Origin of the sequence: Devosia sp. CN2-171, from assembly GCF_049354815.1 — a bacterium.
Classification (GTDB): Bacteria; Pseudomonadota; Alphaproteobacteria; order Rhizobiales; family Devosiaceae; genus Devosia_A.
Genome location: NZ_CP186479.1, coordinates 2,696,243 through 2,922,733, shown reverse-complemented (window position 1 = coordinate 2,922,733; position 226,491 = coordinate 2,696,243). Strand labels below are relative to the sequence as shown.

Below are 226,491 nucleotides of genomic sequence, written 5' to 3'. Positions count from 1 at the left end.
GGGCTTCGTCGCCGAGGTTGAGTCGGACGGCGAGGACGTCTGGCACCGCGGCGACACCGAGGAATTCGACGCTATCATCCTCGACCTCGGCCTCCCGACGCTCGACGGCCTCACCATCCTGAAGCGCTGGCGCAAGGCCGGCCGCACCGGCCCGGTGCTGATCCTCACCGCGCGCGGCCATTGGGAAGAGCGGGTCGAGGGTATCGAGGCCGGGGCCGACGACTACGTCGTAAAACCCTTCCGCGTCGAGGAGGTGGTGGCCCGCATCCGCGCCATCGTCCGCCGTTCGAGCGGCTTTGCTTCCTCACGCATCGATGTCGACGACCTGGTGCTCGATACCCGTGCCATGCAGGTGAGCCGCGACGGCGTGCCGATCACCCTGAGCCCCACCGAATACAAGCTCTTCGCTTACCTCGCGCATCAGCGCGGCCGGGTGGTGTCGCAGATCGAGATCACCGAGCATCTCTACGCCCAGGATTTCGAGCGCGAATCCAATTCGATCGAGGTGCTGGTCGGCCGGGTGCGGAAGCGCCTGGGCAACGACATCATCAAGACCCGCCGCGGCTTCGGCTATTACATGGGCACACTCGAGGAATGAACCGCCGCTCACTGCGCCTTCGGCTGCTCGGCGGCGCGGCGCTGTGGATCGTACTTGCGCTAGTGGTCGCCGGCCTCGCCATCGGCTGGATGTTCACCGCCAATGTCGAGCGCTCGATGCGCGCCGGGCTGACGGCGAGCCTCAACCGGCTGGTGGCCCAGATCGACCCGGTTGCCGCCGCCCCGGTCCGGACTGATCCACTGCCTGACCCGCGCTACGAGACGCCGATGTCCGGCGCCTATTGGCAGATCGAGGCGCTGGCCGACGGCAGCAACTGGCGCTCGCGGTCGCTGTTCGACCATGTGCTCGAGACCGCCAGCGCCACGGCGCCGGGAGGGGTCGAGCGTTTCTCCACCTTGCCCGGACCGGCCGACCAGGCGCTCTCGGCCATGGTGCGCGAGGTGACCTTCAATTCCGATGACACGCAGAGACGGTTTCGCGTGACGCTGGCCGAGGATCGCGGGCTGCTCGACGAATCGATCCGGCAGTTCGGCGGCGAACTCGTGCTGGCGCTGGCTTTTCTCGGCCTGGCGCTGATCCTCGCCGCCTGGCTGCAGGTGCAGATGGGGCTGCGGCCGCTCGGCACGCTGCGGCAGGGCATCGGCGCCGTGCGGCGCGGCGAGGCGCAGATGCTGCCGACGACCTACCCGACAGAAGTGCTGCCGCTGGTCGGCGAGGTCAACGAGCTGCTAACCCAGCAGCAGAAATCGATGGAGTTCGCCCGCGCCCGCGCCGCCGACCTGGCGCATGGGCTGAAGACGCCGCTGTCTGTGCTGCGCAACCTCGCTGCCGACATGAAGGAAACCCGCGACGCCAATGCCGGTGCCGAGATCGACGAGATCGTCGGCGAGATGGACGATCGGGTTGAATACCAGCTCCGCCTGTCGCGACTGCGCATGCGCACCCCGACCCACCAGCTCTCGGCCTCGCTCAACGACACGGTGAACCGCACCATCGCGGTGCTTCGCCGCACCCAGGAGGGCGAAGAGCTCGACTGGCAAGCCAAGCTCGCGCCGGGGTTGAAGGTCGACATCGACCCGCACGACCTGATGGAGCTTGTCGGCGTGGTGCTGGAGAATGCGGCCAAGTGGGGCAAATCGCGCGTGACCATCACCGGGCGCGCCAATGACGCGACGGCCGAGTTGCGCGTCGCCGACGATGGACCGGGGCTCACCGAAGATCAGATCGGCCGGCTCGGGGTGCGCGGGCAACGCCACGACGAGAGCCGGCGTGGCTCGGGGCTGGGACTGGCGATCGCGCTGGAGGTCGTGGCGCTCAACGCGGGCACCATGCATTTTGCGCGGGCCGAAGAAGGCGGGCTCGAAGTGATCGTGCGGTTGCCGCTGGCCTAGAGGGCCGGCGCCGTCGGGAACACACCCGACATGGTCATGAACCCAGGGATCCGTTTCACCCGGTCGAGCCATCGGCGCACCGCCGGGTAGTCCTGCCGCGAGATGCCGCCTTCTTCGCAGAGCGCGATATCGGGGAAGCAGGCGATGTCGGCGATGGTTGGGTGGCTGGCCGCCAGCCAGTTGCGGTTTTCGCGTTCCCCGAACCACAGATGCTCGTCGATGCGGCGAAGCTCGGCATGGGCGGCGTGCTGCAGCGCGGCGAGATCGTGGTCGTAGCCGAAATTGACGGCGAGGCGGGCGTTGCCGGCGCTAGCGCCAAGCCGCTTGGCTGTCGCCAGCCAGCTGTCGAGCTCGGGTGCCTCGAGCCAAGTCCGCTCGCCGAACGTCGCCGCGAGGTGCGCCAGCGTCACCTCCGGATCGGTGTAGCGCGTACCGTCGATGTCGAGCACCGGCACAGTGCCGTTGGGGCTGAGCGCGCGGAACGCCGCGCCTTCGTGTTCGCGCCCCGGGAACACATCCACCGCGACGACGTCGTAGCGGTGACCGAGGATGGATAGCATCAAGCGCAGCTTGTAGCAGTCGGCGCTGAGTTCGAAATCGTAGAGCTGCATCAGATGTCGAGCACCAGCCGGCCGGACTTGGCGCGCGACACGCAGGTGAGCATGGCGGCGTTCGAGTGACGCTCGGTGTCGTTGAGATAGACGTCCTGGTGATCGGGCACGCCTTCGAGGACGCGGGTCAAACAGGTGCCGCAGGCGCCCTGTTCGCACGAGGACGGTGCTTCGATGCCATTTTCGCGCATCACCTCGAGGATCGACTTGCCGGCGGGCACGGTGAGGCTCAGGGCCGAGCGCGCCAGCTCGACCGTGAACGAGGTGCTCTTGTCGATCTCGTGCGCGTTCTTGAAATACTCGAAATGCACCGCTTCGTCGGGCCAGCCGAGCGCGGTAGCGAGCGAGCGGACAGTTTCGAGCATCGGGCCGGGGCCGCAGACGTAGAGATGCTGCGCCCGCGCCGGTGCGCCGAGCAGCCGTGTGACATCGGCTGTAGTTTCCGCCGGGCCGCGGCCGAGATGGATGGTGACGTTCTCGCCCAGCGCCTTCAACTCATCGGGGAGCGGCACATGCTCGCGCGAACGGGCGAAGACGTGGAACTCGAAGTTGAGGTTCGAGCGCTTCAGCGTTCGCGCCATCGAGAGCAGCGGCGTCACGCCGATGCCGCCGGCGATCAGTACGGTGCGGGTCGCGTCGCGGCGCAGCGGGAAATTGTTGCGCGGCTCGGAGACGGCCAGCACATCCCCGACCCGCAGCGTGTCGGTGATGGCGAGCGAGCCGCCGCGCGAATCCGGCTCGCGCTTCACCGCGATAGTGTAGCTCAGGAGTTCGCCCGGGCCGTTGGTGATCGAGTACTGGCGCACGAGGCCGTTGGGTAGATGCAGGTCGATATGGGCGCCCGGCTGGAAGGTCGGCAGGTGACCCGAGAGCGCCGCGAGTTCGAGGCCGGTGACATCGGTGCCCGCCTGCCATTTGCGCGCGACCCGCACCCTCTGCGTCGCTTGCCGGCCGATGGTGATATCGGGCATGGTCGCGAGCTCGACCGAGACCGGCGTGTAGACCGGGACGATCGGCTCGGGCAGCTCCGCCGGGATCACATTGGCTTCGATGCTTGTGCGGAGGTCGGAGAGCAGGGCGTTGAAGTGGCGGACCCGGTCGAGATCGGCGGCGCCGCGGATCAGGCCGCGAATGACGGCGCGGGCCGAGTCGAGCGGCTGGAAAAGGAAGGCGGCCGGCTCGCCGGCGCCGACCAGTTCGAGCACCGCCCCGAGCGGTGGCAGCGCCTTTACCGGGCTACCGGACACGCGCGCGGCGGTGACGGCGCTGAGCACCATTCCCGGCGTCGCATTGACCGGGATCGGGCGCAGCGGCGACCACTCGCCGTCCGGCATCACGCCGTCGAATTCCGTCGCATCGCCGAGCGCGGTCCAGACGAGGCCGTGGCGCTCGATCATCGGATAGGTGCGATTGGTGATGCGGCGGGCCGGGGCATCGGCCGGGTGGGCGGGAATATAGGTGCAGCCGGCCGAGCGGTTGGCGTAGCGCCAGCCGTGATACTGGCACTTGAGCTCGGCGCCCTCGTTGATGCCGATGGAAAGCCGGACGCCGCGGTGGAGACAACGGTTCTCCCAGACATTGACGTTGCCGTCGTCGGCCCGCCAGACGGCGAGTTCGCGCCCGAGCAGCTGGCCGTGGAAGACGTGGCGGAACGGCAGGTCGTCGCTCGCCGCGATCGGGTGCCAGTGGCCGGCGAAGAGGGTTTCGATGCTCATGCGGTAGCAGGGATCACGCCGTAATCGACGCCTTTGTTGGAGAGCCAGCGGCGATAGGCGATGGCGGATTTGTCGGCCCGGATCGGGGTTTCGGCTCGGGGATCCAGCGGCAGCTTCTTGGGATATTGGTTCTCGAGGATCGGCTTGTCCTGCCCGAAGATGGTCTGCTGAAAGCGGCGCATGCCGGCGAGGGTATTCACCTCGTCGATCATCGACAGCAGCAGGTGGGCGCGGATCGTTTCCTCGCTGGTCGGCTGGCAGAAGATGGCGATCACGTCCATGCGGGTCGCGTCGGTGGGGCAGGATTTGTACAGCACCGAGCAATAGGGGTGCGGGACGCGATAGACATATTCGACCTCCATGCCGCCTCCGGCGCTGAGCGCCGCCATCGGCTGGAAGAAGCGGCAGCGCGTGGCGAGGATTTCGTCGCGCGCGTCGGAGACTTCGACGTCGTACTCCTTCACTTCGGTATGCGGTTCATCGCCGAGGATGCCGGTGTGGACATAGGGGAAGTGCCCCATGTCGAGGAAATTCTCGATGGCGCGCGGGGCGGAGACGTTCACCCCGATCGAGCCGGCGCAGATGTTGAACCGGTCGGCCTCGGCATATTCGGGGATGGCGAAGAGATCGTCCGGCGGCGTGCCGAGGCTGGTCCAGACGAAACCGTAGCGCTCGAGTACCGGCAGCGGCGCCTGCGGCTTACCGCGGCGCCAGACGCGGATACCGTCGTCGGCGCGGGTGTATTCGAGCGGTTCCTCGAACAGGCGGGTGGCGCGGACGGTGCCGGTCGCAATGTCCTCGCCGGCAGAAATGACGTGCCAGTTATTGGCGATGACCTCTGATGGTCGCTTGGGCAAATGAGAGTTCCCGGCGGCCGGATTTGCCGCCCGTGCAACGTGCAATTGTCAGGCGGGTGAGGGCAAGTCCCGTCTGCGGCATGGCAGCTCTGACACCGGGGCGCAGTCTCATTATGCCGAGACCTTCGTTGCCCGCGCCGCCATTGATGCGGCGATGTGCTTGAGCATGGCGTCGTCGACCGTAACACCCTGGTGGCGCAGGGCCAGGACCGCGGCGCCGACCGAGGGATCGCCGGTGAGGCGGATGTCCGGCTCGTGGCCGGCCGCACTCAGGACCTCGGCGATTGCGGTGGGCAGGCCGGTGAGATGGGCAGCGACACTGCCGCCGAGCACGACTGGGCCACGCATGGCCGGATCGAAGATCAGGCGGAAGTCATCGAGCAGATAACGCTCCGATTGCGCCAGCAGCGCAGCCGCGATCGGGTCTTCGCGGTTGGCGATTACCAGTGGCGCGAACTTCGCCAGCTCGATCGGCCGCATCTTGTAGATGGCGTCGATGAACAGCCGCAGCGGCGCCGGCCGGCCATCGAAGGCGCGATCATCGGTGATCGGGATGCCCAGCGTATCGAGCACTGCCCTGGTCAGCGCGGTCTTGGGTCCGCGACCCTCGAGCGCCGCCGTGACGGCGATCGCAGCATGGTGGCCGAGCCAGTAGCCCGAGCCGAGATCGCCCACGAGATAGCCCGCGGCATCGGCGACGGCTTCGATCTCGCCAATGCGGACCCGCACCGCCCCCGAGCCTGTGCCGGCAAAGATGCAATAGCCATCGAGCGCCGCCGTGACCGAGGGCAGCATCGCATTGGTGTCGCCATCGAAGACCAGCGGTCCGCTCAGCCCCATCGCGCGGAAAGCCTCGTCAAGCCGCCGCTGCATTTCGGCGTTGCGCGGGCCCGCGATGGCGAGCAGCGCCACCTTGATGTCGAGCGGCCCACCGGCCGCCGCCGCGGCAGCCTGGGCCGCGGCGATAATCGCCGCTGCTGCCTCAGCGGGTGGATTGGAGCCAGGGTTGCCGCCGCGGTTCCTGCCCTGGCCGAGGCAATTGCCCGCCATGTCGACCAGCGTCGCGCGCGAGGTCGAACCACCCACGTCGATGGCCAGCAAAGCTGTGATCATTCCGTCATACACCCGCTTGCCAGCACCAGACTTGCTCGATAAGAATTGTTTTCACAACACGACGGACTTCTTGAGAGACATTTTCAGGACCGGCCCCTAGCACAGATGACAGCCCTCGCAAAGACGTTCAGCGTTCAGGATCGGATCGGGACTTTCAAGTCCCAGATGCCGCCCACGATGGCCAAACTCGCTGCAGTGTTGATGGACGATCCGCGGGCGCCGCTCAATCTTTCGATCACCGAACTGGCCGAGCGCGCTGGAACGTCGGCCGCCAGCGTCACCCGCTTCTGCCGCATGCTCGGCTATGCCGGCTATTCGCAGCTGCGCGTCGGCATCGCCGAGGATGTGGGTCGTGGTGGCGGGCAGGCCGCCTGGATCGCCGATATCGGCCGCTCGTTCGGCCCGCACGATCCGCCCGAAGAGATCAAGAATACGCTGCTCAACACGCACATCACGTCGCTGCAGACCACGGCGGGCCTGCTCGACATGCCGACCGCCCTGCGGGTCGCCGGGGCCATCGTCCAGTCGCGCCACCTCGATGTCTATGGCGTCGGCGGCAGCGCGCTGACCGCGCTCGAGACCGAGGCGCGGCTCTATCGCATCGGCATCAACGTTCACACCTGGGCCGAGGTGCATAACGGCCTCACCAGCGCGGCCATCCTGGACAAATCCTGCGTGGCGATCGGCATTTCTAATACCGGCCGCACCGAAGAGACGATCCAGATGCTGACGGTAGCCAAGGCCTCGGGCGCGTACACCGTCGCCATCACCGGCAACCCGGATTCACCGCTGGCCAAGCTCGCCGACGACGTGCTGATCGCCGCCTCGCCCAATGCCTACCTGCAGCCGGCGGACCTCTCGGCCCGGCACTGCCAGCTGTTCGTGGTCGACCTGCTCTACCTCCTCATCGCGCAGTCGAATTTCGACCGCACGACGCGGCTCCTCGCCGCTTCCGGCGCCGCCGTGGCGCCCCGCCGCCGTCCGTTGCGTGGCGCCACGCTCACCCAGCCGGCGCGTCGCGCGTCGGCCACCTTGTCCACCTGACCGAGTTGATTATGACCGACCTGACCGCCCAGTTTCTCTCCGAAGTCACGACGCGCATCCAGCGCCTCGGCACCGAAAAAGGGCCGATCGAGGCCGCGATCACTGCCGTGACCGATGCTGTCGCAGCGGGCGGCGTGGTGCAGGCTTTCGGTACGGGCCACTCGGAGGCCTTCGCCATGGAGATCGCCGGGCGTGCGGGCGGCCTGATCGCCGCCAACCGCATTCCGCTGCGCGCCCTCGTGCTACGCGGTGGCAAGACCATCTCGGACCTCGGCGGCGCGGCGCTCGAACGCGACCCCGACGTCGCCGAGAACCTGCTGTCGCTCTACGACATCCAGCCCAACGACATTTTCATGATCGCCTCGAACTCGGGCGTCAACGGCTCGATCGTCGGCCTGGCGCTCGCCGCCAAGGCCCGCGGCCACAAGGTGATCGCGGTAACGAGTTTCGATCACACGCTGAAGGTCACCCCCAAGCACCCGAGCGGCAAGCGGCTCATGGAGGTGGCAGACATCGCCATCGACAACCTGGCGCCCTTCGGCGACAGTACCCTCAAACTGGAAGGCGGTTTCGGTGTGGGCGCTGTGTCCTCGATCACCGCGGCGTTCATCGCCCAGCGCATCACCATCGGTGTAGCTGAAGAACTTCTACGCCGCGGCAAGACGCCGCCGCTCTACATCTCTGCAAACATTCCCGGGGGCGACGAGCACAACCGCGCCCTCGAAGATCTTTACGGCGAGCGGATCCGCGGGGAATCCTGATCGGATGCGGCTCTGCCCGACGTGAGGCCTAACGACTAGAACTTGGACAAGGGAAGGGAATAAAATGGGTTTCAAATCCATGGATCGCCGCACATTCCTGCGCGGCACCACGGCTCTCGTAGCGGCTTCGCCGTTCGCGGGCCTGCTTGGCTCGACCAGCGCTCTCGCGCAGGACGCTGCCAATCCGTTCAGCCTCGCCGACGGCTCGACCGTTGACGCGGTGATCTTCAACGGTGGTTACGGCATCGACTATGTCGAATTCGCCGCCAACCTCCTGCAGAAGAACCACCCGACCGTCACCGTAAAGGTGTCGCCGTCGACCCAGATCGCCCAGGAACTGCAGCCGCGCTTCCTCGGCGGCAACCCGCCGGACCTGATCGACAACTCGGGCGCGCAGGCGATCGGCTTCTCGGCCATCATCGACCAGCTCGAAGACATGAACTCGGTGCTCGACGCCCCGAGCCTCGAAGGCGTCAAGATTCGCGACACTCTCGTGGGTGGCGTCGAAAAGCCCGGCACGTTCGGCGACAAGTTCATCGCGCTAAACTACGTGATGACCGTCTACGGCATCTGGTACTCGGCTCAGCTGTTCGAAGACAATGGCTGGACTCCGCCGACCACCTGGGCCGAAGCCATCGAGCTCGGCAAGGTCGCCAAGGAAAAGGGCCTCTACCTCTTCGGTTGGGGCAAGGAAGCCGCCACCTACTACCGCACCACCGCAGTCGCCTCGGCGATCAAGGCGGGCGGCGACGAGGTGCGTCTCGCTGTCGACAACTTCACCCCGGGCTTCTGGTCGCATCCGTCGTTCCAGGCCGTCTTCACCGCCCTCTATGAGATCATCCAGGGCGGCATGATGAAGCCGGGTGGTGCCGGTACCCAGTTCACCGCTGCCCAGGCGCAGTGGTCGAACGACCAGTCGTTCCTGCTCTACCCCTCGGGCTCGTGGATCGAGAACGAAATGAAGCCGGCCACCAAGGAAGGCTTCCGCATGACCGGTATGGCGGAACTGTCGATCGACGCGAACGACAAGCTCCCCAAGACCGCCCTGCACGCCACTGCCGGCGAGCCGTTCATCATCCCGCTCGGCGCGCTTAACCTCGCCGGCGGCAAGGAACTGCTCCGCACGATGCTGTCGAAGGAAGCGGCGACCAACTTCGCCAAGACCAAGCTTGCTCCGACCATCGTCAAGGACACTGTTCCCGCCGACGGTTTCGGCTCGACCGCACTTGTCTCGCAGAGCAAGCTCTTGGCCGAAGCCGGCGCCGACGTGTTCACCTGGAACTCGTTCGACCTCTACGGCACGAACCAGGACGAACTCGTCGTCTGGAACAGCTTCCTTGACGGCAAGCTCGATGTGGCGGCCTTCACCGCTGCGCTCGAGGCGATCACCAGCGCCGTCTACAACGATCCCTCGGTCACGAAAGTCGAAGTAAAGTAATGGACAGCACGATGGCGAGGGCACCGGCCACGACGACGACCCGCCGGTGGAAATTGCCGAGCTTCGACAACGCCAGCTTCGCGCTGGTGTTCCTCGGGCTCCCTCTGGCGATCTACGTGATCTTCGTGATCTCGCCATTCGTGCAGGCCTTCTATTACTCCATGACGGATTGGTCAGGCTTCTCGAAGACGATGAACTTCGTGGGCCTGGCCAATTACGTGACCTTGCTCACTGACCCGGTCTTCACCAAGGCCGTGTACAATTCGATCGTGCTGGTGGTGGTCCTGCCACCGCTAGTCATTATCCTCTCGGTGACACTGGCGACGCTGGTGACCATCGGCGGGGCGACCCAGGGAGAAATCCAGGGTCTCAAGCATTCCGGCATCTACCGGGTTATCTCCTTCTTCCCCTACACCGTACCGGCCATCGTCATCGGCATCCTCTGGGCGCAGATGTACGACCCGTCGAGCGGCTTGCTGAACGGCATCCTGACGGCGCTGGGATTCGATTTCTTCAAGTCATTCGCCTGGCTCGGCGACGAGCGCACCGCCATGGGCGCGTCGATCTTCGTCATCGCCTGGTCGATGGTTGGCTTCTACATGGTGCTGTTCATCGCCGCGATCAAAGGCATTCCGGCCGAAACATACGAGGCGGCGCGCGTCGATGGGGCGGGGCGTTTCCGCACCGCCATCTCGATCACCGTGCCGATGATCCGCGACAACATCCGCACGGCGTATGTCTATCTCGGCATCCTCGCCCTCGACGCCTTCGTCTACATGCAGGCGCTGAACCCGTCGGGCGGACCGGCCAACTCCACCGTCGTGATCAGCCAGCACCTGCTGAACACCGCCTTCAAGAAGGGCAAGTTCGGCTACGCGACCTCGATGGGTGCAACGCTGGCGATCATCACGCTTGTTTTTGCCGCGCTGGTGTTCTTCATCTTCTGGTGGACCGGTCGTCCCGCCAAATCGGGACCGGTAACCACCGCGCCGGCGCCATTGGTTCGTGCGGCTCCTGTCCCCAAGCCCGTGGCCAAGCCCGTCACCCAGTACGAGCATCCGGCGCCCAGGAAGACCATCTGGACTGACAAGACCGTCGCGACGATCTCGCACGTTGCGCTGATCGGCTGGGTGGTCGTCATCTGCGCGCCGCTGTTGTGGGTGCTGATGAGCTCGTTCAAGACGACCCAGCAGATCTTCGGCTCGCCGTTCACGCTGCCCACCAGCTTCAACTTCGACAACTACGTGTCAGCCTGGACCACGGCGTCGATCGGCAGTTATTTCTTCAACACCGTGATCGTCGTCGGCTTCTCGCTCGTCATCGTCATGCTGCTCGGCTCTATGTGCGCCTACTACCTGGCGCGCTACGAGTTCAAGGGCAGCCGGATCATCTACTACCTGATGCTCGCTGGCCTGACCTTCCCGGTCTTCCTCGCCGTTGTGCCACTGTTCCAGACGCTGCGCGGCTTCGGGCTCCTCAACACGTTCCCCGGCCTGATCATCACCTACGTGGCGTTCGCGCTGCCGTTCACGGTGTTCTTCCTCTACTCGTTCTTCCGGACGCTGCCGCAGGAGGTGGCCGAAGCGGCGATGATCGATGGCGCCGGCCCGTGGCGCATCTTCTTCACCATCATGCTGCCCATGGCGACGCCGGGCATGGCATCGGTCGCGATCTTCAACTTCCTCGGCCTCTGGAACCAGTTCCTGCTGCCGATCGCGCTCAACACCAACACCGCCAACTATGTGCTCAGCCAGGGCATGGCGTCCTTCGCCTCGCAGGCCGGCTATGCGGTGAATTTCGGTGCGCTGTTCGCCGCCGTGGTGATCACCGTGCTGCCGGTGCTCGTCACCTACATCATCTTCCAGCGGCAATTGCAGGGCTCGGTCTCGCAGGGCCTGCTGAAGTAGGCCGGACCAACTGGAACGAAACTATGGGGCGTCCCGAGAGGGGCGCCCTATTTGTTGTTGGCCGGGGATCTGAACGCACGTTATGCAGTCGTTAACCATGCCGGAATTAGGAAATCATATCGTTAAACTGGGGATCCTAATGAATAGGCTTTATATTGCAGTAACACTTGTTGCCGTTTCGACAGTCAGCACGCACGCCGCAGACCTTGTCCTGGACGAACCGGCCATCGAGGCCGCGGTCCACGATTGGAGCGGATTTTATCTGGGCGCCCAGACCGGCCTCGTCTCGGGCACCTTCGAGGACAGCTTCCCGCCAGCTCCTCTCGCTTCAGTGGGCGCCAACGACCTCGGTGGGGGCAGCCTCGGGATCTATGGCGGCTGGAACGGCCAGTTCGATGGTTTCGTTCTCGGCCTCGATGCGGACGTCTCGTACGTACTGGTGTCCGGAAGCGGCGAGAACACTGCAGACGAGGTAATGGAAACTCAACTGGATTGGACCGCCGCAGTACGTGGCAGGGCAGGTGTCGCCAGCGAAGACTGGCTGTTCTATGTCGCCGGCGGCGTTGCGGCGACGCATGCCCAGGTCACCATCAGTTCACTCAGTGGAGTGGCCGAGGATACGCTCTTGGGCTGGACCCTGGGTGCCGGCATCGAGCATGCATTCGACGAAAACTGGATCGGCCGAGCCGAGTATCGCTATACGGACTACGGCGCACTCGGCTACGTCGTCGGTCTTGCCGACGAAGGAGAGGTTGCTTTCACAACCCACACTCTAACCTTAGGCATCGCATACAGGTTCTAGGCGGGTCGGCCTGGCCAGTCGCCAGCTGACCGACCCGGTCTCGCAGGCCCGCTCGAATAGGGCCGACGACCGGAACGAAATTATGGGGCGTCCCGAGAGAGGCGCCCTATTTGTTTGGCAGCGCTTTGCGCAAGTGCCCGCCGGCCCTGGCGAGGGCAGCGCGCGCATCTTCCACACGCTGGCCGGTGAGGAGGATGAGGATCGCCAGCTTCATATCGTTGCCGGCCTCGATGAGCGCCGCTTCGGCGGCCTCGGCGCTGCAGTCGGTTGCCTGCATGACGACGCGTACGGCCCGGGCCACCAGCTTCTTGTTGGTCGCCTGCATGTCGACCATCAGGTTCTGATATGTCTTGCCGATGCGGACCATGCTCGCCGTCGACAGCATGTTGAGCACGAGCTTCTGCGCCGTCCCCGACTTCATCCGCGTCGAGCCGGTCACGACTTCTGGGCCGACCACCGGGGCGATGGAGATTTCCGCCATGCGGGCGATCGGTGAATCCGGGTTGCAGGTGAGCGCCACCGTTGCGGCGCCGACCCTGGCGGCATGCTCGAGCGCGCCGATCACATAGGGCGTGCGCCCGCTGACCGCGATGCCGACGACGACGTCATTGGCGCCGACCGCGATCTTCGCGAGATCTGCGGCGCCCTGCGCCACGTCATCCTCGGCGCCTTCGACGGCATTGAGCAGCGCGCCGGGTCCGCCGGCGATGATGCCGACCACCATGGTCGGCGGCACGCCATAGGTCGGTGGGCATTCCGACGCATCGAGCACGCCCAGCCGCCCGCTGGTGCCGGCTCCGATATAGATGAGCCGGCCGCCGGCCTCGAATGCCGTCACGATCTTTTCGACTGCCGCCGCCACCTGCGGCAGCACCTTGCCAACTGCCTCGGGCACCGCCCGGTCCTCGGCATTAATCAGCGCGACGATCTCGGCCGCCGGCTTGAGATCGATATCCATGCTGGCCGGATTGCGGCCTTCGGAGATCAACTGCTGCAGGTCGGACAGGATGAGGTGCTGGTCGGCGCTAGCCATGCGCAAGTCTCCGGACTATCCGGCCCCGGAAACTGACGCTCCGTGATCGGCGAGATGCCGGGGATGTGCCACAAAGAGCGACGTCGAGGCTACCACAAAGTCCAACGTAATCGCCGATGCGGCGACGACTAGATGGAGCTCATGGTGTAGCTGGCAGCGGCACTGGCGTGCCACGCGATACGGCGACGGCCGGGCACGCCGCTTGTCGCTGGGCGTGTGGCAACCGGGCCGGATGGACCTGCTACGGTGATAGCACCATCCGGCAACTCGACGACCAGCTCGCCTTCTCGCCCTGCTACGATCGTGGCAGAGGCGAGGGCTCCGTCGCGCCAGGTGAGAGTGGCCCGGTGGCCGCCGCGGCAGCGGATATTCGCGATGCGGCCACTGGCCCAGCTGGCGGGAAGAGTTTTCAGCAGGCTGATCGCGCCCTCGTGACTCTGGACGACCAGCTCGGTCAGCCCGGCCACGGCGCCGAAATTGCCGTCGATCTGGAAGACATTGCCACCCGGCCAGCCGCTATGTGGGTGCAGCACCAGCAGCGCACGCGAGGTCAGGTGGTCGAGAAGGCCGCCGATCGAGCGCTCGGCCAGGGCGCTGTCGCGCAGGCGTGCAGCGAGGCAGAGGACCCAGGCCTGGCTCCAGCCGGTATAGCCGGTGCCGTTGTCGAGGCGGAGATAGAGGGCGCGGCGGACCGCCTCGAAGGTCTCCGGCGTGCCGGCTTCGGTGATGCGGATGCCCGGATAGAGGCCGTAGAGGTGGGAGAGGTGCCGATGTCCCAGCTCGGCCGGGGTCTTGTCGTCATCCCATTCGAGCAGGTTGCCGGTCGGGCCCATGACCGGGAGACGCAGCCGCGCCAGCGCATCACGCGCCCGGCCAGCGAGCGGATCGGAGGGGTCGGCGAGCCCGACGAAGCTTGCAAGGGTTTCGCGGATCAGCTCCTGATCCATTGCTGTGCCGGCGGTGATGGCGACATCGACGCCATCGACCACGAAGCTGTGCTCAGGCGAGGTTGAGGGGCTTGCGACCAGGCTGCCGGCGCCGTCGTCGACCAGCATGTCGAGAGCGAACTCGGTCGCGGCACGGAAGACCGGGAGGGCCGTCTCCGTCTTGAGCTCTTCGGCCCCACCGCCATGGTCGATATGGTGTTGCAGGTGCGCCGCCATCCAGTAGAGGCCCGCCGGCCAGTTCGACCACTGCGGGATGCCGGGAACCGGTGCGGTGAAGCGCCAGAGGTCCGCATTGTGGTGGGCCGTTGCGCCGGCCGCGCCATAATAGCGGCGGGCGGTGACGGCGCCTGCCTCGGCCAGCTCGCGGGTGAGCTTGAACATTGGCTCGTGCAGGTCGGCGAGCCCCGTCGCCTCGGCCGGCCAGTAGTTCATCTGGGTGTTGATATTGATCGTGTAGTTGCTCGACCAGGCAGGGCGCACATCGACGTTCCAGATGCCCTGGAGGTTGCTCGCTTCCGTGGCCGGCCGGGAGCTCGCGATCATCAGGTAGCGGCCGAAATGGAACAGCAGCTCAGCCCGTTCCGCCGCCGGACCGGACGCGCTCAGGTCCAGGTCGACGCGGTCGAAGAAGCCCTTGTAGTCGGTGCGGTGCCGCAGCCGGAGTTGGTTCGTGCCGACCTCCAGCGCCGCCGCGACTCTGGCCTGGGCCTCCTGAACGAGGGCGGTGAAATCGGTAGTGGGGCGCTGATCGTGGCCGCGATAACCCGAGGCCGCCGAGCAGATGAGTTGGAGGCCGCCGGTTTCGGCGTCACGCTGCAGAGCGACGACAACGGCATAACCCATGCCGGCGGAGACGGTGCCATCAGCCGCAGGCGCGGCCGCGTCGTAGCGAATCGGATTCTCTTCCTCGACGTAGTTGGGAAGCACATGCACAGGGACCCGGGCAGTGGCCACCAGCCACCTGATGCCATGCTCTTCGGACAGCGAAATGTGCGTATCGGGGTGCGGCGAAGCGAACGTGAGGCCCACGCTGTCGAGCGTGAGCACTCCATCCCCCGTGGCGGTCGCCACCAGCACACCATCCGGATTGGAGACGAAGCTGTCGAGCCGAACAGTGCCATAGCTGCTGCTGGCCACGGCCTCGGCAAGATCGAGGCGGCGGGTGTAGCCGGTGGTATCGCCCCCATCGGCATAGGTGAGTTCGATGGCGCCCAGCGGCTGGTAGGACTGCGTCCAGGTCTTGCCCTGCAGCGCCCGCCCCAGCTCGTCGGCCCTGAGGTAGTCGCGCCGGCGGATCGCCTCACGCAGCTCAGGGATCAGGCGAGATGGGCCCTCGTCGACTTCGGGCTGCAGCGGCCCGCCGGACCACACCGTATCGAGATTGAGGTCGAAGCGCTCGGTACCGATGCCTCCCGCGATCGTCGCGCCGAGCCAGCCATTGCCGATGAGGAAGCTGTCGATGAAGCCGCCGGCCGGCGTATCGAGGTCAAGGCAGTAACGAGGCATGAGAACCGTTCCGGAAGTAAGTGCCTCAGTGCGAGGCGAGGGTGCTGGGGGTCAGGAGGCGCCGGGTCGAACCGCGCAGGATTATGTTGCAGTTGAGCGTGATCGTATGGGGTTCGTGGCTGACACCCCGCTCGGACAGGCGTAAGGCGACAATACTGGCAATGGTTTCGGCGATCTCCTCGACCGGCTGAGCGATCGCCGTGATGCCACTCAGCTGGAACAGGGGGACATCGTCGAAGCTGATCAGCGAGATGTCGTCCGGGACCCTCAGGCCGCGTTCACGCAGCAGCCGCAGCGCGCCGATCCCCATGTTGTAGTTGCAGCAGAAGAGGGCGGTCGGCGGCTCGGCGAGAGACAAGAGTTTCAGGACGCCAGAATGCGCCTGGGCCTCGTTCCAGTGGGTATCGAGGATGTAGTCGGGGTTGAGGTCGATCCCTCGACCGAGCATGGCCTGTCGGTAACCCTCGAACCGCTCGCGGCCGTTCCAATCCTCGATGTTGCCAGTCAGCACGGCGATACGGGTATGACCGATATCCAACAGGTGGGTGACCGCACGGAAGCTCGAGGCGCGGTTTTCGACGATCACGCGGTCCACCGGCAGCCCGGGCCAGCCGTTGTCGTAGAATACGACCGGAGTGCCGCTCGAGATCAGTTCGTTGATACGATCGTCCACGTCCCGGCGGCCATCCATGACAAGGCAATCGACACGGTGGGCGGCAAAGAAGTCGAGCGCCTCGGATACCGACCGGGGCTCGGCGGCGTGACTGTAGGTGATGAGCGCCCTGCCGGCTCGCCGCATCTCGTGGCTGAGTTTGTCGAGCACGGCCGCGTGGAATTCGCTGATCGAGGGGACGAGGAAACCCACCGTGTTGGTCAGGTCACCCTTCATCGCGGCCGCAATGGCATTGCGCCTATAGCCGAGCTCGCCGATGGCCTGTTCGATCTGATCGCGGTTGCTGCGTCGGACAGGGTGGCCGTTGAGGTAGCGCGAGACGGTGCCGATGGCGACGCCGGCGCGGTCGGCAACCTCCACTATCGTGGGTTGCCGCCGGCGCCCGGCGCCATCATCGCTGTCGTCGCTGTCGCTCAAACCGTTCCCTCGAAGACCAGCGCGGAGTGGATGCGAAGGCTCGGGAGCCGCACCTCAACGCGGTCGCCACCATTGGTGAACGGCACGTCTTCCCCCGTCAGCGCGTCATAGACGCGGCTTGGCGTTCGCGGCAAGCGCACGCTGGCGGTGAGCGGTCCGAGCGTCGGGATATCCTCAATCATTTCCATGACCCGCACGCCGTTGCCGGCCGGCACTGCCTTGCCGCGGATCTGCGGCGCGCCATAGAGCAGGTGGAGAATGTGCCGCTTCTGCGCGGCCTGCTGGGTCAGCGTCGCACGCGCCGATGACGGCAGATCGGTGACGATCGCCCGGCTCGGCAGCAGCCGGTCGATGAGGCCGCGGACCACGTACTTGTATAGCGGCTGGCCCATGTCGTGGTACATCGCGAAGATCGGATAGGCCACATAGCCGACCCCACCCTTGACCGTCACCGCCGCGCCGAGCCCAGCCGCGTTCGGATCGTCGGGGGCATGCTGGTGCGAGCTGAAATGCTTGTAGCTGCGGTTGAAATAGGATGGTCCAATTTCTGCCAGCACCTCGGCTCCTTGCGCCACGATCGCCTGCCCCACGCCATACATGACGAACGGTGACTCCGTGACATCCGCGTCGAGATCGCGCCGCGCCCGTGCGTAGGACGGGTTGAACGCCACGGGGCCGTTGGACCGGATGCCGGCATCGACCGCAAAGCTGCCATCGGCATTGAGCCCCGACGTGCCGCTGAGCAACAGCTTGCCGCCCTGTGCGGTGAAGGCCTTGAGGCGTGCCGCAAGGCCTCCATCGACCGGGATCTCATCGGGTAGGATCAGGAGCTTGTAGTTCTCGAACACCGCGCTCGGGTCGATGACGTCGAACGGCAACTTCAGTTCCTGCAGCATCTGCGCGGCGCCATCGTCGCCGCCATTGTTGCGGTCGCCGGCATGGTGGAAATACTCCGCCGTCAGGATGGCGACATCGGACACCTGCCGCGCCCCTTCGAGGAACGGCTCGAGCTTTTCGATCCGCGCGTAGGCCGGAGCGATCGACGCATAGGTATCGGGGTTGATCGCCCCATCGGGGTGCAACTGGTCACCCACCAGGCACTTGGACCCCAGCGCCACCATCTGCGCCGCTTCGAACTCCAGCGCATCGGGATGCTTGAAGCCGCCGAACTCGCCCCAGCTGGTGTGGAACTTGCCCGTATGGGCGACGAAGTCGAAGCCCAGAGTCGCCGCATACCGGGCGCTCGAGGGGAAGTGGTCATAGCCCCAGCCGCCGGTCGGCAGGCTCTCGAGTTCGAGGTGGGTATAGGGCGTGAAACGCTGCGGCCCCTGCTTATGGATGTGCCCACAATTGTAGAAGATTCGCAGCCCCGGGAATTCCGCCCGCAGCGCCGCGCTCATCTCGGAGCGGAACCGCTCGTTGACCCACTCGTCGTTCTTCAGCCGGTCGGCCGGCTTTTCGGGGTCGAGCCCATGCTCTTCCATCGTGGCGAGGCATTCGGCGCACACGCAGTCGGTGGCGAGCACGATGTCGAAGAACAGCCCCTGCGTCTCGTAGGTGCGGGCCACCTCGCGGGCATGCTCGAGCAGCTCGTCGCGATAGGCTTTGTGGTTGAGGCAGAGCGTATGCCACCCCGCCTGCAGCTGATCGGGGTCGAAGCGGCTCTTGACCGCGGCGCGCACCCGCCACTCCGGATGCAGCCGGGCGTTGCGCTCGTCCCACTGTACCGAGATGTAGATCGGGCAGTCGATATCGGCCGCACTCAGCGCCGTCACCATGTCACCCAAGAGGTCCGGCCGGGCGAGCTGCGGATGCGGCGCGCCGACCTTGGTGGGGTAATACGACCAGCCGTGATGGCATTTGGCGAAGATGGTCACCGAGTTGACATGCGCCTTCTTGAACGTCGCCACGAAATCGTCGGGGTCGAACGCCGCGCCGATCCCCGGGATGTGCTCGGAAGTGTGGAAGTCGAGATGGATCTGGCGATAGCGCATGGGCTTGTTGGTCGCGGGCATGACTAATCCTTGGCGCCGGTCCGGGTTTCAGCCCCGGCGGCGAATTGACGTTGGAAGATGAGGAAGACAACCAACGGGACCACGGTGGTGACGATGGCCGCCACCGATTGGAGGTCCCAGTTGAGTTCGTAGGTGCCATTGACGCGGGCCAGGATGACCGGCAGCGGCACGTTGGTCCTGAGATAGAGCAGGGGCAGGAGCAGCGCGTTCCAGGTCCACAAGAACTGCAGGATGCCGGTCGCAAAGACCGAGCTCAGGCTGTTGGGCAGGACGATGTACCAGAAGGTCTGCAGCGGTCCGGCGCCATCGATGCGCGAGGCTTCTACGACTTCGGTCGGGAAATCCTCAAGGAAGTTCTTCACGAGGAAGATCGACCAGGCAAAGCTCAGACCTACATAGGGGATGAGCACGGCGAGGAAGTTGTCGATCAGCCCCAGCTCCCGCCACAGCTGGAACAACGGGATGATCACCACCTGCTGGGGCAGCACGAACGCGTTGATGATGATGATGAGCAGCAGGCGGCGGAACGGGAACTTGAGGAAGTGGAAGGCATAGGCTGCGGCGGGGGTCAGCAGCATCGTCCCCACAGTCGCGAGTACCGCGAGGATTGCCGTGGTGACAAAGGCCGGGGCCAGCGGATAGGCTTCCCACACGCGCTGCCAGGCGCTGAGGGTGAGGGTGAAGCTGTCGATGCGCCACCAGCCGCGCGAGGTTTCCGCCAGCGGACGGATGGAGGTCATCACGATGCCGATAATCGGGATGATCCAGACGAAGCCGAAGACGGCGAGGACGATAGTGGGCCAGCGGGGAGCACGTCCGATCATCTTGCACCTGCCGTTCTCTGGATGATGGCGGGAATGGAGACGACCAGCACGGCGACCAGCAGCACCACGGTCGCGGCGGCGCCGTAGCCGAGTTTGAACTGGGTCATCGACTCCCGGTACATGAAGTAGCCCACCGTTTCGGTGCTGCGTACCGGACCTCCGCCGGTCAGGATGTAGATGATGTCGAAGGCCCTGAGCGCGCCGAGCAGGTTGATGAAGATGGCAACCCGCACCCCTGGCAGCGACAGCGGCATCATGATGTTGCGCATCACCTGCCCGTGGCTGGCGCCATCGATATAGGCGGCCTCGAACAGCGTCTTGGGAATCGACTGCACCGAGGCAAAGCACAGCATCAGCGGCAGGCCGACCCCGCCCCAGGACGCCGCGACGATCAGTACCCACAGCGCGGTGCGCGGGTCGCCCAGCCAGGGCTGCGCAAAACCGGGCTGGAACAGGCCGATCGCGGCGTTGAGCAGGCCGCCGGCATCCGGACGCAGGATGCCGATCCACATGTAGCCGGCCACCGCCTCGGAGATCCCGAATGCGGCGAAGATCATCACCCGGAAGGGCAGCGTCTGGCGCGGCGCGAAGGCGCTCACCATGGCCAGCAGCCAACCAAGGCCGACCGAGATGACGGTGGTGAAGATGGTGAAGGTCAGGGTGGTCACCAGCGTGTTGCGGAACGCCGGGTCAGTGAACAGCTTCACATAGTTGCCCAAACCAATGAACTTCGGCTTGGCCAGACCCTTGATGTCGAAGAAACTGAGCCGGATCGTGTCGATCAGCGGAAATACCACCGCGATGCCGAACAGGATCAGCACCGGGGCGATCAGCAGCCAGGCCGCTGGCCAGTCGCCGATCTTCCGCCTGGTGGCGAGCAGATTGCTCTGCTCACCACCAAGCCGGGAGGAAACGCCGGGACGCGAGCCCGCCGTCGTGGGGGCTGCGGAGTCCTGCATGTCAATAGAGTTCCAGCGCCTTGGCCTCGATCGCGGCGGTCACCGTGTCGATCGTGGCGTCGGAAGGATCCTGCAGGAACTTCTGCAGCTGGACGCGGTATTCATCGACGAGGTCGCCGGGGAGCAGGTCGCCAAGGACGAACTGCACCTTGGACTGCGCCACGGCCGCCGTCGCCACCTGCTGTACAGGACCGAGCAACGAAGGGTCGGCGTTCTTGCTCGGCGAGGCATAGCCGTAGGAGGCGAGGATGTCGGCGGCGTCCTTGCTGACCATGTAGACCGCGAAGGCATCGGCCGCCGCCGGATTGGCGCCATTGGTGGTGACGGACACTTCCTTGGCATCGACGCTCGAGGTGTCGTCATGTCCGAGGCCCAGCGACGGGAACTGGAAGATCGAGTAGTCGACGCCTTCGGTGAGCTTGTAGTCGTTGCGGGCGCGCGCGTTCATCCACATGCCGATCATCAGGTAGTTCGACGCATCGGCAGTGAAGATCTGGTCGGCTGAGTAATCCCAGTCGCCTGCGAACATCTGCTCCGGTGTGCCGCAGCAGCCGGCCTTGAGCAGTTCGGCGTACTTCTTGAGCGTCGTCTTGACGATATCGTCGGTCCAGGGGATCTCGTGGGCAGCAAGCTTGGCAGCAGCCTCGACGCCCCCGGTGCGCAGCAGCAGCGTCTCGAACCACTCGCCATGTGCCCAGTACTTGGCCGGCATGGCGATCGGCGCGGCGAAGCCGGCGGCCTTGAGCTTGTCGATCGAGGCAAGGAACTCCTCCCAGGTCTTGGGGGGCTCGACGCCGGCCTTTTCGAGATGGGCCTTTTTGTACCAGATGGCCGAGCGGTCGCCATAAGTGTAGTTCACCCCGTAGGTGACGCCATCGGTGGAACCCAGGTCCTTCCAGGACTGGTCGAGCACGGCGTCGAGACCGGCGGACGCCCACAGATCGTCGATCGGACGCAGAATGCCCGCGTCGACCAGTTCGGCGCGGAAGGCCGGCCAAGTGTTGATGATGATATCGACCTTCTCGCCGCCCAGCAGCGCAGTACGCATCGGACCGCGCATGTCCCCCTGACCGGTCACCACCAGTTCACGGACTGCGACGCCCGGATTCTTGGCGGTGAAGTCGGCTTCGAGCTTTTGCCACATCTCGGCATCGGTACCGCCTTGCCATTGCAGGATGACGAGCTCGCCGCTCAGGTCCTGCGCCAGCACCGGCGCTGCCGCCAGCAGAACTGTCAGACTTGCACCAGCCAGTACCGCGCGACGACGGATTCCGGACGTCTTTGTACGCATGTTCATTGGTTCCTCCTCCTTGATCCGGCCGTTGGGGCCATTCTCCATCAAGTAAGTTGAAACGTTATCATCTAAGTTGAATGTCACAAGTCGGTCAGGGCGATGGCAGCTGAAAAATCCTTCTAACATGTCAGCTGGAGCGGCAGGGTTTTCAGTAGGCATAACAAGGCGCTCGGCGACCTTGCGGTACGCCGAGGCAGTTCGTGGTCGACGCGCCGGCCCCGCGTCTAAGCGGCGATCTCGATCACCGCTTTGACGAGCCCACGCTTCTGGGTTGCCCAGACAGGGATGTCGCGCGCCGCGCCGGCAAGCGTGGTGCGATGGGTGATGAGCTTGTCGATGGGAACGTTGCCTGCGGCGATCGCGGCAATTACGCGCTGGAAATCCTCCGATGTGGCGTTGCGGCTGCCGAGCAGAGACATCTCCCGGCGGTGAAAATCAGGATCCTCGAACGTGATCGGCCCCTTGACGACGCTGACCAGCACGTAGGTGCCTCCGTGCGCGACATAGTCGAAGCCCTTCTGCATCGACGCCGCGTTCCCCGTCGCATCGAAAACAAAGTCGAAGCCCTCGCCATCGGTTAAGGCCGCCACCATCGGCGCCGCTTCATCGGCTGGGATGGGAGTGGCGCCCGCAATGGCCCGGGCCGTTTCAAGCCTCGCCGCATCGAGATCGAGCACCGAGACTTCGAGCCCCGAGATGGCGCCAAACAAGGCCACGCCGAGCCCAATCGGACCAGCCCCGATCACCAGTCCGCGCTTGCCGGCGCCGGTGCCGGCACGCCTGACCGCATGCGCGCCGATCGCCAGGAACTCGACTGTCGCGCAGGCATCTATGCTCAGGCCCACGGCCTTGACCAGGTTGGCGACCGGCAGGCTGAGCAGCAAGGCCATGCCGCCGTCGCGATGGACGCCGAGCACGGCGATGCGCACGCAGCAGTTCGGCTTGCCGGCGCGGCAGGCGATGCAGCGGCCACAGGAGACATAAGGGTTGACCACGCAGATTTCGCCGGGTGCAAAACCCGACCCGGCCGGCGCCTCGAGCACCTCGACAGCGAGTTCATGTCCCATCACGCGCGGATATTCGAGGAACGGATGCTTGCCCTCGTAGATGTGGTAGTCGGTGCCGCAGATCCCCACCCTGAGCGGGCGCACCAGCGCCTCGCCCTCGCCGCGGTGCGGGGCTGGCCGGGTCTCGATCTCGAGCACGCCGGGCTGGCGGCAGACAAGCGCATGCATTTTCAACTGCTTTCGACGGGACGTGGTGGAAGAATGCGAGAGCCGGATGCCGGGGAGACCGAGGACCCGGCCCTCGCGATGGGTCACTGGAACTGGGACATGGTATCCTTGGTCACCAGTGCAGCGCCCGAGTCGATGAGGGATGGGACCTCATCGCCGCGGATGGCCTTGACAAGGGCATCGACGCCGAGCTCGGCCATCTTGGCCGGGAACTGCGCGACAGTCGCGTCTTCGATGCCTGCCGTCAGGGCCTCCGCTTCGCCGCAGCAGAAATCGAAGCCAACCAGGACGATCGCGTCGTTTGCGATGCCGGCGTTCTTGATTGCCTGTGCGGCCCCTGCGGCTGGAGGACCGCAAGCAGCATAGATCGCCTTGAGATCGGGGTTCGCGGTCAGCAGGTCCTGCGCGACGTTGATCCCCAGCTCTTCAGTACAGTTGGTGCCGGCCCGCCCGACCACCTTGACCTCTACCCCCTTGAGGCCCTCGAGCATGCCGTTGACGCGATCATCCAGCGCCGGAACGCCGGGGACGCCTTCGAGGATGCCGAGCGTGTCGCCGTCCTTGAGCACCGACTTCAGATACTGGCCGGCGATGACGCCCGCCGCATAGTTGTCGGTGGTGGCAAGCGAGGTCCGCCCCTCCCAGTCGGGAATGTTGTTGTCCATGAGGACAATCTTCACCCCCTGGGCGATGGCCTTGTCGAGCGCCGGCGCCACGGTGGGGTCGACCGGTGTGAGGGCTATGCCCTGCACGCCCTGCGTGACCATCGACTCGATCTGGGCGATCTGGCCCTCGATGTCGGTGGCGGACGTGCCCTGGCCGTAGATGATCTCCACCCCGGGATTGGCCTCGGCATAGGCCTTGGCGGCATTCTCCATCGTGGCAAAGAACGGCACCGGGAACTTGGTAATGAACCCGAGCTTTATGTTGTCCTGCGCTAGGGCCGGTCCGGCGATCGCAGCAGCGAGCGCCAGCCCTCCCAGCAGTAGTTTGAGCTTCATGGTCTTCCTCCCATTCGGACCGCTCCGATTGAAGCGCTCCATCACTCGATCCCCCTCGGATCGATCCCCTGGGTCTCCGCCCCGACGATGAGCGAGACCAGTTCGTGCTGATTTGCCCTGCTTGGTTTGAGTTCGCCGACCTTGCGCCCCTGCCGGAGCACCACGGCGCGGTCGGCCAGTTCGATGACGTGTTCCATGTTGTGGGTGATGAGGATCACCGCGTTGCCCTCGTCGCGGAGCTGAGCGATCAGGTCGAGCACCTTGCGCGCCTCGCGCAGCCCAAGGGCGGCGGTGGGCTCGTCGAGCATCACCAGCTTGCGGGCGAACACCGTTGCCCGCGCCACCGCGATGGCCTGGCGTTGCCCGCCCGACATCAGCGCCACCGGCGCATCGAACTTGGGCAGCCTGACCTTCAACCGCTCGATCACGGCGGCCGCCTTCTGGTCCATTGCCCGCCGGTTGAGCAGCCGCATCCCCCGCGGCAGCCAGCTCGGGAAGGCGATTTCCCGACCGCAGTAGAAGTTCTGCGCCGGGGTTAGGTTGTCGAACAGCGCCAGGTCCTGGTAGACCGTCTCGATGCCGGCGCTTCGAGCCGCCGCCGGGTTGTGGATGACGGTCGGCTGGCCGTCGAGCAGGATTTGCCCGCCATCCAGCCCGTGTACGCCGCTGATACATTTCACCAGGGTCGATTTGCCGGCGCCGTTATCACCCAGCAAGGCCAGCACCTCGCCACGATAGGCGTCGAGGCTGACGCTCTTGAGCGCCTGCACGGCGCCGAAGCGCTTGATCGCATTGGAGACGGAAAGGACCGGCGAGGCGGACGCGGCGACGGTCATGACGCCCTCCCCGACTGCATGACGCGCACCCGCGCTTCCAGATGGTTGCGCAGCACGTCCGCCTCGACGGCCACCACGATGATCAGCCCGATGGCGATCATCTGGAAGAAAACATCGACATTGAGCAGGTTCAGGGCGTTGCGGATCACCCCGATCATCACCGCCCCAACCAGCGCATGGCCGATATGCCCGCGCCCGCCCAGGAAGCTCGCGCCCCCGATGATCACCGCCGCGATGGTGTCGAGCTCGAGCAGGTTGCCATAAAGCGGTGACGCTGCCTCGGTGCGGCCGGCCAGCACGATGGCGCCGACGCCCGCGCACAGGCCTGAGATGACGTAGACCGAGACCAGCACCCATTTGACCGGGATGCCCATCTGCACCGCTGCCTCGGGCTTGCCGCCCACGGCATATATCCACCGCCCCCACACCATGGCGCGGGTCATGAGCAAGACCAACGCGGCGACACCGAACACGACGAAGAACGAATTGGGGATGCCCAGCGTCGAACCGCCGCCGATGAGTGCGATCTCCATGGGCATGCCGCGCATCGTCGTGTGCCCGATGGCGAGCTCGAGCGCGAGACCTCGCGCTATGCTGAGTGTCGCGAGTGTGATGATGAAGGGGTGGGGAAGCCGGCCGAAGACGTAGACGATGCCGTTGACTGCGCCCACAGCTCCACCGGCGACCAGCATCGCTGCCATCACCAGCGCTCCGGAATCGGCGACGCGGAAGACCAGTCCGCCGACCACCGTCGCCAGCGCCAGATTGGCGCCGACCGACAGGTCGATGCCGCGCGTCAGGATGACTAGGTGCTGCCCGATTGCGACAATCGCAATCACGGCGGTCTGGGCCAGGATGTTCCCGATATTGACCGGCTTGAGGAAGTTGGGCGTAGCGAGGCTGATGCCGACCACGAGAATAATGAGGATCAGCATCGGCCCGATGCTCAGCAGCCGCAGCGCGATGCCAAGCATCGAGCCCCCCTGCTGCGACCGGGCACGTACCTCAGCTTCACCCACGAGTGGTTGTTCGTCCACCAGCACAGCCCCTCTCCGTGCGTCCCTTATGTACAAAAAACCTCATTCACGCGGATCGTCAAATTGTTTTTTATAGGTTACAGAACAAGTGCGGCGACGGGAGAAGACGGGTGAAGACGGATACTTTGTTCAAGCGGGCCTACAACGATGCGCTGCTGCTGACCGCGCAGTTACGGGAAGGTGAGGCGATGCCCTCAGAAACCGTGCTCGCCGCACGGCTTGCGGTGAGCCGGACGACGGTGCGGAAAATCCTGTCTACGCTGGCCGAACAGGGCGTCGTGGGCGGCGCCGGGCGCCAGCGCTTCATCCGGGTCTCGGCCGGGCATGCCGCGCCGTTTCCGGAGGCCGAGACGGTTCCCACCTCGGTTCAGGTCGAAAAGCAATTCATGGAATGGATGCTGCGCGGCGACGCCAAGGCAGGCTCGCTGATCAACGAGCTCGACCTCGCCCGTCAGTTCGGCGTCGCCACTACCGTCATCCGCGAGTTCCTTAACAGCTTCCAGCGCTTCGGACTGATCGAACGGCGGCCAAGCGGCGGCTGGGTGCTGCAGGGGTTCACCGGCAGCTTCGCATTCGAACTGATCGAGATTCGCGAAATGTTCGAACTGCGATCAGCCAAAGCCTTCGCGGGCCTGCCGGAGACGTCGCCGCTGTGGCAGGAACTGAGGCAGCTGCGAACGGCGCATGTCGAACTGCTGGGCGAGATCGATGCGCGGTTCCAGGATTTCTCGGACCTCGACAGCCGCTTCCATCGCCTGGTCAACGCCGCCGCCCCCAACCGCTTCATCGACGGCTTCTATGACATCATCACCCTGATCTTCCACTACCACTACCAGTGGAACAAGAAGGACGAGCGGGAGCGCAACGAGGTCGCCATCGAGGAGCACCTCGCCTACATCGACGCGCTGCTGAGCCGATCGCGGACCTCGGTCGTCACGGCTTGCCGCAAGCACCTGGCCTCGGCCAGGCAGACCCTCGTACGATCCACCACCAACGACGCCGCCGTGGGCTAGCGCCGCCACCCACGATGGGCTGGCCCGATGTGACCAAAGGCACCGCTCCAGCCGGAGCGGTGCCTTTTCGGCTAGCGATAGCGGACCTGGTTCCAGCGGTGGCCGAGCAGGGACAGGATGATGATCAGCCCGTAGAAGAACTGGACATAAAAGCCGGAGAGGCCTGCTCCCACGACGCCTGACTGGATGAACGACACCGTGAAACTGCCGATGGCGCTGCCCACGATCGTGCCAATGCCGCCCCAAGGCGCTGTGCCGCCCACAAACACCGAGGCCAGGGCAGGCAGCAGATATCCGTCACCGGACGTTGGCCACCAGGTGTAGTTGATCATCACGGCGGCGACGCCCGCCAGCGCCGCGCCAAGGCCGACAAAGGCGAAGGTCTTCAGCCGCACCAGTTTGACGTTGATGCCCATCTGCTGCGCCGCGTCAGGGTTGTCGCCAACCATGTGCACGTGCACGCCGAAGCGGTGCCTGTTGTAGATCAACGAGCAGATCGCCACGAACAGCAGGGCCCAGAGCACTTGCACAGGAATGCCGAAGAACTGGCCGCCGAAGATCTGGAAGGTAAGGGTCTTGGGCAGGCCAACGAGCGCGATCGACTTGCCCTCGGTGTTGATCTGGATCAGCCCGCGCAGCATGAAATTCATGCCCAGCGTGGCGATGAGCGACGAGAGGTTGCAATAGACGACGAGCCAACCCACGCAGAGCCCGAGAACAAGGCCCGTCAGCACGGCCGCGATGATGCCCAGAAACGGATCGTACCCCGCCTGCACCACCAGCGCGAAAACCCACCCGGCCATGCCGATCGTCGCCGGAAAGGAGAGGTCGATTTCGCCCACCGTCACCACATAGACCAGTGGCACGACGACGAAGAGGACGACGGGAAGGCCGATGAGGACGGCGCGGTACATGTTCCACTGCGAGAACACTTCCGGGTTGCCCACGAAGAAGCAGGCTAGCATGACCACCAGCACGACGAACGAACCGATGGCTGGCCGGTGGTCGATCAGGAAACGGCGAAGCTTGGATCGGTCGGCGTGCTTGCCCTCGGCAACGCGCCGGACCTTGTCCGCATCGAGTGTCTTGGCGGCCAGTGCCTGACCGTCACGGTTGGCTGTATCGGTCATACTGTACCTCCTGTGGACTCAACGCCGGCGCCGCCTGGATGGGCAAGCTCCTCCATGAAACGGACAAGGGCTTCCGCCGAGCCGAGTTCGGTCTTGGTGGCCTGCAGCGCCACGCGTCCGCGATCGAGCACGACGAAGCGATCGGAAATATCGAACACGTGGTGGATGTTGTGGCCGATGAACAGGATCGAGCGGCCCGCCGCCCGGGCCTGCCGGACGAAATGGAAAACCTTGGCCGTCTCGGTGAGCGAGAGCGCCGTCGTCGGCTCATCGAGGATGATCAGGTCGCTCTGGTTGTACATCGCCCGCGCGATGGCCACGCCCTGCCGCTCGCCGCCGGACAACTGGCCGACAATGGAACTCGGGCCGAAGACCTTCGAGGTGAAGCCGATCTCGCGCATCAGGCGCTCGGCCTCTTCGCGCTGCTTGCGGACCTTGAGAAAGCCGAGCGGACCGACCAGTTCGCGGCCCATGAAGATGTTCCAGATGATGGTCTGCTGCACGGCCAGCGCGCGGTCCTGGAACACCGTCTCGATGCCCGCCTCGCGCGAACGTGCCGCGTTCCAGTTCGAAACCGGCTCGCCGCGCACGAGGATCTCGCCCGTCGTTGGTCGAACCGCGCCGGCAAGAATCTTGATGAGTGTGGACTTACCGGCGCCGTTGTCCCCAACGAGGCCGACGACCTCGCCCTGGTCCACGTGAAGGTCAACTCCGCCCAGGGCGTAGACCTGCCCATAGGACTTCTTGATGTCCTTGAGCTCGATAATGCGATTTTGCATGCTGCCTCGCTGCAAATGATGGGCCGGGGCCCGGCCGGAACCGGACCCCTGCCGCCGGGAGCGCTTAGCGAAGGCCTTCCTTGGCCAGGTCCGCCACAGCTCCGTAGTTATCGGGCGTGACGAAGCCGGCACCGGTATCCACGTTGATCGAGCCAAGGCCGTAGACGACCTGCTGGCATAGCGACAGGATCGGCATGTACCCCTGCAGGAACGGCTGCTGGTCGGAGGTCAGCTGCACCCAGCCATCCTTGAACGCCTCGACGATCTGCGGGCTGGTGTCGAAACCGATATTGATGACGTCGCCGGCGTTCTTGCCTGCCGCCTGCATGTAGGTGGCGGCGTTACCGAGAGGCTGGCCACCCGGATAGGCGATGATCTTCACATCGGGATTGGCCGTGACAGCCGCCGTGATAACCGGAATGCCCACGTTTGGATCTGTGCCCAGGCCTTCCGGACTTTGCAGCTTCACGACCTTCAACCCAGCGGCCTCGAATGCCTCGAGTGTTCCGAGTTCGCGTTCTGCGCGCTCCAGCTGCGACCAGTCGCTCATGACGATGGCGACATCGCCGGCCTTGAGGCCGAAGCGGCGGATGGCCTCCTCGCCCAGAGCCTTGCCTTGCGGCTTCTGCTGGGCCCCGACATAGCCGCCACCGAACTTCGCGGTGACCTCGTCGACCGGCACGTTCTGGTACATCATCTTGATGCCGGCGGCAGAGGCTTCCTCGGCCAGCGGCATGATCGCGGCATTGCCCGGGTGGCCCATCATGGCGATGCCGTTCGGGGCAGCGCCGATGGCCTCGCGGAGCTGCTGGATCATCTTCTCCGAGCTCCAGCCCGAGAACACGTAGTCGACCTGCGCGCCAGTGTCCTTGGCCGCCTGGACGGCACCGTTATAGACGATCGACGCAAAGGCATCGCCCTCGGCCCCACCTGCAAAGAACCGGATCTTGACGTCGCTGCACCAGTTGTCGCGCAGCGTTTCCGCCATGGCGGCGCTGGTCAGGCTGGCGATGGTGACAGTCGCAAGAGCTGCGGCGGTAAGAGTCTTCAGATCAATCATAGTCACGTCCTCCCTTTCGTGCTGTGCACGGTTTTGCGTGCCGGCTCCCCCGCCGGCACCACTCATCAGCTGGCGCGTCGTAGCGAGGGATCCCCTCCCTCGTAGTTGGCGGCCAGATTCACGAAGTCGCCACCTCGAGCGTGCTTGAGGTAGTTCAGCGCCCGGATTTGTCCGGTCATTTCGAGATCGCCGCGATAGACCGGATCGTGCCAGCCCTCGATGTCGATCGAGCCTGCCCAGCCGGCGAGCCGCAGTTCGGAGATGATGTCGGTCCAGTTGCTGTCGCCGAAGCCCGGCGTGCGCATGAACACGAACTTCTCCTTGCCGAAGATGCCGTGCTCCTTGATCACGTCCCAGCGGACGGTGGCGTCCTTGCCGTGCACGTGGAAGATCTTGCTCGCCCATTTGCGAATCTGCGGCAGCGGGTCGATCAGGTAGACCAGCTGGTGGCAGGGCTCCCACTCGAGCCCGAGATTGTCGTCCGGCGTCTCGTTGAACATCAGCTCCCAGGCATCGGGGTTGTGGGCGATGTTCCAGTCGCCGGTCTGCCAGTTGCCGTCCATGGCGCAGTTCTCGAAGGCGATCTTGATGCCCTTGTCGGCGGCGCGCTTGGCGAGCTCGGACCACACCTGCTTGTACCTGGGCAGGCTGTCGGTCAGCGGCTTGCCGCGGACCCGGCCGGTGAAGCCGGCGACGCAGGTGGCGCCGAAATGGTGGGCGTTGTCGATGCAGTCCTTCCAGCCTTGGAGGGTCTGGCGGTCCATCTCCTGGTCTTCGAGCGGATTGCCGAACATGCCGAGGGTAGAGATGGTGATGTCGCGATTGCCGATCGCATCGAGGCTGCGCTTGCCGAGCTCGGCGAGGTCCTGGCCGTTCGTTGTCTGCCAGAAGAACGGCTCGAAGCTCTCGAAGCCGAGGTCGCGCAGTTCAACGAGACGTTCGGCGGTCGTGCCGCCGGTGGCATTGACCATCGTGCCGATGCGGATGGATTTGGTCGTGGCGCTCATTGGCGGTCCTCGGGTGCAATGGGTTGACGGGTCCGGGTGCGCGCGCTCTCGATGGCGGCAAACACCATGGCGAGACTCTTGATGTTGTCGCTGCCGGCGGTCTCGGGCCGCCTTCCGGTCTCGATGGCACCGATGAACTCGGCGAGAACGCTGGCATGGCCGTGGGTCTGCGCCGGATCGGCCGGCGGTGGCACTTCGATGGCGGCTAGCGGACGGTGGAACCCGTCATCGCCGTCGACCACATGCGCCTCGAAGCGCTCCGCGCCATCCCACAGCAAAGTGCCACGCGTTCCGATGATGCGCCAGGCGCTCTCCCAACTCGTCTGAGCCCCCTCGGCAGCCCACGACCCGCGATAGGTGAAGGTGATGTCGTCCGCGAGCTCGAAGATGGCGTTGGCTGCAGCGCCGTGCGCATACCAGGAGCCGCGCGGATTGGTTTCATGGCAGTAGACCGCGAGAGCATCCCGGCCGGCCATGAAGCGGGCGGCGTCGAATGTGTGGATCGCCATATCGAGCAGCAGCACATTCTGCATGACATCGCGGAAACCGCCAAAATGCGCGCCGATGAAGAAGTCAGCATGGAGCGCGGTAAGCTCGCCCAGGGCGCCGCTGTCGATCAGCCGACGGATGCGCCGCACGCCGGCAATGTAGCGGCGGTTCTGGACGACGGCATGCGTCCTGCCGGCCCGTGCCGCGAGCGCGACGAGGCGGCGTGCGTCGTCAAGGCTGGCCGCCATCGGCTTCTCGGACAGAACGTGACAGCCATGCTCGAGTGCGGTCGCCACTACGTCGTGCCTGGCGCCGGGAACCACGACATCGAACAGCAGGTCGGGCTTAGTGCCGGTGAGCAGGGCTTTGAGGTCGCTCTCGACCGCCGCCTTGCCCAGACCGAACTCCGCCGCGAGGCGATGCGCAGCATCGGGGTTGATGTCGTTGAGGCCGACAATGGTGATGCGGTCTCGGAGCGCCGGCGTTTCGGCAATGGCCTTGAGCCAGCCCTTGGACATAGCTCCGCACCCGGCCAGAACGGCACGAAATGACACTTGATTGCCCCTCCCCAGGGAAACCATCGGCGCGCCTCCTCCGGCTGCGCGACGGTTTTCGTAAACGTTTACGACGCTATATTCGACGGCAATTCTGTGTCAAGAGAATTGCGTAAACGTTTTCGGAAGCTTCCGGCGCGCTGGGAAAAGCGAGTATTATGAAGGGCATACGGCGCCTTGCCGAACATCTGAACATCTCGATCGGCACGGTCTCCCGGGCCTTGAACGGTCGTCCCGACGTCAATGAAGCAACACGCCGTCGGGTGCTCGATGCGGCTGCCGAGTTCGGCTACGTACCCGACCAGGCCGGACGAACCCTGCGGCAGGGCACGACCAATGCCATCGGCTTCATGATGGAGTCGGGCGCCGACACATCAGGCAACCCCGACAACTTCTTCTTTGGCGTCTTCGACGGCGTACAGACGGTGTTGAGCAGGCATCACCTCGATCTGGTGGTGCTCCCCTGCGCGACTGACGAAGACCCCACCCAGTATCTGCGCCGCATGATCGCGCGGCGGCTGGTCGACGCGTTGATCATATCGGCGACCCACAGAAAGGATCCGCGCGTCGAGCTTCTGAACAAAGCGCACGTGCCGTTCATCGCGCTCGGCCGGACGGGCACCCCAAGTGACCATCCCTGGATCGACCTCGACTTCGAAGGCGTAGCAAACCGCGCCGTGGACCGGCTGGTCGCCAAGGGTCACAGCAGCATCGCCGTTGCCGTGCCGAGCAGCGATATCAACCTCGGCGTCATCTTCCTCCAGGCCTACAAGGATGCGCTGGCCCGGCACGCCATCGCCTTCGATCCGAGCCTGGTGATCTATACCTCGTCCTCCGAACAGGGCGGATACCAGGCGGCGCATCAGCTGATCAGCATGGCCCCGCGGCCGACTGCCATCTTGCTGGTCTACGAGCTGATGGCGATCGGCTTTTACCGGGGCATCAGGGACGCGGGGCTGAACCCGGGGCAGGACGTGGCCGTCATCGCCTTCCGGGAATCGCCGCTGTCCCGGTTTCTGTCGCCGGCGCTCACCTGTTTCAGGGTGTCCCTGCGCGATGTAGGGATCGCGCTGGGGGAATCGCTGCTGGCCTCGATGCCGGCCTATGCCGACATCTATCCGCAGGGCATCGTGCGTCGGGTGTGGCCGATGGAGCTGGTTGAAGGCGACAGCGACAACGCGCGCAACGGTTGAGCGCGCGGGCTGCAACAGCCCGACCGAACGTGCTGCCGCTCAGCCCTTCACCGCCCCTTGCAACAGCGCCGCCACGAACTGCCGCTGGAAGATCAGGAAGACCGCGATGGTCGGCGCGAGGATCAGGAGCGCGCCGGCACAGAGTAATGGGATATCGGTCCCCCACTGGCCCTGGAACGCCCCCAGCGCCCCCGCCATCGTGCGCTGCACCGGATCCTGCACCAGCACCACGGGCAGCAGGAACTGGTTCCAGGTCCACAGCAACTGGAGGATAGCGAGCGACATGATTGCCGGCCGCGCCAGTGGCACGTGCACGAGCCAGAACTGCTTCCACTCGCTCGCCCCGTCGATCTGGGCCGCCTCGGACAGTTCCTTGGGCGTGTTCACGAAATGGGTGCGCATCCAGTAGACGCCGAACGGCATGTAGAGGCCGATGAGCGGCAGGATGATCGCGAAGCGGGTGTTGAGCAGGCCGAGTGCTTTGATCTCGTAGTAGAGCGGCGTGATCACCGCCTCGAACGGCAGCGTCAGCCCCAAGACGAACACCAGGTAGAACCAGCGCCCGCGCCCCTTGTCGAACTTGGCGAGGCCATAGCCCGCCATGGCCGAAAACAGCACGCTGAGCGGCACCGTGCCGATCACGATCAGCAGGCTCGAGAGCAGCAGCTGATCCATCTTGGCCACTTCGAACGCCTTTGCGAAGTTGGCCCATTGCGGATCCGCCGGCCAGGCGAGCCCGGGTGGATAGCTGCCCGATGGCGCCAGCGCCGCGCTGAACATCGAGAGGAACGGCAACAGCGTCAGTGCCATCAGCACGACGATGAGCAGGCGCGCCAGCGCGGCATCGAGGGTGAGGTTCTTCATCGCCGCACCCGCGTCAGCCACTGGATCGGCAGCACGCAGACCAGCACCAGCACCATGAGGAAGATGGCAAGCGCCGAGGCGAGGCCGACCTGCCGATGCGCGAAGGCCAGCCGGTAGATCTCCAGCCCCGGCACCGTGGTCTGGATGCCCGGCCCGCCGCCAGTGGCGATGTAGACGATGTCGAAGCTGGCGAGCGCCGCGATCACGGTAACCGTGACGCAGACGCCGAGCTCCTGCCTGAGCCCAGGCAGGGTGATGTAGACGAACTCGTCCCATGCCCCGGCGCCGTCAAGTCGCGCCGCCTCATAGAGGCTGGGATCGATCTTGGTGATGCCGGTCACCAGCAGCATGGTGCAGAGGCCGAGCAGCACCCAGGCGCCGATAATGCCCACCGCCGGCAGGGCGAAGGTGAAATCGCCGAGCCAGCCGCGCGCCCAGGCCTCGAGTCCGATGCCGCGCAACGCTTGGTTGACGAGGCCCGTATTGGCGAACATCCAGCTCCAGGCGATGCCGGCGGCGACCAGCGGGATGACCTGGGGCAGGAACAGGATGGTGCGCGTCGCGGTGCCGAACGGCCCGCCCAGATGCTCGCGGATCGCCGCGGCGACGGCGAGCCCCAGCACCACCGGGATCAGCGTGAACCACGCGGCGAGGAGGAAAGCGTTGCCGATCACCTGCAGCAAGTCGGCGTCGGTCAGGACGATTAGGTAGTTGTTGAGCCCCACGAACCGCATCTTGCCGATGCCGTCCCAGCGCTGCAGCGAGTAGAACACCGACATTGCCAGCGGCACGAGCACGAAGGCCACGTACATGACGAAAGCGGGCGCCGCGAAGAGCAGCGCCGCAACGGTCGCGCGACGGCCGATGCCGGCGCTCCCCCGCGACTTGGCCGGGGCAGCTGGCGCTGCCCCGGCGACCTGGTTGGTCCTGCTGGTCAAGGTCAGCGCGACAGTTCTTTTTCGTATTCGGCCTGCACGGCTTCGATCAGCCCCTTGCCGGTCTGCACGCCGCCGACCAGCTTCTGCAGTTCGGGCGTCCAGCCCGCGGCGAAGATGGCGCCGGTGGCGTTGGCGATGAAGTCCATCGCGCCGTTCTCGGTGGCCACCACGTTGCCGGCGGCGAGCGTCGCCTCCGTCACCGAACCGGGCGTGACGGCCGGAATGGGCAGATCGGCCGGGCCGCCGGGGTTGGAGCCGCCGACTTCGACATTGATCTTGCGGGCCTGCTCGTTGGTCGCGACCCAGTTGAGGAAGAACGCCGCGCAATCCTTGTGCGCAGCCTTGGCGCCGATGCCGAAGGTGAGCGGCGCCGACATGGCGGCGTGGCGGCCACCCTCCTCGGCCGGTGGCATCAGGAAGAAGCCGAACTTGCCGGCGAAGTTCTTGTCGAGGTTACCCGACTCCCAGTCGCCGTTGAACATGAACAGGCCTTCGCCGCCAGTGAACCGGCTCATCATCTGGAAGTACTCGATGGCGTTGGTGTCGGCGGCGAAATAGCCGGACTTCACCCAGTTCTCGAGGTGCTCGGCCGCCTTGAGGTTGGCCTCGGTGTTGATGCTGGCGCCGTCCTTCTGGAAGATCCAGTCGTTGATCGGCTCGGGCGGACCGTATGAACCCATCAGATCCTGCAGCGGGAAGGCGAGGCCGCCGGTTCCCTTGTTGAACTGCATGATCGGCACGACGCCGGCATCCTTGGCCTTCTGCATCAGCGCGTCGAGCTCGGCCAGCGTCTTGGGCGGCTCGGTCATGCCGATCTTGGTGGCGAGCTCCTTGTTGTAGAACACGCCGGTCATCGAATAGTTGAGACCCATGGCCCAGAGCGAGCCGGCGCCGCGCGGGCGGCCACCCTCCTCGACACGCAGCTGGATCAGCTGGCTCGGCGGAAATTTGTCCCAGCCGAACTCGGTGAAATAGCCGTCGAGATTGGCCAGCAATTCGTTGGCGACGAGGTCGCTCATCGAGGGCAGGCGGATCAGGTCGGGCGCATTGTCCTCGCTGAGGATGCGCGGCGAGTTCTCCATCATGTTGGCGAACTGATCTTCCTTGATATCGAAGGTCACGTTCGGGAACTGCTTGGTGAACTCCTCGGCCAGCTTGCTGGGTAGCGGGAAGCCGGTCTCGAAATAGGCATTCATCACCACCGGATCGGCGCCGCAGCTCGGCGCGGCCATGGCGGTGCCGGTGAGCGCGGCGGCGGTCAGCGCCGCAAGGCCGACAGCATTGAGGGATCTCAGCTTCATGTTCATTCCTCCTCCAAGGATGCCAGCCGTCATTCTGCTCAGCTGGCGTTCTGCTTTGCTAAATGGATTTAGCACGAGGTTCACGCCTCTCGTCAAGAGGCTCCGAGCAGCTCGCGCAGCGCGTCGACCAGCGCAGTGCCCCTGACGTCACCGGGCCCGCGCATCCAGTTGGTGATGAAGGCAAATCCGACGCGATGCCGGGGGTCCGCGAAGGACACCTGGCCGCCGGCGCCGTCGTGCCCGAAGCTTTCGTCGGTGAGAAAACGCCGCGCTGCGGAGTCAAGCTGGAAGCCCATGCCCCAGCGCGGATAGGGCGGCTCCGCCGCAAACACCGGCGCACCCTCAGTCACCGTCGCTGTCGCGCGCTTCAACACGTCTGCCGAGGCCAGCCGCACACCGCGTGTCTCGGCCACGGCTGCCGACCAGATGCTCGCGAGGCCTTCGGCGGTGGCGATGCCGCCGGCGCCGGGAATCTCGGCCTGCTGCACCCGGCGGTCGTTGAAGCCGCCATCGCTGGTGACCAGCGCGGCCGGCAGCGCCCGACCAAGCGTCATGGCGCGGAATGGCCAGTTGACCTCGCCGGCAGCGGCCTTGTTCGCATCGGTCTCCCACAGCGCCGCAAGCTCGGGCGCCACCTGCAGATGCGCGACATTGCCGCGCGCCGGCGGCAGGCCGATCCATGCTTCGGCGCCAAGCGGCGCCACCGTTTCGCGGAAGTATGTTCCGGGCGATTGTCCTGTCACGCGCCGAACCAGTTCGCCAGCCAGCCAACCATGCGTCAGCGCGTGGTAGGCATAGCCCTCGCCTGGCGGCCACAGCGGTGCCTGCGCCCCCAGCTTTGACGTGGCGGCATCCCAATCGAGAATGTCCGCAAGCTCGAAATCCTCGCGCGGGGCCGACAGCCCGGCCTGATGGCTCAGCGCCTGTGCCACCGTCACGGCGCTTTTCCCACCAGCCGCGAACTCCGGCCAGTAGCGGGCGACTGGAGCGTGATAGTCAAGCCGTCCCTGCTCCACCAGCCGTGCCACCAGCAGTGACATCAGGCCCTTGGTGCACGAGAAGATCACCGAGGCGGTGTCCTGTTCCCACCGCCGGCCATCGCGTTCGTCGGCGAGACCGCCCCAGAGGCTAGCGATCAGTTCCCCGTCGACGAGGATGGCGAGCGCTGCCCCCATGTTCGGCGCGCCATCAAACGCGGCTTCGAACACTGTGCGCATCGGCTCGTAGCCCGCGGCCACCGTCCCATGGATCGAAAGGCTCATCATCTGGCCTCCAGTTCGAGCCGGGGGAGGCCGTCGGCGTGCCGGCCTATCTTCACCGGCAGCGGGTCGGAGATCGAGCCGGCAAAGTCGCCCCCCGACTGCACGTTGTTGAACGCCAGCAGCACGGCGCGGCCGCTACGATCGGTAGCGATCCGGCCGGCATAGAGCTCCTCGGGCACCAGCAACGTCGCTCGCTCGATCGGATAGGGCCCAAGCTCCGACGGAATGGCGACCGACCACACGCCACCCTTCTGACCGGTGAGCCGGCCCGAAAGCCTCGGGCTGTCGCAGCAGAACAGCAAGTGTAACGTGCCGTCGACTGCAACGATCTGCGGTACCTCGAGGTGGGAGAATCCGCCGTTGATGGCGCTGAGCGCGGGCTGGACCTGCCAGGACTGCATGTCGTTCGAGACGGCGTGGCCGATCACGCCGCGCTCCATCAGGGCACCGTGATTGGCTCGCGCCGTGACCAGCATGTGCCACTGGCCTGCCGCATCGGCGAATACCCAAGGGTCGCGCCAGGCCTCTTCGGGCCAGTCCGAGTTGCCGAGCGTTTCGTAAAGCTGCGGGTCGGCGATACACACCGGACCAGGTAGCTTCCGCCAGCTATAGAGGTCGTCGGAAACGGCCATGCCCACCGTCTCGACATTGGCATTGCTTGATGGGGAGAGAAAGCGCGAGCCGGTATAGTAGAGCCGCCATTGCCCGTCGGGACCACGCACCACGCTGCCTGTCCAGCTAGCGGTATCGTCGAAGCTGCCGGCTGCGCCGGTGTCGAGAATCTGCCCGTGGTTCTGCCAGTTGACGAGGTCGATGGAGGTGGCATGGCCGATACGGGCGTTGCGATGCCTCAGATCAGGGTTTCCCAATGCGCGCGGCGCATGCAGGTAGAACAGATGATAGGTCGCGCCGTCGTCGGCCAGCCAGAAGTCCCAGACCCAGTGGTCGGGCAGTGAAAAAGCCATCGCTTTCAACCCCTCAGATTTGCTAAATGGATTTAGCAGGGAGTGTGAGCGTCGCCAAGTTGGCAATTCGCGGGCGCCCCTTCTATGAAGAAGCGTCCGAGCGAAGCTGGAGTGATGGCGGGATTGTCGAAGAAGCGCGTAACCCTCGCCGATGTCGCCAGGCTCGCCGGCCTATCCTCTGCCGCCGCTTCGATGATTCTGACCGGTCGCCCCGACACCCGGCTCTCCGCCGAGGCGCATCGCCGCGTGCATGAGGCGGCTGCGCAACTGGGCTACCGGCCCAACCTCGCGGCGCAGGCGCTGCGCACCGACAAGACCCGCACCATCGCTTTCATCTCCGACTACGTCGCCACGACGCGCTACGCCAATGGCCTGATCCGCGGCGCGCTCGCTGCGGCGCAGGAAGCCGGTCACGTGCTGCTGCTGCTCGAAACCGGCGGCGAACCCGATCGCGAGGTGCAGGCGATCGAGGCTGCCCTCGACCGGCAGGTCGACGGCATCATCTTCGCCGCCATGCGGGCGCGCGAAATCTTCGTGCCGACGCTGCCGGCCGCGACGCCGGTGGTGATGCTGAACGGCACGAGCAGCCGGTTTCCGTTGTCAGTATTGCCCGACGAACGGACGGGAGGACGCAGCTCGGTGGAACTGCTGGTGGCGGCCGGCCATCGCGATGGCATAGCCCTCGTCGGGCATAACCAGGTCGCCGAGCAGGGTCTGTTCCGTTCAGAAACCGTGGCGCGGCGCATCGCCGGCATCCATGCGGCGATGACCGAGCACGGCCTCCGCTTCGCCGTGGAGGAGAGCTGCTGGGAATGGGAGCCGCATCACGGCTTCGAACTGACGCGCAAGATTCTCGCGCAGCGGCCGGATGTGACGGCCCTGCTCTGCCTCAACGACCGGCTCGCGTTCGGCGCCTATCAGGCGCTCGCCGAGGCCGGGCGCTCCGTACCGGGCGACATCTCCATCGTGGCCTTCGACAATGACGAGATCGCGGGCTACCTGCGCCCCGGGCTGACCACCATCGCGCTGCCGCATGAAGAGATGGGCCGAGCCTCGGTCCGGCTGCTGCTGTCGCCGGACACCAACGGCGAACACCTGGTTTCCATGCCGGTGGTGGTCCGCGCCTCGATCTGAACATAGTGGCTGGCTGGGGCGCTAGGATTCGAACCTAGGAATGGCGGTACCAAAAACCGCTGCCTTACCACTTGGCGACGCCCCAACGCGCGCGTTCCTACACGCTTCACCATAGCGACGCAACCAATCGGAAATCGGCGCAGCAGGATCGCTTTCAGGAAAGGATGCAGACTTTTCTGGTTCGAAAGCGCGACCACTCAAAGACTTGCTCTAGGCGCTTGAGTTGGCTCGGCACCGAGTCTATAACGCGCCTCGCAGCGGCTGGCCGCCTACCGGAGCATTCCCGACGTTCCGGCCCAACAAGGCCCAGAAGCATCCTAACGGAGTATAGCGCAGCCTGGTAGCGCACCTGCTTCGGGAGCAGGGGGTCGAGTGTTCGAATCACTCTACTCCGACCAATCAAACCCCGGTGCCTCACGGCGCCGGGGTTTTTGTTCTAACCACCGTTCAAGGGAACCAGCGAGTCGTCCGACGGCGCCGGTGTTCTGCGTCCGAGCATGGCGATCGCAACGAAAGTCAGCGTCGCGATCAACCCCAGGACCGCCATCACCCAAAGCGCGCCGGCGATCCCGAACGCCGCAATCATCAGCGCTAGGCAGAACGGCGATACGGCCGAAGCAACCTGCCTCGCTGAGGACAGCCAGCCCAGACGGGCGCCGTATCTCTCGCGGCCGAGCAGCTGCAGCGGCAGCGCACCGGCAACGATACTCGTGAGGCCCGAACCCAATCCAAACAGGATTGCGAACAGGATGGAGCCGACGAGAGAGGGCGCAGTCAAGGCAACGACCGCGACGGCTAAAGGTGGCAGCGCTGCGGCGATGATGGCCAGCCGAGTGGACGGCAGATTCTTGCCCAGGACCATGTTGGTCAGCCGGCTGAGCACCTGCGCGGGTCCGAACAGGCTGGTGATCAACAGCATGTTGCTCTCCATGCCGAGGCCCGTCAGCACGGGAATGATCTGCATGAGGACGGCCGACAGGATGAAGCCTTCGATGGCGAAGCCGAGCAGCATCAGGCCGAAACCGATGTTGCGATCCTGCCCATGCAGGGTTCTGAAAGTGGCGGCCGGTGCAACGATCGCTCCAGTTGGCGCGGCCGCGCTCGCTTCCTTGGGTAACTTGCCCAGCCACAGATGCAGGGGAGCGCAGATCAGGAGGTTGAGGGCGGCGAAGACAAGATAGGCTCCGCGCCAGTCGGTGACCTCCAGTAGCAGGCTGGTTATGGGCCAGAAGATCGTCGAGGCAAAACCGGCAATCAGCGTGAGGTGGGTGATGCTGCGCTGGGCGCTCTGCCCGGCCACCTGCACCAGCGCGGCGAACGCGGTCGAATAGAGCACAAAGCTCGAGGCCATCTCCATCGCGACCAGTGACGCGCCATAGGCAAATCCGTTCGGCGACAAGGCGGCGGCCACCAACGTCAGGGCGGCGGCCACCGATCCGATGGTCATGACGCGCGCAGCGCCGAACCTGTCGGCGAGATGTCCCGCGAAAGGCGCCAAGAACCCACCGGCCAGCAACGCCACGGTCAGCGCGGCATAGACCCACTCCGAGGGCCAGATGAATTCCCGCCCTATTTCCGGCGCCAGCACACTGAAGGAGTAGTAGACGGTGCCATAGCCGATGATCTGGGTCACACCCAGGGCCCAGATGGCTCGGGCCGGAACTCTCGTCGTCATGAGATCACGCGGGCTCGGTCGTGTTGGTGGCTTTGAGGATTGCCGCTGTGCCGGTGCCGCACCCACAGCCTGCGTCACCTTCCGCCTTGGCCACCTCGTCGGCCACGCAGCAGGATGAAGTGGTGCTCGCGGGGCCGCCGCAGCAGGACGAAGCCGCCGCAGGCGTATCACCGTCACGGAAGTCGACGCTGCAAACGCCGGTCTCGGGCAATACCAGATGGACCTCGCGAGCAGCGACGTGGTCGCCGGCCAATTCGGCTACGACCGAACGGGCCTGCTCGAAACCGGTCGCCATCAGGAAGGTCGGAGCGCGACCGTAGCTCTTGGATCCGATGATGAAGAGGTTCGGCTCCGGCTGCGCCAGTTCCACTACGCCATGCGGCGGGACGGTGCCGCAGCTGTGGAAGTTGGGGTCGATGAGCGGCGACAGGGCCGGTGGCGCCTCGGTGGCAGGATCGACGGAAATGCGCAACTCCGACAGGATGTCGAGGTCCGGACGGAACCCGGTAGCGACCACGATCCGGTCCACCATCAGCGTCATCTGCGTTTGGTTCAGGTTGCCGACGACCGCGATCTTGCCGTCTGCCTGCACCAGGCGATTGGCGGCGAAGGGTGCGAGGACCTGGAGCCGGCCAGTGTCGATCGCCCTTTTGGCCGCCAGTCCCAGGGCGCCTCGTTCCGGCAATTGATCATTCAGGCCGCCGCCGAGTAGCCGCTCGATTCTGTTGCGACGCAGCGCCCAGATCACCCGGGTGCCCGGCTCCTCGTCCTGAAGGCTGAGCAGGGCCAGGGCAACGTTGATGGCGGAGTGCCCGCTACCCACCACCAGCACCGTCCGGTTGGCGAACTTCCCTCTCTCGGCGCCCAGTACATCAGGAATGCCGTAGTCGATGTAGCTCGCGGCCGACCGCTCACCGAGAACCGGCAAGCCATCGACACCCATGGGGTTCGGTCGTGTCCAGGTGCCCGAGGCATCGATCACCGCCCGAACGACACTTGCCTGCTCGTTGCCATCCGCGTCGGTCCAGCGCACCTCGAACGGGGCTTGTTCGCGGTCCTTGTTGGAGACCTTGTCGAGGCCCGTCCGGGTGATCGCCGTAACCTGGGCCGAGAGCTTTAAGCCAGGCGCGATGGTCGGCAGCCCGGCAAGCGGCTCCAGGTACTGTTTCACGATCTGCCGACCGGTGGGCAGGTCGGTCGGCTCCGGCGCATCCCAGCCTGCCGCTTCGAGCAGCGCCTTCGCGGCGCTATCGATGTTGTATTCCCAGGGGGAAAAGACCCGCACGTGCCCCCACTCCAGCAGCGAGGCTCCGACTGAGGCGCCCCGCTCGAAAACGATCGGTGTCAGTCCCCGGCTGACCAGATGGGCGGCGGCGGCGAGACCCACCGGACCAGCGCCGACGACGGCTACGGGGAGATTGGTTTCTAACTTCATCGCACACCTTCCTAGTTTCTAGAAATATCGAATTTATGACGCCGGAAAGAGACTCACGCCGCCTCGGTGGCATCCTCCGAGGTCGAAGCGCAGCCACCCTCATCCACGCAGCACTCGTCCGCGAGATAGCCGATGAGCCCATTCATGCTGGCATAGTTCGCCCGGCAGATAAGGGTAGTCGCCTGCCGCTCCTGGCCGACGAGATTCACGTCGATCAGCTTCTTGAGGTGATGCGACAGCGTCGATGACGGGATGTCGAGCTTGAACTGAAGCTTGCCGACCGGCAGGCCGTTGTCGCCGGCACGAACCAGCGTCCGGTAGATGGTCAACCGAGTTGGATTCCCGAGGGCTTCGAGCTGCGAGGCGGCTGTTTCGATGTTCATGGAAATAGCATGCCAGTGGAATTGCGAGCGGTCAAGGCTATTTCTACGTTTCTCGAATTAGCTCCTCTCGGTGCTATCGGTGCGTTTCCCGGCAGCATCAATTACCACCTCGCCGTCCTCCTTAACGAACGGACCGATGTGGGGGTTCTCGAGGATATCCAGCACCAGCTCCGAGGGGCGGCAAAGGCGAACGCCCTTGGCTGTCACGACGAAGGGCCGATTGATCAGGATCGGGTGCGCCATCATCGCGTCGAGCAATGCAGCGTCGGACAGGGAGGGGTCCGACAGGCCCAGCGCGTCATAGGGCGTGTCCTTCTGACGAATGGCCTGCCGGACGGTGAGGCCGGCCTCTTTGATGAGCCATGCGAGGCATTCCCTGGTCGGCGGGTGCGTCAGGTATTCGATGACCTCCGGCTCTTCGCCGCTCTGGCGGATCATGGCCAGTGTGTTGCGCGACGTGCCGCAATCCGGGTTGTGGTAAATCGTCGTCATTCGGTGACCCCAGTTGGTTTGAACAGCCAGCCAGCCAAGGCCAGGGCCAGCAGCGCTCCCACAAGCTGGGCGAGGATGAAGGCCAGTGCATCGACGGGACGGATCCCAGAGAACGTGTCGGTCAGCGAACGCGCAATGGTCACCGCCGGGTTCGCGAACGACGTCGAGGCAGTGAACCAGTAGGCCGCCGTGATGTAGAGTCCAACCAGGGCGGGGATCGCCTGCGCCTTGGCTCGCAGTCCGCCGAGGATCACCGCGACGAGGCCGAAGGCGGCGATCGCTTCGGAAAGCCATTGCGAGGCGCCGGTGCGAGCGTGAGTGGCCAACTGCAGCGCTGGCAGCTCGAACATCAGGTGAGCAGCGACGGCACCGATGATGCCCCCTAGGACCTGCGCCACGACGTAACCGGCGGCCGACGACCAATCGAGCTCCTTGCGGAGTGCGAATACCGCGGTCACGGCGGGATTGAAGTGCGCCCCCGAGATCGGCCCGAGGATGGTGATCAAAACGAAGAGAATGGCGCCGGTGGGGATCGTGTTCCCCATCAACGCCATCGCTGTGTCGTTCGTCAGCCTATCGGCCATGATGCCGGAACCGACGACTGTTGCGACAAGTAGAGCTGTGCCGAGACCTTCGGCAGCGACGCGCCGGCTGAGCGTCATGCGGCGCCAGACGCCTTGGAGGTCGAGCCGTCCATCGCACCTATGCCACGGAGCCTGGAACCCAATGCGAGCTTGTCGATGCTTTGGTGGGGCAGGTTGATGAAGGCGGCGATGCGGTTGCGCATGAAGCGCAGGGCATCCTCAAAGGCCTGGCGCTGCCGAAACTCAGGTCCCTCGACCTTGGCGGGATCTTCGATGCCCCAGTGGGCCGTCATGGGGTGGCCTGGCCAGATCGGGCAGGTCTCGCCGGCCGCGTCGTCACAGACGGTGAAAACGAAATCCATCACCGGTGCATCCGGTCCGGCGAACTCTTCCCAGGATTTCGAGCGAAGACCCTCTGTCGGAACCCCGGCTTCCTTGAGAATCTGGAGTGTCATCGGGTGGATGGCGCCCTTGGGCGCACTGCCGGCTGAGAAGGCGCGAAACTGCCCCCGTCCGACGTGGTTGAGCACAGCCTCTCCCAACACCGAACGAGCCGAATTGCCGGTGCAGAGGAACAGGACGTTGTAGACACGGTCAGCAGCAGGCATCGGTTGCCTCCTTCGGGCTGCAGCAGGGGGTGAATTCGGCGACGAGAGGCTCGCACAGCTCGGGGCGGCCACCACAACAGTCATTGACCAGGAAGCTCGCTATCTCGCGCACCTTGTCGATCTCGGCCCGATAAATGATCGACCGGCTATAGCGCTCCGCAGTGATCAAGCCCGATCGCGTCAGTACGGCAAGATGCGTCGACATGGTATTTTGCGGGACGCCAAGGCGTCTCGCCACCTCTCCCGCGGGTAGCCCTTCCGGCTCGTGCCTCATGATCAGTCTGAAGGCGTCGAGCCTGGTTGGCTGTCCAAGGGCAACGAGAACGTCGATGGCGCTGGTTGATTCCATGCATCGAGGATTATCGATGCAATAGCAGCGGGTCCAATGAAGGTTTTATGACACCGAGGGGCCAGCACTGCGCCGCGCCGACAGCGAGGCGACCCTGCCACGGCGGTGCCTCGCGGTGCCGGATCTTGTCTGGCTCAGCCGGCCTTGCCGACCGGGATCAGGTACGGAACCTTGAGGTTATCCGGCATTTTGCCGAGCCGGGTGATCATGTCGATATTTGGGTGCATCGAGCGTCGGAGATGCGCTTCGAGGGCGGCGCAGGCGCCATCGAGATCGCCCGCGAGCAGGCGATCATAGATGCCGCGGTGCTCGGCCAGCATGGTCGAGAGTTCCTCGCTGGTGCGATGGCGCCGGAAGGTCTCGTGCGTCGCGATCAGCAGTAGCTGGCTGCGCTGCACCGCCTGCAGGAGCTGCGAATTGTTGCAGCGCGCGACGGTATCGACATGCAGGTCCTGCTCGATCCGCTCGAGTTCGCCGATGCTGCGCCCGCCGGCTTCGGCCCGCAGCACGCGTTCACGCCGCTCAGCGAGTTCGCCCTCACTGAACTTGGGGAAGGCCTGGCGCAGCGCCACCGGTTCCAGCACCCAGCGCATCTCGTAGTGCTCGCCGATTGCCTCGGCGGTGAGCGGGCCCGCATACCAGCGCTGGTTGGCTTCCTGCACGATAATGCCGGTGCGGGCGAGCCGGGTCAGTACCTCGTGGGCAATGGTGCGGCTCACGCCGTAATGGTCGGCCAGCGCCGATTCGTTGAGGATGAACCGGCCATAGGCGAGGCTGGCGGCGACGGTGTGCTCGACCTGCGGATAGAGCTTGGCGCCGATGTTGCGCGGCGCCGAGTCGGCGTCGAGTTCGGCCGGCAGCACGAGGCCGGCCTCGCTCAGTTCCAGCCTCAGGCGCGGTGACGCCGGGTCGTCGGGTTGGGCGACATATCCGCGGCCGCCGAAATCGGCGATCAGGCCCTCGTCGCGCAGCCGCCGCAGCGCCGCCGCCGCCGGGATGCGGCTGGCCCTGAAGGCGCGGGCGACATTGGCTTCGCCCAGCACCAGACCGGGCGCCAGCAGCCCGTCGGCGAGGTGCTGGCGCAGCACGCCGTAGATCGTTTCATAGAGCGGGGTCGGTTTGGCAGGCATCCCTGAGCACTAGCATCGCGGCTGAAAACCGTCAGCCTCAGATTATCGTCTATTGCCCGCAATATGCATTATTCGTACAACTCCGCCAACAGGTCGTCAGGATCGGGGGGAACGATGGGCGTCGATCGAAGCGGCGTGTTGGTCGAACTGCGGGCCATGCTCGAAGCCGATGACCTGAAGCCGGCACCCGCACCCGAGGCCCTGACCGTTGCCGGCCGCCGGGCCGAAGCCGATCTCCGCCTGCCCGGACTATGGGGCAAGCCCGATGCCGTCGAGCATATCGAAGACCTGTCCATCGAGTCGCCAGGCGGACAATTGCGGGCGCGGTTGTACAGACCCGCCGAGGCACGTGGCACCGTGCTGTTCTTTCACGGCGGCGGCTGGGTAGTCGGCAGCATCGAGACCCATGACGCAGCTACGCGCGCCTTCGCCAATGCAGCGCGGGCCAATGTGCTGTCGCTCGGTTACCGCAGGGCGCCCGAGCATCCGTTTCCCGCTGCGGTCCAGGATGCCGATGCGGCGCTCGACTGGCTGCTGGCGAGCGGCGGCGCAGCAGGACTTGCGATCGACCGGGTCGTCGTCGCCGGCGAGAGCGCCGGGGCAACCCTCGCCGCCGTATTGGCGCGGCACGCAAGGGACCGCGGTATCCCTCTTGCCGGGCAGGTACTGATCTATCCGGTGACCGATACGGAAATGGCGAGCGATAGCTACCGCACCTTTGCCGACGGCTTCTATCTCACCGCCGAGAACATGGGCTGGTTCTTCGACCAGTATCTCGGCGGACAGAACCTCAATGACCCCGATGCTGCACCCCTTCGCACGCCGGACCTGAGCCGTCTCGCTCCGGCCTTCCTGATGACGGCGGGCCACGATCCGCTGCGCGATCAGGGTCGTGCCTATGCGGCTCGGCTGGTTGAGGCGGGCAACTCGGTGACCTACCGCGAGGTCGGCGGCGGTATTCACGGCATGTGGATGATGGATCGGCTGACCACCGCGACCCGCGAACTGATCAGCGAAACCGCGGCCTGGATACGCTCTCGTTTGGCGTAGTGCATCCTGCATGCATTATGCATTAACTCTCAATGGGGCTTGTTGCAACAGTGCAGCCGTCGCCTGAGGGGGCGACGAGGGAGGGCCGCAAGGCCGGATTTTCGCGTCCGCCTAAGGACGCTGGAGGATTTCATGAGACGTACAGCTTTTGCGCTGGCCGCGGCCGGCATCGCTACTCTTTTGTCCGGCGCCGGTTTCGCGCAGGAAACCGTCATTGGCGGCATGGTCTTCCAGCAGGACCAGTTCTTCCGGGGCATCCAGCTCGGCTTCGAGGTGAGCGCCAAGGAAAGCGGGGCGACGCTCCTGCAGGGCAATTCCGACAACAAGCTCGAAAAGGAAGCCGAGCTGATCGACACCTTCATCGCCCGCGGCGCCAAGGCCGTGGTGCTGGCGCCGCTCAATTCCGATGCCTCGATCCCGGCGCTGGAGCGGGCGCGCGATGCCGGCGTAAAGGTCGTCCTCTATGGCACCTCGATCAATTCGGACTTCCAGGTTGCCGATGTCGGCACCAGCCAGCTCGACATCGGTCGCTTCACCGGCGAGGCAGCGGCCCGCTACATCAAGGAAAACCTCGGCGGCAAGGCGAAGATCGCTTTGCTCGGCTTCCGTTCGCAGCTGCAGCAGATGAGCGATGACCGCACCAACGGCTTCCTCGAAAAGGCCAAGGACGGCGTCGAGCTCGACGTGGTCGCGACGCAGGACGCCTGGCTCGCCGAGAACGCTGTGACCGTCGCCACCGACATTCTCACTGCCAATCCAGACATCCAGGTGATCTACGCCGCTAATGAAGGCGGCACGGTCGGTGCGGTGCAGGCGGTGCGCGCCGCCGGCAAGCAGGGCAAGGTCTTCGTCTTCGGCACCGATGGCTCCGAGCAGCTCGCCGGGTTTCTGCTCGATGAGGACAACGTGCTGATCGCCACCACGGCTCAGCAGCCGGTCGAGATCGGCAAGAAGGCGGCCGACGTCGCCGCTGCCGCGATCAAGGGCGAGGCGACCGAGAAATACTACGACATTCCGCCGCTGGCGCTGTCGCGCTACGACCTCGACGGGGTCAAGGCCTACGCCGAGAGCGTGAAGCAGTAGTTTCGAACTGCCGCTGGACCCACGGGGTCCAGCGGTTCTCGCTTTGCCCGGAGGCCAGCATGCGCGGCGCGATCGAATTCCGCGACGTCACCAAGACCTATGACGGCACCGTCGCCTTGCAGCAGTTTTCGCACGCCTTCTCGCCGGGGCGTGTGCATGCATTGATGGGACGGAACGGCTCGGGCAAGTCCACCGCTATCAAGATCCTCGCGGGAGCGGTGCAGCCGACGCTGGGCACGCTCAGCGTCAATGGCGCCGAGGTGCAGTTCGCGACGCCGTCCGAGGCCTTCGCAGCCGGTATCGTCACCGTGCACCAGGAACTGTCGCTAGTGCCGTCGCTCTCGGTGGGCGAGAATATCTATCTCGGCCGGCTGCCCAAGCGTGGTCGCTTCGTCGACTGGCAGAGGCTGCATCGCGATGCGGCGACGATGCTCCACGAGATGGAGCTCGATATCGATCCGCGCGGGCTGGTCTCGGCGCTAAGCCTTGGCCAGCAGCAGATGGTCGAGATCGTCAAGGCGATGAGTTTCTCGCCTGGCGTCCTGATCCTCGACGAGCCGACTTCGGCGCTGGCGGCGCGCGAGGTGGCGCACCTGTTCGCGCTGGTACGGCGGCTCCGGGCGCGCGGCGTGACAATCATCTACATCACCCACCGCATGAACGAGCTGTTCGAGATCGCCGACACCTGCACGGTGCTGCGCGACGGGCGCTATGTCGGCTCGATCGAGATGGCCGACGCGACCCCCGAAAGCATCGTCGGGATGATGTTCGGCGACATCGCAAAGTCGGCGCGGCCGGCGCGGCGAACCATCTCGCGGACGGATCCGGTTCTCCGGGTGGAGGGGCTGACCCGCGCCGCGGCTTTCGCCGACGTCTCGTTCGAACTCTATCGCGGTGAGGTGCTGGGCATGGCCGGACTGCTCGGCGCTGGGCGGACTGAAGTGCTGCGCGCCATCTTCGGCGCCGATCCGCTGGATTCCGGGACCATTCATTTCGCCGGCCAGACGGTCACTCATCCTGACCCGCGCCAGATGAAGCGGCTGGGGCTCGGCTACACGCCGGAGAACCGCAAGGAGGTCGGGCTCGTCCAGATCGCCTCGATCCACGACAACCTGATCCTCGCCAGCCTCGACCGCATCGCCAATCGCGGCTTCACCTCGCGGCGACGGGAATATCCCTTCATCTCTCGCCAGATTGGCAATCTCGGCATCAAGGTGGCTGACCCCGACCTGCCGGTGTCGACGCTTTCGGGCGGCAACCAGCAGAAGGTGGTGATCGGCAACTGGCTGAACACCGCCCCCAAAGTGATGTTCTTCGACGAGCCCAGTCGCGGCGTCGATATCCAGGCCAAGCAGCAGATCTTCGAGATCATGTGGCGGCAGGCCGAAGCGGGCCTCTCGGCGATCTTCGTCTCCTCCGAGCTCGAGGAACTGCTCGACGTCTGCGACCGCATCCTCGTCCTCCGGCACGGGCGCCTCGTCGCCGAGGTGATGCCCGCCGAAACCAATCTCGCCCAACTTTATCGCCTCTGTATGGAAGGACCGACCCGATGACATCAGAGGCCCAGACTGCGACGCGCCCGGCAGTTAGCGGCGTCGACCGTCTGCGTTCCTACATCCTCGAGCTCTTCCTCGTCGGCATGGTGCTTGTGCTGGTGCTGGCGGCGCCCGGCTTTGCCAGCGTCAACAACCTGCTCAACGTGCTGCGCGCCGTCTCCATGCTCGGCATCATCGCCTTCGGCATGACGGCGGTGATCATCGCCGGCGAGATCGATCTCTCGGTTGGCGCCGGGGTGGCGCTGGCCGGCTGTATCATCGGCTGGGTCTGTGGCGCGCTGACGCCGGGACTCGGGCCGTGGCCGGCGGTGGCGGTCGGGGCGGTCGTCGCCATCATCGTCGGCGCATTGGTCGGCACGTTCACCGGCAAGATGCGGCAGTGGTTCAACGTGCCGAGCTTCATCACCACCCTGGCCCTGCTGACGGCGCTGCGCGGCATCGCCAACCTGATCAGTGGTGGTTTCCCCATCGCCACCTTTCCCAAAGGCTTCAATTTCCTCGGCGCCGGCAATCTCTGGGGCATCCCGACGCCGGTGTTCTTCTTTCTCGCCGTCTTCGCCGGCATGTCGGTGCTGATGAAATACACGAGCTTCGGCCGCGCCATCTACGCCGTCGGCGGCAATCCCGAGGCCTCGCGTCTGTCGGGTATCGACGTCTATGGCACGAAGACCTTGGCGCTGGCGATCACCGGGGCGCTGACGGCTTTGAGCGGCATCCTCGTCGCCAGCCAGATCGGCTCAGGCAACGGCACCGCGGCGACCGGCATGGAGCTCAACGTCATCGCCGCGGTGATCATCGGGGGCACCAGCCTGTTCGGCGGCAAGGGCCGCATTTGGGGCACGCTGCTCGGCGTCTTGTTCCTCGGCTGCATCAACAACGGCATGGTGCTGATGAACGTCTCGGAATACTGGCGGCTGGTCGTCTCCGGCGGCATTATCCTCGCCGCCGTGCTGCTCAACCAGGTGCTTGAGCGGGGCGTGAAGCGCTAACGGGCGGGTGCCAGCCGATAAAGCCCGGCACCATGGCTGGGCAGCAGCGCGGAGAAGCTGCCGTCGTACCGGCCGAGGTTCGCGTCCGACCAGAGGTCAGCAACTTCGGCCTCGGCGATCCCCAGCGTCGCAAAACGGAAGCCGACCTCGCGGTCGGCTTTGCCGGTGTTGAACAGCGCCAGATAGGTGTCGCCGTTCTCGGCCTTCGCGGTCCAGACACGCGTCCCGTCCATGACGAAATGCGGTTGATTGTCGGTGCTCGACTGGTTCACCGCCAGCACCTCGCGATTGGTGAGCAGCGAGAGCGTCGCCTTGTCGAGGTGGCGGAGATCACCGCCCATGATCAGCGGCGAGCGGGCGATGGCCCAGAGCGTCATCACCGTCTTCTGCTCGGCGGGGGTGAAGCGCGTGTCGCGGTCGCCGAGGGCCAGCCGCCCGAGCGGCAGCATATCGGCATCGGGCCAGGCGCCGGGCTTCCGCCATGGGTTCCAGTTCTCGAGCCGGACGAACTGCTCTTCCAGCAGTTTCCAGTCGTCCCAGAAATCGTCGCTGATGCGCCAGAGCTGTGCGAAGCGACTGACATGCTCGCCGCGCAGTACCGGCGTCTCGCCCGGCGACAGCGACAGCGCCATTGGCCGGCCGGACGCCACGATGCCCAGATGCGCCGCCTCGATCTCGGCCGCACGTGCATCGTAGGGGCGGCTCATGTCGTCCATCTTGATGAAGTCGACACCCCATGAGGCATAGAGCGCAAATATGCTGTCATAATAGGCCTGCGCGTCGGGCTTGGTCATATCCACCCCGTACATGTCCGGGTTCCAGCTGCAGATGCTGGTGGTGTCGGCGATATCGCGCGCTCGCACCTCGGTCCCGAGCACCGGCAGGTTCTGCTCGACCGCCAGCCGCGGAATGCCGCGCATGATGTGGATGCCGAACTTCAGCCCCAGCCCATGCACCTTGCGCGCGATCTCGGCGAAGCCGACGCTATTGGCCGCCGAGGGGAAGCGGTTGAGCGCCGGGGTGACCCGGCCATAGCCGTCCATCGTCGGCACCGGCTTCGAGTTATAGGTGTAGCTCTTGGCCTCGGGCTCGTACCATTGGATGTCGATGGTGAAGACGTCGTAGCCGAAGGGCAGGAGCTTTTCGGCCATGATGGCAGCCGTCTCGAGCGCCTGCGCCTCGGTAATCGTCGTGGCAAAGCTGTTCCAGCTGTTCCAGCCCATCGGCGGGGTGGGGGCAAGAATGGTCATGAGGCGGGCTCCCTTCTTGGGGAGACGCCAACCGTCTCGCCGCTGCGTCGTCAAGCGCCGTGGTAGCCAAACGAGGAAAGCCGAAAAGCTTCGCCCGAAATCAGGAATCTCAGCCGCTCGCCAGCAGCGCCTCGATCTCCGCCCGGGTCGGCATCGACGGTGCCGTACCCGGCCGCTGCACCGAAATGCCGGCAGTGGCGCAGCCGAACCGGATGGCTTCGACTGGTGACTTGCCTTCAGCCAGCGCTACGGCAAAGCCGCCGTTGAAGGCATCGCCGGCGCCGGTGGTCTCGACCACTCTCGGCACCTTGAACGCCGGCACCATATGCGTGCCCGCCTCGCCATGTAGCAGCGCGCCCTTCCCGCCGAGTGTGATCAGCGCATTCTTCGCGCCGCGCCGGACGAACTCCTTTGCCGCGGCAAGCGCGTCGTCCTCGGTGACGACAGGCAGGCCGGTGAGCGCCGACGCTTCGGTTTCGTTGGGTGTGACATAGTCACAGAGCCCATAGATCGCGTCGGTGACTTCGACCGCCGGGGCGGGGTTAAGGATGGTGATAACCCCGTGCTTGCGCGCCATTGTCAGCCCTGCCAGCGCCGTCACCGTTGGCTGCTCGAACTGGGTGATCAGCACCCTAGACGACGCGATCACCGCTTCCGCCGCCGCGACATCATCGGGTGAAAGGTGTGCCGCTGCACCGCTCTCGACGATGATGGCGTTGTTGCCGGTCTCGGTGGAAACGAAGATGAAGGCGGCGCCGGTTGGCGCGGTTTCGTCGATCACCACGGCGGAAGTATCTATCCCGTCGGCGGCCCAGGCCTTCTGCGCCATCTCGCCGAAAGTGTCGCGGCCGATTCGGGTGATCATGCGCGCATCGCCGCCGGCCCGGGCCGCGGCGATCGCCTGGTTCGAACCCTTGCCGCCCGGCCCGTCCTTGAACCCCTGGCCGAGAATGGTCTCGCCCATCAATGGCAGACGCGGCGCCCGGAACGCGAGGTCCGCGACGAATATGCCGAGTACGGCGACCGGTGCGCGCGCCATGAAGTCTCCTCCCTCTTGCAGCGCCGCCTTCGGCGCTCCCACTGTGCCCGGGCGCTGTGCCGCTCCCTGGGCAATCAACGGGGCAAGTCAGATGCCCCGCACTCGGGCAATACCTTGCTGGCATCGCTCATGAAGTAAAGATTATTGGCGCGACACCCAGGCCGCGATGTTGTTCCACAGCGGCGCGTAACCGGCCCAGTCGACGAAGGGCGGCGGGGCCCAGTGCGGCCCGCAATCGGAGGTGAAGACGGCGGAGCGGCCCTTGCCGTATTCGCCCACCGCGATCAGCGGATCGCCGCCGACGCGCACCAGCACCTCGGCGTCCGGCTTGGCGACCACTTCATTGTAGCCGAGGAGAGCCGGCCACTCGCCGGTGATGCCCTTGGTGATCTGGTGTCCGGAATCGCCGACATGGGCGACGACGCCCTGCGGGTTCTCCCGGCGGTCGTCATGGCGATAGAGCGTCACCGGCAGTACGGCCTCGACCGGCGAGCCGGCATACTGGCCCTTCGCGTCGATGCCCTGGAAGGTGAGATATCCACCGATCATCACGAGGCCGCCCCCATTGAGGACGTAGTCCTTGATCGAACTGAGCCGGTTGGGCAACGGCACCGAGCGCACGAACGTGTCCGGGTGCAGCAGCAGCGTATTGGCGCCGATATCGGAGAGCATCACCACGTCATAGGCGGCGAGCGCCTCGGCCGTCTGCGGAAAATCGCGCGAGGCGAGGTGGTTGGGGAGGAACGTGACTTCCCAGCCGCCCGATTCCAACGCTGCCTTCAGCCAGCGTACGCCTTCGTTGTACTCGGTGGTGGCAAAGCTGTCGAAGCCCTTGGTGTGGATCGAGTGGGTGACCCAGGACTCGCCTGCAATGAGAACCTTCTTGCTCACGTTCTGAAATCCTTCGATGTGGGCGCCCCGACGGACTGGCGCCGGATGAGTTCGACCGGCAGGCGGGTCAGCAGCGGCGGCTGTTCGCCGTTGATCTGGGCGAGGAGGGCCTGGAAACCCTGGCGACCCAGTTGCTCGACCGGCTGTCGAATGGCAGTGAGGGGCGGCGTCAGCAACGTGCCGTAGGCCATGTCGTCGAAGCCGATCAGCGACACTTCGTTAGGCACACTGATATTGGCGTCGCGGAGGCCCATGACGGCGCCGATGGCGAGATAGTCGGACGAGGCGAAGATCGCGGTCGGTGGAAGCGGCAGATCGAGGAACTTTATGGTCGCCGCACGCGCCAGTTCGGGCGCGAAACTGCCCATCGTCACATACTCTGATCGGACCGGAATGCCGGCCTCGTTCATGGCCATGAGGAAGCCCTCGCGTCGCTCGGTCACCGTGAGCAGTCCGTGTGGGCCGCCAAGATAGGCGATGCGGCGGTGGCCGGCCTCGATCAGGTGCTTTGTCGCTTGGTAGGCGCCCTCGGTGTTCTCGACGAAGATGCGTGGCACGCTAACGCCGGGGATGTCCTCGTCGACGATGACGACATTCTTGCGCTTGCCGATCAGCGCCGCGAGCGTGCCGTCGTCGGGCGTATTGGTCATCATCAAGAGGCCATCGACATGGCCGTCCTGCATCCGCTCGAGCGAAGCGATTTCGCGGTCCCGGTCCGAGCGGGTCGAACTCATGAACACGGTATAGCCGTGGCGGTCCGCCTCGTCCTCGAAAGCCGAGGCAAGTTCGGCAAAGAACGGCTCGCGGATTTCCGGTGTCACCAGACCCACGGCCTCGGTCTTGCCGGTCGAGAGGCGCTTGGCCATCAGGTTTGGCCGGTAGTCGAGCTTCTTGATCGAGGCATCGATGCGCGCCGACGTCGTCGGCGGCAGTTCGATCCGGTGGTTCAGGTAGCGTGACACGGTGGTCGGCGAGACCCCGGCGTCCTGCGCTACATCATGGATAGTGGCCATTGTTTCCCCGCACGCCAGCCAAGGCTAGGACAATGAAAGCGCTTTAGTAAAGCGGTTTCAAAGACTACCACACCACCGCATGCGTCTCGCCCGTTGCGACATTGACGAAACCCTCGGGCGCCAGGGGCGAGGGCGCGACCAGCACCCATTGCCACGGTGCACAGGTGAGCGTCGCGAACATCAGCCGCTCCGGAAAGCCCGGATGCCAGCGCGGATGCCAGGTCGGCTCGTACATCCAGTCGACCTTGGCCGCGGCTTCTCGCAGCGCCAGCATGTCGGCGTTCAGCGCATCGGCGGAGCGCTGCGACATCAGCCCGCCGACCTCGAAGCGCACCGTGGCGACGACCTCGCCGCGATGCACCAGCACCCAGCCGCCCTGTTGCTCGCGCAAGCGGTTTACGGCCAGCGCCATCGCCGCGTCGGACGAACCGCAGGTCCAGATATTGTGCTTATCGTGCGCCACCGAGCAGGCGAGCGCCGTGTCGGGATCGCGCGGACCGGTGCCGCGCCAGAACATCTTTGACACCTTCCCCTCGCCCGAGAACCGGTCGACGATGGCGAACTTGGTGATGTTCTCCGAGTGGAGCCGCTGCACCTCGCCGCCTGCGACCGGCATCTCCTGCGTGAGGAATTCGGGGTGCCAATGGAAGGGCCGAAGTACCGCTGCCTGCATGGCGTCGCGGCCCGGCGCAGCCGCGATGGCGAAATCATCCGCGGTAAGCTCGCGCTGGATGTTGACCGTATGCGTCGCCCAGTCGGGCCAGCGGATCTGAGGCACCGACCCGGTAAACCGGTTGCCCTGCGATACCGGCTCGCCATCCGCCCAGACCTTGGCGATCTTCAGCGCCGGCACGTCACTGAGCAGCACGATGTCGGCATAGCGCCCCGGCGCGATCGAACCGACATGCGGGGTGAGCCGCATGTGGCGGGCCGGGTTGATGGTGACGCACTGGATGGCGATCTCGGGCTGAAGACCTGCGGCGATCGCGGTGCGCACATTGTGATCGGTGGCCCCGATCTCGAGCGTCAGCGGCGCGCTGCGATCGTCAGTGGCGAACGCGACCTGGCTCCAGTCGGTGAGGCCCTTCTCGAGCAGCCCTTTGATAATCTCCGGCATCGTGTGGATGCGGATCTCGATGAACAGACCGTGCCGCAGCTTGTCCCAGGCTTCGTCGGCCGTCGCCATCTCGTGGTCTGAGGCGAGGCCCGCAGCCGCGAAGGCATTGATCTCGGGCAGCGAGCGCAGCCCCGCCGCATGGCCCTCGACCACGCCGCGCGCCGCGAAGGTGGCCTCGATCATGCCCCAGAGGCGCTGGTGCGAGGGGTTGTCGGGGTTCCAGACCGCCGGCCAGTCCATCACTTCGTCGAGCCCGGTGACCATCGGGCTCTGCATGAAGCTTTGCTGCTCGTCATGGCCGAAATAGCCGCCGCCCCACTCATAGGCAGTGGGCGGCACGGCCGAGCCGGGCTGGGGAAAGATCTTCAGCCGGGAGCCGGAGCGGCGAGCCGTCAGCCAGAACTCGAGATTGTTGGGCCCGTCGACGTTGGAGAATTCGTGGCTCGCTTCGCAGGTCCAGGTATTGCCGCGCGGCAGCACCAGCGCGGCTTCCCACTCGGGCGTCAGGTGCGAAGACTCGATATGCTTGTGTACTTCGCCGAAGCCGGGGACGGCGCTGAGATCGGGCTCGTGTACCCGCTCTATCGCCTCGCCCTTGAACTCACCTGATGGACCGACCCAGGCGATGCGGCGGCCCTTGATGACGATCTCCTGGTCCGCAAGCCAGGTGCGCGAATGCACATCGAGCAGGCGGCCGACGCGGAGGATGCGGTCGGCGGGGCGCTTGCCCAGTGCAACGAGCAGCAGGTCCTGCCGGATGCGGACTTCGTCACGCGCATTGAGGATCAGGTCGTCGGGGAGGTCAGTCATAGTCCGTGCTTCGTCTTCCATAGTCCGATCAACCGCACCGACTCTGCCGCAATACCGGCGATCATCGCCTCGCCCTTCTCGGCCGTCGCCGGGCGCGGGTCGCCGAACACGCCGGAGGTGTTGAAGGCACTGAGCTTCATCGGCTCGGAGCCGAACAGCTCGGGAAACTCCGGATATTCGGGCTTGGCACGGTCCATCCGGACCGTGTCGGGCGCCAGTGCCAGCATGATCGAGGTCTCGACCTCGTCGGCATGGTAGAAGCCCGGCCCGGCGGGCTCGGACTCCATCAGCTCGGCGGCGAGCGCTTCGAGGCGCGGATAGTCGAGATGCAGCACCGGGAAACCGGCCTCGCTCAGCGCCCGCGCCGCGAGGTTGATCGGCTCGCGATTGCCGAAGTGGCCGTTGACGGTAACGAGGCCCTTAACGCCCATCCGCTTTAGCCCGCGGCCGATATCGAGTACTGAAGCGCGCAGCGTCTCGGGGGACAGTGACAGAGTGCCGGCCCAGCCTTCGGTGGTCCAGGCGTCGCCATAGGCAATGGCCGGCAGCAGCAGTCCATCGCAGCCCTCGGCGATGCGGCGGGCGACGCCCGTGGCCATCACCGTGTCCGTCAGCAGCGGCAGGTGGGCGCCGTGCTGCTCCACTGCGCCGACCGGCAGCAATGCGATGGTGCCGCGCTGGATGGCGGCGGAAACGTCTTCCCAACTGGCGCTGGCGGCATCGAGCATCAGGCCCATCCTACGATCGAAAGTGGCGCCGACGGTGCGAGCTTGCCGAGAAGCTCCGTGACGCTGAGAGAATAGTCGACATTGCCGCCGATCCGCGTGGTCAGCGCCGCCTCGGCAATATCCGAAGCCGCGTAGCCATGCGCTATGAGGTCGATCATCGCAGCCTGCAACGGCCCCATGGTCGGGTTGAACGCCACGCTCTCGATGGAGAAGCCGGAAACAGTGTTGCCGTCGTTCAGCGCCAGCACCACCGCGCCGGGGCATTTGCTGTAGGGCGCGTGGGCGCGCTGCCCGGCGGCGAGTAGCCGCTCCGCGATGATCTGCGGCAGCACATTCTCGCCCAGCGCCAGGTCCGGATGCATCGCGCCCGGCACGTACCCCGCCTCGCCGAGATAGTCCGGATCGAACGGCCACGGATAGAGCTCGGCCATGGTCAGCCGGTGCCCGAGCGGGTCGATCAGCACGAGGTCGCGGGTTGCCTGGAATTCGCTCAGATACTGCCGGCAGTGGGCGCAGGGATGCGCCTCGCCGATGGCGATCGCGGTGATCGTCATGCCCCGCGAGGCGGCGCGGGTGAAGACGAACCCCTCGCCATGAATGGTGAAGCCCAGATGCGTGCCGGGGAACTCGACATTTCCACCCAGGATGAGGTTGCCGGTCTCCGTTTCGAGCCCGACGGCGCCGACGAAGAAATCGGAAATCGGTGGCCGGGCGATCGTGCGGGCCGTGTCGAGCGCCAGCAACATCAGGTCTTCCACACCCGTCAGCTCGTAGCGCGCGATCAACGCGTCTGCCTGTTGCTTGGGCAGGACACAGCCTTCATTGCGGCCGAGAGCCGCCTTCCCGCCCGAGAGCAGCGCGGCAATTTCCACCCCGATCGCCGTGCCCACCGAAGCGGCAAGACGCTCCTGCCGTAGGCGGATCGTCCGGTCGGCAACAAAGGGATTTCGGCTCACCGGCGGCGCCTCGAATGCATTTGACAAGCTCGTGAATTCTGTCGTTAGCTTGTCATGTAAACCGGTTTACCGGACGGGGGTCAAATGGGTTCGACGCTTATCCACGGAGCGACAGTTCTGTCCGTGGACGCTGAAAATACGGTGTTCGAGGGTGGCTATGTCGTCATCCGCGATGGCCGCATCAGCGACATTGGACCCGGTGACAGTACTCCCAACCCGTCTGGCTTCGACGAGGTGTTCCACCTGACCGGACACCTCGTCATGCCGGGCCTCGTCAATGCCCACACCCATTCGGTGATGGTGCTGTTCCGCGGCCGCTCGGAGGGCCAGAGCCTCCTTACCATGGAGGGCTGGTACAACTCCATTCGCGAGCCCGAGCTGTCGCTGATCGCCTCCGACATCGGCCCCGCCGTGGCACTGAGCTGCGCCGAGATGGCGCTCTCGGGCACCACTACTTTCTGCGACCAGTATTTCTTCGCTGAGGAGATCGCCGAGGCGGTGAAGGAGGCCGGTCTCCGTTCGGTCATCGCCTATGGCATCGTGCAGCTCGGCGACAAGCAGCGGGGCGAGGAAGAGCTGAGGAAGGCCACCGCTTTCCTCGAGAAACAGCGCTCCGCCGATGGCCGCGTGATCCCGTGGTTCGGTCCGCACGCACCTTATGTCGACAATACCGAGGACCTGCTGCTGGCCGAGGTCGAGGTCGCCAACAAGTACGGCGTCGGCCTCCATCTCCACATGGCCTGCGGTCCAGAGGACAACGAGGAAACCGAGCGCCGCTATGGCACCACGGCCGCCGTGGCACTCGAAAAGATTGGCTTCTTCAAGGGCCGCATCCACGCCGCCCACTGCCTCGATCTGAGCCCCGAGGATATCGCGGTGTTCGCCCGCGCACCCCATGCCTCGGTCTCCTACAATGCTACGGCAGGGCTGCGTTCGGGCCGCAAGGGCATCTGCCCGGTGGTCGACCTGAAGGCCGCCGGTGTCACCGTGGCGATCGGCACTGATAACGTTGCCGCCAACAATTCTTACGACCTCGTCTCCGAGATGCGCGTTGCCGGCCTCGTTGCCTCCCATCGCGAAGGCGTGGCGCAGCCGCTGAGCTCGCGCGAGCTCGTGCGCATGGCCACCATCGAAGGCGCCAGGGCGCTCGGCCTCGACCATGAGATCGGCAGCCTCGAAATCGGCAAGGCCGCCGATATCGCGGCCTTCGACCTGCGTGGTGCGGGCTATTCGGAAACACCCGACCCCGAGACGCTGCTGGTCTATTCCGGCTCGGGCCGTGACCTGCGGCACCTGTGGGTCGCCGGCGAGCAGCTGGTCAACGACCGCACGCTGACGCGGCGTCCCTATGCTGATATTCGTTCGAGCTACTCGGCCACCTATGCCGAGTTCTGGGACCGCGTCCAGGAAGCGAAAGCGGACGCCAAGAAGAAGAAAGAAGTAGCCTGACCTTGACCAAGCGTAAGTTCATTTTCGACAGCGACGGCGGTGTGGACGACGCCCAGGCGCTGATCCTGCTCGTTGCCAACGGCAAGACGCCGGACCTCATCACCACCGTGTTCGGCAATGTCGGCCTCGACCAGGCAACGACAAACCTGCTCGCCGTGCAGGCCATGCTCGGCACCGACATTCCAGTGCACAAAGGCGCCGACCGGCCCCTGACCCAGCCGATCATCGACGCCAAGTATGTGCATGGCGACGATGGCCTCGGCGGTGCGCGCCGCCCCGACAAGCAGGCGCTGCCAGCCTCCGACGATGGTATCGGGATTCTCCGTCGCACCTTCGGTGATGCCGCAGCCAAGGGCGAGAAGGTCGACATCCTGATGATCGGGCCGCTCACCAATCTGGCGCTGGCCTTGCGGCTCGAGCCCTCGATCATCGATGGCATCGGCACGCTCACCATCATGGGCGGCAATGTCTATGGCCGCGGCAACACCACGCCGGCCGCCGAGTTCAACATCTACGCCGACCCGGAGGCCGCGCATGTGGTGCTGACCGCCGGCGTCGAGACGGTGGTCGTGCCGTGGGAGCCCTGCACCACGCACTACATGGACGGGCAGCGCGTCGACGCGCTGTTCGAGTCCATTGCGTCGGGCCCGATGCGCGACTTTTCGCGAGCGCTGGCTGCGCATGCGCGTCACAACAGCGTCAGCCGCGGCAATCCCGACCACTTCCTCTATGTCGATCCTCTGGCTGCCGCGGTCGTCCTCGATCCCTCGATGGTGACCAAGTCTGTGGTGGCGTCGTCCTCGGTCGAGCTCGCGCCAGGGCTCACCCGCGGCATGACGCTGGTCGATCCCTCGGGCCGTCTCGGCACGCCGAAAATTACGTTCGTCGAGGAGGTCGATATCGGAAAGGTCGACGCCCTCTACGCCGTATCCGCCGCCTATTCCCCTTGAACCAGAACAAACGCAAACAGGAGTGCGCATGTCTCTGATCTCGACTCTCGCAAAGGCCGCAGCCAGCACGCTGCTCGCCGCCTCGATGATGGCCTCGACGGCAATCCCCGCCGCCGCCCAGGAATACACCAAGGACAACCCGCTCAAGGTCGCACTCGTGCTGCACGGCACGCTCGGCGACAAGAGCTTCTTCGACAGCGCCAAGGCAGGCATGGACAAGGCTACCGCCGAGCTACCGGTGGAGATCAAGATCATCGAAGCCGGCTACGACCGCTCCAAGTGGCAGCCGGCTCTCGCCGATGCCACGGACTCGGGCTACAACGTCATCATCGCTGGCACCTTCGACATGACCGGCTACATCGCCGAGCTCGCTCCGCAATATCCGGACGTGAAGTTCATCGACTTCGACGATGCTCCGGACTTTGCTGCCTGTGACTGCAAGAACGTTCTCGGCGTCATGTACGGCACTTCGACCGCCGGCTACCTCGCCGGCTACGCTGCCGCCAAGCTTTCGAAGACCGGCAAGCTCGGCACCATCCTCGGCATGGAATTCCCCACCGTCACCGACTTCAAGACCGGTTTCGATCAGGGCGCCAAGGAAGCCAACCCGAATATCGAGATACTGAACGCCGTTGCCGGCACCTTCTCGGACCCGGCCAAGGGTAAGGAAATCGGCCTCGCCCAGCTCAACCAGGGCGCGGACATCATCTTCCCGATCGCCGGTGGCACCGGTCTTGGCGCCCTGCAGGCGGTGAAGGAAGCCGGTGGCGGCAAGCTCGCCGTCGGCGTCGACAGCGACCAGGCGACGATCTTCGCGGCCAACGGCGACCAGGCCCAGGCCGACGTGATCTTCACCTCGGTGGAAAAGAAGGTCGGCGAGTCGCTGTTCCTCGCGCTCAAGGGCACGATCGACGGCACCCAGGAATACGGCAAGCGCATCGTGCTTGGCCTCAAGGACGGTGCCGTGGGCATTTCCAGGAACGCCCAGTACGAGGCTATCGTGCCGGCGGACCTCCGCGCCGAAATCGACGCCAAGGAAGCCGCGATCATCGCCGGCGAGATCGTCGTCAACGCCGACGTGAAGTAAGCATCAGCGGGCGTCGCCTCCGGGCGGCGCCCTTCTGTCTACTGAGGCAGCCGGGGGCAGCATGGCGCTTCTTGAAGCAATCGGGATCGGCAAGGTCTATCCCGGCGGAGTGGTGGCCAATGACGGGGTAAACCTCGTCATCGAGCCGGGCGAAGTTCACGCCGTCGTCGGCGAGAATGGCGCGGGCAAGTCCACGCTCATGAAAATCCTGTTCGGCATTGAACAAGCGAACGCCGGCACGCTCCTGCTCGACGGCAAGCCGGTGCAGTTCGCCAATCCGCGCGAAGCCATCGATGCCGGTATCGGCATGGTGTTCCAGCATTTCTCGCTGGTGCCGAGCTTCGCGGTCTATGAAAACGTCGTGCTCGGCTCCGAGCCGAGGCTCGGCATCAAGCTTGATCGCCAGAAAGCGATCGCCGAGGTGCAGGCGCTCTCCGACAAGTTTCGCCTGAAGGTCGATCCGCTCCCGCCCGTGGGCACGCTCCCCGTCGGCCAGCAGCAGCGCGTCGAGATTTTGAAGGCGCTCTACCGCAACGCCCGGATCCTCATCCTCGACGAGCCGACAGCCGTGCTGGCGCCGCAGGAAGTACAGGAGCTGTTCGTCGCCATCCGATCGCTGGTGGCGCAGGGCAAGACCGTCATCTTCATCGCCCACAAGCTGCCCGAAGTGCTCGAGATTTCGAACTCGATCACGGTGATGCGGCAGGGCAAGACCGTCGGCCAGGTGAGGACCAGCGAAGTCACCGAGAAGAGCCTTGCTGCCCTGATGGTGGGGCGTGAGGTGAGCCTGCGCGTCGATCGCAAGCCCACCAACCAGACCGAGCGCGTCGCCTCCGTCTCCGGCCTCCGTGTCGTCAATGCGCGCGGCACCGAAGTGGTGGCCGGGCTCGATCTCAACGTCCATTCGGGCGAGATCGTCGGCCTCGTCGGCGTCGAGGGCAACGGACAGGCCGAAACGCTCGAGGCCATCGCCGGCCTGCGCTCGATTGCCGAAGGCACGATCACCATCGCCAACGAGAACGCCAGCGGCAAGACCGTGCTCGAGCGGCGCGGGCTGGGCCTCGCTTCAATCCCCGAAGACCGGATCGCCGAAGGCCTCGCCCCCGGCTCGACCGTGGCCGAAAACCTCGTGGCGACGCGGCTCAACGACAAGCGCTATGTCCGCAACGGTCTGCTCGACCTCAAGGCGATCAAGGCCAATGCGCTGAAGTTGATCGAGCAGTTCTCCATCCGCGTCGGCGGTCCGAGCTATGCCGTCGGCACGCTCTCTGGCGGCAATATGCAGAAAGTGGTGGTCGCGCGTGAACTGAGCGAGCAGCCAAAGCTCCTCCTCGTCAACCAGCCGACCCGCGGCGTCGATCTCGGCGCTACCCAGTTCATCTGGCGCACCATTACCGACGCGCGCGACAACGGCGCCGCGGTGCTACTGAGTTCGGCTGACCTGAGCGAACTGCTGGCGCTCAGCGACCGGCTGATTGTCCTATATCGCGGCAAGATCGTTGCCGCCTTCCTCAACACGCCGGACCTCACGCCGGAAACGCTCGGCACTTACATGCTCGGGCTTTCGACGCAGACCGCAGACGAAATGCAGGCGGCCCTCAAATGAGCAACATTCCCGCCATCGACCGCTCGTCGCGCTGGAAGACCATCCGCCGCGAAACCGGCCGCGCCATCGGCGCGCTGGTCATCGCGCTGGTCGTCACCTTCATCATTGTGCTTGTGACCTCGAAGGCGCCGTTCGAGGCCATCACCCAGCTTCTCACTGCGCCGATCTCGCGTCCACGCACCATCGGGCTCTGGATTGACGATGTGGCCAAGCTCACCATCACCGGCCTCGCCTTCAGCCTCGTCTTCCAGGCCCGGCAGTTCGCCATGGGCGTCCAGGGCCAAGTCTATATCGGGGCGCTCTGTGCCAGCTATGTCGCGCTCTCGCCGCTTGGCGCCACCTGGGCCGGCATTCCGCTCGGCATCACCGCGGCCATGCTCGGCGGCGCGATCTACGGCTTCATCCCCGGCATCGCCAAGGCTAAGCTCGGCGCCAACGAGATCGTCTCGTCGTTGATGCTCAACTACATCGCGATCGAGGTCTGCAACTTCCTCGTCCGCACCAACCTGCCCAAGCCGCAGGCCGGCGTGCTGACCACCAACGATTTCCCCGATAGCTCGGTGTTCCCGGCGCTGGTCGCCAATACCCGCGTCGACTTCGGACTGATCTTCGCCATTGTCGCCGTGCTGGTCGTCTGGTTCGCGCTCTATCGCACCAGCTGGGGCCTGAAGCTCCGCCTCGTCGGTCACAATGCCCGCTTTGCCGAATATTCCGGCATCAAGGCGACCTTCATCATGGTCTCGGCCATGACGGCTTCGGGCGCGCTCGGCGGCCTCCTCGGCTCGATGTTCGTGCAGGGCCAGACCTACGGCAAGCTGACGGTGCTGTTCGAAGGTGGCCTCGCCTTCGAGGGTATCCTCGTCGCTATTGTGGCGCGCAGCCGGCCGCTCGCCGTGCCGATCGTGGCGCTGTTCTACGGCTATCTGCGCCAGGGCGCGCAACTGATGAACATCCGCACCGACGTTCCGGCCGAGGTGATCGGCGTCGTCACCGCGATTATCATCCTTCTCGTCTCGTCGAGCTTCTCATTGAGCTTCATCACCAGGTGGTTCAAGCGCGAGCCGACCGCCGCAACTCAGGCCGCCGCTGCCGGGGGTGCCGCCAAATGATGGAACTGTTCATCACCGTCTTCTCGGCGGCCTTCTTCGTCACCGTCATTCGCACCACGACGCCGCTGCTGCTGGCGACGCTCGGCGGCCTCATCGCCGACCTGTCGGGCGCACTGAACGTCGCGCTCGAAGGCATGATGCTGATCGGCTGCCTCACTGCAGTGATCGTCTCGGTCTATGCGCCCTGGTACGTCGCGGTGGCGGCGGGCCTGGGTGCCGGCGCGCTGCTCGGTCTGATCATGGCCTTCTTCGCCTACCGGTTGAAGGCGGACATCATCCTCGTCGGCTTCGCCATCAACATCTTCGCTGCCGGCGGCACCGTGTTCGCCCTCGCCATCGCCACCGGCGGCGACAAGGGCACCTCGATCAACCTGCCATCGAAGGCCATTCCGGCGGTCGACCTGAGCTTCCTCAAGGGCATTCCGGTCATCGGGGAGGCGCTGACGGCCTTCCTCTCCGGCCATTCGGTTTTGAGCTGGCTGGCCGCCTTCCTCGTCTTCGCCGTCTGGTACTTCCTCTACCGCACGCCCTGGGGCCTGTGGCTGCGCGGCGTCGGCGAGTATCCGGCGGCGCCGGAAGCGGCCGGCATCCCGGTCAACAAGATCCGCACTTGGAGCCTTATCGTCTCGGGCGCGCTGGCCGGCCTCGGCGGTGCACAGCTGGCGATGTTCAACTATGTCGGGTTTACTCGCGACATGACGGCGGGCCGCGGCTTCATCGCCCTCGGCGCCGTGCTGCTCGGCGCCCGCCATCCGATCGGCGCACTCATCGCTGCCCTGCTGTTCGGTGCCTTTGAAGCGCTGGCGGTAGTGATGCCGGGCCTCTTCAACGACATCCCGGCCGAACTCATCCGCATGATCCCCTTCGTCGTCACCATCGCCGCCCTGATCCTGTTCTCGATCCGGGCCCAACGGGCGCTGGCACTGCGCGGGGTGAAGTAGGGCTAGTACCCGAGCTCCGTAAAACTCGCCGCCCGGCCATCGTACAGCAGCAGCCGCCCGACCAGCGGCTCGCCAACGCGCGTGATCAGCTTGATCGCCTCCATGGCCATCAGTGTGCCGATCACCCCGGTGACGGCGCCGAGCACACCCACCACTTCACAGGCCGGCAGGTCCGCCTCGTCAGGGGTATCCGGATAGAGATTGCGGAACGTCTTGCCGCCGGGCATGAACACCGTCACCTGCCCATCGAACATCGATACGGCGCCCGAGACCAGCGGCACTCCCGCCGCCTGCGCCGCTTCGGCGACCACGGCGCGGGTACCGAAATTGTCGGTGCCGTCGATGACGAGCGCGTAGTCGGCCATGATCCGCGTCACGTTCTCCGCCGTGACCCGCTCGATATGCGGCACGAACTGGACGTGATCGTTGAGCCCGGCGACGAACGCTCCGGCGCTCTCCGCCTTGGTGGCGCCGATGCCGGCCTTCTGGTGGATCACCTGGCGTTGCAGGTTCGAGAGCGACACCGTGTCGTGGTCGACGACGCCGAGTGTGCCGATACCCGCCGCGGCGAGATAGGCGATCACCGGGCTGCCGAGCCCTCCGGCGCCCACCACCAGTACGCGCGCTGATTTCAGCCGCTGCTGGCCATCGCCCCCGACGCCGCGCAACACGATGTGGCGCGCGTAGCGCTTGATTTCTTCGGGGCTCAGATTGCTCATGGCGCGACCGGTACCGTGACAAAGCGGCGGTTCGGTCCCTCGAAGCCGAGGCTGTAGACCGAGATGACGGCAACCAGTGGTGATGCGCTGTAGCCGAATGGGAACGGACTCATCACCGCGTGGATGCGGTAGTCGGAGACACAGCCACGCGAGGCGGGAACGGCGGTATCGCGGTAGATCTCGGCCTCGTTGCCGGCACTGTCGACGAGAGTTAGGGCAAAGCCTTGCACAGGATCCTCCATGCCGTAGCTGGCACAGGGCTCAGTGGTCGTAGAGGCGAAGGTTTCGAGCTCGAGCGTGAACGGATCGCTCGGCGCGTCGAGCCCGTTGCCGAACATGCCGAAGCTGGCTTCCATGCCGCTTGCACCGGACTCGCCGTCGGCATTCATGAGCAGCGGTTGCGCAGGAACAGTGAGGGCGAGCTTGTCGAGCATCGGCTGGGCCTCAGCCAGGGCTTTCCGGCGCGCCGCATCCAGGCTGGCGGACTCGTCGTCGAGGCGAACGCGAACGGGGGAGCCGACCCACTTGTCCTCGATCAGGTCGACGACGAAGATCGAGTCATAGGGAAAACCCGAGCCATCCTGAACGCCGTACTCCTCGTAGGCGAAGTAGCGGCCGTCCCCCGAAAAGCCGATCGGGTCGATCGCGGCCCCATCTCCGGCGAGGGCCGGCGATGCCAAGAGGGCAAAACCGAGGCTAGCGGCCAGTCGAGCCAAAGCCGCCGGCACCACGTTGCGTTTCATCGAGCGCCTCCTTCAGTTCGAACTGAACTGTCGTCACCGGAGCGATGACCATCTGCGCGATCCGGTCGCCGCGCCTGATTTCGAAAGCAGTATCGCCCTGGTTGATCAGGATCACCTTGATCTCGCCGCGATAGTCCGCGTCGATCGTTCCCGGTGTATTGAGCACGGTGACGCCGAACTTCGCGGCAAGGCCCGAGCGCGGCCGCACCTGCGCTTCATAGCCGGGGGGCAGCGCGATTGCCATGCCGGTCGGAACGAGAGCCCGCTTGCCCGGATCGATGGTGAGGGTCTCAGAAATGCCGAGCGCGGCGAGGAGATCGACCCCTGCCGCGCCGGATGTCTGCTGGCGCGGGGCTTCGAGGCCCCGGCCATGTTCGAGCCAGATGAACTGGACGGAAACGCTCGCCGTCATCAGCGCGTGTCGACCACTGCGAACAGCTCATCCGGCAGGTCTGCCTTGCCATCGAGCAGGTCCGTGAACGGAATGACCGTCTCGGCGGTATTGTCGCCGATCTTGGTCATGTTGGTCTCGATGATCTTCTTGCCCTTGATGCGGATGGTGGCGTTGTGGCCCTCGAAATAGGCCTTCATCATCGCCGCGGTCTGCGCATCCTCTTCACCCTGGGTGACCTGGTTCTTCATCTCGCCGGTCTTGAACGCCACGCGGACAACGCCCGGGCTCACGACGGTGAAGGTGGTGTCTTCGTTCGGGCCATCATCGTCGGAGGTGATCGCCGTCAGGTCGCCTTCCTTGACCGAGGTGCAGGTGGCGCTGCCATCCGCATTTTCGGTCAGCACGTCGCCCTCGTCCTTGCAGAACGCGTCAGCGGAGGCTGCTGCGGCTTCTTCGCCGCCGGCTTCCGCCATTTGCTTGATCATCGGGTAGAACTCGGCGCCCATCGTCATGATGGTGGTCGCCTTGCCGGTGGTTTCGGATGTCACGTCGATCTCGGCGGTGACGTCCATGCAGCCGGCGAGGCCAGCGCTCAGCATCAGCACGCCGGCCAGCCGGGCAATCGTCTTCAGGGTCATGGAATTCTCCTCAACAGTGGCCCGCCGCCTCCCCGTCACGTTATGGCCGGGGCCCAAGAGCTGCAAGCGCGTCCCGCCTCGGTATGGTCCCAATGCTGAACGGCTGATGAACCCGCGTTCAGAAACCCAGCAGCCGCCAGAGCGTCACCAGCAGCACGACCAGTCCGAGCCAGAAGCCGGTCAGGATCATGAAGCGATTGAAGCGCCGGTCGGGCGCATTCTTGTCGCGTTCGTAATCTTCGAGCGCCGCTTCGGCTTTGCTCATGATGGCGGGGAACCGGCCGAGCGTCGCTACCGCGACGTCGAAGTGATCCTTGAGCTGCTCCAGCCGGCCGATTGGACCTGCCTCGCGCCGCACCCAGTCGCCGACGATGGGCTCGGAGATGGTCCAGATGTCGAGTTCGGGATCGAGCGCCCGCGCCACGCCCTCGACCAGCACCATGGATTTCTGGAGGAGGATCAGTTCGGGCCGCGTCTGCATCTCGAACAATTCGGTTGTCGCGAAGAGCTGGCCCAGGACTTTGGCCATCGAGATATCGGAAACCCGCCGTCCATGCTGCGGCTCGCCTATGGCGCGCAGCGCCTGGGCGAAATCGTCGATCGATTGCGTGCGCGGCACGTAGCCGATCTCGAAATGGCGCTCGGCGATGAGGCGATAATTGCGCGTGATGAAGCCGTAGAGAATCTCGGCGAGGAAGCGCCGCTCGCGCCGGGTGATCCGGCCCATGATGCCGAAATCGACGGCGATGACGTTGCCGTTCGCGGGGTCGGCGAAGAGGTTTCCCGGATGGAGGTCGGCATGGAAGAAGCCGTCGCGGACGGTATGGCGTAGGAAGGCCTGCAGCAAGTTCTTGGCGAGGGCCTTGCGATCGACGCCGGCCGCATCGAGCGCGGCGTTGTCGCGGATGGGGATGCCGTCGACCCAGCTCGTCGTCAGCACGCTGTCGGACGTGTAGTCCCACATGACGCGGGGAATGACGAAGCCGGTGTCGTCCTTGATATTGTCGGAGAATTCCGAGATCGACGCCGCCTCCATGCGCAGGTCGAGCTCGATCCGGGCCGAGCGATCGAGCGTTGCAACGACATCGACCGGCCGCAGGCGCCGCAGCTTGGGCACGAAGGTCTCGGCCATCCGTGCGCCGGCATACTGGCTCTCGATATCGGCGGCGAAGCGGTTGCGGATGCCCGGCCGCAGGATTTTCACGGCCACCTTGGTACCGTCGTGCAGTTTGGCGTGATGCACTTGCGCGATCGAGGCCGCGGCGATGGGTGGCGAGATCTCGGTGAGCTCGGTGGCACGGGCGCCCAGCGCCTCCTGCAGCAGTCCGGGCACCAGCGCCGGATCGAACGGCTCCATCGCGTCCTGCAGCACCGCGAGGTCGGCCGCGACCTCGGGGCCGACGATATCGGGGCGGGTGGCGAGGGTCTGCCCCAGCTTCACATAGGTAGGGCCGAGTTTGTGCAGGGCGCGGGTCAGCCGCTCGACCTTGCCGGTGCGCTTGACCTCGCCACGCTCGAACAGGCGCCCGAAACGGATGCCGGCCTTCATCACCGGCGGCAGGGCGTCATTGTCGGCGATCGACAGCGCCCCCTCGCGCGCAAGGACGAAGCCGGCCCGTGCCAGGCGGAAGTAAGCCCCAAGCCCCATGCGTCAGAGTTTCCAGGCTGCGTGCAGCGCCGCGATATTGCCGGTGAAGGCGGTGTGGGTGACGCGCTTGAAGCCGGCTGCGCCGATCATCTGCGTAAAATGCTCGGCGGTCGGGAACTTGCGGATCGACTCGACGAGATACTGGTAGGGCTGCGCATCGCCAGTCACCGCACGGCCGATCGGCGGAATGATGCGGTCGGAAAAGACCTTGTAGACCTCGTCGAGCACCGGCGCATCGACCTGGCTGAACTCGAGGCAGAGGAACCGCCCGCCGCGCTTCAGCACGCGAAACGCCTCGCCCAGCGCCAGCGGGATGCGTGGCACATTCCGGATGCCGAAGGCGATGGTATAGGCATCAAAGCTCTCATCCTCGAACGGCAGCGCTTCGGCATTGGCCTCGACGAACTTCGCCTGTGCGGGGAAGCGCCATTTCTTCGCACGCTCCTCGCCGACCCGCAGCATGTCGGTGTTGATGTCACTGACCGTGACCTCGGCATAGCCGACCGAGGCGTTGACGATGCGCTCGGCGATGTCGCCGGTTCCGCCCGCCATGTCGAGCACGCGATAGGGGACCGAGCCCCCCTTGGGCGGCGCCAGCCGCGCGACCATGGCGTCCTTCCACAGCCGGTGCACGCCGCCGCTCATCAGGTCGTTCATCAGGTCATAGCGATCGGCGACGCGGTGGAAGACGTCGTTGACCAGCCCCTGCTTTTCCTCGAGGGCGACCGTACGTTCGCCGAAATGCGTGGTCTCAGCCATGTGCGCGTCTCCGAAAACTGGCGGCGTTATAACTAAAGCCGCCCAGGCTTACCATGACGCAAACCGGCGCATGGTTGAGGTGTAGTGGCCGTACCAAACACTGACATCATCAGGCGCTTGCATGGTGTAGGTTCGCCCGCCACATATTGCCCGCCCAACAAGGAGCCCCCATGCCCGAGCTGCCAGAGGTCGAAACGGTCCGCCGCGGGCTAGAGCCCTATGTCACCGGCGCGGTGATCGACACGGTGACGCTGAAGCGCAAGGACCTGCGCTTCCCCTTTCCCGAGGGCTTCAAAGAGGCTCTCGAGGGCGCGACCATCGAGCGGACGGCACGGCGGGCAAAATACCTGCTGTTCCGGCTCTCGACCGGCAAGACCTGGCTGAGCCACCTCGGGATGACCGGCACCTACCGCTTCGAGGACTTCAAGTTCAAGGAGCCGAGCCGCTACTACGAGCCGACCGAGGACCGGAAGCACGACCATCTCATTCTCGAGCTCACCCATCCTCAGCACGGCCAGATGAAGCTTATCTACAATGACGCACGGCGCTTCGGCTTCGTCGATCTGTTCGAGGACGAGGCGCAGAGCCCTTTGCTCGCCGAACTGGGGCCCGAGCCGCTCTCCAATGCCTTCAACGCTGCCGAGATGGCTGAGCGCTTCGCCGGCAAGAAGGCGCCGATGAAGGCGGCACTGCTCGACCAGAGCGTCGTCGCCGGCCTTGGGAACATCTATGTCAGCGAGGCGCTGCATCGGGCCCATATTCGCCCCGATATTGCCGCCGGCACGCTGGTGCTGAAATCGGGCAAACCCTCCAAGCGCCTCGACGACCTGGCCGACAGCGTGCGGACCGTGCTGATCGAGGCCATCGACGCCGGCGGCTCGACCCTGCGCGATTTCCGCGCTGCAGACGGCAATTCGGGTTACTTCCAGCACCGTTTCGCCGTATATGACCGCGAGAATGAGCCATGTCCGACCCCCGGCTGTCGCGGCGTGATCAAGCGGATCGTGCAGTCGGGCCGTTCGACCTTCTTCTGCCCGGTGTGCCAGCACTAGGCAGAGTCGCCCGAGCCCCTGAATCCGGTTGACGCCACCGCCCTCCGCGACTATACACCCCCCAACTTGGCGGCTCGGTGCCGCCGATTTCATTTCATCGCCCATGGGTGAGCGGCTCGAAAGGCTGCACCATCGGGTTGAAGCGCCAAGAGGATTTCATGGCCAATACCGCCTCCGCCAAGAAGGCCACCCGCAAGATCGCGGCCCGTAGCGAAGTGAACAAGTCGCGTCGTTCGCGCATGCGCACTTACGTTCGCAAGGTCGAGGAAGCCATCACTGCCGGCGACCACAAGGTCGCGGTCGAGGCCCTCAAGGCGGCCGAGCCGGAGATCGTGCGCGCTGCCCAGAAGGGTATCGTCCACGCCAACGTCGCGGCCCGCAAGGTGAGCCGTCTGAACTCCCGGGTGAAGGCGCTGCAGGCTTAACAACCAAGCGCCTCGCTGTATCAAATTGGCACAGGGCTCCCATCGGGAGCCCTTCGCATTTCCGGCCGTCGTGCTAGACTGGCCGTCGCACCATCGGACCGGGGGTGTGGCGGGATTGCGACAGTTTTACTGCAGAGTTATCCCCTCACGAAACCCCAGCATTTCCGGGACTTTGCGCATCGCTGTCATCGTAATTTCATCTTCGATTTTGAAATGAAATGTCTTGGTCGGGGGCTCGTTGCCACAATTTGAATCGAGACCGGTTTCAGTCGGAATCGGGGATTCAGCGTGGAGTCACAGCGCCTTAAAAACGCGGGTCCAGCGGAGGCGGCGGAAAGGTTTTTGCAAGAGTTGCGAGTCAACCCCCTCTAGTCAAAAAACCCCCGTTGATTGGAAAATCCCCCCCCTCTAAGATGCCTCCATTGGCTCAGGACAAGCGGCGGCAGAACCGCGTTCCAGGCCAGTGTTGCGTACAAGAGTGCTGAGTAAAGACGAGACTGTTTGCGGTTCGGGGCATGGCCGGCAGTCTTGGGGAACGTTGTTCGTGGTCTGGATTGACTAGTAATTAGTGTTTGTCTTGCGCCCCGCGTAGGACGTTGCAGTAGCCGGGCGCGATCAGCGGCCCGGTTCAAGTGAAATAGATGCGTAGTCTGAACCGTGGCGAAGTCCGCGGACGGAAGAGGCTTGCCCGAGAAACGGCAGGCAAGGTTGGCGGCGTCGTGCCCAAAAGGGGCGGCGGATAGAAACAGGATTGGGGCTGAAATCACGATGGCGACACATGCGGCGGCAAGTCGTGCTGACTGGATATCGAATGCAAACAAGGGAAAGGGGCAGGGCGACGTAGAGGGGGGAGTGATCATGACGACGGGCAAGGATGGCCAGCCAATCGGCACGAACGAGCTTTTCCAACGCGTGCGCGCCCGCCTCAAGGCCGCCGTGGGCGAAGACGTCTTCAACTCCTGGTTTGCCCGGCTCGAGCTCGAAGAGATCGTCGATGACCTCGCCCATCTGAGCGTGCCGACCCGCTTCCTCTGCTCCTGGGTCCAGTCCAACTACGCCGAGAAGATCCTCGATGCGTTCCGCGCCGAGTCCGCCGGCCTCGGTCGACTGCACTTCACCGTGCGCGTCAACGGCCAGGCCCGGCCGCGCCTGCAGCATCCCGAGCCGGCGCCCGAGCCCAGCGAGCCGCAGTCCGCGGCAACGACGCCGGCTGCGCCGCGTCCTATGCGCGAGACGCCCGCTGCGATCGGCGCTGCGCCGCGTGGCGACGCCCTGTCGGGCTCGGCGATCGATCCCAAGATGACGTTCGACAATTTCGTCGTCGGCTCGTCCAACGAAATGGCGCTGCAGGTGGCGAAACAAGTCGCCCACGCCGTCCAGAACAACACGGTCAGCTTCAACCCGGTCTATATCCATTCGAGCGTGGGCTTGGGCAAGTCGCATCTGCTCAACGCCATCGCCTGGGCAGCCGGGGCGAACGATCCGAATAAGAACATCGTCTATCTGACCGCCGACCACTTCATGTACCACTTCATCACCGCCGTGCAGCGCCAGTCGGCGCTCGGCTTCAAGGAGTGGCTGCGCCGGGTCGACCTCTTGCTGATCGACGACATGCAGTTCCTGCAGGGCAAGTCCGCCACCGAATTCGGCCACACGCTCGGCACGCTTTTGACTGGCGCCAAGCAGGTCGTCGTGGCCGGCGATGCGCCGCCGCGCGACCTCGAAATGCTCGATGAGCGCGTCCGCTCGCGCCTCTCGGGCGGCCTCGTCGTGCCGATCAACTCCTTCGACCTCGACCTCCGCCGCGCCATCGTGACGCGCCGCGCCGAGCAGGCTGTGGCCCGCTTCTCGGATGCCCATTTCGCGCCCGCCGTGCTGGATTACGTCGCCCGCGTCGTCGTCAGCCATGGCCGCGACCTCGATGGCGCGGTGAACCGGCTGCTGGCCGCCAACCAGCTGACCAAGGAGCCGATCACTGTTGCGCTCGCCGAGCGCACGCTGGCCGATCTGGTCCGCCAGCGCGATGCGCGCCGGGTGCGGATCGAGGATATCCTCCGGATCGTCTCGCGCCACTACAAGGTGCCGCGCAACGACCTGCTCTCGTCGCGCCGCTCGCGCGACGTGGTCCGCCCGCGCCAGATCGCCATGTATCTGGCCAAGTCGCTGACCTCGCGCTCGCTGCCCGAAATCGGCCGGCGCTTCGGCGGCCGCGACCACACCACGGTGCTTCACTCGGTCCGCAAGGTCGAGCAGATGATCAAGGACGATGCCGAACTCGGCCAGGAGATCGAGCTCCTGAAGCGCATGCTCGAGGAATAAGCGGCGGATTTGAGTTTGGCCCTCTCCCACGGGGGAGGGCTGCCGGCCCGGATGGCCGGCGCTAGGTGAGTTCGGCCCAGTAGGGCGCTGTGTGTGAGTAGTAGCGTTGACTGTTTCGCGTGCTAAGGCGCCGCGGCTGTTGCTGCGGATCAGACGGGGTTTCAGGCGTCTCGGAACCGGGGCGCGCGTCGAGCAGCAGGCCGTGCCGCCCGATCGGGCCTGGCACGAAATGCTGGCCCGGCTTGATGCCGAGGAAACCGAGCGGCGGCTCGATGCGGTGGAAGCGGCGTTGAACGGTGACCGGCGGCACTGATCGGCAGGCGCTTTTCCCCGATGGAATTGAGGGCCTCGGACCCGTCGCCCTTGCCTTTTTCGCACTCACTTGCAAATGTCGCTGCCCGGCAATACCGGGTGTTTCGGCACATGCCGCAGGGGTTTTGAGTTTATGAAGGTCACTCTCGAGCGCAATCATCTGCTCAAGTCGCTTGGGCACGTCCACCGCGTGGTGGAGCGCCGCAACACCTACCCCATTCTGGCCAACGTGCTGCTCAAGGCGGCCGACGGCAAACTCGACCTGCGCGCCACCGACCTCGATATCGAAGTGACCGAGAGCGTGCCGGCCATGGTCGGCCAAGCAGGCACCACGACGGTGCCGGCGCACACCCTCTACGAGATCGTACGCAAGCTCGCCGACGGGGCCGAGGTGCGGCTCGAGAACAGTGGCGGCGAGCAACTGACCGTCAGTTCGGGCCGCTCGCGCTTCAACCTCGCGTGCCTCTCGCCCGACAGTTTCCCCGATCTCAAGTCCGGGACCTTCACCCACACCTACTCGATGCCGGCCGCAGCGCTGCGCGAACTGATCGAGCGCACCCAGTTTGCCATCTCCAACGAGGAGACGCGCTACTATCTCAACGGCATCTACGTCCACGTGCTCGATGTGAACGGCACCCCGACGCTGCGCGCCGTCGCCACCGACGGCCACCGCATGGCGCGCGCCGAGACCGATGCTCCGGCCGGCTCCAAGGGCATGCCCGGCATCATCGTGCCGAAAAAGACCGTCTCGGAAGTGCAGAAGCTGCTCGATGGCGCCGAAGGCGATGTCGAAGTCGAGTTGTCCGACACCAAGATCCGCTTCACGCTGGGCAGCGTCGTGCTGCTTAGTAAGCTGATCGAGGGCACGTTCCCCGATTACGACCGGGTGACGCCCAAGAACAACGACAAGCAGATGAATGTCGACAAGGCGAGCTTCGCCACCGCCGTCGACCGCGTCTCGACCATTGCGTCCGATCGCGGCGGCAAGGCGGTGAAGCTGGCGATGAAGGAAGGCCAGCTCGAGCTGTCGGTCACCAATCCGGACCACGGCACGGCAAGCGAGGAACTGGCGGTCGAATTCGAACCCGAGAGCTTCGAGATCGGCTTCAACGCTCGCTACCTCCTCGACATCATCAGCCAGATCCGCTCGGAAAACGCAGTGTTCCTGTTCAACGACGCCGGCTCGCCGACGCTGGTGAAGGAAGACGGCGAGGCCAAGGCGCTTTATGTGCTGATGCCGATGCGGGTGTAGGCCCGCCTATTTGCCAGTTACTCGGCTTGGTCCCGGCCTGCGCCGGGATGACATCGTGGTAGGCTGAGCAGACAATGCATCCCTCCCGCTACATCTCCCGGCTCCGGCTCAGCCAGTTCCGCAACTACGCCTCGGCCGCCCTCGACCTCGACGAGCGGCATCTGGTGCTGGTTGGACCGAACGGGGCGGGCAAGACCAATCTGCTCGAAGCCATCTCGCTGCTGGCGCCCGGCCGCGGCCTGCGCGGCGTCGCCTTCGAGGATGTCGCGGCCCAGGGGTCGGACGGCCAGTGGGCCGTGGCCTCGACCATCGAGGCGCCCGAGGGGCCGGTCGACATCGGCACTGGAGCGGGTGCGGATGGTGGCCGGCGCGTGCGCATCAACGGCGCCAATGCCAGGACCATCGAGGAGATGAGCGCCTATCTGCGCGTCCTATGGCTCACCCCGGCGATGGATGGGCTCTTCACCGGCCCGGCAAGCGATCGCCGCCGCTTCCTTGACCGGCTGGTGACAACGCTGATCCCCGGCCATTCGGCCGCCGTGTCGGACTACGAAAAGACCATGCGCCAGCGCAACCGGCTGGTCGAAGAGAACGCCGATCCGCTCTGGATCGATGCGGTGGAAGCGCAGATGGCAGCCTCGGCGGCGGCGGTGCATTTCTCGCGTGCCGACAGTCTCGACGACCTGCAGGCGATGATCCTGAGCGGCGTCGACGAGGCCAATTTCCCCGCCGCCCGGCTGGCGCTGACCCCGCTGTTCGAGGATCGGCACGTGCCGCAATCCTCAGCCGCGCTCGAGGCGGAACTGCGCGATCTCTGGCAGCGCGAGCGCCCCCGCGATCGCGCTGCGGGGCGTACCCTCACCGGCCCGCACCGCATCGATCTCGAAGTGCGCCATGCGCAAAAGGACATGCCGGCGGCGCTCGGCTCGACCGGCGAGCAGAAGGCGCTGCTGATCGGGCTGATCCTCGCCCAGGCGCGCCTCGTCAAGCGCTCGACCGGCATCGCCCCATTCCTGCTGCTCGACGAGGTCGCCGCGCATCTCGATCCCAACCGTCGCGCCGCCCTGTTCGAGGCCCTCGATGCCCTCAGCACGCAGTGCTTCATGACCGGCACCGACCCGATGCTGTTCGAGGCGCTCGGCGAGGGCGCACAGCAGGTCCTGGTGAAGGATGGCCGGCTCGGCCCGGCGGCTGGCAATCCACGCGTCCCTTGAGGGAGCGTCAGTCCATGACCTGCTTCAGGGCCGCGAGCACGCGGCCCGTGCTTCCGGCGTCGACCCTCGCATCATCCGCATGGCCGGCGGCGGCCGTCCACGGCTCGCCGTGGTCGGAATCGCTATGCTCATCTGCCCGATCTCGGCCTCTGCGTTGGCAATGGATGCCGAGGCTCACCGGGAGCTACCGATTCGGGGCGCAAAACCTTGTAAACCGGGCTCAAAATAGCCATTTGTCTTCTTTATCCGAACACCATCCGCTAGACCAAATCGAGCGGACCTGCAGCCTTTGATTCGGGATTTCCTTGAGCACCGACACTCCTTCCGATCCGAACGAATATGGCGCCGATTCCATCAAGGTCCTGAAGGGCCTCGATGCGGTGCGCAAACGCCCTGGCATGTATATCGGCGATACCGATGACGGCTCGGGCCTGCATCACATGGTCTACGAGGTGGTGGACAACGCCATCGACGAGGCACTGGCCGGCCACGCCGATCTGGTGACGGTGCAGCTCAATGCCGACGGTTCGGTTTCCGTCAACGATAATGGCCGCGGCATCCCGACCGGTATCCACCAGGAAGAGGGCGTTTCGGCGGCCGAGGTCATCATGACCCAGCTACATGCCGGCGGTAAGTTCGACCAGAACTCCTACAAGGTCTCGGGCGGCCTGCATGGCGTGGGCGTCTCGGTGGTCAACGCGCTGTCCGTGTCGCTGAAGCTGAACATCCGCCGCGATGGTGAAATCCACGAGATGAGTTTCACCCATGGCAACGCCGACGGGCCGCTGAAGCAGGTCGGCAGCTACACGCCCAATCATCAGCCCGGCACCTACGAGGGCCGGTCGGGCACGCTGGTGACGTTCCTGCCCTCGTCCGAGACCTTCACCATGGTGGAGTTCGACTTCAAGACGCTGGAGCACCGGCTGCGCGAGCTTGCGTTTCTGAACTCGGGCGTCCGCATCATCCTGCAGGACTTGCGCCATCCGGAGCCGGTCGAGGTCGAGCTGCACTACGAGGGGGGGCTCGAAGCCTTCGTGCGCTATCTCGACCAGGCCAAGACGCCGCTGATCTCGTCGCCGATCATGCTCTTTTCGGAGCGCGACGGTATCACCGTCGAAGTCGCGATGTGGTGGAACGACAGCTACCACGAGAACGTCTTGTGCTTCACCAACAACATCCCACAGCGCGACGGCGGCACGCATCTGGCGGGTCTGCGCGCCGCGCTCACCCGGCAGGTGACCAAGTACGCCGAGGAGAGCGGCATCCTCAAGCGCGAGAAGGTGGAGGTCACGGGTGACGACATCCGCGAAGGCCTGACCTGCGTACTGTCGGTTAAAGTGCCGGATCCGAAATTTTCCAGCCAGACCAAGGACAAGCTGGTTTCGTCCGAAGTCCGTCCCGTGGTCGAGAACGGTGTCAACGACAAGCTGCAGCAGTGGCTCGAAGAGCACCCGGCCGAGGCGAGGTCGGTCGTCGGCAAGGTGGCCGAGGCCGCCGCGGCGCGTGAGGCCGCCCGCAAAGCGCGCGAGCTGACCCGGCGCAAGTCGGCACTCGACATCAACTTCCTCGCCGGCAAGCTCAAGGATTGCTCGGAGAAGGATCCGACGCTCTCGGAAATCTTTATCGTCGAGGGCGACTCGGCCGGTGGCTCCGCTACCCAGGGCCGTGACCGCCGCAATCAGGCCGTGCTGCCGTTGCGCGGCAAGATCCTCAACGTCGAGCGCGCTCGCTTCGACCGCATGCTGAGCTCGGAGACGATCGGCAACCTGGTGATGGCGCTTGGCACCTCGATCGGGCGCGAAGAGTTCAACATCGACAAGCTGCGCTACCACAAGATCATCATCATGACGGACGCCGACGTCGACGGCGCCCATATCCGCACCCTGCTGCTGACCTTCTTCTACCGGCAGATGCGCGAACTGATCGAGCGCGGCCACATCTACATCGCCCAGCCGCCGCTCTACAAAATCAAGCGCGGCTCGTCCGAGCAGTACCTGAAGAACGAGCGCAGCCTCGAGGATTACCTCATCGACACCGGCACCGACGAAGCGGTGCTGACCAGCCGTGATGGCGTCGCGCATTCGGGCGAAGACCTGCTGCAGATCGTCCGGCAGGCGCGCGACATCGTGCATGCCATCGAGGGCCTCAACACCAAGTACAACCGTTCCATCATCGAGCAGGCCGCGATCGTCGGCGGTCTCGCCGATGCGGCCGGGGACGACGAGCGGGCGCGCACCGTGATCGAACGCGTGGTTCGCCGGCTCGACCGGCTGGCCGATGAGTTCGAGCGTGGCTGGCAGGGCGAACTCGACGGACAGGGCGGCTATGTCTTCACCCGCACCATTCGCGGCGTTACCGAACGGCACGCCCTAGACGCGCAGCTCTTGGCTTCAGCCGATGCACGCCGCATCCGCGCCACCGTCGACAAGCTCGGCGATCTCTATGGTGGCGTGGCGAAACTGGTCCGCAAGGACCAGAATTTCGACATCTACGGGCCGTTCTCGCTGTTCGAGGCCATCGGCTCGATCGGCCGCAAGGGCATTTCGCTGCAGCGCTACAAGGGCCTGGGCGAAATGAATCCGGGACAGCTGTGGGAGACGACGCTTGACCCCAACGCCCGCACCCTATTGAAGGTCGAGCAAAAGGAAGATGACAGCGAAGTCGGCATGCTGTTCTCCGAACTGATGGGCGACGTGGTCGAGCCGCGCCGCATCTTCATCCAGGACAATGCGTTGAACGTCGCCAACCTCGACGTCTAGGGGCACCGTTACTACCGCAAGCGAAAGGGCCCGTACAAAGCGGGCCCTTTTCATATTCCCGGGGCTCAGAGCCCCAGCGTGATGCTTGCGACTACCAGCACGGCGGCGACGAGGCTTGCGCCGGCCGCCACTGCGAAGAGCCTAGCCATTCATGCTGCGCCGCCCGCGGCGACGCTCCTGCGGCTGAGGGTTCTCGAGCCGCTTCAACAGCTTGCTCACACTCGCGAGGACGGCCGCCGGCTGGATACGCCGGGCAACGCTGGAAAGGTCTATCGTCATTTGGGGTCCTCGCTTTCTGTCGCGAGGCTTCGGCGCCGTCGCGATGGCACCGATATAGGCCGCGACCGGCTTTCGCCGGTAGACCGATGGTCCAGGAAGATTGCACAATCCTACAAAGTGACATGAAAAGTTGTGACTCGCGAGCAGCCGGTGCTATGTAAGAGGCACACAATTCATGGGGCTTTGAGCCATGAGTCGCATCGATGAACTGAAAACCGCGATTGCACAGTTTGCAACAGAGGACGGGATTCAGGCAACCGCCATCAACGGTCTCAGCATCGTGCGCCTGTCGCAGCCGTCCGGCACCGTGCCCGGTGTGGCGACCGCTGCCCTCTGCATCGTCGCGCAGGGGCGGAAGCGCGTCATCGCCGGCGACCGGGTGCTCAACTACGACGCCGAGAACTTCCTCGTCATCACCGTCGACACTCCCACGATCGGGCAGGTGGTCGAGGCTTCGGCCGAGGCGCCCTATCTCTGCATCAAGATGGACCTCGACCCGGCCGAGATCGCGGCACTGCTGATCGATGTCGGCGGCCTTGGCGCCGGGGCCGGCGATGCCGAGCCGAGCCTCGCGGTCAGCCGGGTCACCGACGACCTGCTCGACCCCGCGATCCGGTTGGTGAAGCTCCTTGCCCGGCCCGACGACATTGCGGTGCTGGCCCCGATGATCAAGCGCGAGATCCTCTATCGCCTGCTGCGCTCGGACCAGGCGACCAAGCTCCAGCAGATCGCCGTGGCCGAAAGCCGGCTGCAGCAGGTCAACCGCGCCATCGGCTGGATCAAGCGCAACTTCACCGAGCAGTTCGCCATCGAGACGCTGGCGGCCGAGGCGCGGATGAGCAGTTCGGCCCTGCACCTGCATTTCAAGGCGGTGACGGCGATGAGCCCGCTGCAGTATCAAAAGCAGATCCGCCTGCAGGAAGCGCGCCGGCTGATGCTGGCCGAGGCCGTGGATGCAGCGACCGCCGGCCATCGTGTCGGCTACGACAGCCCCAGCCAGTTCAGCCGCGAGTATGCCCGTCTGTTCGGTGCCCCGCCGCGCAGCGACGTGGCGCGGCTCAAGGCCGGCGACCTGCAGTCGGCCGGCTGACGGCTTGCCGCTCACGCCAGACAATTATCCTGAACGCATCGCTCAAGTTTGCTTGACGAAGTTTAGAACTGTTATAAACTGTGCTGGCTTACCGGACGCGAATCCGGCCGATTTTCTAGCCATCGGCCCACGTGCGGTGAGGTTGGGCGGAGCAGCATTCCGCCCTTACCGGAGCCACAGATGCGACTGACACGTCAATCCAACTACGCCATCCGCACCCTCATCTATTGTGCGGTCAACGATCCAGGCCTGAGCCGCGTGGCCGACATCGCCAAGGCCCATGCGATTTCGGAACTCTTCCTGTTCAAGCTGATCAAGCCGCTGGTCGAGAACGGCCTGATCGAGACGGTGCGCGGTCGCCGCGGCGGCATCAAGCTCGGCCGCCCGGCCGAGGAGATCACGCTGCTCGATACGGTGCGCCTGACTGAAGAGAGCTTCTCCATGGCCGAGTGCTTCGAGGACGGCGATATCAGCTGCCCGCTGGCGGACAATTGCGACGTCAACGCAGCGCTGCGCGAGGCGCTCGGTGCCTTTTTCAACGTGCTCGAGAGCCACACCATTGCCGACCTGGCGTCGAAGCGCCGTTCGCTGCGCCAGCGGCTCGGCCTGACGTTTGAGGAAATGGAGCCGGTGCTGATCGCCCAAGCGGCGCACTAACTGGGCGCAGTGACCTGACCGAAATGGCGGATGCCGGACCGACTCCAAAGATCCGGCATCCGCCCTCCCTCCGCACACGCCCCGACCCGGAGGGACGCTTTCAACCGGTGCGGCGGATTCTCCCTCTCGACAAGCGCGAGAAATCTAGGATACCGGACGGGCCGAGAGCCTGCGGGGGGCGGGTGAGACCCTCGGCCACGTACCGGCGATGTGAACCTTGCGGTTCACGAGACCGCCATCTTTTGCTCCCCCTTCGTTGAACGCCCACTGACGCCGCCTTTCAGCGCCGGTTCATTTGCGCTTTCGCTCATCGGCGAGTCGGTCGCGTTGATCTCCGCGCCTCGTCATGCTCTATGCGGCCAACCCCAGACCGGACTGATTATTCATGGCCGCAGCGCCCATTCTTTCATTGCAGGACATCCGCCTTCGCCTCGGCTCGACCGAGCTGCTCGAGGGTGCCGAACTGTCGCTGCTGCCAGGCGAAAAGCTGGCTCTGGTCGGCCGCAACGGCTCGGGCAAGTCGACGCTGCTGAAGATCGTTGCCGGCGAAATCGAGCCCGATTCCGGCCGCCGCTTCCTGCAGCCCGGCGCGACCATCCGCTACCTGCCGCAGGAGCCGGACCTTTCCGGCTACCCCAACGTGCTGAGCTATGTCGAAGCGGGGCTTGAAGCCGGCGACGACCACTATCGCGCGACGTACCTGCTCAACCATCTCGGCCTGACCGGCACCGAAGAGCCGCACCGCCTCTCGGGCGGCGAGGCCCGTCGCGCCGCTTTGGCCCGCGTGCTGGCGCCCGAGCCCGATATCATCCTCCTCGACGAGCCGACCAACCATCTCGACCTGCCGGCCATCGAATGGCTGGAAGACGAGCTCAAATCGATCCGCTCGGCGCTGATTATCATCAGCCACGACCGGCGGTTCCTCGCCGATCTCACCCGTTCGACGCTTTGGCTCGACCGCGGCACCACCCGCCGCCTCGATCGCGGCTTCGGCAGTTTCGAGGAATGGCGCGACCAGGTGCTGGAGGAAGAGGAGACAGCGCGCCACAAGCTCGACCGCCAGATCGTCCGCGAAGAGCACTGGCTGACCTATGGCGTCACCGCCCGGAGGAAGCGCAACGTCCGCCGCCTCGGGGCCCTGTTCGACCTTCGCCAGCAGCGCCGTGACCTGAAACGCTCGGTCGGCGACGTCAAGATCTCGGTGGCCGAGGGCGAGACCTCCGGCAAGATGGTGATCGACGCCAAGGGCATCTCGAAAGCCTTCGGCGACCGCGTCATCGTCTCCGATTTCACTACTCGCATCATCCGCGGCGACCGCGTCGGCATCATCGGCCCGAACGGTGCCGGCAAGACCACGCTGATCAAGCTCCTCACCGGTGAACTGGCGCCGGACAGCGGCACGGTGCGGCTCGGCGCCAATATCGAGCTCGCGAGCCTCGACCAGCGCCGGGCCACGCTGACCAGCGACATGACGCTGAAGGAAGCGGTGACCGGCGGCGGTTCGGACACGCTGGTGATCAATGGCCAGCCCAAGCACTTCATGGGCTACCTCAAGGACTTCCTCTTCGGTCCCGAACAGGCCGGCACGGCTGTGAGCAAGCTTTCGGGCGGCGAGCGCGGCCGGCTGGTGCTGGCGCGCGTGCTGGCCTTGCCCTCCAACGTGCTGGTCCTCGACGAACCGACCAACGATCTCGATCTCGAGACGCTCGACCTCCTGCAGGAGATGCTGAGCGACTATCCCGGCACCGTGATCGTCGTCAGCCACGATCGCGATTTCCTCGACCGGGTCGCCACCTCGGTGATCGTTGCCGACGGCGATGGCGTCTGGACCGAGTATCCCGGCGGCTACTCCGACATGGTCACCCAGCGCGGCTATGGCGTCACCAAGCCCGAAGCCGTGGTCAAGCCCAAGGGCGGCAAGGGCATGACCCCCATCGCCACGCTGGCATCGAAGCAGAAGCTCAGCTTCAAGCAGAAGCATGCACTCGAGACCCTGCCCAAAGAGATGGCAAAACACGAAGCCGAGATCGTCAGGCTGAACAAGATCCTCGCCGACGGCAGCCTCTATGCCCGCGATCCCAATAAGTTCAACGAGACCAGCAAGGCGCTGGAAAAGGCGCAGAAGGCTCTGAGCAAAGCTGAGGACGAGTGGCTGGAGCTCGAGGCGCTGCGAGAAGAGATCGAGGGGTAGAGTTCGGCGCCGACCGAGGTCCGAACACCCACCCAACGTCCTACTCGACCGTGACATCCCTTCCGACTATGTACTCCGCTTGAAGCGATTCAATCGGAGGATATCATGCAGTATCGCAAGCTCGGAAATAGCGGCGCCATCGTTTCAAGCCAGACCCTCGGCACGATGACCTTCGGCGCCGAGGCGGACGAGGCGACATCCTTTGCCCTGATGGATGACTACGTCGCTGCCGGTGGCAACTTCATCGACACCGCCGATGTCTATTCCGCCGGCAAGTCCGAGGAAATCGTCGGTCGCTGGCTGAAGGCCCGCCCCGAGGCGGCGCGCCAGGTACTGGTCACCACCAAGGGCCGCTTCCCCATGGGCGCCGGCCCGAACGACCTGGGCCTCTCCCGCCGCCACCTCGGCGAGGCGCTCGACGCATCGCTGCGCCGGCTCGGGGTCGAGCACATCGACCTCTACCAGCTGCACGCCTTCGATGCGCTGACCCCGCTGGAGGAGACGCTGCGCTTCCTCGACGACTCGATCCGCAACGGCAAGATCGCCTATTACGGCTTCTCCAATTTCATCGGCTGGCAACTCACCAAGGCGGTGTTCCTCGCGAGGATGGGCAATCTCGCCCCGCCGATCACGCTGCAGCCGCACTACAACCTTCTCGTTCGCGACATCGAGCACGAAATTGTGCCCGCCGCGCTTGACGCCAGTATCGGCCTCCTGCCCTGGTCGCCGCTCGGGGGCGGCTGGCTCACCGGCAAGTACAAGCGCGACCAGTTGCCCACCGGCGCCACCCGGCTCGGCGAGAACCCCAATCGCGGCCAGGAATCCTACGGCCCGCGCAACGAGCAGGAGCGCACCTGGCACATCATCGGCGTCTTGGAAGAGGCGGCGAAATCGCTTGGCAAGTCGATGGCCCAGGTGGCCCTCGCCTGGGTCGCCGATCGTCCGGCCGTCAGCTCGGTCATCCTTGGTGCCCGGACCCGGGAGCAACTGGCCGACAATCTTGGTGCTGCCGATCTCAGGCTCCCGGCAGAAATCGCCGATAAGCTCACCGCGGCCAGCGCTCCGGAGCAGGCAGATTATCCCTACGGCAAAGGCGGCGTGAACCAGCGTTTCCGCAAGATCGAGGGTGGTCGGTAGGCGGCTCTAGCGCCCAGGGAAGCTAGAACCACAGCTCGGGCTCATGCAGGATCTGCAAATCCTCCGCCGCTGCGCCTTGGATGCGGCGGAGCAGTAGTTCGCCCATCTGCTGGCCGGCGAGCGCCGTGTCCTCGAAGATCGCATCGACCTTGGGCCGGATCAGGCTGAAGATGCCCGAGGTCTGCTTGGCCACCACCTGCACGTCCTCGCCGATGTGGCGGCCGGCATCGGTCAGCCCGGCCATCACCGATAAGGCTGCGGCATCGCCCGTACACACGAACCCGTCCGGTGCATCCGGCTCGCCCATGCGCCGGATCACCGCGAGCCGGATCTCGTCGGCGGAATTGTCAAGGCTGGCTCCCGCGAGGATCTCCCACCGTAGTCCCGCCTCGGCGACCGCCTTAATGAACCCGTCGCGGAGATGGTGCCCAAAACTGTAGCGCATCGGCGGCAGGATGATCGTCACCTTGCGGCAGCCCTTGGCCTTCAAGCGCATCACCGCGTGGTGGGCGAAGGCATAGTTGTCGTAGTCGACATAGGGGTGCGGCGAAGGGAACGCCGTGCGTCCATGCGTGACGAAGGGGAAGTTCTCCTCCATCAACAGCTTCACCCGGTCGTCGTCGGGTTCGGTGCGCGAAAAGATCACCCCGTCTGCTGCCTTGTTGCGCAGCACGTAAAGGATCGGGTCGATCGGCTTGGCGTTGCGAACCGTTGGCGTGATCACGAGGTGATAGGACGTGCCGGTCAGCGCTGCGGTCAGGCCCGAAACCATCGATTGGCCGAAGCCGAGGATTTCGTCATGCGGATCGAGCATCAGCGCGATGACATTGGTGCGCCCTGTCTTCAGCCGCAGCGCGGTGCGGTCCGGCACATAACCGATCTCGGCGGCGATCTTCTGCACTCGGACGCGCGTCTCGTCGCTGAGTTCGGGCGCGTTGTTAAGGGCGCGCGAAATCGTCGTGATGGCGAGCCCGGTCATTTCCGCAATGGTGCGGAGCGTCGGCTTGCCACCAGGCTTTCGTCCGGGCGCGCGCTGCGACGCAGGCGCCTTGCCGCGCTTGTCGTCGCGCGTTTCGCTCTCGGCCAATACTATTCCTCCCCGAGCGCTATCAGGAAAAGTTCGAGACCCTTCCGGTTCGATAGCGCGCCTAGAACCGGGGTTGAGGACCCTCTCCCGAGGTCCGCCAACGCCGTAGGTGTCGCCTGTGGATCCGCCCAACTTTCAGCACAACAGATTATGCAATCGATTTCAAGGCGGGAAGTCCGGGGTTTCATGCGGGCCATAGACTTTGGTCGGACGCGCCGCGCGCAACCGCATTGTCCGGGCGCAACCGCGTTGTCGCCGCGCCGCAGCTGCGGCAGTATCCCGCCCATGCTGTTCAGGAAGCCCGATCTCGAAGCGATCTTTGCCGGCGAGCGCAGGCTTGCCTTCCGGCGCTGGAAGAAGCCGACCGTCCGCGTCGGCGGCACCGTGCGCACAGCCATGGGGCTCGTTGGCATCGATGCGATCGAGCCGATCGAGCCCGAGAGCGTGACCGACGACGATGCACGGGCCGCAGGCTATCGCGATAGAGCCGACGTCCTCGCCATGTTCGAGGCGCAGGAGGGCACCTGCTACCGCATCCTGCTCCACCCGGAAGGGGACGATCCGCGCGAAGCCTTGCGCGAGGCGCTGCCCGATCCGGCCGAACTCGCAAAGCTGGTCACCAAGCTCGGCAAGCTCGACGCGGGCGCCGGCCGGCCATGGACGAAAGCAGCGCTGCAGCTCATCGCCGACCGGCCCGGCGTCGTCTCAATGCGACTCGCAGAAGCGGCGGGCTTCGAGCGCATGGAGTTCAAGGACAATGTCCGCAAGCTCAAGGCCCTGGGACTTACCCTCAGCCTCGAGGTCGGATATCGCCTGTCGCCACGCGGCGAAGCCGTCCTCTCTGCTATCTGACATTTCGCGCCCTGCGCCCGCGCGGGCAGGAAATTCCGCTTTGATCCGAGTAATTTGGAACGCGGCGGTCTGGCGCGAACGCTTCACAGCGCTTATCTTGCCCCTGTTACTCAACTTAGGCACCGACGAAAGCGGGATGGACCTCCATCCGGGCGTGCCCTAGAAGAGTCGAGCGGCAGACTCATCTCTGCCACGAAAAAGCTTCGGGGGCGGAGCCATACTCCCCCTCATTGGAATCACCTAGGCCGTGTGGCCGCCGGAAGGAGACGAAAATGCACATCGCTATTCGCACCACTCTCCAGACCGGGCTCATCGGCAAATGGGTAGATCGCTCCAACGGGTGTTACCGACCCAAACGAATGTGACCTCTGTCACCCATTCGTCTCACACTTCAGGTAACACCCCGGCCGTCCCCAGAGACGTGCCGAATGGAGGTATTCCATGCAGCATGCCCATTTCGAAAAGCCACATAGTTTGAAGCCCATAGCGGTCGATATCGACGGCGAGCCCAAGGGCGTCCTCGTCGCGCACGAGAGCGGTTTCCGCTTCCTCGCGGTCAAGCTTGATGTCTTCGGCGTCGACGGCCAAGTCTTCGATACCATCGAAGCGGCGGAAGCCGCCGTGCGGGTTGCGCTCCGTCCCGAACTCTGATTCCCCTGGGCGGCCCGCGGGCCGCTTCAGGGGCAGGTCGTCACGCCCCGACCGCCCTCCGCCAGCGCTCGGCATAGGCCGCAGCGGCCGGGTCGCCTTCGACCACCGCCGCGTCATGCGCCACATGCCGTTCCATGCGTGCCAGCAGCGCCGCTCCGATCGAGGTTCCCGTCGCACTCCGCTTGATTGGTTCCACCGGCCGTCCCGTCGCCGCCGCGAGCATGCGCAGGTAAAGCGCGTTGCCGGCAAAGGGGCCCTCCACCACGGTGTGGTTCGAGGCCCCGGTGAGCATCAGGCACTCCGCCGTCATCATCGCTAGGTAGAACGAGACGACGACATAGACCGCGTCGTCATCAAGCTGTTCGCGCGGCACCGTCCACTGCGCCTGGCGTCCGGCGAAGGGGCCAGAACCCTGCACCACCGAGGGCGTCAGCATTATGCCTTCGCTCAGCACGCGCGCGATCGTCGCCTCACCCGGCTGCCGCGGCGAGGTCAGCATCTCGAACTCGCGCCCGCCCATGAACCGTGCCGAGGGGACCGGGCGGCCGAACGCATCGATATTGGCGAGGCAGTCGCGGCTCGGATCGAGATCGTCTATGTCGCCACCCGGCGAGGCCACCACCACCCAGGTACCGGTCGAGACCAGCCCGAACGGCGGATCGCGCTCGAGGAGGTGCGGCAGCAGCGAGGCATTGGAATCGTGGATGCCCGAATAGACCGGCAGCGGGCGCTTCAGCCCGAGTGCCGCGGTGACCGCCGGCAGCGTCACGCCGAGCACATCCGAGGCCGGCCGCACCTCTGGCAGCTTTTCGAGCCAGCCTTCCTTCATAACCAGTGATGAATAGAGGTCTGTGGTGAAGTTCCACAGGTCCGTGTGGCAGCCCCACGAGGTGATTTCGGCAGCCGCGACCCCCGTCAGGCGGAACGACCAGTATTGTGGATAGGGCAGGATCCATCGGGTCGCGGCGAAGGCGTCGGGAAAGCACCGCGCCTGCCAGAACAGCTGTGCCCCGACATTCAGCCCGCCCGGTAGCCGCGGCGTGAAGCTTTCGGAGAAATCCGGACGGACGGTGTCATACTCGGCCCAGAGCTGGTCGGGGCCGGCGAACTCGTAGTCGAGCACCGGCAGGGCGAGGTTTCCGTTCGTATCGACCAGCGCCGCGCTCGCGCCATGCGTCGTGACGCTCAGCGCATCGAGCTCGATCTCCTGGTTGAGCTCGCGCAGGGCTTCGAGCGCGAAGGTCCAGAGCGCATCGATGTCGTAGTGCGGGTACTTGCCGCCCTTGATCACCGTGTTTGGGCGCTTCCGCACCGCGAGTTCCGTGCGCGTCTCGAAATCGACCACCGCCACCTTGGCGTTGGATTTGCCGATGTCGATGACGCCGACGCGATTGATGCTCACTTCCGAACCATCCGGTAGACGATGGGCAGGGCGATGACGAGGATCAGCAACAGGCCGATGAAGATCGACATCACGATGCCCGGCACGTTGAGGAGGCCCATGCCGAATGTCACGAGCCCCATGATGAAGGCGGCGATGACTACGCCGGTGATCGAGCCGGCGCCACCGAGGATGGAAACGCCGCCGAGCACAACCATGGTGACGACTTCCAGTTCCCAGCCCTGCGCGATCGAGGGCCGGGTCGAACCGAGCCGGCTGGTCAGCAGCACCGAGGCGATGCCAGCCATGAGTCCCGTGAGGCAGAAGAGGATAAACTTGATCCGCTCGACCCGTACGCCGGAAAATTGCGCTGCGGTGGCATTGTTGCCGATGACGAAGATGCGGCGCCCGAAACTGGTGCGGTGCAGCACGACGTAGAAGATCACGGCGAGGACGAGGAAGAGCACGAACTCGAAGCTCACCACCCACCAGACGTAGCCCTGCCCAAAGAAGGCGAAGCTCTCCGGGTAGCCCTTATAGGCCTGGTCACCGAGCATGATGTAACTGATGCCGCGGAAGAGGCTCATCGTGCCGATGGTGACGACGATCGAAGGCAGCTCGAGTCGGGTCACCAGTGCACCGTTGAACACGCCGCACAGCAACCCCGTGCCGATGCCGATGGCCACCAGCACGGGCGTATCGGCGCCGTATTGCAGCGCCAGCCCCATCATCGTGGAGGCTAGCGCGATGATTGCCGCGACGGAGAGGTCGATCTCGCCCGAGATGATCAGCAGCGCCATGGCCAGCGCGATAATCGCCTTCTCGGTGAAGTTGAAGGTCGCGTCGGAAAGCGACCACGGCGACAGGAAATACGGCGAGGCGAAGGAGTTGGCGATGAAGATCACCACCGCCACGACCAGCAGCAGCGTCTGCCAGCTGAACAGCGTCGAACGCAGCGGATTGTCCAGCCGATCCGGAATGTGCCGGGTGGCCCGGGTCTGTTCGTTCATGCCCGTGCCCCTTCGGCCTGCTTGAGGATGATCCGGCCACCCTTTCTCTCCCCGCGCGCATTGAGCACGACGGCGAGGATGATGGCGGCGCCGGATATGGCCATCTGCCAGAACGGCGATACGCCGATTACCGGCAAGGCCGAGTTGATGACGCCGAGGAACAGCGCGCCGAGCAGGGCCGAACTGACCGTGCCGACGCCGCCCGCAATGGACACCCCGCCGATCACGCAGGCCGCGATCACCTGCAGCTCATACCCCGCTGCTGTCTCCGACGAGGCGATGACATAGCGCGACACCCAGAGATAGCCGCAGAGCCCGGCGACGAGGCCGGAGATGCAGAACGCGATGAACTTGGTCCGCCCCACATTGATGCCGGCATAGACCGAGGCCGTCGGGTTGACGCCGATCGCGTAGATCGAGCGGCCGATCGGCGTGCGCGTCATCAGCACGTAGAAGGCAATGGCGATGACGATGGCTGCCCAGCTGAGCAGCGGCAGGCCGAGCAGCTCGATGCGCGTGCCAGCAATAAACTCCGGCGTCATCTCGTCCGCGTTCACCCAGGTGCCGCCGGCGATGAGGAACGTCGTGCCGCGATAGATGGTCAGCGTGCCGAGCGTCACGACGATGGCTGGGATATCGAGCTTCCACACGAGAAAGCCGTTGATCGCACCGAAGGCAAGCCCGAGGAGCGGCGCGGCCAGGATCAGCACCGGCACCGGGATCCCCGGCATCGCCTGGTTGACCAGCGCCACGACCATGCCGGAAAGGGCGACGTTCGAGGCAATGGAGAGATCGATCGAACGGGTGAGGATCACCACCATCTGCCCGAGCGCCAGGATCATCAGGATGGCGGTGTTGTTGAACACATCGGCCAGGTTGCCCGGCGTCGCAAAGCTCGGGGCGCGCCAGATCGCGATGGCGGCGATCATCGTGGCAATGCCGAGCGCCAGCCAGAACTCGCGCGTTCTCAGGATGCGGTTCATGCCGCCACCTCATGGGCGCCGATGGCGCGCTTGACCAGCGCGTCGGCCGTCAGGTCCTTGTTGTCCAGAATGGCGTCGATCCGGCCCGAGCGCATGACGACGATCCGGTCCGACATGCCCATCACTTCGGGTAGCTCCGACGACACCATGATCACCGCCAGCCCTTCAGCCACCAGCTCGGCCATGAAGGCGTGCACCGCGGCTTTCGAACCGATGTCGATGCCCTTGGTGGGTTCATCGAGAATGATCACCTTGGGTTGCGTCGCCAGCCATTTGGCGATCACCACCTTCTGCTGGTTGCCGCCGGACAGCGTGCCGGCGTTCTGGCTGAGCGATGCGGCGCGGAGGTCGAGGCGCTCGGTGTATTTTCGCGTTAGCGCGAACTCCTCCGCCATCTGCAGGAACCCCTGGCGTGAGGTCTTCCTGAGGGAGGGCAAGGTGACGTTCTGGACAATCGGTAGATCGACCACCACGCCCTGCTTGCCGCGCTCCTCCGGCACATAGACGATGCCGGCCTCGATCGCGTCGGCGGGCGAGTGCGGGTGGAAGGGCGCGCCGTCGAGCGTCATCGAACCGCGCGAGGTTCTGGTCAGCCCGAAGATCGCCTGCATCACCTCGGAGCGCCCAGCGCCGACGAGCCCGTAAAAACCGAGGATCTCGCCGCGCCTGAGCTCGAACCCGATATCGTCGAACTCGGTCGGATGGCTCAGCCCGTCGAGCTTCAGCACCGGCGCGCCGATCGCCGGCGTGCGCTCCGGGAAGATGTGGTCCACCGAGCGCCCGACCATCATCCGGATAATCTCGTTCTGCGGCGTCTCCTTGATCAGGCCCTTGCCCACCATCTCGCCGTCGCGGAACACGGTGTAGCGGTCGGCGATGCGGTAGATCTCGTCGAACTTGTGGCTGATGAACAGCACGGCCTTGCCGTCTTCCTTGAGGAGGTCGACTAAGACGAACAGGTCCTCGATCTCCTTGTGGCTGAGCGCGGCGGTCGGCTCGTCCATGATCACCACTTCGGCGTCGATCGACATCGCCCGCGCCACGGCGACGAGATGCTTGTTGGCGATCGACAGGTCACGCAGCCGCGCCTCCGGGTCGATGTGCCCGGCACCCATGTCGTTGAGCACCTGCCGCGCGTTCTTGCGCATGGTGCCCCAGTCGATGGTGCCGAGCCGGCTCTTCGGCGCATGGCCGAGATAGATGTTTTCCGCGACGCTCAGGTCGTCGAACAGCACGGTTTCCTGGTGGATTGCGGTGATGCCGAGCTCGAACGCCTTGTGGGCGGAGCTCAAATGCACCGGCTTGCCGTCGATGGCGATCTCGCCCACGTCAGGCTGGTAGATGCCGGTCAGCACCTTCACCAGCGTCGACTTTCCGGCCCCGTTCTCGCCGATCAGCGCGGTCACCTGACCGGGGTAAAGCTCGAGGCTCACCTCATGCAGCGCCCGCACGCCGGGAAAGGTCTTGGTGATGCCGGTGAGGGTGAGCTTGGGTTGGGACATACTTGTCATTCTATGCTGGGCCTCGCCCTTGCCTCACACTCGGTGTCATCCCAGCGAAAGCTGGGACCCAGCTCTCGGCTGGCACGAGCGGCGCCATGGGTCCCAGCTTGCGCTGGGATGACAGCCATTGGGTTGGCGAAGGCCGGGCCTTCCACCACAAACAAATAGCCCGGCAGCATTCACCGCCGGGCCGAAAACCCTCGGATCAATAGATCTTCGAGAACTCTTCGATGTTGGTCTTGTCGAACTGGAACGGCGCAGCCATGGCGGCGCTGTTGGTGTCGTCGAGCGTGATCGAGCCGACGCGGCCGATCGAGATCGTGGCACCCGGCTCGGCCTTCGCCGTGCCCTTGGCCAACTGGTAGGCGATCTGCACGGCCGAGTAGCCGAGGTCGATCGGGTTCCACAGCGCCACGGCCTGCGACGCGCCGTTGTCGATGAACTTCTTGAACTCCGACGGGAGCGCCAGGCCGGTGACGTTGATCTTGCCGATCAGGTTGTCGTCAGTGACAACCTGCGCTGCCGCCACGACGCCGACCGTGGTCGGGGCAATGATCGCCTTGAGGTTCGGGTAGGTCGAGATCAGGCCCTTGGCCTCATTGGTCGATTTCACCGAGTCGTCATCGCCATAGACGGTGGCGACGATGTTGAGCTTGGGGAACTTCTCGGGCTGCGCGGCCTTCGCCGCTTCGATCCAGGCGTTCTGGTTGGTCGCTGTGGACGAAGCCGAGAGGATCGCCACGTCGCCGCCATCGGGCAGGTAGTCGGCCGCGAGCTTCAGGATGGTCTCGCCGATGAGGTTGGTGTCGGACGGATTGAGATGTACCGAGCGGCCTTCTGGAGCCACGCCCGAGTCCCAGCTGATCACGGTAATGCCGCGTTCCATCGCCTTCTTCAGCGCCGGAACGAGTGCGTCCGGATCGTTAGCCGAGATCGCGATGGCGTTGACGTTCTGGGCGATCAGCGAGTTGATGATCTCGATCTGGCCTTCGGCGGTCGCCGTGGTCGGGCCGGTATAGATCACCTCGACATCGCCGAGCTCCTTGGCTGCTTCCTGCGCGCCCTTGTTGGCGGCATCGAAGAAGCCGTTGCCCAGTGACTTCACGACGAGGGCGATCTTGGTCTGGGCCATGGCCGGGGCCGCGAACATGACGGCAGTCAGGGCCGTCGCGACGGCCAGTTTCTTGAGTAAGCTCATTGGTTCCTCCCTGAGCGGTTTGGTAGTCGTCGTTATTGCCAGCCGGTCAGGCGACCGACTGGGATTTCTGCTCCGCGGCATCCACCACGGTCAGCTCAATGCCCGCCTTCTCCAGCATGGTGCGATCTTCGTCGCGGATACCGCTGTCGGTGATGACGGAATGGATGCGATCGAGCCCGCAGAGAATAAGGCTTGAGCGCGCGTCGAATTTCGAGGAATCGGCGAGGACGATCAGTTCCTCGGCCTGGTTGATCAGCGCCAGCTCGGACTGCACAACCATCGGGTCCGCTTCCATCAGCCCGTGCTGGCCAAGGCCCTGGCAGCCGATGAACATGCGCTTGGCGTAGAAATGCGAGGCGACCACGCCGCCGAAGGGCGACAGGATGACGTTCTGCTCGCGATAGATCGTGCCGCCGGGGATAACGACGCTGTTGCGAGAATTGTGGATCAGGAACTCGGCGATGCCGAAGCTGTTGGTGAACACCGAGAGCCGGCGGCCCGTCAGGTAGTGCACCATCTGGTAGGTGGTAGTGCCGCCATTGATGATGATCGGCTCGCCGTCCTTGCAGAGTTCGGCCGCGGCGCGCGCGATTGCGCGTTTGGCGGCGATATTGATCGTTTCGTTGACCGAGAACGGCCGTCCGATCAGGCCGCCTTGTTCCGGCGGATTGATCGCCTCGGCCCCGCCGCGTACTCGGCGCAGCCGGTTCTGCACGTGCAAGGCCGCGATATCGCGCCGGATCGTCGCCTCCGACGTGCCGGTGATTTCCACCAGCTCGGCGACGGTCGCCAGCGGCCGTGCCTGCACGGCGGCCAGAATGACCCTATGGCGTTCGGTTTCGTGCATCTCGTCTCCCTGTGGTGAGTCATTTTCACCAAAAACAGTCAGTGTCAATCACGTTGCGGCAGATGCATACGACTTTTGACGCTTTCTGATGGTTTCTGATTGACAGTGGCCCGCGCCCAGCGCTAGTCCCGTCCTAAACAAGCGGCAAATATGTCTACCGGGAGGAGCCTATGTCCAGCACAGCGCCCGCGCGCCTTCAGAACCTTTGGGATGATGCCAAGGCGGCCGGGATGACGGAGCCCGAGCGGCTGGTCTATCGCTCCAATATCCTCGGCTCCGACAAGCGCGTCACCAACTATGGCGGCGGCAATACTTCGTCGAAAATCTGGCAGAAGGACCCGCTCACCGGCGCAGAGGTCGAGGTCCTGTGGGTGAAGGGCTCCGGCGGCGACTCCGCCTCGATCAAGCTCGACGGCTTCTCGACACTCTATATGGACAAGCTCCGCGAGCTGAAGAACCTCTATCGCGGCGTCGAGTTTGAAGACGAGATGGTCGGCTACCTGCCGCACGCCACCTTCAACCTCAATCCACGCGCCGCTTCGATCGACACCCCGCTCCATGCCTATGTGAACCACCCCTACGTGGACCACATGCACCCGGACGCGATCATCGCCATCGCCGCGTCGAAGAACTCGAAGGAACTGACCCAGCAGATTTTCGGCGACACCATCGGCTGGCTGCCGTGGAAGAAGCCGGGCTTCGAGCTCGGCCTGTGGCTGGGCAAGTTCTGTGAGGAGAACCCCAACGCCAAGGGACTGATCCTCGAGTCGCACGGCCTCTTCACCTGGGGCGACACGCCCAAGGAGTGCTACGAGACTACCATCGGGATCATCAACCAGGCCATCGAGTGGTTCGAGAAAGAGACCGCCGGCAAGACCATCTTCGGTGGCGCCGCGGTCCAGTCGCTCGATGCCGCCGCACGCCGCGCCGTGGCCGCCAAGCTCATGCCGAAGATCCGCGGCCTCATCTCCGAGGACAGCCACAAGCTCGGCTATTTTGACGACAGTCCAGCCGTGCTGGAATTCGTCAACTCGAAGAATCTGCGTCCGCTGGCTGCCCTCGGCACCTCGTGCCCGGACCATTTCCTGCGCACGAAAATCCGGCCGCTGGTGATCGAGTTCGATCCAGCCAATCCGGATGTGGATGCGGTGATCGCCAGGCTCGCCGAAGATGTCGCCGCCTATCGTGTCGACTACCAGGCCTACTACGACCGCTGCAAACACGAAAACTCGCCCGCCGTGCGCGACCCCAATGCCGTGGTCTACCTGATGCCCGGCGTCGGCATGTTCACCTTCGCCAAGGACAAGACGACGGCCCGCATCTCAGGCGAGTTCTACGTCAACGCCATCAACGTAATGCGCGGCGCCTCGACCGTCTCGACCTATGTCGGCCTGCCTGAGCAGGAGGCCTTCGACATCGAGTACTGGCTGCTCGAAGAGGCCAAGCTGGCCCGCCTGCCCAAGCCGAAATCGCTGGCCGGCCAGATCGCGCTGGTCACCGGCGGCGCCGGCGGCATCGGTAAGGCCACGGCCGCGCGGCTCTTGCGCGAGGGCGCCTGCGTGGTGCTGGCCGATATCGACGAGACCGCGCTGGCCGAGGCAACTGCCGAGCTCGGTAAGGTGTTCGGCGCCGACTTTGTCCGCCCCGTAAAGCTCAACGTCACGCAGGAAGCCGTGGTCATCGCCGGCTTTGCCGAAACGGTGGTCGAGTTCGGCGGCCTCGATATCCTCGTCTCCAACGCCGGCATCGCCTCGTCCGCGCCGATCGAGGAAACCTCGCTCGAGCTCTGGAACAAGAACATGGACATCCTGTCTACCGGCTACTTCCTCGTCTCGCGTGAAGCCTTCCGGCTGTTCCGCCAGCAGAAGATCGGCGGCAACGTGGTGTTCGTGGCTTCGAAGAACGGGCTCGCAGCCTCGCCCAACGCCTCAGCCTATTGCACCGCCAAGGCCGCCGAAATCCACCTCGCCCGCTGCCTCGCGCTCGAAGGCGCGGAGGCGCAGATCCGCGTCAACGTGGTGAACCCTGACGCAGTGCTGCGTGGCTCGAAGATCTGGGCCGGCGAATGGCTCGAGCAGCGCGCCTCGACCTACAAGACCGACAAAGAGGGCCTCGAGGACATGTATCGCCAGCGCTCGCTGCTGAAGCGCTCGGTCTTCCCCGAGGACATTGCCGAGGCCATCTACTTCTTCGCCTCCGACATGTCGGCCAAGTCCACCGGCAACATCATCAACGTCGACGCCGGCAACGCACAGAGCTTTACGCGGTAACGAAGAGCCCCCTCACCCGCCCTTCGGGCACCTTCTCCCACGAGGGGAGAAGGCCCGACTGAGAAGCTGCGGGTGGCCTTCTCCCTTGATGGGAAAAGGTGGCCGACAGGCCGGATGAGGGTGGAGCCACACGTACAAGAGGGGAGAGAACATGACCGATCAACTCATCGACCAGTCAGTGGTCGACCAGACCAACGACAAGGCCCGCGACGCGCTCGATGCGGACTACGTGCATCTCGGCGAGCAGCTGGCCCGCCGCGGCATCGACATCGATGCGGTGTTGGAAAAGGTCTCGGCCTACACCGTCGCCGTCCCCTCCTGGGGTGTCGGCACCGGCGGCACGCGCTTTGCGAAATTCCCCGGCCAGGGCGAGCCGCGCGACATCTTCGACAAGCTCGAGGATTGCGCCGTCATCAACCAGTTGACCCGCGCCACCCCCAGCGTCTCGCTTCACATTCCGTGGGACAAGGCCGATCCGAACCGCCTGAAGCAGGCCGCCTCGCGCTTCGGCCTCGGCTTCGACGCGATGAACTCCAACACCTTCTCCGACGCCGTCGGCCAGAAGCACTCCTACAAATACGGCTCGCTGGCGAACTATGCGAAAGAGACGCGCCAGCAGGCCATCGAGCACAATCTCGAATGCATCGAGATCGGCCAGACCATCGGCTCGAAGGCCCTCACCGTGTGGATCGGCGACGGCTCGAACTTCCCCGGCCAGGTCAATTTCACGAAGGTGTTCGAGTACTATCTCGACGCCATGAAGGACATCTACGCCGACCTGCCTGATGACTGGAAGCTCTTCACCGAGCACAAGATGTACGAGCCGGCCTTCTACTCCACGGTCGTGCAGGATTGGGGCACCAACTACCTGATCGCCACCGAGCTGGGCGAGAAAGCCCAGTGCCTCGTCGACCTCGGCCACCACGCGCCCAACGTCAACATCGAGATGATCGTCGCCCGCCTGATCCAGTTCGGCAAACTCGGCGGCTTCCATTTCAATGATTCGAAGTACGGCGACGACGACCTCGACACCGGCTCGATCGACCCCTACCGGCTATTCCTTGTTTTCAACGAGCTGGTCGACGCTGAACTGCGTAAGGCCAAGAGGTTTGCTCCCGCCCACATGCTCGACCAGAGCCACAACGTCACCGACCCGATCGAGTCACTGATCCGCTCGGCCAACGAGGTCCGGCGTGCCTATGCGCTGGCGCTGCTCGTCGACCGGCAGAAGTTGGCGGACTATCAGCAGTCCAACGATGCACTTATGGCCTCCGAAAGCCTCAAAGGAGCGTTTCGTACAGACGTCGAACCGATCCTTGCCAAGGCCCGCTTGAATGCCAACGGCGCCATCGATCCCATCGCCGCCTACCGCGCTGCCGGCTACCGGCAAAAGGTTGCGGCCATCCGCCCGGCCGTCGCCGCCGGCGGCGGCGGCATCGTCTGACGCGAAACCGTTCCCTCCCCCTTTTGAGGGGAGGGGAACGGAGCCCAGGGCGTCAAGCCGCCTCCCTCGCCAGCAGCCCCTCGATCTCGTCCATCGCAGCCTTCGACAGCGCCCCCTTCTCGATCGCCCCCAGATTGTCCCGCACCTGCGCCTCGGTCTTGAAGCCGGGGATCGGTACGGTCAGGGGCGAGCGGGCAAGGACCCAGCCCAGCGCCCCCTGCGCTATCGTCCGTCCGCCGCTCGTCAGCACGTCCCTGATGGCATCTAGCCTGCGCAGCGCCTCTGGCATCGGCCGGCCATCCCTGAAGTCGCGCACCCAACTGTGCCCGGCCCCACGCACATCGTCGGCAGGCAGCTGCGACGTCGCAGTGAACTTGCCGGTGAGGAACCCCATAGCCAGCGGCGACCGGATGAGGTTGGGGAGCCGATGCGCCTCACTGACGGCGATCATATCCGGCCCGTCGCGGAAAACGTCGAGACCCTGCTGCACCGCCTTGAAGTGTGGGAAATGCAGCACTTTGCGTACTGCCGCCGCATCGTCCGTGCTCCAGCCCCAGGCCGCGATGTCGCCCGCTTCGGTGCGCCGCTCGAGTGCGGGGCCAAGGAGCTCCATCGCCGCCGCGGAAGCGTCGCCTACATGTAGCTGGTAAAGGTCGATCCGGTCCCGTTTCAGCCGCTTTAGCGAGCCAGCCAACGCCTGCTCCATGTAGGCTGGCGTTACATCTGTGCCGGTCAGCGCCCGTTTGGCACGGTCATGGGTGAAGCCGAACTTGGTGGCGATCACCACGTCCTGCCGATTGCCGAAGGCCTCGCCCAGCACCTCTTCGCTGTGACCAGTGCCATAGGCGTCCGCCGTGTCGAACACGCGGGCACCGAGATCGTGGGCAAGCGCCAGCGCCCGCTGCGATTGCGCATCGTCGACCTCGCCCCAGCCGTCCTGCCGCCCATCCATGGTGAACGGACCGCCGATCGCCCAGCAACCGACGCCGACCCGTGGCACTTCGGCTCCACTCCAAAGCTTCAAAGTCGTTCTCATTGGCTGCCTCCGGCGTTCATGAATTCGCGACTCTCCACCTTGGCGGACACCGCGATCCCGCGCCGACGCGGGATGTGTGGATGCGGGCTCGACATCACGGCCTGCCCGCGGACCGGCAGCCAGGCCGGCTCCGCCGTTGTCAGCTCGCCGCGAACGAAAGCCGGGATCTGCCCGCGGGCGATGCCGATATCGGCAAGGATGTGATCGTCCTGCTGCCGCAGCCGTTCGATATCGTCATGCAGCCACAGCCATTGGCTGAACCGGCGGAAAAGCTCTTCAAGCATTTGCGTCTCCTTCATCGGCGCAAAACGAGTTCGGTGTTGGTTGCGCCGCGGCGCGTCCTCTTCCGGTCATTCGCCTTGCTGCTTGCCCGGAAACCGCTGTTCCCATGAGGCTTCCAGATGCTCCATACTTGCGCATCAAGTTGTTGAACCGATACAAGGAAGATCGCAACGGGCTTTGCAGGAATGAAAAATGGCCGACGACGCCTTTGCCTGGGATGATCTCCGCCTGTTCCTCGATGTCGCTCGTCTCGGCGGCCTGTCACCGGCAACGGCGACCACCGGCCTCAGCGCCGCGACGCTCGGCCGCCGTGTCACCGCGCTCGAACATCACATCGGCGAGCCGCTCTTCGTGCGTCGCCAGACCGGCTACGAGTTGACCCGTGCCGGCGAGGAGCTGTTGAAGCACGCCGAGGAAGTCGAGCAGGCCATGCTGGCGGTAAGCCGCTGGCGCGATGGCAATATCGGCGAAAAGATCATCCGCATCTCGGCCGGCACCTGGACCTCGGCCTTCATCTCCCGCCATATCGGCGCGATCTGGCACGTCGACGACGGCATCCGCATCGAGCTCGTTACCGCCAATGAGAAGGTCGATATTGGCCGCCGCGCCGCCGATATCGGGCTACGTGCCGCCCGGCCGACCGAGCCCTTCCTCGCCGGTCGCCAGATTGGCAAGGTGGCGCACGCGCTCTATGCCGGCCGCCACCTGATCAATGGCGTCGAGGCCGGCATGTTCGTCGGCGTCGTCGGCGACGCGGCCAAGCTCGCCTCGGCCCGTTGGCTGATGGCGCACCACGGCGACCGCGTCGGCGTGCGCGGCAACAATCCGCAGACCGTGGCCGAACTGGTCGCGGCGGGCGCCGGGCTCAGCATCTTTCCCTGCTTTGCCGCCGACAGCGATCCACGCCTGGTGCGCGTTGCCCCGCCGATCACCGAGCTGATGCAGGAGCAATGGCTCGTCACCCACCACGATGACCGCCACCGCCCGGAAGTCCGTCGCGTCGCCGACCGCATCACCGCGCTGATGCAGGAACATGCGCCGCTGTTTCGCGGCGAACGCCGCCAACCTTAACCGGTCGGCAATCCGGCTCGTCGACTATGTTGAGGGGAATGCAGTCGAAGGAATATGCGATGCGCGCCAGCGCTTTCGTCGTGGGTCCGCCCGATGGGCCGGGAGCCGCTTTGGCCGATCTCGCCCGCGGGCTCGGCTTTGCCAGCGTCCACGCCTATACGAGCCTCGCCGCTGCCGAGGCGCAGGCCCAGCAGCTGCCGCTGATGTTCTTTCTCTTCGCTGCCGTCGACGATGTCCGCGACCTTAAATCGGCTGCCGACGCGATCCGCTTCTCTCCCGGCCGCCGCATCCGCTTTTGCCCGATGGTCTATTTCTCCGAGAGCCCCTCGCTCGAGGCCATTCGCACCTGCGTCGAGATGGGTTTCGACGACGTCATCACCCTGCCGTTCACTTCGGAACGCGTGTCGCGGCGGCTCGATCGGCTGGTCGATCACACCCAGGTCTATTTCGAAACCGCCGACTATCTCGGCCCCGACCGCGGCGCCCGCCGCACCCATAGCCGGCAGGGCAGCCAGTACCGGCGCCTCGAAATCATCCGCACCGCCATGGGCGGCGTCAGCGTGATGCGCGACGAGATGCAGGTCGCGGTGTAGCTTGCCTGCATCGCTGCCTACCAATTGATCATATTGTCCAAGGTCCGCTTGCCCGATTGAACCGATTTTATTACGGTCCGCGCCTTCCTTTGCGAGTTCCTTAGCTTATGAGATTCGGTATCGATCTGCCGCCGCAGCAGCGCGTCTATGGCGGCTTCTTCATTTACTCGTTCTGCATGGGCAGCCTGCCGCCGCGCCTGCCCGACATCCAGCGTGCCATGGGCGTCGAGGAGGGTGGTCTCGGCTTCGGCCTGATCGGCGCCGCTGCCGGCACGCTGATCTCGCTGAGCCTCGCCGGCCCCTGGCTCGAAAAGTTCGGCTATCGGCGTTCGATCCTGACGCTCATTCCGCTGCTGGCGCTGTTCTACGCCATTGCCAGCTTTGCCGGCGGCCCGCTCGCCTTTTTCCTCCTGCTGCTGCCAGTCGGCCTCGTCATTGGCGGCATCGAGATCATCCTCAACCTCGAGGCCGATCGCACCGAGCACCAGCTCGGCTACCGCATCATGAACCGGGCGCACGCCTTCTGGAGCTTCGGCTTCTTCTCGGCCGGCATCATCTCCGCCGGCGTCGCCCAGACCGGGCTCGAGGTGCACACGCACCTGCTGCTGATGATTCCGGTCGTCATCCTCGGCGTCGCGCTGCTGCTCGGCCGCTTCGAGCCGGCGCCGCACCGCACCGGCGGCTCGAGCGACGAGACCAAGGGTTTTGCGACCCCCACCCTCGCCATCATGATCCTCGTCGTCGTCACCCTCTCGGCCATGATCATGGAGGGCGCCGGCATCGACTGGTCGGCCATCTACATGCGCGACGAGTTCCAGGTGACCCCGTTCCTCGCCGGCTTCGCCGTGGCGCTCGGCGCCTTCACCCAGGCGGTGACGCGCTACTTCATCGATCCCTTCGTCGAGCGTCATAGCCCGACGGTGGTCTCCCGCGTGCTGCTCTCGATCCTCCTCGTCGGCACGCTGTTGATCTTTTTCGCCACCGCCGACTGGATGGCGCTGCTCGGCTTCGGCCTTGCCGGCGTAGGCACTTCGGCGATCTTCCCGCTTGCCATGTCGGCCGCCGCACAGCGCACCGATCGGCCGGCTGCCACCAATGTCGCCTCGTTGGCGCAGACCTCGTTCGTCGCCTTCCTCCTCGGGCCGCCACTTCTGGGCTATATTGCCGAGCACTTCGGCATCCGCTGGTCCTTCGGCATCGGGATCCCGCTCGTCATCCTGAGCCTGATCTTTGCCGATGCCCTGGGCAAGAAGCCGCTCCGCCATGAAGTCGACTGAGACATGACCATTCCCGCCCATATCCGCATCTACTCGGTCTTCTTCCTCTTCGCGCTGGCGCTCGGCGGCTTGCTGTCCCGCATGGCTGACCTCCAGCACCAGCTCGGCGTCACCGAGTCCGAACTCGGCCTCACCCTCATCGGCATGGCCATCGGCTCGCTGATATCGCTGACCATTGCCAGCCCGCTGATCCTGAAGTTCGGAGCTCGCTGGACCGCCTTCCTCACGGTCTTCGGCACGGCGGCGATCTACGCGCTCGTCCCGTGGCTGCCCAACGCGCAGTTCGTGTTTGGTGCTCTCTTCGTTGCCGGCTTTCTCGCCGGGGCGCTCGAGATCAACGTCAACCTCGAGACCGATAAGCTCGAGGCTCTGCTTGGCCGCCGCATCATGAACCGGGCCCATGGCATGTGGAGCCTCGGCTTCTTCGTCACCGCGCTGATCGGCGCCGGCATGCGCCAGCTCGACGTCTCCATCCAGGTCCACACCGGCATCATGCTGGCCATCGTACTGGCTGTCGGCCTCCTCACCATCTCCGGCATGACCACGGCGGCGGAACGGCCCGACGCACATGAAGGCGAGCACCCGAAATTCGCCGTCCCGACCTGGGGCCTGCTTCCGCTCTGCATGATCGGCATCGCCGCCTTCCTCGTCGAAGGCGCGGGCGTCGACTGGTCGACCATCTATATGCGCGACGTGTGGAGCGCCCGGGGTTTCATCGGCGGGTTGGGGCTGACGTTGTTCACCGCCTTCATGGCCATGACGCGCCTGTTCATCGATCCCTTCGTCGACCAGCACGGCCCGCGCCGCGTCGCCGGCACGCTGCTCGTCATCTCGGCCATCGGCATCTTGCTCGTCGGCTTCGCACCGGCCGACTGGGTCGCGCTGGCGGGCTTTGCCCTCCTCGGCATGGGCTGCAGCGCCGTCTATCCGCTCGCCGTCTCCGCTGCCGCACAGCGCACCGATCGGCCGGCAGCGGTCAATGTCGCAGCGATCGGGCAGGTGACGTTCATAGTCTTCTTCCTCGCCCCGCCACTGCTCGGCTTCGTCGCGCAGTATCTTGGCATCCGCAATTCCTACCTGATCTGCCTACCGGTGATCGCGCTCGGCCTCCTCGCCATCCCCGCGCTGCAGGGCAAATCGAAGGATCACGGCATGCCAAGTGTCCCCGAGCCGCTGAGCCCAAATGGCTGAGCTGCCGCAGATCGTCGATCTGCGCCAGTCGCCAACGGCGCTGCGTGTCCAGCGCGGCGTCATGCGCTTCCTGCGCAACGCGCACGATTTCTGCTGCTATGCCGAAGTGCCGCTCGCCAATGGCCGCCGCGCCGACGTGCTGGCCGTCGGGCCCAAGGGCGAGGTCTGGATCGTCGAGATCAAGTCTTCGCTCGTCGACTTCCAGGTCGATCGCAAATGGCCCAACTACAAGGAATTCTGCGACCGCTTCTTCTTTGCCAAGCCGCCGGAGCTGGACCCGGATATCTTCCCGGCCGACGAGGGCCTGATGGTCGGCGACGGCCACGATGCCGCGATCCTCAGAATGGGCGAAGAGACACCACTGCCGCCGGCGCGACGCAAGGCGATGCTACTCAAGCTCGCCCGGCTCGGTGCGGATCGGGTGCATACGCTGATGGACCCCGATGGCGGGAACTTCCCGTGAGGCTGTCCCACACCGCGGTGGGGTGGGTACCCGAGGATTACTCCCCGCTTGGCTCCCCATGCAGCACTTTCACCTCGCCCGCCTGCGTCTTCATCGGCAATGGCGGTGTCACCGGCCCCGTGCCCGACAGTGTCGCCTTCAGCGCATCCATCACCGCGATTCGGGCTTTGTCGTTCGGCGCCGATTGCAGCTGGTGGCTCAAATCGATGATAAAGCTGGCATAGGCATTGTGCCAGTCGGAGGTGACCTGCGTGAGGTCGACACGGCGCTCGGCCGGCCGCTCCACCCCGGCGATGCCCTCGGCGCGGAGCTCGAACGCATCGTCGAGCAGCGGCGTGATCACCTGGTCGGAGGCAAGCCCGTCGTCATGCATCAGCGCCGCCTTTAGCGCGGCCCGCTCCTCGTCCTCGCCATGGGTCAGGAAAATCGCGCCATGCGCCGGCAGGCGCTTGGTCACCCAGGCGACCAGCTCGGAATGGTCGGCATGTGCCGAGTAGTTGCCGAGGCTGCGCACCTGGGCCCGCACCGGCACGAGCTCAGAATGGATGCGCACTTCCTTGGCGCCCGACTGGATGATCTGGCCCAGCGTGCCCGGCGCCTGGTAGCCGACGAACAGCACCGTCGCATTGGCGCGCGGCAGATTGTTGCGCAGGTGATGCTTGATCCGGCCGGCGTCAGCCATGCCCGAGGCCGACATGATGATCGCGCCGCCGCGGATCGAGTTGATCGCCTTGCTCTCCTCGACGCTCTCGACGATGCGGAAGCGCGAGTCATTGAAGAGCTCGTTGGCGCTGAGGTCGACATCGTCGAACATCGACGCATACTTGCGGTAGACGCCGGTCACCTTGCTCGCCAGCGGGCTGTCGAGGAAGACGAGGCGCGGATCGATCTCGCCGGTCTTGATCAGGTAGCCGATGTCATGCAGCAGCTCCTGGCTGCGCTCGACCGCAAAGGTCGGGATCACGAGGTTGCCACCGCGCCCAAGGGCGGTGTTGATCTCGGTCTTCAGCGATTCCTGGCGCTGCCTTAGCGTGTAGTCCTCGCGCTCGCGTCCGCCATAGGTGGACTCCGAGAGGATGTAGTCGTAGCCGGCCGGCGCATCCGGTGCCTCCCAGAACACCTTGATGTCGGGGCCGAGATCGCCCGAGAACAGGATCCGGATCGGCTTGCCGTTGCCGTCCTGCACTTCGACCTCGATCGAAGCCGAACCGAGGATGTGCCCGGCATTCCAGTAGCGCGCCCGCACACCCGGGCCGGGTTCGATCCACTGCTCGTAGTTGACACCCTGCCGAAGTTTCAGGACCTCTTCGGCGTCTTCCATCGTGTAGAGCGGTTGGAACGGCTCCTCTGCCCGCCGCGCGCGCTTCTTCGTCTCGCGCTCGGCCTCGCTCTCCTGGATGCCCGCGGCATCGGGCAGGAGATATTCGAGGAGGCTATTGGTCGGCTCGGTGGCCCAGATGGGCTTGCGATACCCCAGCCGCGTCAGCTTGGGCAGCAGGCCGGCGTGGTCGATATGGGCGTGCGTCAGCAGCAGGAAGTCGATCCGCTTCGGGTCGAACGGCAGCGGCTTGTAGTTGAGGTCGCGGACCGTCTTGTTGCCCTGGAACATGCCGCAGTCGATGAGAAACTGCCCGCCCGGATGCACCACCCGGTAGCACGAGCCGGTCACGGTCCCCGCCGCCCCGTGGAAATAAAGCGTGACGGTCATGCTGGTCTCCCGGGGCGTAGGTTATGTGCCCATTATGTCAGGGCTATTTGGGCGCGCGTTTGGCAAGGATGCGCTGCAGCGTGCGCCGGTGCATGTTGAGCCGGCGCGCCGTCTCCGACACGTTCCGGTCGCAGAGCTCGTATACGCGCTGGATATGCTCCCAGCGCACCCGGTCGGCCGACATTGGGTTTTCCGGCGGCTCCGGCGGCCTGTCGCCATTGGCGAGCAGCGCGTTGATCACGTCCTCTGCATCGGCGGGTTTCGATAGATAGTCCACCGCGCCGAGCTTCACCGCGGTCACCGCCGTGGCGATATTGCCGTAGCCGGTGAGGACCACCGCGCGGGCATCTTCGCGCTTCTGGTGCAGGGCCGCGACCACGTCGAGCCCGTTCCCGTCCTCGAGCCTGAGGTCCACCACTGCATAGGCCGGCGCTGCCTCGGAGACGGCCGCGAGGCCGCCGGCCACGGTGTCCGCGATCCGGACATCGAAGCCACGCTTCTGCATCGCCCGTTCGAGCCGGGTGAGGAAGGTCTTGTCATCATCGACCAGCAGCAGGCTGCGGTCGCCGGCGAGGAGTTCATCGACTGTGCTCATCGGCGCCTCATGTAGGGTCTTTTGGGCAAAAGGTCAAAATGTGTGCAGCGCACGATCACGGCATTTGCGGCCGTACGATCTCCGGCGTGCCGATCCTCACTCGATCGCCGCGCGCGGCCAGACCAGCCGCACCCGGGCGTGCCCGTCGCCCGCTTCGTTCTCGAAGCGAATCTTGGCGCCGGTGCGTTCGAGCAGGGTCTTCGAGATGAAGATGCCGAGCCCCAGCCCGCCCGGCTCGGCGCTTTCGGGGTCACGCGGGCGCGTGGTGAGATAGGGCTCGCCCAGTCGCGCGATCAGTTCGCTCGGGAACCCCGGGCCATCGTCGGTGATCGTCACCGTCAGCGCCCACTTGTCCCAGCTCGCATCGATCAGCACCGATTGCCGTGCGAACTGGGCGGCATTCTCGATCAGGTTACCCAGCCCGTAGAGCAGCCCGGCGTTGCGCTTGATCACCGGGTCCGGCCCCGCTGCCTTGTCGGTGCGGATCGAGATGGACTTGCCATTGCCCTCGAGCGGCTTGATCACCTCGGCCAGCAATTCGCTGATCGGCACAGCAGCGAAGGGGTCGCCCGGCGTATCGCGGAGGCTGCGGAGCTTGCCGAGGATCGTGCGGCAGCGCGCCGCCTGCGACATGATCAGTTCGGCATCGTCGCGCACATCGCCGGCCGGAAGCTCGTCCCGCATCTCGCGCGCTACGAGCGCAATCGTGGACAGCGGCGTCCCCAGCTCATGCGCCGCCGCTGCCGCGAGTCCATCGAGCGCGCTCAGTTGCTCGTGCCGTGACAACGCCAGTTCGGTCGCCGCCAGCGCGTCGGCAAGCTGCCGTGCTTCGTGCGCCACGCGGTTCGTATAGGCGGCAATGAAGATGACGCCGCAGAGGATCGAGACCCAGATGCCGATGACATAGACCCGGTCGAACACCAGCGTCTCGTCCGGCGCCCAGGGCAGGTCGAGGTGGAACACCGATAGCAGCGAAGCGAGGACGATGGCGAGCGCCGCAAGGATCGTCGTGGCGCGCTGGGGCAGGGTGGTTGCCGACACCGAAACCGGCGCCAGCAGCAGCAGCGAGAACGGGTTCTGCAGGCCGCCCGTGAGCGCCAGGAGCGCCGCGAGTTGGCAGAGATCCCAGCCGAGGTGCACTGTCGCGACAGTAGCGGTGGGACGATAGCCCTCGCCCAGCCGGAAGAGCAGCCACAGGTTGAGCAGCACCGAGAGCCCGATCAGCATCAGGCACTGGGTCAGCGGCAGCGGGAAGCCGAGCCCGAAGGCGACGAACAGCACCCCGATGGTCTGGCCGGCGATGGCGAGCCAGCGCAGCCCGACCAGCGTGCCCAGCCGCAGTGGCCGCCAGGTCCCCGGCATGATCGCCGCCGAGAAGTCTCCCAATGCCATGAAGATGTCCTTTCCGGGCATGTCGTTGCTGCCCGCTTGGGAAGTCTAGCACGGCATTTCAAGGGCAAAAATGCGTGAGCCTCCGCTTGACCCCCGGTCCGGAGGGACCACATCCGACTCGTTCGTGACTAGGGAGAAGCCCAATGAATACTGCGATTATCAAGCCGCAATGGGGCCCGCTCACCATCGCCTTGATGGTGCTGGGCTTTGTCGTGTGGTGGCCGCTCGGCCTCGCCGTCCTCGCCTACATCCTGTGGGGCGAGATGTTTGGCGGCTCGGCCGAGAAAGCCCAGGGGTTCGTACATCGATCCCGCGCCTGGGCCGATCGGAACTGCGGCCCGCGTGGCCACAGCTTCCGCGGCGGTTTCCACCACTCGAGCGGCAATGCCGCCTTCGACGACTACCGCGCCGAGCAGCTCCGCCGGCTCGAAGAGGAGCGCAAGCGCCTCGACGAGGAAATCAACGCCTTCCACGAGTACATGCGGAACCTCCGCATGGCCAAGGATCGCGAGGAGTTCGACCGCTTCATGCGCGAAAAGAACGGCAACCGCCCGAACTACGGCGGCCCGGACAATAACGGGCAGAACGTCTAGTCCTGTTCGTACGTCCCCTCCTGACGACTGGGCGCTCCTTCGGGGGCGCTTTTTTTGTCACCGGGATCTCCATCGAATCGGCGATGATCAGGCCATGAATTTCCTCTTCCCGACCCGTACCCCCAAGGTTCCGGCATTGACGACGCTGACCCTCGACGGCAAGCCGGTCGAGATCACGGTCAAAGTCAGCCAGCGCGCCCGCAGCTATCGCCTCACCGTGCCGCATCACGGCAATCCGGTGCTGACGCTCCCCAGGAATGGCCGCTGGCCCGAGGCCGAAAGCTTCCTCGAGCGCCATCGTGGCTGGCTCGCCGCCCGCATCAAGCGCGGTGCGCCGAGCACCGCCTTTGCCGACGGCGAGATGGTGCCGCTGCGCGGCGTGCCGCACCGCATCCACGCTACCGGGCGCCTGCGCGGCCGGGTCGAGGCGGCCGAAATCGACGGCGAACTCTCGCTGCTGGTACCGGGTGAGGCGGCGCACATTCCTCGCCGGCTGACCGAGTGGCTGAAGTCCGAGGCGCAGCGCGATCTCGCCGAACGCTCCAACCTCCATGCCGCAACGCTTGGCGTCGAAGTCAAATCCGTCGCCATGCGGAGCCAGTCGACCCGCTGGGGCTCGTGCTCGTCGAGTGGCAAGCTCAACTACAACTGGCGCCTGATCCTCGCCCCGCCCTTCGTGCTCGACTATGTCGCCGCCCACGAAGTCGCCCATTTGGTCCACATGAACCACTCGCCAAGCTTCTGGCGCAGCGTGTCACAGGCCCTGCCGGACATGGAAAAGGGCAAGGCCTGGCTCAAGGCTCACGGCAAGGTGCTGATGGGATACGGGTTGGCGGAGTAGGGACCTACTCTCCCCGCACGATCCCTTCGGTCCACCGCGCGACGACGACACAGCCCGCCGCCTTGCAATAGCCCAGCGCATCGCGATCCGCCTCGGCCTGGCTCTGCCCCATCGCCGCGCCCCAGCCACCATCGCCGATGGCCAGCGCATAGTTCCCCGTCGGCTCGCTCTGGAACCCGACGACGCAGGTCTGGGGATCAGTCGCGCTCTGCCGGCAGTAGCGCATGGCACAATCGGCGGCCTCGCCGAGCGATTGCATATTGTTGCAGTAGCCATAGGCGCGGCTGTCGGAAATGGCGACGGCCGTGTAGGCCATCGCGCCAGGCGCGCAAGCGAGCGTCAGCACGATCGCGAGAGGGAAGCCCAAGCCGCCGTGCCGCATGCGCCCTCCCACGCGAGATCAGTTCCCGCCGAAGATGTCCCCAAGCAGATCGACCAGCGTACGTTGCGGCCGCTCGGCAGCCGGCTGTTCCATCGGCTGCAACTGCGCCTGGTCCAACCCAGGCTCGCTGGTCGCCCCCGGCAGGTCGGCGACCGGGATGCCCTCATGCGCCTTGGTCATGAACTGGCTCCAGATATCGACCGGCACGTTACCGCCCGAGAGTTTCGTGCCCACGTCGTCGTCATTGCCGAGCCATACGCCCGCGACCATGCGCGAGGTGTAGCCGACGAACAGCGCATCGCGGGCCTTTTGTGACGTACCCGTCTTGCCGGCCATCGGCCAGCCGTTGAGCTGGGCCCGCTTGCCGGTGCCGATCTCGACCGCCGCATGCAGCATGTCGTTCATTTCGGCGACGATATTGGGCTCGATCACCCGGCCCGGCCCGGCCGCGACGGCGTCGTAGAGCACCTTGCCGTCGGCCGTCTCGATACGGGTGATGACATTGGCGATGACGCCGATGCCGCCATTGGCGAAGGGCGCATAGGCGGCGGTGAGTTCGAGCAGCGACACTTCCTGCGTGCCGAGCGCGATCGAGGGAACTGCCTGTAGAGGCGAGGAAATGCCCATCCGCATGGCGGCTTCCACCACCTTGTCCGGCCCCACATCGTTGGCGAGCAAGGCGGAGACGGTGTTGCGCGACAGCGCCAGCGCCGTACGCAGCGTCATCTCGCCACCATACTTGCCGTCGGAATTCTGCGGCTGCCAGCCATTGATGTCGATCGGCCCGTCATTGGCGACGGTGTCGGGTGTGTAGCCCTTTTCCATGCCGGCGAGATAGACGAACGGCTTGAAGGTCGAACCCGGCTGCCGGCGCGCCGTGACGGCGCGGTTGAACTGGCTCTTCTGGTAGTCGACGCCACCCACGAGGGCACGCACCGAACCGTCGACATCCATGGCGACCATGGCGCCCTGCGAAAAACCCTTCTCGGCGCCGTATTTGGCCACGGCTTCCTTAATGACGAACTCGGCTTCCTTCTGCAGGTCCCAGTTGATGGTCGTGTGGACGATCACGTCCTCTTTCACGTCGCCGAGATAGGCCGTCATCAGGCTCTCGACCCAGTCGGCGACATAGGATTCGCCGCCCACCACCTTGGTGCGGATGGTCTGGTTCGGATCGATAGCGGCGGCCTTCGACTCATTGCCGCTGATATAGCCTTCCTTGGCCATGGCGTTCAGCACCAGCGTCTGGCGCGCCTTGATCAGGTCGGGCTTGCCCTGCGGGTTGAGTCGCGACGGCGCCTGCAGCGAGCCTGCGAGGATCGCTGCTTCGCTCAGCGACAGGTTGCGCGCCGATTTGCCGAAATAGAACTGTGCCGCCGCCTCGATGCCGTATCGCTCGTGGCCGAAATACATGCGGTTGAGGTAGAGCTCGAGGATATCGTCTTTGGAATAATTCTGCTCGAGCCAAATGGCGAGCAGCGCTTCCTGCACCTTGCGGCCGAGCGTCTGGTCGGGGGTGAGGAAGAGGTTCTTCGCCACCTGCTGGGTAATGGTCGAGGCGCCACGGGTGACTTCGCCCGCCTGGATCGACTCGAGCGCCACCGAGGCAAGGCCGACCACGTCGACGCCGAAGTGGTCGTAGAAGCGCCGGTCTTCGATCGCGACGAACGCGGCCGGCACGTAATAGGGGAGTTCGCGCAGCGACACCGCCTCGCCGCCGGATTTGCCGCGGTTCGAGATCAGCTGATTATTGGCGGCGACGATGCGGATGTTGGCGGCCCGGTCCGGCACCTTCCAGGTCTCGGACGAGGGTAGCTGCACGGCGTAATAGATGATGACGCCCGCCGCCGCGACGCCGGCCCAGACGCCGAGGATGAACAGCCAGGAGATCAGCTTCCAGATGACGCCGAAGAAGGTCAGCGGCTTCCGCTCGCGCCGGCCACGACCGCGCTTCGCCTTCGGGGCCCTGCCGCGGGGCTGTTTGCCCTTAGGCGTACGGCTCGTGCGCTCGTCGTCGACATAGACCGCGCTGTCGTCGAAACCGGGTTCCACGCGGGCTCCGCGGGCCACCTTGGCGGGCGCACTGCGCGGCGAGCGCGAGCCCTTCTTCGGCGTGGCTCCGACACGGTCGTCCGGCGAAATCTGAAAGTCCATAAACAGGGCCCCGGCATTCTTCTTGCGCATGGCGTGTCCGGCCGTTGTCCCTTCGGGGGCAGCTCGGACGCCATAGGGCGTTCCGACCGTCTCGCCATCCCAAGCCAACCCGGAAAAATCCGGGTCCCCGGCCAGCGCGGTCCCCATCGGCTATCGAGGGTAAATGTGGCCGGTTTATGTGGCCTTAAGCGGGGTAGCGACGGAGTGTTGCGGGCCAGAGACAGACAAGGCGCGGTCGGGGCGACCGCGCCTCCTGCGCGTTAGTCCATGTACGGCTTGTGCAACACCAGGTCGGCGGCACCGAGGCGGTCCTGGGCGGTAAAGCTCTGGTGCCAGTAGGGGTAGATCAGGTTCGGCTGGCTCACCTTGTCGAGCCGTGCCACCTGGTCGGCACTGAGCTTCAAATTGGCCGCCTTGAGGTTGTCCTCGAACTGCTCTGTGGTGCGGCCACCGATGATCACCGAGGCCACGGCCGGCCGCTGTAGCAGCCAGGCGAGCGACACCTGGGCTCCAGACACGCCGTGTTCGGCGGCCACCTCGTTGATGACATCGACGATGTCCCAGAGCTTCTCCCAGTCGTAGATCGGCGGCTCGCGGAAGCCGGTGACCTGCCGGCCGCTGTCGGGCTTGCTGTTGCGCGTGTACTTGCCCGACAGCCAGCCGCCGCCGAGCGGCGACCAGATGAGCAGCGATACGCCCTGGTCGATGGCGAGCGGGATCAGTTCGTATTCGGCCTCGCGGGCCTGCAGGGTGTAATGGATCTGCTGGGCGACGAAGCGCTGCTGGTGCGCCGCATCGGCAATGGCGAGCGCCTTCATCAGGTGCCAGGCGGAGTAGTTAGAGCAGGCGGCGTAACGCACCTTGCCCTGTTTGATCAGCGTGTCCAGCGCCTCCATTGTCTCCTCGAGCGGCGTCAGCCCATCCCACTCGTGCACATGGTAGATGTCGATGACATCGGTCTTCATGCGCCTGAGCGAGGCCTCGCACTGGCGAATGATGTGCCAGCGGCTGAGGCCGCGGTCGTTCGGGCCATCGCCCGTGGAGAAGCGCACCTTGGAGGAGACAAGCAGCCGATCGCGGCGGCCATCGACCAGTGCGGCTCCGAGAATTTCCTCGGACTTGCCGGCGTTGTAGACGTTGGCGGTGTCGATCAGGTTCACGCCGTGGTCGAGACAGAGGTCGATCTGGCGCTGGGCGTCCCTTAGTTCCGTTGCGCCCCACAACCCGTCATTGCCAAAGGTGACGGTGCCGATCGACAGCGACGACACTTTCAGACCCGAACGGCCGAGCAAACGATAATCCATGATTTCCCTCCGCATGGTTTTTCGGCGCGGACCCTAGACCCTCAGGATGTCTCGCGAAAGTCAGCCGCCGTTGCGCGCCGCAAGGAATTTGCCGGTCAGCGAGTCCCCGGCCTTCGCCAGCACCGCTGGCGTTCCCTCGAACACCACCGTCCCGCCGTCGTGCCCGGCTCCCGGGCCGAGATCGATTACCCAGTCGGCGCGCGAGATCACATCGAGATTGTGCTCGATGACAATGACGGTCGAACCCGCATCGACCAGCCGGTCGAACAGCCCGATCAGCGTATCGACGTCGTTCATATGAAGGCCGGTGGTCGGCTCGTCGAGCACATAGATATTGCCGGATTTGCCCAGTTCCGCCGCGAGCTTCAGCCGCTGCCGCTCGCCGCCTGAGAGCGTCGACAGCGGCTGCCCGAGCGTCAGGTAACCCAACCCGACATCGACCAGCCCGCGAAGAATCTTGGCGATCGCCGGTTCAGTGAAGAACGCCGCTGCGTCATCGACCGGCATCTCGTAGACGTCCGAGATCGAGCGCCCGCGCAGCTTGTGCTGCAGCACCTCGTCGGTGAACCGCTTGCCGTTGCAGGTCTCGCACACCGTCACCATCGGATCGAGATGGGCGAGGTCGGTATAAATCACTCCCAGCCCGTTGCAGTCGGGACAGGCGCCCTTGGAGTTAGCCGAGAACAGCGCGGCTTCCTCGCCCGTCGCCTTGGCAAAAGCCTTGCGCACCGCATCGAGGATGCCGGTATAGGTCGCCGTGTTCGACCGGCGCGAGCCGCGCGCAAGATTCTGGTCGATGATGACCGTGTCCGGGTAGAGCTCCGGCAGGCTGCCCTGGATCAGTGAGCTCTTGCCCGAGCCGGCGACGCCGCTCACCGCCGTCAACACGCCGCGCGGGATCGAGACCGACACGTTCTTGAGGTTGTTGAGCTTGGCGCCCTTGATCTCGAGCTTGCCATTCGCCTTGCGCGGCGTGGTCTTGATCGCCTGGTGGCGGGTGATGTGTTCGCCGGTCAGCGTCTTCGAATTGAGCAACCCCGGATAGTCGCCCTCGTACACCACCTCGCCGCCCTTCGATCCGGCGAACGGCCCCATGTCGACGATGTGGTCGCCGATGGCGATCATGTCCGGCTTGTGCTCGACGATCAGCACCGTGTTGCCCTTGTCGCGCAGCTGCGTCATCAGCCCGGCGAGCCGCCCGACATCGTGCGGGTGGAGCCCGACGCTCGGCTCGTCGAACACATAGGTGATGTCGGTCAAAGACGAGCCGAGGTGCCGCACCATCTTCACCCGCTGGCTCTCACCACCCGAAAGGGTCGAGCTCTCGCGGTCGAGGCTGAGATAGCCGAGCCCGATGGTCACGAGGTTTTCGAGCCGGGCCGCCAGCGCTTCGAGCATCGGCCTGATCTCGTGCGCATCGATCGCCCGGATCACCGGCACGAGGTCGGACACCTGCATGGCCGAAAGCTCGGCGATGTTGTGTCCCTGCACCTTGCTCGCCAGCGCGGCCGCATTGAGCCGTGCGCCGTGGCAGGCCGGGCACTGCTTGCGGGTGAAGATCTTCTCGTATTCAAGCCGGACGTGCGGCTGCAGCGTCTCGGGATCCTTCGAGCCCAGCCCCTTCTTCAGCTTCGCAACCACGCCCTCATAGGTCAGCCCGATCTTGCCGACCTTGATCTTCCGCCCGTCGTCGAGGTGCAGGAGGTTTTCCCGCTCCTCCGCCGAGTACTTGGCGATCGGTTTGTCGAGATCGAACAGCCCGGAATTGGCGTAGATTTCCCACCACCAGCTGTCGACGGCAAAGTCCTTGGGCAGCAGCGCGCCCCCCTTCAGCGACTTCGACTCATCGATCACCGCGCTCATGTCCATCGCCGCGACCTGCCCGATGCCCTCGCACTCCGGGCACATGCCGCGCGGATCGTTATAGGAATAGAGCCCCGGCGAGCCGAGTTTTGGTTCGGCGACCCGCGAAAAGATCACCCGCAGCATCTGCGCCGCATCGGTGACGGTTGCGACCGTCGAGCGCGAATTGCCACCCAGCCGCTGCTGGTCGACGATGATGGCGGCCGAGATATTCTCGAGCAGGTCCGCGTCGGGCTGGCCGTAATGCGGCATGAACTGCTGGACGAACGCCGGGTAGGTCTCGTTGATCAGCCGCTGGCTCTCCGCCGCGATGGTGCCGAACACCAGCGATGACTTGCCCGACCCGGAAACGCCCGTGAACACCGTGATCTTGCGCTTCGGAATATCGAGCGAGACGTTCTTGAGGTTGTTCTCCCGCGCGCCGCGGATCTGGATCGAACCATACAAGCTCATCGATGCGTCCTCTCTTCTTCCCGATGCGGGAGACCTAACCTGCCCCACTGACATGTCGTGTCAGCAACGTGGATTTCGACGCCTCAGCTGACCACCGTGATGCGTTCGGATGCGCGCGTGACGGCGGTATAAAGCCACCGCGCCCGGTCCTCGCGAAACACAAAGCTCTCGTCGAACAGGTAGACATTGTCCCACTGGCTGCCCTGCGCCTTGTGGACCGTCAGGCAGTAGCCGAAGGTGAACTCGTCGTACTGGCGGCGCTCGGGCCAGCTCAGCGAGTCTTCCTCGCCGGAGAAGAACGCGGCATGGGTCACGACCTTGGCCTGTGTCGCCTTGGCCCCCGTCACCTCGTCCGGGTCCAGCGTCATCGAGTAACGCGCATTGGAGCGCTTCTTCACCTCGGCCGCCGTCCAGATCTGCCCGTTGAGCAGCTTCTTGATCGGATTGTTCCTGAGACACACCAGCCGGTCGCCCGCTACCGGTTCGTGGCTCGGCAGGTTCTTCAATTCGCGGATGCGGTCATTGTAGGCGACGCGCGTCTTGTTGCGACCGGCCAGCACCTGGTCGGCCAGCATTACCTCGTCCCGGTTCACGTCGGAGCGGGGGATCACGAGGCTTTCGCCATAGCGCCCATGCTCGAGATAGCCGCCCTCGCGGATATCCATCGACATGCGGATGATCGGGTTGTCCGAGGCCTGCCGGTGGATTTCGGTCAGCATGTAGTCGGGTTCGTCGGCGGTGAAAAAGCCCGTGCCCTGCACCGGCGGCAGCTGGAACGGATCGCCCAGCACCAGCACCTTGGTGCCGAAGCTGAGGAGGTCACGGCCGAGCGCCTCGTCGACCATCGACACTTCGTCGATGACGATCAGGTCCGCCGTGATCGCCTCGCTCTCAGGATCGAGCGCAAAGCGCGGCTCGCCCTCCTTGTCGCTGACCAGCGTGTAGATGAGGCTGTGGATGGTCGAGGCGCCGCGTGCGCCGTATTTGCGCATCACCATCGCCGCCTTGCCGGTAAAGGCGGCGTATTTCACCGACTTCACGCCTTGCGCGAGGTGCCGGGCGAGCGTCGATTTGCCGGTGCCGGCCCAGCCGAACAGCCGGAACACCTGCTTGCCCGACTTGTCCTTGAGCCAGGCCGAGACCGCTTGCAGCGCTTCATCCTGTTGCGGCGACCACTCCATCAGGCGATGCGGGCTTCCACCGTGCCGATGCCGGCAATCGCGCCCTCGAGCCTGTCGCCCTTGACCACTGCGCCGACGCCCGCAGGTGTGCCGGTCATGATCAGGTCGCCGGGGTAGAGCTCGAAGTACTTGCTGAGTTCGGCAATCACATGCGGCAGGTCCCAGATCATATCGGAGATATCGGCCGATTGCCGCGTCTCGCCGTTGACCCGCAGTTCGATCGCGCCGCTAAGCGGGGTCGCAACCGTTTCGGCCCTAACCATCGTCCCGATCGGGGCGGAGTGGTCAAAACCCTTCGCCACTTCCCACGGCTTGGCCGCCTTCTTGGCCCAGGCCTGCAGGTCGCGGCGCGTCAGGTCGATGCCGACCGCGTAGCCCCAGACGTGGTTGAAAGCATCGGCCACGGCAATGTCCTTGCCGCCGATGCCGATCGCCGCCACCAGCTCGATCTCGTGATGGAAGTTCTCGGTTTTGGTCGGATAGGGCACATCGGCCCCGTCGACTACGACCGCATCGGCCGGCTTGCCGAAGAAGAACGGCGGCTCGGCATCGGGGTCATGCCCCATCTCGCGCGCATGCTCGGCATAGTTGCGGCCGACGCAATAGATGCGGCGCACCGGGAACAGCCCGCCTCCAGCGACGGGAATGGCAGCCTGCAGCGGCGGGGCAATGACATAATCGGCCATGATGAAATCCAAGCTAGAATGCCGCGGAGCTTACGCGAAATCGTATAAGTACAAAACAGGAACTTCGGTGTCCCGTCGCTACATGAACTCACGCGGGCCGTTATGCCACGATGTCATTCCCGCGAAAGCGGGAATCTCTGTTTCCTCGCACCCAATCGTGGGCTAACCCTGGCGCGAGAGGTGACGAGATATGCGCTGGCAACGAACTGTGACCATGGTCGAGGCCCATGCCGAGGGCGAGGTTGGCCGGGTGGTGACCGGCGGCGTTATCGACGTTCCAGGCAAGACCATCGCCGACAAGCTGCGCCACATCAACGAGGTCGACGACAGCCTCCGCCGCTTCCTCGTCTTCGAGCCGCGTGGCGCCGCGGCGATGAGCACGCTGCTCGTCTTCCCGCCCACGCGTCCGGACGCCGATATCGGCTTCCTGATCCTGCAAGGCGATAAGGCGCACGCGATGAGCGGGTCGAACTCGATCTGCCTGACGACGGTCCTGCTTGAAACCGGCATGCTGCCGATGACCGAGCCCGAAACCATCGTCCGCATCGACACCGCCTCCGGCCTCGTCACCGCCCGCGCAAAATGCCGCGACGGCAAATGCGAGCGCGTCACGCTCACCATGAACCCGTCCTTCGCCCATGAGCTGGATGTCGTCGTCGACGTCGAGGGGCTGGGCAAGGTGAAGGTCGACATCGCCTATGGCGGCATCTTCTATGCGCTGATCGATGCGACCCAGCTCGGGCTCGAGATCCGGCCCGATATGGCCAAGCGCCTCGTTGAGGCCGGCACGGCTGTGCATCGCGCCATCAATGCCAAACTCGATATCCGCCATCCTGAGCTCGAGGCGATCCGTGGCATTTCCTACACCATGTTCACCGGCCGCAACGCCGCCGGCGAGCTGAAGGGCGCCACCATCCTGCCGCCCGGCCGCATCGATCGCTCGCCCTGCGGCACCGGCAATTCCGCCCGGCTCGCAGTTGCCGCAGCGCGCGGCGAAGCCAGGCTCGGCGAAAGCTTCACGGCCCGCTCGATCATCGATTCCACCTTCGAGGTCACCTATGCTGCCGACACCACCGTGGCCGGCCGCCCCGCCATTGTCCCCACCATTGCCGGTCGCGGCTGGATTCACGGCATCCACCAGGTCGGCTGGGACCCCAGCGACCCCTATCCGCACGGATATTCGGTCGCCGACACTTGGGGCGATGCGTTCGATTTGCTCAACTAAGGGCGAAGCCTTAACGTCCGGAAACCCATTGTATACAACGAACCAATTGCAGCCTATTTGTTAGGCAATCTGCCAATCTATGGCTGCGGCGTGTGCAGAGTCGCCGGCGTGACTGAATTCGATCCGGCCCGCATTCGTTATCGACAGTCGTTTTGAATCAACAACTTACGCAACGACAATCGTCGTCGCGGCGATTGGCACATGGTTTGCACTGACTCATTGCGAGTGGCGCGTCCGGGGTTGCGGACGGGAACGCGCCCGGCACGTGAAAACAGGGAAACCACGTCATGACACTCCACACTCTTTCGCGGCGCTCGCTGCTCAAGGTCGGCGCCGCCGGGCTTGCCGCAACGGCACTGCCCTTCGGCATGGCCAAGGCGCAGACCAATGTGATCCTCGGCATCGTCTATGTCGGGCCCAAGGACGATTTCGGCTGGAACCAGGCGCACGCCGTCTCGGTCGCCGCACTGAAGGAAGTATCCGGCATCACCGTGGTCGAAGAAGAGAACGTGCCCGAGACCGATGCGGTCTCGAAGTCGATGGAGTCGATGATCAACATCGACGGCGCCAACCTGATCCTCGCCACCTCGTTCGGCTACTACAACCCGTTCGTCGTCGAACTGGCGAAGAAATACCCCGACGTCACCTTCCGGCACGCCGCGCCGCTGTGGAACAAGGATACCGATCCGCCGAACGCCGGCTCCTACTTCCCTTACCTCAACCAGGCCCACTACGTGGACGGCGTTGCCGCCGGCCTCTCCTCGGGCGGCAAGATCGGCTTCGTTGCCGCAAAGCCAATCCCGTCGGTGCTCTCCAACATCAACTCGGTGCTGCTCGGCGCCCGCTCGGTGAACCCCAGCGCCACCGTGCAGGTGATCTTCACCGGTGAGTGGAGCCTGCCGGTCCGCGAAGCCGAGGCGACCAACGCGCTGGTCGATGCTGGCTGCGAAGTCATCACCTGCCACGTGGATTCGCCGAAAGTCGTGATCGAGACGGCCGAAGGCCGAGGCGTCAAGACCGCCGGCCACAACGCCTCCCAGGCCCCGCTGGCCCCCAAAGGCTTCATCACCGGCGCCGAGTACAAGTGGGAGACGATCTACAAGCAGTATGCCGACGCAATCGCCGCCGGCCAGACCCCGCCGAACTTCCTCGTCGGCGGCTACAACAACGACATGCTGCGCAACACGCCCTACGGCGCCGGCGCGACGCCCGAGGCCATCAAGGCAGCCGATGCCGCGATCGAAGCGCTGAAGGCCGGCGCCCCAATCTACAAGGGTACGCTCAAGGACAACCAGGGCAACGTCGTCGTCGACAAGGACTACGACAACTACGACCCCTACCTCGACGGGATGAACTGGCTGCTCGAAGGCGTCCAGGGCTCGATCACCTGACAATCGCCTGCATCGAGTGTGTAGCCCCACCCTCATCTGGCTTCGCCACCTTCTCCCATCAAGGGAGAAGGCCGGCAGCCGAAACGTCTCAGTCGGGCCTTCTCCCCTCGCGGGAGAAGGTGCCCGAAGGGCGGATGAGGGGGGATTGGGCAGAGACGGAGCAGTAGCGCAATGACCGTTCAAACCGCCGACACCGCCGCGATCCCCAAAGCCGGATCGAACCTGCAGTTCCTGCGCTTTGCCGAGTCGATCGCCATTCCTGCCGGTGCCGTCGTCGTTTCGGCCCTGCTCTTCGCACTGTTCCTGATCGTCATCGGCAAGGATCCGATCCAGTTCTACCAGCTGGTCTGGACCGGCGGCTTCGGCTCGTCCTTCTCCATCCAGAATTCGCTGCAACGGGCTGCGCCGCTCATACTCACCGGTCTCGCCTTTGCCATTCCGGCCCGCATCGGCCTCACCATGATCGGGGGCGAGGGCGCGCTCGTCCTCGGCGGCTTCGCCTCGGCCGCCATCGCCATTCCGCTGGTCACTGGCGGCGTCCCGCCAATCGTCACCCTCCCGGTCATGGCGCTCACAGGCATGCTGACCGGCGGTCTCTGGGTCGGCTTCACCGGCTGGCTGAAATACGCACGCGGCGTCAACGAGACCATCGCCTCGCTGCTGATGAGCTACATTGCCATCGCCATCATGAACTTCTTCGTCGAAGGCGCGCTGCGCGATCCATCCTCGGCAAACAAGCCTTCGACCATGCCGATCGGCGATGCCTACCGCGTCGGCCCGATCCCCGGCATGGACGTCCACTGGGGCCTCGCCTGGGGCATCATCCTCGCCATCGTCCTCTGGGTGCTGATGAGCCGCACCACTTTCGGCTTTGCCGCCCGCATGACCGGCGGCAACCTGCGCGCGGCGAGAGCCCAGGGCCTGCCGGTCGGCTGGCTGATGGTGATCTGCTGCGTGATCGCCGGGGCCTGCGCCGGCTTTGCCGGCTTCTTCGAAGTCGCCGCCATCCACGGCCAGGCCAACGCCTCGCTGGTCGCCGGCTATGGTTTCACGGGAATCCTCGTCGCCTTCCTCGCCCGGCAGAACCCGCTTGCCATCGTGCCCGTCGCCATCCTCTTCGGCGCCCTCGCCGCTGCTGGCGGCGTCATCCAACGCCGCATGGACATGCCGGATGCCACCATCCTCGTGCTGCAAGGCATCCTCTTCGTGGTGCTCTTGGTCAGCGAGACCTTCTACGGCCGCTTCAAGCTCTTCCAGGTCAAGTCGACGGGGGACCGCACCTAAATGGACAACGCCGTCGCCACCGTACTGATCGCCATGCTGGGCGGCGCCATCCGCGTCTCGACCCCGTTCATGTTCGTCGCCTTGGGCGAAACGCTCACCGAGAAATCGGGCCGCATCAACCTCGGGCTCGAGGGCAACCTGGTCCTCGGCGCCATGGTCGCCTATGCCACCTCCTACCTCACCGGCAGCCCCTGGCTCGGCGTCCTCGCAGCCGGTACTTCCGGCCTCTTCCTCGGGGCGCTGCATGGCTATATCTGCAAGCTGCCCAAGGTGAACGACATCGCCGTCGGCATCGCCATGATGAGTTTTGGCACCGGCCTCGCCTTCTTCTTCGGCAAGCCCTTCATCCAGCCGCAGGCGCCCAAGCTCGATTCCATTCCGCTCGGTGACTGGACCGGCAATCCGGCGCTGGCGCAGGCGCTGCAGGTCAACCCGCTGTTCTTTGTCGGCATCATCCTCGCCATCGCCATGGCCTGGGCCTTCAAGAACACCAAGTGGGGCCTCATCGTCCGTATGACCGGCGACAGTGCCGCCTCGGCCAAGGCCATGGGCGTCTCGGTCGATCTCGTCCGCTTCCTCGCCACCGCGGCGGGCGGTTTCCTTGCCGGCATCGGTGGCGCCTTCCTCTCGCTCTACTATCCCGGCATCTGGAACCAGGGCCTCTCGTCCGGGCAGGGCCTGATGGCCGTGGCGCTGGTGATCTTTGCCCGCTGGGACCCGATCCGCGCCATCTTCGCCGCCCTGTTCTTCGGCGCCGCCGGCGCCATCGGCCCCTCGCTCCAGGCCGTCGGCATCACCCAGGGCTACTACTTCTTCAACGCCGCCCCCTACATCCTGACGCTGATCATTATGATCATCTCCGCCGGCTCCAAATCGTCGGCGCGCGATGTGCCGGGCGAACTCTCGATCACCAAGTAGGAGTTGCGCATGAACGGTCTGGGCGGCCTCAACAAATCCAACAACGGCGTGGTCATCGGGCTGGTGCAGCTGCAACTGCCGGTCGTCGCGACCCCGGCCGATCTCGCGGCGCAGACCGCCCGCATCGTCGAGATGGTCGGCAAGGCCCGCCGCAACCTCGGCACGATGGACCTCGTCGTCTTCCCCGAATACTCGCTGCACGGCCTGTCCATGGACACCAACCCGGCCATCATGTGCGATCTCGACGGGCCGGAAGTCAGTGCATTCAAGGCGGCCTGCAAGGCGAACGCAATCTGGGGCTGCTTCTCGATCATGGAGCGCAACCCGGGCGGCAACCCCTACAATTCCGGTATCATCATCGACGATACGGGCGAGCTGAAGCTCTACTACCGCAAGCTCCATCCCTGGGTGCCGGTGGAACCGTGGGAGCCCGGCGATCTGGGCATTCCGGTGATCGAGGGGCCAAAGGGCTGCAAGCTGGGCCTCATCATCTGTCATGACGGCATGTTCCCCGAGATGGCGCGGGAGGCCGCCTACAAGGGTGCGGAGATCATGCTGCGGACCGCCGGCTACACGGCGCCGATTCGGCAGGCCTGGCGTTTCACCAACCAGGCAAACAGCTTCCACAACCTGATGGTCACCGCCAATGTCTGCATGTGCGGGTCGGACGGCACGTTCGACTCGATGGGCGAAGGCATGATCGTCAACTTCGACGGCACGATCCTTGCCGAAGGCACAACTGGCCGCGCGGACGAGATCATCACAGCCGAGGTGCGGCCGGACCTGGTGCGCGAGGCGCGCGCAAACTGGGGCGTTGAGAACAATATCTACCAACTCGGTCATCGTGGCTTCACCGCCGTCGACGGCGGCGCGCAGGATTGCCCCTACACATTCATGCAGGACCTCGTGGCCGGAAGGTACAGGCTCCCCTGGGAAGACAGCGTCAAGGTCAAGGACGGCACCCCCTCCGGATTCGCGAGGCCCGCCCGCCGCTATGGCGAGAAGTTCGCGGAGGCCGCCGAATGAGCCTTGGCGACGAGCGCATTATGGAGGCCATGGTACCCGGGGGGATAACCCTGGCTTCCGAGCCCTATCCCTGGCCGTTCGACGGCAATTTCGGCCCGCACAACACCGTGCTGGTCATCATCGACATGCAGATCGATTTCTGCGCGCCCGGTGGCTATGTCGACTCGATGGGCTACGACATTTCGCTGACTCGGGCGCCGATCGGGCCGATCCAGAAAGTGCTCAAGGCCTTTCGCGACAAGGGTTTTCCGGTCATCCACACGCGCGAGGGCCACAAGCCCGACCTCTCCGATCTCCCGGCCAACAAGCGCTGGCGTTCGCAGCGCATCGGCGCCGGCATCGGCGACCAGGGCCCGCAGGGCCGCATCCTCGTCCGCGGCGAGCCGGGCTGGGAAATCATCCCCGAACTGCAGCCGATCGCCGGTGAGGCGATAATCGACAAGCCCGGCAAGGGCAGCTTTCTCGCCACCGATTTCGAGTTGGTCCTCCGCACCCGCGGCATCCGCAACATCGTCCTCACCGGCGTGACGACCGATGTCTGCGTCCACACCACGATGCGCGACGCCAACGACCGCGGTTACGAGTGCCTCGTGCTGAGCGATTGCACCGCGGCGACGAAAGTCGAGAACCACCTCGCCGCGCTCGACATGGTGAAGATGCAGGGCGGCGTGTTCGGAGCAGTGGCCAGCAGTGCTGACCTATTGGCCGTGCTGAAATGAACGGGTGATTAACGCAAGATGAACGACATCCCAACACCCAACAAAGGCCGCGCGCCATCCCTCGAAGCCATTGGCATGACGAAGATTTTCGGCGCGCTGCGGGCGCTCGACGATGTCTCGATCAAGGTGGAGGCCGGTTCGTTCCACGCGCTGCTCGGCGAGAACGGCGCCGGCAAGTCGACGCTGGTCAAGTGTATCATGGGGTTCTACAGCGCGGATAAGGGCACCGTGCTGCTCGATGGGCAGGAAGTGTCGATCAAGACCCCGCGCGATGCCCGCGCCAACGGCATCGGCATGGTCTATCAGCACTTCACCCTGGTCCCGAGCCTCACCGCCGCCGAGAACCTCGTCATTTCCCGCGCCGACGCGCCGTCTGTTATCGACTGGGGCCGCGAGCGCAAGGCGCTGGCCACCTTCATGGACGAGATGCCTTTCCGTGTGCCCCTCGACACTCAGGTGAGCCAGCTCTCGGCCGGCGAAAAGCAGAAGCTCGAAATCCTCAAGCTCCTCTATCTCGACCAGCGCTTCATGATCCTCGACGAACCGACCTCGGTGCTGACGCCGGGCGAGGCCGACGAGATGCTCGGTCTCCTCGGCGGCATGGCCGACCGAAAGGAGATCACCGTCCTGATGATCTCGCACAAGTTCCGCGAGGTGAAAGCTTTCTGCGACCACTTCACCGTGCTGCGCCGCGGCCGCTACACCGGCTCGGGCGATGCCCAGGCGGTGAGCGTGCCCGACATGAGCGCCATGATGATCGGCGACACCACTATCCGCGAACGCGCCAGCCGCAAGAAGCACAATGAGGGCGCCGACCGGCTCGAACTCGCCGCCGTCTTCGCCGAGGACAGCGAGGGTGCGGATGTCGTCAAGTCGGTGAACCTGAAGGTCAAGGCCGGCGAGATCGTCGGCATTGCCGGCGTCTCCGGCAATGGACAGTCGCAGCTGGTCGAAGTCCTCTCCGGCCAGCGCCCGCTCTCAGACGGCGCCATCTTCATCAATGGCGAGCAGTTCGAGCCCAAGCGCGGTTCGTTCGACAAGTACAAGGTCTTCGGCCTGCCTGAGGAGCCACTCAAGAACGCCACCGTTCCCAAGATGAGCGTCGCGGAAAACATCGCCTTCCGCAGCTTCGACAAGCCGCCGGTGGCAAAACTCGGCTGGTGGATGTCGCCCGGCCCGATGAAGGCCAAGGCACGGGAGCTGATCGCCAAGTATCGCGTCAAGACGCAGGGGCCGGACGCCCCGATCGAGACGCTCAGCGGAGGCAACGTCCAGCGTGCCGTGCTCGCCCGCGAGCTCTCGGGGGACGTCGACGTGCTGATCGTCGCCAACCCCTGCTTCGGCCTCGACTTCGCCTCGGTCTCCGAAATCCGCAGCCAGATCATGGAACAGCGCAACAAGGGCGCCGCCGTGCTGCTGGTGAGCGAAGACCTCGACGAAATCCTCGAACTCGCGGACCGGGTCGCGGTGATGAGCGGCGGCACGATCAACTACATCTCCCGCATCGAGGACACGGATCGGAACACGATCGGCCAGCATATGGCGGGGCATTGAGCATGACGACGATGACGCTCGATGTCGGCGGCTATCCTCCCCTGCGCAGCGGGGGAGGGGGACCAGCGGAGCTGGTGGAGGGGGCGGCCACACACACCAGCGCTTCCCGTCGCCCCCTCCCCCGCCTTCGGCGGTCCCCCTCCCCCGTAAACGGGGGAGGATCACAAATCGTCCGGTGGTTCACATTGATCACATCAGTTGCTGCGCGAGCGTCGGCTTGGGGGCTCGACCCGCGCGCAGCCCGGGGTGAGGGGAGCGCGCGCGTTGGTCGCAGCGCGCATCAGGGTCCCCTCACCCTAACCCTTTCGCCCCCCGGCGAGGCGACTCGCACAGCGCGCATGGACCAGCTCGACTTCGTCGCCATCCACATCCCAGTCCGCGGCTCCTTCATCCAGGTAGCGCCCCGATGATCTCCGTCGCAGCCCAGCCCTACCCCTATCCGCTCGATCCGATCCGCACCGCGCTCGTCGTCATCGACATGCAGCGCGACTTCATCGAGGCAGGTGGCTTCGGCGACAGCCTCGGCAATGATGTGGCGCGGCTCGAGGCCATCATTCCCGCCACCGCCGCCTTGATCCAGCTCTTCCGCGACAAGGGCTGGCTGGTGATCCACACCCGTGAGGCCCACAAGCCCGACCTCAGCGATTGCCCGCCATCGAAAATCCGCCGCGGCAACCCGACGCTTCACATCGGCGAAGTCGGCGCCATGGGGCGCCTGCTAGTCGCCGGCGAACCGGGTAACCAGATCGTCGATGCACTGGCTCCGATCGAAGGCGAGATTGTCATCGACAAGCCCGGCAAAGGCATGTTCTGGGCCACCGGCATCCACGAGCGCCTGCAAGGCCTCGGCATCACCCATCTGGTGTTTGCCGGTGTCACCACCGAAGTCTGCGTCCAGACCTCGATGCGCGAGGCGAACGATCGCGGCTACGAGAGCCTGTTGATCGAGGACGCGACGGAAAGTTACTTCCCGGAATTCAAGACCATGACGATCAAGATGATTGCCGCGCAGGGCGGTATCGTGGGATGGGTTACGTCGCTATCCGAGCTCGAAAAGGCCGTGGGAGCGGCTGCATGACGGGGGAGGACAACAGCGGAGCGTCACCCGTTATGGCCTACAAACCTTTCGATGCCGATGCGCTGATCGACGCCACGGCACCCCTGTTGCAGCTGCGGATTACCCCCGAGCATCGCGCTGGCATCAAGCTGAACTTGAAGACCGCCAGCAAGATGGCCGCTCTCGTCGAGCAGATCAAACTCGACGACGACGCCGAACCCGCCCCGGTCTATCGCCCATGAAGGCGACGTCGACCGCTGCCGAAATCGCCGAGAGCGTGAAGTCCGGTGAGGTGAAGGCCCGCGCCGTGTTGGAAGCCGCGCTTGCCCGCATCGACAAGCACAATCCGATGCTCGGCGCCTTCACCGATGTCACCGCCGAGCGTGCGCTGACCGCTGCCGATGCGGTCGATGCGAAAGTCGCCGAGGGCAAGGATCCCGGCCCGCTCGCCGGCGTGCCATTTGCCGCCAAGAACCTCTTCGACATCAAGGGCGTCGTCACCCGCGCCGGCTCGAAGATCAACCGTGACAACCCGCCGGCCGAGCACGACGCGACCCTGATCACCCGGCTCGAAGCAGCGGGCGGCATCCTTGTCGGCGGGCTCAACATGGGCGAATACGCCTATGACTTCACCGGCGAGAATGCCCATGATGGCGCCTCGCGCAATCCGCATGCGCTCGACCGCATGTCGGGCGGCTCGTCGGGAGGTTCGGCCAGCGCCGTCGCCGGTGGCCTCGTGCCGCTGAGCCTCGGCTCCGACACCAATGGCTCGATCCGTGTGCCGTCCTCGCTCTGCGGCCTGTTCGGCCTGAAGCCGACTTATGGCCGCTTGAGCCGGGCCCACAGCTTCCCGTTCGTCACGAGCCTCGATCACCTCGGCCCTTTTGCCCGCTCGGTGAAAGACCTGGCGCTCGCCTACGACGCCATGCAGGGTTTTGACGAGGCCGATCCGGCCCAGGCCAAGCGCGCCAACGAGCCGACCGTCGCACGCATCAAGCATCCGGTTCCGGGCCTCCGTATTGCCGTGGCCGGCGACTACTTCCTCGGCTCGGCCGAAGCCCAGGCCCATGTGCAGAAAGTGGCCAGGGCGCTCGACGCCACCAAGGTGGTGACTATCCCCGACGCCCAGGCCGCCCGCGCCGCCGCCTTCCTCATCACCATGGCCGAAGGCGCGGCGCTGCATCTCGACCGCCTCCGCACCCGCCCCGACGATTTCGACCCCGATACCCGCGACCGCCTGCTCGCCGGCGCCATGCTGCCGGCGGTCTGGGTGGAACGTGCCCAGAAGGTGCGCCGTGCCTTCCGCGAAAGCGTGCTGAAACTGTTCGACAGCGTCGACGCCATCCTCGCCCCGTCAACGCCGATGAAGGCGCCGCTGATCGGCCAGAAGACGGCTTTGTTCGGCGGCATCGAGATGCCTGTCAGACCCAACATGGGCATCTTCACCCAGCCGATCTCCTTCATCGGCTTGCCGGTCGCAGCGGTGCCCGTGTGGCTCGAGGGCGAAGCCCTGCCGCTCGGCGTGCAGGTAATCGCCGCACCCTGGCGCGAAGACATCTGCCTCCGCGTCGCCCACCAGCTCGAGGCAGCAGGGGCCTCCGTCGCACCCGTCGCCAAGGGATTTGCCGATGACTGAAGAGGGGCGCTGGGCCGGGCGCAATCCGGACAAGGACGTGATCCGCAACGAGGTCTGGTCCGGCCTCGAGCGCGACGGCGTTGCGGTCGGGCCGGCCTGGAGCAGGATCCCGAATTTCGTCGGCGCCGACGTCGCCGCTTGGCACCTGGCGCAGACGCCGGCATGGAAGGCGGCCAAGACAGTCAAGACCAATCCCGACGCCCCACAGATCCCGATCCGCATCCGCGCCCTCTACGAGGGCAAGGTCGTCTTTGCCCCGGTACCCTACCTGACCCACGACTTCCCCTATCTCCGGCTCGATCCGGAAAAGCTGCAAGCCAGGGGCGTGTCGTTCGAACTCGCGGCCACGGCGCAGGGGTTCATGGAGCACGGTGAGCGCATTGGTTTCGAGGATGTGGCGCCGCTCGATTTCGCCGTTGTCGGCTCGGTCGCGGTGACGCGTATCGGCGGACGCACCGGCAAGGGCGCCGGTTTCGCCGACCTCGAAACCGCGATCTTCCGAGAGCTCGGCATCATCTCGGATAGAACGCCGATTGCCACCACCGTCCACTCGAGCCAGCTCGTCGACGCCACCCGCGTCGTGCTCGAAAGCCACGACTCGCCGCTCGACTATGTGGCGACCGAGCTCGAACTGATCTCGACCAACAACCGTGACCGCCGCCCCGGCGGCGTCGAGTGGGATCGCGTCCGTCCCGACCAGTTCGAGAACATCCCGTTCCTCGCCGAACTGCGCGATCGCATGCTGAAGCGCCGGGCCGGCTGATGGAGATCAACCATCCCGAAACCCTGACCGAGGTCGAAGCCGTGTTCGCCCGCTACGAAGCGGCGCTGATTGGCAACGACGTCGCCGTGCTGGACGAGCTGTTCTTTGCGGCGCCCACCACCATCCGCTATGGCGGCGCCGAGAATCTCTACGGCATCGACGAGATCCGCGCCTTCCGCCTGGCGCGGCCCGGCGGCGGGCTGCAACGCAAGCTCGAGCGTACCGTCATAACCACTTATGGCCGCGACATGGCCGTTGCCTCGACCCTGTTCCGACGCGAGGCCGCGCCGGGCAAGATCGGGCGGCAAATGCAGACGTGGATGCGGATGCCAGCAGGCTGGCGCGTGGTGGCCGCCCATGTCAGCGTCATCGACGACCCGGCGTAAAGACCGGCGGAGGAAGTAGATGCTGAAGCGCACATCGGCGGAGGCGATCCGCGGGGGCCTGGCGGAACGCATCATCGCGGGGCAATTGGCGCCGGGCACTGCGCTCGACGAGAGCCAGATCGCCGCCGATTTCGCCGTCAGCCGCACGCCGGTGCGCGAAGCCTTGCGCCTCCTCGCCGCCAGCGGCCTCGTCGAGCAGCGCCCGCATGCCAAGGCTTTGGTGGCCAAGCCCGACGACGCCGAACTCGCCGGCATGTTCGAGGTGATGGCCTATCTGGAGGCGCTCTGCGCCGGCCTCGCGGCGCTCGCCATGACGCGTGAGGAGCGGGCCGAACTCGATGCGCTCCACACCGAGATGGCGGCCATCGTCCGCGATGGCGCCGAGCGACGCTATGCCGAAGCCAACGACATCTTCCACACCCGCATCTATGACGGCGCCCACAACGCCTACCTGAGCAAGATCACCCGCTCCACCCGCCAGCGCCTGCAACCCTTCCGGCGCGCCCAGTTCGGGACGCTGGGCCGGCTCAGCAAATCACACGCCGAACACGAGCTGATCGTCGAGGCGATCCTGCGAGCCGACCGCGACGCGGCGGAAGCGGCCATGCGCAAGCACATCGCCATCGTCGGCGGTGAAGTGCAGCGGCTGGGGCATCGGGGTTAGGGGTAGATCGCGATCGGCTTGGTCTTGGTGCGCGCGCACTCGGCTCCCAGGACCTTGCGGTGCTTGAACTCCTTGTCGGCACGCAGCGCCTGCATGATGCGGGAGAGATGGGATTTGAACGTCGCCTTGCACATCACCATCTGCCCCAGTTCGCCGCTGAGAGCGAAGAAGTAGCGCTTGGTCGAGCCATCCGCCTCCTGCATCTGGAGCGCGATTGCGGTGTCGACCTGATGGTCCTGCTTGCTGAACGCGATGGTCTCGGCGGCTAGCGCCGGTGACAGTACGGTCGCGCAGACGAGCATCGCACTAGTAAGCGAAAGGAGGCGGGGGCGGTGCATCGGTTGTTCGGACTCCGAAGATATCGCAACACGGTAGTGCTGCGGAGCACCGTCAACAATCGACTTCGGCAGTCATCGTAAACCGGCGCCGCGCCGGTGCGGACCATCATCGCGCCAGATAAGCCCGCCACCCACCATAACGCGATATATCCTCGGTCCCAGCCACAGCCGCCGCCTCGGCGAGGAACCCCTTCGGCGTTGACCCATCCGCTAGCGTCACCGTCCCGATCGACAGCGGCGCCGGGATCCCATTTACGAACCGCCCAAACCCTTCGGCATCGAGCGACCACACTTCGACGGCGATCCTGCTGCCGCCCGAAGTCACCCGCACTAGCCCCGGCTTCGCCGGGGTCGTCGGCAGCGCATGGAGGCTGTACTCCGCCGCCGTCTCGCCCGAACGCACGAGCGTGCCCCCCAAGCTGGTCAGCTCATGGTTCAGCGGCAATCCGCTGAGATGTGCGCCGACCACCGCCACCTCGATCCGCCCCGGCGCCGCCTTCTGCGCCAGCTCCGCGGCACCCTCGATGGCACGTGCGATGCTCGCGAGATAGCCATCGGCCCCGGCTCTGCCGACCAGCGTCAGGCTCGATGGCAACCCGTCGCCACGCAAACCCGCCGGCACGCTGATGGCGCTCATGTCGAGCAGGTTCACGAAATTAGTGTAGCTGCCGAGATTGGAGTTGAGGACGATCGGATCGGTCTCGAGCTCGGCCACCGTGTACATGCGCGGCACGGTGGCCACCGCGAGGCAATCGACATTGTCGAAGATCGGCGCCGTCTGGCGCTTGAGGTCGGCGAGCCGGTACATCGCCTCGAAGGCGCCGACTGCGGTCAGTCCCTCGGCCCCGCCGATGATCTTCAGTGTCACCGGATGGAAGGCGCCGGGGTTCTCCTCGATCAGGGGCTTGGTCGCGGCGTAGCGCTCCGCCACCCACGGGCCTTCATAGAGCAACCGCGCCACCGCATGCAGCGGCTCGAAGTCGATCTCGACCAGCTCGGCGCCGAGCGATTTCAGCTTCTCGAGATCCGCGGCATAGGCGGCTTCGGCATGCGCGTCGCCGAAGAACTTGCGCTGCCAGGGCGGCGAAATACCGACCCGGAATTTTGGCGGCTTGCCGCCCGCGATCGGCGCGGGAAGCTTCCGCGAATAGGCGTCGGCAGCGTCATAGGCGGCTGCCACGGTCGCGACTTCCGTCGCGAGATCGACCGTCTTGGCAAAGATCGAGATCGTATCCAGCGTCCGGCAAGCCGGCACCATGCCGGTCGACGAGAAGAGCCCCAGCGTCGGCTTCAGCCCCACAATGCCGTTCATCCCCGCCGGGATGCGGCCCGAGCCCGCCGTATCGGTACCGAGCGAGAAATCGACGACGCCTGCCGCAACGGACGTGGCAGAGCCCGAGCTAGAACCGCCCGGGATCAGTTCCGGGTTGAGCGCGTTGCGCGGCACGCCATAGGGCGAGCGCACGCCGACGAGCCCGGTGGCGAACTGGTCGAGATTGGCCTTGCCGATGACGATGGCACCCGCCGCTTCGAGCCGCGCCACGACGAAGGCGGATTTCTCCGGATCGTACTTGAAAGCAGGGCAGGCCGCAGTGGTCGGCAATCCCTCGACGTCGATATTGTCCTTGACCGCAAACACCAGCCCGGCGAGTGGCCCCGGCTCGGCCTTGGCTTCGATGACAGCTGCAGCCGCCAGCGCCTCCGCTTCATCCCGCACATGGATGAACATCGCGGGATCGTTCCACGCGCGCAGGCGCTCGTAGGCGCGGATGACGGCGGCGGTGGGGCCAAGGCGTTCAGACATGAAAAACTCGCTTCTAATGCAGAAGCGAGTTGTGCCTATTCGGTGGGCGATGACAAGCCCGCTGCATACAAGACGGCTATGCCGTCCAGCCGCCATCGATGATGTGGACCTGGCCCGTCGTATAGGTCGCGCCGGCGAGGTAGACGGCGAGGTCGGCGACTTCCTCGGGCTTGGCGATACGGCCGATCGGCTGCCGCGCGATGAAGGCTTTCTTGGCCGCCTCGAAATCGCCGGTCGCGTGCCAGCGCTCATGCAGCGAGGGCGAATCCACCGTACCCGGGGCGATCGCATTCACGCGAATCCCCTTGGTGGTGTAGTCGGCCGCGATCGACTTGGTGAGGCCGATCACGGCGGCCTTAGAGATCGAGTAGGCGGCGCGGTTCGGCACGCCCTTCACCGAGGAGGCGACCGTCGCCATGTTGACGATGGCGCCATCGCCGCGTTCCAGCATCTGCGGCAGCACCGCCTTGATGGTGCGCACCTGGGCCCAGACATTTAGGTCGAAGGCGAATTCGAGGTCCTTGTCGGGCATCTCGAGCACGGTGCCGTTGTGGACGACGCCGGCGCAGTTGAACAGCACGTCGATCCGGCCGATCTCCTTCACCGCCTGGTTGACCGCATCGGCATCGAGCACGCTGAGAACGCGCGTCGTCACGTTCGGCGTGCCGTCGAGCTCTCTGAGCTTGGCCTCATTGATGTCGGTGGCGATCACCTTGGCGCCGGCCGCGACGAAAGCGTGCACCGAGGCAAGGCCAATGCCCTGCGCCGCGGCGGTGATGAGGACGATCTTGCCGCTCAGGTCGGCCATTGGAATTCTCCCTAGAGATGTATCGAGTGCGAGCCTTCGACCGTCATCCTCTCGATGGCGTCGAAGTCCCAGGCGATGCCGAGGCCCGGCTTGTTCGAGGGCACGGCTTTACCATCGCGGATGGTCATTCCCTCAGTCGTCAATTCGTCTAGCTGCGGGATGTACTCGATCCAGCGGCCATTGGGGATGGCAGCGCAGAGCCCGACATGCAGTTCCATCAGGAAATGCGGGCAGACCGCGATGTTGAACGCCTCCGCCATATGCGCGACCTTGAGCCATGGCGTGATGCCGCCGATACGGCCGACATCCACCTGGATGATCGAGCAGGCGTGCCGTTCGAGATACTCGCGGAAGTGCATCGCCGAATAGAGGCTCTCGCCCACGGCGATCGGGATCGAGGTGTGCGCGACGAGGCGGGTGTGCCCCGAAATGTCCTCCGCCGTCAGCGGCTCCTCGAACCAGCCGATATCGAGCGGTTCGTAGGCCCGGGCGCGGCGGATGGCTTCGTCGACATTGAAGCGCTGGTTGGCGTCGGTGAAGATCTCGAAGCCCGGCCCCACCGCTTCACGCACCGCCGAAATGCGTCGCACATCCTCGTGGATCGGCCGCCCGACCTTGAGCTTGCAGCCGCCAAAGCCGTCGGCCTTGGCGCGCAGCGCATCCTCGATCAACGCCTGCTCCTCGAGATGCAGCCAGCCGCCCTCGGTGGTGTAGAGCGGGATCGCGTCCTGCGCCCCGCCGGCGAGGAGGTGCAGCGGCAGCCCGAGTTTACGCGCCTTCAAGTCCCACAGCGCCGTATCGATGGCGGCCAGTGCGATGGAGGTGATGGCGCCGGTGGTCGTCGCGTGGGTGAGAAACAGCAGGTCGCGCCAGATGCGCTCGATCTCCAGCGCCTCGCGCCCGATGATCGCCGGCACCAGCGTGCGTTTCAAGAGCTCGATCACCGAGTGCCCGCCGGTGCCGATCGTGTAGCTGTAGCCGGTGCCCGTCACTCCGTCGGCATCGGTGATGCGGACGATCGGCGTCTCCTGGCTCACGAAGGACTGGATAGCGTCGACCCGCGTCACCTTGGGCCTGAGGTCGACCATCAGCACTTCGACCTTGGCGATCCGGGCCATGTGCGCGCCTCCCTGTTCCGGTTCAAGCCGGCTTGTTGTGCATATGTGAAAAGACTATTCGTGAGTAAGCACGAGGGGTGCGGGGCGTCAATCGCGCCTATGGGGGGAGCATGTCGCAGCTTGAGGACGCCGACAAATACCGTGCCCCGGCGCTCGACAAGGGCCTCGATATCCTGGAACTGCTCGCCGGCACCGAGGAGGGGCTCAGCCAGGCCGAGATCGCCAAGGCGCTCGATCGTTCGCCCAACGAGATCTATCGCATGCTCGATCGGCTGGTGCGTCGCGGCTATGTCCGCCGTACCGCCGCCGATCGCTACGAGGTGACACTGAAACTGTTCGAGCTGGCGCATGGCCGGCCACCTCTGCAGCGGCTGCTGAGCCAAGCCCTGCCGGTGATGCGGCGCTTCGCCCGCGATGCGGAGCAGGCCTGCCATCTCGCCAACTACGATCGGGGTGCGCTGATCGTCTCGGCCCAGGTCGATGGGCCGGGCTACTGGAACGTCTCGATCCGCGTTGGCTCGCGCATCAGCCTCGTCGATACCGGGTCGGGTCACGTCACCCTCGCCTTCGCCAGCCCCGAGGAGCGCCGGCTGATGCTCGAGGAGCAGGAGCCGGCCGAGAAGCTGACCCCGGGCCTCGAGGAGCGGCTCAAGGATGTCCGGCGCCAGGGCTTCGAGAACATGCCGAGCCGCCAGATCGCCGGGGTCACCAACCTGTCGGTGCCGATCCTTGGGCCGATGGGGCGCGTGCTCGCGGTGCTGACCTGCCCCTACTCGGAGCGGCTGGACGTCAGGACCGCCCCGGGGCGCGACAGGGTCATGCAGATGCTGATCGGCTGCGGCCAGGAGATTTCGCAGGTGCGGCAGGCATAGTCTGCCGCGGAGGAGAACGAAATGAAGCGTTATGCAGCGGTGCTGGGGCTGAAGCCCGAGGCGGTGGCCGACTATGTGCGGGTGCATGCGGCAGTGTGGCCGGACGTGCTGGCCCAGATCCGGCGCAGCAATATCCGCAACTACTCGATCTACCTGAAGCGCCCGGAGAACCTGCTGTTCTCCTACTTCGAGTATCATGGCACCGACTACGAAGCCGACATGGCGGCGATGGCTGCCGATCCCGTCACGCAGGAATGGTGGGAGGTCTGTATGCCGATGCAGTCCCCGCTCGAGACCCGCAAGGAGGGCGAGTGGTGGGCCTCGATCGACGAGGTCTTCCATACCGACTGAGGCTGCCGGCCCGCGCCGCCGTTGACGCGGGCGCGCCGAGCGCATAACTCGGGAAAATGAAACGCGAAACCCATAAGCCCACCGGCCCGACCCAGCGCATGCTGCGCGTCGGCGAGCTGGTGCGCCATGCGCTGGCGCAGGTCTTCTCGCGCGGCGAGATCGACGATCCGATGCTTGAAGGCAAGGTCATCACCGTGCCCGAAGTGCGGATGTCGACGGACCTGAAGCTGGCCAACGCCTACATCATGCCGCTCGGCGGAGAGGGCGCCGACGAGATCGTCGCCGCGCTCAACCGCCACCACAAATTCATCCGCGGGCGCGTCGCGCCCGAGCTGAACCTCAAGTTCGCGCCCGACCTCAAGTTCTTCGTCGACAACACGTTCGACGAATTCGGCAAGATCGACGCGCTCCTGCGCTCAGATCGCGTGCAGCGCGACCTGCACGGCGACGAGGACGAACAGTAGTAGCTGCGGTGGGCACGACCCGGCACACCCACTAGCTGTCATTCCTGCGAAAGCAGGGATCCACTATCCGCCCGCGCCAGCCGCCCCATGGATCCCCGCTTTCGCAGGGATGACAGCGGGGGTTTTGGCGAGGTAGTGCCAAGAAGGCTCCAATGTCCCAATCCAAATCAAACAAGCGCGAAGTGTCCGGTTGGGTTGTCCTGAACAAGCCATACGACATGACCTCGACCCAGGCCGTGGGCAAAGTCCGCTGGCTGTTCGGCGCGAAGAAAGCCGGCCATGCCGGGACTCTCGATCCGCTGGCGACCGGCATCCTCCCCATCGCGCTGGGCGAGGCGACCAAGACCGTCCCCGCCGTGCAGGATGGCGAGAAGGTCTATCGCTTCACCATCAAGTGGGGCGAGGAGACGACCACCGACGATACCGAGGGCGAGGTCATCGCGCGCTCCGACGTCAGGCCTGATGCCGCGACGATCGTCGCGGCCCTGCCGCGCTTCACTGGCACCATCCTCCAGACCCCGCCGGCCTTCTCGGCCATCAAGGTCGATGGCGAGCGCGCCTACGACCTCGCGCGGGCCGGCGAGGCGGTCGAGCTCGCCCCGCGCGAGGTGCATATCGGGGCGCTGTCGCTCGTCTCGCACGACGGCGCCTCGAGCGCGCTCGAGATGCGCTGCGAAAAGGGCACCTACGTGCGCGCGCTGGCGCGTGACCTCGCGCGCCATCTCGGCTCTTTCGGACACGTGACGAAGCTTCATCGCGCCTTGGTCGGCCCGTTCGACGAGGCCCGCGCCGTTACCATCGAGCAACTGGAAGCCGCCGCCGACCGTGACGCGCTGCTCCTGCCGGTGAGCGCCGGCCTCGCCCTTTTGCCCGAAATTCGCCTGACCCCGGATCAGGCCCAGACCATCCGCCACGGCAATCCGGTGCTTTTGACGGGCGCCCGTGCGCCGATCGAGCTCGAAACCGCCTGGGCCAGTTGCGCCGGGGCGGCGGTGGCGCTGGGCCGGGTCGAGATGGGCCAGTTCAAGCCGCAGCGGGTAATCGTCGCCTGACGGGCTGGAACCAACCCGGTTTCCCGGGCATTAATCGGCGCATGGTGTTTCCAGGGGCCGGGCCGATGTCCGCCGATTTTGTTGATGGCTGACGGCCCCGCCCCGATCGAAGCGGGTAGCCGGCGTGCAAGGCCGCGCGTCGCGCGCCCGATCGCGGTGTACCTGTTCGTGCTCGCGCTGGTGGCGCTGGTGCCGGCCTTCATCTTCTCGGCCGTGCTGCTGCAGCGCAACAACGAGGCGCAGGAGCGCATCGTCGAGACCTTGATCACCGGCAATTCCCGCGCCATCGTCCAAGCCGTCGACCGCGAGATCAACGCCAATATCACGACGCTGCGCGTGCTGGCTACGACGCCGCCGCTGACCGAGGCCGACTACCCATCCTTCCATTCACGGGTCAGCCAGGCCCTCGCCGATACCGGCTCGTTCGTCTACCTTATCCACCCCGACATGACTTCGGACCTCTCGACCCGGGTCGGCCTGGGCGAGCAGCAAACCGTGCCGATCGGCGATGTCGAGACGGCACAGCGCGCTTTCGACACGCGCGATGTTGCGGTGTCCGACGCCGTGTTCGGGCGCGTTTCGCAGCAATGGGTCGTGAACATCCTGCAGCCCATCTTCCCCGCCGGCCGGCAGCCGCTGGCGCTGGGCTTCAGCCGCACCGCCAGCCAGCTCTCCATGACCCTCCTCGCGAGCCGCATGCCCGATGGCTGGCATGTGGCTCTGGTCGACCGCAAGGGCGTCATCATCGCCTCCTCCGGCGATGGCGGGCAGACCGGCGATGCCTTCAACCTCATTCCGTATGATCAGCTCGGATCGACCCCAGGCTGGCGCGACATTCGCCATGACGGCATCGACTATCTTGCCGTGACGCAGCAGTCGCTGCTCACCGGCTGGAGTCTCGTCGCCTGGGCCGAGCGCGATGTGGTTTCGCAGCCGCTGGCCGATGCCTTCTGGTCGCTGCTCGCCGGCGGCGTATTGCTCGCGGCGCTGGTGGTGCTGGTGGTCTATGGCGTGAGCCTCCAGATCGGGCGCTCGGTGCATGGGCTCGAAGCCGATGCCAAGCGCCTCGGTGCCGGCCAGCCGGTCGAGGCCCGCGATTTCCCAATCGAGGAAATCGCCACCGTCTCCATGGCGCTCGGTGATGCCTCGCGGCGCCGGCAGGCGGCCGAGACCGAAGTGCGCTTCCTGATGCGCGAGCTCGCGCATCGGTCGAAGAACCAGATGACCGTCATTGCCGCCATGGCCAAGCAGACCGCGCGCGGCGCCGAGACTGTGCCCGAGTTCGTCACCAATTTCGAACGCCGCATCTTCGGGCTCGCCCGCTCCACCGACCTGCTCCTCGCCCACGGTGTCGCCGGTGTCGATCTCAGGGAATTGCTGGTCAGCCAGATTGATCCGTTCTGCCCGGTGGATGGGGAAAAGGTCGTCGTCGACGGGCCTTCGCTGCGGCTGAACGCCCAGGCAGCGCAGATCCTCGGCATGGCCGCGCACGAACTCGCCACCAATGCGGTCAAATACGGTGCCTTCGCGCGCGACGGCGGGCGGCTCGAGCTCAGCTGGGCGCGGGTTGGCGACAACATCGCGTTCGTCTGGCACGAGACCGGCAGCGTGGCACCCAAGGCCGCCCCGCGCCGGGGCTTCGGCACCACCGTGCTCGAGAACATGGTCGGCCGCTCGCTCAACGGCGAGGTCGAGCGCGAGGTCCACGAGCGCGGCATCACCTGGCGCTTCTCGATCCCCTTGGCCTCGCTCGATCCGAACGAAACCCTCAATGGCCGGGCCGAGGCCGAGGACCGCGACCCCGGCGACAAATAACTGGCTTTTGCCGGGGCTTTCCCCTATAGAGCCCGCCAAGTTCCGGCCTGCCGGCACTGCTCATGGCTCCACCTGGACGACATCCCGGGTGGCAGCGTCCCGTTGATCCTCAATTTGAAAGGACCATTCCGATGTCGATTACCGCTGAGCGGAAGACCACGCTTATCAAGGACTTCGCCACCAAGAAGGACGATACCGGCTCGCCGGAAGTCCAGGTCGCGATCCTCTCCGAGCGTATCGCCAACCTCACCGAACACTTCAAGACCCACAACAAGGATAACCATTCCCGTCGTGGTCTCCTGAAGATGGTTTCGACGCGCCGGCGTCTGCTTGACTACGTCAAGAAGAACGACGAAGCGCGCTACAAGGCGCTGATCGAGCGCCTCGGCCTGCGCCGCTAAGGCCAGCCGAATACGAACTGATCGCGAGGTACGCCTCGCGATCTTTTCCGGCCACGAGCTGGATGTATGCGTAGGCTGATGAACTACGCGGAGCATGGCGAGATCATCGGCCGCTCATGGTGCCAGAGGGCACTCTCCCCCAAGAGAACTGAGCGGCTCATCGTCTTGTCCATGTTCCGCCCCGAGTGACATCGGGAGTCAGCGAACAAACCGTGCCGATTTTGGGCTGGCTGAGCACATGGGGTGCTTCGTCTGCTGGCACACCGGATGAGTTCGCGGGGTGGCTACGCCCCCGCGTTCCCGCTCATTCCGGCAGAAAGGAAAGACAAGAACATGCCCATCAACTTCGACCACCACAAAGTCGAACTCAACTGGGGCGGCCAGCCGCTCACCCTCGAGACCGGCAAGATCGCCCGCCAGGCTGACGGCGCCGTGCTCGCTACGCTCGGTGAGACCGTCCTCCTCGCGACCGTTGTTTCGGCCAAGAAGGCCAAGCCCGGCCAGGACTTCTTCCCGCTGACCGTCAACTACCAGGAAAAGTACTTCGCCGCCGGCAAGATCCCGGGTGGCTACTTCAAGCGCGAAGGCCGCCCGACCGAGAACGAGACGCTGGTCTCGCGCCTGATCGACCGTCCGATCCGCCCGCTCTTCCCCGATGGCTACAAGAACGAGACCCAGGTGGTCGTCACCGTTCTCCAGCACGACATGGAGAACAACCCGGACGTGCTGGCCATGGTCGCCACCTCCGCCGCGCTGACAATCTCGGGCGTCCCCTTCATGGGCCCGATCGGCGCTGCCCGCGTCGGCTACGTTGATGGCGAATACGTCCTCAACCTCGCCGTCGACAAGCGCGCTGATAGTAAGCTCGACCTCGTCATGGCCGGCACCCACGATGCCGTGCTGATGGTCGAATCGGAAGCTCAGGAGCTGTCCGAAGAAGTCATGCTCGGCGCCGTGATGTTCGGTCACGCTGCGTCGCAGAAGGTCATCGAAGCGATCATCAAGCTCGCCGAACTGGCCGCCAAGGAGCCGCGTGATTTCACCGCTCCGGACTTCTCGGCGCTGGAAAAGGACGTCCTCGCCGTTGCCGAGGCTGACCTCCGCGCTGCCTACAAGATCACCGACAAGGCCCAGCGCTACGCCGCCGTCGATGCCGCCAATGCCAAGGTCAAGGAGCACTTCGCGGCCCAGATCGAAGCCGGCACCGTTTCGGCCGAGGATCTGGGCGAAGTCGTCCACAACCTCCAGGCCAAGATCGTCCGCTGGAACATCCTCGACACCAAGACCCGTATCGATGGCCGTGATCTCACGACCGTCCGTCCGATCGTCGCGGAAGTCGGCGTGCTGCCGCGTACCCACGGCTCGGCCCTGTTCACTCGCGGCGAGACGCAGGCCCTCGTGGTCGCGACCCTCGGCACCGGCGACGATGAGCAGTTCGTCGACAGCCTCGAAGGCACCAACAAGGTGAACTTCATGCTGCACTACAACTTCCCGCCCTACTCGGTCGGTGAAGCTGGCCGCATGGGCTCGCCCGGCCGTCGCGAAATCGGTCACGGCAAGCTCGCCTGGCGCGCCATCAACCCGATCCGCCCCAAGGCCGAAGAGTTCCCCTACACCATCCGCGTCGTCTCCGAGATCACCGAGAGCAACGGCTCGTCCTCGATGGCAACTGTCTGCGGTACCTCGCTGGCGCTGATGGATGCAGGCGTGCCGATGAAGAAGCCAGTGGCCGGTATCGCCATGGGCCTGATCCTCGAAGGCGACCGCTTCGCCGTCCTGTCGGATATCCTGGGTGACGAAGATCACCTCGGCGACATGGACTTCAAGGTTGCGGGCACCGCCGACGGCGTTACCTCGCTGCAGATGGACATCAAGATCGCCGGCATCACCGAGGAGATCATGAAGGTCGCGCTCGGTCAGGCCAAGGGCGGCCGCGAGCACATCCTGGGCGAGATGGCCAAGGCTCTCGACACGTCGCGTTCGAGCGTGGGCGAGTTCGCTCCGCGCATCGAGACCATCCAGATCCCGACCGACAAGATCCGCGAAGTGATCGGCACCGGCGGCAAGGTGATCCGCGAGATCGTCGAAAAGACCGGCGCCAAGATCAACATCGAGGACGACGGCTCGGTGAAGGTCTCGTCCTCGGACGGCGCCTCGATCGACGCGGCCATCAAGTGGATCAAGTCGATCACCGATGAAGCCGAAGTCGGCGCCATCTACCAGGGCACTGTGGTCAAGACTGCCGATTTCGGCGCGTTCGTGAACTTCTTTGGCGCCAAGGACGGCCTCGTCCACATCAGCCAGCTCGCCGACCAGCGCGTCGCCAAGACCACCGATGTGGTCAAGGAAGGCGACAAGGTCTGGGTCAAGCTCCTCGGCTTCGACGATCGCGGCAAGGTCAAGCTGTCGATGAAGGTCGTCGACCAGGAGACCGGCAAGGAACGCGCCCGCGAAGACTCGGCCGCCGAGTAAGCGCTTCCGCTGCACAGAGTCACGAAGGCCCGGGAGCGATCCCGGGCCTTTTTGCTTACGCTGTTGCTGGCCTGAGCCCGCGGAACATGGCGATCGTCGTGATGGCAGCGATGAGGACGATCCCGGCACCCAGCAGCGAGGTCACCAGCATGGCGTCGGCATAGGCTACGCGCGCGGCCTCGAGCAGCTCTACCCCGCCTTCCGGCAGCGTCTCTGCAGCCGTGTAGGCGCCGCCAATGCCGCGCAACGCCATCGCCACCGCTTCGCCTGACAGGCCCTCCGGCAGGGTGCCGCCGAGCCCGCTGCGATAGAGCACGGTCAAGACGCTGCCGAGCAAAGCGATGCCCAGCGCGCCGCCGAATTCCGAGCTGGTCTCGTTGAGGCCAGAGGCGGCACCAGCCCGCTCCGGCGGGGCCGAGCTCATCACCAGGTCCGCAGCAATCGTCGCCACCGGCGCCATGCCGAGCGAGAGTGCCGTGTTGGCTGTGATCAACACCAGCAGGTCGCGGGAGGATGCGATCAGCCCCATCACGATCAACGCGGCCGCGGCGAGGCCCAACCCCAGCGCCAGTACATAGGCCGGACGCATCCGGCTTAACAGAATGGGTGTCAGCAACGAGCCCACGACGAAGCCGAGGCCCGCCGGCAAGCTCCACAGCCCCGCCTCGAATGGCGTCAGCCCCAGCACCAGCTGCATGTACTGGGCTACGACGAGGAACATGCCGAAGATGGCGAAGAAGCCGAAGACGTTGATGCCGAGCGCCGCGGTGAACGAGGGGCGCGAGAATAGGGTGAGATCCAGCAGCGGATGGCTCAGCCGCAGCTGCCGCAAGACGAAGGCGGCGCCGATGGCCAACCCGAAGGCGATCGTGCCGGTGCTGACGGCTAGCTCCCCACCCTCGGCCAGTGTCTTGATGCCGTAGATGATCGACAGCACCGCGAGCATCGACAACGCAGCACTCACCGGGTCCAGCCGCCCGGCCTGCGGGTCTTTGTACTCGGGCAGCAGCCGGGGTGCCAGGATCAGCAGCAACACCATGATCGGCACCGCGACGAGGAACACCGAGCCCCACCACAAGTAGTTGAGCAGCACCCCGCCCACCACCGGACCAATCGCCCCGCCGGTCGAAAAGCTGGCGACCCAAATGCTGATGGCGATGGTCCGCTCCCGGTCGTCGCGGAACATGTTGGTGATCAGCGACAGCGTGGATGGTGCCAGCGTCGCGCCAGCGATGCCGAGGAGCGCTCGTGCGAGGATCAGCGTTTCGGCCGTTGGGGCAAAGGCGGCGAGGATGGAGGTCGCGCCAAATGCGGCCGCACCGATCATCAAGAGCTTTCGGCGCCCGATCCGGTCGCCCAGCGTCCCCATGGTGAGGAGCGAGCCGGCAACGAAGAAGCCGTAGATGTCGACGATCCACAACAGTTGCGCGGCAGTAGGGTTGAGCGACGCCGTCAGCGACGGCACCGCCAGGTTGAGAACCGTCAGGTCCATGGCATAGAGGATGCAGGGCAGCGCGATGACCGCCAGCCCGATCCATTCGCGTCGTGTGGCGCGCGCCGGTGTTGTGCCTGACATGCGGCTTCCTTCCTAGGTCAATCATCATAGCTGGTAGCTGGGGATGATAGCCCTCAAAACCTGCCAAGGCGCGTCAGCGTTTATCGCCGCGTGCCCGATGAGCCGGAACCTGCGTCAGGAGCGGGTCGTCGGGTCGCGGAGCAGGCCTTCGACCAGTTGGCGATAGGCCGCCGTGGCGCGGATTGAGGTGCCGACCGGATCGTCGGCATTGGCGATCCACTGAGCCAGATAGCACGAGGCGCCGGTGAGCATGCGCGCCGTTGCCTCGGTATCGATCTCGCGGATCGTGCCGCTCCGGATCAGCGCCTCGAGGCTGCGTCGCATCGTGGTGATGCAGCCATTGGCGCTGGGCCAGGAGGCCGGATCGCCGAGCACCGCCGGGCCGTCGCGCAGCATGATGCGCCGGATCTCCGGCTCGAGCGCCATCTCGATATAGCCGATCCCCTCCTCGAGAAAGCCCTCCCACGGCGTCGGCGCCGCCGCGGCACGCGTCTTCAACCGCTCCGTCATCTCGCAGTCGATCTCGGTGACAACCGCCTCGAACAGCCCGCGCTTGTCGCCGAAATGGTGGTAGAGCGCGCCGCGTGTCAGCCCCGCTTCGGAAGTGAAATCGTCCATCGACGCATCGGCATACCCGACGGCGGCAAAGGCCTTGCGGCCCGCCGCCATCAGCTTGGCGCGGGTCTCGACGATCATCTCGCTGCGGGTTCTGGGCGGCATCCAAAAATACTTTCACATACGCGTTGTATGTGAATTGACATACGCGATGTATGTCATTAGGTCATTCGCATACGCCGTGTATGTAAATATTCGGACGGCGCACCGTCAACCCCGGAGCGCTTTCAGGTTCGAAAGCGCGACAAAACAAGGACTTGGAGCACTTCGCCGTTTCGACGAAACGCTGAAATGCGCAAGCGAGTGTCTGCCATGCCGAACCCATACGCAGAGATTTTCCGGGCCCGTGGGGCCAAGGGCTTTGCCGCCGCTGGCTTTATCGCCCGCATGCCGATGGCGATGGCGCCGATCGGTATCGTCGCTATGCTGTCGCAGACCCACGGCGAGTTCTGGCTCGCCGGCGCCGTGTCGGCCACTTACGCGCTGGCCAACGCGCTGTTCGCGCCCCAGGTCTCGCGGATCGTCGACCGGCTCGGCCAGTCCCGCGTGCTGATCCCGACGACGCTGCTTGCCGTCGCTGCCTTCCTCGTCCTGCTGGTCGCGACCAACCAGAATTGGCCGGTCTGGACGCTGTTCGCGTCCGCCCTCGTCGCGGCGGTGATGCCGAGCTTTCCGGCCATGATCCGCGCCCGCTGGAGCGAATTGTTCCGCGACCGGCCCGAGCTCAACACCGCCTTCGCCTTCGAGTCGTCGGCCGATGAGCTGGTCTATATCGCCGGCGCGTCGCTGTCGGTGGGCCTAAGCGTCGCGCTCTTCCCCGAGGCGGGAATGTTGGCCAGCACATTGTTCCTCGCCCTGGGCGCGCTGGCCTTCATCGCGCAGCGTTCCACCGAGCCCAAGCCGAGCGGCGCCACCGGACGACCAGGGCAGTCGGCCATCCGGCAGCGACCGGTGCAGGTCGTGACGCTGGCACTGATCTTCGTCGGCGCGATCTTTGCCACCGCCGAGGTGAGCGCCGTGGCCATCACCGAGGAACTCGGGCAGGCGGGCGCGGCGAGCCTCGTCATCGGCGTCTACGCCCTGGGCTCGTTCGTCGTCGGCCTGATCGTCGGCGCGCTGAACCTGAAACTGGCGCTCGAGAGGCAGCTGACCATCGCGCTTGCCATCCTCGCCCTCACCGCTTGGCCGCTGCTGTTCGTCGACAATGTGCCGATGCTGGCGCTGGCCGTGTTCGTCAGCGGCGTCGCCATCTCGCCGACCTTCATCACCGCATTCGGCCTGATCGAGCGGCGCGTGCCGGCCGCCATGCTGACCGAAGGCATCACCTGGGTAATGACCGGGATCGGCATCGGCATGGCGCTCGGCTCGTTCGTTTCGGGCTGGGTGGTCGACACCTACGGCCCGGGCAACGGCTTCTGGGTCTCGGTCGTCGCCGGGGCACTGGCGCTGCTGACCGTGATGGTCGGGCAAAGGACTCTGTCCGGTGGTAGTGGGCACGAGAACCGGCAAGCCCAACCGCAGCCGGCGGAATAGAAAAGACCTGGACCATTCTCATCCTCCCCTGCGAAGCGGGGGAGGGGGACCAGCGAAGCTGGTGGAGGGGGCGGCCCCCAACACCGGCGCTTCCCGCCGCCCCTCCACTGCCTTCGGCGGGTCCCCCTCCCCCGTTCTTCGAACAGGGGGACGAAGTGCCCTATTGCAGCGTCACCGGGTAGGCGTAGAACGCGCCCGGATCCTCAGTACCACCCATCTTGGAGAACTTGGCTTCCACCACCCACAGGGTCTGCCCGACCTTGGTCAGTGCCACCGGCATGTCCCAGCCGCCCTTTTCGATCACCTTCACATTGGCAGTGTCGCCGTCGAAGGTGATGGCGCTGACTTGGCCGGCCGCATTCTCAGCCAGATACAGCACGCCATCGTCGCCAAAGCGCATGCCGTCGGGGCCGGAGATCGGCTGCGACAGCGTGAGCTCGGTAAGCGCGCCGGCGCCGCCATCGGCATTGACCGCGAGGCGGAACAGCTTGTTGGTCTGCACGCCATTGAGATAGAGCGAGCCGTCCGGGCCGAAGCTGAGGCCATCGACGCTGGCCAGCGCATCGTCCTTGATCAGCACCTCGGCGGTGCTCGCCCCCGGCGCCACCTTGAACACCTGGCTGCCGGCGGTGTCGGCCACAAAGGCGGCACCGTCGGCAGTGGTGGCGATGTCGTTGCAGAACGTTCCGTCACCGAGCGGCACGGTGGTCTTCAGCGTGCCCGTCGCGAGATCGTAGGTGCGGAGGATCGCGCCCTGGCCCTCACCGCTGAACAGCGCGAGATCGGAATAGCAGGCCCAGAGCGTGCCGTTCTTTTCGTCGGCGAACACACCGAGCACCGAAGTCGGCCCGTCGGTGACCGGCGCGATCCAGTCCTCGGTGGCGGTGGCCCCGGCCGCAGCCTTGTAGATCTTGCCGGTGCCGACGCTGCCCACGATCAGCGTGCCGTCGGCGGTCGAGGTCAGGCTTTCGGGGAACACGCCCTTGTCGCCGACCTGCACCTTGTCGGCCGCCATCGCGGCCCCTCCCAGAGCGGCCAGCAACAGGCCCGAGGCGAGAACGATCCGCATTCAACTCTCCCATTTTGATTGTGCGGCGAGACTGCCATCGACCGGCGTCGATGCCGGTAATGCTCGGTATTGGCTGAGCCTTTGTCGCGCATTGCCGGGCGAGGGCTTCCGCTTCCGCCACCCCCCGCATAGACATGGCGACGGCTGAGGAGGATCGACGGCGTGACGGTGCGGGGGCGGATCGTGGGACTGGGGCTGGCGAGCCTCGTTTCGCTTGCCGCCATGATCGGGGTGATGGCCTACGGCCTGTCGCTCGCCGATCACTATGTGAAGCGCGTCGACGCCATGCATCGGCGCTTCGAGGTCATGGCCGAGCTCGACGGCCGCACCAATGCCTATGGCAGGCAGATTGCCTCCGTCCTGCTGCTCGGCCGCGCTACCATGCCCGGCGTGCAGGCCGCCCGCATCGACATGGAGCGCACCTTCGCCCGCCTCACCCGCGCCACCCGCGACGAGCTGGCCGCCCTCGGCGGCACCCCGGCGCTCGAAGCCGAGATGGTCGAACTCGAGGATGTGCGCCGCATGATCGGGCTCTACCACGCCATCGATGCCTCGGCGGCACGGGCGCTGGCAGCGGCGCGCGACGGCGATGTGGCGCAAGCCACCGAACTCTACGGCCGCGACGTCGCCTTCCGCCTCGCCAACGAGCTGCAGCCGCTCATCGACAGCGCCCTGACCGACGAGCGCAACGAGGTGGCGGCCGAGCTCGCCAATGTCGAGCGCGAGCAGTCGGTGGTGGTGACAATTGCCGCCGTGCTGGCAGTCGTGGCGCTCGCCGTGCTGAGCCTCCTCGGCCTCCTGCTCTACCGCGCCGTCCGTCGCTCCGACGCCCGGCTCGAGGCCGAGATCGGGGTGCGCACGGCCGAGCTGACCGAGGCCAATGCCCGCCTCCGCGCCATCGACGTCAAACGCACCCAGTTCCTCGCCGATGTCAGCCACGAGCTGCGCACCCCGCTCACCGTGCTACGTGGCGAGGCCGATGTGGCGGTGCGCGGCACGGCCACGACCGCCGACCTCAGTGCCTCGCTCGAGCGGATTCGCGGCCAATCGGCCGAACTCTCGCACCTGCTCGACGATCTCATCGCCTTCGCCCGCACCGATGCTGAAAGCCAGCAGCACTTGCCGGCCGATGTGAAGCTCGAGGATGTCGTGGCAGCCGCGGCTACCGAAGCAGAGGTGCTGGCCGAACCGCGTGAGGTTTCGATCAGCACCGAATTCGGCGACGATAGTGCGGTCATCGACGCCGATTTCCGCCGCCTGCGCCAGGCGCTGATGATCGGGCTCGACAACGCCGTGAAGCACGCCCCACCTGGCAGCCGCATCACCATCTCGACCACCCGCAGCGGCGACAGGGTTAGCGTCGCCATCGCCGACCAGGGGGATGGCATCGCCGACGAGGACCGGACGAACGTGTTCGAGCGCTTCTATCGCGGCAAGGGGGAGGGCGCGCTGATGAACCAGGGCCTCGGCATCGGCCTCGCCATCGCCCGCGACATCGTCGAGCGGCACGGCGGGACCATCGGGCTCGACAATCGTTCCGACGGTCCAGGTGCCGTGCTCACCATCTCGCTGCCTCTCGCGGAAGGCCGCCGATGAAAGTGCTCGTCGTCGAAGACGATCGCCGCATCGCCTCCTTCCTCGAACGCGGCCTCGCCGCCGAGGGCTACCAGGTCAGCGTCGAAAATGACGGCCGCGACGGACTCGAACGCGCCCGGCAGGACGATTTCGACATCGTCATCCTCGACCGCAAGCTACCCTACATTGACGGGCTCGAGATCGCCAAACTGCTGCGCGAAGAGCGGCGCGGCGCCATGATCCTGATGCTCACCGCCAAGGACAGCCTCGCCGACAAGATCGAGGGGCTAAAGGGCGGAGCCGACGATTACCTCACAAAACCCTTCGCCTTCGACGAACTCCTTGCCCGCCTCATCGCGCTCGGCCGCCGCCGTGGCGAAGCGGGGCAGGAGACGACGCTGAAACTCGGCCCGCTCGTCCTCGACCCGCAATCGCGCGGCGTCACCCGCGACGGCGTGCCGATCACCCTCACGGTGCTGGAGTTCGACCTCCTCCGCTACCTCATGGCCAATGCCGGCAAGGTGGTGAGCCGCGAGCGCCTGCTTAACAGCGTCTGGGAATACGGCTACGACCCTGGCACCAAGATCGTCGACGTCTATGTCCGCTACGTCCGCGCCAAGATCGACATCGAGGACCAGCCCTCGCTCATCCAGACGGTGCGCGGCGTGGGGTACATGATGGGCCCCTGACTTCCTCTCCAAATTCTAACCAAACGCTCAATCGCATCTAACGTCAGCGGCCTAGCCTAACGCTCATACGAAGCCGACGAGGTTAGTCCGATGTCCGATGAAATCTGGCCCGCCATCAAGGTCGAGCGCTTCTACGACGAGCTGCCCAAGCACTATGAGGCTCGTCGCGCCGAGATTGTCACCATCATCAACGGCTTCCGCCACGGCCGCTACGACGGCGCGATCGCCGAGCGCATGGAACTGCGCCTCATCGCTCTCCAGGACGGCCTCGAACTCGCCGCCGCCGAGCGCGAGCCCTTGCTCGTCGCCTAGCGCGCTTCCATTTCCGCCAAACGTCTGGCTCACTGTCGGCCCAAAGAGGAGACCGCCGCCAGATGCGCTATATGATCATGGTCAAGATGACCGAACCGTCCCCGCCCCCGTCCTCCGAAATGCTGGCGGCGATGGGCAAGCTCAATGAAGAGATGATCGCTGCCGGGGTCCTGCTCGGTGGCGAGGGCCTGCAGCCCTCCAAGAGCGGCGCCAAGGTCAAGATGCAGAACGGCAAGCTCGAGGTCCGCGACGGCCCGTTCACCGAGGCCAAGGAACTGCTCGGCGGCTTCTGGATCATCCGGGCCGATTCGCTCGACGAGGCGATCGGCTGGGTGAAGAAGATCCCGATGTGGAACGAGGGCGACGAAGTCGAGGTCCGTCGCGTCTCAGAGGTCGAGGATTTCACCTATGACGAGGTCTCGGCCGAAGCGCTGGACCGGGAAAAGGCCCAACGCGAAGACGGCAGCTGGCCGCAATAGGGCCGGTCCGAAGTCTCAGTCGTCGAACTCTTCGCCCTTGTAGACGCCCCAGAGCTCGTCCTGGTGCAGCCAGCCGTCAAAACTCTGTGGGTTGCCGCTCACGGCGTGCGAGGTGGCGACCACCTTGCACCAGTTGCCGGTGCATTCCTTGATGTCGACGCGGAAGCTCGGCGTCAGCCAGGCGCGGACGCCCGAATCGTCATTGGCCGATTGCAGCAGCGCGATCTGGTCGCCGGCTGGCTTCCACGGCGCCACCAGCCCGGCGCGCTTGCCGACGAGCAGGTTCTGGTGCAGCCAGCCTTCCGAGCCGTCGGCGTCGCGGATTTTCCGCCAGGTGTCGAATTCCTGGATGATCTCGACCGGAGTCCCGGCCTTCACATAGACCCAGGCCACATCGTATTTCGTGCCCGGCCCGACCCGCACGTTGATCGGCGTCGAGCGCGTCGTGACGAATCGCGGCAGCGGCAAGCCGCTCGGACCTTCGGCGGCGACCGTGAGGGGAGTGGGGAGGGCAAAAAGACCGACGAGCAGGGCGCTGAGAATCGCGCCGATTTTCCGCCCTTTGGCGCGCCTTTGAGGGAGCATGGAGCTGACCGAGCCGAACATGGACTTTGCAGTGGGGTGGTTTTTTCCTATCACTAGGCAAAAGACCTTAATGGTCGCTGAAAGGCACCCCGTTTGACCCTCGGTCGACCCAGGATTTTCGTCACCCGCCGCCTGCCGGAGCAGATCGAGGCGCGGATGGCGACGCTGTTCGAGATGAGCTGCAAGCCCGTTGATGGCGTGCTCAGCCCCGATGCCATCATCGAGGGCGCCCAGGGTCAGGACGTGCTGGTCACCTCGATCACCGATCCGATCGACGCCGCGCTCATCGCCCGCCTGCCGCCGACCGTGAAGCTGATCGCCCAGTTCGGCAACGGCTACGACAATATCGACATCGACGCGGCCTACGCCGCCGGCCTCACCGTCACCAACACCCCATCGGTTCTCACCGAGGACACCGCCGACATGGCGGTGATGCTGATGCTGTCGCTGCCGCGCCGGCTGGTCGAGGGCGCCGAGGTGCTGCCCGCGACCGGCGAATGGCCAGGCTGGTCGCCGACCTGGATGCTCGGCCGGCGCCTGCGCGGCAAGGCGCTCGGCATCGTCGGCATGGGCCGGATCGGCACTGCCGTCGCCACGCGCGCGAAAAACTTCGGCCTCGCCATCCACTATTTCTCCCGCCACCGCCGACCCCCGCAGGTCGAGGAGGCGCTGGGCGCGACCTTCTGGGATTCGCTCGACGACATGGTCGGCGCGGTGGATATCGTCTCGCTGCACACGCCGCTGACGCGTACCACCCACCACATCCTCAACGCCGAGCGCCTCGCCCGCATGCGCCGGGACGCCTGGGTGGTGAACGTCTCGCGCTCCGAGCTGGTCGATGAGGCGGCGCTGATCGCCGGCATCGAATCGGGGCATCTCTCGGGCGCCGCGCTCGATGTGTTCGAAAACCGCGCCGGCGTCGACCCGCGCCTGTTGCAGCTGGCCCGCGACCACAAGGTCGTGCTGACCGCCCACATGGCCTCGGCGACGCTCGAGGCGCGCCTCGAAATGGGCGAGACGGTGATCGTCAACATCCGCGCCTTCGTCGACGGCGCCCATCCCCCGCACCGGGTCCTGCCGGAAAGCCGCAGCAAGCTGGCGCGGGGGTAGGATCAACCGAAGCCGTCTCTATCAGTCAGCTATTTCCCGCAACCGCCCCTCGATAAACCGCCGCTCCGCTGCCTGCTGTGTCAGCTCCAGCGCTGCCACGTACGCCGCCCGCGCCTGATCCCGCCGCCCCAGCCGCCGCAGCAGGTCGGCCCGTGCCGCATGGGCGTAGCGGAACTGCCCCAGCACCCCAGTGGCCAGCAAGCCATCTATTTCGACCAGCCCCGCCTCCGGCCCATCCCGCATCGCCAACGCCACCGCGCGGTTGAGCGCGATCACCGGCGAGGCGTCGGCCTGTCGCAGCAGGTCGTAGAGCCGCACGATCTCGGCCCAGTCGGTGGCCTCGGCATCTGGCGCCGTGGCGTGCACCGCCGCGATCGCCGCCTCGATGCCGTAGGCGGTGAGCGGCCGCATCGCCATCACCGTTCTGACCAGCCCCACGCCCTCGGCGATCTCGGCTCCGTCCCACAGGTCCCGGTCCTGCGCCGCGATCAGGACGATATCGCCGGCGCCATCGGTGCGAGCCGCGCGGCGCGCATGCTGCAGCAGCATCAGCGCCAGCAGGCCCTCGACCTCGGGCTCGGGCTCGCGCAACAGCTCGCGCAGCAGCCGGGTCAGCCGGATCGCCTCGGCGCAGAGGTCGGCGCGGAGCGCACTGTCGCCACGGCTCGCCGAATAGCCCTCGTTGAAGATCAGGTAGATCGTCCGCAGCACCGCATCGAGCCGCTCCAGCAGCTCGTCCGCGCCGGGCACCTCGTAGGGCAGGGTGAGCTCGCGGATGCGCGCCTTGGCCCGCACGATGCGCTGCGCAATGGTCGCGGGCTTGGTCAGATAGGCGGCCGCGATCTCCTCGGTCATCAGCCCGCAGGTCTCGCGCAGCGTCAGCGCCACCTGCGCATCGGGCGGTAGTTCCGGGTGGCAGCAGGTGAAGATCAGCCGCAGCTGGTCGTCGGCGATCGGTTCGGCATCGGGAGCCATCTCGTCTTCCTCGAGCACAGCGAGTTGCTTGGTGATCTCGGCGAACTTCGCGCGCCGGCGCAGCCGGTCGATCGCCTTGAAGCGGCCCGCCGACACCAGCCAGGCGCGCGGATTGGCCGGCACACCGGTCGATGGCCACTGCTCCGCCGCGGCGAGGAAAGCATCGTTCAGCGCCTCCTCGGCCCGGTCGAAATCGCCGAGCAGCCGGATCAGCGTCGCCAGCACCCGCCGCGACTCCTGCCGCCAGATCGTCTCGATCAGTCCTCGGTCCATCAATCGTGCCGCGGGATTTCGTACATGGCGCGGACCTCGATCGCGCCGACTTTCGCCATCGGGATCCCGGCGGCAAGGCGGATCGCGTCGTTAAGGTCGCGCGCCTCGATCAGGATGAACCCGGCCAGCTGTTCCTTGGTCTCGATGAACGGACCATCCGTCGAACTCATCTCGCCGTTGCGCACCCGGATGATCACCGCATTCTCCGGCGGCTGCAGGGCGTCCGACGTCACGTAGTTGCCGTTTGCTTCGAGTTCCTGGTCGTAGGCGAGCGAGTCGCGGTCGAGTTGGTGCTGCTCTGCCTCGCTCAAACCGGCGAAGGCCTCGGGGGCAGCGTGGACAAGGCAGATATATCTCATGGCGGTCTCCTCTGCGGGGCTTGTTCTAGGACTTGCACATGAGCTGGTCGAACGGCAGGCGGGCCATTCGACAGCGGCGACCGACTGAGCCAGATTTTCGCGGTCCTGTCGAACCACCGGCATTTTAGTCTTTTCGTAACCGCGGGCTTCACCAGCCCGCTTCACCATGCGCTAAGCGCTTTCCCGGATGGGAGCGCGTACCAGCGCCGATCTCAGGCATCATGCAAGAATCCGAGGACGCCGTGGGGGCTCCGAGTCGTGTTTGCCAGTCTCGACCGTATGATCGACCGCAAAGAGGCGCTGCCGCCGAAGCGGGGCTCGCGCCTGCTTTCGGCTGCGACCGTCGCGCTCGTCTTCGCCCTCGTTGCCACCGCCGTCGTCAGCTTCGTCCACGTCAGTACGCAGCAGCGGGCGCTAGCTGATCTGAGAGGGCAGAGCCAGCAGTTGCGCATGATGTATCAGGCGCTCACCGAAGCCGACGCCAACGCCATGCACTACCTGAGCGGTGAGGCCGAGGCGCTGCAGGCCCACCTCTCCCAGATCTCCAAGCTTACCAGTTCCGGCGCGAACATCCTCAATGCGCTCGCTCCGGTGGATACGTTCGCAGGCCGGGCCCGGCCGACCAGCGATGTCGTCAGCGACCTGATCGATACCTGGAGCGAAGCCATTGCTCTCGCCAGTGCCGGTCAACCCGAAGCCGGCCGCGCCCTCCTTGCTGAACGGCGCACCGGCAGCACGATCGTCGCCGTCGGGTCCGAGGTGGAGCGCGTCCTGCGCGATACCGACAACCGCGTGGCCGCGCATGACGAACGCATCCAGTTCGGCATCCTGCTCGTGCTGCTGCTCCAGGTCGGCGCGGGCTTCCTCGCCATTCTCGGCCTCGTCTATGCCTTCCGCTCGAGCGTGTGGGAGGCCGACCGGCGTGCTGCCGCCGTCGCCTCGGCCGATCGCTCGCGTGAGCAGGTTGCCCGCCTGTTCGAGATGGCCGACGTGCTGCAGTCCGCTTCCGACCACTCCGACGCCAACTCCGTACTCAAGGCCACGGCCGGGGACCTCGTCCCGGGCTTCTCCGGCGCCCTCTACGTCTTCAACAATTCGCGCGACCGGCTGGTCCTGTCGACCACCTGGGGCCGCGCCGAGAACGATGCGCTGCCCGAGACCATCAGCCCGAATACCTGCTGGGGCCTGAAACGCGGTAAGCCGCACATGAATCGCGGCGATGGTTCGAAGCTTTGCTGTGCCCACCATGTCGGCACTGAAACGACGCTCGAAATCCCGATGATCGCGCGCGGCGAGATCGTGGGGCTGCTGCAGCTCTTTGCCTCCGGCGTCAGCGCCGCCGAAAGGCTCGAGCAGGTCACCGGGCTCGGCTCGGCCCTCGCCGACGGCATGAGCCTCGCCCTCGCCAACATGGCGCTGCGCGAGAAGCTCCGCAACCAGGCGCTCCGCGATCCGCTTACCGGCCTCTACAACCGCCGCTACATGGAAGATTGCCTGCAGCGCTTCGTGCGCCTCGCCGAGCGCGAGAACCGCGAAGTGTCACTGCTGATGGTCGATCTCGATCACTTCAAGCGCCTCAACGACGAGCACGGCCACGCCTTCGGCGACCAGGTGCTGCGCGATTGCGCCCTGGCCCTCACCGGCTCCCTGCGCGAGACCGACGTCGTCTGCCGGTTCGGCGGCGAGGAACTGGTGATCATCCTGCCCGATTGCCCGCTGGAGCGCGCGGCCGACAAGGCCGAGGTTTTGCGGGTCCGCATCGAGGAGTTGAGCAACACCCATGGCGCCGAAATCACCGCCTCCTTCGGCGTCGCCTCGCTGCCGCATTCCGGCCAGACCGTCGCCGACCTCCTCTCGGCCGCCGACGGCGCCCTTTACAAGGCCAAGCAGAGCGGCCGCAACCAGGTCGCCAAGGCCCCGCTCCGGCCCTACCGGCTCGACCGCATGTCCGAGCCCACCACCGAACCGCTCGAAGACTTCCCGCGCGCTGCCGCGGAGTAATACGCTGTCGCGGCACTGTCGACACGGGACAACCTCAGCGGTTTCCCTGGTCTGCCCAAGCCATCTCCGCTGTCATCCCTGCGAAAGCAGGGATGCTTTCGCAGGGATGACAGCCGGCGCGAGAGGTCTGCCATCTGTCCTTGCCCCATTCACGACGTTCCCCCGGCGCAGGCCGGGCCCCCCATGAGATCCCTCCGGGCCCCCGCATTGCGCCTCGTATCAGGCCGCCGGCTTGAGGGCGGCGGCGAGGACGTCGCGCAGGTCTTTCGGCGGTCGGCCGCCGAGTTTCTCGATATCGCCGGTGACGATGTCCAGAGCCCCATCCGCGAAATTGCTCTGGATGCTGATCACGGCGTTGGCGACGAAATCGGGAAGGCCCGCCTGGATCATTCCCGCCCGAAGAGCCTCGGCCGGGACTGTAATGTATCCGAGGGGTTTGCCCGTTATCTCGGAAATGAGGGCGGCCCGCTCGGCGCCGGTGTAGGTCCGCGAACCAGTAGCATTATAGATGGCGCCGACGTGACCATCCCCGATCAGGAGACCGGCCGCCGCCGCCGCGATGTCGTCGCGAGATACGAATGCGACGCGATTTTCGGCGATGCCCGCAAGGGCGCCTTGCGCCGCCGACATCTGCACTTCGTCGATGAGGCTTTCGGCATAGTAGTTCATCCGCAGCACCGTCCACTTTGGCGCCGTCCTGATCAGCTCCTGCTCACCGCGCCAGTAGGACGCCCCGATCGCCGGCTCCTCCTGCTGGCGGGTACCGGCGGCAGAGATCAGCACGACGTGCTTCACCCCCGCTGCGACCGCCCCTCGGATACCGGCGATATTCTGATCGCCCCGCACCCCGGGACGCATGTCACTGGTGGGAATGAGCAACAGGCGGTCGAGACCTGCATAGGCCTCGGCCAGCGTTTCCGGCTTGTCATAGTCCCCGAGCCGACCCTCAACGCCGGCCGGCGCTGTTTCGGGCGTGCGGGAAATGGCGATGACTTTGTGACCCCCAGCGCGCGCCTGCAGCTCGCGAAGGACGGCCTGGCCGAGATTGCCGCTCGCGCCACCAACACCGATAATCATGCTTGAACCTCTCGATACGAACTTTTCGTGCGTAACGATATGATCGAGCGTAACATGGCCCGCAAGAACGGTTCGAAATGATCGTCACGATCACCGATGATCGTAATGGGGAAGCCGATGGCCGTGCCGGAACTGAAGCTTGTTGAAATCGACTATGCCCATGAGGGCGCCGAGAACTGCAGGGCGCTCGGACAGATTTTCGACCGCATCGGCGACAAGTGGACGATCATGGTCGTCGGTGTCCTGTCGCACGGTCCGCTGCGCTTCAATGCATTGCAGCGCGCCATCCCGGGCATCTCCCACCGCATGCTGACGATTACGCTAAGGGGGCTCGAGCGCGACGGGATGGTCAAACGCACATCGTTCGCGACCATCCCTCCCCGCGTCGACTACGAGCTGACGGAACGCGGGCAGTCGCTGCAGCAGCCGTTGCAGACGCTTGCCTCATGGGTGAGATCGCAACAGCCGGGCATCAAGGAGTCGCAGCGCATCTACGACGAGAAGAGCGGGGGCGAGGACTGAGCTGCACTGGCGGACGACCGTCGCGGCGCGTCGATGGCCTCAAAGCTTCGGCAAGAGGTAGTTCGGCGTCCCGAAGGTTTGCAGCTGCTGCAGCTGGAATTTCTGCTGCAGCATGTCGCGCTGCAGCTGCTGGAGCTGCAGGTCTATCAGCGCCTTGTTGGCCTGGGCATTTGCCGATTGGACCAGTTCACGTTGCAGGCACAGCGTGCGGTTCAGGTTGTTCAGCGAATACGCCGTCTCGGCCGTGTCCGGCACCGGCGGGCAATAGGCCTCGGCGCCCGTCGCGAGCGCAAGAACAGCGGCAATGGCGATCAGTGTGCGCATGGCGCTGAATCTGGTGCGCCAGCGCCGGTTATGCAAGTCACTATCCGGCGCGCGCCGCGCTCTGGCGCACCACCAGTTCCAGCGGCAGCACTTCGCGATGCACCGCGCCGTCACCCTCGAGGATGGCCTTCACCGCCCGTCGCCCGATCTCGGCGATCGGCTGCGCAATGGTGGTGAGCGGCGGCGCGAAGGTCGCGGCCTCCGGCACGCCGTCGAAGCCGACGATCGAGATGTCGCCCGGTACGCTCAGCCCGCGCCGCGCCAGCTCCTCGATGGCGAACATGGCGACACGGTCCGACATGCAGAGGATTGCCGTGGGCGTCGACTGGCCGAGGATATGATCGAGGCCGCGGCTGACGCTCTCGGCGCTGCTGCGCGTCTCGTAGATCGGGATGCTTTGACGCGTGACGCCATAGAGCGCCAGTTCCTCGAAATAGCCGTTGGCGCGGTCGCGTGAGGTCGAATAGGTGGCCCCGGCGATGCGCGCATCGTCCACCGGCCCCTCGGTGAGGTCGTCGAACTCGAGCGCCAGGATGCCGAAGCGGCGATGCCCGAGCTCGCCGAGATGCCGCGCCGCCATCTGCGCCCCGGCGTAATCGTCGACGCCGATCGCCGAGATGCTCTCGTCGGGCTTGCCCAGCGCCAGCGCGACGAACGGCAGCTGTCGCTCGCGCGTCAGTTCCACCAGCTTCTCGCCGTTCTCGATGCAGAGCAGCACGAAGCCGTCGACCAGCGCGCTCTGGATGTTCCAGGCCAGTCGCTCGTCATTGCGCGCCGAAACCAGCGCCAGCCCGGCCGCCCGCTCGTCGCAGGCCTCGGAAATGCCGCGCATCAGCTCGCGCGCAAAGGGATCGTCGAAGAAATAAGAGAGCGGTTCGGCCGTAGCGACGCCGATGGCGTTGGATTTGCCGGCCCGCAGCAGCCGGCCGCGCGGATCGGGCCCGGCATAGCCGAGCTTTCGCGCCGTCTCACGCACCCGCTCGCGCACTTCCTCGCGCACGAGGTCAGGTCGGCTGAACACGTTCGACGCCGTGCCCTGCGACACGCCCGCCGCCTTCGCCACATCGCTCAAGCGCACCAGATCCCGCGCCATGCCCTGCCTTTCGTTTCCTTCGGCCGCAATCGCGGCAGTGGCCCCCTATAGCATCTCGATTGTATCGGTTCAATTTCTGCTTGACACTCATCTGTGATGGAGTATGAATTGAACCGATTCAAGCGGTCATCCGTTGACTGATTGAATCGGTTCAAGTCGAAAGGAGACTTGTCATGATCCCCGCCAGTTATCTCTACAAGGATGTTCTGCGCCACCGCTGGGGCCGCGACATCGCCACCGCGCCCACTACCGGCCCGGAATGGCCCACCCCCTCCCGCCTCCGCACCGCCCGCGATCTGTTCGACCTGGCGTTCGGCCCACGGCGCGGGCGTTAGGGCGGGGCGCACCTCGCCTATTAGTGCGCATGCCACCCATCGGTGTGGAGCGGCGCTGGAATGATGCGTTGCGCGCCGGGTGGCGATAACTCGCGCAGCCCGGAGCCTCAGCTCCGGCTCTTCTTCACTCGCACCACCACGTCGACATGGGTGATATCCATGCCCATCGGCGGCTCGGGCAGGTTCTGGATCACGATCGCCGAGGAGGGGATGTCGATCACCCGCTGCTCGTCCTCGAGATAGAAATGGTGGTGATCCGACGTGTCCGTGTCGAAATACGACCGCGACGCATCCACAGCCACTTCGCGCAAGAGCCCCGCCTCGCGGAACTGGTGCAGGCTGTTGTAGATCGTCGCCAGCGACACATTTACGTGTGCCATGTTCGCCTCGGCGTGCAGCTGCTCGGCACTCACATGCCGATGCGCGCCCCCGAACAGCAGTTCGGCCAGCGCCACGCGTTGACGGGTCGGTCGCAGTCCGGCCATGCGCAACACCGCCGTCAGGCAGGGTCGGCGCGACGGAACGGGACGGCTCATAAGGCTGCGGTCGGTCATCTCTACCTTTGGTGACAGGCCCTGTCAGACTTCGAGCTTATAACTTTGAGCACCGCCCTGCACAAGCGGCGGTCGGTCGCGGGGTTAAGTCGCGGTCCCCACCCCCAAGCGCTGCTTGACCCCCCGACCCGCCCTCTCTAGTAACGAACCCACTTATGCGAGCGGAGATGCCCCGGCCAATGACGGATCGGAAGAACGCCTACGGCTATGACGACCTGATCTTGAGCGGCAAGGGCGAGCTGTTCGGCCCCGGCTATGCGCAGCTGCCGGCTCCGCCCATGCTGATGTTCAATCGCATCACCCAGGTGAGCCGCGAAGGGGGTGCCTATGGCAAGGGCCTGGTGCGGGCCGAACTCGATGTGAACCCCGACCTGTGGTTCTTCCAATGCCATTTCATCGGCGACCCGGTGATGCCGGGCTGCCTGGGTGTCGACGCCGTCTGGCAGATGCTCGGCTTCTACCTCTGCTGGGACGGTTCGCCCGGCAAGGGCCGCGCCCTCGGCTGCGGCGAAGTGAAATTTTCCGGCCAGATCACCAATGATGTCAAACTCGTCGAGTATGGCATCGACCTGAAGCGGGTGATGAAATCCAAGCTCGTGCTCGGCATCGCCGATGGCTGGGTGAAGGCCGACGGCCAGATCATCTATGAAATGTCCGGCCTTCGGGTCGGCCTCTTCAGCTGACCGCGGGCGGGAGGATACTGCGATGAGACGTGTCGTCATCACCGGAATGGGGATTGTTTCCTCCATCGGCAACAATCTCGATGAAGTGGTGGTGAGCCTCCGGGAGGCCAAGTCCGGCATCGTCTTCGCCGAGGACTACGCCAAGTACAATTTCCGCTGCCAGGTGCATGGCGCGCCCAAACTCGATCCGTTCGAGGTGCTCGACCGCCGCACCACCCGCTTCATGGGTAAAGGTGCCGCCTGGAACTACATCGCCATGCAGGAGGCGATCGCCAATTCCGGGCTCGAAGAGAAAGACATCAAGAACCCGCGCACCGGCATCATCATGGGCTCGGGTGGTCCGTCCACCCCGACCCTGATCGAAGCCGCCGACATCACGCGCGAGCGCGGCCCCAAGCGCATCGGGCCGCTCGCCGTGCCCAAGGCGATGAGCTCGACCGCTTCGGCGACGCTCGCCACGCCCTTCGGCATCCAGGGGGTCAACTATTCGATCACCTCGGCCTGTGCGACGAGTAAGCACTGCATCGGCGCCGGCTACGAGCAGATCCAGTGGGGTAAGCAGGACATCGTCTTCGCCGGCGGCCACGAGGATCTCGACTGGTCGCTGTCGAACCTCTTCGACGCCATGGGTGCTATGTCCACCGACTTCAACGCCACCCCCGAAGTGGCCTCGCGCGCCTATGATTCAAAGCGCGACGGCTTCGTCATCGCCGGCGGCGCCGGCGTCGTCGTGCTCGAGGAATACGAGCACGCCAAGGCCCGCGGCGCCAACATCCTCGCCGAACTCGTCGGCTACGGCGCCACCTCGGACGGCTACGACATGGTCGCTCCATCGGGCGAAGGCGCCATCCGCTGCATGCAGCAGGCGCTCGCGACGGTGAAGGGCGAAGTCGATTACATCAACCCGCATGCCACCTCGACCCCGGTCGGGGATTTGAAGGAAATGGAAGCGATCCGCGCCGTCTTTGGTTCGGGCGAAGACTGCCCGCCGATCTCGGCCACCAAGTCGCTCACCGGCCACTCACTCGGCGCCACCGGCGTCCAGGAATCGATCTATTGCATCCTGATGATGCAGAACCGGTTCCTGTGCGAAAGCGCCAACATCGAGGAACTCGACCCGGCCTTCGCCGACATGCCGATCCTCAGAAAGCGCCGCGACAACGCAGACGTCGGAATCGCGCTGAGCAACAGCTTCGGCTTCGGCGGCACCAACGCGACGTTGGTGTTCCAGCACCCGGACGCAGCCTGAGGCTGCCGCCTCCTTATCCTCCCCCGCGGGGCGGGGGAGGTGTCAGGCGTAGCCAGACGGAGGGGGCGCAATCTCCCCGGCGACCCACAGAAGCTACGACTACCCTCGCCACCCCATCACCGACATCCCCGTGCTCGACCTGCGGACCAATCGAGGTCCGCGCTCGCGTCGAATCTTGCCCATCCACCGGGTGTCATCCCTGCAAAAGCAGGGACCCAACCATCCGCCTGCGCCACCTGAGAGTTGGATCCCTGCCTGCGCAGGGATGACAGCCAGTGTGTGGCGCTCAGATGCAACCACTCGCTCCCTAAACCCGCATCTTCGCCCTTGCGTAGGCATTGGGCGCATCGTCCATCACCGTCCGCCCGCCATATTCCGGTGAGCGGCGCCGCTCCTCGGCGATGAACTCGTGGAACCCCGGCCCGCCAGCCCCCTCCATCGCCCGGGCCTGCACGTCGAGCCGCCTGATCGCCGCCAGTTCCTCATCCGCACCCAGCCGGGCCTTGCCCACGGCTGATTTCAGCACCCGGATGGTCTCGTCGTAGACCTTGAGCGGCACCGGGAAGGGATGTCCGTCCTTGCCGCCATGTGCCATGGCGAAGCGCCCGGGATCGGCGAAGCGGTGCGGCGCGCCATGCACCACCTCTGCCACTTGCGCCAGCGCGCGCACCGTGCGGGCCCCGACGCCCGGCACCAGCAGCAACTCGGTGAAATCCGCTGGCGCCCGGTCGGCGGCCGCGGCGAGGCTGCCGTGCAGCCGGCGCAGCATCACGTCCTTGGGCCGGATGTCGTGGTGCTCGGGCATGATGAGGTGCGGCAGCATCGGCTCGTCGCTTTCGACCGGCGCCGGCTCGACGATCCCCTCGATCTGCGCGACCTCGCGCACGATCGCGTCCGGTCCCATCGCACCAAGCAGCACCGCCTGCGCATTGCGCGAGCGGGCGGCACGGGCGTCTGTCAGGTTGACGATCGTCCCCTGCGACGCGCCCTCGATGGCGGCATGCGGTGTCTCGACGAAGCTCGCGAGCCCAGCCGATTGCCAGTGGTAGCGCCGGGCGGTCTTGGCATCGCCCTTCATTCCCTGCTGCACCACCACCCACTTGCCGTCATCGGCGACGATGAAGCCGTGGAGATAGAGCTCGAACCCGTCCTGCACCGCCGCGCTGTCGACCTTGGCCACCAGCCGGCTGGCGCGCGCGAGCGCCGCGCCATCGAAGCCGACCCGGTGGCCGATCGCCACCAGCTCGTCCGGTGTCTTGCGCGAATGGCGCCCGCGCCCGCCGCAGACATGCAGCCCCAATTCACGCTCCAGCGGCCGCAGCCCGCCCTTCAGAGCTCCGATGACACTGGTGGTGATGCCGCTCGAATGCCAGTCCATGCCCATCACGGCGCCGAACGACTGGAACCAGAACGGGTTGGCCAGCCGGCTCAGCAGTTCATCGCGACCATATTCATGTGCGATCGCCTGGCAGATCACCGCACCGAGGCGCGCCATCCGCTCGCTCAGCCACTTCGGCACCCGCCCGCCGTGCAGCGGCAAATCAGCGCTTCCAGCCCGGTTGGCCATGGGAGAAATCCTCGTTCCCGACGAGGATAGCATGGGAACAAACAGGAAACAAACATGGCGCAGGTGCATGGTGCGGTTTGCCCGCATTTCGCCCAACCCCCAGCTGTCATCCCTGCGAAAGCAGGGATCCAACTCTCAGCTGGCGCGGGTGGTAGCATGGATCCCTGCCTTCGCAGGGATGACATCGTGGGCGTGGCGCTGCTGGTCGGCAACCTCAACCGTCGCCGCAAGCAACTCACCCCATCTCCCGCATCCACCCCAGCTCCGCGCCCGCCCCGCTGCTCGGCTTATACTCGCACCCCACCCAGCCGTCGTAGCCAAGCCGATCCAGTTCCTGCAGCACGAAGCGGTAGTTGATCTCGCCGCTGCCCGGCTCGTTGCGGCCCGGGTGGTCGGCGATCTGGATATGGGCGATGCAGTGCCTGAGCCGCGCGTAGGTCGGCACGAGGGCGCCCTGCATCACCTGCGCATGGTAGATGTCGTACTGGATGAAGAGGTTGTCCTCCGCCACCGTGTCGAGGATGCGCTCGGCCATGGCGACCGTCGGCAGGAAATAGCCCGGTATGTCGCGCGTATTGATGGGTTCGATGAGCAACTGTACCCCGGCCGCGGCGAGGCGCGGTGCCGCATGGCGGAGATTGGCGACGAAGGTGGCTTCGAGCTCCGCCGGGTCGGCATCACCAGGCGCGAGCCCGGCCATGCAGTGGACGCGACTGCAGCCGAGCGCCGTGGCGTAGCGGATCGCCGTCTCGACGCTGGCTTCGAACTCTGCAACCCGGTCGGGCAGGCAGGCAATGCCCCGCTCACCCGCCCCCCAGTCGCCCGTCGGCAGGTTAAACAGCACCTGCTCAAGCCCGTTTTCCCGCAACAGGCCAGCCACCGTCTCCGGCGGCAGGTCGTAAGGCGACACGTACTCGACAGCTGCAAAGCCATCGCGCCGGGCCGCGGCGAAGCGCTCGGAGAACGGCAACTCGGGATAGAGGAAGCTCAGGTTGGCAGAGTATCTTGGCATGGCCCAGCCAGAGCATGCCGGCCGCGGGGCGTAAAGCGCGACCTAGCTTGGCCGCGAGCGTGCCGGTGATCCTCCCCCGTAAACGGGGGAGGACATAGTCAGATCAGATCTTCACGCGGATCATCTGGTACGAGTGCGGCGGCAGCTTCACGCTGAGCACCTTGCCGTCGACCTTGGCGCCGCTGCCCTTCGCCGGCACGACGTTGTTCGGGTCGGCGCCGGTGTTGACCGCGCGCAGGTCGCGATGCGTCATCACCTGGTGGTCGATCACCGAGCCCTGGCCGAAGCCTTCGAGGCTGAGCTCGACATCGATCGTCTCGCCCGGATTGCGGTTCACGGCGAAGAAGCTGACCGTGCCCTCCTCCTCGTTGTGGACGCCCGAGACGTCGACATAGCCGACATTGTCGCCATGGATGGCGTCGTAGCCCGGCGACTTCACGTCGAGCTGCAGCGCCGTACCGCGGCCGAACACCGAGGCGAAGTAGTAGGGGTAGTAGATCGTCTGCCGCCAGGCCTGGCCCTTGGGATCGGTCATAATGGGGGCGATCACGTTCACCAGCTGGGCGATGCAGGCGAGCTTCACCACATCTGAGCGGCGGATGAAGGTGTTGAGGATCAAGCCGACCTGCAGCACGTCCTCGAAATTGTAGATGTCCTCGAGCAGGCGCGGGGCATGTGGCCACCCGTCATTGCCGTCGAGGATTTTGCGATCCTGCTTGTTCGAGTGGTACCAGACGTTCCACTCGTCGAAGCTGATATAGACCTTGTGCTTCGAACGCTTCTTCGACTTCACGAAGTCGATGGTCGAGGCGACCGTCGCGATATAGCTGTCGAGCTTCTCGTTGAGCGCCAGGTAGTTGGCTGTATTCCGTGCCAGCACATCGGGACCGGCGCCCTCGATGAGCGCCTGCTCGTTTTCGCGGTTGGCGAAATACATGTGCAGGCTGATGTGGTCGACATTCTCGTAGGTGTGCTCGAGCACCTCGCGCTCCCAGTCGGGATAGGTCGGCATGTTCGAGTGCGACGAGCCGCAGACGATCAGTTCGAGCTTCTTGTCGAAGGCGCGCATGGTCTTGGCCACTTCGTTGGCCAGCCGCCCGTACTCGTAGGCCGTCTTGTGCCCAACCTGCCAGGGGCCGTCCATCTCGTTGCCGAGGCACCAGAGCTTGACGTTGAACGGGTCGGCGCGGCCGTTCTTCTTGCGCAGGTCGCCCCAGTACGAGCCGGTTGGGCCGTTGACGTATTCGAGGAAGTTGCGCGCGTCGTCGAGCCCGCGCGAGCCGAGGTTGATGGCGAGCATCATCTCGGTATCGACCTTGGCGCACCAGTCGGCGAATTCGTGGACGCCGACGGCATTGCTGTCGGACGTGTGCCAGGCGAGGTCGAGCCGGGTCGGGCGCTCTTCGCGCGGGCCGACGCCGTCTTCCCAGTTATAGGCCGAAACGAAGTTGCCGCCCGGGTAGCGCACCATCGGGACCTTGAGCTCTTTCACGAGCTCGGCCACGTCGCCGCGCATGCCGTTCTCGTCGGCGGTCGGATGGCCGGGCTCGTAAATGCCCGTGTAGATCGCCCGGCCGAGGTGCTCGAGGAACGCCCCGTAGACCCGGTCGTCGATCTTGGAAATAGTGTAGTCCTTGTGCGCCGTAACCGTCGCCCGCATCGGCTCCTCCATAGACCCGTTTTTTGGATTTATATCGCGTAGCTTGATATGGAACCGACCGGAGCCCGTCAAGGGGGCCCGGCGGACTGGCAGAAGTTCATGGCCTGTACGTAGCCAAAGTGCCGACTTTCGCCGTCCGGGAGGTCACTGTTCCACTTCGATCCGGAGCACGATGTCCTGGTCGTAGTTGCCGAAGCCGTGCCCGAAGATGTTGATACCGCCGGGGTGCTTGGCATCCTCCTTCACCCCGATCCGCAGCCGGATCGAGTGGTGCGTGTCGAGGTCGAGATCCTTCAGCGACACCGGGGATATCTTCACCCCATCGACGAACGTGCCGGTGCCGTTGACCCGGAAACCCTTGAGCTTGCCGTACTGGCTGCCCTTCAGTTTCCACCAGTCGGGCGTATAGACGCCGCGCTTGTCGCCGAAATCGCCAGGCGACGTCCAGGTGCCGATATCCTGGCCATTGACCGAGATCGTGATGTCGCTCGGCCAGTCCGCGCTTGTACCTGGCACCTCGGACGAAAGCTCGAGCGAGAACTCCATCGAGGTGATCCGCTGCTGCGCCAGCCGGGCGTTATTGGGGAACTGATATTCGAGGTAACCCCTTGTAAACCAGATCAAACCCGCCCGCATCCGGTCCGGATCGAGGAAGGTATCGGGCACGTCGAGGAGGCCGATGATCCCCTCGGTAGAGCACAGCCCGCACGGCGCCGACACCTCGCAGCTGGTATAGAGCCCGAGCGGCATGGCGACCTCGATCGCGTTCGATTTGAGCGGCCGGATGTCCTCCTTGAACATCACCAGCACCTCGTCGAACAGGCTGTGGCAGATCTTCTGGTTGCCCTTGCGCGCCTTCTGTGTCTCGGTGCGGACGAGCCCCGCATCGACCAGCGTCTGCATGTTCGATGAGATCGTCGATTGCGGCTGTTTCAGCTTGGCGGCGATGTCGTTGACATTCATCGGCCCCTCGACGTGGAGCAGCTTCAGGATCGCCACCCGGACTTCCGAGGCAAGCGCCTTCAGCACCTCCGGCCTCTCCTCCGGATCGACAAGCAGGAAATTCCGGCTCATGAATCGACGTCCCCAATGGTCATCGGGATTTGTATCAGCAGTTTCGGTATAGTCAAAGCCGGGAAAGGGATTCCCGCAGCTTCGCACGCAACGCCAATGGCTTAGCGATATCCGGAAGCCTGCAGCTCGAACAGCTCGGCATAGCGCCCGCCGTTGACCATGAGTTCGGCATGGGTGCCGGCCTCCTCGATCCTGCCATCGGCGAGCACGACGATGCGATCGGCCATGCGCACGGTCGAGAACCGGTGCGAAATGAGGACGGCCGTGGTGCCTTCTGCGAGGTTCTTGAAGCGCGTGAATACCTCTGCTTCGGCGCGCGCATCGAGCGCTGCGGTGGGCTCGTCGAGGATGATGATCTCGGCGTCGCGCATGTAGGCGCGGGCGATGGCGAGCTTCTGCCACTCGCCGCCGGAAAGGTCGTGACCCTTGGCGAAGGTGCGGCCCAGCATCTGGTCGTAGCCGCCGGGCAGGCGCTGGATCACCGGGTCCGCCAGGCTCTGCCGGGCGGCCGAGACGATGCGCTCCCGGTCGGACGCAGCCTCGATGCGGCCGACGCCGATATTGTCGGCGGCCGAGAAGCTGTAGCGCAGGAAATCCTGGAAGATGGCGCCGATATGGGTCCGGAGGTCGGCGAGTGCGAAGTCACGGATGTCGATGCCGTCAACGGTGATGCGGCCCTCGTCCGGGTCGTAGAGCCGGGTCATCAGCTTGACGATGGTGGTCTTGCCCGCTCCGTTCTCGCCCACGAGCGCGAGAGTTTCGCCGGCGGCCACAGTGAAGCTCAGGTTGCGCACGGCCCAGCGGTCCGAGCCGGGATAGCGGAAGCCGACATCCTCGAACACGATGCCCTGCCGGAGCGGCACCGGGAAGGGCTTGGGGTCGGCCGGGTCGGTGATGGTCGGCTTGATCTCGAAGAAGCCGAACAGGTCGTCGAGATAGAGCGACTGGCCCGCGATCTGGGTGAAGCCGATCAGGATCTGCTGCAGGTACCCGTTGAGCTGGCTGAAGCTGCCGGACAGGAACACCAGCGTGCCGATCGAAAACTCGCCGTGCAGCGTCCGCCACACGATGTAGGCGTAGGCGGCGTAGTAGGTGAGGGTGGAGAGCGAGGCGAGGAGCCCCGTCTGCAGCGCCCGCTTGATCGAGAGGTTGCGGTTCTCGATGAGGATCTGGTCGCTCAGCGTCTTGAATCGACCGGAGAGGAACCCGCCCAGCCCGAACAGCTTGATCTCCTTGGCGCTGTCGGCGCTGGCCCCGATCTGGCGCAGGTACTCGAGCTGCCGCCGCTCGGGCGAGCGGTTGTGGGAGATCCAATAGGCGAGGCGGTTGAACTTGAACTCGCCCCACACGGCTGGGATCAGCGCCACTACGAGCAGCCCGATCAGCAGCGGAGCATAGACGAACAGTCCCGCCGCCAGCGCGATGGCAGTGATCATCGCCTGGGCTTGGCCGAAGAGTTGGGAGATCACGGTGGAGCGCGATCCCGCCTGCCGACGCGCCCGCTCGAGGCTGTCCTGGTATTCGGACTGCTCGAAATGCTTGAGGTCGAGTTCGGCCGCATGCTGCATCAGCTCGAGACTGACAGCATTGGAGTGGCTCTCTCCCAGGATGCCGTCGACCACGTTGATCGCGCGGTTGAAAGCATCGCGGGCGAAGACGAGGGCGAACTCGGCGCCGAGCAGCAGAGCCAGGTAGGTGAGCCGGCCGCTTTCGACCCAGTCGGTGACTTCGGGCCCGGCACTGCCGAGACCGGTCTGCTGGACCACTTCGTCGATGATCAGCTTGGTGAACAGCAGCACCAGCGGCGGCTGGACGGCGACGACGAGACGCAGCGCGATCGACAGCGACATCAGCCATGGGCTGGTGCGCCACATCTGTGCGAACAGGCGGCCGAGATGGCGGAAGGTTTTCAGGCGCTCGCCCTTGTCGAAGGGCAGTGCGTCGGGGATGTCGGGGCCGTTGAGACCACGTCCCCCGCCGCTTCTGCCGCCGACTCCACGCATCAAATCACCTCAGAATCGAAAACAATCCTAAGGTGCGGCCGCTGGTTGTGAAACCGGCCAAACGGGGAGGCGGCCGAGGAACGATTGCGGTCCAGCCACTTCGGCTATGGCACGGTCCGCGGCGTGTAGTCGATCAGTCCCGGGGAACGGTTATGGGACGGGTTGGGTCGGTGAGGGGAGTGCGGGCGCCGGGACGATGGCGGTCGGTTGGCTTAGTGTTACGTTGATCGGAACCGGCGCGGCCGTAGGCGCCGGCAGCAACCTCACCGCGAACTGCGCCAAAACACCCAGTATGAGAACGACTCCGCCAACACCGGCTATCCAAAGGCGGACCTTATCGAGTTTCAGCCGGGCTTCCTTGATCTCGTCGCTGGCTGCTGCCAGTCGAGTAGTTAGGTCACGCACATCGCTCTTAAGCTCCGCAATTGCGTCAAGCTTCTCGCCTTGTTTTTCTATCGCTTTGGTCAGCGTCTCGAGGTTGGCGGCAATTCCCCCTTGCGAGCCCTTTAGTTCCATTATGGCCTGAAGGGCAAAGCTGTACCCAGACCTATCGCCAGGCGGATCGCTGGTCTCAAAGTCAATATCCGAAGACACCGTCTCCGTTACTCTAGAACGAGTCGGTGCTCTGCCGGTCAATTCTCGCCTCGCCGGACCATGTGCAGCTTGAGCCACTCCCAAACGTCAGTTGGGAATCGACCAGAGTAGTTCGATATTGGAAATGCGATGGCGCTAACATCGTTGTTCGTGCGAATCTTTATGGCCTCGGCGAAAGCCTGAGTTGTCGCCTCGTAGTCCACGAGCCACGAGTTGTCGCTTAGGGCGTAAACAGAATCCTTTGGGAGAGCAGCAATTTGCTCTGCCACCTGCACCTTGCCCTTCTTAACAACAACCACGTAGACAGGCATAAATCTAGGATCCTACGTCAAGAGGGTCAGGTCAATTGGCGCTGGCGGCGGAAGTTACAACACCGACCCTAGCGTAAGGCAGAGGCACTACGAATAGCTCGTAAGCCTCTACCAACACGTTACAGCGTGCGCGTCACCTGCTCCACGCGGAAGCATTCGATGACGTCGCCGGCGCGGATGTCTTCGTAGTTCTCGAAGGCCATGCCGCATTCCTGGCCGACCGGCACTTCCTTGACTTCGTCCTTGAAGCGCTTGAGCGTCTTGAGCTTGCCTTCGTGGATAACGACGTTGTCGCGCAACAAGCGCACACCGGCGCCGCGTTCGACGATACCCTCGGTGACACGGCAGCCGGCGACCTTGCCGACCTTGGTGATGTTGAACACTTCGAGGATCTCGGCGTAGCCGATGAAGGTCTCGCGACGCTCCGGCTTGAGCAGGCCAGACATCGCCGCCTTCACGTCATCCACGAGGTCGTAGATGATGTTGTAGTAGCGGATCTCGATGCCCTCGCGGGTGGCGAGATCGGAGGCCTGCTTGTTGGCGCGGACGTTGAAGCCGATGATGATGGCGTTCGAGGCCGAAGCCAGCGTCACGTCGGATTCGGTGATCGCGCCCACGCCGCTCATCAGGATCTGCGCCGACACTTCGTCGGTCGAGAGCTTGTTGAGCGAGGCGTTGATCGCTTCGACCGAGCCCTGCACATCGCCCTTGATGATCAGTGGGAACTTGCTGACGCCCGAGGCCTTGAGCTGATTCATCATCTGCTCGAGGCTGGTGGCGCCACCGCCCGCGGTCTTCTCGCGGATCGCACGCTGGCGATACTCGGTCACTTCACGGGCACGCGCCTCGGTCTCGACCACGCTGAAGCGGTCGCCGGCCGACGGCACGCCGGTAAAGCCCAGCACTTCCACCGGAATGGACGGGCCGGCTTCCTTGACCTGCTCGCCCTTGTCGTTGATCAGCGCACGGACGCGAGCGAACTCGGTGCCGGCAACGACGATGTCGCCGATCGCGAGCGTGCCGCGCTGCACCAGCACGGTAGCCACTGCGCCACGGCCCTTGTCGAGCTTGGCTTCGATGACCAGACCCTCGGCGCGCCCATCGCGGGCCACCTTGAGTTCGAGCACTTCGGCCTGCAGCAGGATGGTCTCGAGCAGCTTGTCGAGGCCGGCCTTGGTGACCGCCGAGACTTCGACGTCCAGCACATCGCCGCCCATCGATTCGACGAACACTTCGTGCTGCAGCAGTTCGGTACGGACGCGCTGCGGATTGGCCGACGGCTTGTCCATCTTGTTGATGGCCACGATGATCGGAACCCCGGCCGCCTTGGCGTGCTTGATGGATTCGATCGTCTGCGGCATCACGCCGTCATCGGCCGCCACCACCAGCACCGCGATATCCGTCGCCTGGGCGCCGCGGGCACGCATGGCGGTGAACGCCTCGTGGCCTGGGGTATCGAGGAAGGTGATCTTCTGGCCGTTCTTTTCGACCTGATAGGCGCCGATATGCTGGGTGATGCCACCGGCTTCGCCCGAAACGACGTTGGTCTCGCGGATCGCATCGAGCAGCGAGGTCTTGCCGTGGTCGACGTGGCCCATGATGGTCACGACCGGCGCGCGGTTGGTCAGGTCCTCGGCCTTGTCGTCGGCCGGGATGTCGTAGAGGCCCTCTTCGACGTCCGCATCGGACACGCGCTTGACCGTGTGGCCGAGTTCGGTGGCGATCAGTTCGGCAGTGTCGGCATCGAGGATATCGGTGATCTTCACCATCTGGCCCTGGGCCATCAGGATCTTGATGATGTCCACGGCACGTTCGGCCATGCGGTTGCCGAGTTCCTGGACGGTGATCGCCTCGGGAATCGTCACTTCACGGCTGAGCTTGGGCGCGGCCTGCTGGTTGCGGCCCATCTTCTTGTCGCGACGGCGGCGCATGGCCGCAAGGGACGGACCCTTGTCGCGATCGGACTCGGAGCCCGCATTGGTCACCGTCAGGCGGCTGCGGGCGAACGCCTCTTCGCCGGCGCGACGGGTCGGACGTTCCGGTGTTGCCGGAACGCGAGCCGCACCACCGCGACGGGCGTTCTCCAGTTCATTGGCGCTGACCAGCGGACGCGCTGCCGGAGCAGTACGAGTCTTGCGGCCATCGGCCTCCGACGGCGGGGCCGGCGGAATATTGGCGCCGGGCGGGGTCGGCGTGGGGCGGCGCTGCGGTGCGGTTTCGGCGGCACGACGGGCCGGCGACACGCGCGGCTCACGCGATACGGTCGAAATCTCGGCGACTTCCTCGAGTGCCTTCTCGGCCTCGGCGGCACGGACCTTGGCGTCTTCGGCGCGCTGTGCCTCTTCGCGGAGGGCGCGGCGGCGTGCATCTTCCTCGGCGCGACGGGCATCCTCGGCGCGGGCGCGGGCTTCGTCCTCGGCCTGGCGGCCGGCAGCCTCACGCAGGGCGCGGACGCGGGCGTCGGCTTCCGTGGCGCTCAGGCCACCACCCGGACGCGGGCCACTTCCGGAACGGAGCGGCGGCCGCGACTGGTTGGAGCGGTTGTCGTAATTCGGACGGCCACCCTGCGGCGCACCGGACGAAGCCGGGCGTCCGCCAGCCGGAGCCGACGATCCGCCGCCCGTCTGCTGCGGGCGCGGCGCACCGGTAGAGCCGTGCGGCACATGCGGGGCATGCGAGCTCGGAGTGCCCGCCGGGACGAACCGGGTACGCTTCTCGACGACCACGGTGCGCGAGGAGCGCGCCATGTTCGGGCGGTTCCCCAGGTTGGGAGCCCCCTTCAAGGTCAGCGTCTTCTTGCCTGCACCAGAGTCTTGCTTGTCGTCGTTATCAGCCATGTATCTCGCGTCTTCCTTCACGAAACGTGCCCGTGGAAGTGCGTCACCGCGCTTCCGTTCACGTCCGATTGTCGGGCTCAGGGGGCGGCGTAGCGCTTACCGCGCCGCTCGAATAACCCATCTAGTTGGCGTTGTAACGGGTGAGTCTTTCACCCCGTTGCACCGCCGCCTGGGCCGCGCCCCCTTTAATGAGCGCAGCATGTATCACATTTTCGATCCCGAGTGCCAAACCCATTTGGCCCGAATCGAGTAATTCGAAATGCGGGGTTTCCGGCGGGTTTAAGCCCGCTTCTTCCGCCGCCATCGTGTAGCCCTTGAGCGAGCCCAGGAGCTTCTTCTTGCCGTCCTCGGCCGCGTCGGTCGCGGTGATGAGGCCGATGACTTCGCCGGCTTCGATCGCCGACTTCACCTTGCTCGACCCGGTGATCAGCTGCCCCGCCTTCCGGGCGAGACTGAGGGCGGAGAGATACCGCTCTTCGAGTCGCCGGCGCGTCAGCCCGCTCAGATCATCGGGCACCTTCACTTCGGCCTTGAGGCTTTTGGCGAAGGCCTTCTTCTTTTGCGCCTCGGCGACCTTGCTGGCGCCGAGGGTAACCCAGACGCCGCGGCCTTCGGCCTTGGCGTCCGTATCGGGAACCAGCTCGCCGTCGGGTGAGACGACGAACCGGATGAGCTCGGATGCGGGCTTCACCTCACGGGTCAGCGCGCACATGCGCTCAGTGTCTTCACGACCAGCCACCGGGGCTCAAAAGCACCCGATTACGCGGGCGCTCCCTCTTCCTCGATCGCCTCTTCGGCGACGGCGAGGTCTTCCTCGGTGATCCAGCCGGCCTTGAGACGGGCCTGCAGGATCATCTCCTCGGCTTCCTCGCGGGAAACCGGGAAGTCCTTGAAGGTGCCGTCGAAGCGCTTGGTCTCGCCGTCCTTGCGTTCGGTCCAGCCCACGAGGTCATCGGCGGCGCAGCCGGCGAAATCCTCGATGGACTTGATGTCTTCCTTGCCCAGCGCGACCAGCATGGCCGCATTGAGGCCCGGGATCTCGTAGAGCTCGTCCAGCACGCCGAGCTTGATGCGCTCGTCGTCATTGGCCTTCTCGATGGCGTTGAGATAGTCCACCGCGCGCTGCTGGATCTCGCCAGCAGTCTCTTCGTCGAAGCCCTGGATCGAGGCGATTTCGGAGAGGTCGATATAGGCGAGCTCTTCGACCGACGAGAAGCCTTCGGAAGCCAGTAGTTGGGCAACCATCTCGTCAACATCAAGGGCCTGCATGAACAATGCCGAGCGCTCGGTGAATTCTTTCTGGCGGCGCTCGCTCTCTTCCTGCTCGGTGAGGATGTCGATATCCCAGCCGATCAGCTGCGAAGCGAGGCGCACGTTCTGGCCGCGGCGGCCGATCGCGAGCGACAGCTGCTCGTCCGGCACCACGACCTCGATGCGCTCGACCTGCTCATCGAGCACGACCTTGGCGACATCGGCCGGCTGCAGCGCCGAGACGACGAGGTCGGCGATCGACTCGGTCCACGGGATGATGTCGATCTTCTCGCCCTGGAGTTCGGCAACCACCGCCTGGACGCGCGAACCGCGCATACCGACGCAGGCGCCGACCGGGTCGATCGAGCTATCCGACGAAGTCACGGCGATCTTGGCGCGGCTGCCCGGATCGCGGGCGATCGAGCGGATGGCGATGATGCCGTCGTAGATTTCCGGCACCTCCTGCATGAACAGCTTGGCCATGAACTGCGGATGCGTGCGCGACAGGAAAATCTGCGGCCCGCGCTGCTCGCGGCGGACGTCGTAGATATAGGCGCGGACGCGATCGCCGTAGCGGTAGAGCTCGCGCGGGATCAGCTCGTCGCGGCGGATGATGGCTTCGCCACGGCCGAGATCGACGATCACATTGCCGTATTCGACGCGCTTGACCGTGCCGTTGACGATCTCGCCGACGCGGTTGATGTACTCTTCGTACATGCGGTCGCGCTCGGCATCGCGCACCTTCTGCACGATCACCTGCTTGGCCGACTGGGCGGCAATGCGGCCGAACTCGATCGGCGGCAGCGGCTCGGTCAGGAAGTCGCCGATCTTGGCGTCCGCGGCCTTCTGCTTGGCATATTTCAGTTCGATCTGGCGGCCCGGCTCCTCGACGGCCTCGACGACTTCGAGCAGGCGCCACAGGCGCAGCTCGCCGGTCTTGGGGTTGATCTCGGCGCGCACATTGGTCTCGGCGCCGTAGCGGGTCTTGGCCGCCTTCTCGATGGCGTCCTGCATCGACTCGATGACGATGATGCGGTCGATCGACTTCTCGCGGGCAACGGCATCGGCGATCTGGAGCAGTTCCAGACGGTTCGCGCTAACGGCCATTTAGTTGGTCTCCTGTTCAGAGTCGGCAGTTTCTTCAGGCAACTCGACGGTCTCGATTTCTTCATCGTCGTCGATGGGGAATTCTTCCTGGTCGACCTGCGCCATGTTCATGAGCTTGTCGGTCATCACCAGCTTGGCCTCGGCCAAGAGCATCAGCGGCAGCTTGTGGTCGGGGTCGGTGTCCTTGGGCGCATCGGGCAGGGTGACGGTCACCGTGTCGGCGTCGACGGCCTTGATGATGCCGCGGAAGCGCTTGCGGCCATCGAGCAGGTCGGAGAGCTCGATCTTGGCTTCATGGCCGATGTAAGTGGCGAAATCGCGGGCGCGGACCAGGGGACGGTCGATGCCCGGCGACGACACCTCGAGGTGATATTCGCGGTCGATCGGGTCCTCGACGTCCAGCACGGGCGAGACGTCCTTGCTCAGCCGCTCGCAGTCGGTGATCGTGAAGCGCCCCGTCGCGTCCTCGGCCATGATCTGCAGCGTCAGGCCGTTCTCCTGCGTCATCTTGATCCGCACGAGGCTATAGCCGAGGTCATTGGCCACCGGTTCGACAATGCGGGCGATCCGCGCTTCGAGCCCGGTTTCCTTGATGTAGCGTTTTTCGTTGAGATCGAAGCTCATGAGCCCCTTGAAAACAAAAAGAGCGGGGGCCGGTCAGGCACCCACTCCGCTTTACAGCCAGAGATGTTGTTGGCGCTGATATAGCGCTGCTGGGCTGAAAGCGCAAGCTCAGCCGAGGCCGAGCCGCCGGCTCAGAGCCTCCGCGCTCATCGAGCCCGGAACCGCTCCTTCCCCCACCAGTTCGCGGCCGATCTCGCACAATGCCGCATTCACCGGCGTCGGCACGCCATGGAGTCGCCCCAAGAGCACGATCTCGCCGTTGAGGAAGTCCGTCTCGATGCTGCCGGCGCCGCGCTTGAGGCTTTGCGTCGACGAGCCGCCGACGCGCGCATAGCCCTCGACCGGGCCCATCTCCATAACGCCCTTGCGGCGCGCCGAGCCCCAGCCGACATCGAGCCGCTCGATGCCGGCTGCGCTATAGACCGCTTCGGCTTCGGAGCGCGCCGCTGCCATGATCCCGGGCGATGTGTTGCCGCGTGCGAGCGTCTCGAGCGGGGCGCTGCGCTGTCCGAGCGCCGCCTCAACCACATTGCCGAGGTTCTCGACGAGCTTGCCGTACTTGGACCGCATCACCTCTTCCATCGGCGTGATGGCGAGGTTGGCGCGCGTCAGCGCCGCGGCGATAGCAGTGACATTGTCGTCGAGACCGCGCGGATAGCGTCCGATATCGAGTATGGCATGCCGGGGCGTGCCGAAGCAGGTGACCTCGCCGGGAATGGTATAGTCGGCCGGCGTCATCACCGTCGCGCCGTAGACATTGGCGAAATAGCGCAGCGCCAGCCGCTCGTTGTTGACCCCGTTCTGCGCGCAGACCACCGGCCGGTCGCCGAAGCCGGCATCGCGCAGGGCGACCAGCGCCGCCGCGGTATCCTGCGACTTCATCGTCAGCACGGCGATATCGCCATTCTCAAAGTCGATCTCGGCCGGGGCGGCAAACACCGGGAACCGTACGCGCTCGGCGCCATCAGGTGTGCGGAACAACAGGCCATCGGCCTTGATGGCCTCCAGCATCTTGCCGCGTGCGATCCCCACGACCGCCTGCCCCGATTGCGTCAGCGCCGCGGCGATCGTGCCGCCAACCGCCCCGAGGCCATAGATGATGAACCGCATCGCAATCTCCCTTTGCGCGCCAGTCTGGCGCCCGGGGCGATGGGTGACAACCGGGATGAAAGGCGAACCGGCGGCGGCAATGCGTACCCAGCGCAAGGACACCGCCGCCGGCTCAGCCGACCGGGCAGCAGCCGGACGGCCCCAAGCACCGCCATAGAGGCAGTCACTTAGGTGAGCGCTTTACTAACGCCCGAAGACGCTTAAGTCAACGCCTTAGTGATTGTCACGCGACCGCAATTGTCTCCATCGGTATCCGCCGATAGAGTGCCGCTCCCTCCTTCGACTCCAATTCACGGACATCGACATCATGGAATACCGCCGCTTGGGCAAGTCTGGCCTCAAGGTCAGCGAATTTTCGTTTGGCGCATGGGTGACCTTCGGCAAGCAGGTCGGCGAAGACGCCGCCGCATCGCTGATGGGTTACGCCTATGACAACGGCGTCAACTTCTTCGACAATGCCGAGGGCTACGAGCGCGGTAATGCCGAGATCGTCATGGGCGAGGCGCTGAAGGCGCTGAACTGGAGCCGCGACACCTATGCCGTCTCCTCGAAGGTGTTCTGGGGCGGCGACAAGCCGACGCAGAAGGGCCTCAGCGCCAAGCACGTCACCGACGCCGCCCACGCCGCGCTGAAGCGCCTGCAGGTCGAATACCTCGATCTCTATTTCTGCCACCGCCCGGATCTCGATACCCCGATCGAGGAAACCGTGCGCGCCATGCACAACCTCGTCCAGCAGGGCAAGATCATCTACTGGGGCACGTCCGAGTGGACGGCGCAGCAGCTCACCGAGGCCTACGCCATCGCGCGCCAGGAGCACCTGACGCCGCCGACCATGGAGCAGCCCGAATACAACCTGTTCCGTCGCGAGAAGGTCGAGCTCGAGTTCCTGCCGCTCTACAACCTGTTCGGGCTCGGCACGACCATCTGGTCGCCGCTCGCCTCGGGCATCCTGACCGGCAAGTATAATGACGGCGTGCCGGTCGATTCGCGCATGAACCTGCCCGGCTACGAGTGGCTGAAGGAGCGGCTCGAGAGCGACAAGGGCAAGGACGAGCTGGCCAAGGTGAAAAAGCTCGCCAAGCTCGCGGATGATGTAGGCCTGCCGATCCACCACCTGGCGCTGCTCTGGTGCAACGCCAACCCGAACGTCTCGACCGTAATCCTCGGCGCGTCCAAGCTCAGCCAGCTCAAGGACAACCTCGAGGCGCTGCAGCATAAGTCGAAGATCACCCCCGAAGTGCTGGCCGAGATCGAAACGATCGTCGGCAACAAGCCGCCGGCCCCGCAGCGCTTCGCGGCCTGACGCACGTTTCCCCGTTGACCTGGCCCTTGGGGCTGCCCCGATTAAGGAGCGGTCCCAGACCAGCGAGGTGATTCGTGAGCTCTACCGCACAATTCCTGACTGCCACCGAGGCCGCCACGCGCCTCGGTGTTTCCGCCAAGGCCCTGCGCCTCTACGAGCAGCGTGGCCTGATCCATCCGGTCCGTACCGCAGCGGGCTGGCGCACCTACGGGCCCGCAGAGATGGCCCGCGCCCGCGACATCGTCGCCCTCCGTACGCTTGGCCTCAGCCTCGCGCAGGTCGCTCGCGTCCTCGACGGCGAACCGGCCGCACTGGCTGCGGCACTGGACGCGCATCAGCAGGCCCTCGAGGCCAACGTCCGGACGATGTCTTCTACTCTCGCGCGCGTGCGCGAGATGCGCAATGAACTGGCCGCCGGGCGCGCGCCGAACGTCGCGACACTGACGCAACTGATCACTGCCCCGCCAGCCGCCGCCTTCGATTTGCCCTGGCCCTGGGGCGGCGAGCACTTCGAACTCAGTGCCCTCGACCCCGTCACCTACCTCACCGGGCCGCTCGGCAGCGGCAAGACCAAGCTGGCACTGAAGCTCGCGGAGGTTCTGCCGGGGGCGACATTCCTCGGCCTCGAACGGCACGCGGAGGCCGAGGCCGGCGGACGGGGGCGCGAAGCGCTCGACTGGCTGGTCGGCGAGGGCGCGACCGAGACCGAAGCCCTGACCGCGCTGCTCGCCGGAATTGACGGTGCAGAGGAGGGAGCCATTGTGGTCGATCTCGTCGAACAGGGGCTCGACGCGGCAACGCAGGAAGCACTGGCGGCCTGGCTCAGGCGTCGCAGCCCTGCCCTGCCGCCGCTGATCGTGTTGACCCGTTCCTCCGCCATCCTCGATCTCGACGCGCCCGCTGGCGAAACCGTCATCTACTGCCCCGCCAACCACGCGCCGCCGCTGGTCATCCGCGCGTGGCCTGGCGCGCCGGGGCTCGATCTTGTCACCAGCTGCCTCGCGGCACCGGAGGTGCGGGCCCGTACCGAGGGCACGATCGCCTGGCGTCCGACGGCGGCCTAAGCGCTTTCAGGAAAAAGTTGCAGACTATTCCGGTTCGAAAGCGCGACGACTCAACAACCCTTATTTCTCCCAGGTGAGGGCTTCGGTGCTGGCGCCGAGGCCCTCCAGCGTCTCGCGCAGCTCTTTCACCATGGGGTCAGGCCCGCAGAGGTAGAAGTTCTGCGAGATGTCGCGGATATGCCTCTTGATGAAGGCCTCGTTGATCCGCTCATGCAGCAGGCCCGAGGCAGTCGGATCGTCCGTCACTGTCCAGGTGACCTCGAGCCCATCATCCGCCATGGCCTCGAACTCTTCGCGGAGGATTATGTCGTCGGCCTTGCGGTTGGAGACGACGAGGCGGTGACCGGCGAGCTTCCCATCCGCCTGCAGCTGGCGGAGGATCGCGATGAACGGTGTCACTCCCGCCCCGCCGGCGATGAAGACGCCCGGCCCGCGATAGGTAATCGTTCCCCACGGGTCGCGCAGGATCAGCCGGTCGCCCGGCGATAGCTCCCACAGCGCCTTGGTCACCCCGTCATGGTAGAAGTACGACTTGATGGTGAACTCAAGATGGTCCCAGTCATTGAGGGCGGTGAAGGTGAAGGGGTTCTTCTTTTCTCGGTAGCCGTCACGGTCGATGGAGAGTTCGGTGGCCTGCCCGGACTCGAAAACGTAGCCTTTTGGCTTCTCCAGGACGTAGCGGCGCACGTTATGCGTAACTTTCTGAATATTTAGGATCTTAACACTCTGCTGCACGGTGCACCTCCTGGGCCGTCGAAAAGACGCCCGAAACCACGTTCGGTTGCACGCTCAATCCGTCGAAAACGGGCGAAAAACCCAGCTTCGGCCTTTGGTTTCCTTTTGGCAACCAACCCCCCCAAAGGCATGTGGGTTTCTCGCGCGACAGTGGCACTCCCACCTGTAAGCCTCTGCATTAACTGAGGAATTTCAACCCCCGTCGATGCAGATTCTTGCCCTTGTGAGGGGCCGGGCAAAGTCCGATCTCCCTGTTGTCCAGAAAACGAAAGGGACATGAAAATGAAGACTTCTGCTCTTGGCCTTGCGGCCCTTCTCATCGCCGGCGGCCTGTCGGTTCCCGCTTTTGCTGCTGACTCGTCGTTCGACGACGACTTCTACCTGACCCAGCTGCAGCAGCGCGGCGTCAATGCCACTGCCGTGTACGAGAACGCCAACGACATCATCCGCGCCGACGTCAAGCTGGCAGACGGTTCGACCGAGTTCCAGTACTTCTACCAGGACACTCTCGCCCCGGTGAAGGCTCCGCAGGGCAACACCCGCGTGCTGAGCAAGCTCGACACTGGCGTCAAGGTCGCTCCGGTGACGACTGACTCGCTGCTCTTCACTGGCGACCACGACGACTGATGTGGACGCTCACCGGATCGGCCGGGTTGCCGGCCGATCCGCTACCGCCCGGTGCTGAGCCGCAATTGCGGCTCGACCGGTTCGGTGTCCCGGGCATCGAACATGGCCCGTGCCTCGACGACGCTTTGCCAGTGGCGGGACGCAAAGGCTTCGAAGGCTTCGAAAGCCTTCAGCGCTTCGTGACCGAGTTCGGTCAGGGCATAGTCGACCCGCGGCGGAATGGTCGCATAGCTCGTCCGCGTGACGAAGCCGTCGCGCTCCAGCGCCCTCAGGCTCTGCGTCAGTGCCTTCTGCGAAATGCCGTTGATATCGCGCTGCAGTTCGGAAAAGCGCATGGTGTCGCGCCTAAGGTGCAGCACAACCACCAGGGTCCACTTGCTCTGGCGGCTTGCCAGCATGCCTTCTATGGCCTCGAAACTGACGGGCCGGCGGCGGTGCTCAGGCATGGCCCAACTCCTCGATAGACAGTGAGACCGCCTCTTCAGGCGGCGCGAGCTCATCCCCGCTGTCCGATATTGTTCGCGCTCCGGACTTTTCTAGAGGTCCGGCGCGATTTCATTGGGCTGTTGCCTAAACGTTCTGCCAAATCGCCGTTTCAAGGAAACGGCGGGCGGCTCTAGAGACGCGTGAAGGTCAGGTAGAAGCTGACCATGCGGCCCGCGAGGCGGGCCTTTTCCTCGTATCGCGTCGGCTCCCAGCCGGGATAGGGCGCGTGCCATTCGCCGGCGCTGGCGGGCATGAAGCGGAATTCGGGCGCCCTCAGGATATGGGCGAGCGTCCAGTTGGCGTAGTCCTCGATATCGGTGGCGAACCGGAACAATGCCCCCGGCTTCAGCGTGCGGGCCAGCTCGCTCAGCGTCGTCGGTGAGATGAAGCGGCGCTTGTGATGGCGCGTCTTCGGCCATGGATCGGGATACAGCAGGTAGGCGCCGTCGAGCGAGGCATCGGGCAGCTTCTGCAAGAGCTTCAGCGCATCGTCGGTGAAGAGCCGAACATTGCCCAGCCCGTCCTCGTCGATCTTTTCGATCAGCTTGGCGATGCCGCCCGAAAACACTTCGCAGCCGATGAAGCCGGTTTCCGGGCTCTGCCGCGCCTGCCGCGCGAGGTGCTCGCCCCCGCCGTAACCGATTTCGATGATGCGGCTTGCGCTGTCCGGAAACAGCGCCACCGGGTCGACAATACCCTCGCCCAGCTCGATGGTGAGCTGTGGCAGCAGCTCCTTGAACAGCCGGTCTTGCCCCTTGTGCAGCCGCTTGCCCGAGCGCCGCCCGAAAAAGGCACGCGGTTCGCCATCGACGTTGAGGGGATGGTGGGGCTTCTGGTCGGTCATAGGCCTCACCTACACTACGATGTCATTCCGGCGAAGGCCGGAATCCATCCTGAGATGGTGCGGCCTGCAGTGGAGGTGGAACGGTGCAGTGGTGACTCAGGCCGCCTTCACCGCTGCCTTCAGGGCCGGCACCAGGTCCGTCTTTTCCCACGAGAAGCTGCCGTCGCGGCCGGGCTTGCGGCCGAAGTGGCCGTAAGCCGACGTCTTGGCGTAGATCGGCTTGTTGAGGTCGAGCTGGGTGCGGATGCCGCGCGGCGACAGGTCGAACACCTCGCCGAGCACGGTCTCAAGCTTGGCTTCATCCACCTTGCCCGTGCCGTGCAGGTCGACATAGATCGACAGCGGCTTCGCCACGCCGATGGCATAGCTGAGCTGGATCGTGGCGCGGTCGGCGAGACCGGCGGCGACGACGTTCTTCGCCAGGTAGCGCGCGGCATATGCGGCCGAGCGGTCGACCTTGGTCGGGTCCTTGCCCGAGAAGGCGCCGCCGCCATGCGGCGCCGCGCCACCATAGGTGTCGACGATGATCTTGCGGCCAGTAAGGCCGGCGTCGCCGTCGGGACCGCCGACGACGAACTTGCCGGTCGGATTGACGTGCCAGATGGTGTCCTTGGTGATCCACCCCTCGGGCAGGGCGGCGCGCACATAGGGATCGATGATCTTGCGCACATCCTCGGAGGTGAGCGATTCGTCGATATGCTGGGTGGAGACCACGATCTGGGTGACGCCAACCGGCTTGCCGCCCTCGTACTGAACCGTCACCTGGCTCTTGGCGTCGGGGCCGAGTTTTCGCGCCTGCGCGTCGCCATTCTTGCGCGCATAGTTCAGCGTCTCGAGGATTTTGTGGGCGTAGTAGATCGGGGCCGGCAGCAGTTCCGGCGTTTCGCGGCTGGCATAGCCGAACATGATGCCCTGGTCGCCCGCGCCGACGTCCTTGTTGCCCGATTCATCGACGCCCTGAGCGATATCGGCCGACTGGCCGTGCAGCAACACATCGATCCGGCAGGTCTTCCAGTGGAAGCCCGACTGCTCGTAGCCGATCGCCTTGATCGCCTTGCGGGCGGTCGATTTGAACTTGGCCGGATTGACCACCGGATGGCCGGCGGCATCGGTCAGCACCTTGCCGTCCTTGCCGCGCTTCAGCAGCGTCTCGGGCACCCGCACCTCGCCGGCGATGACGACGCGGTTGGTGGTGGCCAGCGTCTCGCAGGCGATACGCACCTTGGCCGGATCCATGCCGGCCTTCTTGGCTTCACGGAACACCAGGTCGACGATCTCGTCGCTGATCCGATCGCAAACCTTGTCCGGATGACCCTCCGAAACCGATTCCGAGGTGAAGAGGTAGGAAGACCGAGCCAAGGCGAAACCCCCTAAAACTGCTCAAAAAGTGCGAAATTCGCACTGTTGGGCGTTGTTCTGCCACCCGCGCAGGTCGCGGTCAAGACGATATAAAGGAAGCTTTATGTCTTGATGCGGCGCCGGACGCAAAAATCATGCGACCCGACGTGGCCGCCGCGACGCAATCAGCGAGCCGAGGATGCCGAGCCCGACCGCCACCCAGAACGGTAACTCGCCGACCCGGTTGAAGATCGTGCCGCCGGGAACGGGCTCGGACGGCACCACGTCGAGCACGCCGATCTGCTCCTCGGCCAGCTGCGCCGTGATGCGGCCGAGCGGATCGATGCTGAGCGTGACCCCGGTATTGGCCGCACGCAGCATCGGCAATCCGGTCTCCACCGCACGCAGGCGTGCATGCTGGGCATGCTGGGCCGGCCCGATCGAGCCCATGAACCAGGCGTCGTTGGTGACATTGAGAATGAACTGGGCCTTCGTCGGGTCCCCGATATCGCCCGGAAATACGGCCTCGTAGCAGACGAGTGCCAGGAACGGCGGCGTTCCGGGCGGCGTCATCAGCCGGTTGCCCCCGCCCGCTGCCCAGCCATTGGTGCCCGGCACGAACTGATTGATCCCGAACAGCCGCCAGAACGGCTGCCCCGGCAGATACTCGCCGAATGGCACGAGATGCGCTTTGTCGTAGCTCGCCACCACCTCACCATTGCTGTCGATGGCGAGGATGGAGTTGAAGCCCGGATTGTCGGGGATCGGCAGCCCGTCCTCGCCCAGGGGCTCGCGCGGCGCACCGGTGAGCAGCAGCGTCGTGTCGGGGAGCATGCGGGCGATCAGCGCGATGCCGTCCGGATAGTTGGTCAGAAAGAACGGAAACACCGATTCCGGCCAGACGAGATGTGTGATCCCGGGCAATCCCGGATCGGTCGGCGTCAGCTTGCTCTCCGACAGCTGGATCAACCGGTTGACGACGTCGCCGGGATTGGCGGCGGTCCAGTCGGCATGATCGAGGATCATCGGCTGCACCATCCGCACCTTCATGTCGGTGCGCTCGACGAGCGTGGTGTTGTTGATCCGCCAGTTGCCCCAGGCGACCTGGCCGGCAATCACGAGGATAGCGAGAAAGATCGGCACCAGCCGGCGCACGAGGTTGCGCTGATCGGCAGGCCAGATCAGCGCCGGCGTCATCGCGATCAGCGCGGCGATGAAGGTGAGCCCGTAGACCCCGACCGCCGAAGCGAGCTGCAGCATCTCATCATTGGCGGTGAGCGCATAGCCGAGGAGGTCGAACGGAAAGCCGGAGAAAAGGTGCCCGCGGCCCCATTCCGCCAGTGCGAGGAAGCTCGCCAGCGTCACGATACGAAACGCGCCCGCCGACCAGAAGAGGTGCGCCAGCGAGCTCCCGAGCCCCCAGAAGATCGAGAGGATCGCGGCGAGCCCCACAACGGCGAAGGGCATCAGGACGAGGAACAATCCGCCCTCCTCGAAGAACGCCGCCCCCAGCCAGTGCAACGCTAAGGTGAAGTAACCGAGCCCGAAGGCAAAGCCGATGCGGAAGGCCGGCCCGACAAGGCTGCGCCAGCCGCGCGTACGTTCGGCTCCGTCGAGCGCCCACACCCAGACGGGGAGCGCGAGGAACAGCGCCGGCAAGAGGAAGAACGGGGCCGCCGAGGCCGCGGCGATGGCCCCGGCGACAACGAGGATCAACCAACGCCGCCAGCCATGGCTCAACATCACGGTCTCGGCGAGCCAGGTCATGCGGCGCTCGAATCACTAAGCATGCCGCAAGGTCGCGGCGGTTGCGGACAGGGTCAAGGGACGAGCGGTTCAACTCGCCGCGCGCCGGGGCGCGGCCCGGCGGGCGCGGCAGCCTGCCGCAGCGATAAGCCGTACAGCACGGCGGCGCAGCCGGATGCGCTAGCCTTGGTCCCTTCGCTTACAGGAATTGAGGGATTCGCATGCCACAGCATCACAGCTGGGCGCCATTGCGCGTCCAGGCCTACGACGGCGAAACGCCGGAGCAGTTCGAACAGCGCCGCGACGAAATCCTCAGGATCGTCAATGCTTCCGTATGGGCCGATACGGCAAGGGCGAGGCGGAGCATCTCGAACGCCGCCTCGCGCATCTACGTGGCGATCAGTCGAAGAAGCCGGCGTCTTCCTCGCGGAGGTAACGCTTGGCCGCCTTGGCGTCGATGTCGAGCCCGAGACCCGGGCCGGGCAGCAGGTCGACATGACTGTTGGTGACGATCGGGCCGGACGGGAGGCCGGTGACGATCTCGTTCCAGAACGGATCGGAGGCCGACGGGTACTCGAAGGCGATATAGTTGGCTGGCAGCGTCGCGCAAACGTTGATCAGGGCGCCGAGGCCGAGGAGGCCATTGGCCGTGCCGTGCGGCGCCATCATGATCGAGTGCATGTAGGCGTGCTCGGCCACCCACTTGAGCTCGGCGATGCCGCCGATATCGGCCGGATCGGGACCGACGACCCGCACCGCCTGGGTCTCGATCAGCTCCTTGAAGTTGTGGCGCAGGTAGATCTGTTCGCCGGTGTGGATCGGCGTCGATGTCGAGGTGGTCAGCTCGCGGTAGGCCTGGGGATTCACCCACGGCACATAGTCGCCGGTCAGCATGTCCTCGAGCCAGGCGACATTGTACTTCTCGACCGCCTGCGCGAACTTGATCGCATCGGGCAGAAACCAGCCCGGGCCGCAGTCGAGTGCCAGTGCGACCTTGTCGCCCAGCGCTTCCTTCATGGCGATGACGCAGTCGAGCATGTAGTTGAAGCCGTGCTCGGAGATCTGGCCCTGGTCCATGGCGCCGTGATAGCCGGCCTTCTTCTGCTTGGGACCGAAGTGGAAGTCGTCGTAGGTGTCCTTCATCGACGAGTGGAAGCCGATGCCTTGCTTGACCATGAAGAACTTCTGCGGCTGCTCGGCCATCCACTTGACGTCGGCAGCGAAGTCCTCGGGGCTGTCGCCGGCGCGCGCCCGGCGGATCGAGCCGTTATAGACGCGCACCTTGTCGCGCACCTTGCCGCCCAGCAGCTTGTAGGCCGGCACGTTCGCGGCCTTGCCGGCGATATCCCACAGCGCATGTTCGATCGCCGAAACCGCGGCGCCATAGGGCTTGAACGAGCCGCGCTGGCGGATCTTCAGCATCACGCGCTCGACGTCCGTCGGATCCTCGCCGATCAGTGCCTCGCGGAAGTGCAGCACCCAGGGCTTCAGGTAGGGCTTGGTGTATTCGACTTCGCCCAGGCCATGGATGCCCTCGTCGGTGACGATACGGACGATCGGGTGCTTGCCGATGACGGCACAGCGCAGATCGGTGATCTTCATGTTTCTCCCTTCGGCCCCCGATGGGGCCTTCTCTAGCAATCAAGACCAATGTCCCGCCGCCGTGGGGAGCGGGGTGGCCGGCTTGACAAAATGAATGATGGCAATGGTGGACGCCGGGAGTTCTCCCTCCCCCGGCGCCCTAGATGTGTCTGGGTGCTGCCGCGTTCCTTTGCGCCACGCCCATGTGTTCGATGATGTGCCGCCCCGATCCTTCGACGTGCCGGGCGACGACTTTTGCGGCCCCTTCGGCGTCCTGCGCCCGGATGCATTCGATCAGTTCGCGATGCTCGCGCAGCACCGACACGCGGCGGCTGAGCGAGGTCGGGAACCGGCGCGAAATGGCACGCAGGATCTCGCGGTGCTTCCACCACAGCTCCGCCGCGTGCCGGTTGTAATGCCGGTCGTAGATGAACTGGTGGAACTTGGTGTCGAGCAGCCCGTGCTTGACCCTGTCGACGAAGTTGTTGGCCTCGAGCTCGGCCTGGATGGCCTCGAGTTCGACAATGTCGGCGTCGGTGGCGATCGTAACGAACCAGCGCGTCAGCGCCGCCTCGATCAGCATCTCGATCTCGATGATATCGCGCACGAAATCGGCGTCGATCGGCCTGACGCGGGCGCCGCGATTGGGCTCCATCAGGACGAATCCTTCGCCCCTGAGCTGCTGCAGCGCCTCGCGCACCGGATTGGTCGAGGTCTGATAGGCCTCGGCGAGCTCCGCGACCTTCAGACGCGCATTGGGCGTGAGCGTGCCCGAGATGATGTCCTCGCGGATCATCTCGTAAACGGATGCCTGCTGCTCGAGCGGCTCCTCGGGCCGTTCCGCGCTGTCGGTGACCTGGCTCATACTTTCTGTTTATGCACCTTTTTTGAGCAAGCCAAGCCCCGTTCGCACGCAAAATTGCCAAAAGAATGTATGATCTGGTCGATGTTGACATACAGGTCTTTGTCTGAAAATCTGCCATACCAGTTGGGGGTGAAGCTGGCGGAACAGCCGGCGCTCTCGTCTAGATCAGCGCGAGCTGTGGGCATTTTGCGTACGCGGGGTCGCCGCGGCGCGATCCGATTTGAGGAGGACGTTTTCATGCAGACCAATACCGGCCGGCGTTTGCTCGGCCTGACCGTGGCCGCGCTCAGCGCGGCGACCATGCTGACGACGGCGACGACCGCGTCCTACGCCCAGAGCGTGGACCTGTCGAAGTGGTCGCCGGAATATGTGAAGTCGATCGCCGGCACCAAGCAGTTCGACGCTGCCAAGGATTGCGGCGCAGTTGTGCCGAACGATTACACCGGCAGCGTCAGCTACTGGTACACCGGGCCGTTCGAAGCCGATCCGCAGATCGCGCACGATCAGGACAAGGCGTTCTGGGAAGCCTTCAAGGTCGCCTATCCGAACATCACTGTCGACGTGCAGTCGATCGTCTACAATGAGCTGCTCGACAAGTTCCGCACCTCGCTGCTCGGCAATTCGGCTCCGGCCGTCATCCGCCTGCAGATCCTGGGCGGCGTCGAGTTTGCTGCCAAGGGCTACCTGCAGCCGCTGAAGCCGGAAGACGTGGGCTATACCGCCGCCGATTTCTGGCCCGGCGCGCTCAAGTCGGTGACCTACGAAGGCACGACCTACGGTCTGCCGACCAACAACGAGACCATGGCGCTGATCTGGAACGCCAAGGTGTTCAAGGATGCCGGCCTCGATCCGGAAAGCCCGCCTGCTACCTGGGACGACGTGGTCGCCTATTCCAAGACCATCCACGACAAGCTGGGCATCCCGGGCTACGGCCTCGTGGCCAAGCAGAACGCCGGCAACACCCCGTTCCGCTTCATGCCGCAGATGTGGGCCTATGGCGGCGGCTCGCTCGATGAAGCCTCGGCCGAGCCGACCTACAAGGACGTCTGGATCAACAACGAGGGCTCGAAGAAGGCCCTGCAGGCGGCCTACCAGATGTACGCCGTCGACAAGTCGGTCCCGACTTCGGCGCTGACCAACACCCAGGGTGAGAACCAGGCGCCGTTCATCGCCGGCAAGCTTGGCATGATGATCGCCCACCCGGCCGAATACGCCAAGATGAACGACCTCGCTTCGAAGGCAACCGGCACGGACAAGGCCGTCGCCGACGAGGTGGTCGCCAACATGCGCTACGGCCTGATCCCGACCGGTCCCGACGGCAAGCGCGCCGTGGTGTTCGGCGGCTCGAACATCCACGTCGTCAAGCCCGAGTTCGTGCAGGGCGGCAAGGTGGACGAGCAGGCCGTCAAGGCACTGATCTGCTTCTGGGATAGCCCGGAATGGTCGACCAAGCTCGCCTGGGTCGGCTCCAACCCCGGCAACATCAATGGCTTCCTGACCGACGCCATGAAGGAACGCCTCGACACCATCAAGTTCCTCGATGTCACCACCTCGATGCTGCCAAACGGCATCCCGTTCCCGGTGATCCCGCAGGCTCCGGAAATCATGAACATCATCGTTCCGGACATGCTGCAGAACGCCCTCACCGGCAACATGACCGTCGACCAGGCGGCCGAGGATGCGGCGACGAAGGTGAAGGCCATCGTCGACGGCGGCGGCGGCATCTGATCGCTTCACTGCACCATCTCGGACCGGCGGCATCGCCGCCGGTCCTTTCATCTTCACCGGATCGCTCTCGGGAAAGGGTGCAAACCTTTCCGCCTCGAAGGCGCGGCCAATCAAGAACAGCAGGGTAGGCGCAGTGAGCACCGTTCAGGAACAACCCATCTTCCGCGACGTGCCCCAGCCCCGGCGCGTCGGCCTCCCCCAGAAGGTGTGGAACAGCCGGTTCGACTATCTCTATGTGGCGCCCGCGCTGATCGTCATGCTGATCGTCATCGGGTACCCGATCTACTACACGATCGAACTGAGCTTCTTCGACACGCCGGCGAGCCTCGCGCTCAGCGCCAAGAAGTTCAACGGTCTCGATAACTACGTCACGATCCTGACCAGTCCGGTATTCTGGAAGGTCACGTGGCAGACGGTCCTGTGGACCGTGCTCTCGACCTTCTTCGCCTTCATGCTCGGCCTTGGTGCGGCGCTTGCGCTGCACCGCGAATTCGCCGGCCGCGGCGTCCTGCGTGCGCTCCTCCTCATTCCGTGGGTGGTGAGCGCGGTGGCGGCCTCGTATGTGTGGAAGTGGCTCTATCACTCCGATTTCGGCGCCATCAGCGCCATGCTGGCCCAGGTCGGCCTGATCAGCGAGCCGATCAACTTCGTCGACAACACCAATACCTCGCTCTACGCCCTGATCGTCGTGAACGTGTGGAAGGAATTCTCCTTCGCCATGATCATGCTGATGGCTGGGCTGCAGACCGTGCCCGACACGCTGCTGCGTGCGGCGCAGGTCGATGGTGCGAGCCCCTGGCAGCGCTTCTGGCACGTCACCTTCCCGCACCTTCAGGGTGTATCGATGGTCACCCTGCTGCTGCTCGCAGTGCAGAATTTCAACTCCTTCATCATCCCCTGGATCATGACCGGCGGCGGCCCGGCGGGCTCGTCGGACATCTGGATCACCCACATCTACCAGCTCGCCTTCGGGCGGCAGCGCTGGGGCGTCGCCTCGGCCTATGCGGTGATCCTGTTCATCGTGATGATGGTGCTCGGCTACTTCTATGTCCGCGCATTGACCAAGGGCGACGACGCGAGGGCCGCCTCATGACCATGGAACTGAGTGCCGGCGCGGCCAAGCGCCGTGGAGCAGGTGGCTGGCGCTGGAGCGGGCGGATTTTCCTCGCCCTCCTCCTCGGCTTCACCGTGATGCCGATGATCTGGATGTTCATCACCTCGCTGAAGACGGGCTTTGCCGCGATGCAATACCCGCCCCAGTGGTGGCCGGCGTCCCCCACGCTCGAGAACTACTGGCGCCTGGTCGATCCCTCGGGCACCGTCGGCCGCGATTTCATCCAGTATTTCTGGAACAGCATGTGGGTCTCGACCCTCACTACCATCCTAGCGGTGATCGTGGCGGTGCCGGCAGCCTATGCCTTCTCGCGCTTCCGCTTTCCCGGCCGGAACTTCCTGTTCTTCGCCGTGCTGCTACGCAATATGTTCCCGGCGGTGGTTTTCCTCGTGCCGCTCTTCATCCTGATGAAGGCACTGGGCCTGGTAAACACGCACGGCTCGCTGATCCTCACCTACCTGACCTTCGGCCTGCCGCTCGCCATCTGGCTGCTCAAGGGCTTTTACGACAACATCCCGGTCCAGCTCGAACAGGCGGCCCGCATCGACGGCGCCACCCGTTTCCAGGCCTTCTTCCTGATCGTGATGCCGCTCTCGACCCCGGGCATCATTGCCACCTCGATCTACAGCTTCATCGGCGCGTGGAACGAATACATCTACGCCTACACCTTCCTCACCCGGCACGATCAGATGACCCTGCCGGTCGGCATCCAGCGCTTCTTCTCCGAGAACGCCACGGATTGGCCGGGGCTGATGGCGGCCACTTTCATGATGAGCATCCCCGTCGTGGTGCTGTTCCTCGTCCTGCAACGCTACTTCGTGCGCGCCCTGACCGAGGGCGCCGTGAAGCACTAACTCCCGAGGGATTTCTTCATGGCCCAGGTACTCCTCAAAGACGTGGTCAAGAATTACGGCGAAGTCTACGCCGTGAACCACGTGTCGCTGACCGTCGAGGACGGTGAGTTCGTGGCACTCGTCGGCCCCTCGGGCTGCGGCAAGACCACGACGCTCAATCTCGTTGCCGGACTCATCCCGATGTCGGGCGGCACCGTTAGCATCGGCGACCGCGACGTCACCGATCTCGATCCCAAGGACCGGGACATCGCGATGGTGTTCCAGAACTACGCGCTCTACCCGCAGAAGTCGGTCTACAAGAACCTCGCCTTCCCGTTGCAGATGCGGAAGATGAGCAAGGACGAGATCGACCGCCGCGTCCAGGCGGCTGCCAAGACCCTCGACATCACGCATCTGCTCGAGCGGAAGCCACGCGAACTCTCCGGCGGCCAGCAGCAGCGCGTCGCCCTTGGTCGCGCACTGGTGCGTGAGCCGCGCGCCTTCCTGATGGACGAGCCGCTGTCGAACCTCGACGCCAAGCTCCGCGTCCAGATGCGTTCCGAGATCAAGCGCTTCCACCAGGACCTCGGCGCCACCATCATCTATGTGACGCACGACCAGCTGGAAGCCGTCACCATGTCCGACAAGATGGCGGTGATGAACGGCGGGTTCCTGCAGCAATACGACAGCCCTTCTAACGTCTTCGCAAACCCGGTGAACATGTTTGTCGCGAGCTTTGTCGGTTCCCCGGCGATGAGCCTCGTGCCGCTGACGGCCCTGTCGAAGGGCACCGATGTCGTCCTCACCAGCCCCGAAGGCTGGGAGATGCCGCTCTCCGCCGCCAATGCCAGGAAGGCGCTCTCGGCCAAATCGAACAAGGTGGTGCTCGGCGGCCGGCACTCGACCATCAAGGTGCATAAGTCGCAGGTCCACGGCTCCGTCCCCGGCAAGGTCTACACCGTCGAGCCGACCGGCGACGTCACCTTCGCCCAGGTGTTCGTCTCGGGTGCCGTCGTCAACGTCAGTGTCGAACCGACTTTCCAGCTCCGCCCCGACGAGCCGGTGTTTCTCGAGTTCGACCAGGAGCGCATGCACCTGTTCGACGGCGAGACCGAGATGGCGCTCAGGATCTAGCGCATCGCCAGCCGAGTTTTCCCACGATCGGGCGGCCGGCAGCGACCGCCCTCCACTCCGAGGCCTATCCATAATGACTTCGAACACTGCCGAAGACGCCCTTAATCGCGTCAACACCAGCTCCAAGCCGTCCGATCTTCGCATCACCGACATCCGGGTCGCCGAGATCACCGGCGCACCGTTCCGCTCGGCCCTGCTGAAGATTTACACCAACCAGGGTATTGTCGGCCTCGGCGAAGTCCGCGACGGCGCCAGCGCCACCTATGCGCTGATGCTGAAGTCGCGCCTGCTTGGCGAGAACCCCTGCGACATTGATCGGCTATTCCGCCGCATCAAGCAGTTCGGCGGCCACGGCCGCCAGGGCGGGGGCGTATCGGCCGTTGAGATCGCGCTCTGGGATCTCGCCGGCAAGGCCTATGGCGTGCCGGTCTACCAGATGCTGGGCGGCAAGTTCCGCGACAGCGTCCGCTGCTATTGCGACACCGATGCCGACCGGCCGAGCGGCACCGAGATGGGCAAGCGCCTCAAGGAGCGCATGGACAAGGGCTTCACCTTCCTCAAGATGGACCTGGGCCTGATGGAAATTGCCCATATCCCGGGCGCCGTGGTCGGCCCTGCCGGCGTGCTCGACGCTTTCGGCAGCCACCCTGCGAGCATGGGCCCGCAGACCGCGGAGCAGCGTCACAAACGCAACCGCTCCTACGATGCGCAGAACGTCATGCACCCCTTCACGGGTCTCCACTTCTCCGAAAAGGGCCTCGACCTGCTCGAGCAGTACATCGCCGAAGTGCGCGATGTGATCGGGCCGGAGATCCCGCTCGCCATCGACCATCTCGGTCACATTTCGCTGCAGGACGGCATCCGTCTCGCTCAGCGCATCGAGAAGTACACCCCGGCCTGGCTCGAAGACGTGATCCCGTGGCAGCACACCGAGAACTATCGGCGCCTGCAGGAAGCCACTGCTGTGCCGATCTGCACCGGCGAGGACATCTATTTGAAGGAAGGCTTCGAGCCGCTGTTCAACGCCGGCATCTCGGTTATCCACCCCGACATCCTCACCACCGGCGGCATCCTCGAGACCAAGAAGATCGGCGACGCGGCGCAGGACCATGGCATCGCCATGGCCATCCACATGGCCGAAAGCCCGATCGCCGCGATCGCCGCCGCCCACATCGCCACCGCCACCGAGAACTTCCTCGCGCTCGAGTATCACTCGGTCGATGTGCCGTGGTGGAACGATATCGTCACTGGCTTCGATGGTCCGATCGTCAAGAACGGCTTCATCACCCTTTCCGACAAGCCCGGCCTCGGCATCGATGATCTCAACGATGAAGTGCTGATGCAGCACCTGCAGCCCGGCGTCACCGGCATCTGGCAGCCGACCGACCAGTGGGACGACGATATGTCCTGGGACCGCACCTGGTCCTGATCGAGCAACCGAGCCTCAAGAAATGAAGATCACAGAGATCAAGGTCATCGTCTGCTCGCCCGGGCGGAACTTCACCACGGTGAAGATCATCACCGACGAAGGCGTTTACGGCATCGGCGACGGCACGGTGAACGGCCGCGAGCTCGCGGTCGTCAGCTACCTGCAGGACCACATCGCGCCGACGCTGATCGGCAAGGATCCGCTCCGCACCGAGGACATCTGGCAGTATCTCTACAAGGGCGCCTACTGGCGCCGTGGTCCGATCACCATGGCGGCCATCGCCGCCATCGACATGGCGCTGTGGGATATCAAGGCCAAGGTCGCGGGCATGCCGCTCTACCAGCTGCTCGGTGGCCGGTCGCGCGACAAGGTGATGGTCTACAAGCATGTCGGCGGCCTCGATATTCCCGAGGTCGTCGAAGGTGTGCTGAAGCTAAAAGAGCAGGGCCTCGAGGCCATCCGCGCCCAGGTCTCGATCCCCGGCCTGCCGCCGATCTACGGCACCGGCCCCTCCACCGACCAGGCCGCCGGGGGCATGATCAAGCCAATGGTGACGGAGGAGGTCTGGGCCACCCACAAATACCTGCCGCTGGTGCCGAAACTGTTCGACAAGCTGCGCGACGCGGTCGGCTGGGACGTCCACCTCTTGCACGACGTTCACCACCGCCTGACCCCGATCGAGGCCGCCCGCCTCGGCAAGGATCTCGAACCCTATCGCCTGTTCTGGCTCGAGGACGCCATTCCCGCCGAGCTGCAGGAAGGCTTCCGCCTCATCCGCCAGCACACCACCCAGCCACTGGCCGTGGGCGAGGTGTTCAACTCGATCTACGATACGACGACACTGATTTCCGAGCAGCTGATCGACTACATCCGCGTCACCGCCGTGCACGCAGGCGGCGTCACCGGCATCAAGAAGATCTTCGACTACGCCTCGATCTATCATGTGAAGTCGGCCTGCCACGGCCCGATGGACATGTCGCCTGCCACCATGGGCGCCAACATCCATGTCGACACCGCGATCTCGAACTTCGGCATCCAGGAGTTCACCGGCTACACCAAGGAGACCTACGACGTCTTCAAGTGCGACTGGCGCTACGACCGCGGCTATCTCTATCCCAACGAGACGCCCGGGCACGGCACCGACATCGATGAAGATCTCGCCGCCAAATATCCCTACCAAGCCGCCTACCTGCCGGTCGCCCGGCTCGAAGACGGCTCCATGACCAGCTGGTAAGAGACCCGCAAGTGAAGATCACCGACATCAAGCCGTTCCCCGTCTGGGTCGGCCACCGCAACCAGCTGATTGTCAAGGTCGAGACCGACGAAGGCATTTTCGGCTGGGGCGAAAGCGGGCTCTCGGGCCGCGAGAAGGCCGTCGTGGGCGCCCTCGAGCATTTTCGCGAGTGGCTGATCGGCAAGGACCCGTTCAAGATCGGTGCGATCTGGCAGGAACTCTACCGCAGCCAGTATTTCGAGGGCGGCCGCGTCCTCACTGCTGCGCAGTCGGCTCTCGACATCGCGCTGCACGACATCAAGGGCAAGGCGCTGGGTGTCCCGGTCTACGAACTGCTCGGTGGCAAGCACCGCGAGGTGATCCCGACCTTTGCCTCGACCGGCGCCATCACCGAAGACGGCAACGAGACCATCGAGCAGGCCAAGGCGCTGATTGCCCGTGGCTGGAACACCATCCGCTTCTTCCCCGCCGCCTGGGGTGGCGAGGACAATATCTTCGAGCCGCGCGAGAGTGTCGGCAAGACTGCAAAATTCCTCCGGCGCGCCCGCGAGGAGCTCGGCGAGGACGTGGTGCTCGGCATCGACTACCACCACCGCCTGTCCGTCGCCGAGACGGCGAGCTTCTGCCAGAAGATGCCGTCCGGCACACTCGATTTCCTCGAGGAGCCGATCCGCGACGAGACACCCGAGGCCTACGAGTCGCTGCGCACCCTTACCGACGTGCCCTTCGCCATCGGCGAGGAATTTGCATCGAAGTGGCAGTTCCTGCCCTACATCGAGCGCGGCATCCACCAGTACAACCGGCTGGATCTCTGCAATGTCGGCGGCTTCACGGAGGCGATGAAGGTCGCCGGCTGGTCGGAGGCGCATTATGTCGATCTGATGCCGCACAATCCGCTTGGGCCGATCTGCACCGCGGCGACCATCCACTTCTCGGCGGCCACGGCGAATTTCTTCGCCCTCGAGGTCCGCGCCAACGCCACCGACCTCTATGCAGGCACGCCCACAGCGGAACTGTTCCCGCAGATGCCGGCGCTCGACGGCGCAGTGTTCCCCGTGCCCAACGGCCCGGGGCTCGGCATCGAGGTCAACGAAGCCGCACTCACGGCAAAAAGCTTCAAGTTCTGGGAGGCGCCCCATCTTAAGCGCCGCGACGGTTCGGTCACCAACTGGTAGGCCCACATCTCATTTGGAGGAGACACCCAATGGTCAACATCATTCAGGCCAAGATTCCCGCGTTCAAACGTCCGAGCAAGGACGTCATCAGTGCGCTGAAGGACATCGGCACGGCCACCGTCGCCGGTTCGCTCGGCCATGCCGGTTTCCGCAACCCGCACATGGTCGGCCCGGTCAGCCAGTATAAGGGCAAGTCGATCGTCGGCACCGCGCTCACCCTGCAGTTTATGCCGCAGCGCCCCGACCTGTTCGCGGAAGGCGAGTACAAGGATCCGGAGATCCAGCTCCACCGCCACGTGCTCTATGAAGTGGAAGAGGGCGACGTCGTCGTCGTCGATGCGCGCGGCGACATGAGCTCGGGCGTCTTCGGCGACATGATGTCGACCTACTTCAAGGGCCGTAAGGGTGCCGGCATCGTCATCGACGGCGTCATGCGCGACAAGCCCAATGTCGACAAGCTCGACCTCGCCATCTGGCTGCGCGGCTGGACGCCGAACTACCACGTGCAGGTATCGATCTGGCCGTCGGCGGTGAACGTACCGGTCTCCTGCGGCGGCGTCATGGTCATCCCGGGCGACATCATCATGGCCGACGATGACGGCGTCGTCGTCCTGCCCCAGTCGATGGCCGAAAAGGTCATCGAGGATTCGAAGAAGCACGCCGAATGGGAAGTCTTCAGCCGCGAAAAGCTCACCGCCGGTGAATCGCTCCGCCGCTACTACCCGCTGCACCCCGACGCCGAGGAAGAATACCAGGCCTGGCGCAAGGCCAAGGGCCTGCCGCCGAGCCCGAGCCACTGAGGCGCGAGACAGCAGAAATGAAAAGGGCGCCCTTGTGGCGCCCTTTGCTTTGCCGCGACTGCCATGGCCTTTAGGTTGCCGGCCGCTGCACGAGGTCGAAGACCTGACGCGCGTTGTCCACCGCCAGGAACTGCGGCGTCGGATCGAGTGCCGGAATAGCTGACGCAAGATTGTTCCGTGTATAGACCGCAGTTGCCGGCGGTCCGAAGCGCAGGGTACCTCGTCCATCTACGCCTTCCCGAAGTTCGCTCTCGGGCATCCTGCTCCGATCGACAGAGATGAAGCGCCCGAAGGGGGCGGGACGCGCGATTAGGATGCGTCGGTCCGTGACGGCATAAACCATCGTCTGGCGCAGCCATGCGTCGACAAAAAAGCGTCCGACGCTCATGAACAACCCTACGACCACGAAAGGAATGCCGAACAGAAAGAAGGCTCCACCTGCGTTGGAGGCCATGGCGATCCAGAAGATGGAAAATCCCAAGAAAAACAAGCCAAACGGGATGAGAAAGGCGTCACTTGGCACGAATAGCAAACCCTGCGCCGGGCGGCCCGACCACAGGATGCGTTCGCCGGACAGAAGCCGGCTGCGAATGATCTGATCGTCCATTGTGCCGCTGCCCCCGCTACGGTCAATTGGTATCCACTCAGGACGCTAACCTAATAGGATCAAATAGGAAATAGGCACCGGCTGGCGCGGTGAACGAAAGCCGGCGCTTCGTTAGAACGCCGGCTGTCATAAGAGTGGCCAGATGGCTCAGGCCTTCTGCAAAAACTCCGCCATGCGGATCAGGCCCTGCATGTATCCGATGGCGTGTGATCTCCCGCGGTGGTTCCAGTCGCTGTCACCGTCCATCTTGGGGACGTGGTCATCGAGGAGGAAGCCGTCGAAGCCGTTCTTGGCGAGCAGCACTACCACTTCGGCCGGGTCGAAATTGCCGTCGCCGATGAAGCACTCGGTAAAGTCGGGGACCGAGCCCTTCACGTCGCGGAAGTGGATGTAGGAGATGCGGCCCTTGGGCGCGAAGTACTCGATCATCTCGGTGACGTTGGTCTTGCCGCCCACCATTTCCGAGCAGCAGCCGAGGCAGAGGTCGAGGGTCCAGGCATCGGACTTGCCCACCAGCTCATAGGCCTTCTTGAAGTTGTCGGGCTTGTAAAACAGCCGCGCGACGCCACCCAGCATCGGCACCGGCGGATCGTCCGGATGGAGCGCCAGCTTCAGCCCTTCTTCCTCGGCCACCGGCAGCACGGCCTTCATGAAGTACTCGTAGTTGCTCCACATCTGCTCTTCGGTAATCACAGGACCGTCCTTGCCGAACAGCGGCATCGACGAAGCGCGGCCAAGCGTCGTCGGCATGTAGGTGCGGAGCAGTTCGAGATTGTCGATATTGGCTTCGACTACCGACATGTCGAACTGCCGCGCTACGGCGCCGCCGCGGGTCGCGGCATCACGCTTGGTGGTCCACACCGAGTTGGGCATGAAGTGGAGACCCAGCACAGGAATGCCGGCTCGGGCCACGGCGCGGATCGTCGCCTGGTAGTTCTCGATCTGCTCGTCGCGGCCTTCGAGGCCCATCATGGCCTTGTGGTAGAAGTGGGTGGGGACGTTCTCGATCGCCTCGAACTTCAGCCCGGTATCGGTCACCTGCTTCGCCAGCGCCTTGACGTCCTTCTCTTCCCAGCGGCTGTCGCCGGGGAGGGTGGGGTTGTTCATCTGCAACCCGCTGACCCCGATCTGCGCCGCAAAGCGCAACCGCTCCTCGGTCAGCTCGTGAAACTGCCCAACCGCAACCCTGATACCCATCGTCGTCTGTTCCTGTGTTTGAAGTTGATCCGTGCCCGCGGTCAGCCCTTGACCGACCCCTCGGTCATTCCGGCCACCATGAAGCGCTGGGCGACGAAATAGAGGATCATCAACGGCACCGACGAGATCACCGCGCCCGCCATCAGCGGACCCCAGGGAAGGACGTCGGAGGTGATGAGATAGTTGAGGGCGAGCGGCGCCGTGCGCACGCTTTCCGAGGTAGTCAGGACAAGCGCGAATAGCAGTTCGTTCCACGCCCCGGTGAAGGTGAAGATCGCCACCGCCGCGATGCCCGGTGCGGAGAGCGGCAAGACGATCCGGATCAGCGCGCCGAAGCGGCTCAGCCCGTCGATCATTCCCTGTTCCTCGAGCTCGCGCGGCACGCCGCGGAAATAGCCCTGCAGCAGCCAGGTGGCGAGCGGCAGCGAGAAGGTCAGATAGACGAGGATCAGCCCCTGCAGCGAATTGCCGAGCTTCAGCTGCGCCATGACGATCGACAGCGGAATGAACAGCAGCGAGCCCGGGGTGAGATAGGCGAAGAGGATCAGCCGCCCGATGACGCCGCGGAAGCGGTAGCGGAACCGCACCATCGAATAGGCGGCAAAGCTCGAGATGATCACCGAGATCACGGTGACGATCGAAGCGACGATGAAGCTGTTGCGGATCGCCAGCAGGAACTTCCCATCGGCGAGGAGCTTCGAGAAATTGTCGAGCGTGAATGTCTTCGGCCACAGCGAGGGCACGCGATAGATCTCGCGCGGCAGCTTCAGAGAGGTGATGATCATCCAGTAAATCGGGAACAGCACCAGGATCACCGCGATGATCAGCGCGGCGTAGCTCAGAATCCGGGCGGTCAGGAACTTTCGCCGCGCCTCGGCGCTGGCATTGACGGGGGCCGCGCTGGCGACTTCGGCGAGGCTGGTCATTATTCCTCCCTCCGCATCATCAGCGAAGTGGCAAAGAGCACGAGAATGGCCAGCACCGGCAGCATGTAGACCGAGACGGCGGCGGCCTCGCCGATGCGCTGCGTCTGCATGCCGAAATAGGCGAGCACCGGGAACACCATGGTGGCGTCCGACGGGCCGCCGGCAGTCAGCAGCCAGACGTGCTCGAAGCCATTGGCGGTCCAGATCGAGCTCAGCAGCGTCGTGACGATGATCACCGGCAGGATGGATGGAATGGTGACGTTCCAGAACCGCTGCCAGGTATTGGCGCCATCGACGATCGCCGCCTCGTAAAGCTCCTTGGGCACCGATTGCAGCGCCGCGAGGATCGAGACGAACCAGAACGGAAAGCCGCGCCACACCGAGGCGACGATCACCGACGCCATGGCGGTCTGCCGGGTGCCGAGGAAATCGATGACCTCGGAGTGGAGCCCGGTCTGCGTCAGGATCAGATTAATGCCGCCGCCGATCGGCTGGTACAGCACGCGCCAGGTGAGGAAGGCGACGAAGGCCGGCATGGCCCAGGGCAGCATCAGAAACGAACGGAAGATGCCGCGACCCGGAAGTTTCTGGTGCACCAGCAGCGCTAGTCCCAGCCCGATGCCGAGCTTCAGCCCGTCCGAGACGAGAACGATGGTGACCGTATTCCAGATCGCGCTCCAGAAGGTCGAGGTCCCGGCGAGGTACTCGAAGTTCTTGAAACCGATGAACTGCCCGGCGCTGCCGACCACCATGTCGGTGAACGACACCCAGATGGCGAACAGGAACGGGTAGGCGACGAGGCCCAGGATCAGCAGCACCACCGGCGCCACGAGCGCATAGGCGAAAAACTTGAGCTTGAAGCCGCCGCCGAAGCGGGAGCGGGGCTTGTTGCCTTGGTCGATTGCAAGTGTCATCGGCCGGCCTCGCTAAAGAACCCGCGGATGGCCCCGGGGGGAACCATCCGCGGCAGGGAGGAACTCCTGGATCAGGCGTACTTGTCGTAGATCGCCTGGCCTTGCGTCTGCGCTTCGGCGATTGCCTTGTCGAAGTCCCAGCCATCCACCACCACGCGCTGTGCCAGCTTGGGGATCAGGAAGTTGGAGCCGAAATCGGCGAAGGCGGCATTGTTGACGTCCGGGTAGGCCGGGGCCGTGCCGTTCTTGGCGAGGCCGAGCAGGCCGACGAGGATCGTGTTGGTCCCATCGAAGGCCTGGAGCTTTTCCTGCGCCTGCAGCACCGGGCCGTAGATCGCCACGTTGAAGTAGGCGTTCATGAACTCCGGTGAACTGAGGTGCTCGAGCAGCGCCTTGGCCTCTTCCTGCACCGGGCTCGCCTTGGTGATGGCGCGCAGCTGCACGTCGATAGGCGAGATGATGCCCTTCGGTCCACCCGGCAGCGGCGAGAAGGCGCTGGCTTCGAACAGCTCCGGATCGTCCTTCTTGGCGGCAATGCCGACCGAACCGGTGTTGCCGATGAAGCCGGCCTGGCCCGACAGGTAGGCCTGGTTGTCGCCGGCGCCGTCCCAGGTGGTGTTGCCCGGCGAGAACAGGCCCTTGTCCCAGGCGTTCTTGAGCCAGGTGAGCCACAGGCGCGTCTCGGGCGTATCGAGCGTCACCTTCTTGCCCGCGTCATCGGCGATGCGACCGCCGAACGATTGCAGCACCGCGACCTGAAGGTTGGCGTCGCCGACGTTGGAGAGGGCGAGGCCGAGACCCGAGACCGGAGGCTTGTTGATGGCTTCGGCCTGCGTGACGAGCTCGTCCCACGTCTTCGGCGGCTCGGTGAAGCCGGCAGCCTCCAGCAGGTCCTTCCGCCGGAGCAGCAGGTTGCCGTTGACGCCGAACGGGATACCGACGCGTGCGATGCCGCCGTCCCCCGTCAGGTCCGAGGCAGTGTCGGGGCCGGAGAACCAGCCACCCTGGGCGTCACCGATCTTCTTGTAGAGATCGCCGACATCGGAGAACTGGCTCTGGCGGGCGAGAAGGCGAGCGAGCCCGAGGCCCATGTCGAGCGCATCCGGCATGGTGTTGGACGACACCGCCGCCGAGACCTTCTGCGTCGTCTCGTTCTGGTTGATCATCACCACTTCGGTGGCGATACCATTGGCCGCGCCCCAGGCATTGATGGTGTCGGTCAGCAGCTTGTTGGCATCATCCGAGAAGATCAGCCCGCCCCAGTAGGTCAGCTTCTTGCCCTGCGCGATGGCCGGCATCGGAAAGCCGCCAGCGGCAGCGAGTGCCAGACCGCTGGCGGCGGTGCCGAGCACGCGGCGGCGCGTCCAGCCGGTTTTCTGATTATTGTTACCTTCGGTCATGCTCTTCCTCCCTTGAGCAGGTTCAGGCTATCGGCGCTTGAACATTGAACGAGAGCTGCGAGCGCCAGCAAAACCTGCGCAAACCCGCTGATCCCGATGTCCTCCTCGCCGTCCTTTGTGCGATACGGCCACGCCCGGCGGGGCGCAGCCGCTCGCAATCTTGGTCTGGCAAACGGCATTAAATATATTTATTCGTATGAATAAGAGCGTATTATGACCGTCAAACGGCTGTCAATGCGCTTGCTGATAGGAGAAAAGGATGAGGGGTGAAATCGAGAATGCCGGATACCAGGCATTCTTCGATGCGCTGATCGAGGGGCGGCTACAGCTCGGGCAGACGCTGACGCAGGAAGAATTGTGCCGGATTCTGGGCATCTCGCTGTCGCCGATGCGCGAAACGACGACGCTGCTCGAGGCCGAGGGACTGATCAGCGTCCGCCGCAAGGTCGGCATCACCATCTTCTATCCAGACGTGAAGTTCGTCGGGAACTGCTTTCAGTTCCGCGGCCTGCTGGAGAAGGAAGGGTTGCGCAAGTTCGCCCGGTCGGTACGGCGCGACTGGATCGACATGATCCGCGCCGAACACACCGCCATCATCGACTTCGTCCGCCAGGTCAACGACCTCGAAGCTTATCGCGTCCCGGTCAAGAAGCTCGAGCGCCGCTTTCATGACACCTTCGTCGATGCTTTCGACAACGACCAGATCCGGGTGAACTACGCCCGACTGACGCAGAAGATGTACCTGCTGCGCCTGCATAACCTCAATGCTGTGGGTCCTGCCAATACCGTGACCTCGATGGAGGAGCACCTCGACATCATCGACGCGCTTGGCGTCGGGGATGTGGATGGCGCGGTGGAAGCACTGGAGCGGCACCTGCAGGGCGTGCTGCACCGGGTGCTGACGACGTAAGGCAGCATCTTCGGTTTCTCCACCGGCCGTCATCCCGGCGAAAGCCGGGGGGCCATCCACCCGCGTTGTCGGTGCTGACCTGTTGATGATGGTCCGGCGGGTCCATGTTCGCCCAACGCTCCGAGCGATGGGTCTCGGCTTTCGCCGGGATGACGACCGGTGTCTTTTTGCAGCCGGCCGCATCCCCATCCCCTTCGCAAGTCGAATCTGCGTCCCGTTGACAGCGGCGCCGATCCGGATTTACCTGTCCCTAATATGAAACGCTCGTTCCAGATACGGAACGTACGGCGAGCGTAAGAGGAGAATCCGATGCCGGACGAGGCTGCTGCGCCCGTGCTTGAGGCACGCAATATCGCTCGCCATTTCGGCGCCGTGACGGCGCTCGCCGATGCATCGCTGAAGCTCTATCCACGTGAGGTGGTGGGGCTGGTCGGCGACAACGGCGCCGGCAAATCGACGCTGCTGAAAATCCTCTCGGGCATCCTCACTCCGTCGAGCGGCGAGATCGTCATCGACGGCAGGCCGGTGGTGCTGAAGCGCGCCCAGGACGCGATGGATGCGGGGATCGAGACCGTCTACCAGGACCTCGCGCTGGTCGACACCATGTCGGCCTACCAGAACGTGTATCTCGGCCGCGAGGAGCTCTCGAAGAACCCGCTGAAGCGCTTCTTCAACCTCGTCGACGACAAGCAGATGCGCGAACGCGCCCGCGACGTGCTGAACTCGCTCAAGGTGAAAGTGCCCTCGATCAATGTGTCGGTGAAGGGCATGTCGGGCGGCCAGCGTCAGTGCCTCGCCATTGCCCGCGCCCTGCTCTGGGGCCGCCGCATTGTCATCCTCGATGAGCCCACCGCCGCGCTCGGCGTGCGCGAAACCGGCCAAGTTCTCGAGGTCATCCGCGGCCTGCGCGAACAGGACGTCTCGGTGATCATCGTCAGCCACAACATGCAGCAGCTGATGAGCGTTGCCGACCGCATCACCGTGATGCGCCTAGGTCGCTCGATCGCGACGCGCACCGTCAAGGACACCGAGGTCAACGAAATCGTTGGCCTCATCACCGGCGCCATCCCGGGCGACTCGCCCGAGGCCCGCGCCGCCCAGCTTGCAGCCTGAGGCAGACACCCAGGCTGCCTGAACTTAGCACACTAAGGGAGGAGACCTATGTTGCGTAACACAACCCGTGCTCTCGCCGTCTTGGCGCTGTCGGTCCCGGCCGTTCTCGGCCTTGCCGGCATCGCCAACGCGCAGGACAAATTCAAGCTCGGGATGGCGGTGGGTGGCAACACCTGCTGCGAGTGGATGAAGGCCCAGGGCGACGTCGCCCGCGCTCTCGCCGAAAAGGAGGGCTGGGACTATGTCGAGCTCTCCAACAACAACGATCCGGCCACCGCACTGAAGAACGTGCAGATCTTCGCCCAGGAAGGCGTCGACGCGATCATCCAGTTCAACGGCCAGGCCGCTTCGAACCCGGCCATCTCGGCTGTCGCCAAGCAGGCCGGTATCCCGATCGTCACCTACGACATCGCCGACCCCGGCATGTACTTCGTCGGCATCGATAACCTCGCGGCGGGCATTGCCGGTGGCGAAGGCCTCGGCGCCATCGTCAAGGAGAAGTGGGCTTGCAACCCCGATCTCGTGATTTCGGCTGAAGGCGCCGGCGCCGGCATCGTCAACGAGTGGCGGACGGGCGGCATGCGCACCGGCCTGAGCAATGTCTGCCCGGACATTCCCAAGGAGAAGTACGTGAGCTTCGAGAGCCAGGGTGATGCCGCTGTCGGCCTGCCCGCCGCCCGCGACCTGCTCGCTGCCCATCCCGATGCCAAGAAGATCGCGGTGGTCGGTCTCAACGATGGCGGCGTGCTCGCCCTCATCAACGCCGCCGAACAGCTTGGCCGCGCCGATGAAGTCATCGGCTGGGGCCAGGACGGCGCCTTCATCACCGGCGACAACGTCAACCCTCACCTCGCCGGTTCGGTGTTCTACTTCCTCGAGGGCTACGCCGTGTATGCCATCAAGGACGTGATCAAGCCGATCGCCGAGGGCAACACGCCGCCGCTCAAGGCCGATGCCGGCGATCCGGCCAGTAAGGTCCAGCCGTGTCCGGTGACCGCCGAGCAGGCCAAGGCCGTGCCCGACATGGCCGAACGCGTGACGCAGCTTCTCGCTGCCCCCGCCGGCACCACCGAGTACGAGCTGTTCTGCCCGAATAAGGGCTGACCAACCTATGGTCCGGGCGAGCCTCGCCCGGACCACCCATCCACTGATCCCGCCCGGAATATCCGCCGATGTCCGTCAACCCCGCTATCGAGACCGCTGCGCCTGTCGTGCCGCTAAAGGTTCGCTTCGGTGGCTGGGGTACCGGCCTGATGCTTCTCGCCGTATGGATGGCGCTGATCGCTGCGACCGCGCTCTACCGGCCCGACTTCCTCTCGCACCAGACCCTGCTCGCCATCACCTTCACCATGGCCGTCGTCGGCGTGCTTGCCATCGGCCAGGGCCTCGTCGCCATCTCGGGCGGCTTCATCGACCTGAGTCAGCCCGCCAACATGATCCTCGCGAGCCTCGTCGCCGTGCGCCTCTCCGAGGCCGGCATGCCGGTGGCGGTGGTGATCGTCGGCGCGGTGATCTCGGGCATGGTCTGGGGCGCCGCCAATGCCGCGATCGTCGTCTATGCCAAGCTCAACCCGGTGATCGTGACGCTCGCCACCAACTTCATCGGCCTAGCCGTGCTGTTCCTCGTCTTCCAGCTCGCCGAAGTGCCGCAGAACAGCGAGATGTATCACTTCGGCCGCGCCAAGATCTTCGAGCTGCCGGCCATCTTCTGGCCCATGCTGGCGCTGGTGCTGATCGTCGGCTTCCTGATCCCACGCACCAAGTACGGACGCCGCGCCATCGCCGTCGGCGGCAACAAGGCCGCCGCAAAGGCCCGCGGCATCTCGCTGAAGGCGACCCGCTTCGCCATCTTCATGGCCGCCGGCGGTTTCGTCGGTTTCGCCTCGGTGCTGTTCGCCGCCACCGCCGGTCCGTTCAATCCGGGTTCGGCCAATGCGCTGCAGCTCAACATCATAGCCGGCGTCATCCTTGCCGGCATCTCGCTTGCCGGTGGGCGTGGCAACTTCTGGCTGCTGCTGCTGTCGGTCGGGTTCCTCTCGACCATTCCGACCTCGCTGGTCTTCTTCGGCCTGAGCTCGGACACCCAGTCCATCTTTCAGGGCTTCATCCTGATCATCGCCGTCGCCATCGATGGCTGGCGCGCACGGAAGGGCACACCATGACCGACATCGCTGCCCCGCCCGTTCGCAAGGGCCTCAGCGAGGAATGGCGCGCCGTCCTCACCGGCTCGGTCGCTTCCATCACCATCACCTTCATCGCGGTGATCGCTGTCGGCTGGTTCTGGGTCGGTCCGAAGTTCCTGAGCTTTTCCAACGTCTCGATCATGGGCACCTTCCTGATCGTGCCGCTGATCGTCGGCGCCTTCTCGGGCTTTGCGCTGCTTGCAGGTGTCGTCGATCTTTCGATTGGCTCGATGGTCGCCTTTTCGTCGGCCCTGTTCGCGCTGCTGATCTCGCTTGGCTGGGACCCGGCCAGCACCGCCGCGGTGACGCTCGTCGCCTGCCTCTTTTTCGGAGGCATCAACGCCATCGCCATTGTTGGCTTCGGCGCCGAACCGATCGCGGCGACGCTCGGCATGCTGGTAGCGCTGCGCGGCATCGCCTGGGTGCTGCTCGGCACGCAGGGCACAATCTTTGCCTTCAACATCGACATGTTCAACCTCGTAAGCATCTCGGTGTTCGGCCTGCCGCTGTTCTTCCTCCTCGCCATCGGACTGACGCTGATCATGGCGGTCATCGTCACCAAGACGCGCGTCGGCCGCCATGTGCAGGCGGTGGGTGGTGACGATCGTGCCGCCGCCCGCGCCGGCATTTCGGTCAAGGGCGTGCGCGTCGGGGCGCTGCTGCTCTCGGCCTTCGGCGCCGGACTCGGTGGCATCGTCTATGCATCGCAGCTCGGCTCCGCCGCCCGTGCCACCGGCTTCGGCCTCGAGTTCCAGGTCTATGCTGCGCTGATGATCGGCGGCTACTCGATCCTCCGCGGTGGCGTCGGCAACCCGATCGGCGGCGTGCTTGGCCTCCTCGCTGTCGCCGGGGTCTCCAACATTCTCGATCTCAAAGCCATCAGCCCGTACTACGTGAACATCATCGTCGGCCTTTTGCTGCTGGCCGCCGTGCTGCTCGACCGTATCCGCGGCGGCGACGCCTACGAATAAGACCAATCCATCTGACAGGGACCCGTGCCGTGAAGATCTCGGACATCACCATCAAGACGTTCAAAACCACCGCTGACCGGTGGGATGTCGGGCACGCGCTGCCGCTGCCGGATACGCAGCTGATGCAGACCGTGCTGACCATCCACACCGATGAGGGCGTTGTCGGCCACTATCTCGGTGGCGGCTCGCATGGTGACAACGAGGGGCTGAATGTCGTCGACCAGCAGCAGATCCTGTGGCGCATCAAGGACCTGCTCGTCGGGCAGGACCCGATGGATCGCGAGATGATCTGGAAGTGGATGTGGGTCGCCAACGTCCAGGAAAACGTTGCGTCGGTGATCGATAACGCGCTCTGGGACCTCGCAGGCCGCTACGCCAACCTGCCGGTTTATAAGCTCATGGGCGGCGCCGGCCGCGAGAAGGTGAAGGCCTACGCCTCGACCTATCCCAATATCGGCAAGCCGCACGTCTATGCCGAGCACGCTCTCGCCATGAAGAACGAGGGCTACATCGCGTACAAGATCCACCCGCACTATTTCTGGAACCCCGAGACCGGCACCCCGACCCCGGGTCGCCCATCCAACATCAAGGCCGACATCGAGACCTGCCACCTCGTCCGCGAAGCCGTCGGCCCCGACTACGTGCTGATGTTCGATCCCTGGGGCACGTACATGACCATGGAAGAGGCCATCCAGGTTGGCCGCGAGCTCGAAAAGCTTGACTTTTACTGGTACGAGCACCCGATGCCGGAATACCGGACCGAGAGCTATGTCCGGCTGAGCCGCGAGCTGCAGATCCCGATCCTCTCACCCGAGATCATCGCCGGCGGCGTCTTCAGCCGTGCCGAATGGATTCTGCGTGGTGCCGGCGACATGAGCCGCATCGACGTGGTCCGTGGTGGTGTCACCGGCGCCCGCAAGACCGCCATCGTGGCCGAAGCCTATGGCCTCCGCTGCGAGATGCACATGGCCGGCTGGGGCAACCTGCAGGTCATCGGCGCAACCTCGGAAGATACGTCCGAGTACTACGAGAAGGGTCTGCTCGCCCCGGGCGTCGACTACGACAAGCCGCACCCCTACCTGAAGAATACCGTCGATAAGATCGATAGCGAGGGCTTCGTGCATCTGCCCAAGGGGCCAGGCATGGGCTACGAAATCCAGTGGGACTACATCGATGACAATCTCATCGAGCCCAACGCCACCACCAAGAAGACCCACTGGTAACGAAAGACGACGAGGCCCATGTCGAGCATCATCCGATCCGTGCAAGCCATGGACCTTCTCGCGAGGAAGGGACCGCTTGGTGTGCGCGCCGTCGCCCAGCAGCTGCAACTGCCGCTGGGCTCGGTACACCGGATGCTGCTCGATCTGGCCGAAGCGGGCGTCGCCGACCGCACGCCCTCGGGCGAGTGGGAGCTGAGCTTCCGCCTGCTCGAAATTACCGGGCTGCAGCTCGAGCGGATCGACCTGCCACGCCTCTGCCGTCCCTTCGCCGAACAGATCGCCGAGGCGACGAAGGAGACCGTGAACATCAACGCGTTGAGCGGCCTCAACGGCGTCTGCATCGACAAGGTGCGCGGCAACGAGGGCATGCAGCTCGACCTGCGTATCGGTTCGCGTGGGCCCCTCAACTGCGGTGGCGCCGGCAAGGCGATGCTCTCCTACATGAGCGAGGAGCGGCGCGAGGAGGTCTACGCCCACCCGCTCCCCGCCCTCACCAGCCACACCATCGTCGATGCCGCAAAGCTGCGCGAAGAGATCGAGCGCATCCGCGCCCGCTTCTATTCGATCGACGATCAGGAAGTGGTGATGGGCGTTTACTGCGTCGCCGTACCGCTGCTCGACCGCACCGGTCTCTCGGTCGGTGCCATGAGTGTCACCGGCCCATCGGTGAAAAAGCCCGGCGGCGACAATGTGATGCCGGTGGTTGCCATGCTCTGGGACGCCTGCGAGCACGTTAGCCGCCGCCTCGGCTATGCCGGGGTATGGCCGCCGGTCGCCGCGACCGCGGCCGAACGCCTTGCCGGTTAAGGAGAGGGTAGTGGTCCGCATCGCCTGGATGATGAAGCTGAAGCCCGGCAACGAGGCGATCTACAAGCTCAAGCACGACGAAATCTGGCCCGAGATGCTCGCGGCCATGAAGCGCGACGGCGTGCGCACCTTCTCGATCTACCGCAACGGGCTCGACCTCTTTGCCTATATGGAGCGCGACAGCGCACCCGATCCCGGTACGCCGATCAGCGATCTCACCTGGCGCTGGTGGGAGATGATGGCGCCCTACATGGAAACCAATCCCGATTTCTCGCCGGTGCAGCGCCCGGTCGAGGAGATGTTCAACTTCGAAAATCGCTAGAAAGCCATTTCCCCATGCCTTCCGCGCCAAAGACTTCGGCTGCCATCAGGGGCGTAGTGCCCATTCTCGTCACTCCGTTCCACAGTGACGGGAGCATCGACGAGGAGAGCCTTGCGCGCCTGATCGAGTTCAATATCGGGGCCGGGGTGCACGGCCTCGGCGTGGCGCTGGGCAGCGAAGTGTTCAAGTTCAACGAAGCCGAGCGTGCCCAGATCACGGCTGCGACGGTGAAAGCCGTGAAGGGCCGGGTGCCTGTCATCATCAACTCTGGCGCCGCCGGCACCGATCTCGCGGTGTTCTACTCGAAGGCCGCCGAAGCGGCTGGCGCCGATGCGCTGATGGTGATCCCGCCTTCGTTCATGCCAGTGAGCGCTGACGAAATCTTCGACTATTACCGCGCCATCGATGCGGCAGTAGGCATCCCGATCATCCTCCAGGATGTGCCGCAGGGACCGATCTCGCCCGGCCTCGCGCTGCGCCTTGCCGACACCTGCCGCAACGTCGAGTACATCAAGGTCGAGACCCTGCCGGTCACCGGCAAAGTCCACGCCATGTCGACGGCGGTCGGCGAGCGGCTGACCATTTTCGGCGGCGCCGGCGGCAGCTACTTCATCGAGGAATTGCGGCGTGGCGCCTGCGGCACCATGCCGTTCTGCAGCCAGCCCGCCGATTTCGTCGCTGTATGGGACGCCTTCCAGGCCGGTGATGAGGCGGCCGCCCGCGAGCGGTTCGATGCGACCATCATGGCGGTGAACCGTCTCGGCAACCAGGGCGGCGACATCTTCTACGCCATCCACAAGCAGCTGTTGGTCCGTCGCGGCATCATCCGCAATGCGCTCGTCCGTAGCCCTACCACTGAGGTCGATCCGATCACCCAGCGCGAGATCGACGAGCTGCTGGCGACGATCGTCCCGACACCGGTCCGTTTCGGAGCCTGAGATGGACCCGTTCGCGCTGCGCCGGCTCGGCCGGACCGGCCTCGAGCTACCCCGGCTCGGACTGGGCGGCGCGGCGCTTGGCAACATCTTCAACACCATCCCCGATAGCCAGTCGGATGCCACGATCGATGCGGCTTGGGATGCCGGCGTGCGCTTCTATGACACCTCGCCTTGGTACGGTCGTGGCCTCAGCGAACACCGGATCGGGCAGGGGCTCTACCTTCGCCCACCCGGCGAGGTGATCGTCTCGACCAAGGTCGGCCGTGTGCTTTTCGCGCCCGACGATGTTGCCGCCTTCGAGTCCTCAGAGCGCAGCTGGCCCAACGGGCTGAAGTTCCAGCACCGGCATGACTACACCTACGCCGGCATCATGCGCAGTTATGAGGACAGCCTGCACCGGCTCCGGCGCAACCGGGTAGATCTACTCGTGATCCACGATCTCGACCTCGCCAATCTCGGCAGCGAGGAGTTGGTAGCTCACCATCTCGACGATCTCGACAAAGGCGGCGGCATGCGCGCACTTGAAGAGCTCAAGTCGGCCGGCCTGATCAAGGCCATCGGCGCCGGCGTCAATCGCATGGGCACGATCCCGCGCTTCCTCGCGCGCTTCGATCTCGATTTCTTGCTCGTTGCGCTGCCCTACACGCTCGCCGAGCAGCCGGTGCTCGATGCCGAGTTCCCGGCCTGCGAGGAACGTGGCGTGGGCGTCGTCATCGGCGGCGTCTTCGCGTCGGGCATCCTCGCTACAGGTCCGATTCCGGGCGCGCGCTACAACTATGCCATCGCCAACGAGGAGCAGCTGGCACGGGTTGGGCGCATGCAGGCCGTGTGCGAACGGCACGGCGTACCGCTGGCAGCAGCGGCGCTGCAGTTCACCCTGCACCACCGGATCGTCGCCTCGGTGATCCCCGGCGCGTTCCACCCCGACCATCCGCGGCGCAATGTCGACAGCATGCGGGTCGAGATCCCGGCCGACCTCTGGGCCGAGCTGAAGCATGCGGGCTTGCTGCGCGCGGACGCCCCTACACCCTAGTCCGCTCCAACTCCGCTGAAATATTGATTCGAGGTTTCCGCTCTATCGAGGCAATTTGCTAGCTGCTAGCGTGATGATCTTTCCATGCATTACCGGAGGGATCATCATGTACTTGAGAGTTACCACCGCGACAATTCTCACAGTTCTACTGACGGCGGCTGCTCTGGCGCAGACCGACGCGTCGGTTCTGTACGAAAACGTACGGATATTTGACGGACATGGTCCGGAACTCAGCGCGCCGAGCAATGTATTGATCGTCGGCGACAAGATCGAGACCATCTCGGCTGACCCGATCGACGCGGCCGGCGCCGAAGTGGTCAACGGGGATGGCCGGGTGCTGATGCCCGGGCTGATCGATGCGCATTGGCACACTATGCTTATCCCGTCGACGCCCGACGAGGGGCTCAACAACGACTCCGGTTATTCGACCTTGCTTGCCGCTGCCGAGGCAGAGGCGACGCTGTTGCGCGGTTTTACCACCGTGCGCGACATGGGCGGCTACAGCTTCTCGCTGAAGCGCGCAGTCGATGAAGGGCTGGTCGCCGGACCGCGCATCTACCCCTCCGGCGCCATCATCAGCGTCACCAGCGGCCATGGGGACTTCCGGCAGTTGCATGAGTTGCCGCGCCGTCCCGGCGAGTTGAGCCGCATGGAAGAATTGGGAATGGCGATGATCGCCGACAGCCCCGACGAGGTTCGCACGCGGGTGCGCGAACAACTGATGCTCGGCGCCTCCCAGATAAAGCTGACGGCCGGCGGCGGCGTGGCCTCCCCGTTCAGCCCGCTCGATGCTTCGACTTTCACCGCTGACGAGTTGAGAGCCGCCGTGGAGGCAGCGGGCAACTGGGGAACCTACGTGGCCGTGCACGCCTACACACCCGAGGCGATCGAGCGCAGCATCGCGGCAGGCGTGAAGGTTATCGAGCACGGGCACCTGATGGCTGAGGATGATGCCAAGCTGATGGCCGAGAAAGGCATCTGGCTTTCGACCCAGCCCTTCGACGCGAGCTTGGAGGGTACCCCGCTTTCCGAAGAGAGCGGCCGGCGGCTGCGGCAGGTGATCACCGGCACCGACCGCATCTACGGGTGGGCCAAGCAGTACGGGATCAAGACCGCCTTCGGCACCGACATCCTGTTTTCGCCGGCGATGGCCAGGATCCAGGGGCATATGCTGACCCTGTTGACCAAGTGGTACACGCCTGCCGAAGCCCTGGAGATGGCCACCGGCACGAATGGCGAGCTGTTGCAGCTGACTGGTCTCCGCAACCCCTATCCGGGGAAGCTGGGCGTCGTCGAGGAAGGGGCGCTCGCCGACCTGCTGTTGGTCGACGGCGACCCGATCGAGAACATCAACCTCGTCGCCAATCCCGCCAACTTCCTCGTCATCATGAAGGGAGGGACGATCTACAAGAACACGCTCGCGCCTTGACGGTTTGCCCTCCCCACCTTGCGGGGAGGGCAAGTGGCTCACGTCGCCGGCCGGTTGCTGTCCGGATGCGCCTTGGCGAGTTCCGCGTCCTCGCGGAACTCGAACCACATGGCGTTGAGGATGCCGAAGGCGCAGGCGAGGCCCATGCCGAGGATCCAAGAGAAGTACCACATGAGTTCTCTCCGTCAGTAAGCGTTGGGGTTCTTGCCGAGGCTCTGCGTCGTCACCGGACCGCGCATCACCCGGAACACCCACGCGGTGTAGACGATAACGATGGGCAGGAAGACTGCGGTGGCGATCAACATCGTGAACAGCGTCAGCTGGCTCGATGAAGCATCCCACAGCGTCAGGCTCGAGACCGGATCGATCGACGAGGGCATGAAAAACGGGAACAGCGTCAGGCCTGCGGTGGCGATGATGCCGAAAATCGCGGCGCTCGAACCGAACAGCGAGATGATCCCGCGGCGCGCGCCGAGTCCCCACCAGGCGACGAGGCTGCCCAGCACCGCAATGACCGGAGCGGCGATCATCCACGGCATCAGCTCGTAATTGGCCCGCCAGGCGCCCGGCTCGATGACCACGGTCTTGCCGAGCGGGTTCGACGGTGCGAGCGGCGTCTGCGCGCTCGTGATCTTGTACCCGCTGAGCACGAACAGTGCGACGAGACCGCCAAGCGCGAACAGCACGATCGTCGCCAGCGCAGCCCAGCGGCCATAGCGGCGCGCACGATCGGCCATGTCGCCGGCGGTGCGGCCGGCGATAACGGTGGCGCCCTGCGTCACGAGCATGGTGACGCTGACGAGGCCCGCAAGCAGCGCGAACGGAGTGAGGAGGCCGAAGAAGTTACCCTCGTAGGTAACCCGCAGCGTCTCATCGAAGCGGAAGGGCGCACCGAGGAAGAGGTTGCCGACCGCCACGCCGAACACCAGCGACGGCACGAACCCACCCACGAACAGCGCCCAGTCCCAGGTGGCGCGCCAGCGCGGATCGGCGATCTTGCCGCGATACTTGAAGCCGACCGGCCTCAGGATCAGGGCGAGGAGAATCGCGATCATCGCGATGTAAAAGCCCGAGAAGCTGACCGCATAGAGCGGTGGGAAGGCGGCGAAGATCGCCCCGCCACCGAGGATCAGCCACACCTGGTTACCCTCCCAGGTCGGGCCGACGAGGTTTAGCAGCACCCGCCGCTCCTCATCGGTCCGCCCGACGAAGGGGTAGAGCATGCCGACGCCGAGATCACGTCCGCCCATGATCGCAAAGCCGATGAGCAGGATGCCGAGCAGCAGCCACCAGATGAGGCGGAGCACTTCGTAGTCGAGGGGAATGAAACTCATTTTCCGTGCTCCTTACTTCACCGCAACCGCGTCGACCGGCTCGATCGGCTCCGCGCCCGCGTCGAGGCCGAACGTGTCCGACGGCCCCTTCCGGATGGCTTTGACCATGAGGAAGAGCTCGACGACGATCAGTGCGGTGTAGAGGCTGACGAAGAACACCAGCGAGATGACGAGATCCGACACCTGCAGCCCCGATGCGGCATAGAAGGTCGGCAGCACGCCCTCCACCACCCAGGGTTGTCGCCCGTACTCGGCGATCAGCCACCCGAGTTCGATGGCAAGCCAGGGCAGCGGCAGCGCCAGTACGCAGGCCCAGAGCAGCCAGCGCTGGTCCTCGAACTTGTGGATCGACGCCTTGTAGAACCACAGCGCAAAGAAGCCGATGAAGAAGAAGCCGCAGCCCACCATGATGCGGAAGCTCCAGAATAGCGGCCACACGTCGGGCACCGTATCGAGCGACGCCTGGACGATTTCCTCGCCGGTCGCGTTCTCGATGTCCGGCCGGTACTTCTTCAAGAGCAGCGCATAGCCGAGATCGGCCTTGGCCGCGTCGAATGTGGTGCGGGCACCGCTATCGGCCGGGTCGGCTTTGATTGCCTGGAGCGCAGTGTAGGCCTTGAGCCCGTTGGCGATGCGGAGCGCGGCGTGCTCGGTGAGTTCGGTAATGCCGGGCAGGTCGCGGTCGAACGAGCGCGTGGTGATGATGCCGAGGATCCAGGGGAACTGCACCTCGAAGGCGGGGTGGCCGTCGCGGCCGGGAATGGCGAACAGCGTCAGCGCCGCCGGGGCGGGCTCGGTTTCGTACATCGCCTCCATGGCGGCAATCTTCATCTTCTGGTGTTCGGTCGCGACATAGCCCGACTCGTCACCGAGGACGACGACCGACAATGCCGAAGCAAGGCCGAAGCTCGCGGCCACCACCATCGAGCGCTTGGCGAGGTCGGTATGCTTGCCGCGCAGCAGGAAGAACGCGCTGATGCCGAGGACGAACACGGCGCCGCACACATAGCCGGCCGACACGGTGTGGACGAACTTGGCCTGCGCCACCGGGTTGAACACCACCTCCATGAAGTTGGTGATCTCCATGCGCATGGTGTCCGGGTTGAAGCTCGCCCCGACCGGATTCTGCATCCAGCCGTTGGCGATGAGGATCCAGAGCGCCGAGAAATTGGTGCCGAGCGCGACCAGCCAGGTCACCGCAAGATGCGCCACCGGCCTCAGTCGGTCCCAGCCGAAGAAGAACAGGCCAACGAAGGTTGCCTCGAGGAAGAAGGCCATCAGGCCCTCGATGGCGAGTGGCGCGCCGAACACGTCGCCGACATAGTGGCTGTAATAGCTCCAGTTCATGCCGAACTGGAACTCCATGACGATGCCGGTGGCGACGCCCATGGCGAAGTTGATGCCGAACAGCGTGCCCCAGAACAGGGTCGCCTTGCGCCAGACCTGTCGTCCCGTCATCACGTAGACGCTTTCCATGATCGCCATGATCACGGAGAGCCCGATCGTCAAAGGCACGAAGAGGAAATGGTACATGGCTGTCGCGGCAAACTGGATGCGCGACAGATCAACGACGAGCGGATCGACCATGGTGAAATGCCTTCATGTTGTCCGGTCTTCGGACCGGCATGCTTGCAGCAGGTACACGCACCCTTGTCGCACCACCTTGATCGAGATCAAGGCAAAGCACCATAACTAGTGCAGGCTCCCAGCCGTTCTTCACCCGGTAAGGCTATGAACGACAAGATGAATAATGTCGCACCCGGCCGGTGGTTGAACCGGCTTGCGGCGGCCGACCGGGGGCTCCTCGCGGTGTCGGTCGGCCTGCCGCTGCTGTCCGGCGCGCTGGTCGTGTTGCAGGCATGGCTCCTTGCCACGGTGCTTGGCGATGCGATCATCAACGGCGTGCCCTTGCCGGCGCTCTTTGGCTCGATCGGCCTCATCCTGCTTGTCATCGCCGGCCGTGCCGGGCTGGGCGTCGTCGCGGAAACCGCAGCAGTGGCGCAATCCGAACGGATCAAGCTGCGATTGCGCCGCGACATGTTCGCGTACATCGTCGAGGCCTCGCCCACCGCGACTGCGGCAAAAAGCTCCGGCGCGCTGGCCTCCACGCTGATCGAGCAGGTCGAGGCGATCGACGGCTATGTGGTGCGCTACCTGCCGGCCATGGTGCAGGCCGCCATCCTGCCGGTTGCCTTCGCGGCCGTGACCTTCCCGATCGATTGGGTCGTGGCGCTGCTGTTTCTCTTCACCGCCCCGCTGATCCCCGTGTTCATGGCGCTGGCCGGCTGGGGCGCGGAGGCGGCGAGCCGGGCCCAGGCGGCGGCCCTCAACCGGCTTGGCGGCCGCTTCGCCGACCGGTTGCGCGGGCTGACGACGCTGAGCCTTTTCGGCGAAGCCGAGCGTGAGACGACCCGCGTGCGGCAGGCATCGGAGGAGCTGCGCAGCCGCACCATGCGGGTGATGCGCATCGCGTTCCTGAGTTCGGCCGTCCTCGAGTTCTTCGCTGCCCTCGGTGTCGCCGGCGTTGCCCTCTATGTCGGGCTCACCTTCCTCGATCTCGTCTCGTTGCGCGGCACCGAATTGACACTGGCCGCCGGCATGTTCTGCCTGCTGATGGCGCCCGAGATCTACAACCCGCTGCGGCTGCTCGCTGCGCACTATCACGACCGCGCTTCTGCTAAGGCCGCCGTGGCAGAGATCGAGGCACAACTGGGTCGGTTGCCTGCTACCACTCCCGCTGTGGCCGAACCGCTCCCCGTCGAAGACCGCGCCGGCCCACTGCAACTGGATCTCGTTGGAGTATCCGTCGCCGCCCCAGACGGACGGCCCGTCCTTGCCGACATCCGGCTTTCGATCGCGCCGGGCGAGCGGGTCGCCATCCTGGGCACCAGCGGCATCGGTAAATCGACCCTGCTCGAAGCCATCGCCCGGCTGCGGCCTTTCGAAGGGGCCATCACCGTTGGTGACGCTCCGCTGGAAGCCCGCGGCGAGCCCGATCTGCGCCAGTGTGTCGCCATGCTCGGCCAGCGCCCGCGCCTCTTTGCCGCAACGATCGCCGAAAACATCCGGCTCGGCCGGCCCGGTGCCTGCCACGCCGCCCTGCGGCGAGCCGCGCACCTGGCCCACGTCACCGACTTTGCCGACGAACTGCCCGACGGCGTGCAGACCCGCGTCGGCGACGACGGCCTCGGCCTTTCCGGCGGCGAGATCCAGCGTGTGGCGTTGGCCCGCATCTATCTGCGGGATCCCGGCCTCGTGCTGCTCGACGAGCCTACTGCCCATCTCGATGCGGCAACGGAAGCGGCCGTGCTCGATGATCTCATGGCCTTCTCCGCGGGCCGGACCCTTCTCGTCGCTACCCACTCGCATGCGGTTGCGGCGCGCATGGACCGGGTTTTCCGCATCGCCAACGGCCGCCTGTTGCCGGCGCCCAGGCCGGTACTCACCCGCAAGGCAGGTGCCGCATGAAGGCCATCCTCACCTTCGCCCCACTGCTTGGACGGCTGAAGGGAGCGTTCGCACTCACCCTTGGGCTGTCGCTGATCACGCTGTTTGCCGGCGTTGCGCTGCTCGGTCTCTCGGGTTGGTTCCTCACCGCCGCCGCGCTCAGCACCGCCGGCGCGGCCTTCAATCTCTTCGCCCCCTCGGCCGGCGTGCGCGGCCTGTCCTTCGTCCGCATCCTGTCGCGCTACGGTGAAAAGCTCGCCGGCCATGACGCGACCCTACGGTTGCTGGCGGACCTGCGGGTCTGGCTGTTCTCGCGTCTGTTCCCGCTGGTACCGCTCGGCCGCCGCCTTGGCCGCGGCGATCTCGTCAGCCGCCTCCTCGCCGATGTCGAGGCGCTCGATACGCTGTTCCTGATGGCGCTCGGCCCGATCAGCACCGCCGTGCTCGCCGGCGCCGCAATGACCATCGGGCTCGCCATCCTCCTGCCGGGTGCGGCTCTGGCCTTCGCGCTCTTCTTCTTTGCGGCCGTATTGCTCGTCCCGATCGCGCTGGTGCTCGTTTCGCGACGCACCGGAACGGAGATCGTCGGCGCAACCTCGGATCTCCGCCAGTCAGTTATGGACGGCATCGAAGGTCACCAGGATTTCGTGCTGCTCGGCGCCACGGGCCTGGCGATGGCGCGAGCTGAGTCACCGGCGGCGCGGGTGGCGAAGGCCCGCCGCCGGCTCGGGTTGATTGCCGCAGCAGCCTCGGCGCTCGTGCAGGTGTTCGCGGGAGCCGCGCTCGTCAGCGTGCTGGCCATGGGACTGGCGGCGCTGGAGGCCGGCGCGATCGACGGGCCGCTGCTGGCCGGCCTGCTGTTGGCGGGGCTCGCCAGCTTCGAGGCCTCGGCCATGCTGGTACGAAGCGCGACCCGCCTTGCCGGCGCCGCCGCCGCGGCAGAGCGGCTGCATGCCATCGCCACAGCGACGCCCGCCGTGGCCGAAGCCGCTTCGCCTTTGCCGCTGCCGCCGGGTGCCGAGATTCGCCTTGAGGGCGTGCACTTCGGCTACGATCCCGAGCGTCCGGTCATCGGCCCAATCGATCTCACCATCCGCGCCGGTCAGTGCGTTGCGATCACCGGCCCGAGCGGCGCGGGCAAATCGACCATCGCACACCTGCTGGTCCGGCTCGCCGATCCCGATGCCGGGGTCGTGCGGATCGCCGGCCGGGACATCCGCGAAGTCGCGACCGACGTGCTGCGCCGCCGCGTGGCGTTGATGACGCAGGATGCGCCGGTCTTTCTCGATACGATCCGCGCCAACCTTCGTATCGGGCGCCACGATGCCGACGATGCGGAGTGCTGGCAGGCCCTCGAAGCGCTTGGCCTGGCCGAATTGGTGCGCGGCCTTCCGCAAGGGCTCGATACGCCGCTTGGCGAGGCCGGTCGTACGCTCTCGGCCGGCCAAGCCCGACGCATCGGTCTTGCCCGCACCCTGCTGTCGGACGCGGCGATCTTCGTCCTCGACGAACCGACCAGCGGCCTCGACCACGAAGCCGAGGCAGCGTTCCTCGCCGAACTGCCGGAAATGCTGCGCGGCCGCACCGCCATCGTCATCACCCACGCCGAGGTGCCGACGGCATTCGACCGCGTCTATGCCATGAAGGCGGGCCGCCTCGTCGAGGCAGCGAGGATGGGGGCCTGACGGCCCGCTACTTCTTCGGAACAGTGCGCCGCTGGGCCCAGGCAATGGTGACGGCCAGCAGGGCGAAGGCGGTGACGACGGCGGTCAGGAAGACGATGGTTTCGACGGGCATTTGTGGTCTCCTCGTTGGACGAGGCGACCACAGCACCGTGCACGGTCCATGCTGTTGATCTAAATCAAGAAACCACGATCACCTTGGTGCCCGTGGGTACGCGGTCGTAGAGATCGATGATGTCCTGGTTGATCAGCCGAATGCAGCCCGACGAAACGCTTTGCCCGATCGTATAGGGCTCGATCGTGCCGTGCAGCCGGAAATGCGTGTCCTTGCCGTTGCGATAGAGGTAGAGCGCGCGCGCCCCGAGCGGGTTCTTGAGCCCGCCATCCATGCCCGCCGCAACCGGACCGTAGCGCTCGGGCTGGGTCTTGATCATGTTGGCGGTCGGGGTCCAGCGCGGCCACTCGGCCTTGCGCGCGATGGTGGCCGTGCCGCGGAAATTCAGCCCTTCCTCGCGGCCGACGCCCACGCCGTACCGCATGGCGCGGCCGCCCCCCTCAACCAGATAAAGGAACCTCTCGCTGGTATTGACGACGATCGTCCCCGGCGCTTCCTTGCCGGAATAGTCCACTTCCTGCCGCCAGAACTGCTCGGGGATCTTGCGGATATCGATACCCGGAACGGCGAAGCCGTTGTCGTTGCGCATCGAATAGTGGCTGGCCCAGGGCTCGTCGACCTGGATGATATTGAAGTTCTCGAGCCGGCGGCTGCCGGTCGAGGAACATGCGCTGAGCGCCAGGGCGGCGCCTCCGGCGAGGAACAGGCGGCGGGTGGTCAAATTGGTCTCGCAAGTGGCTGAAGTCAGTCGCGCCTAACAACAGAATCTGGAAGGCACTTGTCGAGTGCGGTCCTGCCACATTCGGGCATGAAAGCGGATCACGGTTTCGTGGAGCAGGGCGCCTCGCGAAATCCTATCCCCCTCACCCCAAACCCATGCGATTCTCCCGCCCGTCCGCTGCACCGAAGCGAGATCATGACGAGTGGTTGGTGCGGTGGAGATTGGGTGATGGTGGAGTCGTTCGCCATCAGGCCGAAAGCACGACGGCATGATCCGGTTCGCCGGGGACGCCGCTAGCACGCGGGAGCCGTCCGATGCGGGATGGCTCGAAGGGACAAGGCTGCCACGCATGAGGCAGCCGCAGAGGCGGGACGGTATCCGGTGGATTCCGGCCGTTTGCAGCCGGCAGGTTCCTCGCGATGCGGCACGGGATGCGCCCGAGCCATCGTGCCATACGCCCAAAACCCCGATCGGCCGGCGAGGCGTGAGCCTCATTCATATTGCGGACTACCCGCGAGGGGCAAACGTCTCGCCGGCACGTCGCTTCGCTCTTTGACATCCTCCGGGGCCCGTGGCCGTCGGATGCATCGGCACGGCCGGCGACTGCCGCTGCGGACGAGGGGTCGCGCGCATTGGCATCTCCGCCCCTATCTCCGTCCTTCGGTCTTGGGCATCGCGTCGAACGCGGCCATCACCACCGTTAGCGTACCGCGCACATGCGCCGTGTTGATGCGCGCTGCCGCCTCGGGGTCACGGCGACGGAAGGCGTCGAGCAGGGCATGGTGCTCGGTCCTCACGCGCTGTGCGAAGGCGGTGTCGCGACCCTGGCTGTTCATCAGGCTCTCGCTGAGCCCGTAGTAGCGCGAGATCAGCCCGGCCGCTTCGAGGTTGCCGCCATGCGTATTGATGAAGCGGTGGAACGCGTGATTGGCCGCGTCGATCCACGCCCAATCCATCGCCGCGGTTGCCTCATCGTGCTCGACCTGCAGGGCTTCGAGCTGCCGGAGTGAAGAGAGCGACGCCTCCTCGGCGAACTGCCGGGTGAGGAAAGTCTCGAGCGCCTCGCCGATCTCGTGGGCGTGGGTGAGCAGGTTCCGGTCGAGCGCCCGGACGCGGGCGCCGGCATTGGGGATCATCTCGACGAGACCCTCGCCCTCGAGCTGCTGCAACGCCTCCCGCACCGGCTGGACACTCACGCCGTAGCGCAGCGCAAGGGTCGTCATGGTCAACCGGCCACCCAGCGGTATGCTGCCACTGATGATCTCGTTGCGAATGAGGTTGGTGACGCGCTGGTAGTTCGTCTCGACCTTGCCTTCGCTTGCCGAGGCGCGCTTCGTCATTGGGGCAGACATGGTTCACCTCGGGCGATCAGCTTCGATCGCAAGTCAGATCGTATACGACATTGACAGATTTGATACGATCTTGCACCGTCGTTTCTTGCGATAGGCACAGGCAGGGCAAAGCCAGGTGAGCCGTCGCCGGGAGGAATAACGCAACATCGTTTGTCGTCCGGCATCTCACGCCGGGCGCGCGGCGTTGCCTCTCGCATTCGAACCGAGGGCAGCATGGATCGCAAGAGTTTCCGCGGCATCTTCGTCATCGTCACCACGCCCTTCACGCATGATGCCAAACTCGATGAGGCCGGGCTCGAGAGCACGATGGCGTTCTGTCTTGCCGCCGGCGTGCATGGCGTCGTCGCCAACGCGCTGGCGAGCGAAGGCGGCTATCTGAGCGAGGCCGAGCGCCGGCGGGTTGCCGAGATCGTTGTCGGGGCGGTGAAAGGCAAGGTGCCGGCCATCGTCGCCGTCTCCGCGCCGCACCACAGCATCGCAGCGGACTATGCGCGGCATGCCGAAGCGATCGGCGCCGATGCCATCATGGCACTGCCGCCGACGCTCCATCCGGCTTCACCCGCCGAGATCAAGGCGCACTATCGCGCCATTGCTGCCGCGACCTCGCTGCCGCTGGTGCTGCAGAACGTCGTCGGGCAGGGCGCTTCTTCGATGAGTGCGGCGCTGCTCGCCGAACTGGTGCACGAGATTCCCACCGCCCGGTTCGTCAAGGAAGAGTCGGGCTACCCGGCGCAGACCGTGGGCGAAATCCTGCGGCTCTGCGGCGACAAGGTTGAAGGCGTGATGGGCGGCAAGGCCGGCAAGACTTTGCTCGAAGAAGTGCGGCATGGCGTCTCCGGAACCATGCCGGCCTGCGAGATCGCCGATGTGCATGTGGCGCTCTGGAACGCCATCGAGGCCAAGGACGACACCCTCGCGCGAAGCATCTTCCGGCGCCTGCTGCCCCTCCTCGACATGGAGAGCAACTACGGCATGCCGCTGATGAAGGAGGTGCTGAAGATGCGCGGCGTCATCGGCAGCGCCGCCGTCCGCCAGTCCGGCTTCCGCGCCCTTGACGATGCGGCCCGCGAAGAGGCGGCGACCGTCATGGACGACCTCACCGAAATCATGTTGCCGGCCTATCGGCACCGGCGCTAACCCCAGGGAACGAGCGATGAGCACGATCGAGAACGCCATCAACCGCAACTCGCAGCCGACCGAGCTGCGCATCACCGACATGCGGCTCGCTGTGGTGGCGGCGAACTACGACTATCCGATCCTCAAGATCGAGACCAATCAGGGCGTCTACGGCCTTGGCGAAGTGCGTGACGCCGGCCATGCGGCAAACGCGCTGCAATACAAGTCGATCCTCGTCGGCCAGAACCCCTGCAACGTCGACATGATCTTCCGCGCCATCAAGCGCTTTGGCAACTGGGGCCGCGAAGGCGGCGGCGTCTCGGGCATCGAGATCGCGCTGATGGACCTGATCGGCAAGATCTATGGCGTGCCCTGCTACCAGCTGCTCGGCGGCAAGTACCGCGACAAGGTCCGCCTCTATGGCGACACCCCGACCCCGGACGATCCGACCCCCGAGGATTTCGTCAAGGCGGTGAAGGGCCGGCGCGCCCGCGGCCTCACCTGGATCAAGTTCGACCTGCGACCGTCGCTGTTCGAAACCGGCGAACACCCGCTCATCGGCCACGACGCGCCGCACGAGACCGATTTCGACATGGGCAAGTGGTTCAAGACGCCCATGGCCGGACGCGGCGTGAAGCTGACCGACAAGACCATCGAGCAGGCCGCCCACGTCGTCGCCGAAGTCCGCAAGGCCGTCGGCAACGACGTCCAGATCTGCGTCGACCACTTCGGTGAGGGCTACCTCACTGCCGATGAAGTGATCCGCCTCGGTAAGGCGCTCGAGGCCTACGATCTAGCCTGGATGGAAGATCCGGTCTCACGCTTCGATATCCCGGGCCACAAGCATGTGTCAGATGCCCTGCTGACGCCCATCGCCGCCGGCGAGGACTGGTACCTGCGCGACGGCTTCCGCCAGGCGATCCGCACCCGCGCGGTTGATATCGTCCATCCGGACCTGCTCACTTCGGGCGGCCTGATGGAGACCAAGCGCATCTCCGACGACGCCGAGGAGGAGGGCATCCCGACCGCCCTCCATTGCGCCGGCTCGCCCATCGGCTTCATGGCCAATATCCACACCGCTGCGGCGATCTCGAGTTTCCTCGCCTGCGAGCATCATGGCCTCGACCTGCCGTTCTGGGAGAGCCTAGTCACCGGTCTGGCGCCCGACTACATGGCCGATGGCTTCGTCAAGGTGCCGGAAAAGCCGGGGCTCGGCATCGACCTCAACCTCGATGCAATCGAAGCCAATCTCAGGACGCCCGGGACGATGTTCCTCCCCACCGACGAGTGGAACACGCCAAAACTCGGCTTCTGGCGTCCGGACGATCGCTGGCCCGAGTAATCGTCAGCCCGAAAGGGTGTCGACCCTGCGCAGCGCCGGGAACAGGCGGGACCATGCCAGCACCACGGCGATGGTCCCGATGCCGCCCACGGCCACCGCAAGCACGGGGCCCATGAAGCCGGCGGCGACACCGGCCCGGAATTCGCCGAGCTGGTTGGAAGCGCCGATGAACAGCGAGTTCACCGCGTTGACCCGGCCGCGCATCTCGTCCGGCGTCAGCAGTTGCACCAGCGACGAGCGGATGACGACGCTCACCGTATCGGCCGCGCCCAGGGTGAGGAGCATGGCGATCGACAGCGCGATATTGGTCGAGAAGGCAAAGACGATGGTCGCGAGGCCGAAGACGCCGACGGCCCATAGCATCGTGATGCCGACATGGTGCTTGAGCGGGAAGCGCGCGAGATAGAGCGACATCACCACCGCACCGACGGCCGGGGCAGTGCGGAGGAACCCGAGCGCCCAGGGCCCTGCCATCAGGATGTCGCGCGCATAGACCGGCAGCAGCGCGGTCGCCCCGCCGAGCAGCACCGCGAATAGGTCGAGTGAGATACAGCCCAGCATCAGCGGCCGGCTCTTGATGAAGGCGACCCCGGCGAAGACCGACTCTAGCGTCACCGGCGTGCGCTTCAGCTGGTTTGCCGGCGGGATGGCGACGACATTGAAGCTGGCGATGGCAAAGCAGAGCGCCGAGAAGGCGAAGGGAACGACCGCCCCAAAGCCATAGAGGATGCCGCCGATGGCGGGCCCGAGCACCATTGCGGTCTGCATCACCGAAGTGGAGGTGGCCACGGCGCTCTGCAGTTGCGCGGTCGGCACGATGCTCGGCAGCAGTGCGGCCATCGTCGGGCGCTCGAAGGCCTGCGCGGCGCCCATCAGTGCCACGCCGACGAAAATGCCCCAGGTCGGCAGCCAGCCCTGCCACACACCGAGCGCGATGCCGCACATAACCACCGCTTCGATGACTTGGCAGATGAAGGCGATGCGCCGCCGGTCGAACTGGTCGGCGACCTGCCCGGCAACCAGCGTCAGTATCAGCATGGGTAGAAACTGGAACAATCCGACCAGCCCCAGGTCGAACGGATTGCGGGTCCGATCGTAGACCAGCCACCCGATGGCCACGGCAGACCCCTGGAATGCGACCGAGGAGAGCGCGCGCGAGGAGAGGAAATGGCGGAACGGAATCGAGCGGAGAACGTGCGGGGCGGGGGTGGTCATTCGTGCGCCCTGCATGGCACGAGGACACGATGCCGCACAACCGCGACCTTGCGCCTAGTCGCGCCGGAGCGGGGCAAAAACACCCCACGAACAGGCTTATTCCCGATGCAGGCAAACTTTATCGCCCACTCTGGAAGCGTTCCAGCCTGGGTCGATTCTTGTTGACCGCGGCTATCAGATTTACCTAATCGGAGCCCGCACGTTTCTCAGCGAGGTTACCAGATGAAGTTCACATCCCTGCTTGCAGGTATCGCCCTTGCGGCGCTTGCCCTTCCGGCCATGGGTCAGGACGAGGGTATTCTCGTCTACAACGCCCAGCATGAATCGCTGACTCAGGAATGGGCCGACGCCTTTACCGCCGAAACCGGCATCAAGGTCACCATCCGCCAGGGCAGCGATCTCGAGGTCGGTAACCAGATCCTGCAGGAGGGCGCCAACTCGCCCGCTGACCTGTTCCTCACCGAGAATTCCCCGGCCATGGTGCTGGTCGACAATGCCGGCCTGTTCGAGCCGCTGCCGCAGGACGTCCTCGATCTCATTCCGGCCGAGTACCGCCCGGCCAACGGTCACTGGACCGGCATCGCCGCCCGCTCGACTGTGTTCGCTTACGATACGCGGAAGCTCAATGCGGACACACTGCCCAAGTCCTTGCTCGATCTTGCCGATCCGAGCTGGAAGGGCCGCTGGACCGCCTCGCCGGGCGGCGCAGATTTCCAGGCAATCGTCGGCGCCCTGCTGGCCCTCAAGGGCGAGGAAGCGACCTCCGCCTGGCTCACCGCAATGAAGGAAAACGTCACTCCCGTCCGCGGCAACCGCGCCGCCATGGCTGCGGTAAACAAGGGCGAGTTCGAAGGCGCCGTGATCTACCACTATTACTGGTTCGGCGATCAGGCCGGCACCAAGGAGAACAGCGGCAACGTCGCGATGCACTACTTCAGGGGGCAGGACCCCGGCGCCTTCGTCTCGATCTCGGGCGGCGGCGTACTGGCTTCGTCCAAGCACAAGGACCAGGCTATGCAGTTCCTAAAGTGGATCGCCGGCCCCGGAGGGCAGAAGATCCTGCGCGACGGCACCTCGTATGAATACGCGATCAGTGTCGGCGAAGCTGCCAATGCCGCTCTGACCCCGCTCGCCGACCTTGAGGCTCCCGTGCTTGACCCGACCAAGCTCGACAGCGCAAAGGTCACCGAACTGATGACTGCGGCGGGCCTGCTCTAGGGGCGGACCCTAAACCACTGGCGGGGCGGCACTTCCGGGTCGCCCCGCTTTCTCGAGGACTCGTTTGACCGACGCCATCGAAGCTCGACTGCCCCTCTCGATCCGGCGCGTGACCGGAAGCGGACTTGCCTTGCTGGGTGCAACGCTCGTCGCCGTGGCGAGCCTCGTTCCGCTGGGCTTCATCGCGGTCGTCGCGGTGACCAGCGGCTGGGAGGAAGTCGTCCGCCTCGTCTTCCGCCCCAAGGTCGGCGAACTTCTGCTCAATACGCTGTGGCTCGAACTGCTGACCGTGCCGCTCTCTGTTATCCTCGGAGTCACGCTGGCCTGGCTGACGGAACGCACGCGATTGCCCGGCGCCGGCATCTGGGCCGGACTCATGGTCGCGCCGCTCGGCGTCCCCGCCTTTGTCCAGAGCTACGCCTGGAGCAGCGCCTTCCCGTCCTTCCACGGTCTGGCGGGCGTCGTGACGATCGCCATCATCGCCTACTTCCCCTTCGTCTACCTGCCCGTCGCCGCCCAGTTGCGCCGCCTCGATCCGGCGCTCGAGGACAATGCCGCCTCGCTCGGCCTGCGGCCAACGGCGGTGTTCTTCCGGGTCGTCCTGCCGCAGCTGCGGCTGTCGATCTGCGCCGGAGCCCTGCTCGTCGGGCTCCACCTTCTCGGCGAATACGGCCTGTTCGTCCTGATGCGCTACGACACCTTCGCCACCGCCATCGTCGACCAGTTCCAGTCGGTCTACGACGGCCCGGCCGCCAACCTGCTCGGTGGCGTCCTCGTGCTCTGCTGCCTCGTGCTTCTGGGCGGTGAGTCTCTCGTGCGCGGTGACCGCCGCTACGCCCGTGTCGGCTCCGGCTCGGCCCGT

General features: G+C 65.1%; 209 protein-coding genes and 2 tRNA genes (2 of these 211 only partly in view). 102 read left to right on the top strand and 109 right to left on the bottom strand.

What is annotated here, in order from left to right:
- On the top strand, positions 1-598 hold the 3' portion of the coding sequence (locus ACOYW5_RS14415) for a response regulator transcription factor (protein WP_423065581.1). 68 nt of this gene lie to the left of the window's left edge; the window shows 598 of its 666 coding nt (coding positions 69-666); the start codon falls outside the window, past its left edge; its stop codon occupies positions 596-598.
- Positions 595-1,950, top strand: coding sequence for a sensor histidine kinase (locus tag ACOYW5_RS14410; protein WP_423065580.1), 1,356 nt, complete (start codon positions 595-597; stop codon positions 1,948-1,950). The genes ACOYW5_RS14415 and ACOYW5_RS14410 overlap by 4 nt, the downstream gene beginning before the upstream one ends.
- Here ACOYW5_RS14410 and ACOYW5_RS14405 read toward each other — a convergent pair.
- The 4 genes from ACOYW5_RS14405 to ACOYW5_RS14390 all read right to left on the bottom strand — a co-directional run bounded on the left by ACOYW5_RS14405 (position 1,947) and on the right by ACOYW5_RS14390 (position 6,246).
- A complete protein-coding gene (locus ACOYW5_RS14405) occupies positions 1,947-2,561 on the bottom strand; it encodes a glutathione S-transferase family protein (RefSeq protein ID WP_423065579.1) in 615 nt (204 codons plus the stop codon). The two genes, ACOYW5_RS14410 and ACOYW5_RS14405, sit on opposite strands and share 4 nt — an antisense overlap.
- Positions 2,561-4,276 carry a Rieske 2Fe-2S domain-containing protein gene (locus ACOYW5_RS14400; protein ID WP_423065578.1) on the bottom strand — a complete coding sequence of 572 codons (1,716 nt, stop codon included), beginning with the start codon at positions 4,274-4,276 and terminating at the stop codon, positions 2,561-2,563. The genes ACOYW5_RS14405 and ACOYW5_RS14400 overlap by 1 nt, the downstream gene beginning before the upstream one ends.
- Positions 4,273-5,133 carry an aromatic ring-hydroxylating dioxygenase subunit alpha gene (locus ACOYW5_RS14395; protein WP_423065577.1) on the bottom strand — a complete coding sequence of 287 codons (861 nt, stop codon included), beginning with the start codon at positions 5,131-5,133 and terminating at the stop codon, positions 4,273-4,275. The genes ACOYW5_RS14400 and ACOYW5_RS14395 overlap by 4 nt, the downstream gene beginning before the upstream one ends.
- Before the next feature lie 111 nt (positions 5,134-5,244).
- Entirely contained in the window at positions 5,245-6,246 is a 1,002-nt protein-coding gene (locus ACOYW5_RS14390) for an N-acetylglucosamine kinase (protein WP_423065576.1), read from the bottom strand.
- Between the two features lie 105 nt (positions 6,247-6,351).
- Here ACOYW5_RS14390 and ACOYW5_RS14385 point away from each other — a divergent pair, with 105 nt between their 5' ends.
- The 5 genes from ACOYW5_RS14385 (at position 6,352) to ACOYW5_RS14365 (ending at position 12,198) form a co-directional block, all read left to right on the top strand.
- Positions 6,352-7,290: a MurR/RpiR family transcriptional regulator gene (locus ACOYW5_RS14385; protein WP_423065575.1), complete on the top strand. Its 939-nt coding sequence runs from the start codon at positions 6,352-6,354 to the stop codon at positions 7,288-7,290.
- Between the two features lie 11 nt (positions 7,291-7,301).
- Positions 7,302-8,051 (top strand): sugar isomerase domain-containing protein, encoded by a 750-nt coding sequence (locus ACOYW5_RS14380; protein WP_423065574.1) that lies wholly within the window; start codon positions 7,302-7,304, stop codon positions 8,049-8,051.
- A 64-nt stretch (positions 8,052-8,115) separates the two neighbouring features.
- Positions 8,116-9,489 carry an N-acetylglucosamine/diacetylchitobiose ABC transporter substrate-binding protein gene (gene ngcE, locus ACOYW5_RS14375; RefSeq protein ID WP_423065573.1) on the top strand — a complete coding sequence of 458 codons (1,374 nt, stop codon included), beginning with the start codon at positions 8,116-8,118 and terminating at the stop codon, positions 9,487-9,489.
- An 11-nt stretch (positions 9,490-9,500) separates the two neighbouring features.
- Entirely contained in the window at positions 9,501-11,396 is a 1,896-nt protein-coding gene (locus ACOYW5_RS14370) for an ABC transporter permease subunit (protein WP_423065572.1), read from the top strand.
- A gap of 82 nt (positions 11,397-11,478) precedes the next feature.
- Complete coding sequence (locus tag ACOYW5_RS14365; protein WP_423065571.1) at positions 11,479-12,198, top strand: outer membrane protein; 720 nt, start codon at positions 11,479-11,481, stop codon at positions 12,196-12,198.
- A gap of 106 nt (positions 12,199-12,304) precedes the next feature.
- Here the strand turns inward: ACOYW5_RS14365 and murQ are convergent, their stop codons facing one another.
- The 11 genes from murQ to ACOYW5_RS14310 form a co-directional block, all read right to left on the bottom strand.
- Positions 12,305-13,231 (bottom strand): N-acetylmuramic acid 6-phosphate etherase, encoded by a 927-nt coding sequence (gene murQ / locus ACOYW5_RS14360; RefSeq protein WP_423065570.1) that lies wholly within the window; start codon positions 13,229-13,231, stop codon positions 12,305-12,307.
- Positions 13,232-13,359: 128 nt separating this feature from the next.
- The gene (locus tag ACOYW5_RS14355) at positions 13,360-15,684 is read right to left on the bottom strand and encodes a glycosyl hydrolase family 95 catalytic domain-containing protein (protein WP_423065569.1); all 2,325 of its coding nucleotides are present in this window, start codon (positions 15,682-15,684) and stop codon (positions 13,360-13,362) included.
- Between the two features lie 25 nt (positions 15,685-15,709).
- Positions 15,710-16,774 carry a LacI family DNA-binding transcriptional regulator gene (locus ACOYW5_RS14350; RefSeq protein WP_423065568.1) on the bottom strand — a complete coding sequence of 355 codons (1,065 nt, stop codon included), beginning with the start codon at positions 16,772-16,774 and terminating at the stop codon, positions 15,710-15,712.
- Positions 16,771-18,789, bottom strand: coding sequence for a beta-galactosidase trimerization domain-containing protein (locus ACOYW5_RS14345; protein WP_423065567.1), 2,019 nt, complete (start codon positions 18,787-18,789; stop codon positions 16,771-16,773). Before ACOYW5_RS14345 ends, ACOYW5_RS14350 begins: the two co-directional genes overlap by 4 nt.
- Before the next feature lie 2 nt (positions 18,790-18,791).
- Complete coding sequence (locus ACOYW5_RS14340; protein ID WP_423065566.1) at positions 18,792-19,613, bottom strand: carbohydrate ABC transporter permease; 822 nt, start codon at positions 19,611-19,613, stop codon at positions 18,792-18,794.
- The gene (locus tag ACOYW5_RS14335; RefSeq protein ID WP_423065565.1) at positions 19,610-20,572 is read right to left on the bottom strand and encodes a carbohydrate ABC transporter permease; all 963 of its coding nucleotides are present in this window, start codon (positions 20,570-20,572) and stop codon (positions 19,610-19,612) included. The genes ACOYW5_RS14340 and ACOYW5_RS14335 overlap by 4 nt, the downstream gene beginning before the upstream one ends.
- 1 nt (position 20,573) lies before the next feature.
- Positions 20,574-21,869, bottom strand: coding sequence for an ABC transporter substrate-binding protein (locus ACOYW5_RS14330; protein ID WP_423065564.1), 1,296 nt, complete (start codon positions 21,867-21,869; stop codon positions 20,574-20,576).
- A gap of 221 nt (positions 21,870-22,090) precedes the next feature.
- A complete protein-coding gene (locus ACOYW5_RS14325; protein WP_423065563.1) occupies positions 22,091-23,101 on the bottom strand; it encodes a zinc-binding alcohol dehydrogenase family protein in 1,011 nt (336 codons plus the stop codon).
- 83 nt (positions 23,102-23,184) lie between these two features.
- The gene (locus ACOYW5_RS14320) at positions 23,185-24,102 is read right to left on the bottom strand and encodes a sugar ABC transporter substrate-binding protein (protein ID WP_423065562.1); all 918 of its coding nucleotides are present in this window, start codon (positions 24,100-24,102) and stop codon (positions 23,185-23,187) included.
- 41 nt (positions 24,103-24,143) lie between these two features.
- On the bottom strand, positions 24,144-24,938 hold the full coding sequence (locus ACOYW5_RS14315) for an ATP-binding cassette domain-containing protein (protein WP_423065561.1): 795 nt from the start codon (positions 24,936-24,938) through the stop codon (positions 24,144-24,146).
- Positions 24,935-25,873, bottom strand: coding sequence for an ABC transporter permease (locus ACOYW5_RS14310; RefSeq protein WP_423069472.1), 939 nt, complete (start codon positions 25,871-25,873; stop codon positions 24,935-24,937). Before ACOYW5_RS14310 ends, ACOYW5_RS14315 begins: the two co-directional genes overlap by 4 nt.
- A 212-nt stretch (positions 25,874-26,085) precedes the next feature.
- Here ACOYW5_RS14310 and ACOYW5_RS14305 point away from each other — a divergent pair, with 212 nt between their 5' ends.
- Positions 26,086-26,988 (top strand): GntR family transcriptional regulator, encoded by a 903-nt coding sequence (locus ACOYW5_RS14305; RefSeq protein WP_423065560.1) that lies wholly within the window; start codon positions 26,086-26,088, stop codon positions 26,986-26,988.
- A 71-nt stretch (positions 26,989-27,059) separates the two neighbouring features.
- Here ACOYW5_RS14305 and ACOYW5_RS14300 read toward each other — a convergent pair whose 3' ends face one another.
- The 5 genes from ACOYW5_RS14300 to ACOYW5_RS14280 all read right to left on the bottom strand — a co-directional run bounded on the left by ACOYW5_RS14300 (position 27,060) and on the right by ACOYW5_RS14280 (position 32,007).
- Entirely contained in the window at positions 27,060-28,118 is a 1,059-nt protein-coding gene (locus ACOYW5_RS14300) for an ABC transporter permease (RefSeq protein ID WP_423065559.1), read from the bottom strand.
- Positions 28,115-28,897, bottom strand: coding sequence for an ATP-binding cassette domain-containing protein (locus ACOYW5_RS14295; protein WP_423065558.1), 783 nt, complete (start codon positions 28,895-28,897; stop codon positions 28,115-28,117). The genes ACOYW5_RS14300 and ACOYW5_RS14295 overlap by 4 nt, the downstream gene beginning before the upstream one ends.
- A 64-nt stretch (positions 28,898-28,961) precedes the next feature.
- On the bottom strand, positions 28,962-29,957 hold the full coding sequence (locus ACOYW5_RS14290; RefSeq protein WP_423065557.1) for a substrate-binding domain-containing protein: 996 nt from the start codon (positions 29,955-29,957) through the stop codon (positions 28,962-28,964).
- Positions 29,958-30,022: 65 nt separating this feature from the next.
- Positions 30,023-30,964 (bottom strand): sugar phosphate isomerase/epimerase family protein, encoded by a 942-nt coding sequence (locus ACOYW5_RS14285; RefSeq protein ID WP_423065556.1) that lies wholly within the window; start codon positions 30,962-30,964, stop codon positions 30,023-30,025.
- Positions 30,961-32,007, bottom strand: coding sequence for a Gfo/Idh/MocA family protein (locus ACOYW5_RS14280; RefSeq protein WP_423065555.1), 1,047 nt, complete (start codon positions 32,005-32,007; stop codon positions 30,961-30,963). The genes ACOYW5_RS14285 and ACOYW5_RS14280 overlap by 4 nt, the downstream gene beginning before the upstream one ends.
- Before the next feature lie 158 nt (positions 32,008-32,165).
- Between ACOYW5_RS14280 and ACOYW5_RS14275 the strand changes: the two genes are divergently transcribed.
- The gene (locus ACOYW5_RS14275; protein ID WP_423065554.1) at positions 32,166-33,200 is read left to right on the top strand and encodes a LacI family DNA-binding transcriptional regulator; all 1,035 of its coding nucleotides are present in this window, start codon (positions 32,166-32,168) and stop codon (positions 33,198-33,200) included.
- Positions 33,201-33,239: 39 nt separating this feature from the next.
- On the opposite strand, the gene ACOYW5_RS14270 is transcribed toward ACOYW5_RS14275, so the two are convergent.
- From ACOYW5_RS14270 to ACOYW5_RS14250, 5 genes are all read right to left on the bottom strand, one after another.
- Complete coding sequence (locus ACOYW5_RS14270) at positions 33,240-34,064, bottom strand: carbohydrate ABC transporter permease (protein WP_423065553.1); 825 nt, start codon at positions 34,062-34,064, stop codon at positions 33,240-33,242.
- Positions 34,061-35,002, bottom strand: coding sequence for a carbohydrate ABC transporter permease (locus tag ACOYW5_RS14265; protein WP_423065552.1), 942 nt, complete (start codon positions 35,000-35,002; stop codon positions 34,061-34,063). Before ACOYW5_RS14265 ends, ACOYW5_RS14270 begins: the two co-directional genes overlap by 4 nt.
- Before the next feature lie 2 nt (positions 35,003-35,004).
- Positions 35,005-36,303 carry an ABC transporter substrate-binding protein gene (locus tag ACOYW5_RS14260; RefSeq protein ID WP_423065551.1) on the bottom strand — a complete coding sequence of 433 codons (1,299 nt, stop codon included), beginning with the start codon at positions 36,301-36,303 and terminating at the stop codon, positions 35,005-35,007.
- A gap of 92 nt (positions 36,304-36,395) precedes the next feature.
- Complete coding sequence (locus tag ACOYW5_RS14255; RefSeq protein WP_423065550.1) at positions 36,396-37,565, bottom strand: serine hydrolase domain-containing protein; 1,170 nt, start codon at positions 37,563-37,565, stop codon at positions 36,396-36,398.
- Positions 37,565-38,530: a hypothetical protein gene (locus tag ACOYW5_RS14250; RefSeq protein ID WP_423065549.1), complete on the bottom strand. Its 966-nt coding sequence runs from the start codon at positions 38,528-38,530 to the stop codon at positions 37,565-37,567. The genes ACOYW5_RS14255 and ACOYW5_RS14250 overlap by 1 nt, the downstream gene beginning before the upstream one ends.
- An 84-nt stretch (positions 38,531-38,614) precedes the next feature.
- Between ACOYW5_RS14250 and ACOYW5_RS14245 the strand changes: the two genes are divergently transcribed.
- Positions 38,615-39,664, top strand: a complete 1,050-nt coding sequence (locus ACOYW5_RS14245) for a LacI family DNA-binding transcriptional regulator (protein WP_423065548.1) — start codon at positions 38,615-38,617, stop codon at positions 39,662-39,664.
- Between the two features lie 10 nt (positions 39,665-39,674).
- Here ACOYW5_RS14245 and ACOYW5_RS14240 read toward each other — a convergent pair.
- Positions 39,675-39,749, bottom strand: a tRNA-Gln gene (locus ACOYW5_RS14240).
- A gap of 236 nt (positions 39,750-39,985) precedes the next feature.
- On the opposite strand from ACOYW5_RS14240, the gene ACOYW5_RS14235 reads away from it, so the two are divergent.
- A tRNA-Pro gene (locus tag ACOYW5_RS14235) sits at positions 39,986-40,062 on the top strand.
- 38 nt (positions 40,063-40,100) lie between these two features.
- Here the strand turns inward: ACOYW5_RS14235 and arsK are convergent.
- The 8 genes from arsK to ACOYW5_RS14195 all read right to left on the bottom strand — a co-directional run bounded on the left by arsK (position 40,101) and on the right by ACOYW5_RS14195 (position 46,320).
- Complete coding sequence (gene arsK / locus ACOYW5_RS14230; protein ID WP_423069471.1) at positions 40,101-41,339, bottom strand: arsenite efflux MFS transporter ArsK; 1,239 nt, start codon at positions 41,337-41,339, stop codon at positions 40,101-40,103.
- A gap of 4 nt (positions 41,340-41,343) precedes the next feature.
- On the bottom strand, positions 41,344-42,774 hold the full coding sequence (locus ACOYW5_RS14225; protein ID WP_423065547.1) for an NAD(P)-binding domain-containing protein: 1,431 nt from the start codon (positions 42,772-42,774) through the stop codon (positions 41,344-41,346).
- A gap of 53 nt (positions 42,775-42,827) precedes the next feature.
- Positions 42,828-43,157, bottom strand: a complete 330-nt coding sequence (locus ACOYW5_RS14220) for an ArsR/SmtB family transcription factor (RefSeq protein ID WP_423065546.1) — start codon at positions 43,155-43,157, stop codon at positions 42,828-42,830.
- A 57-nt stretch (positions 43,158-43,214) separates the two neighbouring features.
- Entirely contained in the window at positions 43,215-43,649 is a 435-nt protein-coding gene (arsC, locus tag ACOYW5_RS14215) for an arsenate reductase (glutaredoxin) (RefSeq protein WP_423065545.1), read from the bottom strand.
- Positions 43,646-44,311, bottom strand: a complete 666-nt coding sequence (locus tag ACOYW5_RS14210) for an aquaporin (protein ID WP_423065544.1) — start codon at positions 44,309-44,311, stop codon at positions 43,646-43,648. The genes arsC and ACOYW5_RS14210 overlap by 4 nt, the downstream gene beginning before the upstream one ends.
- Entirely contained in the window at positions 44,308-44,841 is a 534-nt protein-coding gene (locus ACOYW5_RS14205) for an arsenate reductase ArsC (RefSeq protein ID WP_423065543.1), read from the bottom strand. The genes ACOYW5_RS14210 and ACOYW5_RS14205 overlap by 4 nt, the downstream gene beginning before the upstream one ends.
- Positions 44,828-45,190, bottom strand: coding sequence for an ArsR/SmtB family transcription factor (locus tag ACOYW5_RS14200; RefSeq protein ID WP_423065542.1), 363 nt, complete (start codon positions 45,188-45,190; stop codon positions 44,828-44,830). Before ACOYW5_RS14200 ends, ACOYW5_RS14205 begins: the two co-directional genes overlap by 14 nt.
- Before the next feature lie 134 nt (positions 45,191-45,324).
- Complete coding sequence (locus tag ACOYW5_RS14195; protein WP_423065541.1) at positions 45,325-46,320, bottom strand: GntR family transcriptional regulator; 996 nt, start codon at positions 46,318-46,320, stop codon at positions 45,325-45,327.
- A gap of 114 nt (positions 46,321-46,434) precedes the next feature.
- On the opposite strand from ACOYW5_RS14195, the gene ACOYW5_RS14190 reads away from it, so the two are divergent.
- From ACOYW5_RS14190 to ACOYW5_RS14175, 4 genes are all read left to right on the top strand, one after another.
- The gene (locus ACOYW5_RS14190; RefSeq protein ID WP_423065540.1) at positions 46,435-47,370 is read left to right on the top strand and encodes an alpha/beta hydrolase; all 936 of its coding nucleotides are present in this window, start codon (positions 46,435-46,437) and stop codon (positions 47,368-47,370) included.
- A 132-nt stretch (positions 47,371-47,502) separates the two neighbouring features.
- Positions 47,503-48,453 (top strand): substrate-binding domain-containing protein, encoded by a 951-nt coding sequence (locus tag ACOYW5_RS14185; protein WP_423065539.1) that lies wholly within the window; start codon positions 47,503-47,505, stop codon positions 48,451-48,453.
- 59 nt (positions 48,454-48,512) lie between these two features.
- Positions 48,513-50,006 carry a sugar ABC transporter ATP-binding protein gene (locus ACOYW5_RS14180; protein ID WP_423065538.1) on the top strand — a complete coding sequence of 498 codons (1,494 nt, stop codon included), beginning with the start codon at positions 48,513-48,515 and terminating at the stop codon, positions 50,004-50,006.
- Positions 50,003-50,998, top strand: coding sequence for an ABC transporter permease (locus ACOYW5_RS14175; RefSeq protein WP_423065537.1), 996 nt, complete (start codon positions 50,003-50,005; stop codon positions 50,996-50,998). The genes ACOYW5_RS14180 and ACOYW5_RS14175 overlap by 4 nt, the downstream gene beginning before the upstream one ends.
- Here the strand turns inward: ACOYW5_RS14175 and ACOYW5_RS14170 are convergent.
- The 7 genes from ACOYW5_RS14170 to ACOYW5_RS14140 all read right to left on the bottom strand — a co-directional run bounded on the left by ACOYW5_RS14170 (position 50,995) and on the right by ACOYW5_RS14140 (position 58,829).
- Entirely contained in the window at positions 50,995-52,248 is a 1,254-nt protein-coding gene (locus ACOYW5_RS14170) for a glycoside hydrolase family 27 protein (protein ID WP_423065536.1), read from the bottom strand. The two genes, ACOYW5_RS14175 and ACOYW5_RS14170, sit on opposite strands and share 4 nt — an antisense overlap.
- A gap of 109 nt (positions 52,249-52,357) precedes the next feature.
- Positions 52,358-53,287, bottom strand: coding sequence for a ribokinase (gene rbsK, locus ACOYW5_RS14165; RefSeq protein ID WP_423065535.1), 930 nt, complete (start codon positions 53,285-53,287; stop codon positions 52,358-52,360).
- A 141-nt stretch (positions 53,288-53,428) separates the two neighbouring features.
- The gene (locus ACOYW5_RS14160) at positions 53,429-54,178 is read right to left on the bottom strand and encodes a glutamine amidotransferase (RefSeq protein WP_423065534.1); all 750 of its coding nucleotides are present in this window, start codon (positions 54,176-54,178) and stop codon (positions 53,429-53,431) included.
- A complete protein-coding gene (locus tag ACOYW5_RS14155) occupies positions 54,175-55,191 on the bottom strand; it encodes a LacI family DNA-binding transcriptional regulator (protein WP_423065533.1) in 1,017 nt (338 codons plus the stop codon). Before ACOYW5_RS14155 ends, ACOYW5_RS14160 begins: the two co-directional genes overlap by 4 nt.
- Before the next feature lie 64 nt (positions 55,192-55,255).
- Positions 55,256-57,118, bottom strand: coding sequence for an adenine deaminase (locus ACOYW5_RS14150; protein WP_423065532.1), 1,863 nt, complete (start codon positions 57,116-57,118; stop codon positions 55,256-55,258).
- Positions 57,115-57,846, bottom strand: coding sequence for a creatininase family protein (locus ACOYW5_RS14145; protein WP_423065531.1), 732 nt, complete (start codon positions 57,844-57,846; stop codon positions 57,115-57,117). The genes ACOYW5_RS14150 and ACOYW5_RS14145 overlap by 4 nt, the downstream gene beginning before the upstream one ends.
- A complete protein-coding gene (locus ACOYW5_RS14140) occupies positions 57,846-58,829 on the bottom strand; it encodes a hypothetical protein (RefSeq protein WP_423065530.1) in 984 nt (327 codons plus the stop codon). Before ACOYW5_RS14140 ends, ACOYW5_RS14145 begins: the two co-directional genes overlap by 1 nt.
- 96 nt (positions 58,830-58,925) lie before the next feature.
- On the opposite strand from ACOYW5_RS14140, the gene ACOYW5_RS14135 reads away from it, so the two are divergent.
- The 6 genes from ACOYW5_RS14135 to ACOYW5_RS14110 all read left to right on the top strand — a co-directional run bounded on the left by ACOYW5_RS14135 (position 58,926) and on the right by ACOYW5_RS14110 (position 65,944).
- Entirely contained in the window at positions 58,926-60,251 is a 1,326-nt protein-coding gene (locus ACOYW5_RS14135; protein WP_423065529.1) for an amidohydrolase family protein, read from the top strand.
- A 2-nt stretch (positions 60,252-60,253) separates the two neighbouring features.
- Positions 60,254-61,201, top strand: a complete 948-nt coding sequence (locus tag ACOYW5_RS14130) for a nucleoside hydrolase (RefSeq protein WP_423065528.1) — start codon at positions 60,254-60,256, stop codon at positions 61,199-61,201.
- 28 nt (positions 61,202-61,229) lie between these two features.
- A complete protein-coding gene (locus tag ACOYW5_RS14125; protein ID WP_423065527.1) occupies positions 61,230-62,288 on the top strand; it encodes a BMP family lipoprotein in 1,059 nt (352 codons plus the stop codon).
- 61 nt (positions 62,289-62,349) lie between these two features.
- The gene (locus ACOYW5_RS14120) at positions 62,350-63,894 is read left to right on the top strand and encodes an ABC transporter ATP-binding protein (protein ID WP_423065526.1); all 1,545 of its coding nucleotides are present in this window, start codon (positions 62,350-62,352) and stop codon (positions 63,892-63,894) included.
- Positions 63,891-65,003, top strand: coding sequence for an ABC transporter permease (locus ACOYW5_RS14115; protein ID WP_423065525.1), 1,113 nt, complete (start codon positions 63,891-63,893; stop codon positions 65,001-65,003). The genes ACOYW5_RS14120 and ACOYW5_RS14115 overlap by 4 nt, the downstream gene beginning before the upstream one ends.
- Positions 65,000-65,944: an ABC transporter permease gene (locus ACOYW5_RS14110; RefSeq protein ID WP_423065524.1), complete on the top strand. Its 945-nt coding sequence runs from the start codon at positions 65,000-65,002 to the stop codon at positions 65,942-65,944. Before ACOYW5_RS14115 ends, ACOYW5_RS14110 begins: the two co-directional genes overlap by 4 nt.
- Positions 65,945-65,946: 2 nt before the next feature.
- Here the strand turns inward: ACOYW5_RS14110 and ACOYW5_RS14105 are convergent, their stop codons facing one another.
- From ACOYW5_RS14105 to ubiE, 6 genes are all read right to left on the bottom strand, one after another.
- Positions 65,947-66,663 carry a HesA/MoeB/ThiF family protein gene (locus tag ACOYW5_RS14105; protein ID WP_423065523.1) on the bottom strand — a complete coding sequence of 239 codons (717 nt, stop codon included), beginning with the start codon at positions 66,661-66,663 and terminating at the stop codon, positions 65,947-65,949.
- Positions 66,660-67,406 (bottom strand): DUF2259 domain-containing protein, encoded by a 747-nt coding sequence (locus ACOYW5_RS14100; protein ID WP_423065522.1) that lies wholly within the window; start codon positions 67,404-67,406, stop codon positions 66,660-66,662. The genes ACOYW5_RS14105 and ACOYW5_RS14100 overlap by 4 nt, the downstream gene beginning before the upstream one ends.
- A complete protein-coding gene (gene dut, locus ACOYW5_RS14095) occupies positions 67,360-67,818 on the bottom strand; it encodes a dUTP diphosphatase (protein ID WP_423065521.1) in 459 nt (152 codons plus the stop codon). The genes ACOYW5_RS14100 and dut overlap by 47 nt, the downstream gene beginning before the upstream one ends.
- Positions 67,818-68,438 (bottom strand): hypothetical protein, encoded by a 621-nt coding sequence (locus ACOYW5_RS14090; RefSeq protein ID WP_423065520.1) that lies wholly within the window; start codon positions 68,436-68,438, stop codon positions 67,818-67,820. The genes dut and ACOYW5_RS14090 overlap by 1 nt, the downstream gene beginning before the upstream one ends.
- 118 nt (positions 68,439-68,556) lie before the next feature.
- On the bottom strand, positions 68,557-70,086 hold the full coding sequence (gene ubiB / locus ACOYW5_RS14085) for a 2-polyprenylphenol 6-hydroxylase (RefSeq protein ID WP_423065519.1): 1,530 nt from the start codon (positions 70,084-70,086) through the stop codon (positions 68,557-68,559).
- Positions 70,087-70,089: 3 nt separating this feature from the next.
- Positions 70,090-70,845 carry a bifunctional demethylmenaquinone methyltransferase/2-methoxy-6-polyprenyl-1,4-benzoquinol methylase UbiE gene (gene ubiE / locus ACOYW5_RS14080; RefSeq protein ID WP_423065518.1) on the bottom strand — a complete coding sequence of 252 codons (756 nt, stop codon included), beginning with the start codon at positions 70,843-70,845 and terminating at the stop codon, positions 70,090-70,092.
- Between the two features lie 170 nt (positions 70,846-71,015).
- On the opposite strand from ubiE, the gene mutM reads away from it, so the two are divergent.
- From mutM to ACOYW5_RS14025, 11 genes are all read left to right on the top strand, one after another.
- Positions 71,016-71,897 carry a bifunctional DNA-formamidopyrimidine glycosylase/DNA-(apurinic or apyrimidinic site) lyase gene (gene mutM, locus ACOYW5_RS14075; RefSeq protein ID WP_423065517.1) on the top strand — a complete coding sequence of 294 codons (882 nt, stop codon included), beginning with the start codon at positions 71,016-71,018 and terminating at the stop codon, positions 71,895-71,897.
- Between the two features lie 158 nt (positions 71,898-72,055).
- Complete coding sequence (gene rpsT, locus ACOYW5_RS14070; protein WP_423065516.1) at positions 72,056-72,322, top strand: 30S ribosomal protein S20; 267 nt, start codon at positions 72,056-72,058, stop codon at positions 72,320-72,322.
- Positions 72,323-73,180: 858 nt separating this feature from the next.
- Positions 73,181-74,641, top strand: a complete 1,461-nt coding sequence (gene dnaA / locus ACOYW5_RS14065) for a chromosomal replication initiator protein DnaA (protein ID WP_423065515.1) — start codon at positions 73,181-73,183, stop codon at positions 74,639-74,641.
- Positions 74,642-74,780: 139 nt separating this feature from the next.
- Positions 74,781-74,954, top strand: coding sequence for a hypothetical protein (locus ACOYW5_RS14060; protein WP_423065514.1), 174 nt, complete (start codon positions 74,781-74,783; stop codon positions 74,952-74,954).
- 132 nt (positions 74,955-75,086) lie between these two features.
- The gene (gene dnaN, locus ACOYW5_RS14055; RefSeq protein ID WP_423065513.1) at positions 75,087-76,205 is read left to right on the top strand and encodes a DNA polymerase III subunit beta; all 1,119 of its coding nucleotides are present in this window, start codon (positions 75,087-75,089) and stop codon (positions 76,203-76,205) included.
- Positions 76,206-76,279: 74 nt separating this feature from the next.
- Complete coding sequence (recF, locus tag ACOYW5_RS14050) at positions 76,280-77,419, top strand: DNA replication/repair protein RecF (protein ID WP_423065512.1); 1,140 nt, start codon at positions 76,280-76,282, stop codon at positions 77,417-77,419.
- A 299-nt stretch (positions 77,420-77,718) separates the two neighbouring features.
- Entirely contained in the window at positions 77,719-80,178 is a 2,460-nt protein-coding gene (gene gyrB / locus ACOYW5_RS14045) for a DNA topoisomerase (ATP-hydrolyzing) subunit B (protein WP_423069470.1), read from the top strand.
- Positions 80,179-80,647: 469 nt separating this feature from the next.
- On the top strand, positions 80,648-81,547 hold the full coding sequence (locus ACOYW5_RS14040) for an AraC family transcriptional regulator (protein WP_423065511.1): 900 nt from the start codon (positions 80,648-80,650) through the stop codon (positions 81,545-81,547).
- 180 nt (positions 81,548-81,727) lie between these two features.
- A complete protein-coding gene (rirA, locus tag ACOYW5_RS14035; RefSeq protein ID WP_423065510.1) occupies positions 81,728-82,204 on the top strand; it encodes an iron-responsive transcriptional regulator RirA in 477 nt (158 codons plus the stop codon).
- Positions 82,205-82,589: 385 nt separating this feature from the next.
- Positions 82,590-84,395 (top strand): ABC-F family ATP-binding cassette domain-containing protein, encoded by a 1,806-nt coding sequence (locus ACOYW5_RS14030; protein WP_423065509.1) that lies wholly within the window; start codon positions 82,590-82,592, stop codon positions 84,393-84,395.
- A 105-nt stretch (positions 84,396-84,500) separates the two neighbouring features.
- Positions 84,501-85,532 (top strand): aldo/keto reductase, encoded by a 1,032-nt coding sequence (locus ACOYW5_RS14025; protein WP_423065508.1) that lies wholly within the window; start codon positions 84,501-84,503, stop codon positions 85,530-85,532.
- A gap of 22 nt (positions 85,533-85,554) precedes the next feature.
- On the opposite strand, the gene ACOYW5_RS14020 is transcribed toward ACOYW5_RS14025, so the two are convergent.
- Positions 85,555-86,520: a LacI family DNA-binding transcriptional regulator gene (locus ACOYW5_RS14020; protein ID WP_423069469.1), complete on the bottom strand. Its 966-nt coding sequence runs from the start codon at positions 86,518-86,520 to the stop codon at positions 85,555-85,557.
- Between the two features lie 384 nt (positions 86,521-86,904).
- Between ACOYW5_RS14020 and ACOYW5_RS14015 the strand changes: the two genes are divergently transcribed.
- Complete coding sequence (locus tag ACOYW5_RS14015) at positions 86,905-87,471, top strand: hypothetical protein (RefSeq protein WP_423065507.1); 567 nt, start codon at positions 86,905-86,907, stop codon at positions 87,469-87,471.
- Positions 87,472-87,912: 441 nt separating this feature from the next.
- Positions 87,913-88,122 carry a hypothetical protein gene (locus tag ACOYW5_RS14010; protein WP_423065506.1) on the top strand — a complete coding sequence of 70 codons (210 nt, stop codon included), beginning with the start codon at positions 87,913-87,915 and terminating at the stop codon, positions 88,120-88,122.
- A gap of 40 nt (positions 88,123-88,162) precedes the next feature.
- Here the strand turns inward: ACOYW5_RS14010 and ACOYW5_RS14005 are convergent, their stop codons facing one another.
- From ACOYW5_RS14005 to ACOYW5_RS13980, 6 genes are all read right to left on the bottom strand, one after another.
- Positions 88,163-89,524: an FGGY-family carbohydrate kinase gene (locus ACOYW5_RS14005; RefSeq protein ID WP_423065505.1), complete on the bottom strand. Its 1,362-nt coding sequence runs from the start codon at positions 89,522-89,524 to the stop codon at positions 88,163-88,165.
- Positions 89,521-90,513: an ABC transporter permease gene (locus ACOYW5_RS14000; RefSeq protein ID WP_423065504.1), complete on the bottom strand. Its 993-nt coding sequence runs from the start codon at positions 90,511-90,513 to the stop codon at positions 89,521-89,523. Before ACOYW5_RS14000 ends, ACOYW5_RS14005 begins: the two co-directional genes overlap by 4 nt.
- Positions 90,510-91,496, bottom strand: a complete 987-nt coding sequence (locus ACOYW5_RS13995; RefSeq protein ID WP_423065503.1) for an ABC transporter permease — start codon at positions 91,494-91,496, stop codon at positions 90,510-90,512. Before ACOYW5_RS13995 ends, ACOYW5_RS14000 begins: the two co-directional genes overlap by 4 nt.
- Positions 91,493-92,998, bottom strand: a complete 1,506-nt coding sequence (locus ACOYW5_RS13990) for a sugar ABC transporter ATP-binding protein (RefSeq protein WP_423065502.1) — start codon at positions 92,996-92,998, stop codon at positions 91,493-91,495. Before ACOYW5_RS13990 ends, ACOYW5_RS13995 begins: the two co-directional genes overlap by 4 nt.
- 205 nt (positions 92,999-93,203) lie before the next feature.
- Positions 93,204-94,196 carry a rhamnose ABC transporter substrate-binding protein gene (gene rhaS, locus ACOYW5_RS13985; RefSeq protein WP_423065501.1) on the bottom strand — a complete coding sequence of 331 codons (993 nt, stop codon included), beginning with the start codon at positions 94,194-94,196 and terminating at the stop codon, positions 93,204-93,206.
- Between the two features lie 46 nt (positions 94,197-94,242).
- The gene (locus ACOYW5_RS13980) at positions 94,243-95,043 is read right to left on the bottom strand and encodes a DeoR/GlpR family DNA-binding transcription regulator (RefSeq protein ID WP_423065500.1); all 801 of its coding nucleotides are present in this window, start codon (positions 95,041-95,043) and stop codon (positions 94,243-94,245) included.
- A gap of 170 nt (positions 95,044-95,213) precedes the next feature.
- Here ACOYW5_RS13980 and ACOYW5_RS13975 point away from each other — a divergent pair, with 170 nt between their 5' ends.
- Positions 95,214-97,313 carry a bifunctional rhamnulose-1-phosphate aldolase/short-chain dehydrogenase gene (locus ACOYW5_RS13975; RefSeq protein WP_423065499.1) on the top strand — a complete coding sequence of 700 codons (2,100 nt, stop codon included), beginning with the start codon at positions 95,214-95,216 and terminating at the stop codon, positions 97,311-97,313.
- 151 nt (positions 97,314-97,464) lie between these two features.
- Entirely contained in the window at positions 97,465-98,757 is a 1,293-nt protein-coding gene (gene rhaI / locus ACOYW5_RS13970; protein ID WP_423065498.1) for an L-rhamnose catabolism isomerase, read from the top strand.
- Between the two features lie 52 nt (positions 98,758-98,809).
- Here rhaI and ACOYW5_RS13965 read toward each other — a convergent pair whose 3' ends face one another.
- Both ACOYW5_RS13965 and ACOYW5_RS13960 read right to left on the bottom strand, forming a co-directional pair.
- A complete protein-coding gene (locus ACOYW5_RS13965; RefSeq protein WP_423065497.1) occupies positions 98,810-99,793 on the bottom strand; it encodes an aldo/keto reductase in 984 nt (327 codons plus the stop codon).
- Positions 99,790-100,077 carry a DUF1127 domain-containing protein gene (locus ACOYW5_RS13960; protein ID WP_423065496.1) on the bottom strand — a complete coding sequence of 96 codons (288 nt, stop codon included), beginning with the start codon at positions 100,075-100,077 and terminating at the stop codon, positions 99,790-99,792. Before ACOYW5_RS13960 ends, ACOYW5_RS13965 begins: the two co-directional genes overlap by 4 nt.
- A gap of 190 nt (positions 100,078-100,267) precedes the next feature.
- Here ACOYW5_RS13960 and ACOYW5_RS13955 point away from each other — a divergent pair, with 190 nt between their 5' ends.
- The 5 genes from ACOYW5_RS13955 to ACOYW5_RS13935 all read left to right on the top strand — a co-directional run bounded on the left by ACOYW5_RS13955 (position 100,268) and on the right by ACOYW5_RS13935 (position 104,670).
- Positions 100,268-101,146: a LysR family transcriptional regulator gene (locus ACOYW5_RS13955; RefSeq protein WP_423065495.1), complete on the top strand. Its 879-nt coding sequence runs from the start codon at positions 100,268-100,270 to the stop codon at positions 101,144-101,146.
- Between the two features lie 59 nt (positions 101,147-101,205).
- Entirely contained in the window at positions 101,206-101,739 is a 534-nt protein-coding gene (locus tag ACOYW5_RS13950) for a hypothetical protein (RefSeq protein WP_423065494.1), read from the top strand.
- Between the two features lie 107 nt (positions 101,740-101,846).
- On the top strand, positions 101,847-103,016 hold the full coding sequence (locus ACOYW5_RS13945) for an MFS transporter (RefSeq protein WP_423065493.1): 1,170 nt from the start codon (positions 101,847-101,849) through the stop codon (positions 103,014-103,016).
- Between the two features lie 3 nt (positions 103,017-103,019).
- Positions 103,020-104,207 (top strand): MFS transporter, encoded by a 1,188-nt coding sequence (locus tag ACOYW5_RS13940; protein WP_423065492.1) that lies wholly within the window; start codon positions 103,020-103,022, stop codon positions 104,205-104,207.
- Complete coding sequence (locus tag ACOYW5_RS13935) at positions 104,200-104,670, top strand: MmcB family DNA repair protein (RefSeq protein WP_423065491.1); 471 nt, start codon at positions 104,200-104,202, stop codon at positions 104,668-104,670. The genes ACOYW5_RS13940 and ACOYW5_RS13935 overlap by 8 nt, the downstream gene beginning before the upstream one ends.
- A gap of 37 nt (positions 104,671-104,707) precedes the next feature.
- On the opposite strand, the gene ACOYW5_RS13930 is transcribed toward ACOYW5_RS13935, so the two are convergent.
- From ACOYW5_RS13930 to ACOYW5_RS13920, 3 genes are all read right to left on the bottom strand, one after another.
- Positions 104,708-106,378: an MBL fold metallo-hydrolase gene (locus tag ACOYW5_RS13930; RefSeq protein WP_423065490.1), complete on the bottom strand. Its 1,671-nt coding sequence runs from the start codon at positions 106,376-106,378 to the stop codon at positions 104,708-104,710.
- Positions 106,379-106,421: 43 nt separating this feature from the next.
- A complete protein-coding gene (locus ACOYW5_RS13925; RefSeq protein WP_423065489.1) occupies positions 106,422-106,973 on the bottom strand; it encodes an ActR/PrrA/RegA family redox response regulator transcription factor in 552 nt (183 codons plus the stop codon).
- 96 nt (positions 106,974-107,069) lie between these two features.
- On the bottom strand, positions 107,070-108,365 hold the full coding sequence (locus ACOYW5_RS13920; protein ID WP_423065488.1) for an ActS/PrrB/RegB family redox-sensitive histidine kinase: 1,296 nt from the start codon (positions 108,363-108,365) through the stop codon (positions 107,070-107,072).
- A gap of 143 nt (positions 108,366-108,508) precedes the next feature.
- Here ACOYW5_RS13920 and ACOYW5_RS13915 point away from each other — a divergent pair, with 143 nt between their 5' ends.
- Both ACOYW5_RS13915 and ACOYW5_RS13910 read left to right on the top strand, forming a co-directional pair.
- Positions 108,509-108,958, top strand: a complete 450-nt coding sequence (locus tag ACOYW5_RS13915) for a DUF2852 domain-containing protein (protein ID WP_423065487.1) — start codon at positions 108,509-108,511, stop codon at positions 108,956-108,958.
- A gap of 94 nt (positions 108,959-109,052) precedes the next feature.
- On the top strand, positions 109,053-109,799 hold the full coding sequence (locus tag ACOYW5_RS13910) for a M48 family metallopeptidase (protein ID WP_423065486.1): 747 nt from the start codon (positions 109,053-109,055) through the stop codon (positions 109,797-109,799).
- 4 nt (positions 109,800-109,803) lie between these two features.
- Here ACOYW5_RS13910 and ACOYW5_RS13905 read toward each other — a convergent pair whose 3' ends face one another.
- The 6 genes from ACOYW5_RS13905 to ACOYW5_RS13880 form a co-directional block, all read right to left on the bottom strand.
- A complete protein-coding gene (locus ACOYW5_RS13905) occupies positions 109,804-110,181 on the bottom strand; it encodes a DUF4189 domain-containing protein (RefSeq protein ID WP_423065485.1) in 378 nt (125 codons plus the stop codon).
- A gap of 18 nt (positions 110,182-110,199) precedes the next feature.
- The gene (locus ACOYW5_RS13900) at positions 110,200-112,365 is read right to left on the bottom strand and encodes a transglycosylase domain-containing protein (protein WP_423065484.1); all 2,166 of its coding nucleotides are present in this window, start codon (positions 112,363-112,365) and stop codon (positions 110,200-110,202) included.
- A 230-nt stretch (positions 112,366-112,595) separates the two neighbouring features.
- The gene (locus ACOYW5_RS13895; RefSeq protein ID WP_423065483.1) at positions 112,596-113,639 is read right to left on the bottom strand and encodes an aldo/keto reductase; all 1,044 of its coding nucleotides are present in this window, start codon (positions 113,637-113,639) and stop codon (positions 112,596-112,598) included.
- A gap of 60 nt (positions 113,640-113,699) precedes the next feature.
- Positions 113,700-115,955, bottom strand: coding sequence for an ATP-binding cassette domain-containing protein (locus ACOYW5_RS13890; protein ID WP_423065482.1), 2,256 nt, complete (start codon positions 115,953-115,955; stop codon positions 113,700-113,702).
- Between the two features lie 83 nt (positions 115,956-116,038).
- Positions 116,039-117,139 carry an ATP-dependent DNA helicase gene (locus tag ACOYW5_RS13885; RefSeq protein WP_423069468.1) on the bottom strand — a complete coding sequence of 367 codons (1,101 nt, stop codon included), beginning with the start codon at positions 117,137-117,139 and terminating at the stop codon, positions 116,039-116,041.
- Entirely contained in the window at positions 117,136-117,822 is a 687-nt protein-coding gene (locus ACOYW5_RS13880) for a fumarylacetoacetate hydrolase family protein (RefSeq protein ID WP_423065481.1), read from the bottom strand. Before ACOYW5_RS13880 ends, ACOYW5_RS13885 begins: the two co-directional genes overlap by 4 nt.
- 190 nt (positions 117,823-118,012) lie before the next feature.
- Here ACOYW5_RS13880 and ACOYW5_RS13875 point away from each other — a divergent pair, with 190 nt between their 5' ends.
- The 13 genes from ACOYW5_RS13875 (at position 118,013) to ACOYW5_RS13815 (ending at position 130,445) form a co-directional block, all read left to right on the top strand.
- Positions 118,013-119,047, top strand: a complete 1,035-nt coding sequence (locus tag ACOYW5_RS13875; RefSeq protein ID WP_423065480.1) for a proline racemase family protein — start codon at positions 118,013-118,015, stop codon at positions 119,045-119,047.
- A 287-nt stretch (positions 119,048-119,334) separates the two neighbouring features.
- A complete protein-coding gene (locus tag ACOYW5_RS13870) occupies positions 119,335-120,438 on the top strand; it encodes a BMP family ABC transporter substrate-binding protein (RefSeq protein WP_423065479.1) in 1,104 nt (367 codons plus the stop codon).
- A gap of 171 nt (positions 120,439-120,609) precedes the next feature.
- The gene (locus tag ACOYW5_RS13865; protein ID WP_423065478.1) at positions 120,610-121,722 is read left to right on the top strand and encodes an ABC transporter permease; all 1,113 of its coding nucleotides are present in this window, start codon (positions 120,610-120,612) and stop codon (positions 121,720-121,722) included.
- A complete protein-coding gene (locus tag ACOYW5_RS13860; protein ID WP_423065477.1) occupies positions 121,723-122,640 on the top strand; it encodes an ABC transporter permease in 918 nt (305 codons plus the stop codon). It begins immediately after the preceding gene.
- A 9-nt stretch (positions 122,641-122,649) separates the two neighbouring features.
- Positions 122,650-123,666: a formamidase gene (locus ACOYW5_RS13855; protein ID WP_423065476.1), complete on the top strand. Its 1,017-nt coding sequence runs from the start codon at positions 122,650-122,652 to the stop codon at positions 123,664-123,666.
- Positions 123,663-124,385, top strand: a complete 723-nt coding sequence (locus tag ACOYW5_RS13850) for a cysteine hydrolase family protein (RefSeq protein ID WP_423065475.1) — start codon at positions 123,663-123,665, stop codon at positions 124,383-124,385. The genes ACOYW5_RS13855 and ACOYW5_RS13850 overlap by 4 nt, the downstream gene beginning before the upstream one ends.
- Positions 124,386-124,403: 18 nt before the next feature.
- The gene (locus ACOYW5_RS13845) at positions 124,404-125,939 is read left to right on the top strand and encodes an ABC transporter ATP-binding protein (RefSeq protein WP_423065474.1); all 1,536 of its coding nucleotides are present in this window, start codon (positions 124,404-124,406) and stop codon (positions 125,937-125,939) included.
- Positions 125,940-126,345: 406 nt separating this feature from the next.
- Positions 126,346-127,017, top strand: a complete 672-nt coding sequence (locus ACOYW5_RS13840; RefSeq protein WP_423065473.1) for a cysteine hydrolase family protein — start codon at positions 126,346-126,348, stop codon at positions 127,015-127,017.
- Positions 127,018-127,049: 32 nt separating this feature from the next.
- The gene (locus tag ACOYW5_RS13835; protein ID WP_423065472.1) at positions 127,050-127,238 is read left to right on the top strand and encodes a DUF4089 domain-containing protein; all 189 of its coding nucleotides are present in this window, start codon (positions 127,050-127,052) and stop codon (positions 127,236-127,238) included.
- Positions 127,235-128,632, top strand: coding sequence for an AtzE family amidohydrolase (locus tag ACOYW5_RS13830; RefSeq protein ID WP_423065471.1), 1,398 nt, complete (start codon positions 127,235-127,237; stop codon positions 128,630-128,632). Before ACOYW5_RS13835 ends, ACOYW5_RS13830 begins: the two co-directional genes overlap by 4 nt.
- Entirely contained in the window at positions 128,625-129,395 is a 771-nt protein-coding gene (locus tag ACOYW5_RS13825; protein ID WP_423065470.1) for a 5-formyltetrahydrofolate cyclo-ligase, read from the top strand. The genes ACOYW5_RS13830 and ACOYW5_RS13825 overlap by 8 nt, the downstream gene beginning before the upstream one ends.
- Positions 129,395-129,781, top strand: coding sequence for an oxalurate catabolism protein HpxZ (gene hpxZ, locus ACOYW5_RS13820; RefSeq protein WP_423065469.1), 387 nt, complete (start codon positions 129,395-129,397; stop codon positions 129,779-129,781). Before ACOYW5_RS13825 ends, hpxZ begins: the two co-directional genes overlap by 1 nt.
- Positions 129,782-129,800: 19 nt before the next feature.
- Positions 129,801-130,445 carry a GntR family transcriptional regulator gene (locus ACOYW5_RS13815; protein ID WP_423065468.1) on the top strand — a complete coding sequence of 215 codons (645 nt, stop codon included), beginning with the start codon at positions 129,801-129,803 and terminating at the stop codon, positions 130,443-130,445.
- On the opposite strand, the gene ACOYW5_RS13810 is transcribed toward ACOYW5_RS13815, so the two are convergent.
- From ACOYW5_RS13810 to ACOYW5_RS13795, 4 genes are all read right to left on the bottom strand, one after another.
- Positions 130,442-130,783, bottom strand: coding sequence for a hypothetical protein (locus tag ACOYW5_RS13810; protein ID WP_423065467.1), 342 nt, complete (start codon positions 130,781-130,783; stop codon positions 130,442-130,444). The two genes, ACOYW5_RS13815 and ACOYW5_RS13810, sit on opposite strands and share 4 nt — an antisense overlap.
- A gap of 106 nt (positions 130,784-130,889) precedes the next feature.
- Positions 130,890-132,587 (bottom strand): allophanate hydrolase, encoded by a 1,698-nt coding sequence (atzF, locus tag ACOYW5_RS13805; protein ID WP_423065466.1) that lies wholly within the window; start codon positions 132,585-132,587, stop codon positions 130,890-130,892.
- 76 nt (positions 132,588-132,663) lie between these two features.
- Positions 132,664-133,395: an SDR family oxidoreductase gene (locus ACOYW5_RS13800; protein ID WP_423065465.1), complete on the bottom strand. Its 732-nt coding sequence runs from the start codon at positions 133,393-133,395 to the stop codon at positions 132,664-132,666.
- An 11-nt stretch (positions 133,396-133,406) separates the two neighbouring features.
- A complete protein-coding gene (locus ACOYW5_RS13795; RefSeq protein WP_423065464.1) occupies positions 133,407-134,513 on the bottom strand; it encodes a mandelate racemase/muconate lactonizing enzyme family protein in 1,107 nt (368 codons plus the stop codon).
- Positions 134,514-134,623: 110 nt separating this feature from the next.
- On the opposite strand from ACOYW5_RS13795, the gene ACOYW5_RS13790 reads away from it, so the two are divergent.
- From ACOYW5_RS13790 to pnp, 7 genes are all read left to right on the top strand, one after another.
- Entirely contained in the window at positions 134,624-135,385 is a 762-nt protein-coding gene (locus ACOYW5_RS13790; RefSeq protein WP_423065463.1) for an IclR family transcriptional regulator, read from the top strand.
- Positions 135,386-135,406: 21 nt separating this feature from the next.
- Positions 135,407-135,736 (top strand): L-rhamnose mutarotase, encoded by a 330-nt coding sequence (locus ACOYW5_RS13785; RefSeq protein WP_423065462.1) that lies wholly within the window; start codon positions 135,407-135,409, stop codon positions 135,734-135,736.
- A 56-nt stretch (positions 135,737-135,792) separates the two neighbouring features.
- Positions 135,793-136,200: a 30S ribosome-binding factor RbfA gene (gene rbfA, locus ACOYW5_RS13780; RefSeq protein WP_423065461.1), complete on the top strand. Its 408-nt coding sequence runs from the start codon at positions 135,793-135,795 to the stop codon at positions 136,198-136,200.
- Positions 136,201-136,352: 152 nt separating this feature from the next.
- Positions 136,353-137,252: a tRNA pseudouridine(55) synthase TruB gene (gene truB, locus ACOYW5_RS13775; protein WP_423065460.1), complete on the top strand. Its 900-nt coding sequence runs from the start codon at positions 136,353-136,355 to the stop codon at positions 137,250-137,252.
- 84 nt (positions 137,253-137,336) lie between these two features.
- Entirely contained in the window at positions 137,337-139,067 is a 1,731-nt protein-coding gene (locus tag ACOYW5_RS13770) for a sensor histidine kinase (RefSeq protein WP_423065459.1), read from the top strand.
- Between the two features lie 131 nt (positions 139,068-139,198).
- Positions 139,199-139,468: a 30S ribosomal protein S15 gene (gene rpsO / locus ACOYW5_RS13765; protein ID WP_423065458.1), complete on the top strand. Its 270-nt coding sequence runs from the start codon at positions 139,199-139,201 to the stop codon at positions 139,466-139,468.
- Between the two features lie 333 nt (positions 139,469-139,801).
- On the top strand, positions 139,802-141,940 hold the full coding sequence (pnp, locus tag ACOYW5_RS13760; RefSeq protein ID WP_423065457.1) for a polyribonucleotide nucleotidyltransferase: 2,139 nt from the start codon (positions 139,802-139,804) through the stop codon (positions 141,938-141,940).
- Between the two features lie 55 nt (positions 141,941-141,995).
- Here pnp and ACOYW5_RS13755 read toward each other — a convergent pair whose 3' ends face one another.
- On the bottom strand, positions 141,996-143,516 hold the full coding sequence (locus tag ACOYW5_RS13755; RefSeq protein ID WP_423065456.1) for an MFS transporter: 1,521 nt from the start codon (positions 143,514-143,516) through the stop codon (positions 141,996-141,998).
- A 114-nt stretch (positions 143,517-143,630) separates the two neighbouring features.
- A complete protein-coding gene (locus ACOYW5_RS13750; RefSeq protein ID WP_423065455.1) occupies positions 143,631-144,236 on the bottom strand; it encodes a TetR/AcrR family transcriptional regulator in 606 nt (201 codons plus the stop codon).
- Between the two features lie 207 nt (positions 144,237-144,443).
- Between ACOYW5_RS13750 and ACOYW5_RS13745 the strand changes: the two genes are divergently transcribed.
- Entirely contained in the window at positions 144,444-145,664 is a 1,221-nt protein-coding gene (locus ACOYW5_RS13745) for an MFS transporter (protein ID WP_423065454.1), read from the top strand.
- Positions 145,665-145,824: 160 nt separating this feature from the next.
- Here ACOYW5_RS13745 and ACOYW5_RS13740 read toward each other — a convergent pair whose 3' ends face one another.
- On the bottom strand, positions 145,825-146,733 hold the full coding sequence (locus ACOYW5_RS13740) for an SMP-30/gluconolactonase/LRE family protein (protein ID WP_423065453.1): 909 nt from the start codon (positions 146,731-146,733) through the stop codon (positions 145,825-145,827).
- 162 nt (positions 146,734-146,895) lie between these two features.
- Between ACOYW5_RS13740 and ACOYW5_RS13735 the strand changes: the two genes are divergently transcribed.
- From ACOYW5_RS13735 to ACOYW5_RS13720, 4 genes are all read left to right on the top strand, one after another.
- Positions 146,896-148,329 (top strand): sensor histidine kinase, encoded by a 1,434-nt coding sequence (locus ACOYW5_RS13735; protein ID WP_423065452.1) that lies wholly within the window; start codon positions 146,896-146,898, stop codon positions 148,327-148,329.
- Positions 148,326-148,997, top strand: coding sequence for a response regulator transcription factor (locus ACOYW5_RS13730; protein WP_423065451.1), 672 nt, complete (start codon positions 148,326-148,328; stop codon positions 148,995-148,997). Before ACOYW5_RS13735 ends, ACOYW5_RS13730 begins: the two co-directional genes overlap by 4 nt.
- Positions 148,998-149,087: 90 nt before the next feature.
- Complete coding sequence (locus tag ACOYW5_RS13725) at positions 149,088-149,309, top strand: hypothetical protein (protein ID WP_423065450.1); 222 nt, start codon at positions 149,088-149,090, stop codon at positions 149,307-149,309.
- 62 nt (positions 149,310-149,371) lie between these two features.
- Positions 149,372-149,788: a YciI family protein gene (locus ACOYW5_RS13720; RefSeq protein WP_423065449.1), complete on the top strand. Its 417-nt coding sequence runs from the start codon at positions 149,372-149,374 to the stop codon at positions 149,786-149,788.
- Between the two features lie 15 nt (positions 149,789-149,803).
- Here ACOYW5_RS13720 and ACOYW5_RS13715 read toward each other — a convergent pair whose 3' ends face one another.
- Positions 149,804-150,373: an SH3 domain-containing protein gene (locus ACOYW5_RS13715; protein WP_423065448.1), complete on the bottom strand. Its 570-nt coding sequence runs from the start codon at positions 150,371-150,373 to the stop codon at positions 149,804-149,806.
- 156 nt (positions 150,374-150,529) lie between these two features.
- Between ACOYW5_RS13715 and ACOYW5_RS13710 the strand changes: the two genes are divergently transcribed.
- Positions 150,530-151,483: a 2-hydroxyacid dehydrogenase gene (locus ACOYW5_RS13710; RefSeq protein WP_423069467.1), complete on the top strand. Its 954-nt coding sequence runs from the start codon at positions 150,530-150,532 to the stop codon at positions 151,481-151,483.
- Between the two features lie 21 nt (positions 151,484-151,504).
- On the opposite strand, the gene ACOYW5_RS13705 is transcribed toward ACOYW5_RS13710, so the two are convergent.
- Both ACOYW5_RS13705 and ACOYW5_RS13700 read right to left on the bottom strand, forming a co-directional pair.
- Complete coding sequence (locus tag ACOYW5_RS13705) at positions 151,505-152,731, bottom strand: RNA polymerase sigma factor (RefSeq protein WP_423065447.1); 1,227 nt, start codon at positions 152,729-152,731, stop codon at positions 151,505-151,507.
- Positions 152,731-153,090 (bottom strand): YciI family protein, encoded by a 360-nt coding sequence (locus tag ACOYW5_RS13700; protein WP_423065446.1) that lies wholly within the window; start codon positions 153,088-153,090, stop codon positions 152,731-152,733. The genes ACOYW5_RS13705 and ACOYW5_RS13700 overlap by 1 nt, the downstream gene beginning before the upstream one ends.
- 279 nt (positions 153,091-153,369) lie before the next feature.
- On the opposite strand from ACOYW5_RS13700, the gene ACOYW5_RS13695 reads away from it, so the two are divergent.
- Positions 153,370-155,091, top strand: coding sequence for a GGDEF domain-containing protein (locus ACOYW5_RS13695; RefSeq protein WP_423065445.1), 1,722 nt, complete (start codon positions 153,370-153,372; stop codon positions 155,089-155,091).
- A 219-nt stretch (positions 155,092-155,310) separates the two neighbouring features.
- Here ACOYW5_RS13695 and ACOYW5_RS13690 read toward each other — a convergent pair whose 3' ends face one another.
- Positions 155,311-156,168, bottom strand: a complete 858-nt coding sequence (locus ACOYW5_RS13690) for an SDR family oxidoreductase (RefSeq protein ID WP_423065444.1) — start codon at positions 156,166-156,168, stop codon at positions 155,311-155,313.
- 105 nt (positions 156,169-156,273) lie between these two features.
- Between ACOYW5_RS13690 and ACOYW5_RS13685 the strand changes: the two genes are divergently transcribed.
- On the top strand, positions 156,274-156,690 hold the full coding sequence (locus ACOYW5_RS13685; protein WP_423069466.1) for a winged helix-turn-helix transcriptional regulator: 417 nt from the start codon (positions 156,274-156,276) through the stop codon (positions 156,688-156,690).
- Positions 156,691-156,729: 39 nt separating this feature from the next.
- On the opposite strand, the gene ACOYW5_RS13680 is transcribed toward ACOYW5_RS13685, so the two are convergent.
- Positions 156,730-157,014: a hypothetical protein gene (locus tag ACOYW5_RS13680; protein WP_423065443.1), complete on the bottom strand. Its 285-nt coding sequence runs from the start codon at positions 157,012-157,014 to the stop codon at positions 156,730-156,732.
- 40 nt (positions 157,015-157,054) lie between these two features.
- Positions 157,055-158,107: a LacI family DNA-binding transcriptional regulator gene (locus tag ACOYW5_RS13675; protein ID WP_423065442.1), complete on the bottom strand. Its 1,053-nt coding sequence runs from the start codon at positions 158,105-158,107 to the stop codon at positions 157,055-157,057.
- Between the two features lie 173 nt (positions 158,108-158,280).
- Between ACOYW5_RS13675 and ACOYW5_RS13670 the strand changes: the two genes are divergently transcribed.
- Positions 158,281-158,442 (top strand): hypothetical protein, encoded by a 162-nt coding sequence (locus ACOYW5_RS13670; protein WP_423065441.1) that lies wholly within the window; start codon positions 158,281-158,283, stop codon positions 158,440-158,442.
- Between the two features lie 107 nt (positions 158,443-158,549).
- On the opposite strand, the gene irrA is transcribed toward ACOYW5_RS13670, so the two are convergent.
- Complete coding sequence (gene irrA / locus ACOYW5_RS13665) at positions 158,550-158,978, bottom strand: iron response transcriptional regulator IrrA (protein WP_423069465.1); 429 nt, start codon at positions 158,976-158,978, stop codon at positions 158,550-158,552.
- 197 nt (positions 158,979-159,175) lie between these two features.
- Here irrA and fabA point away from each other — a divergent pair, with 197 nt between their 5' ends.
- Both fabA and fabB read left to right on the top strand, forming a co-directional pair.
- Positions 159,176-159,679, top strand: coding sequence for a 3-hydroxyacyl-[acyl-carrier-protein] dehydratase FabA (gene fabA, locus ACOYW5_RS13660; protein WP_423065440.1), 504 nt, complete (start codon positions 159,176-159,178; stop codon positions 159,677-159,679).
- Between the two features lie 22 nt (positions 159,680-159,701).
- Entirely contained in the window at positions 159,702-160,928 is a 1,227-nt protein-coding gene (gene fabB, locus ACOYW5_RS13655; protein ID WP_423065439.1) for a beta-ketoacyl-ACP synthase I, read from the top strand.
- Between the two features lie 307 nt (positions 160,929-161,235).
- Here the strand turns inward: fabB and ACOYW5_RS13650 are convergent, their stop codons facing one another.
- From ACOYW5_RS13650 to ACOYW5_RS13595, 12 genes are all read right to left on the bottom strand, one after another.
- Complete coding sequence (locus ACOYW5_RS13650) at positions 161,236-162,495, bottom strand: DUF763 domain-containing protein (protein WP_423065438.1); 1,260 nt, start codon at positions 162,493-162,495, stop codon at positions 161,236-161,238.
- A 235-nt stretch (positions 162,496-162,730) separates the two neighbouring features.
- Positions 162,731-163,507 (bottom strand): 2-oxo-tetronate isomerase, encoded by a 777-nt coding sequence (gene otnI, locus ACOYW5_RS13645; RefSeq protein WP_423065437.1) that lies wholly within the window; start codon positions 163,505-163,507, stop codon positions 162,731-162,733.
- A 103-nt stretch (positions 163,508-163,610) separates the two neighbouring features.
- A complete protein-coding gene (locus ACOYW5_RS13640; protein ID WP_423065436.1) occupies positions 163,611-165,167 on the bottom strand; it encodes an alpha-N-arabinofuranosidase in 1,557 nt (518 codons plus the stop codon).
- A gap of 144 nt (positions 165,168-165,311) precedes the next feature.
- Complete coding sequence (locus ACOYW5_RS13635) at positions 165,312-166,241, bottom strand: ArsR/SmtB family transcription factor (protein ID WP_423065435.1); 930 nt, start codon at positions 166,239-166,241, stop codon at positions 165,312-165,314.
- A gap of 101 nt (positions 166,242-166,342) precedes the next feature.
- The gene (locus ACOYW5_RS13630) at positions 166,343-168,244 is read right to left on the bottom strand and encodes an ABC transporter ATP-binding protein (RefSeq protein WP_423065434.1); all 1,902 of its coding nucleotides are present in this window, start codon (positions 168,242-168,244) and stop codon (positions 166,343-166,345) included.
- Positions 168,245-168,394: 150 nt separating this feature from the next.
- On the bottom strand, positions 168,395-168,760 hold the full coding sequence (locus ACOYW5_RS13625) for a hypothetical protein (RefSeq protein ID WP_423065433.1): 366 nt from the start codon (positions 168,758-168,760) through the stop codon (positions 168,395-168,397).
- Between the two features lie 116 nt (positions 168,761-168,876).
- On the bottom strand, positions 168,877-169,149 hold the full coding sequence (locus tag ACOYW5_RS13620; RefSeq protein WP_423065432.1) for a hypothetical protein: 273 nt from the start codon (positions 169,147-169,149) through the stop codon (positions 168,877-168,879).
- A gap of 119 nt (positions 169,150-169,268) precedes the next feature.
- Positions 169,269-171,986, bottom strand: coding sequence for a translation initiation factor IF-2 (infB, locus tag ACOYW5_RS13615; protein ID WP_423065431.1), 2,718 nt, complete (start codon positions 171,984-171,986; stop codon positions 169,269-169,271).
- Positions 171,987-172,107: 121 nt separating this feature from the next.
- Positions 172,108-172,725, bottom strand: coding sequence for an RNA-binding protein (locus tag ACOYW5_RS13610; RefSeq protein WP_423065430.1), 618 nt, complete (start codon positions 172,723-172,725; stop codon positions 172,108-172,110).
- Between the two features lie 20 nt (positions 172,726-172,745).
- Entirely contained in the window at positions 172,746-174,344 is a 1,599-nt protein-coding gene (gene nusA, locus ACOYW5_RS13605) for a transcription termination factor NusA (RefSeq protein WP_423065429.1), read from the bottom strand.
- Positions 174,345-174,968: a ribosome maturation factor RimP gene (rimP, locus tag ACOYW5_RS13600; protein ID WP_423065428.1), complete on the bottom strand. Its 624-nt coding sequence runs from the start codon at positions 174,966-174,968 to the stop codon at positions 174,345-174,347.
- Between the two features lie 108 nt (positions 174,969-175,076).
- The gene (locus tag ACOYW5_RS13595) at positions 175,077-176,078 is read right to left on the bottom strand and encodes a ketopantoate reductase family protein (protein ID WP_423065427.1); all 1,002 of its coding nucleotides are present in this window, start codon (positions 176,076-176,078) and stop codon (positions 175,077-175,079) included.
- A 307-nt stretch (positions 176,079-176,385) separates the two neighbouring features.
- Here ACOYW5_RS13595 and ACOYW5_RS13590 point away from each other — a divergent pair, with 307 nt between their 5' ends.
- Positions 176,386-177,381 (top strand): potassium channel beta subunit family protein, encoded by a 996-nt coding sequence (locus ACOYW5_RS13590; RefSeq protein WP_423065426.1) that lies wholly within the window; start codon positions 176,386-176,388, stop codon positions 177,379-177,381.
- Between the two features lie 74 nt (positions 177,382-177,455).
- Positions 177,456-178,445: a MerR family transcriptional regulator gene (locus tag ACOYW5_RS13585; protein ID WP_423065425.1), complete on the top strand. Its 990-nt coding sequence runs from the start codon at positions 177,456-177,458 to the stop codon at positions 178,443-178,445.
- 60 nt (positions 178,446-178,505) lie between these two features.
- On the opposite strand, the gene ACOYW5_RS13580 is transcribed toward ACOYW5_RS13585, so the two are convergent.
- Positions 178,506-179,180 (bottom strand): FAD-binding oxidoreductase, encoded by a 675-nt coding sequence (locus tag ACOYW5_RS13580; RefSeq protein WP_423065424.1) that lies wholly within the window; start codon positions 179,178-179,180, stop codon positions 178,506-178,508.
- Positions 179,181-179,462: 282 nt separating this feature from the next.
- On the opposite strand from ACOYW5_RS13580, the gene ACOYW5_RS13575 reads away from it, so the two are divergent.
- Positions 179,463-179,807: a hypothetical protein gene (locus ACOYW5_RS13575; protein WP_423065423.1), complete on the top strand. Its 345-nt coding sequence runs from the start codon at positions 179,463-179,465 to the stop codon at positions 179,805-179,807.
- Between the two features lie 41 nt (positions 179,808-179,848).
- On the opposite strand, the gene ACOYW5_RS13570 is transcribed toward ACOYW5_RS13575, so the two are convergent.
- The 6 genes from ACOYW5_RS13570 to ACOYW5_RS13545 all read right to left on the bottom strand — a co-directional run bounded on the left by ACOYW5_RS13570 (position 179,849) and on the right by ACOYW5_RS13545 (position 186,667).
- Positions 179,849-180,253 carry a winged helix-turn-helix transcriptional regulator gene (locus ACOYW5_RS13570; protein WP_423065422.1) on the bottom strand — a complete coding sequence of 135 codons (405 nt, stop codon included), beginning with the start codon at positions 180,251-180,253 and terminating at the stop codon, positions 179,849-179,851.
- Between the two features lie 170 nt (positions 180,254-180,423).
- Positions 180,424-181,137, bottom strand: coding sequence for a tRNA (guanosine(46)-N7)-methyltransferase TrmB (trmB, locus tag ACOYW5_RS13565; protein WP_423065421.1), 714 nt, complete (start codon positions 181,135-181,137; stop codon positions 180,424-180,426).
- 96 nt (positions 181,138-181,233) lie between these two features.
- Positions 181,234-182,496, bottom strand: coding sequence for a methionine adenosyltransferase (gene metK, locus ACOYW5_RS13560; protein ID WP_423065420.1), 1,263 nt, complete (start codon positions 182,494-182,496; stop codon positions 181,234-181,236).
- Positions 182,497-182,628: 132 nt separating this feature from the next.
- Positions 182,629-184,242 (bottom strand): apolipoprotein N-acyltransferase, encoded by a 1,614-nt coding sequence (lnt, locus tag ACOYW5_RS13555; RefSeq protein WP_423065419.1) that lies wholly within the window; start codon positions 184,240-184,242, stop codon positions 182,629-182,631.
- A 378-nt stretch (positions 184,243-184,620) separates the two neighbouring features.
- On the bottom strand, positions 184,621-185,823 hold the full coding sequence (locus ACOYW5_RS13550) for a mandelate racemase/muconate lactonizing enzyme family protein (protein ID WP_423065418.1): 1,203 nt from the start codon (positions 185,821-185,823) through the stop codon (positions 184,621-184,623).
- Between the two features lie 139 nt (positions 185,824-185,962).
- On the bottom strand, positions 185,963-186,667 hold the full coding sequence (locus tag ACOYW5_RS13545; protein WP_423065417.1) for a GntR family transcriptional regulator: 705 nt from the start codon (positions 186,665-186,667) through the stop codon (positions 185,963-185,965).
- Positions 186,668-186,904: 237 nt separating this feature from the next.
- On the opposite strand from ACOYW5_RS13545, the gene ACOYW5_RS13540 reads away from it, so the two are divergent.
- From ACOYW5_RS13540 to ACOYW5_RS13505, 8 genes are all read left to right on the top strand, one after another.
- Positions 186,905-188,395 (top strand): extracellular solute-binding protein, encoded by a 1,491-nt coding sequence (locus tag ACOYW5_RS13540; RefSeq protein ID WP_423065416.1) that lies wholly within the window; start codon positions 186,905-186,907, stop codon positions 188,393-188,395.
- A 133-nt stretch (positions 188,396-188,528) separates the two neighbouring features.
- Positions 188,529-189,488, top strand: a complete 960-nt coding sequence (locus tag ACOYW5_RS13535) for a carbohydrate ABC transporter permease (RefSeq protein WP_423065415.1) — start codon at positions 188,529-188,531, stop codon at positions 189,486-189,488.
- A complete protein-coding gene (locus ACOYW5_RS13530) occupies positions 189,485-190,363 on the top strand; it encodes a carbohydrate ABC transporter permease (protein WP_423065414.1) in 879 nt (292 codons plus the stop codon). Before ACOYW5_RS13535 ends, ACOYW5_RS13530 begins: the two co-directional genes overlap by 4 nt.
- Positions 190,364-190,381: 18 nt before the next feature.
- Positions 190,382-191,476: an ABC transporter ATP-binding protein gene (locus ACOYW5_RS13525; protein ID WP_423065413.1), complete on the top strand. Its 1,095-nt coding sequence runs from the start codon at positions 190,382-190,384 to the stop codon at positions 191,474-191,476.
- A gap of 73 nt (positions 191,477-191,549) precedes the next feature.
- Entirely contained in the window at positions 191,550-192,905 is a 1,356-nt protein-coding gene (locus ACOYW5_RS13520; RefSeq protein ID WP_423065412.1) for a mandelate racemase/muconate lactonizing enzyme family protein, read from the top strand.
- 22 nt (positions 192,906-192,927) lie between these two features.
- On the top strand, positions 192,928-194,139 hold the full coding sequence (gene manD, locus ACOYW5_RS13515) for a D-mannonate dehydratase ManD (protein ID WP_423065411.1): 1,212 nt from the start codon (positions 192,928-192,930) through the stop codon (positions 194,137-194,139).
- Between the two features lie 11 nt (positions 194,140-194,150).
- Entirely contained in the window at positions 194,151-195,314 is a 1,164-nt protein-coding gene (locus tag ACOYW5_RS13510; protein WP_423065410.1) for a mandelate racemase/muconate lactonizing enzyme family protein, read from the top strand.
- A 29-nt stretch (positions 195,315-195,343) separates the two neighbouring features.
- Positions 195,344-196,114 carry a ribonuclease activity regulator RraA gene (locus ACOYW5_RS13505; RefSeq protein ID WP_423065409.1) on the top strand — a complete coding sequence of 257 codons (771 nt, stop codon included), beginning with the start codon at positions 195,344-195,346 and terminating at the stop codon, positions 196,112-196,114.
- 70 nt (positions 196,115-196,184) lie between these two features.
- On the opposite strand, the gene ACOYW5_RS13500 is transcribed toward ACOYW5_RS13505, so the two are convergent.
- The 5 genes from ACOYW5_RS13500 to ACOYW5_RS13480 all read right to left on the bottom strand — a co-directional run bounded on the left by ACOYW5_RS13500 (position 196,185) and on the right by ACOYW5_RS13480 (position 201,158).
- Positions 196,185-196,721: a PH domain-containing protein gene (locus ACOYW5_RS13500; RefSeq protein WP_423065408.1), complete on the bottom strand. Its 537-nt coding sequence runs from the start codon at positions 196,719-196,721 to the stop codon at positions 196,185-196,187.
- Positions 196,722-196,868: 147 nt separating this feature from the next.
- Positions 196,869-197,918 (bottom strand): mannonate dehydratase, encoded by a 1,050-nt coding sequence (locus ACOYW5_RS13495; protein ID WP_423065407.1) that lies wholly within the window; start codon positions 197,916-197,918, stop codon positions 196,869-196,871.
- Positions 197,919-197,959: 41 nt separating this feature from the next.
- Positions 197,960-198,844, bottom strand: coding sequence for a carbohydrate ABC transporter permease (locus tag ACOYW5_RS13490; RefSeq protein ID WP_423065406.1), 885 nt, complete (start codon positions 198,842-198,844; stop codon positions 197,960-197,962).
- Positions 198,844-199,758, bottom strand: coding sequence for a carbohydrate ABC transporter permease (locus tag ACOYW5_RS13485; RefSeq protein WP_423065405.1), 915 nt, complete (start codon positions 199,756-199,758; stop codon positions 198,844-198,846). Before ACOYW5_RS13485 ends, ACOYW5_RS13490 begins: the two co-directional genes overlap by 1 nt.
- A 71-nt stretch (positions 199,759-199,829) precedes the next feature.
- The gene (locus tag ACOYW5_RS13480) at positions 199,830-201,158 is read right to left on the bottom strand and encodes an ABC transporter substrate-binding protein (RefSeq protein WP_423065404.1); all 1,329 of its coding nucleotides are present in this window, start codon (positions 201,156-201,158) and stop codon (positions 199,830-199,832) included.
- 259 nt (positions 201,159-201,417) lie between these two features.
- Between ACOYW5_RS13480 and ACOYW5_RS13475 the strand changes: the two genes are divergently transcribed.
- The 11 genes from ACOYW5_RS13475 (at position 201,418) to ACOYW5_RS13425 (ending at position 212,087) form a co-directional block, all read left to right on the top strand.
- Positions 201,418-202,068, top strand: coding sequence for a GntR family transcriptional regulator (locus tag ACOYW5_RS13475; RefSeq protein ID WP_423065403.1), 651 nt, complete (start codon positions 201,418-201,420; stop codon positions 202,066-202,068).
- Positions 202,069-202,377: 309 nt separating this feature from the next.
- Positions 202,378-203,181: an ATP-binding cassette domain-containing protein gene (locus ACOYW5_RS13470; RefSeq protein ID WP_423065402.1), complete on the top strand. Its 804-nt coding sequence runs from the start codon at positions 202,378-202,380 to the stop codon at positions 203,179-203,181.
- A 48-nt stretch (positions 203,182-203,229) separates the two neighbouring features.
- Positions 203,230-204,285: a sugar ABC transporter substrate-binding protein gene (locus tag ACOYW5_RS13465; RefSeq protein ID WP_423065401.1), complete on the top strand. Its 1,056-nt coding sequence runs from the start codon at positions 203,230-203,232 to the stop codon at positions 204,283-204,285.
- A gap of 68 nt (positions 204,286-204,353) precedes the next feature.
- Positions 204,354-205,343, top strand: a complete 990-nt coding sequence (locus tag ACOYW5_RS13460; RefSeq protein ID WP_423065400.1) for an ABC transporter permease — start codon at positions 204,354-204,356, stop codon at positions 205,341-205,343.
- Positions 205,340-206,335, top strand: a complete 996-nt coding sequence (locus ACOYW5_RS13455) for an ABC transporter permease (protein WP_423065399.1) — start codon at positions 205,340-205,342, stop codon at positions 206,333-206,335. Before ACOYW5_RS13460 ends, ACOYW5_RS13455 begins: the two co-directional genes overlap by 4 nt.
- A gap of 29 nt (positions 206,336-206,364) precedes the next feature.
- Positions 206,365-207,558, top strand: a complete 1,194-nt coding sequence (locus ACOYW5_RS13450) for an enolase C-terminal domain-like protein (protein ID WP_423065398.1) — start codon at positions 206,365-206,367, stop codon at positions 207,556-207,558.
- Between the two features lie 18 nt (positions 207,559-207,576).
- Complete coding sequence (locus ACOYW5_RS13445; RefSeq protein ID WP_423065397.1) at positions 207,577-208,365, top strand: IclR family transcriptional regulator; 789 nt, start codon at positions 207,577-207,579, stop codon at positions 208,363-208,365.
- Between the two features lie 10 nt (positions 208,366-208,375).
- Positions 208,376-208,687: an L-rhamnose mutarotase gene (locus ACOYW5_RS13440; RefSeq protein WP_423065396.1), complete on the top strand. Its 312-nt coding sequence runs from the start codon at positions 208,376-208,378 to the stop codon at positions 208,685-208,687.
- Positions 208,688-208,701: 14 nt separating this feature from the next.
- On the top strand, positions 208,702-209,625 hold the full coding sequence (locus ACOYW5_RS13435; protein WP_423065395.1) for a dihydrodipicolinate synthase family protein: 924 nt from the start codon (positions 208,702-208,704) through the stop codon (positions 209,623-209,625).
- A 1-nt stretch (position 209,626) separates the two neighbouring features.
- Positions 209,627-210,658, top strand: coding sequence for an aldo/keto reductase (locus ACOYW5_RS13430; protein WP_423065394.1), 1,032 nt, complete (start codon positions 209,627-209,629; stop codon positions 210,656-210,658).
- A 106-nt stretch (positions 210,659-210,764) separates the two neighbouring features.
- Entirely contained in the window at positions 210,765-212,087 is a 1,323-nt protein-coding gene (locus ACOYW5_RS13425; protein ID WP_423065393.1) for an amidohydrolase family protein, read from the top strand.
- Positions 212,088-212,125: 38 nt separating this feature from the next.
- On the opposite strand, the gene cydX is transcribed toward ACOYW5_RS13425, so the two are convergent.
- The 3 genes from cydX to ACOYW5_RS13410 are packed head-to-tail and all read right to left on the bottom strand — an operon-like array spanning position 212,126 to position 215,008.
- A complete protein-coding gene (cydX, locus tag ACOYW5_RS13420) occupies positions 212,126-212,260 on the bottom strand; it encodes a cytochrome bd-I oxidase subunit CydX (protein WP_423065392.1) in 135 nt (44 codons plus the stop codon).
- Between the two features lie 12 nt (positions 212,261-212,272).
- Positions 212,273-213,421 (bottom strand): cytochrome d ubiquinol oxidase subunit II, encoded by a 1,149-nt coding sequence (cydB, locus tag ACOYW5_RS13415; protein ID WP_423065391.1) that lies wholly within the window; start codon positions 213,419-213,421, stop codon positions 212,273-212,275.
- A gap of 12 nt (positions 213,422-213,433) precedes the next feature.
- The gene (locus tag ACOYW5_RS13410) at positions 213,434-215,008 is read right to left on the bottom strand and encodes a cytochrome ubiquinol oxidase subunit I (protein WP_423065390.1); all 1,575 of its coding nucleotides are present in this window, start codon (positions 215,006-215,008) and stop codon (positions 213,434-213,436) included.
- A gap of 144 nt (positions 215,009-215,152) precedes the next feature.
- Here ACOYW5_RS13410 and cydD point away from each other — a divergent pair, with 144 nt between their 5' ends.
- Together cydD and cydC are read left to right on the top strand one after the other, a co-directional pair.
- A complete protein-coding gene (gene cydD, locus ACOYW5_RS13405) occupies positions 215,153-216,889 on the top strand; it encodes a thiol reductant ABC exporter subunit CydD (RefSeq protein ID WP_423065389.1) in 1,737 nt (578 codons plus the stop codon).
- Positions 216,886-218,553, top strand: a complete 1,668-nt coding sequence (gene cydC, locus ACOYW5_RS13400) for a thiol reductant ABC exporter subunit CydC (RefSeq protein WP_423065388.1) — start codon at positions 216,886-216,888, stop codon at positions 218,551-218,553. The genes cydD and cydC overlap by 4 nt, the downstream gene beginning before the upstream one ends.
- A 176-nt stretch (positions 218,554-218,729) precedes the next feature.
- On the opposite strand, the gene ACOYW5_RS13395 is transcribed toward cydC, so the two are convergent.
- The gene (locus ACOYW5_RS13395) at positions 218,730-219,386 is read right to left on the bottom strand and encodes a L,D-transpeptidase (RefSeq protein WP_423065387.1); all 657 of its coding nucleotides are present in this window, start codon (positions 219,384-219,386) and stop codon (positions 218,730-218,732) included.
- Between the two features lie 647 nt (positions 219,387-220,033).
- Positions 220,034-220,738 carry a GntR family transcriptional regulator gene (locus tag ACOYW5_RS13390; protein WP_423065386.1) on the bottom strand — a complete coding sequence of 235 codons (705 nt, stop codon included), beginning with the start codon at positions 220,736-220,738 and terminating at the stop codon, positions 220,034-220,036.
- Between the two features lie 213 nt (positions 220,739-220,951).
- Between ACOYW5_RS13390 and ACOYW5_RS13385 the strand changes: the two genes are divergently transcribed.
- On the top strand, positions 220,952-221,875 hold the full coding sequence (locus ACOYW5_RS13385; protein ID WP_423065385.1) for a dihydrodipicolinate synthase family protein: 924 nt from the start codon (positions 220,952-220,954) through the stop codon (positions 221,873-221,875).
- 16 nt (positions 221,876-221,891) lie between these two features.
- Positions 221,892-223,196, top strand: coding sequence for a mandelate racemase/muconate lactonizing enzyme family protein (locus ACOYW5_RS13380; protein ID WP_423065384.1), 1,305 nt, complete (start codon positions 221,892-221,894; stop codon positions 223,194-223,196).
- A 3-nt stretch (positions 223,197-223,199) separates the two neighbouring features.
- Here the strand turns inward: ACOYW5_RS13380 and ACOYW5_RS13375 are convergent, their stop codons facing one another.
- Positions 223,200-224,411, bottom strand: a complete 1,212-nt coding sequence (locus tag ACOYW5_RS13375) for an MFS transporter (RefSeq protein WP_423065383.1) — start codon at positions 224,409-224,411, stop codon at positions 223,200-223,202.
- A gap of 222 nt (positions 224,412-224,633) precedes the next feature.
- On the opposite strand from ACOYW5_RS13375, the gene ACOYW5_RS13370 reads away from it, so the two are divergent.
- Positions 224,634-225,629, top strand: coding sequence for an iron ABC transporter substrate-binding protein (locus ACOYW5_RS13370; RefSeq protein ID WP_423065382.1), 996 nt, complete (start codon positions 224,634-224,636; stop codon positions 225,627-225,629).
- 64 nt (positions 225,630-225,693) lie between these two features.
- A protein-coding gene (locus ACOYW5_RS13365) for an ABC transporter permease (RefSeq protein ID WP_423065381.1) crosses the window boundary here: on the top strand, positions 225,694-226,491 show its 5' portion. The gene runs 765 nt beyond the window's last position; 798 of the gene's 1,563 nt are visible here — the first part of the coding sequence; the start codon lies at positions 225,694-225,696; its stop codon lies off the right edge, out of view.

Coding starts and splice junctions, on each gene's coding strand:
- ACOYW5_RS14320 (WP_423065562.1), bottom strand. CDS start 24,102: ATGAAGCTCAAACTACTGCTGGGAGGGCTGGCGCTCGCTGCTGCGATC.
- ACOYW5_RS13470 (WP_423065402.1), top strand. CDS start 202,378: ATGCCGGACGAGGCTGCTGCGCCCGTGCTTGAGGCACGCAATATCGCT.
- trmB (WP_423065421.1), bottom strand. CDS start 181,137: ATGACCGACCAGAAGCCCCACCATCCCCTCAACGTCGATGGCGAACCG.
- ACOYW5_RS13995 (WP_423065503.1), bottom strand. CDS start 91,496: ATGAACCGCATCCTGAGAACGCGCGAGTTCTGGCTGGCGCTCGGCATT.
- dnaA (WP_423065515.1), top strand. CDS start 73,181: ATGACGACGGGCAAGGATGGCCAGCCAATCGGCACGAACGAGCTTTTC.
- ACOYW5_RS14015 (WP_423065507.1), top strand. CDS start 86,905: ATGCTGTTCAGGAAGCCCGATCTCGAAGCGATCTTTGCCGGCGAGCGC.
- ACOYW5_RS13435 (WP_423065395.1), top strand. CDS start 208,702: ATGCCTTCCGCGCCAAAGACTTCGGCTGCCATCAGGGGCGTAGTGCCC.
- ACOYW5_RS13675 (WP_423065442.1), bottom strand. CDS start 158,107: ATGGCGCGGGATCTGGTGCGCTTGAGCGATGTGGCGAAGGCGGCGGGC.
- rhaS (WP_423065501.1), bottom strand. CDS start 94,196: ATGAGCTTACTCAAGAAACTGGCCGTCGCGACGGCCCTGACTGCCGTC.
- ACOYW5_RS14315 (WP_423065561.1), bottom strand. CDS start 24,938: ATGACCGTCGCCGCGTCCGCCTCGCCGGTCCTTTCCGTCTCCAATGCG.
- ACOYW5_RS14110 (WP_423065524.1), top strand. CDS start 65,000: ATGATGGAACTGTTCATCACCGTCTTCTCGGCGGCCTTCTTCGTCACC.
- ACOYW5_RS13955 (WP_423065495.1), top strand. CDS start 100,268: ATGGCCGACGACGCCTTTGCCTGGGATGATCTCCGCCTGTTCCTCGAT.
- ACOYW5_RS13750 (WP_423065455.1), bottom strand. CDS start 144,236: ATGCCGCCCAGAACCCGCAGCGAGATGATCGTCGAGACCCGCGCCAAG.
- ACOYW5_RS13795 (WP_423065464.1), bottom strand. CDS start 134,513: ATGGCCCGGATCGCCAAGGTCGAAGTGCTGATGGTCGACCTCAGGCCC.
- ACOYW5_RS14170 (WP_423065536.1), bottom strand. CDS start 52,248: ATGACCATTCTTGCCCCCACCCCGCCGATGGGCTGGAACAGCTGGAAC.
- ACOYW5_RS13690 (WP_423065444.1), bottom strand. CDS start 156,168: ATGATTATCGGTGTTGGTGGCGCGAGCGGCAATCTCGGCCAGGCCGTC.
- ACOYW5_RS13950 (WP_423065494.1), top strand. CDS start 101,206: ATGCGCGCCAGCGCTTTCGTCGTGGGTCCGCCCGATGGGCCGGGAGCC.
- ACOYW5_RS14105 (WP_423065523.1), bottom strand. CDS start 66,663: ATGAGCAATCTGAGCCCCGAAGAAATCAAGCGCTACGCGCGCCACATC.
- ACOYW5_RS14245 (WP_423065548.1), top strand. CDS start 38,615: ATGAAGAAGCGTCCGAGCGAAGCTGGAGTGATGGCGGGATTGTCGAAG.
- ACOYW5_RS13700 (WP_423065446.1), bottom strand. CDS start 153,090: ATGAGATATATCTGCCTTGTCCACGCTGCCCCCGAGGCCTTCGCCGGT.
- ACOYW5_RS13520 (WP_423065412.1), top strand. CDS start 191,550: ATGACTTCGAACACTGCCGAAGACGCCCTTAATCGCGTCAACACCAGC.
- ACOYW5_RS13900 (WP_423065484.1), bottom strand. CDS start 112,365: ATGCGCAAGAAGAATGCCGGGGCCCTGTTTATGGACTTTCAGATTTCG.
- ACOYW5_RS14260 (WP_423065551.1), bottom strand. CDS start 36,303: ATGAAGCTGAGATCCCTCAATGCTGTCGGCCTTGCGGCGCTGACCGCC.
- ACOYW5_RS13475 (WP_423065403.1), top strand. CDS start 201,418: ATGAGGGGTGAAATCGAGAATGCCGGATACCAGGCATTCTTCGATGCG.
- ACOYW5_RS13380 (WP_423065384.1), top strand. CDS start 221,892: ATGAGCACGATCGAGAACGCCATCAACCGCAACTCGCAGCCGACCGAG.
- nusA (WP_423065429.1), bottom strand. CDS start 174,344: ATGGCCGTTAGCGCGAACCGTCTGGAACTGCTCCAGATCGCCGATGCC.
- pnp (WP_423065457.1), top strand. CDS start 139,802: ATGCCCATCAACTTCGACCACCACAAAGTCGAACTCAACTGGGGCGGC.
- ACOYW5_RS13695 (WP_423065445.1), top strand. CDS start 153,370: ATGATCGACCGCAAAGAGGCGCTGCCGCCGAAGCGGGGCTCGCGCCTG.
- ACOYW5_RS13725 (WP_423065450.1), top strand. CDS start 149,088: ATGTCCGATGAAATCTGGCCCGCCATCAAGGTCGAGCGCTTCTACGAC.
- ACOYW5_RS13680 (WP_423065443.1), bottom strand. CDS start 157,014: ATGCGCACACTGATCGCCATTGCCGCTGTTCTTGCGCTCGCGACGGGC.
- ACOYW5_RS13575 (WP_423065423.1), top strand. CDS start 179,463: ATGAAGACTTCTGCTCTTGGCCTTGCGGCCCTTCTCATCGCCGGCGGC.
- ACOYW5_RS13500 (WP_423065408.1), bottom strand. CDS start 196,721: ATGGACGATCAGATCATTCGCAGCCGGCTTCTGTCCGGCGAACGCATC.
- ACOYW5_RS14380 (WP_423065574.1), top strand. CDS start 7,302: ATGACCGACCTGACCGCCCAGTTTCTCTCCGAAGTCACGACGCGCATC.
- rpsO (WP_423065458.1), top strand. CDS start 139,199: ATGTCGATTACCGCTGAGCGGAAGACCACGCTTATCAAGGACTTCGCC.
- ACOYW5_RS13785 (WP_423065462.1), top strand. CDS start 135,407: ATGAAGCGTTATGCAGCGGTGCTGGGGCTGAAGCCCGAGGCGGTGGCC.
- cydB (WP_423065391.1), bottom strand. CDS start 213,421: ATGAGTTTCATTCCCCTCGACTACGAAGTGCTCCGCCTCATCTGGTGG.
- dut (WP_423065521.1), bottom strand. CDS start 67,818: ATGACGGCGAGCGTTTCCGTCCAGTTCATCTGGCTCGAACATGGCCGG.
- ACOYW5_RS13545 (WP_423065417.1), bottom strand. CDS start 186,667: ATGAGCCAGGTCACCGACAGCGCGGAACGGCCCGAGGAGCCGCTCGAG.
- lnt (WP_423065419.1), bottom strand. CDS start 184,242: ATGACCTGGCTCGCCGAGACCGTGATGTTGAGCCATGGCTGGCGGCGT.
- ACOYW5_RS13810 (WP_423065467.1), bottom strand. CDS start 130,783: ATGCACCGCCCCCGCCTCCTTTCGCTTACTAGTGCGATGCTCGTCTGC.
- ACOYW5_RS13595 (WP_423065427.1), bottom strand. CDS start 176,078: ATGCGGTTCATCATCTATGGCCTCGGGGCGGTTGGCGGCACGATCGCC.
- ACOYW5_RS13825 (WP_423065470.1), top strand. CDS start 128,625: ATGACTGAAGAGGGGCGCTGGGCCGGGCGCAATCCGGACAAGGACGTG.
- ACOYW5_RS13835 (WP_423065472.1), top strand. CDS start 127,050: ATGGCCTACAAACCTTTCGATGCCGATGCGCTGATCGACGCCACGGCA.
- ACOYW5_RS13930 (WP_423065490.1), bottom strand. CDS start 106,378: ATGACCGTCACGCTTTATTTCCACGGGGCGGCGGGGACCGTGACCGGC.
- ACOYW5_RS13375 (WP_423065383.1), bottom strand. CDS start 224,411: ATGACCACCCCCGCCCCGCACGTTCTCCGCTCGATTCCGTTCCGCCAT.
- ACOYW5_RS13445 (WP_423065397.1), top strand. CDS start 207,577: ATGTCGAGCATCATCCGATCCGTGCAAGCCATGGACCTTCTCGCGAGG.
- ACOYW5_RS14295 (WP_423065558.1), bottom strand. CDS start 28,897: ATGCAAAATCGCATTATCGAGCTCAAGGACATCAAGAAGTCCTATGGG.
- ACOYW5_RS14300 (WP_423065559.1), bottom strand. CDS start 28,118: ATGACCGATACAGCCAACCGTGACGGTCAGGCACTGGCCGCCAAGACA.
- ACOYW5_RS13590 (WP_423065426.1), top strand. CDS start 176,386: ATGGAATACCGCCGCTTGGGCAAGTCTGGCCTCAAGGTCAGCGAATTT.
- ACOYW5_RS14370 (WP_423065572.1), top strand. CDS start 9,501: ATGGCGAGGGCACCGGCCACGACGACGACCCGCCGGTGGAAATTGCCG.
- ACOYW5_RS13720 (WP_423065449.1), top strand. CDS start 149,372: ATGCGCTATATGATCATGGTCAAGATGACCGAACCGTCCCCGCCCCCG.
- ACOYW5_RS13960 (WP_423065496.1), bottom strand. CDS start 100,077: ATGCTTGAAGAGCTTTTCCGCCGGTTCAGCCAATGGCTGTGGCTGCAT.
- ACOYW5_RS13740 (WP_423065453.1), bottom strand. CDS start 146,733: ATGCGGATCGTTCTCGCCTCGGGCCTGTTGCTGGCCGCTCTGGGAGGG.
- ACOYW5_RS13495 (WP_423065407.1), bottom strand. CDS start 197,918: ATGGGTATCAGGGTTGCGGTTGGGCAGTTTCACGAGCTGACCGAGGAG.
- ACOYW5_RS14275 (WP_423065554.1), top strand. CDS start 32,166: ATGAAGGGCATACGGCGCCTTGCCGAACATCTGAACATCTCGATCGGC.
- ACOYW5_RS13670 (WP_423065441.1), top strand. CDS start 158,281: ATGATCCCCGCCAGTTATCTCTACAAGGATGTTCTGCGCCACCGCTGG.
- cydD (WP_423065389.1), top strand. CDS start 215,153: ATGAACGACAAGATGAATAATGTCGCACCCGGCCGGTGGTTGAACCGG.
- ACOYW5_RS13425 (WP_423065393.1), top strand. CDS start 210,765: ATGTACTTGAGAGTTACCACCGCGACAATTCTCACAGTTCTACTGACG.
- ACOYW5_RS13880 (WP_423065481.1), bottom strand. CDS start 117,822: ATGGCCGATTATGTCATTGCCCCGCCGCTGCAGGCTGCCATTCCCGTC.
- ACOYW5_RS14125 (WP_423065527.1), top strand. CDS start 61,230: ATGTCTCTGATCTCGACTCTCGCAAAGGCCGCAGCCAGCACGCTGCTC.
- ACOYW5_RS14180 (WP_423065538.1), top strand. CDS start 48,513: ATGCGCGGCGCGATCGAATTCCGCGACGTCACCAAGACCTATGACGGC.
- rhaI (WP_423065498.1), top strand. CDS start 97,465: ATGACCGATCAACTCATCGACCAGTCAGTGGTCGACCAGACCAACGAC.
- ACOYW5_RS13530 (WP_423065414.1), top strand. CDS start 189,485: ATGACCATGGAACTGAGTGCCGGCGCGGCCAAGCGCCGTGGAGCAGGT.
- ACOYW5_RS13465 (WP_423065401.1), top strand. CDS start 203,230: ATGTTGCGTAACACAACCCGTGCTCTCGCCGTCTTGGCGCTGTCGGTC.
- ACOYW5_RS13525 (WP_423065413.1), top strand. CDS start 190,382: ATGGCCCAGGTACTCCTCAAAGACGTGGTCAAGAATTACGGCGAAGTC.
- ACOYW5_RS13370 (WP_423065382.1), top strand. CDS start 224,634: ATGAAGTTCACATCCCTGCTTGCAGGTATCGCCCTTGCGGCGCTTGCC.
- irrA (WP_423069465.1), bottom strand. CDS start 158,978: ATGAGCCGTCCCGTTCCGTCGCGCCGACCCTGCCTGACGGCGGTGTTG.
- ACOYW5_RS13640 (WP_423065436.1), bottom strand. CDS start 165,167: ATGCGGGCGACGGTTACGGCGCACAAGGACTACACTATTTCCAAGATC.
- ACOYW5_RS14030 (WP_423065509.1), top strand. CDS start 82,590: ATGGCCGCAGCGCCCATTCTTTCATTGCAGGACATCCGCCTTCGCCTC.
- ACOYW5_RS14270 (WP_423065553.1), bottom strand. CDS start 34,064: ATGAAGAACCTCACCCTCGATGCCGCGCTGGCGCGCCTGCTCATCGTC.
- ACOYW5_RS14330 (WP_423065564.1), bottom strand. CDS start 21,869: ATGAACATGCGTACAAAGACGTCCGGAATCCGTCGTCGCGCGGTACTG.
- ACOYW5_RS13620 (WP_423065432.1), bottom strand. CDS start 169,149: ATGCCTGTCTACGTGGTTGTTGTTAAGAAGGGCAAGGTGCAGGTGGCA.
- ACOYW5_RS13770 (WP_423065459.1), top strand. CDS start 137,337: ATGGCTGACGGCCCCGCCCCGATCGAAGCGGGTAGCCGGCGTGCAAGG.
- cydC (WP_423065388.1), top strand. CDS start 216,886: ATGAAGGCCATCCTCACCTTCGCCCCACTGCTTGGACGGCTGAAGGGA.
- ACOYW5_RS14365 (WP_423065571.1), top strand. CDS start 11,479: ATGCAGTCGTTAACCATGCCGGAATTAGGAAATCATATCGTTAAACTG.
- ACOYW5_RS14410 (WP_423065580.1), top strand. CDS start 595: ATGAACCGCCGCTCACTGCGCCTTCGGCTGCTCGGCGGCGCGGCGCTG.
- ACOYW5_RS14340 (WP_423065566.1), bottom strand. CDS start 19,613: ATGATCGGACGTGCTCCCCGCTGGCCCACTATCGTCCTCGCCGTCTTC.
- cydX (WP_423065392.1), bottom strand. CDS start 212,260: ATGTGGTACTTCTCTTGGATCCTCGGCATGGGCCTCGCCTGCGCCTTC.
- otnI (WP_423065437.1), bottom strand. CDS start 163,507: ATGCCAAGATACTCTGCCAACCTGAGCTTCCTCTATCCCGAGTTGCCG.
- ACOYW5_RS13860 (WP_423065477.1), top strand. CDS start 121,723: ATGGACAACGCCGTCGCCACCGTACTGATCGCCATGCTGGGCGGCGCC.
- ACOYW5_RS14000 (WP_423065504.1), bottom strand. CDS start 90,513: ATGAACGAACAGACCCGGGCCACCCGGCACATTCCGGATCGGCTGGAC.
- ACOYW5_RS14090 (WP_423065520.1), bottom strand. CDS start 68,438: ATGACCCTGAAGACGATTGCCCGGCTGGCCGGCGTGCTGATGCTGAGC.
- ACOYW5_RS13840 (WP_423065473.1), top strand. CDS start 126,346: ATGATCTCCGTCGCAGCCCAGCCCTACCCCTATCCGCTCGATCCGATC.
- ACOYW5_RS14205 (WP_423065543.1), bottom strand. CDS start 44,841: ATGCCTGCTGCTGACCGTGTCTACAACGTCCTGTTCCTCTGCACCGGC.
- ACOYW5_RS14120 (WP_423065526.1), top strand. CDS start 62,350: ATGGCGCTTCTTGAAGCAATCGGGATCGGCAAGGTCTATCCCGGCGGA.
- ACOYW5_RS13910 (WP_423065486.1), top strand. CDS start 109,053: ATGAATTTCCTCTTCCCGACCCGTACCCCCAAGGTTCCGGCATTGACG.
- ACOYW5_RS14100 (WP_423065522.1), bottom strand. CDS start 67,406: ATGAAACGCAACGTGGTGCCGGCGGCTTTGGCTCGACTGGCCGCTAGC.
- ACOYW5_RS13980 (WP_423065500.1), bottom strand. CDS start 95,043: ATGCACGAAACCGAACGCCATAGGGTCATTCTGGCCGCCGTGCAGGCA.
- fabA (WP_423065440.1), top strand. CDS start 159,176: ATGACGGATCGGAAGAACGCCTACGGCTATGACGACCTGATCTTGAGC.
- ACOYW5_RS13455 (WP_423065399.1), top strand. CDS start 205,340: ATGACCGACATCGCTGCCCCGCCCGTTCGCAAGGGCCTCAGCGAGGAA.
- ACOYW5_RS13890 (WP_423065482.1), bottom strand. CDS start 115,955: ATGAGCTTGTATGGTTCGATCCAGATCCGCGGCGCGCGGGAGAACAAC.
- ACOYW5_RS13570 (WP_423065422.1), bottom strand. CDS start 180,253: ATGCCTGAGCACCGCCGCCGGCCCGTCAGTTTCGAGGCCATAGAAGGC.
- ACOYW5_RS14390 (WP_423065576.1), bottom strand. CDS start 6,246: ATGATCACAGCTTTGCTGGCCATCGACGTGGGTGGTTCGACCTCGCGC.
- ACOYW5_RS14200 (WP_423065542.1), bottom strand. CDS start 45,190: ATGGAATCAACCAGCGCCATCGACGTTCTCGTTGCCCTTGGACAGCCA.
- ACOYW5_RS14355 (WP_423065569.1), bottom strand. CDS start 15,684: ATGCCTCGTTACTGCCTTGACCTCGATACGCCGGCCGGCGGCTTCATC.
- ACOYW5_RS13925 (WP_423065489.1), bottom strand. CDS start 106,973: ATGAGCACAGTCGATGAACTCCTCGCCGGCGACCGCAGCCTGCTGCTG.
- ACOYW5_RS13940 (WP_423065492.1), top strand. CDS start 103,020: ATGACCATTCCCGCCCATATCCGCATCTACTCGGTCTTCTTCCTCTTC.
- ACOYW5_RS13490 (WP_423065406.1), bottom strand. CDS start 198,844: ATGACCAGCCTCGCCGAAGTCGCCAGCGCGGCCCCCGTCAATGCCAGC.
- ACOYW5_RS13710 (WP_423069467.1), top strand. CDS start 150,530: ATGGCGACGCTGTTCGAGATGAGCTGCAAGCCCGTTGATGGCGTGCTC.
- ACOYW5_RS14195 (WP_423065541.1), bottom strand. CDS start 46,320: ATGCCTGCCAAACCGACCCCGCTCTATGAAACGATCTACGGCGTGCTG.
- ACOYW5_RS13540 (WP_423065416.1), top strand. CDS start 186,905: ATGCAGACCAATACCGGCCGGCGTTTGCTCGGCCTGACCGTGGCCGCG.
- ACOYW5_RS13705 (WP_423065447.1), bottom strand. CDS start 152,731: ATGGACCGAGGACTGATCGAGACGATCTGGCGGCAGGAGTCGCGGCGG.
- ACOYW5_RS14400 (WP_423065578.1), bottom strand. CDS start 4,276: ATGAGCATCGAAACCCTCTTCGCCGGCCACTGGCACCCGATCGCGGCG.
- ACOYW5_RS13635 (WP_423065435.1), bottom strand. CDS start 166,241: ATGAGCCGGAATTTCCTGCTTGTCGATCCGGAGGAGAGGCCGGAGGTG.
- mutM (WP_423065517.1), top strand. CDS start 71,016: ATGCCCGAGCTGCCAGAGGTCGAAACGGTCCGCCGCGGGCTAGAGCCC.
- ACOYW5_RS13920 (WP_423065488.1), bottom strand. CDS start 108,365: ATGGCATTGGGAGACTTCTCGGCGGCGATCATGCCGGGGACCTGGCGG.
- ACOYW5_RS13965 (WP_423065497.1), bottom strand. CDS start 99,793: ATGAGAACGACTTTGAAGCTTTGGAGTGGAGCCGAAGTGCCACGGGTC.
- ACOYW5_RS13815 (WP_423065468.1), top strand. CDS start 129,801: ATGCTGAAGCGCACATCGGCGGAGGCGATCCGCGGGGGCCTGGCGGAA.
- ACOYW5_RS14145 (WP_423065531.1), bottom strand. CDS start 57,846: ATGCTCGATGCCGCCAGCGCCAGTTGGGAAGACGTTTCCGCCGCCATC.
- ACOYW5_RS13935 (WP_423065491.1), top strand. CDS start 104,200: ATGGCTGAGCTGCCGCAGATCGTCGATCTGCGCCAGTCGCCAACGGCG.
- rpsT (WP_423065516.1), top strand. CDS start 72,056: ATGGCCAATACCGCCTCCGCCAAGAAGGCCACCCGCAAGATCGCGGCC.
- ACOYW5_RS14405 (WP_423065579.1), bottom strand. CDS start 2,561: ATGCAGCTCTACGATTTCGAACTCAGCGCCGACTGCTACAAGCTGCGC.
- ACOYW5_RS13895 (WP_423065483.1), bottom strand. CDS start 113,639: ATGGATTATCGTTTGCTCGGCCGTTCGGGTCTGAAAGTGTCGTCGCTG.
- ACOYW5_RS14115 (WP_423065525.1), top strand. CDS start 63,891: ATGAGCAACATTCCCGCCATCGACCGCTCGTCGCGCTGGAAGACCATC.
- ACOYW5_RS14220 (WP_423065546.1), bottom strand. CDS start 43,157: ATGAACATCGAAACAGCCGCCTCGCAGCTCGAAGCCCTCGGGAATCCA.
- ACOYW5_RS13845 (WP_423065474.1), top strand. CDS start 124,404: ATGAACGACATCCCAACACCCAACAAAGGCCGCGCGCCATCCCTCGAA.
- ACOYW5_RS13630 (WP_423065434.1), bottom strand. CDS start 168,244: ATGCGTGGAGTCGGCGGCAGAAGCGGCGGGGGACGTGGTCTCAACGGC.
- arsC (WP_423065545.1), bottom strand. CDS start 43,649: ATGACGACGATTTACCACAACCCGGATTGCGGCACGTCGCGCAACACA.
- ACOYW5_RS13865 (WP_423065478.1), top strand. CDS start 120,610: ATGACCGTTCAAACCGCCGACACCGCCGCGATCCCCAAAGCCGGATCG.
- ACOYW5_RS14040 (WP_423065511.1), top strand. CDS start 80,648: ATGAGTCGCATCGATGAACTGAAAACCGCGATTGCACAGTTTGCAACA.
- ACOYW5_RS13480 (WP_423065404.1), bottom strand. CDS start 201,158: ATGACCGAAGGTAACAATAATCAGAAAACCGGCTGGACGCGCCGCCGC.
- ACOYW5_RS14335 (WP_423065565.1), bottom strand. CDS start 20,572: ATGCAGGACTCCGCAGCCCCCACGACGGCGGGCTCGCGTCCCGGCGTT.
- rirA (WP_423065510.1), top strand. CDS start 81,728: ATGCGACTGACACGTCAATCCAACTACGCCATCCGCACCCTCATCTAT.
- ACOYW5_RS13800 (WP_423065465.1), bottom strand. CDS start 133,395: ATGGCCGACCTGAGCGGCAAGATCGTCCTCATCACCGCCGCGGCGCAG.
- ACOYW5_RS14190 (WP_423065540.1), top strand. CDS start 46,435: ATGGGCGTCGATCGAAGCGGCGTGTTGGTCGAACTGCGGGCCATGCTC.
- ACOYW5_RS13410 (WP_423065390.1), bottom strand. CDS start 215,008: ATGGTCGATCCGCTCGTCGTTGATCTGTCGCGCATCCAGTTTGCCGCG.
- ACOYW5_RS13550 (WP_423065418.1), bottom strand. CDS start 185,823: ATGAAGATCACCGATCTGCGCTGTGCCGTCATCGGCAAGCACCCGATC.
- ACOYW5_RS14225 (WP_423065547.1), bottom strand. CDS start 42,774: ATGAAGTTAGAAACCAATCTCCCCGTAGCCGTCGTCGGCGCTGGTCCG.
- ubiB (WP_423065519.1), bottom strand. CDS start 70,086: ATGGGGCTTGGGGCTTACTTCCGCCTGGCACGGGCCGGCTTCGTCCTT.
- ACOYW5_RS14175 (WP_423065537.1), top strand. CDS start 50,003: ATGACATCAGAGGCCCAGACTGCGACGCGCCCGGCAGTTAGCGGCGTC.
- ubiE (WP_423065518.1), bottom strand. CDS start 70,845: ATGGCTGAGACCACGCATTTCGGCGAACGTACGGTCGCCCTCGAGGAA.
- ACOYW5_RS13685 (WP_423069466.1), top strand. CDS start 156,274: ATGGGGAAGCCGATGGCCGTGCCGGAACTGAAGCTTGTTGAAATCGAC.
- ACOYW5_RS13485 (WP_423065405.1), bottom strand. CDS start 199,758: ATGACACTTGCAATCGACCAAGGCAACAAGCCCCGCTCCCGCTTCGGC.
- ACOYW5_RS14290 (WP_423065557.1), bottom strand. CDS start 29,957: ATGATTGATCTGAAGACTCTTACCGCCGCAGCTCTTGCGACTGTCACC.
- ACOYW5_RS13875 (WP_423065480.1), top strand. CDS start 118,013: ATGCGCTGGCAACGAACTGTGACCATGGTCGAGGCCCATGCCGAGGGC.
- ACOYW5_RS14025 (WP_423065508.1), top strand. CDS start 84,501: ATGCAGTATCGCAAGCTCGGAAATAGCGGCGCCATCGTTTCAAGCCAG.
- ACOYW5_RS13990 (WP_423065502.1), bottom strand. CDS start 92,998: ATGTCCCAACCCAAGCTCACCCTCACCGGCATCACCAAGACCTTTCCC.
- manD (WP_423065411.1), top strand. CDS start 192,928: ATGAAGATCACAGAGATCAAGGTCATCGTCTGCTCGCCCGGGCGGAAC.
- ACOYW5_RS13915 (WP_423065487.1), top strand. CDS start 108,509: ATGAATACTGCGATTATCAAGCCGCAATGGGGCCCGCTCACCATCGCC.
- ACOYW5_RS14310 (WP_423069472.1), bottom strand. CDS start 25,873: ATGCTGATCCTCATTATTCTCGTGGTCGGCATCAGCCTCGCTACGCCC.
- ACOYW5_RS13855 (WP_423065476.1), top strand. CDS start 122,650: ATGAACGGTCTGGGCGGCCTCAACAAATCCAACAACGGCGTGGTCATC.
- infB (WP_423065431.1), bottom strand. CDS start 171,986: ATGGCTGATAACGACGACAAGCAAGACTCTGGTGCAGGCAAGAAGACG.
- rimP (WP_423065428.1), bottom strand. CDS start 174,968: ATGAGCTTCGATCTCAACGAAAAACGCTACATCAAGGAAACCGGGCTC.
- ACOYW5_RS13390 (WP_423065386.1), bottom strand. CDS start 220,738: ATGTCTGCCCCAATGACGAAGCGCGCCTCGGCAAGCGAAGGCAAGGTC.
- truB (WP_423065460.1), top strand. CDS start 136,353: ATGTCCCAATCCAAATCAAACAAGCGCGAAGTGTCCGGTTGGGTTGTC.
- ACOYW5_RS13460 (WP_423065400.1), top strand. CDS start 204,354: ATGTCCGTCAACCCCGCTATCGAGACCGCTGCGCCTGTCGTGCCGCTA.
- ACOYW5_RS14325 (WP_423065563.1), bottom strand. CDS start 23,101: ATGCATGCGCTTGTCTGCCGCCAGCCCGGCGTGCTCGAGATCGAGACC.
- ACOYW5_RS13945 (WP_423065493.1), top strand. CDS start 101,847: ATGAGATTCGGTATCGATCTGCCGCCGCAGCAGCGCGTCTATGGCGGC.
- ACOYW5_RS13745 (WP_423065454.1), top strand. CDS start 144,444: ATGCCGAACCCATACGCAGAGATTTTCCGGGCCCGTGGGGCCAAGGGC.
- ACOYW5_RS13755 (WP_423065456.1), bottom strand. CDS start 143,516: ATGTCAGGCACAACACCGGCGCGCGCCACACGACGCGAATGGATCGGG.
- ACOYW5_RS13650 (WP_423065438.1), bottom strand. CDS start 162,495: ATGGCCAACCGGGCTGGAAGCGCTGATTTGCCGCTGCACGGCGGGCGG.
- murQ (WP_423065570.1), bottom strand. CDS start 13,231: ATGGCTAGCGCCGACCAGCACCTCATCCTGTCCGACCTGCAGCAGTTG.
- ACOYW5_RS14150 (WP_423065532.1), bottom strand. CDS start 57,118: ATGACTGACCTCCCCGACGACCTGATCCTCAATGCGCGTGACGAAGTC.
- hpxZ (WP_423065469.1), top strand. CDS start 129,395: ATGGAGATCAACCATCCCGAAACCCTGACCGAGGTCGAAGCCGTGTTC.
- ACOYW5_RS14255 (WP_423065550.1), bottom strand. CDS start 37,565: ATGAGCCTTTCGATCCATGGGACGGTGGCCGCGGGCTACGAGCCGATG.
- ACOYW5_RS13830 (WP_423065471.1), top strand. CDS start 127,235: ATGAAGGCGACGTCGACCGCTGCCGAAATCGCCGAGAGCGTGAAGTCC.
- ACOYW5_RS13850 (WP_423065475.1), top strand. CDS start 123,663: ATGAGCCTTGGCGACGAGCGCATTATGGAGGCCATGGTACCCGGGGGG.
- atzF (WP_423065466.1), bottom strand. CDS start 132,587: ATGTCTGAACGCCTTGGCCCCACCGCCGCCGTCATCCGCGCCTACGAG.
- recF (WP_423065512.1), top strand. CDS start 76,280: ATGCATCCCTCCCGCTACATCTCCCGGCTCCGGCTCAGCCAGTTCCGC.
- ACOYW5_RS14250 (WP_423065549.1), bottom strand. CDS start 38,530: ATGGCTTTTTCACTGCCCGACCACTGGGTCTGGGACTTCTGGCTGGCC.
- ACOYW5_RS13905 (WP_423065485.1), bottom strand. CDS start 110,181: ATGCGGCACGGCGGCTTGGGCTTCCCTCTCGCGATCGTGCTGACGCTC.
- ACOYW5_RS14155 (WP_423065533.1), bottom strand. CDS start 55,191: ATGGCCACTATCCATGATGTAGCGCAGGACGCCGGGGTCTCGCCGACC.
- dnaN (WP_423065513.1), top strand. CDS start 75,087: ATGAAGGTCACTCTCGAGCGCAATCATCTGCTCAAGTCGCTTGGGCAC.
- ACOYW5_RS14210 (WP_423065544.1), bottom strand. CDS start 44,311: ATGACGCTCAGCCGGCGCGTCGCTGCCGAAGGTCTCGGCACAGCTCTA.
- rbsK (WP_423065535.1), bottom strand. CDS start 53,287: ATGGCGCGCGCACCGGTCGCCGTACTCGGCATATTCGTCGCGGACCTC.
- fabB (WP_423065439.1), top strand. CDS start 159,702: ATGAGACGTGTCGTCATCACCGGAATGGGGATTGTTTCCTCCATCGGC.
- ACOYW5_RS14010 (WP_423065506.1), top strand. CDS start 87,913: ATGCAGCATGCCCATTTCGAAAAGCCACATAGTTTGAAGCCCATAGCG.
- ACOYW5_RS14185 (WP_423065539.1), top strand. CDS start 47,503: ATGAGACGTACAGCTTTTGCGCTGGCCGCGGCCGGCATCGCTACTCTT.
- ACOYW5_RS13625 (WP_423065433.1), bottom strand. CDS start 168,760: ATGGAACTAAAGGGCTCGCAAGGGGGAATTGCCGCCAACCTCGAGACG.
- ACOYW5_RS13505 (WP_423065409.1), top strand. CDS start 195,344: ATGGTCAACATCATTCAGGCCAAGATTCCCGCGTTCAAACGTCCGAGC.
- ACOYW5_RS13430 (WP_423065394.1), top strand. CDS start 209,627: ATGGACCCGTTCGCGCTGCGCCGGCTCGGCCGGACCGGCCTCGAGCTA.
- rbfA (WP_423065461.1), top strand. CDS start 135,793: ATGAAACGCGAAACCCATAAGCCCACCGGCCCGACCCAGCGCATGCTG.
- ACOYW5_RS14385 (WP_423065575.1), top strand. CDS start 6,352: ATGACAGCCCTCGCAAAGACGTTCAGCGTTCAGGATCGGATCGGGACT.
- ngcE (WP_423065573.1), top strand. CDS start 8,116: ATGGGTTTCAAATCCATGGATCGCCGCACATTCCTGCGCGGCACCACG.
- ACOYW5_RS13730 (WP_423065451.1), top strand. CDS start 148,326: ATGAAAGTGCTCGTCGTCGAAGACGATCGCCGCATCGCCTCCTTCCTC.
- ACOYW5_RS13870 (WP_423065479.1), top strand. CDS start 119,335: ATGACACTCCACACTCTTTCGCGGCGCTCGCTGCTCAAGGTCGGCGCC.
- arsK (WP_423069471.1), bottom strand. CDS start 41,339: ATGACGACGAGAGTTCCGGCCCGAGCCATCTGGGCCCTGGGTGTGACC.
- ACOYW5_RS13975 (WP_423065499.1), top strand. CDS start 95,214: ATGTCCAGCACAGCGCCCGCGCGCCTTCAGAACCTTTGGGATGATGCC.
- ACOYW5_RS14345 (WP_423065567.1), bottom strand. CDS start 18,789: ATGCCCGCGACCAACAAGCCCATGCGCTATCGCCAGATCCATCTCGAC.
- ACOYW5_RS13385 (WP_423065385.1), top strand. CDS start 220,952: ATGGATCGCAAGAGTTTCCGCGGCATCTTCGTCATCGTCACCACGCCC.
- ACOYW5_RS13715 (WP_423065448.1), bottom strand. CDS start 150,373: ATGCTCCCTCAAAGGCGCGCCAAAGGGCGGAAAATCGGCGCGATTCTC.
- ACOYW5_RS13790 (WP_423065463.1), top strand. CDS start 134,624: ATGTCGCAGCTTGAGGACGCCGACAAATACCGTGCCCCGGCGCTCGAC.
- ACOYW5_RS14285 (WP_423065556.1), bottom strand. CDS start 30,964: ATGAGCGCCACGACCAAATCCATCCGCATCGGCACGATGGTCAATGCC.